Annotated in this window: 234 protein-coding genes, 7 tRNA genes and 9 pseudogenes (2 of these 250 running past the window's edge); 116 read left to right on the top strand and 134 right to left on the bottom strand. The window is 65.7% G+C overall.

Annotated elements, in window-relative coordinates; all coding sequences use genetic code 11:
* Together ACOZ35_RS07465 and ACOZ35_RS07460 are read right to left on the bottom strand one after the other, a co-directional pair.
* On the bottom strand, positions 1-1965 hold the 5' portion of the coding sequence (locus ACOZ35_RS07465) for a DUF2309 domain-containing protein (protein WP_424015758.1). The gene continues 543 nt to the left of window position 1, outside the view; 1965 of the gene's 2508 nt are visible here — the first part of the coding sequence; the start codon lies at positions 1963-1965; its stop codon lies off the left edge, out of view.
* Complete coding sequence (locus tag ACOZ35_RS07460) at positions 1955-3442, bottom strand: proton-conducting transporter membrane subunit (RefSeq protein ID WP_424015757.1); 1488 nt, start codon at positions 3440-3442, stop codon at positions 1955-1957. Before ACOZ35_RS07460 ends, ACOZ35_RS07465 begins: the two co-directional genes overlap by 11 nt.
* A 267-nt stretch (positions 3443-3709) precedes the next feature.
* On the opposite strand from ACOZ35_RS07460, the gene ACOZ35_RS07455 reads away from it, so the two are divergent.
* Entirely contained in the window at positions 3710-4726 is a 1017-nt protein-coding gene (locus ACOZ35_RS07455; protein ID WP_424015756.1) for an amidohydrolase family protein, read from the top strand.
* A gap of 31 nt (positions 4727-4757) precedes the next feature.
* Here ACOZ35_RS07455 and ACOZ35_RS07450 read toward each other — a convergent pair whose 3' ends face one another.
* Entirely contained in the window at positions 4758-5237 is a 480-nt protein-coding gene (locus tag ACOZ35_RS07450; RefSeq protein WP_424015755.1) for an Lrp/AsnC family transcriptional regulator, read from the bottom strand.
* Positions 5238-5398: 161 nt separating this feature from the next.
* Between ACOZ35_RS07450 and ACOZ35_RS07445 the strand changes: the two genes are divergently transcribed.
* From ACOZ35_RS07445 to ACOZ35_RS07425, 5 genes are all read left to right on the top strand, one after another.
* Complete coding sequence (locus tag ACOZ35_RS07445) at positions 5399-5797, top strand: acyl-CoA thioesterase (protein WP_424015754.1); 399 nt, start codon at positions 5399-5401, stop codon at positions 5795-5797.
* A 103-nt stretch (positions 5798-5900) separates the two neighbouring features.
* The gene (locus ACOZ35_RS07440; protein ID WP_424015753.1) at positions 5901-6140 is read left to right on the top strand and encodes a glutaredoxin family protein; all 240 of its coding nucleotides are present in this window, start codon (positions 5901-5903) and stop codon (positions 6138-6140) included.
* Complete coding sequence (locus ACOZ35_RS07435) at positions 6137-6670, top strand: cob(I)yrinic acid a,c-diamide adenosyltransferase (RefSeq protein ID WP_424015752.1); 534 nt, start codon at positions 6137-6139, stop codon at positions 6668-6670. Before ACOZ35_RS07440 ends, ACOZ35_RS07435 begins: the two co-directional genes overlap by 4 nt.
* Positions 6671-6747: 77 nt before the next feature.
* Positions 6748-7074: a cupin domain-containing protein gene (locus ACOZ35_RS07430; protein ID WP_424015751.1), complete on the top strand. Its 327-nt coding sequence runs from the start codon at positions 6748-6750 to the stop codon at positions 7072-7074.
* Positions 7074-7493: a rhodanese-like domain-containing protein gene (locus tag ACOZ35_RS07425; RefSeq protein WP_424015750.1), complete on the top strand. Its 420-nt coding sequence runs from the start codon at positions 7074-7076 to the stop codon at positions 7491-7493. The genes ACOZ35_RS07430 and ACOZ35_RS07425 overlap by 1 nt, the downstream gene beginning before the upstream one ends.
* Positions 7494-7520: 27 nt before the next feature.
* Here the strand turns inward: ACOZ35_RS07425 and ACOZ35_RS07420 are convergent, their stop codons facing one another.
* The 5 genes and pseudogenes from ACOZ35_RS07420 to ACOZ35_RS07400 all read right to left on the bottom strand — a co-directional run bounded on the left by ACOZ35_RS07420 (position 7521) and on the right by ACOZ35_RS07400 (position 12395).
* A complete protein-coding gene (locus ACOZ35_RS07420) occupies positions 7521-8429 on the bottom strand; it encodes a Vms1/Ankzf1 family peptidyl-tRNA hydrolase (RefSeq protein WP_424015749.1) in 909 nt (302 codons plus the stop codon).
* A 406-nt stretch (positions 8430-8835) separates the two neighbouring features.
* Complete coding sequence (locus ACOZ35_RS07415; RefSeq protein ID WP_424015748.1) at positions 8836-9180, bottom strand: DUF5802 family protein; 345 nt, start codon at positions 9178-9180, stop codon at positions 8836-8838.
* Positions 9181-9262: 82 nt separating this feature from the next.
* On the bottom strand, positions 9263-10051 hold the full coding sequence (locus ACOZ35_RS07410; protein ID WP_424015747.1) for a helix-turn-helix transcriptional regulator: 789 nt from the start codon (positions 10049-10051) through the stop codon (positions 9263-9265).
* A 101-nt stretch (positions 10052-10152) separates the two neighbouring features.
* Positions 10153-11082, bottom strand: a pseudogene (gene gnd, locus ACOZ35_RS07405) (phosphogluconate dehydrogenase (NAD(+)-dependent, decarboxylating)); the annotation flags it as partial.
* 80 nt (positions 11083-11162) lie between these two features.
* Positions 11163-12395: a threonine synthase gene (locus ACOZ35_RS07400; protein WP_424015746.1), complete on the bottom strand. Its 1233-nt coding sequence runs from the start codon at positions 12393-12395 to the stop codon at positions 11163-11165.
* A 198-nt stretch (positions 12396-12593) separates the two neighbouring features.
* Between ACOZ35_RS07400 and ACOZ35_RS07395 the strand changes: the two genes are divergently transcribed.
* Complete coding sequence (locus ACOZ35_RS07395) at positions 12594-13514, top strand: helix-turn-helix domain-containing protein (protein ID WP_424015745.1); 921 nt, start codon at positions 12594-12596, stop codon at positions 13512-13514.
* 30 nt (positions 13515-13544) lie between these two features.
* On the opposite strand, the gene gcvPB is transcribed toward ACOZ35_RS07395, so the two are convergent.
* From gcvPB to fen, 4 genes are all read right to left on the bottom strand, one after another.
* Positions 13545-14975 (bottom strand): aminomethyl-transferring glycine dehydrogenase subunit GcvPB, encoded by a 1431-nt coding sequence (gene gcvPB, locus ACOZ35_RS07390; protein ID WP_424015744.1) that lies wholly within the window; start codon positions 14973-14975, stop codon positions 13545-13547.
* Position 14976: 1 nt separating this feature from the next.
* Entirely contained in the window at positions 14977-16305 is a 1329-nt protein-coding gene (gene gcvPA / locus ACOZ35_RS07385) for an aminomethyl-transferring glycine dehydrogenase subunit GcvPA (RefSeq protein ID WP_424015743.1), read from the bottom strand.
* Positions 16306-16530: 225 nt separating this feature from the next.
* Positions 16531-16914 (bottom strand): glycine cleavage system protein GcvH, encoded by a 384-nt coding sequence (gcvH, locus tag ACOZ35_RS07380; RefSeq protein ID WP_424015742.1) that lies wholly within the window; start codon positions 16912-16914, stop codon positions 16531-16533.
* 137 nt (positions 16915-17051) lie between these two features.
* Positions 17052-18029, bottom strand: a complete 978-nt coding sequence (gene fen, locus ACOZ35_RS07375; RefSeq protein ID WP_424015741.1) for a flap endonuclease-1 — start codon at positions 18027-18029, stop codon at positions 17052-17054.
* Positions 18030-18169: 140 nt separating this feature from the next.
* Between fen and fer the strand changes: the two genes are divergently transcribed.
* Positions 18170-18826: a ferredoxin Fer gene (fer, locus tag ACOZ35_RS07370; RefSeq protein ID WP_424015740.1), complete on the top strand. Its 657-nt coding sequence runs from the start codon at positions 18170-18172 to the stop codon at positions 18824-18826.
* A gap of 31 nt (positions 18827-18857) precedes the next feature.
* On the opposite strand, the gene ACOZ35_RS07365 is transcribed toward fer, so the two are convergent.
* The 3 genes from ACOZ35_RS07365 to ACOZ35_RS07355 form a co-directional block, all read right to left on the bottom strand.
* Positions 18858-19439, bottom strand: coding sequence for a DoxX family protein (locus ACOZ35_RS07365; protein WP_424015739.1), 582 nt, complete (start codon positions 19437-19439; stop codon positions 18858-18860).
* A gap of 141 nt (positions 19440-19580) precedes the next feature.
* Positions 19581-21842: a DHH family phosphoesterase gene (locus ACOZ35_RS07360; protein WP_424015738.1), complete on the bottom strand. Its 2262-nt coding sequence runs from the start codon at positions 21840-21842 to the stop codon at positions 19581-19583.
* A 131-nt stretch (positions 21843-21973) separates the two neighbouring features.
* Positions 21974-22582 (bottom strand): YIP1 family protein, encoded by a 609-nt coding sequence (locus ACOZ35_RS07355; protein WP_424015737.1) that lies wholly within the window; start codon positions 22580-22582, stop codon positions 21974-21976.
* Between the two features lie 164 nt (positions 22583-22746).
* On the opposite strand from ACOZ35_RS07355, the gene ACOZ35_RS07350 reads away from it, so the two are divergent.
* On the top strand, positions 22747-23214 hold the full coding sequence (locus ACOZ35_RS07350; RefSeq protein ID WP_424015736.1) for a type IV pilin: 468 nt from the start codon (positions 22747-22749) through the stop codon (positions 23212-23214).
* A gap of 96 nt (positions 23215-23310) precedes the next feature.
* On the opposite strand, the gene ACOZ35_RS07345 is transcribed toward ACOZ35_RS07350, so the two are convergent.
* Positions 23311-24444, bottom strand: coding sequence for a Gfo/Idh/MocA family protein (locus ACOZ35_RS07345; RefSeq protein WP_424015735.1), 1134 nt, complete (start codon positions 24442-24444; stop codon positions 23311-23313).
* Between the two features lie 28 nt (positions 24445-24472).
* Positions 24473-25444, bottom strand: a complete 972-nt coding sequence (locus ACOZ35_RS07340; RefSeq protein WP_424015734.1) for a sugar phosphate isomerase/epimerase family protein — start codon at positions 25442-25444, stop codon at positions 24473-24475.
* A gap of 185 nt (positions 25445-25629) precedes the next feature.
* On the opposite strand from ACOZ35_RS07340, the gene ACOZ35_RS07335 reads away from it, so the two are divergent.
* Positions 25630-26529, top strand: coding sequence for a PspA/IM30 family protein (locus tag ACOZ35_RS07335; protein WP_424015733.1), 900 nt, complete (start codon positions 25630-25632; stop codon positions 26527-26529).
* Positions 26530-26603: 74 nt separating this feature from the next.
* Here the strand turns inward: ACOZ35_RS07335 and ACOZ35_RS07330 are convergent, their stop codons facing one another.
* The 3 genes from ACOZ35_RS07330 to ACOZ35_RS07320 all read right to left on the bottom strand — a co-directional run bounded on the left by ACOZ35_RS07330 (position 26604) and on the right by ACOZ35_RS07320 (position 29595).
* Complete coding sequence (locus tag ACOZ35_RS07330) at positions 26604-27650, bottom strand: dipeptide epimerase (RefSeq protein ID WP_424015732.1); 1047 nt, start codon at positions 27648-27650, stop codon at positions 26604-26606.
* On the bottom strand, positions 27647-28705 hold the full coding sequence (locus ACOZ35_RS07325) for a DUF1611 domain-containing protein (RefSeq protein ID WP_424015731.1): 1059 nt from the start codon (positions 28703-28705) through the stop codon (positions 27647-27649). Before ACOZ35_RS07325 ends, ACOZ35_RS07330 begins: the two co-directional genes overlap by 4 nt.
* A 572-nt stretch (positions 28706-29277) precedes the next feature.
* Positions 29278-29595: a DUF5785 family protein gene (locus ACOZ35_RS07320; RefSeq protein ID WP_004595278.1), complete on the bottom strand. Its 318-nt coding sequence runs from the start codon at positions 29593-29595 to the stop codon at positions 29278-29280.
* Positions 29596-29725: 130 nt separating this feature from the next.
* Here ACOZ35_RS07320 and ACOZ35_RS07315 point away from each other — a divergent pair, with 130 nt between their 5' ends.
* The gene (locus ACOZ35_RS07315) at positions 29726-30193 is read left to right on the top strand and encodes a hypothetical protein (protein WP_424015730.1); all 468 of its coding nucleotides are present in this window, start codon (positions 29726-29728) and stop codon (positions 30191-30193) included.
* 15 nt (positions 30194-30208) lie between these two features.
* On the opposite strand, the gene fdhF is transcribed toward ACOZ35_RS07315, so the two are convergent.
* A complete protein-coding gene (gene fdhF, locus ACOZ35_RS07310; protein WP_424015729.1) occupies positions 30209-32350 on the bottom strand; it encodes a formate dehydrogenase subunit alpha in 2142 nt (713 codons plus the stop codon).
* 251 nt (positions 32351-32601) lie between these two features.
* Here fdhF and ACOZ35_RS07305 point away from each other — a divergent pair, with 251 nt between their 5' ends.
* Complete coding sequence (locus ACOZ35_RS07305) at positions 32602-33771, top strand: glutathione-independent formaldehyde dehydrogenase (RefSeq protein ID WP_424015728.1); 1170 nt, start codon at positions 32602-32604, stop codon at positions 33769-33771.
* Between the two features lie 63 nt (positions 33772-33834).
* Here ACOZ35_RS07305 and ACOZ35_RS07300 read toward each other — a convergent pair whose 3' ends face one another.
* Positions 33835-34002 carry a hypothetical protein gene (locus ACOZ35_RS07300; RefSeq protein WP_424015727.1) on the bottom strand — a complete coding sequence of 56 codons (168 nt, stop codon included), beginning with the start codon at positions 34000-34002 and terminating at the stop codon, positions 33835-33837.
* A 175-nt stretch (positions 34003-34177) separates the two neighbouring features.
* Here ACOZ35_RS07300 and ACOZ35_RS07295 point away from each other — a divergent pair, with 175 nt between their 5' ends.
* Positions 34178-34330 carry a hypothetical protein gene (locus ACOZ35_RS07295; protein WP_203229782.1) on the top strand — a complete coding sequence of 51 codons (153 nt, stop codon included), beginning with the start codon at positions 34178-34180 and terminating at the stop codon, positions 34328-34330.
* Between the two features lie 28 nt (positions 34331-34358).
* On the opposite strand, the gene ACOZ35_RS07290 is transcribed toward ACOZ35_RS07295, so the two are convergent.
* Positions 34359-35516, bottom strand: coding sequence for a CobW family GTP-binding protein (locus tag ACOZ35_RS07290; protein ID WP_424015726.1), 1158 nt, complete (start codon positions 35514-35516; stop codon positions 34359-34361).
* Positions 35517-35606: 90 nt separating this feature from the next.
* On the opposite strand from ACOZ35_RS07290, the gene ACOZ35_RS07285 reads away from it, so the two are divergent.
* Entirely contained in the window at positions 35607-36206 is a 600-nt protein-coding gene (locus ACOZ35_RS07285; protein ID WP_424015725.1) for a hypothetical protein, read from the top strand.
* A 2-nt stretch (positions 36207-36208) separates the two neighbouring features.
* Here the strand turns inward: ACOZ35_RS07285 and yqeC are convergent, their stop codons facing one another.
* Positions 36209-36940: a selenium cofactor biosynthesis protein YqeC gene (gene yqeC, locus ACOZ35_RS07280; protein ID WP_424015724.1), complete on the bottom strand. Its 732-nt coding sequence runs from the start codon at positions 36938-36940 to the stop codon at positions 36209-36211.
* Between the two features lie 126 nt (positions 36941-37066).
* On the opposite strand from yqeC, the gene ACOZ35_RS07275 reads away from it, so the two are divergent.
* Positions 37067-38989: an aldehyde ferredoxin oxidoreductase family protein gene (locus ACOZ35_RS07275; protein ID WP_424015723.1), complete on the top strand. Its 1923-nt coding sequence runs from the start codon at positions 37067-37069 to the stop codon at positions 38987-38989.
* A 37-nt stretch (positions 38990-39026) separates the two neighbouring features.
* Here the strand turns inward: ACOZ35_RS07275 and ACOZ35_RS07270 are convergent, their stop codons facing one another.
* The 4 genes from ACOZ35_RS07270 to mvk all read right to left on the bottom strand — a co-directional run bounded on the left by ACOZ35_RS07270 (position 39027) and on the right by mvk (position 42261).
* Positions 39027-39362, bottom strand: a complete 336-nt coding sequence (locus ACOZ35_RS07270; RefSeq protein WP_424015722.1) for a hypothetical protein — start codon at positions 39360-39362, stop codon at positions 39027-39029.
* Positions 39359-40402 carry a P-loop NTPase gene (locus tag ACOZ35_RS07265; protein WP_424015721.1) on the bottom strand — a complete coding sequence of 348 codons (1044 nt, stop codon included), beginning with the start codon at positions 40400-40402 and terminating at the stop codon, positions 39359-39361. Before ACOZ35_RS07265 ends, ACOZ35_RS07270 begins: the two co-directional genes overlap by 4 nt.
* Positions 40403-40468: 66 nt before the next feature.
* The gene (locus tag ACOZ35_RS07260; protein WP_424015720.1) at positions 40469-41248 is read right to left on the bottom strand and encodes an isopentenyl phosphate kinase; all 780 of its coding nucleotides are present in this window, start codon (positions 41246-41248) and stop codon (positions 40469-40471) included.
* Complete coding sequence (gene mvk, locus ACOZ35_RS07255) at positions 41245-42261, bottom strand: mevalonate kinase (RefSeq protein ID WP_424015719.1); 1017 nt, start codon at positions 42259-42261, stop codon at positions 41245-41247. The genes ACOZ35_RS07260 and mvk overlap by 4 nt, the downstream gene beginning before the upstream one ends.
* 126 nt (positions 42262-42387) lie before the next feature.
* Here mvk and ACOZ35_RS07250 point away from each other — a divergent pair, with 126 nt between their 5' ends.
* Positions 42388-42993 (top strand): mechanosensitive ion channel domain-containing protein, encoded by a 606-nt coding sequence (locus tag ACOZ35_RS07250; RefSeq protein ID WP_424015718.1) that lies wholly within the window; start codon positions 42388-42390, stop codon positions 42991-42993.
* Positions 42994-43080: 87 nt separating this feature from the next.
* Positions 43081-43431, top strand: a complete 351-nt coding sequence (locus ACOZ35_RS07245) for a DUF4870 domain-containing protein (RefSeq protein ID WP_424015717.1) — start codon at positions 43081-43083, stop codon at positions 43429-43431.
* Positions 43432-43516: 85 nt separating this feature from the next.
* Here ACOZ35_RS07245 and rpsB read toward each other — a convergent pair whose 3' ends face one another.
* The 13 genes from rpsB to ACOZ35_RS07180 form a co-directional block, all read right to left on the bottom strand.
* Positions 43517-44368, bottom strand: a complete 852-nt coding sequence (gene rpsB, locus ACOZ35_RS07240; RefSeq protein ID WP_424015716.1) for a 30S ribosomal protein S2 — start codon at positions 44366-44368, stop codon at positions 43517-43519.
* A 16-nt stretch (positions 44369-44384) separates the two neighbouring features.
* Positions 44385-45587: a phosphopyruvate hydratase gene (gene eno, locus ACOZ35_RS07235; protein WP_424015715.1), complete on the bottom strand. Its 1203-nt coding sequence runs from the start codon at positions 45585-45587 to the stop codon at positions 44385-44387.
* On the bottom strand, positions 45587-45763 hold the full coding sequence (locus tag ACOZ35_RS07230; protein WP_004595260.1) for a DNA-directed RNA polymerase subunit K: 177 nt from the start codon (positions 45761-45763) through the stop codon (positions 45587-45589). The genes eno and ACOZ35_RS07230 overlap by 1 nt, the downstream gene beginning before the upstream one ends.
* 2 nt (positions 45764-45765) lie before the next feature.
* Positions 45766-45960, bottom strand: coding sequence for a DNA-directed RNA polymerase subunit N (locus ACOZ35_RS07225; protein ID WP_006628058.1), 195 nt, complete (start codon positions 45958-45960; stop codon positions 45766-45768).
* A gap of 12 nt (positions 45961-45972) precedes the next feature.
* Complete coding sequence (locus ACOZ35_RS07220; protein ID WP_004595258.1) at positions 45973-46371, bottom strand: 30S ribosomal protein S9; 399 nt, start codon at positions 46369-46371, stop codon at positions 45973-45975.
* A complete protein-coding gene (locus ACOZ35_RS07215) occupies positions 46365-46814 on the bottom strand; it encodes a 50S ribosomal protein L13 (protein WP_006628060.1) in 450 nt (149 codons plus the stop codon). The genes ACOZ35_RS07220 and ACOZ35_RS07215 overlap by 7 nt, the downstream gene beginning before the upstream one ends.
* Complete coding sequence (locus tag ACOZ35_RS07210; protein WP_004595256.1) at positions 46811-47164, bottom strand: 50S ribosomal protein L18e; 354 nt, start codon at positions 47162-47164, stop codon at positions 46811-46813. Before ACOZ35_RS07210 ends, ACOZ35_RS07215 begins: the two co-directional genes overlap by 4 nt.
* 39 nt (positions 47165-47203) lie before the next feature.
* Positions 47204-47288 (bottom strand) — tRNA-Leu (locus ACOZ35_RS07205).
* Positions 47289-47437: 149 nt separating this feature from the next.
* Positions 47438-48190, bottom strand: coding sequence for a DNA-directed RNA polymerase subunit D (locus tag ACOZ35_RS07200; RefSeq protein ID WP_424015714.1), 753 nt, complete (start codon positions 48188-48190; stop codon positions 47438-47440).
* 1 nt (position 48191) lies between these two features.
* Complete coding sequence (locus ACOZ35_RS07195; protein ID WP_004595254.1) at positions 48192-48584, bottom strand: 30S ribosomal protein S11; 393 nt, start codon at positions 48582-48584, stop codon at positions 48192-48194.
* Between the two features lie 6 nt (positions 48585-48590).
* On the bottom strand, positions 48591-49118 hold the full coding sequence (locus ACOZ35_RS07190; RefSeq protein ID WP_424015713.1) for a 30S ribosomal protein S4: 528 nt from the start codon (positions 49116-49118) through the stop codon (positions 48591-48593).
* Positions 49115-49636, bottom strand: coding sequence for a 30S ribosomal protein S13 (locus ACOZ35_RS07185; RefSeq protein WP_424015712.1), 522 nt, complete (start codon positions 49634-49636; stop codon positions 49115-49117). The genes ACOZ35_RS07190 and ACOZ35_RS07185 overlap by 4 nt, the downstream gene beginning before the upstream one ends.
* A 56-nt stretch (positions 49637-49692) precedes the next feature.
* A tRNA-Ser gene (locus tag ACOZ35_RS07180) sits at positions 49693-49778 on the bottom strand.
* 353 nt (positions 49779-50131) lie between these two features.
* Between ACOZ35_RS07180 and ACOZ35_RS07175 the strand changes: the two genes are divergently transcribed.
* From ACOZ35_RS07175 to ACOZ35_RS07125, 11 genes are all read left to right on the top strand, one after another.
* Positions 50132-50293 carry a hypothetical protein gene (locus ACOZ35_RS07175; RefSeq protein WP_424015711.1) on the top strand — a complete coding sequence of 54 codons (162 nt, stop codon included), beginning with the start codon at positions 50132-50134 and terminating at the stop codon, positions 50291-50293.
* Between the two features lie 134 nt (positions 50294-50427).
* Positions 50428-50838 (top strand): hypothetical protein, encoded by a 411-nt coding sequence (locus ACOZ35_RS07170; RefSeq protein ID WP_424015710.1) that lies wholly within the window; start codon positions 50428-50430, stop codon positions 50836-50838.
* A 451-nt stretch (positions 50839-51289) separates the two neighbouring features.
* Positions 51290-52330: a zinc-binding dehydrogenase gene (locus ACOZ35_RS07165; RefSeq protein WP_424015709.1), complete on the top strand. Its 1041-nt coding sequence runs from the start codon at positions 51290-51292 to the stop codon at positions 52328-52330.
* Positions 52320-52682 carry a hypothetical protein gene (locus ACOZ35_RS07160; RefSeq protein ID WP_424015708.1) on the top strand — a complete coding sequence of 121 codons (363 nt, stop codon included), beginning with the start codon at positions 52320-52322 and terminating at the stop codon, positions 52680-52682. The genes ACOZ35_RS07165 and ACOZ35_RS07160 overlap by 11 nt, the downstream gene beginning before the upstream one ends.
* A 111-nt stretch (positions 52683-52793) precedes the next feature.
* The gene (cmk, locus tag ACOZ35_RS07155) at positions 52794-53372 is read left to right on the top strand and encodes a (d)CMP kinase (RefSeq protein ID WP_424015707.1); all 579 of its coding nucleotides are present in this window, start codon (positions 52794-52796) and stop codon (positions 53370-53372) included.
* A 20-nt stretch (positions 53373-53392) separates the two neighbouring features.
* Positions 53393-54376: an RNA-guided pseudouridylation complex pseudouridine synthase subunit Cbf5 gene (locus tag ACOZ35_RS07150; protein WP_424015706.1), complete on the top strand. Its 984-nt coding sequence runs from the start codon at positions 53393-53395 to the stop codon at positions 54374-54376.
* Positions 54377-54398: 22 nt separating this feature from the next.
* Complete coding sequence (locus ACOZ35_RS07145; RefSeq protein ID WP_424015705.1) at positions 54399-55586, top strand: succinylglutamate desuccinylase/aspartoacylase family protein; 1188 nt, start codon at positions 54399-54401, stop codon at positions 55584-55586.
* A 46-nt stretch (positions 55587-55632) separates the two neighbouring features.
* Positions 55633-55703: transfer RNA gene (locus ACOZ35_RS07140), tRNA-Pro, on the top strand.
* 238 nt (positions 55704-55941) lie between these two features.
* Entirely contained in the window at positions 55942-56172 is a 231-nt protein-coding gene (locus tag ACOZ35_RS07135; RefSeq protein WP_424015704.1) for a hypothetical protein, read from the top strand.
* Between the two features lie 102 nt (positions 56173-56274).
* Entirely contained in the window at positions 56275-56589 is a 315-nt protein-coding gene (locus ACOZ35_RS07130; protein ID WP_424015703.1) for a hypothetical protein, read from the top strand.
* Positions 56590-56655: 66 nt separating this feature from the next.
* On the top strand, positions 56656-57600 hold the full coding sequence (locus ACOZ35_RS07125) for a DNA adenine methylase (RefSeq protein WP_424015702.1): 945 nt from the start codon (positions 56656-56658) through the stop codon (positions 57598-57600).
* Between the two features lie 147 nt (positions 57601-57747).
* On the opposite strand, the gene ACOZ35_RS07120 is transcribed toward ACOZ35_RS07125, so the two are convergent.
* The 5 genes from ACOZ35_RS07120 to ACOZ35_RS07100 form a co-directional block, all read right to left on the bottom strand.
* The gene (locus tag ACOZ35_RS07120) at positions 57748-59022 is read right to left on the bottom strand and encodes an IS4 family transposase (RefSeq protein WP_424016034.1); all 1275 of its coding nucleotides are present in this window, start codon (positions 59020-59022) and stop codon (positions 57748-57750) included.
* Positions 59023-59120: 98 nt separating this feature from the next.
* On the bottom strand, positions 59121-59519 hold the full coding sequence (locus tag ACOZ35_RS07115) for a restriction endonuclease (RefSeq protein ID WP_424015701.1): 399 nt from the start codon (positions 59517-59519) through the stop codon (positions 59121-59123).
* A 62-nt stretch (positions 59520-59581) separates the two neighbouring features.
* Positions 59582-60274 carry a hypothetical protein gene (locus ACOZ35_RS07110; protein WP_424015700.1) on the bottom strand — a complete coding sequence of 231 codons (693 nt, stop codon included), beginning with the start codon at positions 60272-60274 and terminating at the stop codon, positions 59582-59584.
* A 186-nt stretch (positions 60275-60460) separates the two neighbouring features.
* Positions 60461-61630, bottom strand: coding sequence for an ISH3 family transposase (locus tag ACOZ35_RS07105; RefSeq protein WP_424015699.1), 1170 nt, complete (start codon positions 61628-61630; stop codon positions 60461-60463).
* Positions 61599-63278 (bottom strand): AAA family ATPase, encoded by a 1680-nt coding sequence (locus ACOZ35_RS07100; RefSeq protein WP_424016047.1) that lies wholly within the window; start codon positions 63276-63278, stop codon positions 61599-61601. The genes ACOZ35_RS07105 and ACOZ35_RS07100 overlap by 32 nt, the downstream gene beginning before the upstream one ends.
* A gap of 101 nt (positions 63279-63379) precedes the next feature.
* Between ACOZ35_RS07100 and ACOZ35_RS07095 the strand changes: the two genes are divergently transcribed.
* Positions 63380-64876 (top strand): AIPR family protein, encoded by a 1497-nt coding sequence (locus ACOZ35_RS07095; RefSeq protein WP_424015698.1) that lies wholly within the window; start codon positions 63380-63382, stop codon positions 64874-64876.
* Between the two features lie 300 nt (positions 64877-65176).
* On the opposite strand, the gene ACOZ35_RS07090 is transcribed toward ACOZ35_RS07095, so the two are convergent.
* Positions 65177-65590 (bottom strand): type IV pilin, encoded by a 414-nt coding sequence (locus tag ACOZ35_RS07090; protein ID WP_424015697.1) that lies wholly within the window; start codon positions 65588-65590, stop codon positions 65177-65179.
* A 304-nt stretch (positions 65591-65894) separates the two neighbouring features.
* Here ACOZ35_RS07090 and ACOZ35_RS07085 point away from each other — a divergent pair, with 304 nt between their 5' ends.
* Positions 65895-67406, top strand: coding sequence for a replication factor C large subunit (locus ACOZ35_RS07085; protein ID WP_424015696.1), 1512 nt, complete (start codon positions 65895-65897; stop codon positions 67404-67406).
* A gap of 133 nt (positions 67407-67539) precedes the next feature.
* On the opposite strand, the gene ACOZ35_RS07080 is transcribed toward ACOZ35_RS07085, so the two are convergent.
* Positions 67540-68667: a sensor histidine kinase gene (locus ACOZ35_RS07080; RefSeq protein ID WP_424015695.1), complete on the bottom strand. Its 1128-nt coding sequence runs from the start codon at positions 68665-68667 to the stop codon at positions 67540-67542.
* A 145-nt stretch (positions 68668-68812) separates the two neighbouring features.
* Between ACOZ35_RS07080 and ACOZ35_RS07075 the strand changes: the two genes are divergently transcribed.
* Positions 68813-69889, top strand: coding sequence for a zinc-dependent alcohol dehydrogenase family protein (locus tag ACOZ35_RS07075; protein ID WP_424015694.1), 1077 nt, complete (start codon positions 68813-68815; stop codon positions 69887-69889).
* 3 nt (positions 69890-69892) lie between these two features.
* Here the strand turns inward: ACOZ35_RS07075 and ACOZ35_RS07070 are convergent, their stop codons facing one another.
* From ACOZ35_RS07070 to ACOZ35_RS07050, 5 genes are all read right to left on the bottom strand, one after another.
* On the bottom strand, positions 69893-70819 hold the full coding sequence (locus tag ACOZ35_RS07070; protein WP_424015693.1) for an amino acid ABC transporter permease: 927 nt from the start codon (positions 70817-70819) through the stop codon (positions 69893-69895).
* On the bottom strand, positions 70819-71565 hold the full coding sequence (locus ACOZ35_RS07065) for an amino acid ABC transporter ATP-binding protein (protein ID WP_424015692.1): 747 nt from the start codon (positions 71563-71565) through the stop codon (positions 70819-70821). The genes ACOZ35_RS07070 and ACOZ35_RS07065 overlap by 1 nt, the downstream gene beginning before the upstream one ends.
* Positions 71562-72392 carry an amino acid ABC transporter permease gene (locus tag ACOZ35_RS07060; protein ID WP_424015691.1) on the bottom strand — a complete coding sequence of 277 codons (831 nt, stop codon included), beginning with the start codon at positions 72390-72392 and terminating at the stop codon, positions 71562-71564. Before ACOZ35_RS07060 ends, ACOZ35_RS07065 begins: the two co-directional genes overlap by 4 nt.
* A gap of 1 nt (position 72393) precedes the next feature.
* Entirely contained in the window at positions 72394-73197 is an 804-nt protein-coding gene (locus ACOZ35_RS07055) for a basic amino acid ABC transporter substrate-binding protein (protein ID WP_424015690.1), read from the bottom strand.
* 122 nt (positions 73198-73319) lie between these two features.
* Complete coding sequence (locus tag ACOZ35_RS07050; RefSeq protein ID WP_424016046.1) at positions 73320-74159, bottom strand: COX15/CtaA family protein; 840 nt, start codon at positions 74157-74159, stop codon at positions 73320-73322.
* A gap of 304 nt (positions 74160-74463) precedes the next feature.
* Between ACOZ35_RS07050 and ACOZ35_RS07045 the strand changes: the two genes are divergently transcribed.
* Positions 74464-75966, top strand: coding sequence for an MATE family efflux transporter (locus ACOZ35_RS07045; protein ID WP_424015689.1), 1503 nt, complete (start codon positions 74464-74466; stop codon positions 75964-75966).
* An 81-nt stretch (positions 75967-76047) separates the two neighbouring features.
* On the opposite strand, the gene ACOZ35_RS07040 is transcribed toward ACOZ35_RS07045, so the two are convergent.
* Complete coding sequence (locus ACOZ35_RS07040; RefSeq protein WP_424015688.1) at positions 76048-76503, bottom strand: DUF5814 domain-containing protein; 456 nt, start codon at positions 76501-76503, stop codon at positions 76048-76050.
* 160 nt (positions 76504-76663) lie between these two features.
* Here ACOZ35_RS07040 and ACOZ35_RS07035 point away from each other — a divergent pair.
* Positions 76664-76736, top strand: a tRNA-His gene (locus ACOZ35_RS07035).
* A 315-nt stretch (positions 76737-77051) separates the two neighbouring features.
* Positions 77052-77480, top strand: a complete 429-nt coding sequence (locus ACOZ35_RS07030) for an ester cyclase (protein ID WP_424015687.1) — start codon at positions 77052-77054, stop codon at positions 77478-77480.
* A gap of 102 nt (positions 77481-77582) precedes the next feature.
* Here ACOZ35_RS07030 and ACOZ35_RS07025 read toward each other — a convergent pair whose 3' ends face one another.
* The 3 genes from ACOZ35_RS07025 to ACOZ35_RS07015 all read right to left on the bottom strand — a co-directional run bounded on the left by ACOZ35_RS07025 (position 77583) and on the right by ACOZ35_RS07015 (position 80532).
* The gene (locus tag ACOZ35_RS07025; RefSeq protein ID WP_424015686.1) at positions 77583-78317 is read right to left on the bottom strand and encodes an MBL fold metallo-hydrolase; all 735 of its coding nucleotides are present in this window, start codon (positions 78315-78317) and stop codon (positions 77583-77585) included.
* A gap of 78 nt (positions 78318-78395) precedes the next feature.
* The gene (locus ACOZ35_RS07020; protein ID WP_424015685.1) at positions 78396-80135 is read right to left on the bottom strand and encodes a histidine kinase N-terminal 7TM domain-containing protein; all 1740 of its coding nucleotides are present in this window, start codon (positions 80133-80135) and stop codon (positions 78396-78398) included.
* A gap of 190 nt (positions 80136-80325) precedes the next feature.
* Positions 80326-80532 (bottom strand): hypothetical protein, encoded by a 207-nt coding sequence (locus ACOZ35_RS07015; RefSeq protein WP_424015684.1) that lies wholly within the window; start codon positions 80530-80532, stop codon positions 80326-80328.
* A 115-nt stretch (positions 80533-80647) separates the two neighbouring features.
* Between ACOZ35_RS07015 and ACOZ35_RS07010 the strand changes: the two genes are divergently transcribed.
* Positions 80648-80770, top strand: a complete 123-nt coding sequence (locus ACOZ35_RS07010) for a hypothetical protein (protein WP_424015683.1) — start codon at positions 80648-80650, stop codon at positions 80768-80770.
* Positions 80767-81849 carry a hypothetical protein gene (locus ACOZ35_RS07005; protein ID WP_424015682.1) on the top strand — a complete coding sequence of 361 codons (1083 nt, stop codon included), beginning with the start codon at positions 80767-80769 and terminating at the stop codon, positions 81847-81849. The genes ACOZ35_RS07010 and ACOZ35_RS07005 overlap by 4 nt, the downstream gene beginning before the upstream one ends.
* A gap of 162 nt (positions 81850-82011) precedes the next feature.
* Here ACOZ35_RS07005 and ACOZ35_RS07000 read toward each other — a convergent pair whose 3' ends face one another.
* The 4 genes from ACOZ35_RS07000 to ACOZ35_RS06985 form a co-directional block, all read right to left on the bottom strand.
* A complete protein-coding gene (locus ACOZ35_RS07000) occupies positions 82012-82902 on the bottom strand; it encodes a mechanosensitive ion channel family protein (RefSeq protein ID WP_424015681.1) in 891 nt (296 codons plus the stop codon).
* Between the two features lie 203 nt (positions 82903-83105).
* Positions 83106-83474, bottom strand: a complete 369-nt coding sequence (locus ACOZ35_RS06995; RefSeq protein ID WP_424015680.1) for a DUF5615 family PIN-like protein — start codon at positions 83472-83474, stop codon at positions 83106-83108.
* On the bottom strand, positions 83452-83745 hold the full coding sequence (locus ACOZ35_RS06990; RefSeq protein WP_424015679.1) for a DUF433 domain-containing protein: 294 nt from the start codon (positions 83743-83745) through the stop codon (positions 83452-83454). The genes ACOZ35_RS06995 and ACOZ35_RS06990 overlap by 23 nt, the downstream gene beginning before the upstream one ends.
* A 307-nt stretch (positions 83746-84052) precedes the next feature.
* Positions 84053-85735, bottom strand: coding sequence for a Na+/H+ antiporter NhaC family protein (locus ACOZ35_RS06985; protein ID WP_424015678.1), 1683 nt, complete (start codon positions 85733-85735; stop codon positions 84053-84055).
* Positions 85736-85899: 164 nt separating this feature from the next.
* On the opposite strand from ACOZ35_RS06985, the gene asd reads away from it, so the two are divergent.
* A complete protein-coding gene (gene asd / locus ACOZ35_RS06980; RefSeq protein WP_424015677.1) occupies positions 85900-86946 on the top strand; it encodes an aspartate-semialdehyde dehydrogenase in 1047 nt (348 codons plus the stop codon).
* Between the two features lie 544 nt (positions 86947-87490).
* Here the strand turns inward: asd and ACOZ35_RS06975 are convergent.
* On the bottom strand, positions 87491-89476 hold the full coding sequence (locus ACOZ35_RS06975) for a 3-hydroxyacyl-CoA dehydrogenase NAD-binding domain-containing protein (RefSeq protein WP_424015676.1): 1986 nt from the start codon (positions 89474-89476) through the stop codon (positions 87491-87493).
* A gap of 154 nt (positions 89477-89630) precedes the next feature.
* Here ACOZ35_RS06975 and ACOZ35_RS06970 point away from each other — a divergent pair, with 154 nt between their 5' ends.
* Both ACOZ35_RS06970 and ACOZ35_RS06965 read left to right on the top strand, forming a co-directional pair.
* A complete protein-coding gene (locus ACOZ35_RS06970) occupies positions 89631-90227 on the top strand; it encodes a DNA-3-methyladenine glycosylase family protein (RefSeq protein ID WP_424015675.1) in 597 nt (198 codons plus the stop codon).
* A 91-nt stretch (positions 90228-90318) separates the two neighbouring features.
* Complete coding sequence (locus ACOZ35_RS06965; RefSeq protein ID WP_424015674.1) at positions 90319-90588, top strand: HalOD1 output domain-containing protein; 270 nt, start codon at positions 90319-90321, stop codon at positions 90586-90588.
* Positions 90589-91029: 441 nt separating this feature from the next.
* Here ACOZ35_RS06965 and ACOZ35_RS06960 read toward each other — a convergent pair whose 3' ends face one another.
* Entirely contained in the window at positions 91030-92385 is a 1356-nt protein-coding gene (locus ACOZ35_RS06960) for a RimK/LysX family protein (protein ID WP_424015673.1), read from the bottom strand.
* A 108-nt stretch (positions 92386-92493) separates the two neighbouring features.
* Between ACOZ35_RS06960 and ACOZ35_RS06955 the strand changes: the two genes are divergently transcribed.
* Positions 92494-93537 (top strand): succinylglutamate desuccinylase/aspartoacylase family protein, encoded by a 1044-nt coding sequence (locus tag ACOZ35_RS06955; RefSeq protein ID WP_424015672.1) that lies wholly within the window; start codon positions 92494-92496, stop codon positions 93535-93537.
* Positions 93538-93604: 67 nt separating this feature from the next.
* Here the strand turns inward: ACOZ35_RS06955 and ACOZ35_RS06950 are convergent, their stop codons facing one another.
* Complete coding sequence (locus ACOZ35_RS06950) at positions 93605-94147, bottom strand: hypothetical protein (RefSeq protein ID WP_424015671.1); 543 nt, start codon at positions 94145-94147, stop codon at positions 93605-93607.
* Between the two features lie 496 nt (positions 94148-94643).
* Positions 94644-95408, bottom strand: coding sequence for a pirin family protein (locus ACOZ35_RS06945; protein WP_424015670.1), 765 nt, complete (start codon positions 95406-95408; stop codon positions 94644-94646).
* A gap of 194 nt (positions 95409-95602) precedes the next feature.
* Between ACOZ35_RS06945 and ACOZ35_RS06940 the strand changes: the two genes are divergently transcribed.
* Positions 95603-96211 carry a class I SAM-dependent methyltransferase gene (locus tag ACOZ35_RS06940; protein ID WP_424015669.1) on the top strand — a complete coding sequence of 203 codons (609 nt, stop codon included), beginning with the start codon at positions 95603-95605 and terminating at the stop codon, positions 96209-96211.
* Here ACOZ35_RS06940 and ACOZ35_RS06935 read toward each other — a convergent pair.
* From ACOZ35_RS06935 to ACOZ35_RS06920, 4 genes are all read right to left on the bottom strand, one after another.
* The gene (locus ACOZ35_RS06935; RefSeq protein ID WP_424015668.1) at positions 96191-97531 is read right to left on the bottom strand and encodes an OFA family MFS transporter; all 1341 of its coding nucleotides are present in this window, start codon (positions 97529-97531) and stop codon (positions 96191-96193) included. The two genes, ACOZ35_RS06940 and ACOZ35_RS06935, sit on opposite strands and share 21 nt — an antisense overlap.
* Positions 97532-98246: 715 nt before the next feature.
* The gene (locus ACOZ35_RS06930; protein ID WP_424015667.1) at positions 98247-98387 is read right to left on the bottom strand and encodes a DUF7563 family protein; all 141 of its coding nucleotides are present in this window, start codon (positions 98385-98387) and stop codon (positions 98247-98249) included.
* A gap of 4 nt (positions 98388-98391) precedes the next feature.
* Entirely contained in the window at positions 98392-99822 is a 1431-nt protein-coding gene (sufB, locus tag ACOZ35_RS06925; RefSeq protein ID WP_424015666.1) for a Fe-S cluster assembly protein SufB, read from the bottom strand.
* A 174-nt stretch (positions 99823-99996) separates the two neighbouring features.
* On the bottom strand, positions 99997-100293 hold the full coding sequence (locus ACOZ35_RS06920) for a hypothetical protein (RefSeq protein WP_017344438.1): 297 nt from the start codon (positions 100291-100293) through the stop codon (positions 99997-99999).
* A gap of 384 nt (positions 100294-100677) precedes the next feature.
* Between ACOZ35_RS06920 and ACOZ35_RS06915 the strand changes: the two genes are divergently transcribed.
* On the top strand, positions 100678-101238 hold the full coding sequence (locus ACOZ35_RS06915) for a universal stress protein (RefSeq protein ID WP_424015665.1): 561 nt from the start codon (positions 100678-100680) through the stop codon (positions 101236-101238).
* Between the two features lie 82 nt (positions 101239-101320).
* Positions 101321-102364 carry an NAD(P)/FAD-dependent oxidoreductase gene (locus ACOZ35_RS06910; protein WP_424015664.1) on the top strand — a complete coding sequence of 348 codons (1044 nt, stop codon included), beginning with the start codon at positions 101321-101323 and terminating at the stop codon, positions 102362-102364.
* 103 nt (positions 102365-102467) lie between these two features.
* On the opposite strand, the gene ACOZ35_RS06905 is transcribed toward ACOZ35_RS06910, so the two are convergent.
* Positions 102468-102755, bottom strand: coding sequence for a hypothetical protein (locus ACOZ35_RS06905; RefSeq protein WP_424015663.1), 288 nt, complete (start codon positions 102753-102755; stop codon positions 102468-102470).
* A 335-nt stretch (positions 102756-103090) separates the two neighbouring features.
* Between ACOZ35_RS06905 and ACOZ35_RS06900 the strand changes: the two genes are divergently transcribed.
* From ACOZ35_RS06900 to ACOZ35_RS06885, 4 genes are all read left to right on the top strand, one after another.
* On the top strand, positions 103091-103390 hold the full coding sequence (locus tag ACOZ35_RS06900; RefSeq protein ID WP_424015662.1) for a hypothetical protein: 300 nt from the start codon (positions 103091-103093) through the stop codon (positions 103388-103390).
* Positions 103391-103489: 99 nt separating this feature from the next.
* Complete coding sequence (locus ACOZ35_RS06895) at positions 103490-104410, top strand: DNA adenine methylase (RefSeq protein ID WP_424015661.1); 921 nt, start codon at positions 103490-103492, stop codon at positions 104408-104410.
* A 116-nt stretch (positions 104411-104526) separates the two neighbouring features.
* Positions 104527-104976 carry a universal stress protein gene (locus ACOZ35_RS06890; RefSeq protein ID WP_004595210.1) on the top strand — a complete coding sequence of 150 codons (450 nt, stop codon included), beginning with the start codon at positions 104527-104529 and terminating at the stop codon, positions 104974-104976.
* Positions 104976-105785, top strand: a complete 810-nt coding sequence (locus ACOZ35_RS06885; protein ID WP_424015660.1) for a DUF63 family protein — start codon at positions 104976-104978, stop codon at positions 105783-105785. The genes ACOZ35_RS06890 and ACOZ35_RS06885 overlap by 1 nt, the downstream gene beginning before the upstream one ends.
* Before the next feature lie 33 nt (positions 105786-105818).
* Here the strand turns inward: ACOZ35_RS06885 and ACOZ35_RS06880 are convergent, their stop codons facing one another.
* From ACOZ35_RS06880 to ACOZ35_RS06855, 6 genes are all read right to left on the bottom strand, one after another.
* Positions 105819-106301 (bottom strand): DUF456 domain-containing protein, encoded by a 483-nt coding sequence (locus ACOZ35_RS06880; protein WP_424015659.1) that lies wholly within the window; start codon positions 106299-106301, stop codon positions 105819-105821.
* A 127-nt stretch (positions 106302-106428) separates the two neighbouring features.
* Positions 106429-106611: a hypothetical protein gene (locus ACOZ35_RS06875; protein WP_424015658.1), complete on the bottom strand. Its 183-nt coding sequence runs from the start codon at positions 106609-106611 to the stop codon at positions 106429-106431.
* 132 nt (positions 106612-106743) lie between these two features.
* The gene (locus tag ACOZ35_RS06870) at positions 106744-107325 is read right to left on the bottom strand and encodes a DUF2150 family protein (RefSeq protein ID WP_424015657.1); all 582 of its coding nucleotides are present in this window, start codon (positions 107323-107325) and stop codon (positions 106744-106746) included.
* Between the two features lie 84 nt (positions 107326-107409).
* On the bottom strand, positions 107410-108267 hold the full coding sequence (locus ACOZ35_RS06865; RefSeq protein WP_424015656.1) for a TatD family hydrolase: 858 nt from the start codon (positions 108265-108267) through the stop codon (positions 107410-107412).
* 70 nt (positions 108268-108337) lie between these two features.
* Positions 108338-109354, bottom strand: a complete 1017-nt coding sequence (locus tag ACOZ35_RS06860; RefSeq protein ID WP_424015655.1) for a ring-cleaving dioxygenase — start codon at positions 109352-109354, stop codon at positions 108338-108340.
* 625 nt (positions 109355-109979) lie between these two features.
* Positions 109980-110843, bottom strand: a complete 864-nt coding sequence (locus ACOZ35_RS06855) for a DUF7260 family protein (RefSeq protein WP_424015654.1) — start codon at positions 110841-110843, stop codon at positions 109980-109982.
* 207 nt (positions 110844-111050) lie between these two features.
* On the opposite strand from ACOZ35_RS06855, the gene ACOZ35_RS06850 reads away from it, so the two are divergent.
* The gene (locus ACOZ35_RS06850; protein WP_424015653.1) at positions 111051-111416 is read left to right on the top strand and encodes a cupin domain-containing protein; all 366 of its coding nucleotides are present in this window, start codon (positions 111051-111053) and stop codon (positions 111414-111416) included.
* Between the two features lie 3 nt (positions 111417-111419).
* Here the strand turns inward: ACOZ35_RS06850 and ACOZ35_RS06845 are convergent.
* Positions 111420-111800, bottom strand: a pseudogene (locus ACOZ35_RS06845) (hypothetical protein); the annotation flags it as partial.
* Between the two features lie 107 nt (positions 111801-111907).
* Complete coding sequence (locus ACOZ35_RS06840) at positions 111908-114358, bottom strand: penicillin acylase family protein (protein ID WP_424015652.1); 2451 nt, start codon at positions 114356-114358, stop codon at positions 111908-111910.
* 86 nt (positions 114359-114444) lie between these two features.
* Between ACOZ35_RS06840 and ACOZ35_RS06835 the strand changes: the two genes are divergently transcribed.
* The 9 genes from ACOZ35_RS06835 to ACOZ35_RS06795 all read left to right on the top strand — a co-directional run bounded on the left by ACOZ35_RS06835 (position 114445) and on the right by ACOZ35_RS06795 (position 123144).
* Positions 114445-115185, top strand: coding sequence for a competence/damage-inducible protein A (locus ACOZ35_RS06835; RefSeq protein WP_424015651.1), 741 nt, complete (start codon positions 114445-114447; stop codon positions 115183-115185).
* A gap of 143 nt (positions 115186-115328) precedes the next feature.
* Positions 115329-115685: a DsrE family protein gene (locus ACOZ35_RS06830; protein ID WP_424015650.1), complete on the top strand. Its 357-nt coding sequence runs from the start codon at positions 115329-115331 to the stop codon at positions 115683-115685.
* Between the two features lie 141 nt (positions 115686-115826).
* A complete protein-coding gene (locus tag ACOZ35_RS06825) occupies positions 115827-116255 on the top strand; it encodes a desampylase (RefSeq protein ID WP_424015649.1) in 429 nt (142 codons plus the stop codon).
* Positions 116256-116313: 58 nt separating this feature from the next.
* Complete coding sequence (locus ACOZ35_RS06820; RefSeq protein ID WP_424015648.1) at positions 116314-116619, top strand: putative quinol monooxygenase; 306 nt, start codon at positions 116314-116316, stop codon at positions 116617-116619.
* Positions 116620-117055: 436 nt separating this feature from the next.
* The gene (locus tag ACOZ35_RS06815) at positions 117056-118129 is read left to right on the top strand and encodes a BMP family lipoprotein (protein ID WP_424016045.1); all 1074 of its coding nucleotides are present in this window, start codon (positions 117056-117058) and stop codon (positions 118127-118129) included.
* Positions 118130-118214: 85 nt separating this feature from the next.
* Positions 118215-119756 carry an ABC transporter ATP-binding protein gene (locus ACOZ35_RS06810; RefSeq protein ID WP_424016044.1) on the top strand — a complete coding sequence of 514 codons (1542 nt, stop codon included), beginning with the start codon at positions 118215-118217 and terminating at the stop codon, positions 119754-119756.
* Positions 119757-119806: 50 nt separating this feature from the next.
* Positions 119807-120883, top strand: a complete 1077-nt coding sequence (locus tag ACOZ35_RS06805) for an ABC transporter permease (protein ID WP_424016043.1) — start codon at positions 119807-119809, stop codon at positions 120881-120883.
* Positions 120880-121929 (top strand): ABC transporter permease, encoded by a 1050-nt coding sequence (locus ACOZ35_RS06800; protein WP_424015647.1) that lies wholly within the window; start codon positions 120880-120882, stop codon positions 121927-121929. The genes ACOZ35_RS06805 and ACOZ35_RS06800 overlap by 4 nt, the downstream gene beginning before the upstream one ends.
* Before the next feature lie 675 nt (positions 121930-122604).
* Positions 122605-123144, top strand: a complete 540-nt coding sequence (locus tag ACOZ35_RS06795; protein ID WP_424015646.1) for a hypothetical protein — start codon at positions 122605-122607, stop codon at positions 123142-123144.
* Between the two features lie 477 nt (positions 123145-123621).
* Here ACOZ35_RS06795 and ACOZ35_RS06790 read toward each other — a convergent pair.
* Positions 123622-123696: transfer RNA gene (locus ACOZ35_RS06790), tRNA-Val, on the bottom strand.
* An 83-nt stretch (positions 123697-123779) separates the two neighbouring features.
* Between ACOZ35_RS06790 and ACOZ35_RS06785 the strand changes: the two genes are divergently transcribed.
* A complete protein-coding gene (locus ACOZ35_RS06785) occupies positions 123780-124271 on the top strand; it encodes a hypothetical protein (protein ID WP_424015645.1) in 492 nt (163 codons plus the stop codon).
* Between the two features lie 16 nt (positions 124272-124287).
* On the opposite strand, the gene ACOZ35_RS06780 is transcribed toward ACOZ35_RS06785, so the two are convergent.
* Positions 124288-124560 carry a DUF7553 family protein gene (locus tag ACOZ35_RS06780; RefSeq protein ID WP_424015644.1) on the bottom strand — a complete coding sequence of 91 codons (273 nt, stop codon included), beginning with the start codon at positions 124558-124560 and terminating at the stop codon, positions 124288-124290.
* 101 nt (positions 124561-124661) lie between these two features.
* Entirely contained in the window at positions 124662-125618 is a 957-nt protein-coding gene (locus ACOZ35_RS06775; protein WP_424015643.1) for an alpha/beta fold hydrolase, read from the bottom strand.
* A 159-nt stretch (positions 125619-125777) separates the two neighbouring features.
* Between ACOZ35_RS06775 and ACOZ35_RS06770 the strand changes: the two genes are divergently transcribed.
* On the top strand, positions 125778-127346 hold the full coding sequence (locus tag ACOZ35_RS06770; RefSeq protein ID WP_424015642.1) for a sulfatase-like hydrolase/transferase: 1569 nt from the start codon (positions 125778-125780) through the stop codon (positions 127344-127346).
* Positions 127346-127768, top strand: coding sequence for a GtrA family protein (locus tag ACOZ35_RS06765; protein WP_424015641.1), 423 nt, complete (start codon positions 127346-127348; stop codon positions 127766-127768). Before ACOZ35_RS06770 ends, ACOZ35_RS06765 begins: the two co-directional genes overlap by 1 nt.
* A gap of 21 nt (positions 127769-127789) precedes the next feature.
* Here the strand turns inward: ACOZ35_RS06765 and ACOZ35_RS06760 are convergent, their stop codons facing one another.
* From ACOZ35_RS06760 to ACOZ35_RS06735, 6 genes are all read right to left on the bottom strand, one after another.
* Positions 127790-128491 carry a TVP38/TMEM64 family protein gene (locus ACOZ35_RS06760; protein WP_424015640.1) on the bottom strand — a complete coding sequence of 234 codons (702 nt, stop codon included), beginning with the start codon at positions 128489-128491 and terminating at the stop codon, positions 127790-127792.
* Between the two features lie 76 nt (positions 128492-128567).
* Positions 128568-129341 carry a DUF429 domain-containing protein gene (locus ACOZ35_RS06755; RefSeq protein WP_424015639.1) on the bottom strand — a complete coding sequence of 258 codons (774 nt, stop codon included), beginning with the start codon at positions 129339-129341 and terminating at the stop codon, positions 128568-128570.
* A 278-nt stretch (positions 129342-129619) separates the two neighbouring features.
* Positions 129620-130693, bottom strand: coding sequence for a tyrosine-type recombinase/integrase (locus ACOZ35_RS06750; protein ID WP_424015638.1), 1074 nt, complete (start codon positions 130691-130693; stop codon positions 129620-129622).
* Positions 130690-130866 carry a hypothetical protein gene (locus ACOZ35_RS06745; RefSeq protein ID WP_424015637.1) on the bottom strand — a complete coding sequence of 59 codons (177 nt, stop codon included), beginning with the start codon at positions 130864-130866 and terminating at the stop codon, positions 130690-130692. The genes ACOZ35_RS06750 and ACOZ35_RS06745 overlap by 4 nt, the downstream gene beginning before the upstream one ends.
* Positions 130863-131033 (bottom strand): hypothetical protein, encoded by a 171-nt coding sequence (locus tag ACOZ35_RS06740; protein ID WP_424015636.1) that lies wholly within the window; start codon positions 131031-131033, stop codon positions 130863-130865. The genes ACOZ35_RS06745 and ACOZ35_RS06740 overlap by 4 nt, the downstream gene beginning before the upstream one ends.
* Complete coding sequence (locus tag ACOZ35_RS06735) at positions 131030-131284, bottom strand: hypothetical protein (protein WP_137704443.1); 255 nt, start codon at positions 131282-131284, stop codon at positions 131030-131032. The genes ACOZ35_RS06740 and ACOZ35_RS06735 overlap by 4 nt, the downstream gene beginning before the upstream one ends.
* Positions 131285-131618: 334 nt before the next feature.
* Between ACOZ35_RS06735 and ACOZ35_RS06730 the strand changes: the two genes are divergently transcribed.
* From ACOZ35_RS06730 to ACOZ35_RS06700, 7 genes and pseudogenes are all read left to right on the top strand, one after another.
* Complete coding sequence (locus ACOZ35_RS06730) at positions 131619-131834, top strand: winged helix-turn-helix transcriptional regulator (protein WP_424015635.1); 216 nt, start codon at positions 131619-131621, stop codon at positions 131832-131834.
* Entirely contained in the window at positions 131813-132619 is an 807-nt protein-coding gene (locus ACOZ35_RS06725; protein ID WP_424015634.1) for a hypothetical protein, read from the top strand. Before ACOZ35_RS06730 ends, ACOZ35_RS06725 begins: the two co-directional genes overlap by 22 nt.
* Complete coding sequence (locus tag ACOZ35_RS06720) at positions 132549-133433, top strand: IS1595 family transposase (RefSeq protein ID WP_424013737.1); 885 nt, start codon at positions 132549-132551, stop codon at positions 133431-133433. Before ACOZ35_RS06725 ends, ACOZ35_RS06720 begins: the two co-directional genes overlap by 71 nt.
* 8 nt (positions 133434-133441) lie before the next feature.
* Entirely contained in the window at positions 133442-133855 is a 414-nt protein-coding gene (locus ACOZ35_RS06715; RefSeq protein WP_424015633.1) for a hypothetical protein, read from the top strand.
* Between the two features lie 231 nt (positions 133856-134086).
* Positions 134087-135232: an ISH3 family transposase gene (locus ACOZ35_RS06710; protein ID WP_424013255.1), complete on the top strand. Its 1146-nt coding sequence runs from the start codon at positions 134087-134089 to the stop codon at positions 135230-135232.
* A 183-nt stretch (positions 135233-135415) separates the two neighbouring features.
* A pseudogene (locus ACOZ35_RS06705) lies at positions 135416-136237 on the top strand (RNA-guided endonuclease InsQ/TnpB family protein); the annotation flags it as partial.
* Positions 136206-136697 (top strand): class I SAM-dependent methyltransferase, encoded by a 492-nt coding sequence (locus tag ACOZ35_RS06700; protein WP_424015632.1) that lies wholly within the window; start codon positions 136206-136208, stop codon positions 136695-136697. The pseudogene ACOZ35_RS06705 and the gene ACOZ35_RS06700, both read left to right, overlap by 32 nt.
* 239 nt (positions 136698-136936) lie before the next feature.
* Here ACOZ35_RS06700 and ACOZ35_RS06695 read toward each other — a convergent pair whose 3' ends face one another.
* From ACOZ35_RS06695 to ACOZ35_RS06685, 3 genes are all read right to left on the bottom strand, one after another.
* A complete protein-coding gene (locus ACOZ35_RS06695) occupies positions 136937-137341 on the bottom strand; it encodes a helix-turn-helix domain-containing protein (RefSeq protein ID WP_267664935.1) in 405 nt (134 codons plus the stop codon).
* Between the two features lie 126 nt (positions 137342-137467).
* Positions 137468-138055: a DsrE/DsrF/DrsH-like family protein gene (locus ACOZ35_RS06690; RefSeq protein ID WP_267664937.1), complete on the bottom strand. Its 588-nt coding sequence runs from the start codon at positions 138053-138055 to the stop codon at positions 137468-137470.
* A gap of 2 nt (positions 138056-138057) precedes the next feature.
* The gene (locus ACOZ35_RS06685; protein WP_026046107.1) at positions 138058-138303 is read right to left on the bottom strand and encodes a sulfurtransferase TusA family protein; all 246 of its coding nucleotides are present in this window, start codon (positions 138301-138303) and stop codon (positions 138058-138060) included.
* Between the two features lie 247 nt (positions 138304-138550).
* Here ACOZ35_RS06685 and ACOZ35_RS06680 point away from each other — a divergent pair, with 247 nt between their 5' ends.
* The 4 genes and pseudogenes from ACOZ35_RS06680 to ACOZ35_RS06665 all read left to right on the top strand — a co-directional run bounded on the left by ACOZ35_RS06680 (position 138551) and on the right by ACOZ35_RS06665 (position 141946).
* Positions 138551-139744 carry an MBL fold metallo-hydrolase gene (locus tag ACOZ35_RS06680; RefSeq protein ID WP_424015631.1) on the top strand — a complete coding sequence of 398 codons (1194 nt, stop codon included), beginning with the start codon at positions 138551-138553 and terminating at the stop codon, positions 139742-139744.
* 8 nt (positions 139745-139752) lie between these two features.
* Positions 139753-140310 (top strand): YeeE/YedE family protein, encoded by a 558-nt coding sequence (locus ACOZ35_RS06675; RefSeq protein WP_267664942.1) that lies wholly within the window; start codon positions 139753-139755, stop codon positions 140308-140310.
* Positions 140311-140769: a YeeE/YedE family protein gene (locus ACOZ35_RS06670; RefSeq protein ID WP_267664943.1), complete on the top strand. Its 459-nt coding sequence runs from the start codon at positions 140311-140313 to the stop codon at positions 140767-140769.
* Between the two features lie 12 nt (positions 140770-140781).
* Positions 140782-141946, top strand: a pseudogene (locus ACOZ35_RS06665) (anion permease).
* Positions 141947-141972: 26 nt separating this feature from the next.
* On the opposite strand, the pseudogene ACOZ35_RS06660 reads toward ACOZ35_RS06665, so the two are convergent.
* Positions 141973-142747, bottom strand: a pseudogene (locus tag ACOZ35_RS06660) (universal stress protein).
* Positions 142748-143018: 271 nt separating this feature from the next.
* On the opposite strand from ACOZ35_RS06660, the gene ACOZ35_RS06655 reads away from it, so the two are divergent.
* Both ACOZ35_RS06655 and ACOZ35_RS06650 read left to right on the top strand, forming a co-directional pair.
* A complete protein-coding gene (locus ACOZ35_RS06655; RefSeq protein WP_267664948.1) occupies positions 143019-143183 on the top strand; it encodes a DUF7512 family protein in 165 nt (54 codons plus the stop codon).
* Entirely contained in the window at positions 143173-144231 is a 1059-nt protein-coding gene (locus ACOZ35_RS06650; RefSeq protein ID WP_424015630.1) for a sulfite exporter TauE/SafE family protein, read from the top strand. Before ACOZ35_RS06655 ends, ACOZ35_RS06650 begins: the two co-directional genes overlap by 11 nt.
* A 740-nt stretch (positions 144232-144971) precedes the next feature.
* On the opposite strand, the gene ACOZ35_RS06645 is transcribed toward ACOZ35_RS06650, so the two are convergent.
* The 3 genes from ACOZ35_RS06645 to ACOZ35_RS06635 all read right to left on the bottom strand — a co-directional run bounded on the left by ACOZ35_RS06645 (position 144972) and on the right by ACOZ35_RS06635 (position 146427).
* Complete coding sequence (locus tag ACOZ35_RS06645; protein ID WP_424015629.1) at positions 144972-145334, bottom strand: hypothetical protein; 363 nt, start codon at positions 145332-145334, stop codon at positions 144972-144974.
* A gap of 50 nt (positions 145335-145384) precedes the next feature.
* Positions 145385-145648 carry an AbrB/MazE/SpoVT family DNA-binding domain-containing protein gene (locus tag ACOZ35_RS06640; protein WP_267664952.1) on the bottom strand — a complete coding sequence of 88 codons (264 nt, stop codon included), beginning with the start codon at positions 145646-145648 and terminating at the stop codon, positions 145385-145387.
* 224 nt (positions 145649-145872) lie between these two features.
* Complete coding sequence (locus ACOZ35_RS06635) at positions 145873-146427, bottom strand: site-specific integrase (RefSeq protein WP_267664990.1); 555 nt, start codon at positions 146425-146427, stop codon at positions 145873-145875.
* On the opposite strand from ACOZ35_RS06635, the gene ACOZ35_RS06630 reads away from it, so the two are divergent.
* From ACOZ35_RS06630 to ACOZ35_RS06600, 7 genes are all read left to right on the top strand, one after another.
* Complete coding sequence (locus ACOZ35_RS06630; RefSeq protein WP_267664953.1) at positions 146350-146559, top strand: hypothetical protein; 210 nt, start codon at positions 146350-146352, stop codon at positions 146557-146559. The genes ACOZ35_RS06635 and ACOZ35_RS06630 overlap by 78 nt on opposite strands.
* 238 nt (positions 146560-146797) lie before the next feature.
* On the top strand, positions 146798-147577 hold the full coding sequence (locus ACOZ35_RS06625) for a transcriptional regulator TbsP domain-containing protein (RefSeq protein ID WP_424015628.1): 780 nt from the start codon (positions 146798-146800) through the stop codon (positions 147575-147577).
* 167 nt (positions 147578-147744) lie between these two features.
* Positions 147745-148026 carry a helix-turn-helix transcriptional regulator gene (locus ACOZ35_RS06620; protein ID WP_007344317.1) on the top strand — a complete coding sequence of 94 codons (282 nt, stop codon included), beginning with the start codon at positions 147745-147747 and terminating at the stop codon, positions 148024-148026.
* Between the two features lie 157 nt (positions 148027-148183).
* On the top strand, positions 148184-148486 hold the full coding sequence (locus tag ACOZ35_RS06615) for an AbrB/MazE/SpoVT family DNA-binding domain-containing protein (protein WP_424015627.1): 303 nt from the start codon (positions 148184-148186) through the stop codon (positions 148484-148486).
* Positions 148486-148905 carry a PIN domain-containing protein gene (locus ACOZ35_RS06610; RefSeq protein WP_424015626.1) on the top strand — a complete coding sequence of 140 codons (420 nt, stop codon included), beginning with the start codon at positions 148486-148488 and terminating at the stop codon, positions 148903-148905. The genes ACOZ35_RS06615 and ACOZ35_RS06610 overlap by 1 nt, the downstream gene beginning before the upstream one ends.
* Before the next feature lie 109 nt (positions 148906-149014).
* Positions 149015-149794: a ParA family protein gene (locus ACOZ35_RS06605; protein ID WP_209486724.1), complete on the top strand. Its 780-nt coding sequence runs from the start codon at positions 149015-149017 to the stop codon at positions 149792-149794.
* The gene (locus ACOZ35_RS06600; protein ID WP_424015625.1) at positions 149787-150230 is read left to right on the top strand and encodes a hypothetical protein; all 444 of its coding nucleotides are present in this window, start codon (positions 149787-149789) and stop codon (positions 150228-150230) included. Before ACOZ35_RS06605 ends, ACOZ35_RS06600 begins: the two co-directional genes overlap by 8 nt.
* 230 nt (positions 150231-150460) lie before the next feature.
* On the opposite strand, the gene ACOZ35_RS06595 is transcribed toward ACOZ35_RS06600, so the two are convergent.
* From ACOZ35_RS06595 to dps, 4 genes are all read right to left on the bottom strand, one after another.
* Positions 150461-150784: a hypothetical protein gene (locus ACOZ35_RS06595; RefSeq protein ID WP_082222577.1), complete on the bottom strand. Its 324-nt coding sequence runs from the start codon at positions 150782-150784 to the stop codon at positions 150461-150463.
* A gap of 256 nt (positions 150785-151040) precedes the next feature.
* Positions 151041-151415: a RidA family protein gene (locus ACOZ35_RS06590; protein WP_424015624.1), complete on the bottom strand. Its 375-nt coding sequence runs from the start codon at positions 151413-151415 to the stop codon at positions 151041-151043.
* Position 151416: 1 nt separating this feature from the next.
* The gene (locus tag ACOZ35_RS06585) at positions 151417-151800 is read right to left on the bottom strand and encodes a 2Fe-2S iron-sulfur cluster-binding protein (RefSeq protein ID WP_007344274.1); all 384 of its coding nucleotides are present in this window, start codon (positions 151798-151800) and stop codon (positions 151417-151419) included.
* A 35-nt stretch (positions 151801-151835) separates the two neighbouring features.
* On the bottom strand, positions 151836-152495 hold the full coding sequence (gene dps, locus ACOZ35_RS06580) for a DNA protection during starvation protein (RefSeq protein ID WP_007344273.1): 660 nt from the start codon (positions 152493-152495) through the stop codon (positions 151836-151838).
* Between the two features lie 126 nt (positions 152496-152621).
* Here dps and ACOZ35_RS06575 point away from each other — a divergent pair, with 126 nt between their 5' ends.
* The 3 genes from ACOZ35_RS06575 (at position 152622) to ACOZ35_RS06565 (ending at position 156029) form a co-directional block, all read left to right on the top strand.
* Entirely contained in the window at positions 152622-153371 is a 750-nt protein-coding gene (locus ACOZ35_RS06575) for a helix-turn-helix domain-containing protein (RefSeq protein ID WP_007344272.1), read from the top strand.
* 215 nt (positions 153372-153586) lie between these two features.
* Entirely contained in the window at positions 153587-155035 is a 1449-nt protein-coding gene (locus ACOZ35_RS06570) for a cytochrome ubiquinol oxidase subunit I (RefSeq protein ID WP_007344271.1), read from the top strand.
* Entirely contained in the window at positions 155028-156029 is a 1002-nt protein-coding gene (locus ACOZ35_RS06565) for a cytochrome d ubiquinol oxidase subunit II (protein ID WP_007344270.1), read from the top strand. The genes ACOZ35_RS06570 and ACOZ35_RS06565 overlap by 8 nt, the downstream gene beginning before the upstream one ends.
* 119 nt (positions 156030-156148) lie before the next feature.
* On the opposite strand, the pseudogene ACOZ35_RS06560 reads toward ACOZ35_RS06565, so the two are convergent.
* Positions 156149-156307 (bottom strand): annotated as a pseudogene (locus ACOZ35_RS06560) (RNA-guided endonuclease TnpB family protein); the annotation flags it as partial.
* A gap of 46 nt (positions 156308-156353) precedes the next feature.
* Complete coding sequence (locus ACOZ35_RS06555; RefSeq protein WP_049908314.1) at positions 156354-156761, bottom strand: DUF7475 family protein; 408 nt, start codon at positions 156759-156761, stop codon at positions 156354-156356.
* A gap of 54 nt (positions 156762-156815) precedes the next feature.
* On the opposite strand from ACOZ35_RS06555, the pseudogene ACOZ35_RS06550 reads away from it, so the two are divergent.
* The 4 genes and pseudogenes from ACOZ35_RS06550 to ACOZ35_RS06535 form a co-directional block, all read left to right on the top strand.
* A pseudogene (locus ACOZ35_RS06550) lies at positions 156816-157205 on the top strand (transposase); the annotation flags it as partial.
* A 530-nt stretch (positions 157206-157735) separates the two neighbouring features.
* Positions 157736-157897 carry a hypothetical protein gene (locus ACOZ35_RS06545; protein ID WP_424015623.1) on the top strand — a complete coding sequence of 54 codons (162 nt, stop codon included), beginning with the start codon at positions 157736-157738 and terminating at the stop codon, positions 157895-157897.
* Positions 157898-157989: 92 nt separating this feature from the next.
* Positions 157990-158619 (top strand): DUF7718 family protein, encoded by a 630-nt coding sequence (locus tag ACOZ35_RS06540; RefSeq protein WP_424015622.1) that lies wholly within the window; start codon positions 157990-157992, stop codon positions 158617-158619.
* Positions 158620-158830: 211 nt separating this feature from the next.
* Positions 158831-158977: pseudogene (locus ACOZ35_RS06535) on the top strand (type II toxin-antitoxin system HicB family antitoxin); the annotation flags it as partial.
* A 1339-nt stretch (positions 158978-160316) separates the two neighbouring features.
* Here the strand turns inward: ACOZ35_RS06535 and ACOZ35_RS06530 are convergent.
* Positions 160317-160874, bottom strand: coding sequence for an HNH endonuclease (locus tag ACOZ35_RS06530; protein WP_424015621.1), 558 nt, complete (start codon positions 160872-160874; stop codon positions 160317-160319).
* Between the two features lie 438 nt (positions 160875-161312).
* Here ACOZ35_RS06530 and ACOZ35_RS06525 point away from each other — a divergent pair, with 438 nt between their 5' ends.
* Positions 161313-161669 carry a MarR family transcriptional regulator gene (locus ACOZ35_RS06525; protein ID WP_424015620.1) on the top strand — a complete coding sequence of 119 codons (357 nt, stop codon included), beginning with the start codon at positions 161313-161315 and terminating at the stop codon, positions 161667-161669.
* Positions 161670-162042: 373 nt separating this feature from the next.
* Here the strand turns inward: ACOZ35_RS06525 and ACOZ35_RS06520 are convergent, their stop codons facing one another.
* The 3 genes from ACOZ35_RS06520 to ACOZ35_RS06510 are packed head-to-tail and all read right to left on the bottom strand — an operon-like array spanning position 162043 to position 164367.
* Entirely contained in the window at positions 162043-163284 is a 1242-nt protein-coding gene (locus ACOZ35_RS06520) for a phage integrase SAM-like domain-containing protein (RefSeq protein WP_424015619.1), read from the bottom strand.
* 22 nt (positions 163285-163306) lie between these two features.
* Entirely contained in the window at positions 163307-163834 is a 528-nt protein-coding gene (locus ACOZ35_RS06515) for a hypothetical protein (protein WP_424015618.1), read from the bottom strand.
* Positions 163831-164367, bottom strand: a complete 537-nt coding sequence (locus tag ACOZ35_RS06510) for a helix-turn-helix domain-containing protein (RefSeq protein WP_424015617.1) — start codon at positions 164365-164367, stop codon at positions 163831-163833. Before ACOZ35_RS06510 ends, ACOZ35_RS06515 begins: the two co-directional genes overlap by 4 nt.
* A 1325-nt stretch (positions 164368-165692) precedes the next feature.
* Between ACOZ35_RS06510 and ACOZ35_RS06505 the strand changes: the two genes are divergently transcribed.
* Positions 165693-166523 (top strand): IS5 family transposase, encoded by an 831-nt coding sequence (locus ACOZ35_RS06505; RefSeq protein WP_424015616.1) that lies wholly within the window; start codon positions 165693-165695, stop codon positions 166521-166523.
* 340 nt (positions 166524-166863) lie between these two features.
* On the opposite strand, the gene ACOZ35_RS06500 is transcribed toward ACOZ35_RS06505, so the two are convergent.
* Positions 166864-168144: a Cdc6/Cdc18 family protein gene (locus tag ACOZ35_RS06500; RefSeq protein ID WP_424016042.1), complete on the bottom strand. Its 1281-nt coding sequence runs from the start codon at positions 168142-168144 to the stop codon at positions 166864-166866.
* A gap of 838 nt (positions 168145-168982) precedes the next feature.
* On the opposite strand from ACOZ35_RS06500, the gene ACOZ35_RS06495 reads away from it, so the two are divergent.
* The 4 genes and pseudogenes from ACOZ35_RS06495 to ACOZ35_RS06480 all read left to right on the top strand — a co-directional run bounded on the left by ACOZ35_RS06495 (position 168983) and on the right by ACOZ35_RS06480 (position 172083).
* Entirely contained in the window at positions 168983-169960 is a 978-nt protein-coding gene (locus ACOZ35_RS06495; RefSeq protein WP_424015615.1) for a hypothetical protein, read from the top strand.
* 119 nt (positions 169961-170079) lie between these two features.
* Positions 170080-170373, top strand: a complete 294-nt coding sequence (locus ACOZ35_RS06490; protein ID WP_424015614.1) for a hypothetical protein — start codon at positions 170080-170082, stop codon at positions 170371-170373.
* A 101-nt stretch (positions 170374-170474) separates the two neighbouring features.
* Positions 170475-170891 (top strand): annotated as a pseudogene (locus tag ACOZ35_RS06485) (TRAM domain-containing protein); the annotation flags it as partial.
* Positions 170892-170937: 46 nt separating this feature from the next.
* Positions 170938-172083: an ISH3 family transposase gene (locus ACOZ35_RS06480; RefSeq protein ID WP_424013255.1), complete on the top strand. Its 1146-nt coding sequence runs from the start codon at positions 170938-170940 to the stop codon at positions 172081-172083.
* Between the two features lie 157 nt (positions 172084-172240).
* Here the strand turns inward: ACOZ35_RS06480 and ACOZ35_RS06475 are convergent, their stop codons facing one another.
* The 4 genes from ACOZ35_RS06475 to trmY all read right to left on the bottom strand — a co-directional run bounded on the left by ACOZ35_RS06475 (position 172241) and on the right by trmY (position 175906).
* Entirely contained in the window at positions 172241-173713 is a 1473-nt protein-coding gene (locus ACOZ35_RS06475) for a hypothetical protein (RefSeq protein ID WP_424016041.1), read from the bottom strand.
* A 569-nt stretch (positions 173714-174282) separates the two neighbouring features.
* Positions 174283-174355, bottom strand: a tRNA-Pro gene (locus ACOZ35_RS06470).
* A gap of 502 nt (positions 174356-174857) precedes the next feature.
* Positions 174858-175280, bottom strand: a complete 423-nt coding sequence (locus tag ACOZ35_RS06465) for a CHY zinc finger protein (protein WP_424015613.1) — start codon at positions 175278-175280, stop codon at positions 174858-174860.
* Between the two features lie 11 nt (positions 175281-175291).
* Positions 175292-175906: a tRNA (pseudouridine(54)-N(1))-methyltransferase TrmY gene (gene trmY, locus ACOZ35_RS06460; protein ID WP_424015612.1), complete on the bottom strand. Its 615-nt coding sequence runs from the start codon at positions 175904-175906 to the stop codon at positions 175292-175294.
* A 50-nt stretch (positions 175907-175956) separates the two neighbouring features.
* Between trmY and ACOZ35_RS06455 the strand changes: the two genes are divergently transcribed.
* Complete coding sequence (locus ACOZ35_RS06455; RefSeq protein WP_424015611.1) at positions 175957-176097, top strand: hypothetical protein; 141 nt, start codon at positions 175957-175959, stop codon at positions 176095-176097.
* A gap of 23 nt (positions 176098-176120) precedes the next feature.
* Here ACOZ35_RS06455 and pyrF read toward each other — a convergent pair whose 3' ends face one another.
* On the bottom strand, positions 176121-176951 hold the full coding sequence (gene pyrF, locus ACOZ35_RS06450; RefSeq protein WP_424015610.1) for an orotidine-5'-phosphate decarboxylase: 831 nt from the start codon (positions 176949-176951) through the stop codon (positions 176121-176123).
* Positions 176952-177052: 101 nt separating this feature from the next.
* Positions 177053-178369 carry a carboxylate--amine ligase gene (locus ACOZ35_RS06445; RefSeq protein WP_424015609.1) on the bottom strand — a complete coding sequence of 439 codons (1317 nt, stop codon included), beginning with the start codon at positions 178367-178369 and terminating at the stop codon, positions 177053-177055.
* Positions 178370-178519: 150 nt separating this feature from the next.
* Here ACOZ35_RS06445 and ACOZ35_RS06440 point away from each other — a divergent pair, with 150 nt between their 5' ends.
* Together ACOZ35_RS06440 and ACOZ35_RS06435 are read left to right on the top strand one after the other, a co-directional pair.
* Positions 178520-179077 carry a DUF5813 family protein gene (locus ACOZ35_RS06440; protein WP_424015608.1) on the top strand — a complete coding sequence of 186 codons (558 nt, stop codon included), beginning with the start codon at positions 178520-178522 and terminating at the stop codon, positions 179075-179077.
* Between the two features lie 79 nt (positions 179078-179156).
* A complete protein-coding gene (locus ACOZ35_RS06435; protein ID WP_004598978.1) occupies positions 179157-179480 on the top strand; it encodes a hypothetical protein in 324 nt (107 codons plus the stop codon).
* Positions 179481-179499: 19 nt separating this feature from the next.
* Here the strand turns inward: ACOZ35_RS06435 and tmk are convergent, their stop codons facing one another.
* The gene (gene tmk / locus ACOZ35_RS06430; RefSeq protein ID WP_424015607.1) at positions 179500-180093 is read right to left on the bottom strand and encodes a dTMP kinase; all 594 of its coding nucleotides are present in this window, start codon (positions 180091-180093) and stop codon (positions 179500-179502) included.
* Between the two features lie 168 nt (positions 180094-180261).
* Here tmk and ACOZ35_RS06425 point away from each other — a divergent pair, with 168 nt between their 5' ends.
* From ACOZ35_RS06425 to cofC, 5 genes are all read left to right on the top strand, one after another.
* Complete coding sequence (locus ACOZ35_RS06425; protein WP_424015606.1) at positions 180262-181677, top strand: hemolysin family protein; 1416 nt, start codon at positions 180262-180264, stop codon at positions 181675-181677.
* 82 nt (positions 181678-181759) lie between these two features.
* Entirely contained in the window at positions 181760-182623 is an 864-nt protein-coding gene (locus ACOZ35_RS06420) for a universal stress protein (RefSeq protein WP_424015605.1), read from the top strand.
* Positions 182624-182710: 87 nt separating this feature from the next.
* Entirely contained in the window at positions 182711-183607 is an 897-nt protein-coding gene (locus ACOZ35_RS06415; protein WP_424015604.1) for a complex I NDUFA9 subunit family protein, read from the top strand.
* Positions 183608-183731: 124 nt separating this feature from the next.
* The gene (locus tag ACOZ35_RS06410) at positions 183732-184910 is read left to right on the top strand and encodes a tubulin/FtsZ family protein (RefSeq protein WP_172863972.1); all 1179 of its coding nucleotides are present in this window, start codon (positions 183732-183734) and stop codon (positions 184908-184910) included.
* Positions 184911-184928: 18 nt separating this feature from the next.
* Positions 184929-185576 carry a 2-phospho-L-lactate guanylyltransferase gene (gene cofC, locus ACOZ35_RS06405; protein ID WP_424015603.1) on the top strand — a complete coding sequence of 216 codons (648 nt, stop codon included), beginning with the start codon at positions 184929-184931 and terminating at the stop codon, positions 185574-185576.
* Positions 185577-185621: 45 nt separating this feature from the next.
* Here cofC and ACOZ35_RS06400 read toward each other — a convergent pair whose 3' ends face one another.
* Positions 185622-186017, bottom strand: coding sequence for a hypothetical protein (locus tag ACOZ35_RS06400; protein ID WP_424015602.1), 396 nt, complete (start codon positions 186015-186017; stop codon positions 185622-185624).
* Between the two features lie 193 nt (positions 186018-186210).
* On the opposite strand from ACOZ35_RS06400, the gene cofG reads away from it, so the two are divergent.
* Positions 186211-187374 (top strand): 7,8-didemethyl-8-hydroxy-5-deazariboflavin synthase subunit CofG, encoded by a 1164-nt coding sequence (gene cofG, locus ACOZ35_RS06395; protein ID WP_424015601.1) that lies wholly within the window; start codon positions 186211-186213, stop codon positions 187372-187374.
* Between the two features lie 89 nt (positions 187375-187463).
* Positions 187464-188324 carry a mechanosensitive ion channel family protein gene (locus ACOZ35_RS06390; RefSeq protein ID WP_424015600.1) on the top strand — a complete coding sequence of 287 codons (861 nt, stop codon included), beginning with the start codon at positions 187464-187466 and terminating at the stop codon, positions 188322-188324.
* A 79-nt stretch (positions 188325-188403) separates the two neighbouring features.
* Here ACOZ35_RS06390 and ACOZ35_RS06385 read toward each other — a convergent pair whose 3' ends face one another.
* From ACOZ35_RS06385 to ACOZ35_RS06375, 3 genes are all read right to left on the bottom strand, one after another.
* Positions 188404-189855 (bottom strand): MATE family efflux transporter, encoded by a 1452-nt coding sequence (locus tag ACOZ35_RS06385; RefSeq protein ID WP_424015599.1) that lies wholly within the window; start codon positions 189853-189855, stop codon positions 188404-188406.
* 71 nt (positions 189856-189926) lie between these two features.
* A complete protein-coding gene (locus ACOZ35_RS06380; RefSeq protein WP_424015598.1) occupies positions 189927-190439 on the bottom strand; it encodes a hypothetical protein in 513 nt (170 codons plus the stop codon).
* A complete protein-coding gene (locus ACOZ35_RS06375; protein WP_424015597.1) occupies positions 190440-190742 on the bottom strand; it encodes a hypothetical protein in 303 nt (100 codons plus the stop codon). It lies immediately after the preceding gene.
* A gap of 140 nt (positions 190743-190882) precedes the next feature.
* On the opposite strand from ACOZ35_RS06375, the gene thiE reads away from it, so the two are divergent.
* On the top strand, positions 190883-191515 hold the full coding sequence (gene thiE, locus ACOZ35_RS06370) for a thiamine phosphate synthase (RefSeq protein WP_424015596.1): 633 nt from the start codon (positions 190883-190885) through the stop codon (positions 191513-191515).
* A gap of 9 nt (positions 191516-191524) precedes the next feature.
* Here thiE and ACOZ35_RS06365 read toward each other — a convergent pair whose 3' ends face one another.
* A complete protein-coding gene (locus ACOZ35_RS06365) occupies positions 191525-192373 on the bottom strand; it encodes an SDR family oxidoreductase (RefSeq protein WP_424015595.1) in 849 nt (282 codons plus the stop codon).
* Positions 192374-192920: 547 nt separating this feature from the next.
* Positions 192921-193802, bottom strand: a complete 882-nt coding sequence (locus ACOZ35_RS06360; RefSeq protein WP_424015594.1) for an HVO_0234 family beta-propeller protein — start codon at positions 193800-193802, stop codon at positions 192921-192923.
* A gap of 150 nt (positions 193803-193952) precedes the next feature.
* Here ACOZ35_RS06360 and ACOZ35_RS06355 point away from each other — a divergent pair, with 150 nt between their 5' ends.
* From ACOZ35_RS06355 to ACOZ35_RS06345, 3 genes are all read left to right on the top strand, one after another.
* Complete coding sequence (locus tag ACOZ35_RS06355; protein WP_424015593.1) at positions 193953-194930, top strand: nucleoside recognition protein; 978 nt, start codon at positions 193953-193955, stop codon at positions 194928-194930.
* Between the two features lie 92 nt (positions 194931-195022).
* Positions 195023-195187 (top strand): hypothetical protein, encoded by a 165-nt coding sequence (locus tag ACOZ35_RS06350; RefSeq protein ID WP_199719457.1) that lies wholly within the window; start codon positions 195023-195025, stop codon positions 195185-195187.
* Positions 195188-195305: 118 nt separating this feature from the next.
* A complete protein-coding gene (locus ACOZ35_RS06345; RefSeq protein WP_424015592.1) occupies positions 195306-196583 on the top strand; it encodes a CaiB/BaiF CoA transferase family protein in 1278 nt (425 codons plus the stop codon).
* 46 nt (positions 196584-196629) lie between these two features.
* Here ACOZ35_RS06345 and ACOZ35_RS06340 read toward each other — a convergent pair whose 3' ends face one another.
* The 4 genes from ACOZ35_RS06340 to ACOZ35_RS06325 are packed head-to-tail and all read right to left on the bottom strand — an operon-like array spanning position 196630 to position 199154.
* On the bottom strand, positions 196630-197550 hold the full coding sequence (locus ACOZ35_RS06340) for an HpcH/HpaI aldolase/citrate lyase family protein (protein ID WP_424015591.1): 921 nt from the start codon (positions 197548-197550) through the stop codon (positions 196630-196632).
* Positions 197550-198590 carry an isocitrate lyase gene (aceA, locus tag ACOZ35_RS06335; RefSeq protein ID WP_424015590.1) on the bottom strand — a complete coding sequence of 347 codons (1041 nt, stop codon included), beginning with the start codon at positions 198588-198590 and terminating at the stop codon, positions 197550-197552. Before aceA ends, ACOZ35_RS06340 begins: the two co-directional genes overlap by 1 nt.
* 4 nt (positions 198591-198594) lie before the next feature.
* Positions 198595-198792, bottom strand: coding sequence for a hypothetical protein (locus tag ACOZ35_RS06330; RefSeq protein ID WP_424015589.1), 198 nt, complete (start codon positions 198790-198792; stop codon positions 198595-198597).
* Positions 198789-199154, bottom strand: coding sequence for a hypothetical protein (locus ACOZ35_RS06325; RefSeq protein ID WP_424015588.1), 366 nt, complete (start codon positions 199152-199154; stop codon positions 198789-198791). Before ACOZ35_RS06325 ends, ACOZ35_RS06330 begins: the two co-directional genes overlap by 4 nt.
* Before the next feature lie 292 nt (positions 199155-199446).
* Here ACOZ35_RS06325 and thiL point away from each other — a divergent pair, with 292 nt between their 5' ends.
* A complete protein-coding gene (gene thiL / locus ACOZ35_RS06320; protein WP_424015587.1) occupies positions 199447-200358 on the top strand; it encodes a thiamine-phosphate kinase in 912 nt (303 codons plus the stop codon).
* A gap of 406 nt (positions 200359-200764) precedes the next feature.
* Here thiL and ACOZ35_RS06315 read toward each other — a convergent pair whose 3' ends face one another.
* Positions 200765-201907 (bottom strand): thiolase family protein, encoded by a 1143-nt coding sequence (locus ACOZ35_RS06315; RefSeq protein WP_424015586.1) that lies wholly within the window; start codon positions 201905-201907, stop codon positions 200765-200767.
* A 63-nt stretch (positions 201908-201970) separates the two neighbouring features.
* A complete protein-coding gene (gene gpmI / locus ACOZ35_RS06310) occupies positions 201971-203548 on the bottom strand; it encodes a 2,3-bisphosphoglycerate-independent phosphoglycerate mutase (RefSeq protein ID WP_424015585.1) in 1578 nt (525 codons plus the stop codon).
* A 155-nt stretch (positions 203549-203703) separates the two neighbouring features.
* On the opposite strand from gpmI, the gene ACOZ35_RS06305 reads away from it, so the two are divergent.
* The 5 genes from ACOZ35_RS06305 to ACOZ35_RS06285 all read left to right on the top strand — a co-directional run bounded on the left by ACOZ35_RS06305 (position 203704) and on the right by ACOZ35_RS06285 (position 207802).
* Positions 203704-204363, top strand: coding sequence for an ArsR/SmtB family transcription factor (locus tag ACOZ35_RS06305; protein ID WP_424015584.1), 660 nt, complete (start codon positions 203704-203706; stop codon positions 204361-204363).
* 109 nt (positions 204364-204472) lie between these two features.
* Positions 204473-205393, top strand: coding sequence for a DMT family transporter (locus ACOZ35_RS06300; RefSeq protein WP_424015583.1), 921 nt, complete (start codon positions 204473-204475; stop codon positions 205391-205393).
* 76 nt (positions 205394-205469) lie between these two features.
* Positions 205470-206402 carry an alpha/beta hydrolase gene (locus tag ACOZ35_RS06295; RefSeq protein WP_424015582.1) on the top strand — a complete coding sequence of 311 codons (933 nt, stop codon included), beginning with the start codon at positions 205470-205472 and terminating at the stop codon, positions 206400-206402.
* Between the two features lie 94 nt (positions 206403-206496).
* The gene (locus ACOZ35_RS06290) at positions 206497-207090 is read left to right on the top strand and encodes a GNAT family N-acetyltransferase (protein ID WP_424015581.1); all 594 of its coding nucleotides are present in this window, start codon (positions 206497-206499) and stop codon (positions 207088-207090) included.
* 109 nt (positions 207091-207199) lie between these two features.
* Complete coding sequence (locus tag ACOZ35_RS06285; protein WP_424015580.1) at positions 207200-207802, top strand: transporter; 603 nt, start codon at positions 207200-207202, stop codon at positions 207800-207802.
* Between the two features lie 31 nt (positions 207803-207833).
* Here the strand turns inward: ACOZ35_RS06285 and ACOZ35_RS06280 are convergent, their stop codons facing one another.
* Positions 207834-208286 (bottom strand): RNA-binding domain-containing protein, encoded by a 453-nt coding sequence (locus ACOZ35_RS06280; RefSeq protein WP_424015579.1) that lies wholly within the window; start codon positions 208284-208286, stop codon positions 207834-207836.
* The gene (locus ACOZ35_RS06275; RefSeq protein ID WP_424015577.1) at positions 208283-208924 is read right to left on the bottom strand and encodes an AAA family ATPase; all 642 of its coding nucleotides are present in this window, start codon (positions 208922-208924) and stop codon (positions 208283-208285) included. The genes ACOZ35_RS06280 and ACOZ35_RS06275 overlap by 4 nt, the downstream gene beginning before the upstream one ends.
* A gap of 100 nt (positions 208925-209024) precedes the next feature.
* On the opposite strand from ACOZ35_RS06275, the gene ACOZ35_RS06270 reads away from it, so the two are divergent.
* Positions 209025-209099: transfer RNA gene (locus ACOZ35_RS06270), tRNA-Arg, on the top strand.
* A 29-nt stretch (positions 209100-209128) separates the two neighbouring features.
* On the opposite strand, the gene ACOZ35_RS06265 is transcribed toward ACOZ35_RS06270, so the two are convergent.
* A complete protein-coding gene (locus tag ACOZ35_RS06265; RefSeq protein ID WP_424015576.1) occupies positions 209129-209413 on the bottom strand; it encodes a hypothetical protein in 285 nt (94 codons plus the stop codon).
* Positions 209414-209522: 109 nt separating this feature from the next.
* Between ACOZ35_RS06265 and ACOZ35_RS06260 the strand changes: the two genes are divergently transcribed.
* A complete protein-coding gene (locus ACOZ35_RS06260) occupies positions 209523-210209 on the top strand; it encodes a type II restriction endonuclease (protein ID WP_424015575.1) in 687 nt (228 codons plus the stop codon).
* Positions 210210-210249: 40 nt separating this feature from the next.
* The gene (locus tag ACOZ35_RS06255) at positions 210250-211359 is read left to right on the top strand and encodes a DNA adenine methylase (RefSeq protein WP_424015574.1); all 1110 of its coding nucleotides are present in this window, start codon (positions 210250-210252) and stop codon (positions 211357-211359) included.
* Between the two features lie 296 nt (positions 211360-211655).
* Here ACOZ35_RS06255 and moaA read toward each other — a convergent pair whose 3' ends face one another.
* The 7 genes from moaA to ACOZ35_RS06220 all read right to left on the bottom strand — a co-directional run.
* Positions 211656-212660, bottom strand: coding sequence for a GTP 3',8-cyclase MoaA (gene moaA, locus ACOZ35_RS06250; protein WP_424015573.1), 1005 nt, complete (start codon positions 212658-212660; stop codon positions 211656-211658).
* 115 nt (positions 212661-212775) lie between these two features.
* Positions 212776-213543, bottom strand: a complete 768-nt coding sequence (locus ACOZ35_RS06245; protein ID WP_424015572.1) for an MBL fold metallo-hydrolase — start codon at positions 213541-213543, stop codon at positions 212776-212778.
* A gap of 75 nt (positions 213544-213618) precedes the next feature.
* Positions 213619-214044, bottom strand: a complete 426-nt coding sequence (locus ACOZ35_RS06240; protein WP_424015571.1) for a universal stress protein — start codon at positions 214042-214044, stop codon at positions 213619-213621.
* A 99-nt stretch (positions 214045-214143) separates the two neighbouring features.
* Entirely contained in the window at positions 214144-214701 is a 558-nt protein-coding gene (locus tag ACOZ35_RS06235; protein ID WP_424015570.1) for a hypothetical protein, read from the bottom strand.
* A 108-nt stretch (positions 214702-214809) separates the two neighbouring features.
* A complete protein-coding gene (cruF, locus tag ACOZ35_RS06230; protein WP_424015569.1) occupies positions 214810-215760 on the bottom strand; it encodes a bisanhydrobacterioruberin hydratase in 951 nt (316 codons plus the stop codon).
* Positions 215757-216698, bottom strand: coding sequence for a prenyltransferase (locus ACOZ35_RS06225; RefSeq protein ID WP_424015568.1), 942 nt, complete (start codon positions 216696-216698; stop codon positions 215757-215759). The genes cruF and ACOZ35_RS06225 overlap by 4 nt, the downstream gene beginning before the upstream one ends.
* On the bottom strand, positions 216695-217627 hold the 3' portion of the coding sequence (locus ACOZ35_RS06220) for a phytoene desaturase family protein (protein WP_424015567.1). The gene runs 570 nt beyond the window's last position; only the last 933 of its 1503 coding nucleotides appear in the window; the start codon falls outside the window, past its right edge; its stop codon occupies positions 216695-216697. Before ACOZ35_RS06220 ends, ACOZ35_RS06225 begins: the two co-directional genes overlap by 4 nt.

Raw genomic sequence — 217627 nt, 5'->3', positions numbered from 1 at the left:
GACGACGAAGCCGGCGTTGCCCGCCAACCCCCACTCCGGGCGCGTCTCGGCCCAGTCGGCGGCGCGGCGCTCGGTCTCCCGAACGGCCGGGCCCTCGGCCTCTCCCCCCGTGCGCTCGGCGGCGGCGCGCTCGCGGGCGGCGTCGAGGTCCGAACGCAGCCGTTCGAGGTCCGCCGCGTGCGAGTCGGGCACGTCGCCGTCGTACAGCTCGATCTCGTCGGTCGTCGTGTTGTGTTCGGCCGCGAGGAAGACGGTGTCGTCGGGCACGTCGATCCCGCGCTCGCGCAGGCCCGCCTTCACCTCGGGGTCGTTGCAGATCGCGGCGAGCGCGCGGGCGTTCGGACCGCCCGGGTTGCCGGCGCAGGCGCCGCAGTCGAGGCTGGAGTCGTAGGGGTTGTTCGCCGTCTTGGCCGCGTGGCCCGTGAAGACGACGAGGCGACCGAACGCCTCCCACCCCATCAGCTCGAACGCGGTCGCGGCGTACTCGACCTTCTCGTCGCGGGTGAGCCCCCTCGGAAGCCCCCTGCCGGAGTCGTCGTGCTCGTGGACGCCTGGCTCGCAGAACTCGTGGTCGCCCGGCACCGCGTCGTCGGCGCCGTCGAGCAGGTCGTACACCCGACCGGGGACGAGCGTGCGGGCGGCAAGCGCGAGGCCGTAGCCGCTCCCGGCGCCCTCGACGAAGCTGAACGCGGTGGCGGGGTTCGACCGCAGCGTCTCGACCACCTCGCCGGCGGCCTCGCGGAGGGTACCCCAGCGGTCGCGGCTCGCCCGCGTGTCGTCTTCGGCCGGAACCTCGGAGACGCGATGTTGCGGGTCGACGATCGGCGGACAGGCGTCGACGGACACGTCGGCGTCGTACCCGGTGTACTCCATCGGGACGCCGAAGAAGCCGGCGTAGCCGTGCGTCTCGTAGTTGCCGGTCGCCTCGACGTGCCGGCGGATCACCTCCGAGCGCGTGTCGATACAGAACACGAGCTGGGCGTCCGGGCGACCCGAGGCGCCGCCGTCGGCGCGCGCGCCGTCCGCCTCGCGTGCCTCCCTTTCCCCGCCGCGCGCCTCGCTCTCGGCGGCGACGCGCTCGACGAGCCCGTCGCGGTAGGTGGCCTCCCACGCACTCAGGAACGCGTCGGCGATCTCGTCGCTCGGGTCGACCGCCGGCCCGTCGGAGTCCGCAGGTGGCGAGACGTCGACCCCGAAGGCGTCCGCCAGCGCGAGCCGGGCCGCGAGGTACCCCTCCAGCGTGATCGGGTACGCGGACTGCCACGCGCCGCCGTCCTCGGCGCGCTGTTTGAGCAGTCCGGCCCAGCCGGGGAGCGCGGCGAACTGCGCCTCGAAGACGGCCGCCCAGCGGTCACGGGGGTACGGTTCCATCGCGGATTCGATCGCCTCGGTCGGCGACGCCGGCAGGTCGGCGACGAGCCCCTCGCTCGGAATATCGTCGTCGTAGGCGGCGACCGACCGGAACGCGTCGTAGAACCCGGCCTCGCGGTTCGGCATCGCCCACTCCGCTAGCCCCTCGTCGAGGAACGCCGACAGCCACTTCGTCAGCACGCGGTCGACGCGCTCGGCGGCAGGGTCCGGCGCCTCCGTGTCGCCGGCGCCGCTCGATTCCTCGGCCCCTTCGGTGTTCTCCAGCCGCTCCAGCAGGGCCTCTGGGTCGGCATCGTAGCCCTGATCGGTCAGCTCCGCGTCGAGCAGGTCGGGGTCGATGCGTCCCTCGTCGAGGGCCGCCTGGAACGTCTCCGCGCGCGGGTAGCCGCGGCCGCCGAGGAGGTCCGTCGCCCGGCTCACGGCCTCGTCGAACGGCCGGTCCTCGAAGCCGGCGAGGGGGTTCGCGGTCACGAACGAGTGGACCGGCCAGACGGATCCGACGGCGGTCGCGGCCGCCTCGACGTCGTCTTCGATGGTGTCTCCGTCGCGTCCGATTGCGTCCGCGTCGTCTTGGGTGGTGGGTTCAGCGTTCATCGTACTCCTCCGTGGCAGTCAGGACGGTGTTCGGTGCGGGTTGCCCCGCGTTCATCAGCGCGACGTAGAGACGCTCGCTCCGCTCGTGGACGCCCGTCTCGATCCCGGCGTACGCCGCGAGGAAGGCGACGGCGACGAGCGCGTGGAGCGCGGTCAGTTCGGTCGGGGCGGAGACGACCGGCAGCCCGGCGAGCAGCCCCGAGACGGCCCTGTACGCGAGCGCGTACACGGCGATGGCGGGGAGCGCGACCAGCGGGACCGCCCCGTAGCGGGCCGCGGTCGAGAGGGCGGTCCGGCGGACGGTGCTCCGGGCCGCGTGGAGCGTCGTGAGCGTCACGAACCCCGCGAGCAGCAGCCCGCTGTCGACGCTCGTCCCCTTCCCCGTCAGGAGCGCGAACGTCGCGCCGCCCGCCAGCCCGGTCAGCAGGACGACGACCGCGCCGGTGACGCCCGTCCCGTCGGGTTCGTGGCCGTCTTCGGTCGGGGCGACGCGCTCGACCTCGTCGCCCGCGCTCAGGAAGTGGTACGCCTTGTAGAAGCCGTGTAAGACGAGGTGCGTGACGGCGGCACCGAAGAAGCCGAGCCCGGCCTGGACGATCATGAAGCCCATCTGGCCGACCGTCGAGCAGCCCAGTTCGCCCTTGACGTCCGACCGGACGGTCTTGAGCAGCTTTCCGGCCAACGCGCTCGCGGCGCCGACGACCACGATAGCGAGCATGAGCCACGTCTCGACGGTCACGACTGGCGCAAACCGGGTCAACAGGATGCCGCCCGCGTTGACGAAGCCGGCGTGCATCAGCGCCGACGCCGGCGTGGGAGCCGTCATCGAGGAGAGCAGCCAGCCGTGGAACGGGACGAGCGCCGACTGAATCATCGCCGCGAGGACGAGCGCCGTTCCTGCGACGAGCCACGCGGGCCCGCCGAGGGAGTCGGCGCCCGCGGCGATACCCGAGATCGTCGTCGCACCCGTCGCCCACCACAGCGCCGTCACGGCGACGCCGAGCAGCGCGCTGCTGGCGAGGAAGTACCGGCGGGCGACGCTCGCGGCGGCCCGGGCCTGCGGCCAGCCGTCGACGGTCCCGATGAGCCGCGCCATCAGGAGCCCCATCGTCAGCCAGCAGAGCCAGAACAGCGCGACATGGTCGGCCGCGACCAGCGCCATCACGGCGAGCGTAAATGCGGAGACCCCGAGGAAGAAGTCGGTCTCGTGGGCGCTGCCCGCCATGTAGCGGCGCGAGTAGCTGTGGACGATCCCGCTGAAGAACGTCACGACGACCCACAGCAGGACGGTGAGCCCGTCGACGGCGACGGCGCCGGGGAGCTCCCACGGCCCGTCGAGTCGGACTCGGGCGACGAGCGCGACGACGCTCGCGGCGAACAGCGTCCACGCGAGCCGCGTTAGTGCGACGGGGACGGCCGATGACTCGGCCGTCTCCCGGAGCGCTCCGCCCGTCGGTTTCGAGGTGCGTCCTGACATCGTTCGACTCGTCACGCGACCGCGTTCGGACTCCGAAGCGACTCCGGATCCGATTTCGGTCGCATCTATTCATCTTCGAGAACACAATGCCTATTAAAATTGTCTGTATTCACAAACTGTTCGATTAAACCGAATTATAGAACATTATGTTTATTGGAGCGGTCCGCCGAGCGGCGAGCGCGTCGGCCACCTGACGGCGCGTATTCACGAACCGTTCGCCGAAGCCGCTTCAGGAAACCATATCGTTCCCGAGTTCGCAGGGGCGGTATGGAGGAACTCTCTGGGACCGTCCTCGTCGGGGAGTCGTTCGACCCCGTTCGCGGGCGCGTCGTCGTCGAGGACGGGCGGATCGAGGCCGTCGAGGAGACGGACACCGACTCGACGGACGTCGTGATCCCGGCGTTCGTCAACGCGCACACCCACCTCGGTGACTCCGTCGCGAAGGAGGCGGCGGTCGGCCTCTCGCTCGACGAGGCGGTGGCGCCGCCCGACAGCCTGAAACACCGGCGGCTGGCGGCCGCTGACCGCGACGAACTCGTGTCGGCGATGCGCCGGACGCTCCGGTTCATGCGCCGGACCGGGACGGTCTCGTGTCTGGACTTCCGCGAGTCGGGACCCGCCGGCACGCGGGCGCTCCGCGACGCGGTCGCCGAGACGGGCGTCGACCCGTTCATCTTCGGAAGCGGCGACCCGTCCGTCCTCGACGTCGCCGACGGCTACGGCGCCTCCGGCGCGAACGACGACGACTTCGCGGCGGAGCGCGCCGCCTGCGTGGAGCGCGGCCGGCCCTTCGCGATCCACGCGGGGGAACCGGATGCGACCGACATCCACCCGGCGCTCGACCTCGAACCCGACCTCCTCGTTCACATGGTCCACGCTGAGCGGGAGCACTTGGAACGGGTCGCGGACCAGTCCGTTCCGGTCGCGGTCTGCCCGCGCGCGAACGCGGTCCTCGACGTCGGAAAGGCGCCCATTCGGGAGCTGCTCGACCACACGACGGTCGCGCTCGGGACGGACAACGTCATGTTGAACCCGCCGTCGATGTTCCGCGAGATGGCGACCGCGGCGAAACGGTTCGACGTGACCGACCGGGAGGTGCTGCGGATGGCAACCGCCGCGGGCGCCGAGATCGCCGGCCTCGACTGCGGGGTCATCGAACCGGGCCGGCGGGCGGCGCTCGTCGTCCTCGACGGCGACTCCGACAACCTGTCCGGCTCGGTCGACCCCGTGAGCGCGGTCGTCCGACGGGCGACCGGGCTGGACGTCGAGCGCGTCCTCGTCTGAACGCCCCCTCCGCCCGATCACCTCGTCTGGGTCACTCCCCGCCGTTCCGCCCCGAGTCGAACCTGCCGAAGGGCGTCGTCTCGTGGGTCCGCACGAGAACCTCGTCGGCGACGGTCACGCCCATGTCGAGGAGCGCCTGCGCCACCGGCGTGATGTCGTCGTCCGACTCGCCGACGACGGTCACGAGGAGGTTCTGCTCGCCGGTCACCAGCTCCTGGACCGACACGACGCCGTCGATCTCGAGGATGTCCGGGATAAGTTCACCGCGCTCCGGGATCGACGCGGTACAGTAGAGCAGCATCCGGAGCGGGTACCCCGACCGCTGGTAGTCGACGCTGGCGCTGTACCCCTTGATCACGTTCTCGGACTCGAGCCGCTGGATCCGCTTGCGGACGGTGCTGTCCGAGGTGCCGGTCCGCTCTGCGATGTCCCCGGACGAGGTGTTCCGCGCGTCTTCCTGTAGCGCGTACAGGATCGCCCTGTCGACGTCGTCGATCGCACCGTTGTCCATGCCTCGTCGATACGCGCGTGTTGTTTTTATACGTTGCCGGCTCGTCAGTCCGGCCCCGACGCCTCCGCCGACGTCGAACACGGTGCGTCCTCGACGTCGGCCCCGCGCGTCAGTGACTTCGATCCCGACGCCTACATACGACGCCCGCCAGTGGGTCGGATATGACCACGTACACCGCGGAGATCGACGTACGGTTCCGCGACATCGACGCGATGGGCCACGTCAACAACGCCGTTTACGCGACGTACATTGAGCAGGCGCGGACGCGGTACTTCAGCGACGTCCTCGACGCCGACCTTTCGGGCGTGTCGACGGTGCTCGCGTCGATCTCGATCGACTTCCGGCGCCCGGTGGAACTGTCCGACGGCGAGGTCACCGTCACCGTCGACGTGGCCGACCTCGGGCGGTCGAGCGCGACGATGACTCACGAGGTCCGGGTCGGCGACGCGGTCGCCGCCGAGGCCGAAGCGACGCTCGTCTCCCTCGACCCGGAGACCGGGAAACCAGCGCCGCTGCCGGAGGAACACCGGGCAGAGATGGAGTCGTATCACGGCCTGTAACGGAATCGCACCACGGCCTGTGAGGCGGTCGGGATAATCGATATCAGCCGGCCGGGCCGATCCGGACGCACACCTTCTTGACGGCGCGGACGGATCGATCGGTATGAGCGTTCGACTGTACGCCCTCGACGGGTGTCCGTGGTGCGAGAAGGCGGCCGACGCCTTAGATGAGGCGGGCGTCGACTACGAGACGGAGTGGGTGGAGGCCCTCCACTCCGAGCGCAACGAGGTAAAGCGCGTCAGCGGCCAACGCGGCGTCCCTGTCCTCGTCGACGAGGAGCGCGGCGTGACGATGGCCGAGAGCGCGAACATCGTCGAGTACGTCGAGAGGACCCTCGCATGAGCATCTACACCGGCCGCGGCGACGAGGGCGAGACCGACCTCCGGGACATGAGCCGGGTGTCGAAGTCGAGCCACCGCATCGAGGCGTACGGCTCGGTCGACGAGGCGAACGCGCTGCTCGGCACGATTCGCCCGACGGGCCACGACGACGTCGACGACCTGCTGGAGACGATCCAGAATCACCTCCACATCGTCCAGGCCGACCTCGCGAACCCCGACCCCGACCCGGACGACCCGCAGGTGGAGAGCAGCCACACCGCGGAACTGGAGGACCGCATCGACGCGTTCGACGAGGAGCTGGAGCCGCTCACGTCGTTCATCCTGCCCGGCGGCGGCGAGGCTGGGGCTGCGCTCCACCACGCGCGCGCCGTTGCGCGACGGGCGGAGCGACGCGTCGTCGACCTCGCGCGCTCGGAGCCGATAAACGAGGCCGTCGTCACCTATCTCAACCGGCTCTCCGACCTCCTCTTCACCCTCGGTCGGGTCGTCAACGCGCGCGACGGCGAGCCCGAGGAGTCGCCGTCGTACTGAGCCCGCTCCGTTCCGACCCCGGGGTCGCCCCGGGTGCCGAGCGCGCGATTTTTCCGCGTCCCGCGCGAGGTGCGGATATGACGCTCGACAGCTACGCGGCGGCGGTCGCCGACCTCGACCCGGCACCCGGCGAGGTCGAGACCGCGGAACTCGTCGTCACCGACGACGTGCTCGTGAAGGCGTTCGTGCTCGGCCCGGACGCGACGGTCGACGCCCACGAACACGCCGACGCCACGAACGTGTTCCACGTGATAGAGGGCGAACCGACCGTGGTCCGCGACGACGAGGAGGACGCCCTCGCGGCGCCCGCGGTGGTGCCGAACGAGCGTGGCGCGGTCCACGGCGCCCGCAACGACACCGACGACCGAGCCGTGCTCACGGCCACCCTCGCTCCCCTCCCCTGATGGACGGCGAAATCGATCCCGAGGAGCTGTCCGCGCTGCTCGAGGAGCGCGGCGGCAGCTCCGCCGACGGCACCGCGGACGGTCCGGTCGACGAGTCCGAATCGCTCCGTATCGTCGACATCCGCGACCTGCGGGCGTTCGACCGGGGCCATCTCCCCGGCAGCGAGTGTATCCCGTTTCCGGAGCTGACGAGTCGGATCGCGGAGCTGGAGGGCGCAGAGCGGATCGTCACCGTCTGTCCGCACGGCGTCGCCAGCCAGCAGGCGGCCCAGCTGATCGGCAGCTACGAGGGCACGCAGGACGCGCGCGTCGAGAGCCTCCGCGGCGGCATCGAGGCTTGGGAGCAGGAGATTGGTGAGCTGACCGAATCGGAGAAACCCGACGCCGATCCGGACGAAGGCCCCGAGTCGCCGTTCTGACGCGGACGGTCCTTTTAAAAAATCGAGTCAGATAGCGCGCACGCGGACCCGCCAGAAGTCGCGGAACGCGTCGTCGAGCGCTGCCTTCGGCTTCCCGGTGGCGTCGGAGACGTCGGTGACGTCGGCGCGGTCGCGCACCCGACCGAGGACGCTACGCTCGCCGACGGCGATCACACGGTCGAGATCCTTCGCCTCCGCGACCTCCGCGAGCGCTTCGTTCGCTTTCTCCAGATGGTCGTCGATCTGCCCTTCGCGGCGGCGCTCGAAGCGCCCCTGTGAGAAGCCGCCCTTCGAGTGGGCCTCCTTCACGTCGCTCGCGAACCCCTCGAAGGCGACCCGCTCGTCGCCCTCGTAGGTACCGACGGCGAAGGTGTCCGAGCGGACGACGGCGAACGCGAACCGGCCGGTCGGCCGGAACCACGCGTCGTCGAGTCGGAATCGGTCGCCCCACCGGTCGAACGGTTCGGGCTCGATCGGCGGCGTCAGCGCCGCACTCACGGCGCCGGTGTCGTCGGCGAGGACGACCGCGGGCGCGGCCCGCCGGACCAGTTCCGTGCGGTCGCCGAACCAGTCCGAGACGGTCGTCGGGACCGAGTCGGCGTCCGGGACGAACGCCGTGAGCAGCCCCTCGGGGTCGTCGCTCTCGACGGTGCGGAAGCGGTTGAGGACGTCGGCCAACCGCGCGCCGCTGTAGTCGCTCACGCGCCGGAAATCGACGGACGCCTCGGTGCCCTCGGCGCGCTCCAGCCGCTCTTCGAGCGACTCGATCCGGTGTTCGAGCTCGTTGACGCGCTCCTCGGCGCGCTGGCGGTCGGCGACCGCGTCGGAGCGCCGCTCCTCTTCGGCCTCGGCGCGGCGTTCGAGGTGGCGCTTCTCCTCCTCCAGCTCCTCGATCCGCTCTTTCAGCTCGGCGCGCCCGAGCAGCCTGTCGATCATACCGAATCCGCGACTCCCTGCGACCTAAAAGGTGCGTCTGCGCCGGCGACGCTACTGGCACCACTTATAAATAAACACTGTGCGGTGGCGCGTGCCGGTGAGCGCCGCACCGCGGCGCGAACCGCACGCGCGAGGGACGCCGCGAACGCCCGGAGGGCGTGAGCGGCGAGGCTGGGGAGGTGTGAGGCGCGGGGCTGTGCGGTGCGGGGCGGGACTCAAAGGGGCAGCCGTGAGGCCGCAGTAGGCGACGCAAGCACCGCAGCGAGCGGAGCGAGCGAGGAGCGCAACGAGCGTACTGCGGCCTCACGGCTGGGGCTTTGGAGGTGGTCCCCACCAGAGCCTGACTACCTATTTATAAACAGAACCCACGGTCAACACGAAAAACGGAGTTCTATTCCTCGTCCTACTACGCGTTCACGTATGGCTCCCACCCCTCCCAGCGCAACAACTTCTCGGCGCGGTCTGCGTCCGCCAACAGCACGTTTCGACGGTCCGGGAGCGTCTCGTCGGCAAGTTCCTGAGGGATCGCGAGCGTGCCGCTGGGTACGTCGTCGTCGCCGCCGACCGGGATGTGGCCGCCGTCGACCTTCATCACGAGCGGGGCGTCGAGTCGCTCGATCCCCTCGCCGTCCGCGTACAGCTGCTCGTTGACGCGTTCGTGGTCCGCCCGCTGGATGACGGCGCGCTCGCCGTCGCGGGGTTCCACGTACAGTTCCCCCAGGTAGTAGCCGCTCGAGAATCGCTCAAACATTCTATGCGTGGTATCCTCTACCACGACAGTATATAAGCGTTTCCCGCGGCTCACGCGCGCTGAGATTCGGCCGGGGCGCCCATCACAGTCCGATCGCGTCGCCGTCGTTCGAGCGGTAGTACGCCGCCAGCGACGTGCCGCGGTCGCGCTGGGCGTCGAACAGCTCGGCGAGCCACTCCACGGCACACGGGTCGTCGTTAGCCGCGTACCCGAGGAACTTGCCCTTGTCGCCGTGGATCGCGAGGTACGCCGTCGTCCGATCGTCGACGGTACTCAGGTACCACGCGAACGGGAGGTCGGCGACGACGCTCATTTCCACCCCGGCGTCGACGATGGAGCGGGCTCGCTCGGGGCTCTCTGCGGCCAGGTAGTCCGCGACCGACTCCGTCAGGACGTACGACAGCTCCAGCGACTCCTCGACGACGGTACGGCGGTACAGCGCCGAAACGAACTGCTCGTCGTTGGCGGCGATCGACGCCCCCCGTAACCGGTCGGCCGTCTCGGCGACGCGGTGGAACCGGGACAGCACCGCCGCCGGCGACGTATCCGTTATCGTCACCACCTCGGCGTCCGCGAGGAACCGGTGGTTCCGCGGCGACGACGGGAGCTCGTTGAGGATGTCGTTCGCCGACTCGACCGCCTCCGCGACCGCGACCGCCTCGTCGACGGTGTCTAAGAGGATCCGACCGGCGAACGTCGCCTCGTAGCCGTTCGACCCGCGCTCGACGAGTCGGTCCTCCTCGAGGGCTCGGATCGCGCGATTGACCGTCGACCTGGAGTGCTCGAACTCGTCGACGAGGTCCCGGATCCGTGCGGGGCCGTCTGCGAGACGGGCGAGGTACTGCCGACGGGCGAAGGCGAGGTCGAGCACAGGTGTACACGTGTGACCTCCGCAGTGATACGTGTTGCTGAGGAAGGACTTCTCGCCGCACACGGGTGTGACCGCACCGATGCCGTCGGCGCCCCGGCGGGTTACGGGTCGTCGCGCCGCGCGACCTCGTGGCGACCGAATCCGTACCGGAGTCGGTTCGCGAGCCGGCGCGAGAAGCGCCCCTCGTTGCGGGAGTCGAACCGCTCCGCGAGCGCCTGATAGATGATGGGGACGGGCACCTCCTGTTCGAGCGCCTCCTGGACCGTCCACGTGCCCGTCGAGCCGCCCGCGACGTGGTCCGCCACGTCGCCGAGGTCCGACCCCTCCTCGCGGAACGCCTCCTCGCAGAGCTCCAGCAGCCACGACCGGATCACGGCGCCGTTGTTCCAGGTTCGCGCGACCGACTCCATGTCGAGGTCGTAGCGCCCGTCCGTGAGCAGTTCGAACCCCTCGCCGTACGCCTGCATCAGCGCGTACTCGACGCCGTTGTGGACCATCTTCACGTAGTGACCGGACCCGGACTCGCCCATCCGGTCGTGGCCGTCCGGGCCGGTCGCCACCGCGTCGAACACCGGCACGAGCGCCTCGTAGGCCCACTCGGGGCCGCCGACCATCAGCGAGAAGCCCGCCTCCGCGCTCGCCGGCCCGCCGGAGGTGCCACAGTCGAGGTAGGCGGCGTCCGTTTCCTCGGCGCGACGCACCGAATCCTCGAAGTGCGAGTTGCCGCCGTCGACGACGACGTCCTCGCCGTCGAGGTGCGGCTCCAAGTCCGCGAGCGTGGCGTCGACCGCGTCGCCCGCGGGCACCATCAGCCAGATCCGCTTTTCCTCACCCTCGCCCGATCCCTCCAACCGTTCACAGAGGTCCGCAACCGAGTCGGCCGGCTCCGCGCCGTTCTCCGCCGCCTCCGCGGTCGCCTCCGCCGAGAGGTCGAACGCGACCACGTCGTGGCCCGCTTCCAGCGACCGGTTCGCGACGATCTGCCCCATCCGCCCGAGTCCGATGACGCCGAGTTCCATGCGCGAGGGGTGGCGACCACCCGCCGTAGTGGTTCCGGTTCGGCTCCTCTCAGCGCCTCGGCCGCGTCCACAGCCGCTCGCTCCGTCGTCGCCTACTCGCCGGCCTCTGCCTCTACCTCCCGCTCGCCGAGGTGCGCGCGAAGCGCGTCCACGTCCTTGTTGCCCGCGCCGGTGTTCAACAGGACGACCGTGTCGTCGGGGCCGAACTCTCCGGACTCAGCGAGCGCGTACGCCCCCGAGACGGCGGCCGCGCAGGTGGCGCCCACCTCCAGTCCCTCCTCGCGCGCGACCTCGATGGCGGCGTCGAGGATCTCCCGGTCCGTCGTCGCCACCGCCCCGCCGTCGGACTCGCGGATCGCCTTCAGGATGAGGCCGCTCGCGCCCGGGTCCGGGATCGCGATCCCGTTACAGGCCGTGTCGACCTCGTCGTCCGGGATCGGCTCGTGGCGCTCCGCGCCCGACTCGTAGGCGCGGACGACCGGCGCGCAGCCCGCGGCCTGCGCGGCGTACATCGGGACCAGCTCGTCGGTCCAGCCCAACTCCTTCGCCTCCCGAGCGGCCTTGTGCATCCCCACCAGCCCGACGCCGCCGCCGGTCGGGTAGACGACGCCGTCGGGCGCCTCCCAGTCGAGCTGCGCCAACAGCTCCAGCGCCATCGTCTTCTTCCCCTCGTGGCGGTACGGCGTGACGAACGTCTTCGTCGAGTACCACTCGGGGTGGTCGTCCATCGCCGCGGCGTACGCCTTCCCGGCGTCGCCGATCTGGGAGTTCCCGTCGATCGGATCGGTGACGGTGAGGTCCGCGCCGTGGACCTCCGTCATCGCCTTCTGGGTGAACCCTGCCCGCGAGGGGAGGAACACGTGCGCGTCCAAGTCCGCGCGGGCCGCGTACGCCGCGGCCGCCTGCCCCGCGTTGCCGGCGCTGTTCAGCGCGACCTCGCTCGCGCCGTGCTCGCGCGCGGCCGTCATCGCGGCCGACTGTCCCCGGTCCTTGAACGTCCCCGTGGGGTTCGCGCCCTCGTCTTTCAGGAGGACGCGGCCGACGCCCATCGCGTCCGCCAGCGCCGGGCACTCGACGAGCGGCGTGGCGCCCTCGCCGAGCGACACGGCCGTCTCGGCCGGGAACGGGAGCAGCTCCGCGTACCGCCACATCGAGCCGTCGGGCCGCAAGTCGAGCGTCTCCGGCGTCAGCTCGACCTGGTCGTAGTCGTAGTCGGGGTCGAGAACCCCGTCGCAGTCGGGACAGCGGTGCGTCGCCGTCTCCGCGTCGAACGGTTCCCCGCAGTCGACGCAGGTCAGGCCGATGAACGCGTCTGTCGTTTCCATGGGGCCCCGCTCGCGTGCCGGGGCCTTCGGTGCTGCGGTCGCGGCGGACGCCGGGCCGTTCTGCGCCGCGACCGTCGCGGGTACTTAGGTTCGAAACGTATGAAGGGGTACGCGGAGGGGCACCGCCGTCGTACGTTCCGACGAGATGCCCGTATCAGCGACCGTGTCCGATCCGCCGGGAGAACTGAGGTGGGACCGATGAGCCGAACCGACCTGCGGGTGGACCTCCCGACCGGATCGTGGCTCGGGGACGCCTCCCGGCGCGTCCCCGCGGCGACGCTCCGGGTCGCGGAGACGATCGCGGTCGACGTCGCGCTCGACGCTCACGCCGGCGCGGCCGCCGACGGTTCGACTGCGGTCGACGGCAACGATCAGCAGCCGACCGAGGGGGACCCCGAGGTGGCCGCCACGGTCCGCGTCGGCGGCACCGACAGGGACCGCGTCGAGGCGGCGCTCCGCGACCACGAACGCGTCTCGCGTGTGACGACCGTCGAGCGCCGCGGCGACGTCCGCACGCTCCGGGTGGTCGGGCGCGCCCCCGCGTACCTCCCCGCGGCGCGGGCGGTCGGCCTCCCGATCGAATCGACGGTCGAGGTCGTCGACGGCCGCGCGGCGGTGACGGTCGTCGGCGACCAGGGACGGATCGAGGCGTTCGGGCGCCGGCTCGCGGGCGACGGGATGACGGTCGGCGTCGCCGCCACCGGGGACGACGACCCGGACCGGACGCTCACCGAGGCGCAGCGCGACCTCGTCTTCGAGGCGGTTCGGGCGGGGTACTACGACACTCCGCGCCGGTGTACGCTCACGGAACTGGCCGAGGCGAACAAGATAGCGAAGTCGACGTGTAGCGAGACGCTCCACCGCGCCGAGGGGCGGGTGATGCGGCGGTTCGTCGACGGCGAGGGGCCGTTCGCTTCGGAGGCGGACGACGGGGGCGCCGCGGCTGGCGAGTCCGCGTCTTCGGAGACCGCCGCGGTCGACGACGAGAAGTTTGACGCCGCGGAGCGCGACGCGGACGACCGCGACGACGAGGAGTCCAACGCCGACGACCACGACGCGGACGAGTTCGACGCCGGCGACCGCGAGGAGCCGGTGCGGTCGGCGGCGACCGAGCCCTGACGCGGCCGATCTTCTCCAGTACCCGAGCGGCTACTCTCCGTCGAGCGCCTGCCACGAGAGCCGCGGGTTCCGTGCGGCGCCGACTTGATCGATGCGGCCCGCGGCGGTCCGGTTCGGGGCCGCGTCGAGCGCCTCGTCGGTGTCGGCGTACGCGAGGTTGAACGCCTCCGCGAGGTCGTCGAGCGACGACTGCCCCTCGATCTCGGTCGGCTCGGTCAGCATCGCCTCCGGCACCATCTCCGGCCACTTCGTCGTCGGCGGGTGGACGCCGAAATCGAGCATGCGCTTGGCGACGTCGGCCGCGTCGCGGTCGCCCGCGGTCGCGGCGAACTCGTGGTGGAACGGACCGAAGGGAACGTCCAGATCGATCCGCTCGGCGAGGTAGTTCGCGTTGAGGACGGCCTTCGCGGCGGCGTCCGCGAGCCCCTCGTCGCCGAGTCGGGCGACGTACGCGTACGCCTTGATCGACACGAGCCAGTTGCCGGCGAAGCCGTGGACCTTCCCGATCGTGTGGGGCGGCTCGAAGCGCTCGTATCCCGACCCCTCCTCGGCCTCGCGCACGCGGGGCGTCGGGAGGAACGGCGCCAGCTCGTCGACGACGCCGACCGGGCCGGCGCCGGGACCGCCGCCGCCGTGGGGCGTCGCGAACGTCTTGTGGACGTTGTAGTGCATCACGTCGAACCCCATGTCGCCGGGGCGGCCGCGGCCGAGCAGCGCGTTGAGGTTGGCGCCGTCGTAGTAGAGCAGCCCGCCGGCGTCGTGGACGATGTCGGCGATCTCCGTGATGTCGCGCTCGAAGAGCCCGACCGTGTTCGGGTTCGTTAACATGAGGGCGGCGGTGTCGTCGCCGACGGCCGCCTCAAGCGCCTCCAGGTCGACGCGGCCGTCCTCGCCCGAGGGGAGTTCGACGACGTCGTAGCCCGCGGTCGCGGCCGTCGCGAAGTTCGTCCCGTGGGCCGACGCGGGAATCACGACCTCCGAGCGGTCGTTTCCGTGGTGCTCGTGGTACGCCTTCGCGACGAGGATCCCCGTGAGCTCGCCGGCGGCGCCGGCGGGCGGCTGGAGCGTGACGGCGTCCATCCCGCCGATGTCCGCGAGGACCTCCTGGAGCCGGTACTGGAGCTCTAAGTTCCCCTGCGCGGAGCGCGCGGAGCGGTCGGGGTGGATCGCCGCGTTCGGGTCCGCCGCCACGTCCTCGGTGAACTTGGGGTTGTACTTCATCGTGCAGCTCCCCAGCGGGTACGGCCCCGAGTCGATCGCCCAGTTCATCTGCGACAGCCGGGTGTAGTGGCGCGCCGTCTCCGGCTCCGAGGGGTTCGGCAGCGTCAGCTCCTCGCGGGTGAGGTCGTCGGGGAGCGGGGAGTCCTCCCGCACGTCGACGGTCGCTTGCCCTTTCTCCGAGAGCAGCGGCTCGCGGACGTCCTCTCCCTCTCGCTCGTAGTTCGCTTGGTCGTGGATCATCTCACAGCACCCCCTCTAAGGCTTCGACGAGCCCGTCCGTCTCCCCCGCGTTGAGGTCGGTGACGCACACCTGAAGCAGGTGGTCGCCGATCGCGTGGACCGCGAACCCTTCGGCCTCCAGGTCCTCCGCGACGGCTGGCGCGGGCTGGTCGACGCGCACCGCGAACTCCCGGAAGTGGTGACGGTCGTGGACGGGCGCGGCCGCGCCGGACAGCTCGTCGATCCGGGCCGCCAGCGCCTCCGCCTCGCGGACGCAGTCGTTCGCGAGGTCGACGAGCCCGTCGGGGCCGAGCGTCGCCGCGTGGATCGCCGCTCGGAGCGCGACCCACGCCTGGTTCGTGCAGATGTTCGAGGTGGCCCGCTCCTTGCGGATGTGCTGTTCGCGGGTCTGGAGCGTCAGCGTGTACGCGCGGTCGCCGTTCGCGTCCCCGCTCGCGCCGACGAGCCGACCGGGCACCTGCCGGAGGAAGTCGTCGCGGCAGGCGAAGAGCCCGAGTCCCATCCCGTAGGCGGTCGGCAGGCCGAGCGAGCCGGCCTCGCCGACGACGACGTCGGCGCCGACCGCCGCCGGCGACTCCAGCACCGACAGCGCGACCACGTCGGAGCCGAGCGCGAACAGCGCGTCCGTCTCGTCAGCTGTCTCGCCGATCGCCGCCAGCCGCTCCTCGATGCAGCCGCGGACGGTCGGGCTCTCGGCGTACACCATGACGACGTCGTCGCCCGCGCGGTCGGCGAGCGCGTCGACGTCGGCCGTCCCGTCGGCCATCGGGTACGCCTCGACGGTCAGGTCGGCGCCGTCGCAGTAGTTCTCCAGCACCGCCCGCTTCCCCTCGCGGAGCTGTTCCGGGACGAGAACGGTGTCGCCCGAGGTCGACCGGACGCGGTCCGCGAGCGTCGCGGCCTCGCCGAGCGCCGTCGCGGCGTCGTACATCGAGCAGTTCGCGACGTCGAGCCCGGTGAGCTCGACCAGCATCGACTGGTACTCGAAGAGGGCCTGGAGGAACCCCTGCGAGACCTCCGGCTGGTACTGCGTGTAGCTCGTGAGGAACTCCGCGCGGTCCGCGAGGTGGTCGACGACGCTCGGCACGTAGTGACCGTAGTGGCCCCGGCCGAGGAACTCCGTGAGGTCGTCGTTGCGCGCGAAGACCCGGGCGCACTCGTCCCGGATCTCGCGTTCGGTGCGCGCGTCGATGCCGAAGTCGCCGTCGAAGGCGACCGACTCGGGGATGTCGAACAGCGCCTCCTCGTCGTCGACGCCGATTTCCGCCAGCATCGCCGCGGTCTCGTCGTCGGTGTGGGGCGCGTACGGCGTGCCGTTCGCCCGGCTCATCGGTGCGTCTCGCCTCGTCCGCGGTCGGTCGACCGCTCGTCTGTAGCCCGTCGGTTCGCGGGTCGTCCGTTCGCGGCTCGTCGGTTCGCGGGTCGGCGGTTCGCGGGTGTAGTGGCGTCGGAAGGTGGCGTGGTCATGGTCGTGTGTCGGGTAGGTGTGTCGTCCGGGGTCCGGGTTCCGTTCTCGGCGTCCGTCCGCGGTCCGTTCTCGGTGTCGGTCCGGCGATCAAGCGATCTGGTCGTCGTACTCGTCGGCGTCGAGGAGCCCCTCGGCGTCGCCGCCGTCGGCGGGCTCGACCTCGAGCATCCAGCCGTCGCCGTACGGGTCCTCGTTGACGAGCTCCGGGCGGTCGAACAGCTCCTCGTTGACCGCGACGACCTCGCCCGAGACGGGCGCGTACAGGTCCGAGACGGCCTTGATCGACTCGACGACGCCGAACGACTCGCCGGCCGCGATCTCGTCGCCGACCTCGGGGAGTTCGACAAACACCACGTCGCCGAGCTCGTCCTGCGCGAAGTCGGAGACGCCGATCCGAACGGCCTCGCCGCCGGTCGTCGCCCACTCGTGCGATTCTAGATACCGTCTGTCGTCGGGAACGTCGAAGCTCATTGGTCAGGGTCGCCGCGGGCCGCTCGGGATCCGGCCCGCGACACGTGTGAATCACCCTTCTGACGACGAGGAAATAAAAGGTGTGTTCGCGGCGGTCTCGACGGCGGACGAGCGTCGGACCGTCTCGACGCGCCCCGTCAGGTCCACCGGTCGAGCCCGGTCTGGACCTGCGACTCCGCGATGCGCTCGAACCCGCGCTCGACCTCGTCGGCGTCGACGCCCCACTCGTCGACGACGTACGCCCGGGCGGCCTCGACGTCGGGGTTCACGTCGGCGTCGACCGCGACGTCCTCGGCCGGCGGGTCCATGAACAGCTCGCGGATCGCCTCGGCGTTCGGGATCTCGGCGTCGCGCGCGTCGAGGACGCCCCACAGGTCGCCGTGCTCTTTCACCGCCGTCACCGCGGTCTTCGGCCCGATCCCGCGGACGCCCTCGTTGAAGTCGGTGCCGCAGAGCATCGCGACGTCGACGAGTCCCTGGCGGTCGAGGTCGAGGTCGTCGAGCGTCGCCGCGAGGTCCATCAGCTCCGGGTCGCCCTTGCTCGTCAGCTGGCGGAGCGTCGTCGGCGCGCCGAACAGCAGGGTGTCGTAGTCCTCGCTGCCCGCGTGGTCGACGGTCCCGGTCGCGGCCATGTGCGCGCACTGCGCCTCCCCCTCGGCGGGCGCCTCGACGATCGGCACGTCGAGCAGTTCCAGCAGCTCGCGGGTCGTCTCCTGGATCGTGTCGGTGAGCCGCTGGGTGCGCGCCTCCAGCCGCGCTGCCTCGACCGCGTCGCCGCGCTCCTCGGCCGCCGCCCGTCGCTCCTCGGCCTTCTCGCGCTTCTCGCGGCGCTCGGCCACCTCGTCGGCCTTCAGGTCGGTGACGGCGCCGTCGAACACCATTACCGGGATCAGGTCGTGTTCGAAGAACTTCGGGAGCCCCTGGACGACCCCGATCAGGTTCGCGACCTCGACGCCGTCGGCCGTCGTGTACTTCTCGTCGCTCGTCCACTTGACCGTCGTCGTGAGATAGCGGTACAGCCAGTTGTGCGCGTCGACGGCGACGACGCTCCCCTCCAGCTCCGCGAAGGGGACGTCGCGGATCGACGCGAGGTCGCGCAGGTCGGCGTTTCCCATTGTCGGAGTCAGGGGCGCGCCGCTCTTAAACGCCCACGGGTCCGGCGGCGGGCGGCGATCGCTCTCCGCAGTTCCCCGCCATTTCCCTGCCGACTTCTGGGCCGTTTATGTGCGTCACGCGCGTACGTGTCCGTGTCTGAATGGTCTCCCCGTTCGAGGTGTTGGAAGTCGACGAGGACGCCGACGACGAGGCGATCGAACGGGCCTACCGCGAGCGCGTGAAGCGCGCGCACCCCGACCAGGGCGGTTCGATCGAGGAGTTCCAGCTCGTCCGCCGCGCCTACCGGGAGCTGTCCGAGCGCGACGGGGACGGCGACGGGAGCGACGGTGGAGTCGACCCCGCGGACGTCGACCTTTCGGAGGGGGACGACGCGCGCGAGCCGAAGTCGACCCGCGTCGAGTTCCTCGACTACGAGGCCGTCGTCGACTACGGCTGGTCGCTCGACGACGACGAGCTGTTCCGGAAGGCCGGCCACGCCGACCTCGGCCCCGACGCCCACGGTCGCCTGCTCGTCCACCCAGACGAGAGTCTGCTGGAGGCCGCCGAGCGCAGCGGCTTCGCGTGGCCCTTCTCCTGTCGCGGCGGTGCCTGCGCGAACTGCGCCGTGTACCTCGCCGAGGGGGAGCTCTCCCAGCCGACCGACCACATCATGCCCGAGGACTTAGCCGAGCGCGGGTTCCGGCTCTCCTGTAACGGCTACCCGCTGACCGACGAGCTGTCGATCGTGTTCAACGTGAAACAGCGACCGGAGCTCGACGACCTCATCCTCCCGCCCGGGCCGTTCACGCGGCGGTGAGCCCGGGGGTCGTTCGATCTCGTCGGCCCGGTCAGCCGAGCAGGTACCGCAGCGCAGGGGCGTTCTTGACCAGTTCCGTCTCCTCTAACGCCCGGTCGATCCCGACGATTCGTCCGGCGCCCCACGCGCCCAACCCGAACAGGATCAGCATGTACACGAGCGAGCTGTCGACGAAGTAGCCGTGCGCAACTGGGAAGCCGTCCATGAGTCCGCCCTGCCACGCGGCGGTCCAGAACATCGACATCATGATCGCTCCCATCAGCGCGGCGAACCGAAACAGGACGCCGAACAGCAGCGCCAGCCCGATCAGGATCTGTCCGAACACCACCATCGGATCGATGATGGCTGCGAAGTCCGCGAAGAAGAGGAACAAGCCCCGCAGCGGGTTGGCCTCGGCGATCGCGTTCTGGAGGAACCCCACGGAACTCCACGCGAGCGGGTCGGCGAGGCCGCCCTCGAACAGCTTCTCTAACCCGGCTTGGAGGAACACCCACGCCATCACGACTCGGAGCCCGAGCATCGAGTACGCCAGCCAGGTTTCCGAGTAGTTGAACTCCACGTTGCGACCGAGTAGCTCCGCGCGAAGCGTTCGTTCAGAGGGTTGTGTAGCCATGTCTGTAACACCCAAGTGAGAGGCCATCACACACCTGTAATAATCTACCGGCGGATCCGATTATCATCAGTTTTCAAACGAAAACAAAAGAAAACTATCGCGCATACATCACCACCGAGCGGCCGAATCGAAGCGCCCGGCTCAGAACGCTTCGGCGACGGCCGCGACGACGGCGTCCTCGACGGCGTCGCGCTCGCCCGAGAGGAACTCGATCTTCCCCTCGCGGACGCCCGCGGTGGTGACGTCTGCGTTCGGCGCGAGCTCGGCCGCGCGCTCGGCCACGTCGCGGACGGAGACGTCCGCCGTCGTGCGCACGTACAGCTCGTCGGTGCCAACGCCGACCGTCGCGAACGCCTCGCCGTCGGCGCGGCGCCGGTGGAGGTCGTCGAGCAGAAGCGGCGTCGGCGGGAAGTCGTACCGGTGAGTGTAGCCGTCGGTGTCGAGCAGCGCGAACTCCACGCCGTCGACCGCCTCGGTGACGACGTTCGCGTCCGCGGTCTCGACCTCGGTCTCCAGCTTCTCGCGGAACTGCTCGGAGACGTGCGCCGCGAGGTCGCCGCCGTCCGAGAACAGCAGGTCGGCGATCAGCTCGCGCTTATCCTGGTACGACTGGTAGTACGCCTCCAGGGCGACCGCCTCGCGGAGCTCCGCGACGCGCTCGGCGTCGTAGCCCGCGTCGCGCGCGAGGTCGACGTACCGCTCGGGGGCGTCCGCCCAGTAGCTCACCGCGGGCAGGTGCCGGAGGTCGGCGCGGGCCTCGTCGTTGATCGCCGAGGCCAGCGAGGCGACGAGCGCGCCCGTCGAGAGCGTCTCGTCGCCGCCGATGTCGGACAGCTCCGGCGAGACGAGGGTGTCGACCGCATCCCGCGTCTCGGGGTCGGCGACCGCGGCGTCGACGACGACCGCGTCGACCCCGTACACCGACAGCAGGTCGATACCGTCGGCGGACTCGGTCGTCGAGCCGGCACCGACGAGCAGGAAGAGGGGGAGCTTCTCGTCGTGGCGGTCGCGGTCCTGGAGCATCCGGGTCGCGTCGTTCGTGGCCGCGTCCATCCCGTACACCGGCTCGTCGAGCGGGCGGCGGGTGAAGTAGTGGTACTCGGCGTCGCTTTTCGCGTGCTCGTCCCGGATCAGCGGGAGGACGGCTCGCTCGACCGCGGCGCCCGCGACGTAGCCGTCGGCGGTCGCCGGGTGGCGGACGACGATCGGCCGCGACTCGAGGATCGCGCGGCGGACCGCCTCGGCCGCGTCGAGGAGGCCGTCCGCGAGCTCGGCGACCGTCTCGTCGCCGGCCAGCGGCTGGAGCCCCTCTGGGCGCGCCTCGTCGGTGAGCGCCTCGGCGATGCGGCGGCGGACCGCTTCTGCCCCCTCGCCGTCGAGGAGGACGAGCGCCTCGGACTCGACCTGGACGTCGCCGCGGTGGCTCTCGACCTCGCCGTCGACCCGCACCGCGTCGCCGACCTCGACGGCCGGGTGCGCCCGGACGCCGGGCTCGACGAACGCGGCTACGTCGACCGCGCCCGTCTCGTCGCTGACCTCGAACACCGTCGGGCCGCCGGTCTGGCGGACGCCGACGACCTCGCCCTCGATCCGGACCGACTCGCCGACCGCGTCTTCGAGCGTCGTGATCGACACGCGCTCGGGCTCCGCGTCGGAGTCGGATTCCGCCTCGGGTTCGGCTTCCGCGGCGGCGTCGGCCTCGTCGTCGCCGTCGGACGCAACGGGCTTGGCCTCGTCGGCCTCGGCGGACTCCGCGTTGTCCTCGGCTTCGTCGGTCGGTTCGACCTCGCCGGACATCGTCTCCCCGCTCGGGTCGGGGTCGGCGTCGGACTCGACGACGTTGTCGCCGGCGGGCGCTTCGCCTTCGACGGCGTCGTCGCCCCGGTCTTCCTCCTCGGCTTCCGCGGTGGCCTCGTCGGTCGACTCTTCGGGCTCGGCGCCGCCCTCGTCGGCCGTCTCTTCGTCGGTCGTTTCGTCCGTCGTCTCCTCGGCCTCGTCGTCGCCGTCGTCGCTCGGCTCCTCGTCGGGGAGGTGTTCGCCGCTAGACTCCTGGACGAGGACGCCGCGGAACTCGCGGTCGGCCTGTCGGATCGACCAGCCGAGGTCGACGTTGCCGTTGTCGCGGACGCCCTTCACCTGGACGAACACGTCGTCGCCCGGCTCCCAGCTGAGGCTGTCGAGGCGGCGGTCGAGCTCGGAGCGGTGGAGCAGTCCGGTGACGCCCGGCGCGAGGTCGACGAACACGCCGAACTCGGCGTACCCGTCGACGACGCCCCGGTAGAAGCGGCTCGGAACCAGATCGTCGGGAGAGTCGCCGCGGAAGTCGAACACGACGTCTTCCTGGTGCGAGTCGCAGACGCGACCGCCCCCGACGTCGGTGCCACAGATGATACAGGATCCCATTTGAGTACACCGAGAGTCTCGGGCCTAAAACGGTTGTCGAAAGCCCGCTGGCCGACCCGACGAGAACTCGGCGAGCGCTCGGGCTCCGCGCCGCGAACGCTCGGCCGTCACGCCGCGAACGCCCGGTGGTGTCACGCGCCGAACAGCGTCCGCGCCGCGGCCACGACGCGGTAGCCCACGCCGTAGCCGAGCGCGGCGGGCGGGAGCGCGGCCGCGACCGTCCGGACCGGTCCCAGCCCGTGGACCGTGCGGAACCCGACGAACAGCAGCACCGCGGCGTACGCGCCACAGAGGACGCGGAGCTCGGGGATCGCCGGCCCGCCGAGCGCCATCGGCGAGCTCGCGTACGCAACGACCTGCACCGTCTCGCTCACGCCGCCGCGGTCGCGCAGCGCCAGGCCGCCGTCGAACTCGACGCTCGCCAGCACGACCGAGACGGTCGCGACCGCGGCGGTCAGGTGGAGACCGACCGGCGCCGCCAGCGCGACCACGACGAGGAACAGCACGAGCCCGGATAGCGCCCGCGAGGAAGGGACGACGACGGGCATCGCCGCAGGGTCCGAGGCGATCCAGCCGAGCGTGAACACCGCGGCGACCGCGACCGCGAACGTCAGCGCGGGCGCCTGGTCGCCGGGCGTGATCCCGTTCGCGAACGCGCGCCGCGGCCGGACCAGTACCTCGACCCACGTGCGCGCGATGCCGCGGAGTCCGCGGGGGCGTCCGCCCGCCGAATCGCTCATCCGAGACGTCACAGTCGGCGTTCGAACGCGCGGGATAACCCGTTTCCGGTTCGCTCCGGTGCGGAGGCGAGTCCGAGCGCCTCACGCTCTATCGCCCCCAAACTTATCAGCGCTGATACGCGGCGCACAAACCCTTATATCGGTCCCGTCTGAGTGTCGCTCGAATGGTTGGGTTCCGGAACGACGAGCGCGGATTTACCCCCTTGGCGGGGACGGGACTGCTCGTCGGCGTCGTCGTGTTACTGCTCGCCATGGTCGGCGCGGCGGTGTTCGGGCTCATCGACAACGTCGCCCCGCCGGACGCCGAGTTCGAGGGCCAACAGGAGAACGGCTCGCTGGTGGTCGTCGCGCTCGGCCCCGAGCCGGTCCCGGCCGAGGAGCTGTACGTCCGCGGCGAGGACCCCGACGGGAACGTCCAGTTCGGCGCGTGGCCGGGCGACGGCGTCGTCAGACCGGGCGATAAGGTGGTCGTGCCCAACGCCACCGGCAACGAGGACTTCGAGGTCGTCTGGGAGCCGGTCGCGTTCGACACCCGCGAGACGCTCGGCAGCTACAACGGCGAGGACTCCGCGATCGACGAGTGGAGCGAGGAGAGCGGCGGCGGCACCCCGGGCGGCGCGGTCGGCGTCTGAGGCCGGTCCGGTCGATAGTCGAGAAAAACGACCGCTCGTGAGCGCCCGCTCGACCGCGACACTCACTCGACCGCAAGCGCCCGCTCGACCGCGACGCTACTCGACGGCGACCCACTCGCCGCGCTCGTCGGCGCGCTCGATCGCCGCGAGCGCGCGCTGGACCTCGTAGCCGTCCTCGAAGGACGGCTCGAACGACGATCCCTCGGCGACCGCCGAGAGAAACTCGTAGTTCTCGTGGACGAACGTGTGTTCCCACCCGATCACGTGACCCGGGGGCCACCAGCGGTCGACGTACGGGTCGGACTCCTCGGTCACCAGCACCGTCTCGTAGCCGCGGTTCCCCTCACGGAGCACCTCCAGTTCGTTGAGGCGCTCCAAGGAGAACTTCAGGCTCCCCTTCGTCCCGTGGACCGCGATCGTGTGGTCGTTCTTGTGCCCCTCGGCGACGCGGCTGGCCTCGAAGGTCCCGGTCGCGCCCGACTTGTAGGCGACCTGCGCGCTGTACGCGTCGTCGACCGTCACGTCGCGGTACTCCTCGATCTCTCCCTCGTCGTCGTAGACGGGCCGCTCGTCGACGAACGTCGTCAACTGGCCCGAGACGCGGTCGATCCCGCCGACTGCGTCGCCGACGAGGAAGTTCGCGAGGTCGATCGTGTGCGCGCCGAGGTCGCCGAGCGCGCCGGACCCGGCCATCTCGGCGTCCATCCGCCACGCCCACGGCGCCTCGGGGTCGACGAGCCAGTCCTGGAGGTACCGCCCGCGGACCTGACGGATCTCGCCGAGTTCCCCGTCCTCGATCAGCCCCTTCGCGTAGCGGATCGCGGGGACGAACCGGTAGTTGAACGCGGTGCCCGCGGGCACGTCCGCCGCGGCCGCCGCGTCGCGCATCGCCGCCGCCTCCGCAATCGTCGGCGCGAGCGGCTTCTCACAGAGGACGGGGATCCCCGCTTCGAGGGCCGCGATCGACGGCTCCGCGTGGACGTGGTTCGGCCCGAGGTTGTAGAAGACCTCCACCTCATCGAGCGCGGCCTCCCAGTCGGTCGCGGTGTGCGAGAAGCCGAACCGATCGGCCGCGTCCGCGAGCGCCGCCTCGTCGCGCCCGACGAGCGTGTGGCGCTCGATATCGGGCGCGTCCGGGAAGAACATCGGGAGCCGCGCCATCGCGTTCGCGTGCGCCTTGCCCATGAATCGATACCCCAGAACGCCGATCTTCAGTGGTTCGTCTGTCATTGTGGTGATGTCCGCGGTCGCCGCCGCCTCACTCCGCCCAGTACGCGTCGCCCGGTTGCGTCTCGAAGACGGCGCGGTCCAGCACGTCGACGGCCTTCTCTAACCCCTCTCGCGAGGAGGTGAGCGAGTCCTCGTGTTCGATCGACAGCGCGCCCTCGTAGCCAACCATTCGGAGCGTCGAGACGACGTCCTTCCAGTGGCCCTCGTCGTGGCCGTAGCCGATCGAGCGGAACAGCCACGAGCGGTCGGCCTCCTCGGCGTAGCCGGTCGTGTCGAGGACGCCCTTCACGCGGGCCTTCGCGTCGTACACCTTCGTGTCCTTCGCGTGGAAATGGTGGATCGCGTCGCGCTCGCCCAGGAATCGGATCGCCTCCGTCACGTCGATCCCCTGCCAGTAGAGGTGCGAGGGATCGAAGTTGGCCCCGATCCGGTCGTTCGTCGCCTCGCGGAGCGCGAGCATCCCGGTCGGCTCGTACACCAGCATGTTCGGATGCATCTCGATGGCCACGTCGACGCCGTGGTGCTCCGCGTGTTCCGCCAGATCCTTCCAGTAGGGGACCGCGACCTCGTCCCACTGGTAGTCGAGCGCGTCGGCGTGTTCGGTCGGCCACGGCGCCGTGACCCAGTTCGGCGTCGAGTCGCCGGGCGCTCCGGCGGGGAGCCCGGAGAAGCAGGTGACCGTGTCGACTCCTAATTGATCCGCCAACTCGATCGCCTCGCGCAGCTCGCGGTCGGCCGCCGCGGCCCGCTCCTCATCGGGATGAAGCGGATTGTTGTGCGTCGCCAGCGCGGAGATCCGGAGGTCGTGGTCGTCGAGCAGCGCCCGGAGGTCCTCCCGCGCTGTCTCGTCCTCGAGGAGCGCCTCGCGGTCGACGTGGTCCTCACCGGGCCAGCCGCCGACGCCGAGTTCGACGGCGTCGACGCCGATCCCGTCGAGGTACGCGGCCGCGTCGTCGAGCGGTTCGTCGCCCAAGGGAACGGTCAGTACGCCGATGTCCATGCGCGGGGCTACACCGACGCCCCGAATAAGTGTTCAGGAAGGATCGATGGGGCAGCGCTCGGCCGTCGCGAACTGCGCCCTCCGGCCGCCGCCTCGCGTTCCCGCTGCGAAACGGATCGCTGCGCACCGCAAACCGCGCCGCGAACCGCATGAGGTTTTAACGGGTGGAACGCGTACGGCGTGGTATGGGAATCCTCTCTCGCGCCTCCTACGTCATCCGCTCGAAGGTGAACGCCCTCCTGAACCGAGCGGAGGACCCGACGGAGTCGCTCGACTACTCGTACGAACAGATGCGCGACGAGCTCCAAGACGTCAAACAGGGGATCGCCGACCTGACGACCCAGAAGAAGCGCCTAGAGATTCAAAAGCGCAAGCTCGAAGAGAATGTCGAGAAGCACAACCGACAGGCCCGCGAGGCGGTCCAGCAGGACCGCGACGACCTCGCGCGGAAGGCCCTAGAGAAGAAGAAGTCGAAGATGACCCAGATCGAGGAGCTGGAGGGGCAGATCGCGAAGCTGAACGACACCCAAGAGCAGCTCGTCGAGAAGAAGAACAAGCTCCAGAACCGCATCGAGGAGTTCCGGACGAAAAAGGAGACGATGAAGGCCCGCTACGAGGCCGCGGAGGCGTCCACTCGCGTCTCGGAGGCGATGACGGGCGTCGGCGACGAGATGGAGGACGTGAGCCGCTCCATCGAGCGCGCCGAGGAACGCACCGAGGAGATGGAGGCGCGCTCGGAGGCGATGGACGAGCTGGAGGACTCCGGCGCCTTCGAGGACGCGCTCTCGGACAAGGACAGCATCGACCGCGAGCTGGAAGGGCTCTCGACGAACAGCGAGGTCGACGCCGAGCTGGAGACGCTGAAAGGTGAACTCGGGAAAGCCGAGTCCTCGAACGGTGACGCCGACGTCAGCGACGAGGCGGTCGACGACGAGCTGGCCGACATCGAAGCCGAGATCGACTCGGACGACCTCGAATCCGACCTTGACGACGGCGACGGTAGCTCCGGGGACGCCGACCTCGACGAGGAGCTCGACGTCGAGTTAGAGGAGTCCGAGTCCGAGGCCGACGAACCGCGGAACTGAGGTCGCGTTCGACCCGCGTTCGGTCCCCGCCCTCAACGCGGTCCCCGTCTTCTTTCGTCCCCGCTTTCGAATCCTTACTCCGACGCCGGCCGCGCGCCGGTCCCCGCGCGGTCCTGGTCGGCGAGCCGGATCTCGCCGTCCGCGAGGTCGACGCCCTCGTACGGGTCCTCGGCGAGCAACAGCGATCCGTCGATATCTGCGTAATCGAGGAGCGGCGCGAGCTGCGCGGCCGCCGCGATGGAGGCGTTCGACTCGATCATGCAGCCGCACATCACTTCGAGGCCGTGCGCCCGGGCGGCGGCGATCAGCCGCCGCGCCTCGGAGAGGCTCCCGGTCTTCATCAGCTTCAGGTTCGCGATGTCGCAGCGGTCGGCGATCGCGGGCACGTCCGACGCAGTCACGCAGGACTCGTCGGCGGCGATCGGCAGTTCCGAGCGCTCGTAGACGTAGCGGAGCCCCTCGGGGTTCTCGGCCGGGACGGGCTGTTCGACGAACTCCACGTCGCGGTCGGCGAGCCACGCGCTCTTCGCGACCGCCTCCTTCGGCGTCCACGCCTCGTTGGCGTCGACTCGGAGCCGCGCGTCGGGTGCGGCCTCGCGGACCGCGTCGATCAGCTCGCGGTCGCGGTCGGTGCCGAGCTTGATCTTCAGCACGGAGTAACCGGCCTCGACGGCGTCCGCGGCCTTCTCGTGCACGCGGTCGGTCTCGTCGAGCCCGATCGTGAACGACGTCTTCGGGGCGTCGCTCGGGTCGAGCCCCCACAGGCGGTAGAGGGGGACCCCGAGCCGCTTCGCCGCGAGGTCGTGGACGGCGATCGAGACGGCGCAGCGCGCGGCGGGGTTACCGTTCACGACCGCGCGCAGCTCGGCCTCGATCTCGCGGATCGCGTGCGGGTCGCCGACGCGCTCGACCGCGTCGAGCAGGTCCGGCATGACCGCGGCCACCGTGTCGGCGGTCTCGCCGTAGTGGGCCGACGGCGCCGCGCCGCCGGTCCCGGTCATCCCCGCGTCGTCGGTCACGCGGACGATCACGTTCTCGGCGGCGGTCTGCGTGCCCCGCGAGATGGTGAACGGATTTTCGAGGGGCAGCGAGATCCGTTCGAACTCGGTCTCGAGGCTCATTCGCTGCCGAGCCCCGCGTCGACAATTCCGTCCACGATGCGGTCTGCGCCGTCCCGGACCGGGTCGGCGGCTGGGACCCCGACCTCGTCGCCGAAGTCGGAAACGGCCTCGGCGGCCGCCTCGCCGTCGGCCACGTCCTTCGTGTTGAGCGCACCTGCCACAACCTCGGTCTCGTGGACCGGCGTCGCGAGGTCCTCGTAGAGGTCGACGTAGTCGGCGAGCGGCGGGAGGTCGAACGACTCGTAGCCGTGGACGACCTCGCGGCCCGCGGCGTGACAGAGGACGAGGCCGTCCGCCATCGACCCGTGGAGGATGCCGCAGGTGACCGCCGAGTAGGCGGGGTGGACGATGCTCCCCTGCCCCTCGACGACGAGCAGGTCGTGTTCGTCGCCGACCTCGACCAGCATCTCCTCGACCGCGCCGGCGGTGAAGTCGGAAACGACACGGTCGATCGGGTTTCCCCACCCGGCGATCATGATCCCGGTCTGGCCGGTGGGGACGAACGCCGCGTCGATGCCGCGCTCGCGGGCGGCGGCGACGATCTCCAGCGAGGCGGTCATCTTCCCGACCGAGCAGTCGGTGCCGACCGTGAGTACCACGTCGGCGTCGACGTCGCCGGAGGCGCCCGTCGCGACCGTGAGGTCGTCGTCCGGCTTCCGGACGTCGACGAGGTCGACGCCGTGCTCGTCGGCCAGCGCGGCGAGCCCCTCGTCCTCGTTTAAGAAGTAGTGGAGGCCGCTCACCACGTCGCAGCCGGCCTCGATCGCGGCCTCGACGTCCGAGCGCCACGACTCGTCGAAGCCGCCCCCGATCGGCGCGATCCCGATATATAAAGCATCGAGGTCGCCGTCGGCGGCCGCGTGCGCGTCTGCGAACGACTCGACGATCGGCGCGTCCGCGACGTCCGGGACGTGATCCCGGACGCGGTCGCCGGCGCGGTCGCGGTCGAGAACGGCCAAGACGTCCTGGTCGCCGTAGCGCAGCACGCCAAGCGCGGTCTTCGCGCGGTCGGGGAACTTCTCGTGGGCGAGGACGGCGATCCGCTCGTTGTCCATGGTGGGTCGCTCGCCCCGGGAGTTCTTAAAGGAGTCGAGCGCCAGTCGAACGGCCGACTCGACCGCAACGACTCCATCGGACGAGACTCGAACGAACGCTGCGACATTTATAAACGAACGCTGTGCGGTGGCGCGTGCCGACGAGCGTCCAAAGGACGCGAGGAGCACGCGCGAGGGAGTCGGCCGACCGGAGGGAGGCCGACGAGGCTGGGGAGGCGTGAGGTGCGGTGCCGTGCGGGGCGGGACTCAAAGGGGCAGCCGCGAGGCGGGCGCAGGCGACGTAAGCACTGGAACGAGGGAGCGAACGGAGTGAGCGACCGAGTGAAGCGCGTGGTTCGAGAGAGCGGAGCTCTCTCGTCATCCCGAAAATCGAAGATTTTCGGGCGACAGCGAGCGTGCGCCCGCCTCCCGGCTGGGGCTTTGGAGATGTTCTCTGTTGAGTCACAGTCACCGATTTATAAGCGAGCGGCAGGGGCTTTGGAGGCGTTCGCCACCGATCTGCGATCAGCCATTTATAAGAGAGCGGCTGGGAACCACTCAAAAAGAACAGTACCGGGCTCAAAAACCGCGTATTACGCGCTGCCGTCGACGAACTGGTCTGCGCCCTCGTAGAACCAGTAGCCGTTCTCGCGCATCGCCCGGCCGAGCTCCTGATGGAACTCGACGAAGTCCGCGAACTCCTCCTGCTCGACGTTCTCGAAGATCTCCTCGACGGAGACGACCGTCTCGAAGTCGATCCGGATCGGGTGGTCGCCGTACTGCTCGACGTACTCCGCCGCCGTGAGCGGGAAGTCCTCCTCCTCGTCGATCTTCTTCGCGAGCACGGCGTGGCCGTACTGCCGCATGCCCTCGCTCCCCTGCTCGCCGTCGGGGTCGTGTGGCCAGTCCATGTCTGGGAATTCGCCGGATCGGGGATAGTGGTTTCGGATGCGGCGGTGGCGACCGACCGCTCCTCGCGACCTGCTCGACCCGCCACCCGACCGCACAAGACACTTCACCCCCGTCCGCGTGGCTCGCGACATGCGCCGCAGGGCCCTCCTCGCGTCCGCGGCCGCCGTCGGAACCGCCTCGCTCGCGGGCTGTCCCACCCCGCCGTGGACCGATGACCCCACGGCAATCGACGGCGCCGAGGTGACGTTCCGCCGCGAGTACGACGGCGACCTCGACGTCACCGGGTCCGGCGGGAACGACGTCGCCGAGGTTCGCCGACGCCTCGACGAAGCCCCACCGCGGCTGGTCGTGGCGGGCTCGCTCCTCGACGGCCCCCGCCGCTGTGAACGCGTCACGCTGTTCGAGGCAGCGATCAACGAGGGGATGCTCCGCCTCCGGATCGTTTCAGAAGACGACCCCGACTCCGACGTCGACCGCTGTTCGGACGTCGCCGAACCCCACCCGTACTCGGTCGACGTCGCGTTCGCCGACGCCCCCGTCCCTGAGCGCGTGGTCGTCCGCCACGAATCCGAGACGGTGCTGGAAGAAACCGTATAAAAGAGCTGACGCCCCTCAGTCGTCCGCGGACGCCGCGTCGTCACCCGCGGCCTCGATGTCGACCTCGATCTCCGCGGACGCGGCCTTGTACTCCGGAATCTTGGCGCGCTCGTCGAGCACGTCGTTGGTGAGGCGGTTCGCGGAGGCGGCCGCGAAGTGCGGCGTGGTCCAGACGACGCCCTCCTTGATGTCCTCGGTCACGTCGGCGCGGACGGTGATCTCGCCGCGGCGCGACTTCAGATTCACGTACTCGCCGTCCTCGATGCCGTACCGCTCGGCGTCGTTCGGGTGGACGTCGACGAAGTTCTCCGGGTGCTGCTTCGAGAGCGTGGGCGAGCGGCGGCTCATCGTCCCGGTGTTGTAGTGCTCTTCGAGCCGCGCGGTGGTCAACACGAGCGGGTACTCCTCGTCCGGGACCTCCTTCGGCTCCTGGTGGACGACGCCCTCGATGCGGCCGAGGCCGTCCTCGGTCTCGAACTCCTCTTCGTAGAGGAACGGGTCGCCTTCGTCGCCCTCCTCGTAGCAGGGCCAGTGGAGCCCCGTCTCGCCGAGCGCGTCGTAGGTCATCCCGTGCATGATCGGGCACACCTCGCGCAGCTCCTCGAACACGTCCTCCGGGCCGTCGAACTCGAACTCGTCGCCCCCGAACAGCCGCGTGCCGACCTCACAGAGGATGTCGAGGTCGTGGCGGGTGTTCTCGTGGACCTTGTGGACGCCGCGCATGCGCTGGACGCGCCGGTCGGTGTTGGTGACGGTGCCGTCGCGCTCGGCCCACGTCGTCGCGGGGAGGACGACGTCCGCGAGCTCGGCGGTCTCGGTCATGAAGATGTCCTGGACCACCATGAAGTCGAGCTCCTCGCGGAACCGGCGCTCGGTCTCGTTGCCGTCCGGCTCGCTCATGATCGGGTTCTCGCCCATGACGTAGAGGCCGTGGACGGTGTCGCCGATCGCGTGGGAGATCTCGACGTTCGTCAGCCCGGGCTCCGCGGGGATCTCGAAGCCCCACACGTCCTCCACGCTCTCTCTCGCCTCGTCGTCGTCGACGAGCTGGTACCCCGGGAGGACGTTCGGCATCGCGCCCACGTCGCAGGTGCCCTGGACGTTGTTCTGCCCGCGCAGTGGGTTGACGCCCGTTCCGGGCCGGCCGAGGTTCCCCGTGATCAGCGCGAGGTTGATCTCGTTCTGGACGTTGTCGACGCCGCAGGTGTGTTGGCTCATCCCCATCCCGGTGAAGATGGCGGCGTCGTTGGCCATCGCGTACTTCTCGGCGGCGAGCTCGATGTCCTCCAGCGGGACGCCGCACTCCTCGGCGGCCGCCTCCTTGTCGAAGTCGGCGAGCGTCTCTTTCAGGTGGTCGATCCCCTTCGTCCGCTCTTCGACGAACGCCTCGTCGATCCAGCCCGCGTCAGGCTCCGCCTCGTGGCGCTCGAGGATCGTCTTGAGGACGATATTTAACAGTGGAATATCGGTGCCCGGCTTCAGCTGGAGGTGCATGTGCCGGTCGGTGTCGTCGATCTCGAACGACCGGGTGGTCTTGTTCGCGTGCGGGTCGACCTGGATGACGGTCGCGCCCTCCAAGACGGCCTGCCGGAAGTACTGGCTGTTGGCGATCGGGTGCTGCTCGCCCGGGTTCGCGCCCTGGATCCACAGCACATCCGCGGAGTCCTCTAAGTCGGCCATGCTGTTCGTCATCGCGCCCATCCCGAGGCTGGTCCGGAGCGCCCAGACGGTGGAGGCGTGACACATCCGCGTGCAGTTGTCGACCTGGTTCGTGCCGTACCGCCGCGCCAGCTTCTGGATGAGGTAGTTCTCCTCGTTGAACGTCTTCGAGGAGCCGAAGAATCCCATCCCGTCAGGGCCGTGCTCCTCGCGAATCGACTCCATCTCGTCGACGACGCGGTCGAGCGCCTCCGACCACGTCGCCTCGCGGAACTCGCCGTCCTCCTTGATCAGCGGCTCGGTCAGCCGGTCCTCGTGGTCGACGACCTGCGTCGCCGCGCCGCCCTTGATACAGACGCTCCCCTCGTTCACCGGCGCGTCGCCCCACGGCATGAACCGCATCTCGCCGGGCTCGTCGCCCTCGAGGACGCGGATCCCGCAGCCGACGCCGCAGTACGGGCAGATCGTCTTCGTGGCGTCGTCCGGCTCACTGGACATCGGTCTCACCGCCCCCGTGTGTGCTCATACCACATGATCTATCGTCGCCGTCCATCAGTGTACCGGTGGGTCCCAACAGTGAGGGAGTGCGCGACCCAGAAAATGGGTGCGCGAGGTGAGCGAAGCGGAAGACGGATGAGGCAGAAAGTGGGCGAAACGCATTAACATCGATAGATGATGGGTTATTAATGGTAATATATAATGGAAAAACATTTACTACGGTTTGTTAACACGTTACAACCGGAATCAACATGAGAGCTGTTGTCTATCAAGGCCCGTATGACGTGGCCGTCGAAGACGTAGACGAACCGGAGATAGAACACCCGAACGACGTCGTTGTCGACATCACGACGTCCTGTATCTGCGGCTCGGACCTCCACATGTACGAGGGCCGAACCGCGGCCGAGGAGGGGATCGTCTTCGGCCACGAGAACATGGGGATCGTCAGCGAGGTCGGCGAAGCCGTCTCGACGTTAGAGGAGGGCGACCGCGTCGTCATGCCCTTCAACGTCTCCTGCGGCTTCTGTCAGAACTGCGAGGAGGGGTACACCGGCTTCTGTACCAATGTTAATCCCGGCTTCGCGGGCGGCGCGTACGGCTACGTCGCCATGGGCCCGTATCCGGGCGGACAGGCGGAGAAGCTGCGCGTCCCGTACGCCGACCACAACGCGCTGAAACTGCCCGAGGGGCGCGAACACGAGGACGCGTTCTCGCTGCTCGCGGACATTTTCCCGACGGGGTGGCACGGCACCGAACTCGCCGACCTCCAGCCCGGCGAGTCCGTCGCCATCTTCGGCGCCGGACCGGTCGGGCTGATGGCCGCCTACAGTGCGAAGATCAAGGGCGCGGCCGAGATCTACATCGTCGACCAAGTGCCGAGCCGACTCGAGCTCGCGGAGGAGCACTGCGACGCCCACGCCATCGACTTCTCCGAGGGCGACCCGGTCGACCAGATCATCGAGGCGCACGGCGGGATGGTCGACAAGGGGGTCGACGCGGTCGGCTACCAGGCGACCGACCCCGACGACGTCGACCAGGACACGGAGGACTACTCCTACCAGCCGGCCAAGGAGAACCCGGCGGTCGTCCTCAACAACCTGATCCGAGTCGTCCGTCCGACCGGTCAGCTCGGCGTCCCCGGCCTGTACGTTCCGGAGGACCCCGGCGCGCCCGACGACATGGCCGCCCAGGGGCGGCTCGGCATCGACTTCGGGAAGTTCTTCGAGAAGGGGCTCAAGTGCGGCACCGGGCAGTGTAACGTGAAGGAGTACAACCGGTACCTCCGCGACATGATCATTGAGGGGCGCGCGGACCCGAGCTGGGTCGTCTCCCACCGCGTGGACCTCGAGGAGGCGCCCGAGATGTACGAGGCGTTCGACGCCCGCGAAGAAGGCGTCACGAAGGTCCTGCTGGAGCCCTAATTCCCGAACTACTCCCGAACAACCCCTCGCCGGCGTTCCGCTTTTTTCAGACCACGATGCGCATCAGACCCGGAGCCACGCCTTCGGGTGTTCCGCGCGGAGATGCGACTGATACTGCGAAATCAGCTCCGGATACCCGTCGGCGACGCAGTGCCACTCGCAGAGGTCGCAGCTTCGCTCGACCGCGTCGTCGCCGCCCTGAACGTGTCCGCCGCGTCTGTATGTGACCATGAGAGTCCCGCCGCGGCCGACCCGCGTCGATAGCTACCGTACGACACGGACGGGGTTCACTCTGTCGGCGGTCGGGACGCGCGGCCGGGACACGCGACGGCGGTCGCGGCTTCGAGCCGACCGTCCCGTCGCTCCCGCCGAAACCGGTATGTCGATCCCTCTCGTGGTGACTCGTATGTGTAAGTACTGTAACTGGGCGTTCCACGACGAGTGGGGCCAGCTGCTGAAGTACGACGACGTCTACCAGTCGGCCGTCGGGGCCGAGACCGAGTCCACCCACGGCTTCCACGAGGACTGGGACGACCTGCAGGCGGAACTCGGGATCTGACACGGCGGCCTCACAGCGGCCGCCGGTCTCACAGCGGGAACGCGTCGGCCGCCGCCTCGTCGACCGCGGGCCCTCCGTCGGCGTCGCCGGTCGCCAGATCGTCGAGCTCGCCGCGGATCCGCGCCTCGTCCATCTCGCGGCCGATGAACACGAGCCGCGTCCGGCGGTCGTCGTCGGGTCCCCACTCGCCGATGGGGCCCGCCTGTACCGAGGGGCCGGCCTGGCTCACGCCGATGACCTCGTCGGTGCCCGCGACGTTCGCGACCCCCTTCGCCCGCACGATGGCGCCGTCCCAGTCGTCGAGCCAGTCCGCGAACGGGTCCGGGTCGAGCGCGTCGGTCGAGCGGTAGACGAACGAGTCGACCCCGTGGGCCGCGGCGGCCCCCTCGGCGTGGTCGTGGTCGTGCGCGTGGCCGTCTCCTTCCTTTCCTTCCGCTCCGCCCTCGCCCGCCGCGCCGCCCTCGCTCTCGGCTATCGCCCGCTTCCACCCCGGCGACCGCTTGGCCGTCTCGAAGTCGAACCGCCCGGTGTCGAGCACGTCGCCGGGGTCGACCTCCGAGTAGCTCGTTCGGATCCGCTTCGCGCGCGGGCCGAGCCGGTCGGCGACCGACTCGATCTCGTCGAGCACGTCGTCGGGGACCATGTCCGTCTTGTTCAACACGAGCACGTCGCAGAACTCGATACCCTCGACGAGGACGTCCGCGAGGGGGCGGTCGGCCGCGGGCTCGCCGTCGCCCGGGAGGCTCTCGCCCGCGTCGAACTCCTTCCAGAACCCGTAGGTGTCGAGGACGGTCACCATCGTGTCGAGCCGGAAGCGCTCGGTGGGGTCGACCTCGCTGTCTTCGGTCCCCTCGGTGAACGCCCGCGCGATCGGGATCGGCTCGGAGATGCCCGACGACTCGACGAGAAGGTAGTCGAACTCGCGCGACTCGGCGAGCGCCGCGGCCTCCGAGAGGAGGTCGTCCTGAAGCCGGCAGCAGATACAGCCGTTCGAGAGGTCGACGACGCCCTCCTCGTCGTTCTCGCGCGCGACGAGCTCGGCGTCGACGTTCACCTCGCCCATGTCGTTCAGGATGACCGCGATCCGCCTGTCGCCCGGGTTCGCGAGCAGGTGGTTCACCAATGTCGTCTTCCCGGCGCCGAGGTAGCCACTGAGGACGGTGACCGGGATCCGGTCGTCTGTCATGCGTGTTATCAGCCCCCACGTCCGTATGAAACGATCGATCGGGACGATCGAGACGAACGTTCATCCGTGCCACCGCCGTACCGCGAGGCGATGGACCTGAGCGAGTCGACCGTCCGGGACCGCGCCCGGGCGTACGCGGAGACGGAGCCGCTGTACGACGTTGAGCGCCAGCACGTCGAGACGGTCCCGAAGACGTTCGCCGGCGACGAGTACGGGCGGCGAGACGCGCAGTGGATCGTCCGGTGGTACTTCCGTCGGTACCTCGGCGAGTACCCGGACCGCGAGCGGCGCGAGCGCGAGGAGGCGTTCCGCGACAACGAGTTCGACGACGTGATCGACGCCATCGACGACGCCGTCGACGCGGTGGGCGTAAAAGAAGACGGCTCACCGGACGTCGCCGCCGCCCTCGACGCGCTCACCGCGCTCGTCGGGGTCGACGTCGCGGTCGCGTCCGGCTTCCTCCAGTTTCTCGCCCCGTCGCGGTTCGTCGCGATCGACCGCCGGACGTGGGCGGTCCTTGTCGCAGCGGGGGAACTCGACAACGACTACCCGGACCCGCCCTCGATCGCCGACTACCGGCGGTTTGACGAGGCCTGCCGGGCCGTGATGGACCGGACCGACGTCGACGCGTGGACGCTGTACCGGGCGCTGTGGCGGTCGTTCGACGAGCTCTCGGGCGAGTCCTCGTAGCCTTACTCGACGACCTCGACGACCGGCTCGTCGTCGATCAGGCGCGTGAGGAGGACGCGCGGCACGTTCGCGCGGAAGAGGATCTCTCCAGCGATCGCTCGGGCCGCGGCGGCGTCCGCCTCGTCGTCGACCTTGTTCACGACCGGGATCGCGGTCGCGTCCCCGGGAACGCCCTTCAGCCCGCCCGCGGGACTCGCGAGGACCATCGCGACGTCGGCGGGGCGGATTTCGTCCCCGATCTCTCGGCCCGTGATCGCGGCGACCTCCTCCGGTCGGTGGACGAGCTCCTCGGTGAGGGACTCGCCGACGACGTGCGCGCTCGCGATCGGGACGACGACGTCCGCGTTCGGCGGGATCTGCGGCTCGTGGTCGCCGGGCGCCTTGAACTCCCGGAGGCGCGCGCCGTCCGCCTTCACGAGCGTCGCGCCGGGCGCGGCGTCGGCGATCTCGGCGACGGTCTCCGTGTCGTACCCGAGGTACCGGTCCGACCGCTCGCGTTCGGGGACCAGCCCGAGCGGCCAGTCGCCGTCTTCCGCCCCCTCGATCGCGGCCACCGGGTCCTCGGTCACGCGCACCGCGGCGACCCGGTCGTCGAAGATCGGTATCCGCACGCTCGCGGTCACGACCGACCGGTCGAGTCGGTCCGCGAGCGCGAACAGCGTCGACTTCTTGCCGCCCGCGCCGACGACGCAGACGGTCGCGTCGCGGGCGTCGAGCGCGGTCGTCAGGTCCATGCCCGCACGTTCGGTCGCCGGCGGCCTCACTCTAACGGTCGGATCCGCGGACGGAGGGGGCACCGCGCGGGCGCTCGACCCCCGCGGCGAACAGATTGATACGTCTCCGCTGCGCAGGGTCTTTGAATGAGTCGGCGCCGCACCCGCCTCCTCCGCGTCGACCTCTCGACGGGCGAGACCGCCCGCGAGCGCGTCCCGCGCGACTGGCGACGCGACTACGTCGGCGGGAAGGGGCTGGGGGCGCGCTACCTCTACGAGGAGCTGTCGCCCGGGACTGACCCGACGGCCCCGGCGAACCGCCTCGGATTCTTCGTCGGGCCGCTTGCGGGCTACCTCCCGGGCGAGACGCGCTACGCCGCGGTGACGAAGTCCCCGCTCACCGGCGGCTTCCTCGACTCGTACGCCGGCGGCGAGTTCGCCGACCGGCTCGCGGGGTCGCTTGACGACTGTCTCGGCCTGCTCGTGACTGGCGCCGCCGACCGGCCGGTCCGGATCGAGGTCGAGGGAGGCCACGCACGGGTCGAACCGAGCGACGCGTGGGGCGATGACGCCGCCGAGACGGCCGAACGGCTCCCGGACGCCGGGGTCGCCTGCGTCGGTCCGGCGGGCGAGCGCGAGGCGGCGTACGCGACGATCGCGAGCGACGGTGGCGACCACCACGCGGGCCGCGGCGGCGCCGGCGCCGTGATGGGCGCGAAGCGGCTGAAGGCGGTCGTCGCCCGCGACCCCCCGCCGACGGTCCCGGACGACCTCGCCGCGCTCCGCGACCGCGATGCCGCGGCCTACGGCCGAGATCCGACCGGCGAGTGGCAGGGGGCCGGCGAGACGGTCGAGACGGTCGACTACGCGAACGAGGTCGGGATCCTCGCCGCGGAGGGATGGACGGAGACCGGCTTCGACGGCGCCGACGACATCGGTGTCGAGGCCGCACTGGAGCGCGCGACGGGCCGCGAAGAAGTCGACGACGCCAGCCAAGGTGAGGGCTCCGCCGTCCCCGGCGGCTTCCGGATCGACACGCCCGACGGCGAGGTGGTCCCGCGCGGCGCGGCGCCGATCACGCTCGGCGCGGGCCTCGGGATCGACGACTTCGACCGCGTCGTCGACCTCTGCGGGGTCTGCGATCGACTCGGCCTCGACGTGATCGGCGCGGGCAACGCGGTCGCGTGGGCGGTCCGCGCCGGCGAGGCGGGAGTCGTCGACTGTCCGGTCTCGTTCGGCGACGCGGCGGGCGCCGAGCGCCTCTTAAAAGCGATCGCGGCCCGCGAGGCGCCGCCCGACCTCGACGTCGACCCCGACCTGCCGGACGCGCTCGCGGACGGGATCGACGCCGCGGTCGCCCGGTTCGGCGGCGCGGACCTCGTGCCCACGGTGAAGTCGATGGCGCTGCCCGGCTTCGACCCCCGCGCGGCGGTCGGCGTCGCGCTCGCGTACGCGACGAGCGACCGCGGCGCGTGCCACCGCCGCGCGCGGCCACAAGACACCGAGCCCCTCGCCCGACCAGACCGGTCCCCCGCCGACCGGGTCCGTGACGTGGTCGGCGAGCAGAACGCGCGGTCCGTCCTCTGGAGCCTCGTCGTCGACGACTTCGTCGGCGAGGCGGTCTGGACCGACCTCGGCGCGGAGTGGCTCGCGGCGGTCGATCATCCTGCGGTTACCCACCCCGCGGTCGTCGACGCCGACCGCGACGGCGACGCCGAGGGCGAGACCGACGGCGCCGCGCCGGACGAACCGGTCGACGCGCTCGCGACGACCGGCGAGCGGATCTGGACGCTCACCCGGCTGTTCAACGCCCGCGAGGGGTTCGACCGCGCGGACGATGCGCTCCCCGGGGCGCTCCGCACGTCCGCGGCCGACGGCACGCCGGGCGTCGACGTCGACGCGTTCGACCGCCTGTTAGACCGCTACTACGCGGCCCGCGGCTGGGGGGATCACGGGCTCCCGACGCCCGAAACGCTGGATCGGCTCGGGCTCGCCGGCGTCGTCGACGACGCGACGCCGCTGGACGAGCGTCCGATCGACCTCGCCGCGGCGGCCGAATCGGACGACTGACTGGGTTTAAAAATGATCTCCGGCGCTCGCGCCCGCCTCAGCGGCGCAGTCCACCTTCGGACTTGATCCGCATGATGTGCCGGACGTTGAGGTAGATATCCTCCGGCGACGTCTCCTCCTCCCCGTCGTACAGGTCCGAGACGCGGTAGAGTATCGCCGAGAGCTGCTTGCTCTCCGAGCTGTCGCCTCGCACGTCCTCGGCCACGTCGCGGAGGAACTCCCGCACCTCGTCGTCCGCGGCGAACTCAGCGTCCGACGCGTCCTCCGGAACGACGGGGTCGACGCCCGCGGCGGCGAGGGGGTCCTCGTGGTCGTCGCCGGTCGTCCCGGTTTCGCCACCGGCTCCCGCGCCGTTGTCGTCCGCGCCGGTCATCGCCCCTCGCTCACCCCGCGTCGGCGGACGACGCCGGCGTTGTTCGCGACGTTCTCGACGAGCACCTTGAACGCGTCCGCGGTCTCGCCGTCCTCCAACACGACGGGTTCGCCGTCGTCGCCGCCGGTGCGCACGTCTGGGTCGAGCGGGATCCCGCCGAGGAACGGGAGGTCGTGCTCTTGTGCCAGCCCCTTGCCGCCGCCGGAGCCGAATATCTCGTGGAAGCCGCCGCAGTCCGGACAGCGGAACCCCGCCATGTTCTCCGCGATGCCGAGGACGTTCGTGTCGTGCTTGCCGAACATGCGAAGTCCCTTCACCGCGTCGTCGAGCGCCACGTCCTGCGGCGTCGTGACGATCACGGCGCCCGTTAAGGGGAGCGTCTGGAGGATGGTGAGCTGGGTGTCGCCGGTGCCCGGCGGGAGGTCCATGATCAGGTAGTCGAGCTCGCCCCACTCGACGTCCTCGACGAGCTGCGTGATGATCTTGTGGACCATCGGGCCGCGCCAGATGACGGGGTCGTCCTCGCCGGTGAGGAAGTCCATGCTCATCAGCTTCACGCCGAACCGCTCGGGGGGGACGATCGTCTCGCCGTCGGTCTCTGGGCGCTGATCGGCCGAGACCATCCGCGGCACGTTCGGCCCGTACACGTCGGCGTCGAACAGGCCCACGCGGGCGCCGAGTTGGGAGAGCCCGGCGGCGAGGTTCACCGCGACGGTCGACTTCCCGACGCCGCCCTTCCCGGAGGCGACCGCGATCACGTTCTGGACGCCGGGGAGGACCTGCTCGTCCGCCGAGAGGTCGTCCGGGATCGACGCCGACAGCTCGACGTCGAGGCCGGCCCCCGCGAGGGCCTCGCGTACGTCGTCCGCGATTGCCGACTCGTTCGGCGAGAAGGGGGCACCGAGCGCGAGCGACACGCGGACCGTCCCCGCGCCCTCGTCGACCTCGACGTCGTTCACTAAGCCGAGCGAGACGATGTCGTCGCCGAGGTCGGGGTCCCGCACGTCCGCGAGCCGCTCCCGTACGTCCGCTTCGTTCATACCCGGAGGGAGGGCCGTGGGTCGAATAAGGGTTCTGTACCCGCCCTCGCGGCGCGGGAAGGCCGCTCAGTCGATCCGGGTTCCCGCGCCCTCACCGCGCAGGAACGGCGCCAGTCCCTCCGCGCCGAACACGTACGCCGGCGCGTCGAGCGCGAGCAGCTCCCGCACCTTCGCGGCCATGCCGCCGGAGACATCGGTGGCGTCGCTCGCGCCGAGCGCGTCCGCGACCGCGTCGAAGTCGTCGATCTCGTCGATCACGTCGCCGTCGCCGTCGAGGACGCCGGGGACCGTCGAGCAGACGCCCACGCGGCGCGCGCCGAGCCCCGCGGCGAGTTCGACGACCAGCTCGTCGCCCGAGACGACCGTGACGCCGTCGCCCGCCGTCGCCACGCCGTCGCCGTGGAGGACCGGGACGAACTCTTCGCCGAGCAGCGTCGCCGTCGACCCGAGCGGGAGGTCGAGCCCGCCCTCTGCGCCCTCGGGGCGCGCCGCGAGCGACAGCGGATGGACGGGCACCGCGGGCACGCCGCGCTCGCGGAGCTCCTCTAACACCTGCGCGTTCAGCCGCTTCATCGCGCCGTGGACCGCGGCCACCGCGTGCGCGTCTCGCGTCCCGTCGGTCGTCGAGACGGCGTGTTCGCTGGCGTGGTGGTGGCCGAAGCTCCCGCCGCCGTGGACGACGACGAGCCGGTCGACCGCGCCCGCCGCGAGCGCGTCGGCGACCGCGTCGCAGGCGGCGTCGAGCCCCGCGTCGTCGAGCGTCTCGGGGCTGTCCTTCTCGGTGATCAGGCTCCCGCCGAGCTTGAGGACGACGGGGGGAGCCGACTCCTCGGCAGCTCCCGTCACGGCTCCACCACCCGGACGCCCTCGGTCGCCAGCTCCGCGCGGAACGCCTCCTCGCAGCCCTGCGTGAACGAGAGCGCGGTCTCCGTTGCGTCGCTCTCGTCGAGCGCGACGATACAGCCGCCGCCGCCCGCGCCGGTGAGCTTCGCGCCGTGCGCGCCCGCGTCCCGGGCGGCCCACACCATCGCGTCGAGCGACCGCGCGGAGACGCCGAGCGCGGCGAGCAGCCCGTGATTGAAGTCCATCAGCTCGCCCAGCTCCGCGAGCAGCTCCGGCTCGGGGTCGCTCTCGGGGTCGGCGTCCGCGAGCAGCCCCTCGCCCGTCCGGACGAGGTCCCCGACGGACTCGACCGTGTCCGCGGCGAACTCGTGTTCCTCGCGCAAGGCGCGGACGCCGGCGACCAGTTCGCCGGTGTCGCCCGCGCCGCCGTCGAAGCCGACGACGAACGGCAGGTTCGGGGCGTCGATCGGCTCGCAGTCGTCGCCCTCGACCCGGACCGCGCCGCCCATCGTCGAACAGAAGGTGTCGGCCCTGGAGGCCTGCCCGTCCTGTACTTCGAACTCGGCCCGGTACGCCCGGTCGGCGAGCTCCCGGCGGTCGAGCGGCTCCCCGAGCGCGCGGGTCGCGGCGTCGATGCCCGCGACGACCACGGCCGCGGACGACCCCAGCCCCGCGCCGAGCGGGATGTCGCTCTCGACGGTGATGTCGAAGCCGGCGTCGGGCGCGTCGGCCGCCTCCCGGGCCTGCTCGACGGCCGCGTCGACGTACCCCATCGCGGCCTCGACGAGCGGGGTCGGCACGTCGACGTCGGGGCGGTCGCCGGTGCCGCCGGCGTACTCCACCGTGAACCCGTCTAAGGAGAGGTCCTCGGCCTCGACGCGCACGTGGTCGTCCTCGCGCGGCTCGGCGGTCACGGTGGCGCGTCGCTCGATGGCCGCCGGCACGGCCGGCTCCCCGTAGACGACGGCGTGTTCGCCGAAGAGGTACACCTTCCCCGGCGCCTCGCAAACGGTCATAAGAACTTCCTCTCCCCCCGCGCTTACAGGCGTTGCGCTTGTGGGCGCGGCTGACGGCGAGGATCCGGAACGGCAAACGGCTTCGCCCCCGTCAGCTTTTCACCGGCGGCCGTCCTCGTGCGCGCCATGATCGCGCTTCCGTCGCTTTTGCGACAGTCGTTCACGAACTTCCTCGAGGGGCTGGCCGTCGCGATCCCGCGGCTGCTCTCGGGACTGGTGTTCCTCGCGTTGGCGTACGTGACGGTGCGAGTCGTTCTCGCACTCGTCCGCTCGTCGATCAGTCGGATGTACATCGGCGACCGCGAACTCGTGGGCGACCTGATCGTCACGCTCGTGGCCATCTTCCTCTGGTTCGGCGTCGCGCTCACGTTCCTGAAGGTGCTCGGCATGGGCGACATCGCGGCGAGTCTGGGCACCGCCGTCGGCTTCATCGCCTTAGGCGTCTCCTACGCGCTCTCCGAGATGATCGAGGACACGGTGGCGGGCGTCTACCTCCTCCGCGACCCGGACTTCAACGTCGGCTACCGCGTCGAGGCCAAGGGCGTCACCGGCACCGTCGCCGCCATCGAACTCCGGAAGACGCGGATCGACACGGACGCCGGCGACCGGATCGTGATGGCGAACCGCGAGATAGAGCCGCGGTGGACCCACGACGTGCCCGAGGAGACGGATGCTCCGGGGACCGACCCGGAAGACGCGCCGGCCGACGGCGGGCCGTCGACAGCCGACTGAGCACGGGCGGCGACGGTCGACGGCCGCCCGCCGGGGCGGTGCGGTCTCCCAACACTTATTTATCAGCTCCGATATGATTGTCGCGTTATGTCGACACCTGCTACCGAGACCGGCGACGGGCGCGTCGAGGGCGACACGACGCTGGCGGCGCTGTCGCACGCGTCGGCGCTTTTCGCCTCCTTCCTCGGACCGATCCTGTTCTTAGTCCTCGCGGACGACGACGACGAACTCGTCAAGCAGAACGCGAAGAACTCGCTGAACTTCCAGATCGTGATCTTCGCCGCGCTCATGATCGCCGGCGTCCTGAGCTTCGTGTTCATCGGGCTCCTGCTGTTCCCGATCATCGGGATCGTCGACCTGGCCTTGGTCCTCATCGCGACTGTGAAGGCCAACGACGGGCAGGTCTACTCGTACCCGTACACGCCGGACATCGTCTGAGGACGCTGTTTTCCGCTGAGAGACAGCGGCGGCTCGCGGGCGGTGAACGGACGAAACGGAACCGAGAACTCGAAAAACGACCGCGTTAGAGTTCGTCCTCGAAGTCTTCGAGGGCGAACACGGTGTCGGTGCCGCGGCGGTCGAGCGTCTCGTTGGCGAGGAGCCAGTAGACGACCGACAGCGCGCGACGACCCTTGTTGTTCGTCGGGATGACGAGGTCGACGTTCGACAGCTGGTTGTTGGAGTCGCACATCGCGATGACCGGGATGCCGACGGTGATGGCCTCCTTAACGGCCTGCGCGTCGCCGATCGGGTCCGTGACCACGACGACGTCCGGCTCGATGTAGCCGGCGTAGTCGGGGTTCGTCAGCGTGCCCGGGATGAAGCGTCCCGTGCGGGCGCGGGCGCCGATGGCGTCCGCGAACTTCTCGGCCGGGAACCGGCCGTACTGCCGCGAGGACGTGACGAGGATCTGCTCGGGATTGTAGTTCGCGAGGAAGTCCGCGGCCGTGCGGATGCGCTCGTCGGTGAGGCTCACGTCGAGGACGTACAGCCCGTCGTCGCGGACGCGGTGGATGAACCGCTCCATGTCCTTCGTCTTCTGCTGGGTCCCGATGTGGACACCGGCGGAGAGGTAGTCCTCGACGGGGATCAGCAGGTCGACGTCGTCGTCGGGCATGACGTCGTCGTCGAACGGGGAGGCCTCTTCCTCCTCGTCGGCGGCGTCGCCCTCGGCGGCGGCCTCGCTCTCGGCGTCGGCGGGTGCTTCGGGTTCGGCGTCGGCGGACGCCCCAGTTTCGGCGTCGGCGGACGCCCCCTCGGCAGCCGCGTCGGCGGTCGGTTCCTCGGTCGTGTCGGCCTCCTCCTCGACCCCCGCGTCGACCGCCTCGGTCTCCGCGTCGTCGTCGAGTTCGACCGCGTCGTTGTCTTCGCTCATGCGTGGTGTGGGCCCGTCATACCGCGTCGTCCGCGATGCGGACCAGTTCGTTCAGCTTGGCGGTGCGCTCGCCGCCGACCGTGCCGGTCTTGATGTAGCCGGCGTCGGTCGCCACGGCGAGGTGTGCGATGGTGGTGTCCTCGGTCTCGCCCGAACGGTGGGAGATAACCGTCTCGTACCCGTTGCGGGCGGCGAGCTCGACGGCGTCGAACGCGTCCGACAGCGTCCCGATCTGGTTCGGCTTGATCAGGATGCTGTTGGCCGCGCCCGCGTCGATCCCGTCCTGGAGCCGCTCGACGTTGGTGACGAACAGGTCGTCGCCGCAGATCAGCGTCCGGTCGCCGACCCGGTCGGTCAGCTCCGCGAACGCCTCGTAGTCGTTCTCGTCGAGCGGGTCCTCGACGTACGCGAGGTCGTACTCGTCGACGAGGCCGGCGACGTACTCGATCTGCTCGTCGGCCGACTTCGTCTCGTCGCCGTACACGTACGCCTCGCGGTCGTCGTCGTACAGCTCGGCGGCCGCCATGTCGAGCCCGAAGCGGATCTCGAAGCCCACTTCGTCCTCGACGCGGTCGACCGCTTCGTCGACGACCTCGAACGCCTCCGCGTCCGAGATTGGGGGCGCCCACGCGCCCTCGTCGCCTTTCGCCGCAGGGACGCCGCGCTCGTCGAGCACGTCCGCGACCGCCGCGTGGACCGCGGCGTTCGCGAAGACGGCCTCCGAGACGCTGGGTGCGCCCACGGGCGCCGCAAGGAACTCCTGGATGTGGGTCGCCTCCTTGGCGTGCTCCCCGCCGCCGACGACGTTGCCGAGCGGGATCGGGAAGTTCTCGCCGCGGAACGCGCCGCCGAGGTGCTGGTACAGCGGCGCGCCCAGCACGTCGGCGGCCGCCTTCGCCGCCGCCATCGAGATGGCGACCGCGCTGTTGGCGCCGATGGCGGAGAAGTCGTCCGTCCCGTCGGCGGCGCGTAAGGCGTTGTCGACCGCGCGCTGGTCGCCCGCGTAGACGCCTTCGAGGCGCGGCACCGCGTGTTCGCGGGCCTTCGCGATCGACTCGCTCGCGGGCAGCTCTATCGCCTCGTACTCGCCCGTCGAGGCCCCGCTGGGGGCCGCCCCGCGGCCGAAGCCGCCGGACTCGGTGAGCACGTCGGCCTCGACCGTCGGGTTCCCCCGCGAGTCGAGCACGCGACGCAGCGAGATGCTGGTGATCCGCGTCATCAGCTCTCCCTCCGGACCGTAAAGGGGAGCGCACCCGCGTCGTACTCCTCCGCGGCGACGAGGATCGGCTCCGTCTGGTCCGTGTCGATCAGCACGGGCGCCCCGTAGGACACCTGCAGCGCTCGCGCGCCGAGGATGCGTGCCTTCTCGTATCGATTGTATCGCTGTTCTGACATGGTTACTGGTACGGCGAGACGACGTCGACGAGGTCGCGGTGGCTCACCAGCATGCGCCGGCAGCAGTGCCGGTCGACCCCGAGGTCGTCGAGCACCTCGCCGGGGTCCTCGTCGCCCTCGCGAGCCCGCTCTTTGAACTCTTCCCAGTGTTCACCCACGACGTTGCCGCACGTGAAACACCGGACGGGGATCATCATGACTGGATCACCTCAGCGGTAGGACTTCTGGTAGCGAGCGCGCGCGCCGGGTCCGCCCCACTTCTTGGGTTCGGACTGGCGCACGTCGTTGACCAGCAGGGTGCGGTCGAAGTTCATGTACGCGTCGCGCAGCTCGGCGTCTCCGAGGTGCTGGACGAGCCCGCGGGCGATGGCGGTCCGCGTCGCGTCCGCCTGCCCGCTGAAGCCGCCGCCCTCGACGTCGATGTCGATGTCGACGCCGTCGCGGAGCTCCTCGCCCGCGATGCGGAACGGCTCCAGCATCTTGAGCCGCGCCTGCTCCGGTTCGACCAGCTCGACTGGCTGGGAGTTGATGCGAACGCGACCCTCGCCCTCGCGCACGGTGGCGCGGGCGACGGCCGTCTTCTTCTTGCCTGAGGTGTTCGTTACCATGTGACGTTGGCTCCCAGAGACTCGGAGATCGACCCGAGCGTGGTGAATTTGATGTTCGAGAGGCGGTCGAGCGAGGTGCCGTCGAGGACGACGCTCTCGACGTCCTCGTCGCGCTCGTAGGGGTTCCCGACGTACACGCGCACGTTCGAGAACGCCTCGCGGCCGTCCTCCGACTTGTACGGCAGCATGCCGCGGATGGCGCGCTTGAAGATTCGGTCCGGACGCTTGGGGTAGTACGGCCCGCTGTCCGAGCCGAGCTCCGCGCGCTTGTGGTACGTCTCCATCGTCGCTTCCTCGTTGCCGGTGATGACGGCGCGCTCGGCGTTGACGACGGCGACGGTCTCCCCGGCGAGGGCGCGCTGTGCGACCTCAGAGGAGACGCGACCGAGGATGCAGTCGCGGGCGTCGACGACGACGTCCGCGTCTATCTTCGCGAGGCTCATCGGATCACCCGCACGTTGCTTCCTTCGGGGTTCTGTTCGACGTACTGTTCAAGCGTCACCGCTTCGCCGGCCTGATCGATCTTCGTCCGGGCGGTCCCGGAGAAGTCGACGGCGGCGACGGTGACGTTCGTTTCGAGCACACCGCTGCCCAGCACCTTGCCGGGGACGACGACCGTCTCGTCTTCCTGCGCGTATCGTTCGATACGGCCCAGGTTGACCTCAGCGTGCGTGCGCCGTGGCTTCTCCAGTCGGTCAGCGACGTCCTGCCACACGTTGGCACCGGAGTCGCGCGAGACCGACTTCAGATCGGCAATGAGGTTCTGTAGTTTCGGGTTCGTCTTGCTACTCATAGCTGTCCCTCCTGAACGGAGAGTTCGTGGAAAACGGAGTGCAGGGAGCAGGATTTGAACCTGCGGACCTCTACAGGACAGCGCCCTGAACGCTGCGCCGTTGGCCTGACTTGGCTATCCCTGCGTGCACTCCACCGTATTCCGGCTCCCTTCAAACCACTTTCGGTCCCGCCGTCCGCCGGACCCGCCGCGGGCGCCTCGATCGTCGAGGCGGGGCCGCGGCTGGCGGCGGGGGCGACGGTCAGGGTGTTGGTTCGAAGGGCCGTCATTTCCTTATACTGCGACTTTCGTCTGTAGTTCGTCCGCGCGCTCCTCGATGGAGTCGATCGCGCGGAGCAGCAGTTCCTCGACGTCGAACGAGCCGTCCGTCTCGATGTGGAAGACGAACGCGCCCGGCACGTCCTCGACCGCGACCTCCTTCCCGGGGAACCGTTCCGAGAGGTCGTTGTCGAACTCGTCGGTGAGTTCGATCTCTCCGTCCGGCGTCTCGATGACCCCGCGGAGGATGTTCGGCTCGTCGTCGTCGAACTCGCCGCGGTCGCCCTCGACCGAGACGCGCTGGAGGTGGCGGTAGCCGACGGAGACGCCGCCCTGGTGTTTGGCGTGCTCCTTACCGGTGTCGAGGACCGCGTCGGCCTCGAACTCCAACCGCTGTCCCTCCTTCAGTTCGATGATCGGGACGTTGTCGTCCGCGACCTCGACGAGCGGATCGCTGCTCTCGATGTCGCCGGAGTACGCCGTCGCCGGTCCCTCGACGTCGAGCGCGAGGGTGACCTCGTCGCCGACCTCGAAGTCGTCGAGCGGCGTCGTCAGGGGGATAAGCCCCAGACGCAGTCCGATCATCTCGTCGAACATGACCGAGGAGTTCTCGACGAACCGAACGGTGTCGATCGAGAACGTCGGGACGTCGGCGATCATCGCGCGGCGGATGCCGTTGGCGAACGCCGGCGTGAGCCCGCGGATCAGCACCCGCGCGCTGCGTTCGTCCCGTTCGACGTACTGGACGTCGAATTCGTCTTCGGTCATGTCAGACTCGCTTGTTCTTCGGCGCCTTCGTCCCGTCGTGCGGGATGGGCGTGACGTCCTCGATCCGGCCGATCTCGACGCCCGCACGCGAGAGCGCGCGGATCGTCGCCTGCGCACCGGGACCGGTGGACTTGTTGAGGTTGCCGCCGGGGCCGCGCACGCGAACGTGCACGCCCTCCAGACCGGCGTCCTTGACGCGCTCGGCGACGACCTCCGCCATCTGCATGGCGGCGTACGGCGACGCCTCGTCGCGGTTCTGCTTCACCACGGTGCCGCCGGACGACTTGGCGATCGTCTCGGCGCCCGTCTCGTCGGTGACCGTGATGAGCGTGTTGTTGAACGACGCGTACACGTGGGCGATGCCCCACTTTCCTCCGTCTTCGGATTCACTCATGGATAGTTACTCCTGTGACTCCGCGCGCTCGGGGTGGAGATCGTCCGCGAGCGGGCTCGTCTCGTCGAAGGCGATGGCGCCCTCGTCGTCGACGTCCACCTTCACCGACGGGCGCGTGACGCGGGCGCCGTTGACGGTGATGTGGCCGTGGACGATGAACTGGCGGGCCTGCTGGGTCGAGGAGGCGAAGCCCTGTCGGTAGACGACCGTCTGGAGGCGACGCTCCAGCAGGTCGGTCACGTCGAGCGACAGGACCGTCGAGATGTCGTCGTTGTCGCCGAGGATGCCGATGCGGCGGAGCCGTGCGACGAACTCCGCGCCGGCGTCTTGGGCGACGTCGACGTCACCCTGCGCCTCGCCGAGCAGCCGTCGGGCCTCTCGACGCATGTTACGCAGTTCGGACTGGGCGCGCCAGAACTCCTCTTTGTTCTTCAGGCCGTACCGCGAGAGGAGATCCGACTCCTCGGCGATGCGCTCGCCCTGGTACGGGTGGTTCGGCGTCTCGTAGCCCTTGGTGTTTTTCCCGGTGCTCATTCGTCGTCACCGCCTTCTTCGTCTTCCATCTCCTCGCGGATCTCCTCGACGTTGACCCCGATGGTCCCCTCCGAGCGACCCGTGGACTTGGTGCGCTGGCCGCGGACCTTCTGCCCGCGCTTGTGGCGCACGCCCTTGTACGATTCGATGATCTTCATCCGGTTGATGTCGTGACGGCGCTTCTCGTCGACGTCCGTGCCGACGAGGTGCGTCGTCTCTCCGGAGAAGAAGTCGTTCTGTCGGTTCGTCATCCACGACGGGACGTGGTCTTCGAGGTTCTCCGCGATGTCGACCACCGCGTCGATGTCATCCTCGTCGAGGAGCCCGAACGTGGCGTTTCGGTCCACGTCGGCCTTCTCGGCGACCAGCCGCGCCGTGCGCGTGCCGATGCCGTCGAGTTCGGACAGGCTTCGCTCGACCGTCTTCGTCCCGTCGAGGTCCGCGCCCCCGATCCGAACGAAGTACTGGAGGTCTTCCTCCTCCTCCGGCGAGTCGTCCTGTGATTCTTCCGTGCTCATGTGTTGGTTGTGGTGAGTCCTACCGGCGCGATCCCGGCGGTACTCGTCCGTTCGAGCGTTGCGGCGGGGATTCGAACCCCGGAGGCAGTGACGCCACAGAGTTAGCAACCCTGCGCCTTGGGCCAGGCTTGGCTACCGCAACCCGCGTTGTATCATCGCCCTCTCGGACTCGGGACCCGACGCCCCTGCAGTTCGTGCGTTCGTTACCTCCCGCTTTCGGTACTTAAACATCACGAAACGGCCGGGTCGCTGTGGGGGTCTCGCACGGTCTCCGCGCAGGCAGCATCGACGGCCGTCAACGACGAGATTACGTCGAACGCGCCGGTTCCGTCGAGGCGACTCGTTGAAATACTCTCCAGATAGATTCCCATTCGAAGGCCGGTCGCTGAGAGATGCGACCGCTACACTCCCAGACGAGAGGCGTGGAGTTGACCGACATCGTTCCGAACAGCGACCGCAGAAAGCATTTATAGAAGACACTCGGAAGCTTCACACATGAACGACCCCGGTAGCGCCATGGCCGATTCCCCTCCGGGTTCCCTACAACCCTCCGACGACGACTCGACCGGGTCGAGCGGGTGGGACGCGGTCTGGGTCCTCCTTCCGTTCCTGCTCTTCGTCATCCTGCTCGCCGCGATGATCGTCCTAGCCAGCTGAGCGTCGACCGTTTCGGACCGTCGGAGAGCGAGGCAACGTCAACAGAGCCACCGACACCGACTATCGATATCTCCGATTTCCCGCGGGCCCCCTCGATGAAAACGCTTATTCAACTGGTGAACCGGTCAGCACAAATGGGCTCGCGGCTAGAATCGCTCCTTCTCGGGAAGTCGCTGAAACTATCGCTTCGGTATCTCGGGTACTCGGTCGTTCTCATGGCCTTGTCCTTCGGGCAACGCTATCTCGCTGGAAACTCCGAGATGGGAAACACATTCGGTTTATTTACGAGTCCACTCGGAGTCGCGGTAGTAGCAATTGTTCTGGCAGGGATACACACGTATCGAAACGACGGGATACTCGTGAGTACTGCCGTCGCCGTGATCACCGTGAGCGGCTACTCCCTGTACGCTGTCACCGCTCTTAATCACCCCCAACCCGACTATGGCCTTTTAACCGGTGCCGGGACAGCAATCTTCTATGGTCTCCCAATGGGAATTCTCGCGTCTACTGTCGCGTATGCGTTCCGGCGATTCGCCCCGAACTAATCACCTGCCGTCTCCGAGAAAAATAGAATAGAAGCACTCCGTCACTCCGTAGACTCTGGCTCTGTTGAAATCCTCAAGAAGTGATATACTCTGATCCGGTTGCGATCGATACACTGATCACAGCATTCTCACGACTACTTGACCAGCTGTAGTAGAAACCGCTAAGAGAAGTCCCATTTTCACGGAGATACGGTCGGTGAGAAAGCTGAAAGAGAGGCCGACGATAGCAGACGCGACAAAGCTGTAGGCGATAGTTGCTGGCAGAGAGAGGGTCATGGTGGGACTCTAACATGACGAGTTCATGAATATCCTCTGGTCAATACGTACGTTCAGCAACCAGCTGTTTCAGACAAGACCCTGTCTGAAGATAGGATTTCAACAGAGCAGTCGAGGCGCGCCGCCCGGTTCCGTGAGGCGTACTGTTTAGTGGGTTCCGCCGGAGTGTCCGGGTATGAAAGCCGTTCAGTTCGGCGAGCACGGCGACCGCGACGTGATCGAGTACGGCGAGTTCCCCGACCCCGAGCCGGACCGCGGCGAGGTGCTGGTCGACGTGAAGGCCGGCGCGTTGAACCACCTCGACATCTGGACCCGACGCGGGATGCCCGGGATCGACCTGGAGATGCCGCACATCCCCGGCAGCGACGCGGCGGGCGTCGTCGAGGCCGTCGGCGAGGGCGTGACGCGCTTCGAGCCGGGCGACCACGTCGCCGTGAGCGCCGGCGTCTCCTGCGGGGAGTGCGAGTTCTGCCGCAACGGCGAGGAGTCGCTGTGCGTCTCCTTCCACATCATCGGGGAACACGTCCGCGGCGTCCACGGGGAGAAGGCGACGGTCCCGGCGGCGAACCTCGTCCCGGTCCCGGACGGCGTCGACTGGGAGGTCGCCGGCTCCGCGTCGCTGGTCTTCCAGACCGCGTGGCGCATGCTCCACACGCGCGCCGAGATTGAGGCGAGCGAGAAGGTGCTCGTCTTGGGCGCCTCCGGCGGCGTCGGCCACGCGGCGGTCCAGATCGCGGACCACGCGGGCTGTGAGGTGTTCGCCACCGCCTCCACCGAGGAGAAGCTCTCGCACGCCGAGGACTGTGGCGCCGATCACGTCATCGACTACGAGGCGAACGACTTCGCGGACGAGATCAACGCGATCACGGGCAAGCGCGGCGTCGACGTGGTCGTCGACCACGTCGGTGAGGCCACCTATCCGGACTCCCTCAAGTCGATGGCGAAGGGCGGCCGGCTCGTCACCTGCGGCGCGACGACCGGCGGGAACCCGGGCGCCGGACTCAACCGCATCTTCTGGAACCAGCTGTCGGTGCTCGGCTCGACGATGGCGACGCCCGGCGAGGTCGACGAGGTCTTGGACCTTGTCTGGGACGGCACCTTCGAACCCCGCGTCCGCGAGGTGCTCCCGATGAGCGAGGCTGCGCGCGCACACGAGATGATCGAGAACCGTGAGGGCTTTGGCAAAGTGGTGGTTAGACCCGACAGTGAGCTCTGAGACCGACGCGGCCGCCGACGGCACCACCGACGGCGGCTACGTCCACGTTCCCGCTACGGACGAGGATGCCGACGCGACCGACAGCGGCGGCGACGGCTCGCGGGACCCGACGGTCGACGCCGACGAACCCGCCGCCGACGGCTTCGGTCGCAAGGGGTGGGCGCTGACGGCGGCGATATTCGTCTGCGCCCTCGTCATCCCGGGGATCATCTACGTCTACCCGTACGCCGCGGGCTGGTTCGGGCTCCCCTTCTTCGCGACGTACCTCGCGCTCCCGCTCGTCCCCGCGCTCCTCCTCGGCCTCGTCGCGGTCTGGTCGATGACGGCCGCGACCGCCGACCACGAGGAGTGAGCGGTCTGCGTGGGCGAGAGGGCTCCCGCGCGGCCGGCGCTGCCCCCGTCAGATCGTCCCGCCGCGCCAGCGAACGACAACCGTTTTGAACGACACCCGCGCAGTGGTGATATGTTGATCACCGTCTCCGGCCCGCCTGGGAGCGGGAAGAGCACCAACGCCGTCCAGCTGGCGGACGCGCTCGGTCTCGGGCACGTCTCCGGCGGCGACATCTTCCGCGAGATGGCGGCCGAACGCGACATGACGCCCGTCGAGTTCAACGAGTTCGCCGAGGAGGACCCGCAGATCGACCGCGACCTCGACCGCCGCCTCCGCGAGATCGCCGTCGAGCGCGACGACGTCGTCCTCGAATCCCGGCTCGCCGGCTGGCTCGCGGCCGACCACGCCGACTTCCGGTTCTGGTTCGACGCGCCGCTGTCGGTCCGCGCGGAGCGGATCGCGGAGCGCGAATCGAAGGACGTCGACCGCGCGCGAACGGAGACGGAGCGCCGCGAGGCCTCCGAGCGCAAGCGGTACCAGGAATACTACAACATCGACATCGAGGACCTCTCGATCTACGACGCCGCGTACAACACCGCCCGCTGGGGGCCCGAGAAGTTCCTCGACGTCCTCGTCGCCACCGTCGAGGCGTACGACCGCGACGACGACGAGGGGAAAGCGCCCGTCGAGGGCGTCGTCTACGACTTCTGAATCCGCGAGTTTCGCCCGTCATGAACGACTCACCCGACGACTCGGACGCCGACGCTCCCGCCGACAGCGAGGGACCCCTCAGAGCGCCGCCAGGAGAGCGGTCGGTGCCGGAGCTGCTCCGGTTCGGGGTCGTCAACCTCGACAAGCCGGCCGGCCCCTCCTCCCACCAGGTGTCGGCGTGGATTCGCGACGCCGTCGACGAGACGCTCGCCGCGCTCGATCCCGAAGGCCCCCCGACCGGCGGCGTCGCTCACTCGGGCACGCTCGATCCGAAAGTCACCGGCTGCCTCCCCACCTTGACCGGCGACGCGACGCGCATGGCGCAGGTGTTTCTGGAAGGAACCAAGGAGTACGTCGCGGTGTTGGAGCTCCACGGCTCGCCCCCGGCGGACTTCGAGGACGTCGTCGCCGAGTTCGAGAGCGAGATCTACCAGAAGCCGCCGCGGAAGAGCGCCGTCAGCCGCCGGCTCCGCACACGGACGATCCACGACCTCGACGTACTGGAGGTCGACGACCGGCAGGCCCTCCTCCGGATCCGATGCGAGTCGGGGACATACGTCCGAAAGCTGTGTCACGACATCGGGCTCGCGACGGGCGTCGGCGCCCATATGGGCCACCTCCGCCGGACCGCCACCGACCCGTTCGACGACCGCGACCTCCACACGCTTCAGGACCTCGTGGACGCGCTCGCGTGGGCCGAGGACGGCGACGACGCGCACCTCCGCGAGGTGGTCCGACCGGCCGAGGACGCCCTGACGCACCTCCCCGCGGTGACGGTCGCGCGGTCCGCCGCGCGCAACGTCGCGACCGGCGCGCCCGTCTACGCTCCCGGCGTGATCGACGTCGACGACGACGCCACGCAGCCCGACCGCGACGGCGACGGGGATCCACCCCTCGTCGCGTGTTTCACGCCGGACGGTACCGCGGTCTGTCTCGGGCGCGTCGTCGGCGATCCGGACGCCGACAGTGGGACGGTCGTCGACTTGGAGCGCGTTCTTTTATGAGTCTGCCATCCCCGGTTCGGGTATGGACGAGTCGGACGCAGACGGGGAAGCGGGCGGACGGATAGAACTCGGAAGCGCGAGCGCGGCACCGGGCACGCTCGACCGCGGCCGGCTCCCGGTCGCGGAGCTCCCGACGGGCGGCGCGGAGCGGCTTCCGGTCGTCGTCGCGAACGGCGCCGAGGACGGGCCCACGCTGTGGCTCACGGGCGGCGTCCACGGCGACGAGGCGACGGGCGTCGCGGTCGTTCAGGACGCGGTCGCGGCCCTCGGCGAGTGCCTCGCCGATCTCGCGGGCGCGGTCGTCGCGGTGCCCGTCGTCTCCCCGGCCGGACTGCGTCGGAACGCGAGGGAGACGTACTACGCCGACGAGGACCCGAACCGCCACTTCCCAGACGCCGACGCGGAGTCGGCGCGCCCGCCGAAGCTCCAAGAGCGGATCGACGCCCGGCTGTACGCCGCGATAACCGGTCACACACCGGACGACACGTCCGAGTTCGCCGTCGAGACTGTCGGGACGAACGCGGCCGCGGACGCGCTGATCGACTGTCACACCGCCGGCGTCGGCAGCGAGTCCTTCGCCATCCGCGATCGCGTCCTCTACGGCGACCGCCGGAGCGAGTCGGAGGCGGCTGCGCTCTCCGCGGAGCTTGGCCGGCTGATCGACGCGTTCGGCCTCCCGGTCGTCCGGGAGTACCCAGCCGCGGAGTACGTCGAGGAGAACCTCCAGCGGTCGACCGCGGGCGCCGTGCTCAACGAGGCCGGGGTTCCGGCGTTCACGGCGGAGCTGGGTGCGCACAGCGTCGTCGGCGACGCCCGCCTCGACGCGGGCGTTGCGGGCGTCTTCGGCGTCGCGGTCGAAATGGGGCTCGTGGAGGCAGAGGCCGTGCCCGAGTCGGTCGACGAGCCCGGCGTCGGCGTCGACCCCGCGCCCGTCGAGTTCCCCGTGCGGCGCTTCCGCGGGCCGACGACTGACGACTCCGGCCTCGTCCGGCACCGCGTCGCAGCCGGAGACGCGTTCGCCGAGGACGACGTGCTCGCCGACGTGGTCAACGCCGCGGGCGAGGAGCGCGGGACGGTCCGCGCCGACAGCGACGGCTACGTCCTCGGTCGCTGCGAGGGGTTGGCCGTCTACGAGGGCGACCCGATCGGCAGCCTCGCAGTGCGGGACGACGGCGACCTCGTGGTCCCGCGGGACGCCGACGAGGAGTGAAGCGAAGTCCTTAATTACCGGACCGTCGTTTTTCTGCGTGTAGTCAGGGACCGTGGGGTAGTGGTATCCTATGCGGATGGGGTCCGTATGACCTGAGTTCGACTCTCAGCGGTCCCATACGATTCTTGTTGACTCTCATTATCGGGAGTCTCGACGCTTTCTAACGTCCGAAAAATCGGATTTTGGTGCGTTATAAACCACCCAAATCGGCGGTTCCGACGAAACCGCGCAGTGCCGGTACTGCGACGGTCACGTTTCTGAGAGGTCAGGGTAGTCTTCGGTGATGAGGAATGCGACTCGACTGATCCGAATCGGAGTTGCTCGTGAACGCGTACGACTCCCGACCGGTCCGGGCGTGTATCGGATCTGGGACCGCGAGGAGCAGGAGCCGCTGGAGTACATCGGACAGTGTGAGAACCTGAAGAGTCGGCTGTATCGGCACCGGCGGAACCGGGACGAAGCGCTGGTCTTCAGCTACGCGCTCGTCGACGACGGCGACGAGAAGCACAAGCGCAGGCAGGTCGAGACGGACCAGATCGGCGCGCACTGGCTAGAGACCGAGTCGGCTCCGCGGGATCAGTTCTAATTTGAACCAACGAGCCAATTGCAGCCTCCAATTCAGCGATATACTCCTTTTGGATTTCAACCAGGAAAATAACTATCAGGCTCGCTTATATACGAGGGATTAATGCCCACAGATAATGACGAAGGGGAAGTTCCCAATCCATACGAACATCTTGATCCCAGTGCCCGCGACTGGTCAGAGATTTTAGAATCCGATCCATACACCTGCTGGGAATTCCTAATCAAGCTCTTTTCTAGTATGAACTCCAAGGAGTTGGGTCGGCAGAGAGAATCGTTTAGGAAAGCAAGGATGCAGGCTAAGGAGGTGAGAGACAATACAAAAGCACCTGAAGGAAATCAAGCAGCAAACGATATTTTTGAGATCATGCTGATCTGTGAGCGTGCTGCGGAACAAGCTCCCCCTCACTCCAGCGAGTAATATTCATCATCAGGTACACGATCTTAGACAGTATATTTAAGATCAAGCAGATCCCGAAGGCATACAATGGCAGACCCGATCTTGAAATGGGCAGGGGGCAAGCGTCAGATCCTCCCCCGAATTCTTGACCATTTCAAAGATGAAGACGACTATGAGAGCTACCACGAGCCGTTTTTTGGTGGTGGTGCCGTCTTCTTCAGAGAGACTCACGAGGACGCAGCTACAGTCAACGATATCAATCCTCGTTTAGTGAATTTCTATCGTGTGCTACAGAAAGACGTTCCTGGACTACTTGACGAACTAGATAAGCTGCGTCAGCGGATGCCCGACGACGATCCAAACTCTGAGTGGGATCATGACGAGAAGGACCAGCACGACCGCGAGATCAAGAACTACTACTATCAAGTCCGGGCACTATTCAATAAGCGGCCGAACAACCAAGACTACGACAAGACCCGTGAGGCAGCCATGTTCTTATGGCTCAACCGGACCTGCTTCAATGGACTCTATCGTGAGAACCGATCCGGTGAATTCAACGTTCCAATTGGAAACCACAAGAGTCTCGGACTCGACATGGATTCGAAACTTCAGGAGGCATCAAATGCCCTCTCTGGCGTCGAGATACTGTGCGAAGATTTTGGATATATCCTAGATAAGGCTGAAGAAGACGATCTCGTATACTTCGATCCACCGTATGATCCACAGTCTAGTTCTTCGTCATTCGTTGAGTACACCTCTGAATCATTCGGTAAAGATGAACAAAGACGCCTGAGTGATGTAGCTCTTGAACTGGATGAGCGGGGCGTCAACGTTGTCATCTCAAATGCTCCGTCAGTTACGGACTTGTACGAGACGGATAGAATGGCGAATTTCGATTACTCGGAAATTGGTGCCCGTCGGGCGATCAATTCGGATGGGGATAGCCGAGGAGAGGTAGAGGAAGTCATTATTACAAATATCGACAAAGAGGATAGACGAAGTCAGCACACCCACATACCAGACTACAACTAACTGTCCCCAAACGAGCTTAGATCTTTCACAAAGTAGTCGTAGGTCGTTTTTCCGTTATCATAGACCTTGACCTCGTCAATTTTCCGAAGCCAGCTACGAATTGTGGTTGCTCGTCGTCCGATTGTAGTACCGGTCATTCGTCTTTAGTTAAGCCTCACACCTTGGTTGAGTAGCGGTAGCGAGCGTCTCTTGTAAGATCGGTCGTTGCTGGTGGATCTTTTGTGCGTCTTCGATCAGCCGCTCCAACAGCGGCGGTGGTGAGTAGCCGAGGAACTCACCGAGTTCGTGAAGAATGAGCTGGGCGTGCGACCGGAAGGTCGCCGCCCAGCGTTCCGGTGGAAACACGATCTCGTCGTCAGCCTGCTCGGAGACCAGATCCAACAACTCACGGCTCACTAGCAGCGACAGCAACGCCGCATACAGCAAAATCTCCACCACAACAGGGCTGCTCGTGTCGAACTCATCTAGTTCGTATTGCGTCTTCAACTCACGAAACAGCGTTTCTACCTCCCATCGACACCGATATAGCGTCCCTAGATCTGCCGGGAAAAACTCTTCTCTCGGTAGATTTGTGATGTACAGATGGTAGTCGTCGGCGTCCTCGTCCCGGACGCCGACGACGCGGAACCGCTTCGTGTCTAGCGACCGTGTTCCCTCGTACTGACCCCGCTTGAACTCCGCTTCGACCTCTACGTCAATGTACTCCCGCGAGAGATCACCGACCACGTCGTGGATCTTCTCCCCTTCTAAGGGAATGGCGCGCCCGCGCCATTCCCGTAACTCCTCTGTTATCACCGGATTCGCGTTCTGCTTCAACCGGCTCACAAAGTAGCCGTCGTTCTCGTCGATCAGCGCAAAGCGGCGGTACTTGAAGTACGCTAGGTCGAACAAAACCAGCCGTCCACGCAGCCACGATCCCGTCTTGAACAGCGTACTGTCGTGCGCTTTTTCATCGGTCACATCGATCCGTTCAATCGTCTGGTCGGTGGCATTGTGGAGCAGGTGGAGCTTCGCTCCAGCCTGCTCCTCGTGGCGAGCTTGGAACTCGTCGGAAAGGAACTCGTGCAACCGCAACACCGTTCCATCAGCGATCATCACGTCCCTGAATCGGTTGATATCAGCGTCAACAGCGTCGGGAACAGCGACCTCGTCGAGACCACGCTCGACGAGGTCGCGGAGATACTCTGCAAGTGACGGTGTCAACCGGTGATAGAAGCCACCGGGAGAGATCGTCTCATCGGCTGTAGAGTTGTAGCTGCGTCTAAATCCAGCGAGTGTTCGGCTCTCGCCTGCGGCGAAGCCGAACACGAGCGCCCACACGAGGACGGGAATCTGAAGTTTGCCCTCACGCTCGACCACGCCGAGTTCCTCGGCGTGCTCTTCGAGGAACTCAGAGGGAAACAGTGTAGTAAGCCGACGCATGATTCTTGATGAGGAGGCGTCTTGGTGCACACTTGCCGCCTCCTCATTCCTCTCAAAAAGTAGCCTCGATAAGCCGCTGCTGTCATGCGGTTCTTCGCTTAGCTAAAGACGAATGGTTCATTCCCATTGATTAGTTCAATTGGAGGCCCATCTGACTCACGGGCCTCGTTCATGGCTGGATCAGTGAAGCTTGAGTTTGTCATCACAGCACCGAATCCACACCCATAGCGGTTCAGAGCACCACTAAGTTTGCGAACGACTGGCGCAGATATTTTGTCAGAGTGTTGCTTAACTTCAATTCCAAAATCGCATTGATATATTTCAGTACCCACATGTCCCAGTATGTCAATACCACCATCTCCGCCTTCGGGAGTTATCTCACTACTGGCTGGATTTTCAACAGTCTCCAAAACAAGCTTACAAACGTGTTCGAACTGAGTATCTTCGATCTCAGCAGTCTTTTTGAGAACTGTATTTACTGTCTCCTGTTTGTCCATAGAAAAGTGACAATGATGAGGAAGAAAAGTCTTAGTGTTTAGCACAGGCCTGAATTTTATTTTCACTCCCCATCTAGCTCATCAAACGTAGTTTTGAGTTCCTCTATAACTGCTTCAAACCTCTCGATGGTTTCCTCATACTCTTCTGGATTTTCCCTGAGTTCTGTAGCCAATCTGGCTTTGATGTTCTTGGAGATCTTTCCTTTCATCAACTCATCGGTATCTGTGTCTAACAGGAAGTTTTCAATATAGTCTACGACACCGCACGGAACTCTATCATAAGGGGTGTCCAGGATACGTTCCACATCCAACTCATCATGTACGTCCGAAGCGGCTCTGATGAATAATTCTCTATCAAAAAGATCCTCAATCTCGGCATCATGCTCTATATCACTCAGGGCAGTGACATCGTCATATCTAACTGTTCGGTTTTCAAGATCTGGCTCAAAATCTCTATCGTTTGTGTCATCATCCATTAGAGCAACGTGTGTTACGTCTTCAGAGGTAAGAATTCGTGAAAGGAAAGGAAGCTGGAGACCTTTTGAATCAATAAACTTCGGATCATCTTCGATATAAGACCTCCCGGTATGCATGAAGAACGAATTGAACAGGTTCAGATAACGTTTGTCGCTGGAGCCTTCAACAAGAATTGTAGTTTCACCCATAAATAAGGAATCTGAAAGAGTCCAACCAACCGCTTCTCGTGCGGTGGCTAATGGGTCAACCTGTTCTCCATCAGTCTTTGCCTTATCCAAGTTCAGTACCTCACAAAGCATCCTCGGCTAGCTGTTTCTGAAGCCTGAGTTCCGTGGTGGAACGGTTGTGCTGGTGGTCTTGACGAGAGAATCTCCGACGAATCGACGGAGAGCAGTCGCTGTCGGCGGCGGCTGCCGCCGACGCGACAGCGTTGCCACTCACGAGACGCCGTACTCGGTCGGTGACTACCGGTGGAACCGGTCGTCTGGTGGTCGATTCGCGGGGACGGCCCGACGCACTGCCAGGGCCGTCCACGCAGCCCGTCGAATCATATTCACGAACTCCTTGTACGGCCACCACCAGAGGCGACGCCCGCCTCGGCGGGGCGTCGCCACGTATTCGTAGTGGAGATACCGCCACGCGTTCTGTAACAGCAGACTCACCACAACGAACAGCAGTCTCACCGTCGCGTCTCGCGTCGTTGTTTTCGCTATCGCTTGCTCAGACAAGCGATAGCTCGACTCGATACCGAAGCGTTTCGAGTAGTGGTATCGAGCGTCGCGTGGTGTCTCAATAAACGGCGCGTCAGCGGCGTAGCCGTGACGCGCCACACCGTTCTCGTCGTACTTCCCGTTTAGGTACGTACAGTCGATGTAGACGGGAAACTCGACGGTCCAGCTGTGACCGTCGAGTTTCCCTGTCAGATCATGGTTGATGACACGGCTCCACCCTTTCGAGAGCTCTTGCTGAATCGTCTTCCCCCACCGAATGATCGGGATCACGTACGCGTAGTTATGCGCTTGAAGCAGCGTGAGGCACTTGCTGTCGTAGAATCCGCGATCAAGATAGACGGCCTTGACCTCGGTGTCAAGGCCGTCGAGGACACCGAAGAACTCAGCGAGGACGCTGCTGGCGGTATCGCCGTCTTCGAGACGGCGTACCGCCAGCGTGTAGCGTTTGTTCTTCACACGCGCGTAGAGTGTGGCGTAGGCGTGGAACGCGGTGGTTCCACGCTTGGCTTCCGAGTGATAGAGGCTCTGCGTGTCGTCTTCATTACCGTAGTAGGGCCGCAGGTGGAGGTCTGCGCAGACCTCCACCTGCTCGGGGAGCAGTTCAACGATATTTCGTCGAAGAAGGGTGTTTGCGACTCGTTCGAGCCGTTCCGGCTCGAACTTCGTCCTGAGGTGATAGAGGATCGTGTTCGCCGATGGGGAGTCTTGACTGGAGTTGCAGAGCGTCGAGATCGAGGTCCCGTCGGCGGTTGCGCCGACGAGGACCTCGTGGATGTCCTCTGTATCGATTTCAGCGTTGTTGGCGAGATTCAGAGTAACTTCCTCGTCAAGCTGGTTGACGAGGAAGTTAAGGAGTTGGTCTTCGTGGAGTTCACTGTCTGCTTGCTGCTGGTGTTTGGTCACATTCACAGCAAGCAGACGTTCTAACTAACCGGCTTTGTGAGGTACTGAAGTTATTAGCAACTGTAGTCCCTATCGGATCGTCCTCTTGTCGGGTAGTATTTCTCTTGATGATTCGAAGCCGCGCCATCTCTTTCGAATCAATAAGAGCCGGTGAATGTGTAGAATATACTATCTGTGCTTGGGTAGTTATGTAGAAGAATGCGGAAAATAATTGTTTTTCTGCCTCCGGATGTAGATGAATTCCTGGATCATCCAAAATAACTAGCGTTTGGCGGCCTTCCGATTGATCGTAAGGTTGTGCTAAAATTTTGAGTAGAAAGGTTATGATCCAACGCATTCCATCACTCCTCTGCTCAAGAGGAATCGGTGGGCCATCCTCTTCAGACAACCTTATTCGTAATATCTCTCCATCTAGTTCGTAAGAGAATTCATATCTTTCAGTTTCATCAGGATCGATTGTTCCCCCACTCACACCCTCCACAGGATCAAACTCCCAAAATTTATTTAAATAGTCAGAGAGCCGATCAACGGCGTTATCCAGAGATGTTCGCAGATCGGACGAATCATAAGAAGAGTAGTTTGTGATTTCAATATTATCGAGAGCAAGTAGCCCTTGAAGTGCTAAATTACTACGCGATTCTCGTAAATTATATTCAGATTTAGCGAGTTCTATTTGTGACTGGTCTATGATATTTGGCAGATCAGCTAATGGATCTGAGGGGTTGAATACGTTGCTGAGTGTTCGAAGAAGACCATCAGCACCTTGTTGAATTTCGGATACTTCTGGCGGTTCATACGTGACTTCATCATTGGAGTCAAGATCTGGTTCTTCGATAGGTGTCGCATTGTCAAAAGCTGTAGAAATACTCTCAAGCTGTCTTTTAACAGCATGATGAGCTTCACTAATATCATTGATATCGGCAGGGTTAATTGAGTCAATTTCATCAACTTCCGGATTTAGCTCGGAAACCTCGGCAACATTTTGAATGAACCACCAGCACAGATGGAGGTGTTCCCGATGGCGTTCAACAAGAAAACTATCTATTTCCATTGGAAGTTCTAAATTAGGGCGAGATTGATGAGTAGATATGTCAATACTTGTTCCATCCTGTTGAACGATATCTACAGCAAGATCACCGCTGGCATAATGAACAAGTTCAATATTCTTTCTCGCTAGCGCCTGACCTATAGCAGAAGGATTAGTTTGTTTTGATTGTTTATTAGCTACAGATTGATCTTCGTGCGTTATCGCTACGCTATTATCAACTAATGGTGGTGTCTTATTAATTGGAATGCGGACTGGAAATCCATCTAGATCGTCTTTCCAATGCGGGCCTAGAAGCCAAGGAATCGGTTTAATATCCTCTGCGTTAGCGCTGAGTACTCTTGGATCAAGTCTACAGCGTAAGACTTCAACCGATCGAAGCGGACCATTATAGGTTTCGTAAGAACTTAAATCGTCTCCGGAAATTGGATATTGGTCTCCAAGAAGGTTGATAGCACTAAGTATATTTGACTTTCCAGCTTCATTCTTCCCGATTAGGGTTGTAATGTCTTCTTCAAGTTCTAGACGGGCCGGCTTATTTTCTCCCTGAGGCCCCTTTCCAAGTACTGAACGGTAATTAAGAACCTCAAAACCGTCAATCATTCTCACTATTACCCTCGTACCCTACGGGTATAAATCAAACCGGATATATCAAATCTCGTAGCCTCACAATTATACCTATTACCTACGAACCACTGAATATCATGGCTGAATCATCAGGCACATCTCCTATTGACGCCCAATCGGCGCCTCTTGATGATGTTCAGATGCCGTACCTAGCCCACGAAGAAGCTGACTTTGGAGGGTACGGAGGTAAGTATACCATCCACCATTTCTATTTCCAGTGTAAAAAAGTAGGTCAAAAACCAATTCAGTTCCCTCTTGATGCCAATCCACGCCATCCTGAGAGAAATGCACAAGTAGGCGCAATGCGGGATACACTTCAGAACGATCCTGAGGATTTTGTCAACCGTAATAATGGTATTGTAATGCTAGCCTCTGAGGTCGATGTTGACGGAGGAATAGCCAGTGATGAGGCTGAAGGAACTGCTCACTTTCGCTTCGGAGAAGGTGAAGGCATCTGTAATGGTGGCCATACGCTGTTAGCTATTCAGGATCATGGTGATCACCCGAGGGCAGTGGTCCATGTTGAAGTCATTGAACTGAACGGTATTGATTCGAAAAGTACATCTCGGCGTCAAGAAATCAGCAAAATCGCTGACGCCAGAAATAACAACAACCAACTTCAGGAGCGGTCGGAAGCGAACTTCCTAGGTTATTACGATCAGTACAAGTCTGAGTTACTAAACGATACCATTGTAAACTGGCATGAAGGTGACCCACATGCGGTTGATAATGCGATTAACGCCTACCAGTTCTTCCGATTATTAAAATCTCTTGATGTTAATGAATTTGGACACCCATTGTATGATGAACGTGGTAAGAATCACAGTCAACTAGCAACAAGCGTTTCCCGAGTACACCGGCGTTGGAAAGAATCAATGGATGAATGGAAGAGTGGCGAAGGAATTGATAAAAATCGTCCATTGCGGTATTTGACACCACTAACTAACGACATAATATTCATTCGTGAAATGGTGTCACACCATCTCAAATACTTTGATTACGGACCTGGAATGCGTAAAAAGACGCTTTTTCAAAAGTACATCAAAAGCGACCTACGGGATCTTTTTATTAAATCATTTGATCATAACGATGGATATGATCTTCCTAATCCGGTTGAGGTATTATTCACCGGCCTGTTCAGAACTAACCTGTATGTTTCAGAGTCTGAAACAGGTTCGTCTGAATTAGTAGGATGGTTTAGAGATTTGGAGAAACTATGGGACCAACGTAGCAAGGCAGTGCTGAACTCACTTCACGGAAATTTCAAGGATAACGGAGACGATCCAAAAGACTTCATAAGGGCAAGCGCGCCATTCAGCAACGATCTATACATTCATGGAATGAGTGATTCAGTAGATGAATCCCCAGATATTGTATACCAAATTGGTGAAGAGGACAAAGTAAGATACGAACGAGTTGAAAATAATGATGAAGCAAGTCATGAATTGACGGTATATGAAGATCCCAGCAAGCCTGATGAATTAGCTGCGGTCAGCGGTGATATATCTGCGACCCCGATGAAACAGGTAGATTTGTCCGAGGTTTACCACTACACGACAAACAACAAGTTGTAGATATTGATTAGTGGTTAAATTTTCAGAACCCTGCTCACTCTCCCGGTCGCGTAGCATGAGGCGGCCGCGGACCCGGCTCAGGAACGTCGAGTCCGGGATCGACTCCCTCGCTCAAATACAGGCGGCCCCACCTCGTGATTGACCAGTAGATTTCCACGCGACCGAACTCGATATCGCGGTCTTCGCGCTCAACGAGTTCGATATCGACTAGCACGAACGAGCAGTTCAACACCGACGCTATTGAATGCTAGTGTTCAACAAAAATAAAAATACAACAGCGATGATAACCGGGCTATGCGATTAGCTAAAGTCCCACGTGTCCTCGAAGATCGCACTTCCGCTCGGGTCGTGGATGATCCGAACCGTAGCCTCTTCGCTCGGGAGACTGATTCCTGAAATACTGGCATTTCTCTGTTCTCCACTTTGCCAGTCACCACTTCCGAAGTCGCCTCCCCTCTGGCCATCGACCGAGACCACGAGATCCGATCCTTCGATCGACTGACCGCCGGTTTTGGTTACGTTGATGACCGACCCATTCTCGCCGTCGATCTCGAAGCTCGCCTGCGGCGCGGTGTCGCCTAACTGATCGCCGAGTCCGAGGACGAACGTCCCGATGACGGCCGCCAGGATGACTGTGATCGCGACCATCAGGATGACCCCGATAACGGGGCTCACCGCGCGGTCGTCCGTGTTGGATTGGGTGCGTGGTTTCATGATTGAACCCAGCGGTTCACCGCGGAACGGGAACTGAGAGCCTCGTGTGCCATGGGTGAGTGGCCCGCAGGTCCGTTCCGATCGGTTGCTGGTTATAAATAAAGATGCGGACCGGACTTATGTACTTAATGGGACGAATATCAGCGCCGAAAATTGAGCGCGTAGCCCCGCCTACTCGAGACATCGTCTCGAAACCCCCAACTCGAACGTCGGTTCGGGGAAGTAGCGTCGGGTGTCTGGATCGCGCGATCACCTCGGGCACCGCTCCGCAACCACTAAACGCGGCTCGCTCCTTGCTCCGGTAATGGCCGACTGGACGGAGAAGTACCGCCCGAGCACGCTCTCGGAGGTGCGCGGCAACGACAAGGCCCGCGACGCGTTCGCGGAGTGGGCCCGCTCGTGGGACGACCACCGCGAGGCGGTCGTCCTCCACGGGAGCCCGGGCGTCGGGAAGACGAGCGCGGCGCACGCGCTCGCGAACGACATGGGGTGGGAGACCGTCGAGCTCAACGCCTCCGACCAGCGCACCGCCGACGTCATCGAGCGCTTCGCGGGGCGGGCCGCGCGCAACGCCACCCTCGGCGGGAGCGCGGCCGGCGGCGGCGCGGCCGGCGGCGACACCGCCTCGCGCCAGCTCGTCATCTTAGACGAGGCCGACAACATCCACGGCAACTACGACCGCGGCGGCGCGAGCGCGATCACGAAGCTGGTGAAGGAGTCGGGCCAGCCCATCGTGCTCATCGCCAACGACTTCTACGACATGTCGCGCGGGCTCCGGAACGCGACCCAGGAGATCGAGTTCCGCGACGTCTCCGCGCGCTCCATCGTCCCGGTCCTCCGCGACGTCTGCCGCAAGGAGGGGATCGAGTTCGAGTCCGACGCCCTCCAGCAGATCGCAGAGGGGAACCGCGGCGACCTCCGCGGCGCGATAAACGACCTCCAAGCCGCGACGCAGGGACGTGACTCGATCACGGTCGAGGACGTGGTCACCGGCGACCGCGACAAGGCGCTGGGGCTGTTCCCATTCCTCGACGCGGTCCTCAAAGAGGAGTCCGCCGAGGAGGCGCTCCAGTCGGCGTACGCCGTCGACGAGACGCCAGACGACCTCTCGCGGTGGATCGAGAACAACCTCCTCGACGTGTACGAGCCGGCGGAGGCGGTCCGTGCGTACGACTTCCTCGCGAACGCGGACGTGTGGCTCGGCCGCGTGCGCGCCACGCAGAACTACTCCTACTGGCGCTACGCGACCGACAACGCGGCCGCGGGCGTCGCGGCCGCCCGCGACGGCGAGAAGGGCGGGTGGACGCGGTACGGCCGCCCGCAGTTCTGGTCGTCGTCGGACGCGACCGCGGACGAGGTGGTCGGCAAGATCGCGGCCGCGAGCGGCTGTAGCGTCGCGACCGCCCGACGCGAGGTGTTGCCGTTCCTCGAGGCCATCACCCACCACTGTAAACCCCGCGAGCTGACTGTCGCGATGGCGGCGGCCTACGACCTCGACGAGGAAGGCGTCGCCTTCGTTACCGGCTCCGGCGAGTCGACGAACAAGGTGGCCTCGATCGTCGAGGACGCGCGGGCCCGGCGCGATGAGCTGATCGAGGAGCACGCCGACGGCGCCTTCGCGTTCGACGGCCCGGACCGCGGTGACGACGCGGGCGACGCGGACGCCGCCGCCGAGGGTTCCGCCGCGGACGGCTCCGAAGCGGACTCCGCCGAGACTGGCCGCGACGACCCCGCGGACGATCAAGACACCGACGACGCGGCCGCGGGCGACGACGACGCGGGCGACGATCAGGCCGGATTGAACGACTTCATGTGACTCGCTTCCGGTCGCGCGGCGCGGTGCGTCCCTAGCGGTCGCGGTCGGCCCCTTCTCTTCGGACGGCGCTCCGTCCGGCACCCCGTTTGTCGGGCTGTGACGCAGTACAGGACGAGCGTTCCGGCTGGGGCGGTCAGACGCCGCGAGTCGGACTCGCCTCGCCTTCCGCCGGCTCCGCGGTTTCGATCGGCTCGTCGCAGACGAACTCGAACCGAGCACCGCCGTCCCGGCTCCGGGCCGCCGAGACCGTCCAGCCGTGGGCCTCCGCGATCCGCTCGACTATCGCCAGTCCGAAGCCGGTGCCGCCGGGGGCGGTCGTGTGCCCCGGCTCGAAGACGGCCTCCCGCTGGTCCGGGTCGATCCCCGGGCCGTCGTCCGCGACGTAGAACCCGTCGTCCGTCCGGCCGACGCGGACGCGGACCGCGGCGTCTCCCGCGGCGCACTCTCCCGGCGACTCTTCGCGCGTCGAGAACGTGCCGGACGCGACGCGGTCTCCGGACCCGCTCCCGGCCGGGTCCGAGCCGGGGAGGGCGTCGACGTCCTCCGGCGTCCCGTGTTCGAGGGCGTTCCGGAAGAGGTTCTCGAGGGCCTGCCGGAGCCTGTCGGCGTCGCACGGCACCGTCCCGAGCGGGTCGTCGACGACGAGGGCGGCGTCCGCGCGCTCACCGATGGTCTCCCACGCGCTCTCGACGACCGACCGCAGGTCCGTCGGCTCGGCGGACTGGACCGTCTCCCCCTCCCGCGCCAGCGTCAGCAGTTCGCCGATGAGGTCGTCCATCCGGTCGAGCGCGTCGAGGGCTCGGTCCAATCGCTCGGCCGACGCGTCCTCGTCGAGTTCGGCGGCCAGTTCGATGTTCCCGACTGCGACGGAGAGGGGGTTCCGGAGGTCGTGCGAGACGACGCTCGCGAACTCCTCTAACCGCTCCCGCTGTTGCTCCAGTCGCCGTCGGCGCTGAACGCGTTCGTCCGCCAGAAAGAGGTACCCCACCACGTCGCCGTCGTCCGTCACTCGCCCTCGCTCGTGGACCCACCGCGGCTCCCCGTCGGCAGCGACCCGATACACGACGTCGACGGGGTCGTCGTCGAGCGCCTCGCGGAGCCGGTCGCGGTCCTCGCCGGCGACACAGTCGAGCCAGCCGCCCTCCGGCCGCTCCGGCGCGTCGAGCCGCGGCTCGTCGGCCGCCTCGATCACGAACCGAGAGGGATCCCCCTCGGGGCGGCGGTAGGCGATCCCGGGGCGCCGTTCCATCGCTCGCGACACGTGTCAACGAGGCTACTCGGCCGGCATAAACCTTACTCGCCTATCACTTGTCTGACTCTGAGATCAAGTCGAAAAAACGCGAAATAATCGTCGCGCGGACAAGGCCGCCGAGAGACCTTTGTCGCGCCCGCTGATGGATCGGCGTATGCGCGCTGCGATCCTCCGGGAGTACGGCGAGCCGCTTGCGGTCCGAGAACTTCCCGACCCCGAGCCGGCCCCCGACGGCGCCGTCGTCCGCGTCGACGCCTGCGGCGTCTGCCGCAGCGACTGGCACGCGTGGGCGGGCCACGGCGAGTGGGCGGACGACCGCGTCCCGCGCGGGCAGGTCCTCGGCCACGAGCCGGCCGGCGAGGTGGTCGCGGTCGGCGACGAGGTCGACCGGTTCCGCTCGGGGGACCGCGTGGTCGTCCCCTTCTCGCTCGGCGACGGCACCTGCCCACACTGCCGCCGCGGGGCCGGCAACGTCTGCGAGGACGGGCGCGCGCTGGGGTTCGAGGCCGCCGCGCCGGGCGCGTTCGCGGAGCGAGTGGCCGTTCCGGCCGCCGACTACAACCTCGTCGAGCGTCCCGAGTGGCTCGGCGCGACCGCGGCCGCGGCGCTCGGCTGTCGGTACATGACGGCCTACCACGCCCTCGCCGAGCGGACGACCGTCGGCGGGGGCGACGCCGTCGCCGTCCACGGTTGCGGCGGCGTCGGGCTCTCCGCGGTCCAGATCGCGGCGGCGCTCGGCGCGCGCGTGATCGCGGTCGACGTCGACGACGACGCACTCGCGCTCGCGGCCGAGTTCGGCGCGGCCGAGACCGTGAATCCGGAGTCACTGCCGGAGAAGAGTTCGGTCCCCGAGCGGATCCGCGCCCTCACCGACGGCGGCGCCGACGTCTCGCTCGACGCTCTGGGGATCGCGGAGACCTGCCGCAACTCCGTCCGGTCGCTGCGGCCGCGGGGCACGCACGTTCAGGTCGGGCTCACGACGGACGCCGAGCGCGGCGAGGTGTCGCTGCCGACGGACTGGATGACCCGGTGGGAGATCTCCTTTGTCGGCTCGCGCGGGATGCCGCCGACGAGCTATCCGGACCTGTTCGCGCTGATCGAGGCGACGGGGATCGATCCCGGTGAATTGGTCGCCCGTGAGCTGTCGCTGTCGGACGTCTCGGACCGGCTCGCCGCGATGGACGAGTACGAGGTGAAGGGGGTCGAGGTCGTCACCGAGTTCGAGGGGTGACCGTCACCGCTCCCGGTTCGCGCCGAGCCCGGGGATCGCGACCCGGGCGTCGACGCGCTCCATGAACTTCGACGCCGTGAGCACCAGCGCGAGGTACATCGCGCCGAGCAGGAGGAAGACGGCCGTGTACCGGAAGGTGTCGGTCGCGACCTGATTGGCCCGGTAGTACAGCTCCGGGACCGTGATGAAGCCCGCGAGCGACGAGTACTTGATCAGGTAGACGAACTCGTTCGTCCACGAGGGGATCGCGTACCGGAGCGCCTGCGGGAGCACCACGTAGTAGATCGACTCGATCTTCGAGAGGCCGATCGCTCTCCCCGCGGTGATCTGCCCCTCGTCGACGCTCTCGACCGCGCCACGGATGTATTCGGCCTGGTAGGCGGCCCCGTTCAGCGTGAACCCTAAGATTGCGACCCACACCACGTCGCGCGGAAACACCCCCGACAGCGCCGCCGGCACGGCCGCCGCGAGATTCAGCCCGTAGTAGAGGACGAACAGCTGCGCGAGCAGGGGCGTGCCGCGCAACAGCTCGGTGTATCCCAGCGAGAGCCACGCCGAGGCGCGGCCGTACACCCGCGCGACAGCCAGCGGCACGGCGATGAAGAAGCCGCAGACGAGACTCACGCCGGTGATGACCACGGTGAGCCACGTCCCCTCGGCGAGGACGGGCGTGAGTTCGACCACGAACGCGGCGTCGGCCGCCACCGCGGCGAGCCCCGGCACCGCGGCGAACGCGCTCTCGACGGCGTCCGGCGAGACGAACGGCTCGCCGACCGGGGCGATCACGCCGCCGAGCCATCGGTTGACCCAGCTGACGACGAGCCAGCCCCAGAACAGCGCGCCGGCGGCGACGAGGAGGACCCTCCCCGCGGACGGGTCCGCGTCGGCCACGCGCTCGCCCACCGTCTGCGGTCGCGTCGCCCCCGCCATCACTCGTGGCTCGCGATGCGTTCGAGGAAGCGGCCGGTCCGCTCTTTCTCGGGCTGTTCGAACAGCTGCTCCGGCGGGCCGCGCTCGACGACCCGGCCGTCGTCTAAGAACACGACCTCGTCGGCGACCGCCCGCGCGAAGCTCATCTCGTGGGTGACGACGAGCATCGTCATCCCCTCGTCGATCAGAGCGCGCATCACCTCCAACACCTCGCCGATGAGCTCGGGGTCGAGCGCGCTCGTCGGCTCGTCGAACAGCATGAGCTTCGGCTCCATCGCCAGCGCGCGGGCGATCCCCACGCGCTGCTGTTGGCCGCCGGACAGCTCCGCCGGGTACGAGTCGAACTGGTCGCCGAGGCCGACGCGCTCCAGCTGCGCCGCGGCCCGTTCGCGGGCCTCGTCCTCGGAGAGCCCGAGGACGCGACGGGGTCCGAGCGCGACGTTTCCGACCGCGCTCAGGTGCGCGAACAGGTTGAAGCTCTGGAACACCATGCCGACCTCCCGACGGAGCTTGTTGACGTCGGTCTCGGGCGAGAGCACCTCCTCGCCGTCGAGGGTGATCGAGCCCTCCTGGGCCTCCGCGAGCCGATTGACGCAGCGCAGCAATGTCGACTTCCCGGAGCCGGACGGGCCGATCAGCACGGTCACGTCGCCCCGGTCCATCTCGAAGGAGACCTCGTCGAGCACCTGCTCGTCGCCGTACCACTTCGAGACGTCGCTCACCCGGAGGAAGTCGCTGTCAGTCACGCCGACTCCCCCTCCGGGATCGCGTAGTGCGTGCCGAGGTAATCGAGCGCACGGTTCGTCGTGAACGTGAGGACGAAGTAGATACCACTGATGAACAGGATGACTTCGAGGACCGCGGTCGTCTCCTGCGTGAACAGGTCGTACCCGCGGGTGAGAAGCTCCGCGAGCCCGATCGCGAAGACGATGCTCGTGTCCTTCAACACGATGGTGAACTCGTTTTGGAACCCCGGGATCGACCGCCGAAGCGCCTGCGGCACGACGACGTACCGGATCGCTTCGAACTTCGAGAGCCCGACGGATCGGCCCGCCTCCAGCTGGCCGTCGTCGACGCTCGACAGGGATGCTCGGAATATCTGCGACTGGTACGCCGCGCTCCGCAGCCCCAGTCCCAAGATGCCCGCCGAGACCGCCGGTGAGATCGACCCGACGCCGGTGTTCACCTGCGGGATACCGATCACGAAGTACATCACGAGGAGGATGACGACGATCGGCGTTCCGCGGAGGACGACGCCGACGGTGCTCACGAGCCGCTTCGGGAGCCCCTCGCCGTACACCTCCACCGCGCCGGCGGGGAAGCCGACGAGGAACCCGAGCAGGATCGACGCGACGGTGAGCCCGACCGTCAGCAGGACGCCGCCGGCCAGGTAGTCGACGTTCCGAACGACGAACCACCAGTCGGCGGGATCGCCGACCAGCCACCAGTCGAACGACCCGATCGCGGACCCGACGACGTCGGCCGTCAGCGGCGTCTCGCCGGAGGCGGCACTCGACGCGAGAGCGCCGAGGCTATCGGACGCGTCGAGCGCGAGGGGCCCCGCGACCGACATCCTACTCCTGCCCGAACCAGGTGTTGGTTATCTCCTGGTACGTCCCGTCGTCTTGGACGGTCGCCAGCCCGTCGTTGAGCGCGGACTGGAACTCGGACTCGTTCTGTCGGATCCCGAAGCCGAACTGCTCGCCCGTCTCCTCGACGAACGCGATCGTCACGTCGCGGTTCGCGGCGAACGTCTCCGCGACGGGGTTGTCGACGACGACCGCGTCGATGTTCCCGTTCGAGAGGTCCTCGACCGCGAGGACGTAGCTGTCGTACGTCGAGAAGCTGTCCTCCGAGATGATCTCCTCGCTGACGAGGTTCGACTCCACCTCGTCGGCGCCGGTCGTCCCCGACTGCGCGCCAACGCGCGTGCCCTCGAAATCCGCCCATCCCGACGGCTGGAAGTCACCGCCCTCGCGCACGAGGATCGCCTGGTCGGACTCCCAGTAGGGGTCCGAGAAGGCGATCGTCTCCTGCCGCTCCTCGCTGATCGTCATCGCCGCCGCGATGACGTCGATCTCCTCGTTCTGCGTGAGCGCGGGAATGAGCCCGTCGAAGTCGAACGTGGCCCACTCGCCGAGCTCGTAGTCGGTCTCTTCGACGACCGCCTCGAGCAGGTCGATGTCGAACCCGACCAGCTCGCCGTCCTCCCGCATTTCAAACGGCGGGAATCCGGGCGCGGTTCCGGGCGTGATCGTCATGCTGCCCCCGCTCTCGCCGAGACAGCCGGCGACGCCGGTCAGTCCGACCGCGGCCGATCCGCCGGTCAGCTTCAGGTACGTCCGACGGCTCACGTCGGCTTGGGTGCGGCGTGTCATACCTGTGCGAGTACGGGGAACGATTTCAACCTTTCCTCCCTCGGGCAGGTTCACCCCGCCTCTGACGGTCCGACACCGACCCTGCCAAGGTGGTTAACAAAAATCCGACGGCGCGACGCCGGTCAGTCGCCGCCGATCGGGACCGAACCGTCGCGCATCCCTCCCGTCCCGCGGAGCGTCCACGCCGCGCCCGCCGCGAGCGCGACCGCGACCCCCAGCGCGACGAGGTTGATCTGCTGCCACGTCGTGGTGTACAACACGAGGTCGCGGCCGAGCAGCAGGGTCCCGACGAGCGCGGTCATCGATCCGGCGGCGAGCGCGCGCACGGTGGCGGCGGTGCCGGCGTCGAGGCCGTCGTATCCCCCTCGGACCGCCTCCGTCGCGTACGCGACCGTCGCGACGAGCCCGAGGTGCCCGGCGAGCCCGGTGATATAAAAGGCGGCCTGTGCGGGCGGCGCGTAGGTGAGGAACGGCACCGCCCGCGAGAAGACCGCGCTGGCGACGATGCCCGCGACCGCGATCCCCGCGGCCGTGCGGAGCAGCCGCGAGTTCCCACGGCCGCCGCCCCAGATCGTCGCCAACCCGAGCAGCGTGAAGATGGTCAGCGCCACGATCAGGTGCGCGGCGTGGGTCGACACCGTGTATCCGCCGGGGACGAGCCCGCCGAGGGTGACGGTGATCGCGCCGACGGTGATCTGGAGCGGTAAGATTGCGACCGCCAGCGTCGCCGCCAGCTTCGTCCGGCGCTCGAACCCCGATCCGAACCACGTCCACCCCGCGACGCCGATGATGAGGAAGCCGGTGATCATCGCCCACGCCCGGTGGAACCACTCGATGAAGTCGGGATTGATCGTCAGCGTCGGGATGAGCTGGTCGGAACACAGCGGCCACTGGGCCTGACACGCCAGCCCGGAGCCGGTCGCCGCGGTGTAGACGCCGAGCGAGAAGAGGACGAGCGTCATCCCCGTCGTCGCCGCCGCGTATCGCCTGAACGTTAGCCACGCGGGCCGAAGACTCATTGGCCGATTTCGGGCGCGCGCGTACTTAGACCGTTCGGCCGCTCTTCGCCCGCGGGAAGCGGGCGCCGCGGGCCGCCGGCTTCCGAACGTTTTTGACTGACCAGTCAGTCAGTTTCGGTAGGTACCGAATGGACGACACGGATCGACCGATCCCCGACGCCGCGCACAGTTCCCTCCCCCAAGGCGACGCCGCGTACGGCCGCTTCCACGACCGCGACGCCGCGAGCCTCTCGGAGGCGATCCGCTGATGGGGCTCCGCGACTCGATCGACTCGCTATTTAAGGGGGCCGACGAGCTGGACCTCACCTCGGGCGACATCGGGTGGCCGCTGTTCTTCCTCTCTTTGCCGATCGTCGTCCAGAACCTCTTTCAGGTGTTGTACAACCTAGCCGACACCTTCTGGCTCGGCCGATACAGCACCGAGGCGCTGTCGGCGATCACGTTCGCGTTCCCGATCGTCTTCCTGATGATCTCGCTGGCGCTCGGCGTCTCCGTCGCAGGGAGCGTCCTCGTCGCTCAACACACCGGGGCCGGCAACCCGGACCGCGCCGCCTACGCCGCCTCGCAGACGATGGCGTACGCGGCCGTCATCTCCGTCGTGCTGGGCGTGCTGGGCTACGTCTTCGTCGACGACGTCACCGCGCTGCTCGGCGTGAACGAGACGGTCGCGCCGCTCGTCGTCGAGTATATGCGCGTCTACGCCGTCGGCCTGTTCGCCGTCTTCGGCTTCGCGGTGTTCATGGCGCTGATGCGTGGCTACGGCGACACGGTGACCCCGATGTACGTCATGGCCGGCTCGGTGGTCCTCAACATCCTTCTCGACCCGATCTTCATCTTCGGCTTCGACGCGAACCCCCTGTTCGGCTTCCTCGGACTCAGTGGGCTGGAGGCCGCGGCGCTCGACGCGACGGGATTCACCGGCTGGGGGATCGCCGGCGCCGCGATCGCGACCGTGGGCTCACGGGCACTCGCGCTCCTTGTCGGGCTCCAGATCATGTTCTGCGGCGACCGAGGGGTTCAGATCCGGCTCTCGGAGATGGTCCCGGACCTCGAGTTCGGCAAGACCGTTCTCGGTATCGGCCTGCCGGCCTCCGCCGAGGGCGCGGCCCGGTCGGTGTCGATCACCGCGCTCCTCGTCGTGGTCGCGAACTTCCCGAACGCGGTCAGCGGGGCGTACGGCATCGGCACGCGGATCTTCTCCGTGATCTTCCTGCCGGCGCTCGCCGTCTCGCAGGGGATCGAGACGATGACGGGACAGAACATCGGCGCGGAGGAGCTGGACCGCGCCGCCGAGACGAACCACTTCGGCGCGCGCGCCATGCTCGTCCTGCTCACGCTCGGCGGCGGGATCATCGTCCTCGCCGCGCGGCCGATCGCCGCCGTCTTCTCCCCCGATCCGGCAGTCGTCGACCACGCGACGACGTTCCTCCGCGTGAGCGGCCTCTCCTTCGGGTTTATCGGCGTCATGCGCGCGTACACCGGCGGCTTCCGCGGCGCGGGTCACACGATGATCGCGGCCGTCATCTCGCTCGTCACGCTCGGCTTCGTCCGCCTGCCGGTCGCGTGGGTCGCCGCCGGCTCGCTCGGCGCGATGGGGCTGTGGATCGCCTTCCCCATCTCAAACGTCGTCGGCGGCGTCGTCGCGTACCTCTGGTTTAAACGCGACACCTGGCGCGACGGGAATCTAACCGAGGAGGACGCTCCCGTCGAAGAGATCGGGTCCGGAGTCGCCTCGCCGGACAACGACTGACCCGGGCAGCGGCGTCGGTGAACAGGGAGCGCGGTCGTCGATCAGGGGTCGACGAGCGACCGCGGCGACCCCTTCCAGTCGCTATCCTGAGAGCTCTCGCTTTGCCTTCCGCGCCCGCTCGGACATCTCGCTGTTGCCGTCGACGTCCGCGAGCGTCTCGACGGCCTCCAGATTCCGCACCGCGTCGTCGAGGAAGGAGAGCACGTCGCCGGTGTACGCGTACACCATGTAATCGTCGGTCATCACGTCGACGATGGCCTGCGGGCCGAGCCCCTCGGCGCGCAGTTCGAGGACGTAGCGCATGAACTTCTCCTCGGGACAGCCGCAGTAGGGGTTCGAGTCGCAGTCGCAGTCGAGGAAGTCCTCGGCGAAGTCGAGGACGCGGTCGCGGGTCGTCTCGTCGAGCTTCGAGAGGCCGTCGCCGGTGAACAGCAGATCGAGGGTGGCGCCGGCGAACGCCCCCTTCGGGATGTTCGCCTCCAGCTGCGAGGCGAGCTGCCGGTGATTTTTCACGTAGATCTTGTCGGTGAAGGCCACAGTTACACCTTGATAGACCAGCCGCCCTCAAAAGCGACGCGGTGATCGGAGAAGCGAGCAGCGGCCCGCGCGGGCGCACTGTCCCGGACGGCATTCGATGCCACGCCCGTCCGGGAGTCGTAACCGTTATTTACCGAAGCGGGGTACTTTGCGACGCGTGTCCGGGTTAGGGTAGTGGACTATCCTTCAGCCTTGTGGAGGCTGAGACGCGGGTTCGATTCTCGCACCCGGACCTTTTCACGACGACTGTAAGGAGGAGTGACAAGGCCGGAAGGCGAGATTGAATCACGCGAGACGAGCGGAGCAAGTCTCGCTCGGGTTCGATTCTCGCACCCGGACCTTCTCGCGGCGAGCAACACCGCGAGCCGCGAGGCCCCGCAGAGAATCGAAGCAGGGAGACGCGGGCGAACGCGAGCGGAGCGACTAGTTCCCCACGGATGTCTCTCCGATAGCGTCGACCCAATGTCGAGTCTATTAGGCTCTCGACGATTGGTGGAAATTTCGGAATAGTAACAATAAACATCTGTCACGTGTACGTCCCCAACGAGATGTCGGACGACACGCTCGAAGAGCGGAAACAGCTCGTGCGGGAGGGAGTGGAGGCGATAAACGACGGTGACGCGGAGCGGCTCACAGAGCTTATCGCTGACGACGCGGTCATACACGGCCAAGGAGGCCGGGACGTCAGTGGAGTGAATCGGGTCGTCTCCGCGACCGTCGATACCGACGCGTTCCCCGATTCACATCTCGAGATCGAGGAGATGGTCGCCGAGGGAGACACGGTGGTCGTCCGGATGACCTTCACCGGCACCCACGAGGGCGACATGCACGGCGTTCCTCCGACCGGAGAAGCGATCGAAATTCGCGTGATGTCGATGTACCGAATCGAGGACGGTCAACTCGCCGAGGGGTGGTTCGTGGAAGACGATGCCGACACGCTGCGACAGCTCGGGCTCTGGCAGGAACTCACCGAGTGACTCGGGAGAGACAATCGAGCGGACGCGTTTCACAGCGATCCTCCCGGTCGTGCCCGCTATCGAATGCCTCCGGGATTCGTCGCCTTCGGCTACGTGGCGCGTTCACAAGTCGATCCGCTCGCCGTCTTCGGGAACCAGTACGCCCTCCGTCTCCGCTCTGAGCTCCTCTCGCGAGAGCAGACAGTGGTTGATCGCCTCCATGTGAACCACGGCGACGGCCGCGTCGGTTGCCTCGCGCACGGCCGCGACGTCGTCAACGCCCATCGTAATCGGCTCGCCTTGGTTGAACCGCGCCGCGCCGCCGTTGAGGACGACCGCGTCGGGGTCGAACCGGTCCAGCGTCTCCGCGACGGGCTCGTACCAGACCGTGTCGCCGGCGAGATACAGCGTCTCCTCGCCCTCGAAGACGAACCCGGAGACGGGGCCCATCCGCTCGGCCAGTTCCCCGTGTCCGTGACGGCCGGGCGTCCGGTGGAGCGTGACGCCGTCGAACGACGCTGTCTCCTCGACCGGCCGCACGTCGGTGAACCCATCCTCGACGAACGCGTCCGCCTCGGCCGGCTGGCAGAACAGGGGCACATCCGCGTCGAGCTCCGCTTTCGCCGCGTCGTCGAAGTGGTCCGGGTGGCGGTGGGTGACGACCACCGCGTCGTGCGTGAGATCGACGTCAGGCATCGGGACGAGCGGGTTGTTCCGGTCGTTCGGGGTGTTATCTATCGGGGGTAGCGCGCCCTGCGGCGCGAACAGCGGATCGACGAGGAAGGTCGTCTCGTCCACGGTCGCGAGGACCGTGGCGTTGCGAACGAGGGTGACGTCAACGCCGGCGTCAGTCGACATGTGCGTCCTACGGCGGGCTGCGAGTTGTGGCTTGCGACGGGAACGGCATCGGGCGCGGTTCTCGCGGCTCTCTCTTGGTTAGCGTTCCCGATCCGGTGCGGCGGTCGAGTGGGCTTCGGCGGCGGCGTCGTCGGTGGCGTCGACGGTGGAATCCGCCGGCGTGTCGCCGTCCGCCCTCGGGAGGTCGACGACGAAGACGGCGCCGCGCGGCTCGTTGTCCTCGACCCAGACGTCGCCGCCGAACTGCGCCGTCAGGATCGAGACGAGGTAGAGGCCGATCCCCGACCCGGAGCTGTCGATTCCCTTCTGGCCCTTCCCGAAGAGGTTCGGTCGGACCTCGTCCGGGACACCGGGGCCGTCGTCGGCGACGCGGACCCGAACGCGGTCCGCCGTGGCCTCCATCCCGACGGTCACCGTGGGCGTCTCGGTGTCGTTGTGCTGGACGGCGTTGTTCAACAGGTTCCGGAACACGGAGGTCAGCAGCTCGTTGGCGCGGACCGTGACCGACGGGAGGTCGCCGTCGACGACGAAGGTCGCCTCGGGGAACGAGTCGCGCGCCGCCCGGACCTCGCCGTGGAGCAGTTCGCCGAGACCGATCGGCTTCGTCTCCGGCGAGACGTCGGCGGCGAGCGAGTCGACGAAGTCGCGGGCGATCTCGGTGAGTTCGATGACGTGTTTCGACTTTCGCAACACGCGTTCGAGCGCGTCCCGGCCGTCGTCGTCGACGTGGTCCCGGAGCGTCTCGGCCCAGCCGTGGACCACCGCCATGTCGTTACGGATGTCGTGACGCACCACGCGGTTCAGGGCCTCGAGCTGTTCGGTCCGCTCCTCTAAGCGAATTCGGTACGTCTCTCGGTCGGTCACATCGTCGATCGCGAGCAGCTCGCCGCCCATCGCCCCGCCGGAGGTGAACGCGTTCCGAGTGACCCGATAGAACCGCTGGGCTTCCCCCTTGCCGACGCGGACGAGCCCGTCCTCCTCTCCGTCCGCCGCGAGATTCGGCAGGACCGACTCCAGGGGGTCGCCGACCGCGTCGCGCAGCTCCGGGAACAGGTCCCGAGCGGCCCGGTTGAAATCGCGGACACGGCCGGCCCGGTCCACGAAGATCGCGGCGGCGTCGCTCTCGGCGGCGAACTGGATCGCCTCGAACCGGCGGAAGTAGACGAACAGCGTCCCGAGCGCGAACAGCGCGACGCCCGGCGGCTCGTACATCAGCGGGAGGAGTCGCGAGGACGTGGCGCCGAAGACGGTTGCGACTGTCGGGATCCCGGTGAGGGCGACGAGCCCGATCAGCGGCCGGCTGTCGGTGCCCGTGTAGTAGAACTGCTCGAGGAGCATGAAGAAGCCGACGGCGATGAGGGCGTACGACAGGCCGAGCACCGCCCAGTAGAGGGGGCCGTGTTGGATCGCCAGATGGGGGAACGGCTCCGTCCGCCACGCCGTCGTGAAGTAGAGCCCGTGGAGCGGGTTCGTGACCTTCAGGAGGGCCGTCGCGGCGAAGACGCTGAGCGCGGCCTGCCGGTACGGCGCGCGTCGCGGCGACCGCCCCGTGTAGGCGGCACAGAAGTAGAGCCACGTCCCCACCGCCACCAGCGCGAAGACGAACCCGACGATGTAGAACCCGACTTTTGCCGCCGCGCCGGGCGCAACGAGGTACCCGACGTAACCGCCGGCCCAGAGGGTCACCGCGATCAGGAGCGCGACGAACCCCTCCCGCGTCTCGGCGTCTCGTATCCGCAGGGCCCGCGGCACGGCCGCGACGCACGCGACCGCGGCGGCCGCGAACACGGCCACGTGTGCGAGGAATATCGGGCTCATGCGTCGAACGTGGTGAATATCGGCGGGGACGTGGGATAACGGTTCGGAGATCTCATCGGCCTACCCGAAGATCCGCAGGAGGCGAGCACCATCGCGCCACCTCGGAGCGGACGAAGCGGGCGCCCTCAACCCGCGAGAGCCGCGGCTCGGACCACAGCGCCGCGACCAGCAACACCGTGAGCAGGGTCAGCTAGGCGAGCGTCTCGATCGCCGCGCCGCCGACCGCGAGCGGCCGGAGGAGCGACGCGATCCCCAAGATTCCGAGGACGTTGAACACGCTGCTCCCGACGACGTCCCCCACGGACATCCCGACGTGGCCCTGCCGCATCGTGACGATCGTCAGCCCGATCGTGAGTTCGCTGACGCCGAACCGGGCGGCCGGCGCTCTCGGAAGCATGCTCGTGCCCGTTCTCGAACGACGCTGTTGAAGCCGCTCCGACGGGCCGGCGCGTTGCGGTCGACGTCGTAACGCCCGCGTATTTATATGTCGCTCGCGAGTCATCCCGCCCGTTATGAACAGACGTGAGACGGCAACTCGACGAGGGCCGCTCCGGAGCGGCGCCGGGGTCGGCGACCGGGAGGCGGACGCGACGCACTACGTCGACGACCGCTCGGTGCGCGTCGAGCCCCGATGAGCGAAGACTCCGGGCCGGCGTCGACCGAAGCCGACGCGGCCGACGACGAGAGCGAGACGGACACCGCCGACACGATGCGCGAGCGAGCCGGCGAGAACCGCGTGAAGCTCTGGCTACTCCTCCGCGCGAACCGGCTCGTCGTCGCGGGGGTCCTGACGGTCGCCGTTTTCGTCGTGTTCGTCGCTGTCGCGGTCGTCTTCTCGCCGTCCCTTGCCGAGAAGGTCGGAGCGAGCGACCCGATCGAGACGCTGTTCGCCTCGATGATCACGGCGATCGTCACCGGGGCGACGCTCGTCGTCACGATCGGACAGCTCGTACTCACGCAGGAGAACGGCCCGCTCGGCGACCAACAGGACCGCATGGACGGCACGCTCGCGGTCCGGGACGACATCGCGGACCTGACCGGTGCGCCGACCCCCACGGACCCGGCCGCGTTCCTCGACGCGATCCTCGGCGCCGCGGCGGAGCGCGCCCGGGACCTCCGCGACTCGGTGTCCGATCAGGGCAGCGACGGCGACGGCGAGGGATCTGACCGCGCTGCGCTCCGCGATGACGTCGAAGACCTCGCCACGGGGGTCACGGAGAACGCCGACGCCGTGCGCGGGCAGCTCGACGGCGCCGAGTTCGGCTCCTTCGATGTCGTGTTCGCCGCGCTCAACTTCGACTACGGCCCGAAGATCGGCCGAATAGAGCGTCTCGCGGTCGAGCACGACGAGGCGCTCACCGACGACGAGCGGGACCTCCTCGGGGAACTGAAGGAGTCGCTGTCGCTGTTCGGTCCCGGCCGCGAGCACGTCAAGACGCTGTACTTCCAGTGGGCGCTTATCGACCTCTCGCGCCTCATCTTATACGCCGCGGTGCCGGCGCTGCTCGTCGCGGGCCTCGCCCTCGCGGCCGTCGACGTTGGCACGTTCCCGGGGCGCACCCTCGGCGTCGACCACGTGACGCTCGTCGTCGGGGGCGCGTTCGCGGTCACGCTGCTCCCGTTCTCGCTTTTCGTCTCCTACCTGCTCCGGGTCCTCACCCTCGCGAAGCGCACGCTGGCGATCGGACCGCTGGTGTTGCGGGACTCGGAGTAGCCGACGCCCCGTGCTTTCGGCGAGTCGGCACCCTCGTCCGCGGCACCCTCGTCCGCAGCACCCTCGTCCGCGGCACCCTCGTCCGTGAGGCCGTCGGCGCGCGTCCACGGTCGGCGGCGGCCTGTCGGGGAAGCACCCGACCGGGTCGCCAAAACCCCGAGGTCACTGACCGGAGGCGTTCGGTGCGTCGGCCCTCCGGTCCGTCACGCTGAGCCCCCCGGAGAGCAGCTGCGCGGACGGCGGAGCGAGGGTGATGCCCTCCTCGTCGAAGCGCCGCTTCACCAGTCGGCGGAAGTCCGACCGAATCGTCGGTGTGTCCCTGTTGCCCGGGTCGTCGATCCAGAACTCCGCCTGTATCGTGATCGCGTTCTCGCCGAGTTCGACGATGCGCGCGTCCGGCGCCGGCTCGTCGAGCACCGGATCGAGGGACGTGACGACCTGCTGTAGCTCCAACAGCGCCCGTTCGGTGTCCTCGTAGTAGGCGACGAACACCTGTTCCGTGAGCCGATACCGGTCCCGCCCGTAAGGCCGGGTGATCGCGTTGGCGGTGAGCTCGGTGTTGGGGACCGAGACCGTTTCGTTGTCCGGCGTTCGGACGCGGGTGACGCGGAAGTCGACCGCCTCGATCGTCCCGCTCCCGCCCGGCCACTCGATCCAGTCGCCGACGTTGAAGTCCGGGTCGGCGACGAGGAACATCCCGCTGACGAGCGACCCGAACACCTGCTGCCCGGCGATGCCGAGGGCGAACGTGAGCGCCGCGATGATGACCGCCGACTCGGAGAGTATCCGTCCGTAGCCGGCTGCGATGATCCCTGTCAGGACCGCGAACCCGATCAGAATCACTCGAAGGTACGTCTTCGTCGCCGTCTCGATCGTGGGATTGTTGCGATTCCGCGATCTGACGGCCTGGGTCGCGAGCGGGATGAGGACGAGCTGGCTTACGAGGTAGACGACGCCGAACCCCACCGTGAACCAGAACAGCTCCGAGAGCACCTGGTTGTACGCCGCGAGGAGGTCCGTCAGCCACCCCGGGAGAGCGATCTGACCGGTCATACACCGATCTGGGTGACGCAGTACGTAAAAACCCGACACCGACCCACCTGACACACCGTCGGCTCGCGGACTCCGCGCATCGTCGTCGCTCACGGACGGTTCGAACTGTCGCCCCTGACACTACCGGACGAAAATCCCAGTAGGCCCGGTGAAAGTGTATCAACCGATTTTAAGGTCTCAAAAGCCGCAAAGAACACATCTGATCAAACCCACGGATCGAGTTCTTCTCGCCCACCGAACGCATCTCGGGTCGGGTACGTATCGACCATCGTACTAAGGCCAGCCGCAACCCGGTACGCCGGCATCGTATCGTCGTAGAGGAGGACGATGCCTGCGTGGGCATCTGGCGGTAGTCCACCGAAGTCTTTCACGTCACTCGTTACGGTGATCAGTTGGTGTTCCCGCGCGTACGGTAGGACATCCGCTTCGTCATCGGCTCCCTGCCAGAGCGCGTCACGTACGTGCTCGGCGTGGATTCCTTCTTTCTCCAGGTACGTCGCCGTCTTCGGATCGATGTTCTCGTCGAGAAGGAAGCGCCACTCGGCCATCTCAGGCGGCGTCTGGGTCGACACCTTCGGGACGATCGATCGACTCGCGGAAGTCCGCTATCGCGTCTTCGCGCTCCCGTTCGGCCTCACGTATCTCTCGCGGGTGGTCGTGATAGTAGGCAAGCGCGTGATAGACGTCGGCAACGTCGAGATCGTATCGATCGGCGACCGCCTCGGGGTCCTCATCGCGCTCTTCGACGAGGGCGTACACCTGACGGACGCTGATTCGACGCCCCCGAATATGGGGTTCGGCCATCAGATCGCGTTCGATCCGGCGCGATTCTCTCTCGGACATACGTCGATATTGCGACTACTCCCGCAAAAACATACTGTCGGCTGGACTGCGGAGACACCGATTTCCGTGAAATATCGCCCGCGACACTAACGACCGGTCTCATCTCCGGCGGCGTGCCGCGTCGACCGGGAAACCCTCGTGGCGGGCGGTCGCCTGCGCGGCGACGGGCGGGTCGCGTCAGCGACCGATGTGACGCGCCTGGGTTCTCCGCGCTGTCATCGCTCCCATCGGGGAGTACTCGGGCGGGGACTAATGGCGCGCGACTGCGGGTAGCCGGCGAGCGCGGTTAAAATATCTGGTCGGCCGCTCAGTCCTTCTCGCTACCGGCGACGACCACGCGCTCTCCGTCGTCTGTCTGTTGCTCGGAGACCGAGACGGGGTCGATCCCGCGGCGGTTGGCATCGAACTCCGAGAGGAGGTAGACGAGCGCGACGAGCGTCAGCACGCCGACCGGAAGCAGCACGAACGGCGTGACTCCGAGGAACCCCCACACGAGCAGCAGCGCCACCGAGACCAGTCCGACCGTGACCGCGTAGTAGATCTGCGTGCGGACGTGGTCGATGAGGTCCGCGCCGGTGAACGTCGCGGACAGCACCGTCGTGTCGGAGATGGGTGAGCTGTGGTCGCCGAAGATCGCCCCGGAGAAGATGACGCCGACCATCACCGCGACGAGGGTGTGCCCCTCGGCGCCGCCCCCGGTGACCTCCCAGGCGATGGGGACCGCGATGGGCGTCATGATCCCCATCGTCCCCCAGGAGGTCCCGGTCGAGAAGGCGATGAAGCCTGCGACCACCATCACGAGCGCCGGGAGGACGGGCTCGGGGACCGTCCCGACCGTCGCCTCGGCGACGTACTGGCCCGTCTCCAACGCGGAGATGACCTCGCCGATGCCCCACGCGAGCACGAGGATGGACACCGCGGTGAGCATGATCCCGAACCCGTCGACGGTGTACTCCGTCGCGTCGCCGAACCCGAAGACGCGGTAGACCTTCCCGAGGACGAACCCGGACAGCACCATGCCGAACGCGCCGATCATCAGCGCCGTCGCGAAGTCCGCGTTGATGACTGCCTCCCAGAGGCGGTCGCCCGCGCTCCCGAACTCGGCCGCGAGGAAGTTGGCGAGGAAGCCCGTCGGCGCGAAGCCGCCGGACCAGAACGCCGTCGCGACCGTGACGGCGATCAGGACCGCGACCGGCGCGAAGAAGTTGATCAGCCGCGGCGTCGACGCCGGCGGCTCGCCCAGCTCGCCGGCGACGTCCTGCATCGGCTCTGCGCCCTCGCGGGTGACCTTCCCGGTCGTCCACGACCGGTGTTCGGCCGTCAGCATCTCGCCGTAGTCGCGGCCCCACAACACGACGATGGCGACCATCGCGATCGCGAGGATCGCGTACATGTTGAACGGGATCGAGGAGAGGAACACCTCGAAGGTGCTGGGTCGGTTCGCCTCGGCGACGCCCGCCTCCGCGTATCCCTCGTCGATCAGCGACAGCTGGAACGCGACCCACGAGGAGATGCCCAGCGTGGCGACGGGCGCGGCGGTAGAGTCGACGATGTACGAGAGCTTCTCGCGGGAGATTCGGAGCTGGTCGGAGACGTCCTTCATCGCCGAGCCGACGATGGCGGTGTTGGCGTAGTCGTCGAAGAAGAGGACGATCCCGAGGACCCACGCCGCCAGCCCCGCCTTGCGCTGCGTGTCGAGGCGTTCGATCGCCCAGTCGCGGATCGCGTAGGTCCCGCCGAGGTTCCACACCATGGCCACCCCGGAGCCGAGCAGCAGCGTGAACACGAGGATCGTCGCCTGGAACCCCTCGTCGGCGATGATCGCTGCGACGATCCAGTCGAACGTCTGGACGATACCGAGCCCGCCCGTGTAGATCACGGCCCCCGACCAGATGCCGAGGAACAGCGAGAGGATCGCCTTGCGGGTGACGATCGCCAGCGCGATGGCGAGCAGCGGCGGGACGATCGAGAGCGCTCCGAACTCGGACATGGCGTGCGAGTACCACGCACCCATATTTAAAAGGTGTCACCGAGGGACGGAGAACGCACGACTGCGACCGGATCGAGCCGACCCGCGAGCGCGATTCCGACCGCGACCGGCGGTATCGACGCCTATCCGAACGCACTTACGTCCCTGTCACCGACCCACGCGCAATGTCAGTCCGAGTCGGCATCCTCGGCGCGACGGGCGCCGTGGGCCAGCGATTCATCCAGTTGCTCGACGACCACCCGACCTTCGACCTCGCCGCGGTCACGGCGAGTTCGGAGAGCGCGGGCGAGACCTACCGCGAGGCGGCCAAGTGGCGCGTCGACACGCCCATCCCGGACGACGTCGCCGAGATGGAGGTCGCGGAGACGACGCCCGCGGGGGTCGCGGACGACGACGTTGACCTCCTCTTCTCCTCGCTGCCCTCGGGCGTCGCGGCCGAGGTCGAGCCCGAATTCTTGGAGGAAGGCTACGTCGTCTCCTCGAACTCCTCGAACGACCGGATGGCGGCGGACGTGCCGCTCACCATCCCGGAGATCAACCCCGACCACCTCGATCTGATCGAGGTCCAGCGCGACGAGCGCGGCTGGGACGGCGCCCTCGTCAAGAACCCGAACTGCTCGACGATCACGATGGTGCCGACGCTCGCCGCCATCGACGAGTTCGGCCTGGAAAGCGTCCGCGTCTCGACGCTTCAGGCCGTCTCGGGCGCCGGCTACTCCGGCGTCACCTCGATGGAGATCATCGACAACGCCATCCCGCACATCGGCGGCGAGGAGGAGAAGATGGAGACGGAGTCGCGGAAGCTGCTCGGCGAGTTCGACGGCGCCGAGGTCGCGCTCCACGACGCCGACGTGGCCGCGTCCTGTAACCGGATCCCCACGCTCGACGGCCACCTGGAGAACGTCTTCGCCGAGTTCGCCGACGACCCCTCCCCCGAGGACCTCCGCGAGGCGATGCGCTCGTTCGAGGGCGCCGGCGACCTCCCGAGCTCCCCCGACCAGCTCATCAAGGTGTTCGGCGAGGACGAGCCCGAGCGCCCGCAGCCCCGCCTCGACCGCACGTACGCGGACGGGATGGGGATCGTCGCCGGCGGCGTCCAGTCGACGGACGCCGGCACGAAGTACAACTGCCTCGCGCACAACACGATCCGCGGCGCGGCCGGCGCCTCCCTGCTCAACGGCGAGCTGCTCGTCGAGGAAGGCTACGTCTAAGCGTCGAACTACTCGGCGGTCATCCAGCCCAGCGACCGCGACTGTTTTTAAATAACCAGCAGCGACTGGACCGTAGATCGGAATCTCGATTTTCCCAGTGGCGCGTGCCGGTGAGCGGCCGCAGGCCGCGAACCGCACGCGCGAGGGAGTCGGGCGGCCGGAGCGAAGCGGAGGCCGGCCGACGAGGCTGGGGAGGTGTGAGGTGCGGTGCTGTGCGGGGCGGGACTCGAAGGGGCAGCCGGGAGGGCGGGGCAGGCGACGCAAGCACTGGAAGGAGCGAACGAAGTGAGCGACTGAAGCGCGTGGTTCGAGAGAGCGGAACTCTCTCGTCATCCCGAAAATCTTCGATTTTCGGTCGACAGCGAGCGTGCGCCGCCCTCCCGGCTGGGGCTTTGGAGGTGTTCGCCGTTGATCAGTTGCCACATTCGTATGGCCGAGCGGCTGGGGCGCCGGTGGTGTTCGTTGCCACTCTGCGAGTAATCACTTATAAATAAGCGGTCGATGAGGTGACCGTCCCCACTACCACGACCGATCCGCTCGCGTATTACTTCCCTTCGAACTCGGGCTCGCCGTCGCCCATGAACGCCGTGACGCCCTCCATGAGGTCGTCGGTGTTCATCACGTGGCCGAAGCCCATCGCCTCGACTTCCAGCCCGGCCTCGTTGTCCGTCCGACCGGCGTGTATCGCGCGCTTCGTGTACTTCTGGGCGATCGGCGGGCCGCCCGCGAGCTGCTCGGCCAGCTCGCGCGCCCGCTCGTCGAGCTCGTCGTCCGGCACGACCTCGTTGACGAAGTCGTAGTCGGCCATCGTCTCCGCGTCGTAGCGGTCGGCGGTGAGGATGATCTCCTTCGCGCGTCCCTCGCCGACGATCCGGGCGAGCCGCTGCGTGCCGCCCCACCCCGGGAGCAGGCCGAGGTCGAGTTCGGGCTGACCGAGCTCGGAGCGCTCGGAGGCGATCCGCATGTCCGCGGCCGTCGCGAGCTCCATCCCGCCGCCGAGGCAGTAGCCGTCGATGGCGGCGACCACGGGCTTGTCCGACTCCTCAAACTTGCCGAACGTCTGCTGGCCCTGTCGGGAGAGCTCGACGGCGTGGATCGGGTCGGCGCCGCCCGCGGCCATGCTCTGGACGTCCGCGCCCGCGGAGAAGGCGCGGTCGCCCGCGCCGGAGAGGAGGATGGCCCGAACCTCGTCGTCGGCGTCGAGGCGGTCGATCGCCTCGGCGAGCTCGTCGAGCACCTCGCCGCTGATCGTGTTCATCCGGTGCGGGCGGTCGATCTCGACGTGGCCGACCCGGTCCTCGACGCTGACGTTCAGCACCTCGTAGTCGGGGCCGCCGTCGGCGTCGCCGCTCCCAGCGCCCGCGCCGCCGCGGAAGCCGCCGGATTCGGCGGCCTCGCGCAGGTAGTCGGTCGCCTCGTAGCGCGCTTCACCGGTCTCTTCCGCGAGCGCGTCGAGCGTCTCGACCAAGGTGTCAAGCCCCTCCTCGTCCGCGAGCTTGGCCGGGCCGTCGGGGAAGCCCGCACCGAGCTTCACCGCCTCGTCGATGTCGTCGGCGTCGGCCACGTCGTTGCCGATGAGGCCGGCCGTCTCGTTGGCCATCACCGCGAGCAGGCGGCGGCGGACGTCCGCGTCGATCGCGTCGCTCGGGATCTGGGCGCCGTCGCCGTCCTCGTAGTCGTAGAACCCCTTCCCGGTCTTCTTCCCGAGGTCCTCCGCTTCGACCTTCTCGCCGAGCAGCGGGCAGGGGCGGTAGGCGTCGCCGAGCACCTCGTGCATGTACTCCAACACGTGGTAGCCCACGTCGATGCCGACCTGGTCGGCGAGCTCGAACGAGCCCATCGGGAGGCCCATGTCGAACTTCGTCGTGGAGTCGACAGCCTCCATCGTCGCGTCGCCGGACTCGACGATCCACGCCGCCTCGTTCATCAGCGGGACGAGGATGCGGTTGACGATGAAGCCCGGGCTGTCCTTCCGGACGCGGACGGGGGTCTTCCCCATCGACTCCGCGAGCCCCTCGATCAGTTCGAGGGTGTCCTCGCTGGTGTGCTTCCCGGAGATGACCTCGACGAGGTCCATCCGCACCGGCGGGTTGAAGAAGTGCATGCCACAGAAGCGCTCGGGGCGGTCGGTGACCTCCGACAGCTCGGTGATAGAGAGGCTGGAGGTGTTGGTGACGAAGACGGCCTCGTCGGGCGCGTACTCGACGACCTCGTCGTACACGTCCTTCTTGATCGCCATCTTCTCCGGGACGACCTCGACGACGACGTCGGCGCCGTCGAGCGCCTCTTCGAGGTCGACGAACGCCTCGACGCGGTCGAGCGCGGCGTCCGCCTCCTCGTCGCCAATTCGGTCCTTCTCGGCGAGCTTGCCGAGCGACCACTCGATCTGGTCGTACCCGTTCTGGACGAGCTCGTCGTTGATGTCGCGGAGCGACACGTCGTAGCCGGCGAGCGCGGCCACTTCCGCGATGCCATGCCCCATGTTTCCGGCGCCGAGCACTGCCACGCGCTGAACGTCTTCGAGTTGCATACCAGAACGGTCGGAACCGTCATGGTTGAACGTTTTCATCTTCCAAACGCGAAACGTACTGTTAGTTTATTCGGACGCGCCGAGCGCTCGAACCGAACACGGGATGAGCGCTCGAACCGAACCCTACACCTGCGTGCGGCCCCCTCCCCTCGACATGGACGACGACGTCGCGGCGACGCTGCGCGAGGACCCGACGATGGCGGCGCTAGTCGACAGACACGGTCCGCTCGACGTCGCGCCCGCGGACGACGAGTTCGGTCGGCTCTGTACCTCGATCGTGAACCAGCAGCTCTCGACCGCCTCCGCGAACGCGATCCGCGAGCGGTTCCTGGACGTGCTGGGCGGCGACCCGACGCCCGACCGCGTCATCGCGGCCGACGAGAAGGCCCTGCGCGAGGCCGGGCTCAGCGGCACGAAGGTCGAGTACCTGCGCAACGTCGCGGCCGCGTTCCGCGACGACGAGCGCGACTTCACCCGGGAGGGGCTGGCCGGCGTGAGCGACGAGGATGTCGTCGACCGGCTCACCATGATTCATGGGGTGGGCGCGTGGACCGCGCGGATGTACCTCATCTTCGCGCTCGGCCGCGAGGACGTGCTCCCGCTCGGCGACCTCGCGGTCCGGAAGGGGATAGAGCAGGCCTACAACGACGGCTCGGAGCTGTCGCGCGCGGAGATGCGCGAGATCGGCGAGGCGTGGCGCCCCTACCGGAGCTACGGCACGCGGTACATCTGGGCCGAGTACGAGTCGTAAGTGGGTGCCTGCGGTTCGTGACGGGGGCGCGGGTACTACCGCGTTACCGACTGGTAACAACGGCTTTGCCGCCGGCGACGGGACCGTACCTATGGAAGACACGAGAGAGTTCTACTACGAGCCCGACGAGAACGAGGAGTTGAGTTCCGAGGTTGTGACGGCGGTCGCGAAGGCACACGATGAGGACGTCCTCGAACAGGAGTGGATCATCAACGAGGACATCAACACGGACGCGCTCGACGGGCTGTTCCAGGATAACAACCTCAAGATGACCCTCCAGTTCGAGGCGGACACGACGACGGCCACGATCACTTCCGGCCGGGACGGCAGCCCGATCATCAAGATCGAATCGCATCGGTGAGAGCGTTCTTCGGCGAGACGTGATCCGAGACTCCGTGTCGAACACCGCTAAAACGCAGTCGTTCGTTTATAAGAGATAGATGCTGGATCGGTGGAGACCACCGCCAAAGCCCCAGCCGCTCGCTTATAAATGGTTGATTGCGGATCGACGATGGACACTTCCAAAGCCCCAGCCGCGACGACTCGCGCGGCTTGCTGCGCTCCTCAGTCGCTCGTTCCACTCGCTCCCTGCGGTGCTTACTGCGCCGTGCTTCGTCCTCGCGGCTGCCCCTTTGAGTCCCGCCCAACCGCGACCGCACAGCACCTCACACCTCCCCAGCCTCGTCGGTGGTCCTCCGCTTCGCTCCGGACCACCGACTCCCTCGCGCGTGCGACTCGCGCCCGCTGGGCGCTCGTCGGCACGCGCCACCGCAGGTGATTCCGAGTCGGTGGACGTCTCCGTCTACTCCTCTTCTTCGAGGATCTCGCCCGCCTCGTCGCGCTCCGCCTCGTCGGTGTCGGCGCGCCGACGGACGTCGACCCGGTAGTCGGTGAGGATGTCGCGGCCGAGGAGGAGGGGGTACTCCATGTGCCCGCGGTCCTCGACGCTCGCGGTGACGGTGTGCTGGTTCCCGCCGATACCGATGACGAGGTCGACGACGGGGCGGGCCTTCCCGCCCTTCACGCTGCCCGACTTGACGCGCGTCATGCTCTTGATCGGCCCGGCGCCGATCTCCGCGGCCAGCTGGGTGTCGATGCTCGTCCGGGTCGCGCCCGTGTCCGACTTCGCCATCGCCTGCGTGGAGCCGGAGGTACCGGTGACGACGACCTCCTCGATGTAGCCGATGTCGGGCTGCTCGGTCGAGCTCGGCTTCGGCGCCGGCGCACAGGAGGGTCGCGAGTCGTCGAGGGTCGCGGCGACGCGCTCGACCGCGTCGTCGTCCACCTCGCCGCCGACCGTCTCGATCGCGAGCTTCGCGATGTGGGGCGCGGGGCTCGTGCCGGTCGCTTCGAACAGGCCCTTGAAGCCGGCGGTGGGGTTCACTTCGAGGACGTACCAGCCGTCGTACCCCTCGACGAGGTCGACGCCGGCGTAGTCGAGCTCCATCACCTCGGCCGCGTAGAGGGCGGTGTCGGCGGCCTCCTGCGGCATGTCGTCGGTCGCGTCCTCGACCGCGCCGCCGAGCGCGACGTTGGTGCGCCAGTCGCCCTCGGGCGCGTAGCGGTACATCGAGCCGACGATCTCGTCGCCCACGATGTACACCCGCAGGTCGCGGTGCTTCTCGTCGTCGCGGTCGATCAGCTGCTGGAGGAACGCCTGCCGGTTCCCCACCTTCGGGTTGACGCGCTCCGTGAGGTCGACCTTCCACGTCCCGCCGCCGTGGGTCCCGATCGCGGTCTTGTACACGCCCACGTCGCCGAACCGCTCGCGGCCCTCGTTGAGGCGGTCGTTCGAGAGCGCGAGCAGCGCGTCCGGGACGCGGATGTTCCAGTCGGCGAGCGTCGCGGCCGTCGCGAACTTGTGGATCGACGCAAGCACCGCGTCCGGCTCGTTCAGCATCGGTCGGATGCGCTCGAACGTCGTCGCCAGCCCGAGCAGCTCCGCGGGCTGGTCGGTGTTCGACAAGAGGAGGCGGTTCGCGATCACGTCGACCGCGGGCTCGACGGAGACGTCGCCGTCCTCGACGCTCACCGCGGCGTTCTCCTCGCGGAGCCACACGGGCTCGTGGCCGAGATCCTCGACCGCGTTGCAGATCGCCTTCGTCTCCTTGCTGTTGTGCAGCGACAACACTCCCACCCGAACGGAGTCCGAACTCATACCTGCCCCTGCGTGGGCCGACCTAAAAGACGCGCCGATCGGTTCCAGGGCCGCCGCCCGAATCTCCGGGCCGCCATATATATACCCGGCGCCGTGTTCCGGTCTGCCATGAGCGACGACCGGGCGTTCACGTACAACGGCGGGGCGGTACCGCCCGGCGACACGCAGAACATCCGCTACGGAATCAGCGAGACGTACCTCGGCGACCCGGTGCGGATCCCGGTCACCATCGTCAACGGCGAGCGCGACGGCCCCACCGCGTTCCTCACCGCCGCCGCCCACGGCGACGAGCTCAACGGGATCGAGGTCGTCCGCGAGGTCGCCCACGAGTGGGACCTCTCGCGGCTGGCGGGCACCCTCGTCTGTCTCCCCGTCCTCAACGTCCCCGGCTTCCTCGCGCAACAGCGGTACCTCCCCGTCTACGACCGCGACCTGAATCGGTCGTTCCCCGGGAAGCAGGGGTCGACCAGCTCGAAGCGGATGGCCCACCAGATCTACGAGAACTTCATCGCGCCGTGCGACTTCGGGCTCGACTTCCACACCTCCACCCGCGGCCGGACGAACATGCTCCACGTCCGTGCGGACATGACCGACGAGGCGGTCTACCGGCTCGCGATGGCGTTCGGCTCGAAGGTGATCATCGACAGCGACGGCCCGAGCGGCACTCTCCGCGGCGAGGCGACCGACGACGGCATCCCGACGATCACCATCGAGATGGGCGAGGCCCACCGGTTCCAGCGCCCGCTGATCGACGACGCGCTCGCCGGCGTCCGCTCCGTCTTCGCGGAGTACGAACTGTTGGAGACCGACACGGTGCGCTGGCCTGGCTGGCGCACCATCGTCGCCGGCGCGGGCGAGAAGACGTGGCTGCGCGCCGACTCCGGCGGCATCGTCGACACCCACTTCGAGAGCGGATCGCTCGTCCGCGAGGGCGAGCGCATCGCGACGATCACCAACCCGTTCAAGGAGGACGCGGTCGCGGTCGAGGCCCCCTTCACCGGCCTCCTCATCGGCCTCCTGGAGAACCCGGTCGTCTACCCCGGCAACCCCCTCTGTCACCTCGTCGAGATCGGCGAGTCGACCCGCCGGGCGATCGAGGCCGGCGACGCACCGAAGCCCGTCGGCCAGCCGGCGTCGACGTCGCGGGAGTAAGGCGAGATTCGGGTCGCGGGTCGTCGTCGCGGTGCGGCGGGTCGCCGTCGCGCCGAAATCGGGTCTGTCACTCCCCACCGAGCTGTTCCCGGAGCCCGACCGCGGCGCCCGCGACGACGGCGAGGAAGCCGACGAGGAACGCGACCGGCTGGAGGAAGACGCGCTGCGCGACGACCGCGCCCGGCTCGCGCTCGACGGTCCGCGTCCAGAACTCGTACCGCTCTCCGTCGCGCTCGACGATCAAGAGTCCGTCCCCGAGCGTCGGCTCCGTCGGGTAGGTCAGCGAGTCGACGCGCTCGGCCGGGTCCTCGACGCCGAACCCGCCCTCCGGCGCGTCGCGGGCGCGGTCGAACGCCTCCCGAGCGTCGGGCGCGAGATCGGCGTACGCGACGACCGCGTCCGAGGCGTTAGAGCTGTTCTCGTCGTCGGTCCCGTTCTCTCCGTCCGTCGCGGGCGACTCGATGCCGGCGACCGACCCCTCGCCCACCGGCTGAACGGTGTGCGTGTAGGCGGGGGTCGGCTCGCCGACCGAGACGGGGAGGAACAGGGGGTTCGCCATCAGGAGGACGCCGAGCGCGACGAGCCCGGCGGCCGCGAGCGGGGTGCGCATACCCCGCGTTCGGCGGGCCGGGAGTTGAGCCTTTCCGACTTTACTCGGGTTTATAAGTAGTCACTGACGGTTCGGCGACGAACGGTTCCGAAGCCTAAGTCGCTCGTTTATAAACTGCTGCTGGCGGATCGGCGACGGCCACCTCCAAAGCCCCAGCCGTGAGGACGGCGCACGCTCGTTGCGGTCCTCGGTCGGTCGCTCGCGCTGCTCGCTCCCTCCCTGTGGTCCTTACGTCGCCTGCGCCGTCCTCACGGCTGCCCCTTTGAGTCCCGTCCCGCCCAGCACCGCAGCCGCAGCCTCACACCTCCCCAACCTCGTCAGTCGGCCTCCGCTGCGCTCCGGCCGACTGACTCCCTCGCACGCGCTCCTCGCGCCCTCCGGGCGCTCGGAGGCGCGCGCCACCGCCGACCATTTATAAGCCATTATCGCCACCGCTCGCGGATATTTAGACACGGTATCGTGTCCGCTGGTGGCGCACGTACTCCCCGCTGTTCCCCTACCGCCCGATAGTCCCCTGTCGCGTCACGGGGGCGTCGGGGTCGATGAGGAAGGCGACGACGGTCGCGCCCTCGTCGCCCGCGGTCACGGTCGGCGGGGCGCCGTCACCTTTCCACAGGACGCTCTCCGTCTCGTCGAGGTCGGCACCGTCGACGTCGACCGCACCCTCGAAGACGTACACGTAGGCGTCGCGGCCCTCGATTTCGGGGAGCGTCGCGCCCGCGTCCGCGTCGAGGCGGACGTCGTAGCAGTCGACCGCGTTGCGCACGGTGAACGGGTGGTCGGCGCCCGCGGGCGCGAACACGCGGCGCCACTCGTTCGGCGTGGGGTCGGGGAGCGGGCCGTGCTGGATCCCTGGCTCCAAGCCGAGCTCCTGCGGCCGGACGAATATCTGGAGCATCCGGAGCGGCGGGTCGTCCGCGAGCGTCTCCTCGGCGTGCCAGAACCCCGACCCGGCGTTCATCACGAGGAGGTGTTCCGAGTCGGTGACGAGCTCGTTCCCCTGGCGGTCGTCGTGGCGCATCACGCCCGCGGGCACCCACGAGACGATCTCCTCGTCGCGGTGCTGGTGCATCCGGATCAGCGTGCCGGGGTCCATGAACGACTCGACGACCGTCGAGAGCGGGCCGTACCCGTGGTCGTCGTGGTCCGGGAGGTTCCGCCCCGGGAAGTTGAACCGCGTGCGGAACTTCCCCTGGTCCCGAAAGACCTCGGAGCGCGGTGCCGGGTGAAGCCCGCGGTCGGCGTCGGTGGTGGCGTCCATTACCATCTGGTAAAATACCGTCGGCAAAAAGCCGTCCGGTGGCGGTGACGAAGCCGTCCGGTGGCGGTGACGAGGGTGTCGGGGACGGCAGGTGGGGCGCGGGCGGCAGGCACGGCGCAGGCGGCAGGCGGGACGCGGGCGGCCGCCCGCGTCGGCGACGCGCTCTTTTGTCCCGCGCCCCGCGTTTCGGTATCGTGACGACCGTCCTCTCCGAACGCGACCGCCGCAGGCGCGACGACCGGCCGGACGGGACGTTCTACGCCGAGCCGCGGTTCGTCACCCACGCCGACGACGCCTTCCTCGACAGGCTGACGGCGCTGTACGCGTCGGTGACCGAGCCCGGCGACCGCGTCCTCGACGCGATGAGCAGTTGGGTCTCACACCTGCCCGACACCGACTACGACCGCGTCGTCGGGCACGGGCTCAACGAGGCCGAACTGGCCGCCAACGACCGGCTCGACGAGTTCGTCGTCAGCGACCTCAACGCCGAGCAGTCGCTCCCGTTCGCCGACGACGCGTTCGACGCGGTCTGCTGTGCGCTGTCGGTCCAGTACCTCCAGTACCCCGGCGCCGTGTTCGAGGAGTTCTCCCGAGTCCTCGCGCCCGGCGGCACCGTCGTCGTCAGCTTCTCGAACCGTATGTTCCCGACGAAGGCGATCCGCGCGTGGCGGGCCGCCTCGATGGCCGAGCGCGCCGACCTCGTCGAGCGGTACCTCGACGCTGGCGGGTTCGCGGTCACCGATCGGATCGTGGAGCGTCCGGGAGAGGACCCGTTCTACGCCTTAGTTGGGACGCTCCCGTGACGCCTCGGGCGACTCCAGCCCAGAACCGCTCGGCGGGCGGAGGACGAAGGTCGCCAGTCCCGCCGCGACCGCGAGCACCCCGCCGAGGATGAAGGTGGGGTTCCACCCCATCGTCGCGACGAGGTAGCCGGCGACGACGCCGGAGAAGACGCCGCCACCGACCTTCGCGGTGTACAGGACCGCGTAGTTGCCGGAGGAGTTGGCCGCGCCGTAGTAGTCGGCCAGGAGCGACGGGAAGAAGACGTACAGCGGCGAGGAGAAGAACATCGCGCCGAGGACGAACGCGACGAAGACCGCGCCGTTGCCGGCCTCCCCGGCGCCCACGAGGCCGATCCGGAACAGTCCGGCGAGGAGGAACGACCCGGCCATCACGCGCTTGCGGTCGAACCGGTCTATCGCCTCGCCGAGGATCAGCCGCGAGACCCCCGCGGAGATCGGGAGGAGCGTCGCCGAGAGCGTCGCTATCAGCGCCGCGAGCCCGAAGTTCTCCGCGAACTGGACCACGTTCGCGATGACGAGGAGGTCGGCGCTCGCCATCGCGATGAACATCGCGAACAGCAGCCAGAACTGCCACGTCGAGAGCATCTCGCGCGTCGAGTAGTTGCGGCCGCGGATCGACGCCGCGAGGCCGTCACCGCCGTTGCCGTCGTCGTCACCGCCGCTTTTCCGGTCCAGCCAGTCCTTCGGGGGGTCCCGGAGGAGGAACGAGCCGACGAGCGTGACGATTAAGATTCCGATCCCGATGTTGCGGAGCACGTCGCTGTACGCCGACACGGTCGCGTTCGCCTGGACGTACGGGACGACGAGGGCGCTCCCGGCGGCGAACGCCATCGTCCCGACGCCGGTCGTCAGCCCAGTTCGGTCCGGGAACCACTTGACTGCGGTGTTGACCGCGACGGTGTAGACGATGCCGACGCCGACCGCGCCCAGCGAGTACAGCAGGTACAGCTGCCAGAGGCTCGTCGCGTAGGCGAGGCCGATGTACCCGCCGCCGGCGAGCACCGCCGCGAGGAACGTGAGCGCGCCCGGGCCGCGGCTGTCCCGCCACTTGCCCGCGGGGAACTGTGAGAGCGACTGGAACACGACGTAAAACGAGAACACCGCGCCCAGCGCCGGCAGCGCGATGTCGAGCCCCTCCGCGAGCTCCGGCGAGATGGACGACCAGACGTACTGGTACGGGCTCACCGCGGCCATCATCCCGGCCGCGGCGGCGATCTGCCACCACCGCGAGAAGCCGAGGATGTCGGCCGCGCGCCCAGCGTAGTCGATCCCGCCCGCCTCATCGTCCGCGGGACTCCCCTCGTCGTTTGCCTCACCCATCGTTGCCGTCCGTCGACCGCGTGGTGCTGTTCGGTGTCATGTCGTGTGCCTCGGTCGCGACGCGGGGCTCCCCCGTCGCGCCGCTTGGGTGCGTACCGGTACTGTTCGGACTGACCGATTAAAACGCGTCGTTGGGGACGTACTTGCCTCGTCGACCCGCGACCGAACCGCCCCTGACGGCCGGCCACGCGCAGAGCGCGTCCGGGTCCACCGCGGTGGGTCTCCATCGGTGAGTTCGGAAACAGCCTCTTGATTGCGTTCAGCCGTTACCTCGTAGTATTTACTCTTGTGACCGGGCCACGACAGACGCCGCCGACTGCGTGTGTCGTCTATCCGTCCATCATGGGCTCTGAGCCGGCATCGAGTCGCTGATCCTGATGCCGTGGGCGGTGACTCTCGTCGCGACGGCAGGTGGAACCGACCACACCGTCTCGGTGGGTACGGTCACCCCATCGATCGCGAGACAGACGAGTTTCCCTCGTCCTCGCCGCGCCGCAATCACGAATTCAAAGAGACGCGACCGGTCGTCGGTCGCCGTCACGTGGATCGTTGAGAGCCCGTTCGCACTCTCCCACGTTGCTGTGTCGGCGACGCTGAGGTCGCCTGCTGGGGTGACAGTCGTCGAGTCGCAGGCTGGACAGGATCCTTCGTGCGGGGCCGTCCCGAGGTACCCGTAATCGGTTTCGCACGCGAAGCAGTGTTCCATGGTCCCTGACTAGTACCGATCCACGATCGTCTCTGCGATGTGTGCCCGACCGGAACACGCCGGACAGGCAACTACGTCACCACCGTCTAACCCGAACACGGTCACAAACTGTTGTGAGACGTGTCCTCCGCAGTGGGCGCACTCCGGCATCGAATTACCCCAGCGAACCCTCCATCTCGAGCTCGACGAGCCGGTTGAGCTCGACGGCGTACTCGATCGGCAGCTCCTCCGTGATCGGCTCGATGAACCCCGAGACGATCATCTGTTTGGCGTCGTCGTCGTCGAGACCGCGCGACTGGAGGTAGAAGATGTCCTCGTCGCCGATCTTGCCGACGGTCGCCTCGTGGGCGACGTCGACCTTCGACTCGTTGATCTCCATGTACGGCATGGTGTCCGACGTCGACTCGTTGTCGAACATCAGCGCGTCGCACTCCACGGCGGTCGAGGAGTTCTCCGCGCCGTCCGCGATGTGGACGAGGCCGCGGTAGTTGGTGCGGCCGCCGTCCTTCGCGATCGACTTGGACTCGACGGTGGACTTGGTGTCCGGCGCGTTGTGGTACACCTTCGCGCCGGTGTCGATGTCCTGGCCCTCGCCAGCGAAGGCGATGGTGATGTGGTTGTCCGAGGCGCCGCGGCCCTTCAGGATCGTCGAGGGGTACAGCATCGTCGCCTTCGACCCCATCGAGCCGGAGATCCACTCCATGCGCCCGCCCTTCTCGGCGATGGCGCGTTTGGTGTTCAGGTTGTACGTGTTCTTCGACCAGTTCTGGACGGTCGAGTACTGGACGTGGGCGTCCTCGCCGACGAACACCTCGACGCCGCCACAGTGAAGATTGAACTTTGAGTACTTCGGGGCGGAACAGCCCTCGATGTAGTGGACTTCCGAGCCCTCCTCGGCGATGATGAGCGTGTGCTCGAACTGGCCCATCCCCTCGGAGTTCATCCGGAAGTACGCCTGGACCGGCATGTCGACCGTAGTGTTTTCGGGAATGTAGACGAACGAACCGCCGGACCAGATGGCACCGTGGAGCGCGGCGAACTTGTTGTCGCTCGGGGGGACGCAGTTCGTCATGAAGTGCTCGCGGACGAGCTCTTCGTGCTCTTGGACGGCCTCGTCCATGTTACAGAAGATGACGCCCTTCTCCTCCCACCGCTCTTGCATGTTCTGGTAGACGACCTCCGATTCGTACTGGGCGCCGACGCCGGAGAGGGCGTTCTTCTCAGCCTCCGGGATGCCCAGCTTGTCGAACGTGTCCTTGATGTCATCCGGGAGCTCCGTCCAGTCGTCGACCCCGGCGCGGACGTCGACGTCCGGCCGAATGTAGGGAATGATCTCGTCGACGTCGACCTCCGAGAGGTCCGGCTGGCCGGGCCAGTCGGTCGGCATCGGCATCTCTTGGAACTGTTCGAGCGCGCGCAGGCGGCGCTCCAGCATCCACTCCGGTTCGTCTTTGTCCTCCGAGATGACGCGGACCGTCTCCTCGGTGAGACCCTTTTCGCTTTTGAAGGCGGATTTCTCCTCCTTCTTGAACTCGAAGCGGGCCTCGGTGTTCGTCTCCTTGAGATCGTCTTGTTTTGAACTCATCAAAGTATTCTTCAGAGACTACGAATATAAGTGTGGTGCGCTAAAACACACATTTGTAACCTATATAGGTTTCTTTAACGAAAGAGAATAACTCTACGAGGTTTAATTTGATTTCTCTAATAAATGGAATTTACAATGTAGCGAGAGGGCTACGCCGCACGAACGGGATCACCGTCACTCGGTAGCGAGAACGACTCGACAGCACGCGATCGCCGCTTCGATGTGACGGTCGGCGACGGCGTCGTCCGTTTCGTCGGCCGACTCGAGCAGTGTGGCAACCTGGCGAACCCGTTTCCGTCTGGTTTGTGCGTCAAGATCGTCACTGGTGGCATCGCGGGCGACGGCCTCGGCCTCTCCGAGCCATCGGTTCGTCGCTGGCGGTACCGGACGATCTGCGGTCGCAATTAAGTGGGTCGCCAGCGCGTCGACCGCGGCCCGCGGCTCGGTTGGCACGTCGAATTCGTCGGTCATGGTTAATGTATCGGCACCCACTGTGAAGAACTGTTGCGCCAAGCCACACTCGGGGTGCTCGCGAACGACTCCAGCCGAGCACGACTCCTCGTTAGCCAGTGGCACCGTCAACCGAACCGAGCGGCCAGCAATCACCGCCGCGGCGGCACGCTCCTCGATCGGTCTCGGGCCGAAGCGTCCGATAGTTTCTCGAATTCGCCGTTCAGCTGAATGAACGTTTATGGAGAAATAGCGAGGATTAATAATAGAATATTGTAATATATTCCGGAGTACGACCGTATAGATAATGATAATCGTCTATACTGTCAAAAATCGTTAAATGGCGTCCGCTCGAAGGGTGAGGCGAACACAACTGCCCTCCGCAAACGGGCGAGGCCCCCACACATGTCCGCCGAAATCGACACCGACTCCACCGACGCCACCGATGCTGCCGACGCAGCCGATCCGACCGCAACCGCAGGGTCCGACGGTTCGACCGCGGCCGCGGAGCCCGCAGAGAGCGCCGCCGCGGACGGCGACCGCGTCGGCTCCGTCTTCGATCGCGTGCTCGTCGTCACCGGCGACGACGAGGCCGGCCGCGCCGCGGTCGACGCGGGACTGGACGTCGCCGCCGCCCACGGCGCGACGGTCGACGCGCTGTACGTCGTCGACACAGCCGAGGGCTGGGATATGGTCGTCGAGCGCCGCGAGCGCACCGGCGAGGCGCTCGTCGAGGACGCCGCGGCCCGCGGCGAGGCGGTCGGCGTCGACGTGGCGGAGCGGTTCCGGTACGGTACGCCCCACGAGGAGGTCCTCGACTTCGCCGACGCCCACGACGTGGACCTGATCGTGGTCGGCTCGGCGCGCCGCACGGGCCTCGACCGGCTCGTCCACCCCGAGACGGTTCCCACCCGGGTCCAGCGGGGCGCGTCCGTACCCGTGCTGGTCGTCGGCGCCGACGACTGACCGCGTTTCACTCGCCGCCGCGCGCGTCGCTGTCAGCGGCCGCGAGACGACCGGTTAAGTGGGTCGGACTCCAACGATCGGTGTGACTGACGTAGGCATCGTCGGCGCGGGCGCGGGGGCGGCCGCGGCGGCGTTCGTGGTCGACGGCACCGTACCCGACGCGGACGTGACCGTGCTGGAGAAGTCCGGCGGACTCTGCGGGCGGGCCGCGACCCGCCGCCACGACGACCTCACGTACGACTACGGGGCGAACTACCTGAAGAGCGACGACGACCGCGTCGCCGAACTGATCACCGAGACGCTCGACGACGAGGGGCTCGTCGACGTGACGGACCCGGTGTACACCTTCGAGGCCGACGGGGCGGTATCTCCCGGCCGCGACGCCGACGAGCACAAGTGGAGCTACCGGCGCGGCCTCACCCAGATCGCGAAGCGCCTGTTCGGCCGCACCGACGCGACGGTCCACCGACGGACTCGAGTCGAGACGATCCGACGGGTCGAGTCCGAGAGTACATGGGAACTCGACGACGCGGACGGCGAGACTCACGGTCCGTTCGACGTGCTCCTCCTGAACCCGCCGGCCCCGCAGACGGCCGAGCTGCTCCGGACCGCCGAGTGGGACGACCCGCTCCGCGAGACGCTCATCGAGGCGGTCGGTGCGGTCGAGTACCGCAGCGTCTGGACCGGGGTCCTTCACTACCCGTTCGCGCTCGATGTCCCCTACTACGCGCTCGTCAACACCGACAAGGAGCACGCCGTCGGCTGGATCTCCCGCGAGGAGTGTAAGGCCGGCCACGTCCCCGACGGCGAGACGCTGCTCGTCGTTCAGGCGAACGCCGAGTGGTCGGCAGCGCACTACGACGACGACCCGGCCGAGAACGTCGCCGCGATCGCCGACCACACCGCAGACATCGTTGGCGACGAGCGGCTGGCTGACCCCGACTGGACCGACCACCAGGGGTGGCGCTACGCGCTCCCCGAGGGTGGCGTCGACCGCGGACCGATCGACTCGGCGCGCGACGCGGGGCTATACCTGCTCGGCGACTGGGTCGCGGGCGAGGGACGGCTCCACGCCGCGCTCGCGAACGGGCTCGACGTCGGTGAGCGCGTCGCGTACGGGGTTTAAAAGACAGAATCGGCGCCGCGGTCGACCGCGGCGTCGCTGTGGGGAGAAGAAATTTTTCAAAAAGTGGTTCGACAGCGTTTCGGTCGCCGGCCGTGCGGTCGCGTCAGTTCGTCGTGATCCGGTACTCGACGGTTCCCAGACCGGGGAGCGTGAGCGTCTGGACTCGCCCGCTGCGCCGGCGCAGGGTCCGCAGGACGGAGCGCGACAGGACGGCGAGCGCGACGGTGCCGGTCAGCAGCGCGACGGTCGCGACGGGGTACGCGAACGCGAGGAACGGAACGATGACGAGCGCCAGGTACACGAGCGTCCCCAGCGGCGAGCGACCGGCGGGCGGCGACTCGGAGCCGATCGACCGATGCGCCTCCGCCGAGGTGATAGAGCCTTGGTACATATCTCACCGTAGACGCTCCGACGACTAAAACCTTTCACTTCTCAAATAGGTTTTGAGAAACGGTACCATGGTACAAGCTCGTAAAACATCTGAAACGGTTGTTCATGCGGTGTAAGCTGTACCATGATACTCATTAGTACACCTCTCAAAAATCTGTGAGGTGGTCTCGGTGACGTCGTCGAGCCCCGGCACTGGAGTCGCCCGGCGCAGGCCGCGCGCACGGGCCGGGCGTCGAATCCGCCCGTCGGGGTCGATTGGGAAGCCTCCCGAGAGGCGATCCGGCGGTGCTTTTATTTCGCTTCGACTGTTCTCGTAGATACGGACAGAGACACACAATGACACTCGACACTCCCACCACCGATCCAGCGGTCGCCGTCGCGGCGCCGGAGCGCAGGCGCGTGGTCGCCGGGCTCGCCGACGATGCCGTCGAGACGGTCGCGGATCTGCGCGTTCGCGGGCGGGCCGACGAGATTGCCGCCGAGCTCCGCGAGACGCACCTGCCGGCCTTAGAGGAGGCTGGCTATATCAAGTGGGACCGCGAGGCCGGGACGATCGAGCCCGGCCCGAACTTCGAGGAGGCCGCGGACCACGTCGACGACCTCCCGATGCCGGACGTCGAGCCCTCCGACGACTGACCGGCGCGGCCGACGCGGACGCGGCGGCGGTGTCGAGACCGGCAGACGTGGACGCGGCCCGAGACGTTTATCCCCGGGCGCGGGCGACACCCGACAGCCATGGCCGAGCCGATCCTGAAGTGGGCCGGCGGAAAGCGGCAGCTGCTCGACGAGCTGTACGCCCGGTTCCCGTCGGCGTTCGGCCGGTACCACGAGCCGTTCGTCGGCGGCGGTGCCGTCTTCTTCGATCTTGAACCCGCTCGCGCGACGATTAACGACGCCAACCCGCGGCTCGTGAACTTCTACGAGCAGGTCCGCGACCAGCCCGACGAGCTGCTCTCGCGGCTCGCCTCGTTCGACGACCCCGAGAGCGACCCCGACCCGGACCTCCCGTACGCCGAGGAGACGGCGCGCGGCCGCGACGTGGACGCCTACTACTACCAGCAGCGCGCGCGGTTCAATCGCCGGCCGTACGAGGGGGAGTTCGACCCGCTGGAGGAGGCCGCCCTCCTCCTCTATCTCAACCGCACCTGCTACAACGGCCTCTACCGCGAGAACGCGGACGGCGGGTTCAACGTCCCGATCGGACGGTACGCCGACCCCGACTGGATCCAGCGCGACCGGGTCCGTCGCGCGAGCGATCTGCTCGCCGACGCCGAGATCCGCAACGGGGACTTCGCGTACGTGCTCGACGCCGCCGAGCCCGGTGACCTCGTCTACTTCGACCCGCCCTACGAGCCGATGAGCGCGACCGCGAACTTCAACGAGTACAGCGCGTCCGGGTTCGACCGCGAGGACCAGCGACGCCTGCTCGACGTCGCCGGCGAGCTCGACGACGCCGGGGTGTGGGTCGTCCTCTCGAACAGCGGCGTGATGTACGACGCGTACGTCGAGGCGGGCTTCCGCGTCGACCGCGAGGACGCGACCCGCGCGATAAACAGCGACGCCGACAACCGCGACGCGGTCGACGAGATCGTCGCGACCAACGTCCCGCCCGCCGAGCGCCGGGAGGCCGGCCAGCGGGAGCTGTCTGGGTACTGAACTGCTCACGGGCGGAGCGCCGAGCGACGCCGGCCGCCTCGCCCGCCGACGGTTCTCGGACACCTGACCGCGGCGGGAGGGCGGGCTTTTTGACCTCCCCCGCCGACGGGTCGGGTATGACCGATCTCGACATCGACCTCGTCCTCGTGCCCGTCGACGGCAGCGAGGAGTCGCACGAGGCGGTCGATTACGCCATCGCGGTCGCGAGCGAGTACGGCGCGAGCGTCCACGCGCTGTACGTCCTCGACGAGGAGGTCGTCCGCGCCATCGACCACGGCGTGGTCGACGAGAGCGAGGTAGCCGACGACTCCGAGGCGTTCACCGACTCCGTCGCGCGCCGCGCGGAGGCCGCCGGGGTGCCCCACAGCAACTCCATCGCGTACGGCTTCTCCACCTCGGTGAAGACCGTCCACCCCGGGAGCGTCGTCCTCGACACGGCCGAGGAGCTGGAGTCCGACTTCATCGTCGTCCCGCGCGAGCCGGTCTCCGGCGACCCCGGCGAGGTGCTGGGGAAGGCCGCGGAGTACGTCCTTCTGTACGCGAGCCAGCCCGTCCTGTCCGTCTGATGGTCGGCGGCCTCCTCCCGGCGGGCACGACGCTTCCTCCCCTCCCTCACCTCCTCGTCGTCCTGCTCGCGATCGGCGCGGTCGTCGCCGCGCTCCGCCGCCGGCGTCCGCGAGTCACCGCGCGGCGCGTGCTCGCGCTCGCCCCGTGGATGGCGCTCGGCTCCGCCGCACACGTCCTCTACGTCGTCGACGCGCTCCCGTCCTCGCTCGCGCCGTTCGCCGGCTCGCCGACCGTCTACCTCACGGTCGGATCGCTCGCGGGCGCGGCGTGGCTCACCGCCGACGCTGCCCGACCCGACCGCGTCGCCGCGACGCTCGCGGCCGCCGGCGTGCTCCTCCTGGTCCCGGTCGTCGTCGTCGCGGTCGGCACCGGCCTCTCTCCCGCGGGCGCGCGCTGGTCGACGGTCGCGCTCGCGCTCACGATTCCGATCGCGGCCGCCGCGTGGATCGGCCTGACTCGCTTCCGACCCGAGGCCGCGGTCACCGGCGGCGTCGGCGCGCTCGCGGTGTTCGGGCACGCGCTCGACGGCGTCTCCACCGCGGTGGGGACGACGCAGCTCGGCTTCGGCGAGCGCACGCCGCTCTCGCGGATCCTGCTGGAGATCGGCGGACTGCCGTCGCTTCCGGTCGTCGGCGAGGGATGGCTGTTCCTCCTCGTGAAGCTCGCGGTCGCGACCGCCGTCGTGTGGCTGTTCGCGGCCTACGTCCGCGAGGAGCCGGCGGAGGGGTACCTCCTCTTGGGCTTCGTCGCCGCGATGGGGCTCGGCCCGGCGGCGCACAACCTGCTGCTGTTCTCCGTGGCCGCGTGAGGAGGGGGCCCGAGCGGCGCGCTCCCGGTCGCTTCACAGGACCGCCAGCGCGAACGCGACCGTGACGCCGGCGAGCAGGACGGCTTGGACGAACGCGCTGGCGAGGGCGCCGACCACCGCGTAGGCCGCCTGCCGAGCTGCCTCGCGCGTGTCGCCGTCGTGTTCGTTCAGCGCGGCGAGGAAGACGGTGCCGCCAAGTCCGACGACGAGTCCGATCGGGCCGAGCGGGATCAAGAGGGCGATCCCCACCAGCGTCCCGACGACGACGGTTCGGGTTGAGGCACCGCCGAGCCGCCCGGAGACCATCCCCGACGCGACGTCAGCGGCGGAGGCGAGCAGCGAGACGAGGACAAGCGCGAGCACCACGGCGAGGCTCGGCTCCGCGAACCCAGTGGTGTACGCGTAGCCGACGACGGTCAACGCCGCGAGGACGCCGCCCGGCACGAACGGGACGAACGAGCTGGCGGTCCAGACGACGAGCAGCGCGATCGCCAGTCCGGCCGCGAGGGAGACCATACGGAGGTAACGTCGCGCGCGGTGAAAACGCTTCACCCGACTCCGTCCCCGCCGCAGCCCGTCTGTCGACGCCGTCGCTCGCGACGGCGAACAGAGCCGGGCGGAGAGGCTGGTCCGGCAGCGGTGATCAGGCCGAGCCGGTCTGCCATCCGATGAACTTCTCGAACCCGTACGTGAATCCGAGGAAGACGGCGGCGAACACGACCCACCGAAACGCGTCGAACGTCCCCGTGAAAGCGAGGACGTTGAATATGTACGACAGCGATGCGCCGACAAACGCGGCCACGTAGAGGTTGCGACGGAGGTCCATGGCGGGCGCTCGGTGAGATTCGGGTTAACTCTTCCCCCGGTCCGCGTCACGCGGACCGGTCAGTCCCGGGTCCCGGCGTCACCGGAACGCCGCCGTCCCGGACGACTTGGTCTCTCGCCCGCCGCTCGCCGATCAGTCCTCTTCTTCGACGACTTCCGGGTCCTCGATGGCCGACTGGAGGGAGTCGAGCCCGTTGACCCACTCGGAGACGAGGCCGTACGCGAGGTCCTCGACGAGCTCGATGTCGAGCGTCTCGCCGTCGATGATGCGCGTGCCGGCCTGCACGACGTAGCCGAGCGCGGCGTCGAGGTCATCGCTCTCCTCGGCCTCGGCGGCCGCGCGCACGAACTCGCTCACGTCGCCGTCGACGACGCCGCCGACGACGTACTCCTCGGCCGCGTAGAAGACGGGGACGAGCGAGGTCTGGACGCCGTCGATCAGCATCACCTTGTCCTCGTCGTCGAACTCGACGTCGTCGAGGACGATCTCCCGGATGTCGCGGACCTCCTCGACGGCGCGGTCCTCGTCGATGCGGCCGTCGTCGAACGCGGCCAGCACCTTCACCACGGCGATCGCGGCGTCGTCCTGGAGGTTGAGGAGGAGCCGCGCGGAGTCCTCGTTCTCGGGGTCGATCTCCTCTTCGGCCAGCCTGTCGAGCCAGTTCTGCCAGCGTTCGTCGGTATAGAACGTTTCAACGGCGTCGTCGTCGGTCATGTCCCGTACGTCGCCCGGCCAACTCAAATGCCTTTCCTATCGATCGCCGCCCGAGACCGTGTCTCACCCGCGTGAATCCCGGAATCAGGCCTCTCTCTCCAGCGTCGCCTCGGTGTCGATTCCGTACACCGCGCGGGGGGTCTCGACGTGCGCCCGCCGGACCGCCTCGTCGTACCCCTCCGCCAGCAGCCAGCGCACGCGCCGCGGGACGGTCTTCGGGCCCAGCACCATCCCCGGTCGGTCGGGGTCGTCGACGTAGTCCGTCTCCATCAGGAACGGTTCGCCCGCCTCGGCGGCGCGCTCCAGCCGCTCCTTGTCGCTCATCACGCTCGGCGTGACGCCCGCCAGTTCGCCGGCGGCGTAGTGTTTGACGACCTTTGCGGGGTCGAGGCCCACCTCCTCGGCGACCGCGGCGAGGTCGGTCAGGTCCTCGGTGGCCTCGGTGTGGAGCTGGACCGCGCAGTCGACGTCGGCGCCCAGTTCGAACGCGCGCCGCGTGACCGCGTTCGACGCGTCCCACACCGCGTCGCTCACGTCGTAGTGCGGGCGCCCGGACTTGAGCGCGAGCGCGTCCCCCTCGGCGACGTACTCGCTCGCGACCTCTAGCCCCCCGCGCATGAGGTCGCGAGCCGCCTCGGGCGAGAAGCCGCGCTCGTCGACGAGCCGGCTGATCAGGCCGGGGTGGACGCCGAGGACGGGCCACGCGCGCCCCGGGAGCGCCTCCGTCGCGGCCGCGACCGTCTCCAGCGTCTCCTCGAAGACGGCTCGGAAGTCGTCGGGCTCGTCCGGCTCGACGCCGAGCAGCCACGAGGGCTTGTTCACCACGAGCAGGTGGGTGCCGCCTAGGTGGACGAACTCCTCGACGGCCTCGACGCCGCGGCCGTGTCGCGGGTCGAGGTGGAGGTGGTTGTCCAGCACCGGCGTGCCGAGGTCCTCGGTCATGGGAGGGCGTTCGGCCGCGCGCGATTAGAAGGATCGGTCTGCGGCGGGCGGAACTTCGGCGGGAACTCTTTCAGTCCGCGCGGTTCGCCGCGAACGCCGCATCGGACCGCGGAATCGTCACGTCCGCGAGGCCGGACTCGATCTGGTCACGGCGGTCCTCGAACCGCCCGGGCAGCACCAAGCGCTCGCCCAGTTCGTCGAGGGGCTCGTCGCTCGCGTACCCCGGGTCCGCGGTGGCGAGCTCGAAGAGGACGCCCGCGAACTCCCGGAAGTAGACCGACCGGAACCAGTGGCGGTCGATCTGTTCGGTCGGGCGCAAGCCCAATGACGCGACCGCGTCGCGCATCCCGGACTGGTCGGCGTCCGTCGGCGTCTGGAAGGCTACGTGGTGGACCGTGCCGCGCCCCGAACTGCCCTTCCGGTCCGTCTCGACGACGTCGACGTACTTGCCCACGGACCCGCTCGCGGCGAAGCGAGTCCGGTCGTTTCCGGTCGCGGCGTCCGACTCGGCGTCGGCCTCCGTCAGCCCCATCGTGCGGAGGAGCCCCTCGGTGCGGTCGGCCTCGCCGAGCCACAGCGTCACGGAGTGGAAGCCGCGGATCGCGGCCGACTCGGGGACGAATGCGGTCCACGGCGTCGTCGGGTCGTCGTCGGGGATCTCGACTTCCACCAGTTCGACCGGGAGCCCGTCGGGGTCGCGGAAGGGGAGCACCGTCTCGCCGAAGCGCTCCTCGCGGGCGTCGTAGTCGACGCCGCGCTCGTCGAACCGCTCCTCCCAGTAGTCGAGGCTCCCCTCGGGCACGCGGAAGGCGGTGCGGGACACCTGTCCGGCGCCGACCTCGCCCTCCGGCAGGTCCGTCCACGGGAAGAACGTCATGCTGGTGCCGGGGTTCCCCTCGGCGTCCCCGTAGAAGAAGTGGTACGTCCCGGGGTCGTCTTGGTTGATCGAGCGCTTCACGAGTCGGAGCCCGAGCGTCTCGACCCAGAAGTCGAGGTTGCGTTGCGGGTCGCCCGCGACGCAGGTCACGTGGTGGATTCCGGGGGTGGGAGTCGGGCCGTCGCCGCCGTTCTCGGATTCGTTGGTCATGTTACGGGGTACGACCCGGAGGGACTTGAATCGGCGCGGACACGTGTGTTACCGGGTCGGGTGTGCGTCGATGAAGAAAGTCGATCGGAGGATGCGGTTTATAAATAATCGTGAGCCGCAGCGACGTCATTGATAAACAAACCGCGGTGGCGCGTGCCTGCGAGGCCGCCTTGCGGCCGAGCAGCACGCGCGAGGGACGCGGTGAGAGAGGGGTGACCGAAGGGAGCCCCGAGCGAACCGCGAGGCTGGGGAGGTGTGAGGTGCTGTGCGGTGCTGGGCGGGACTCAAAGGGGCAGCCGCGAGGCGGGCGTACACTCGTTGCGCTCCTCGGTCGCTCACTACGTTCGCTCCCTGCGGTGCTTACGTCGTCTACGCCCGCCTCGCGGCTGGGGCTTTGGAGACGTTCGGCGTCGTTATGCGAGCGGTCACGTATAGCCGAGCGGCTGGGGCTTTGGAGGTGTTCGCCGCCGTCCCGCTGTTAGCCACTTATAAACGAGCGGCTGGGGCTTTGGAGGACCCACCGCTGGACCGCCTTTGGTTATAAATATCGTCGCTTCTCCGTATCGACCGCAACCGAAACGGAACGCGTCCGCATGCGAAAATTTCTCCGGATCGAACCGACAGATCAGCGAGCCCGCGCCATCGCTCGTTCGATCCGCTCCCGGAGCCCCTCAATTCGGTCGCCGACCGCGCCGACCGCCGCCAACACCGGATACGTGACGTTGAGGTCCTGGTAGCAGTACCCCGGCAGGTCGATCTCGTCGCCGAGCGCGAGCCGGCGCTCGTGGTCCGCGAGCACGCGCTGTCGGCGGGCCGCGATGCGGTCGCAGTCCTCGCGAAGCGCCTCGGTCCGGGTCCGGCAGGCGTCGAGCGCGCCGAAACCGAGGGCCTCCGGTTCGTCGCCGCCGCCGATCTCCGCTTCGATCGCCTCGATCTCCGTCCGGATCGGTTCGAGACGGGACTCCGCGCGCTCGACCGATTCGATCTCCGACTCCACGGCGTCGAGGAACGCCTCGCGCTCCTGAACCGCGGTCTCGACCGCGCACAGCAGCGAGCGCTTGTACTCCTCGTGGAAGCAGTCCGTCCGCGTGAGCGCGTACGCGAGCTCGGGACCGAACTCCTCGGCGACGCTCCGCTCGTAGGTGTCGTCGTACTCCGCCTCGTAGTGCGGGACCGACATCACCGTGGCGCGGTACGCGTCCCGCACCGCGACGAGCCGGGAGCCGGGCGACGCTGTACCGCCGGCTCCCCCGGTCGTCCCCCCGATCGCGCCGCGGACGCCGGCCGGTCCGCCCGCGCCGCCGAACCCGTCGACCGTGCCCGGGTCCGTCGGATCGGCATTCCCGCTCTCGTCCGGAATCGACGACACGCGGCCGCGAAACGCCCGGAACGCCTCGCGCTCGTCGACGACCCGGCGCCGCTCTACCCGGAGCTCCGCTCGCGCCGCCCGGATCGGGTCGCTCCCCTCGTCCGCGTGAGTCGCTGCCATACGTCGCGCCACGTCGAGACCGCCCGTAAACGCTTATATGAGGGGTATCGCGGCCGTACGAGCGGTCCGGACCGCTCCGGAGGGGTATATATTCTCCTCCCTGTCCCCCTCCCGTCCCCGTTCCCGTCCCGGTCGCCTGCGGACGCGGTCTCCCGTCCACCGGCCCCGGTGGACAGCGACTTTACCGCGCCGCCCCCGACCGACGGTATGGAGAAGGTGTCTCTCGCCGAGGCGTTCGACTCGTTCGACGAGACGTGGTCGCCGCGGCTCGCCGGCGAACTCAACGGGCAGGCGGTGAAGCTCGCGAAGGCCGACGGCGAGTTCGTCTGGCATCAACACGAAGACGCCGACGAGCTGTTCCTCGTCAACGCGGGTCGGCTCCGGATCGAGTTCCGCGACGAGGCGGACGCGGTGCTGGAGGCGGGCGAGTTCACGATCGTCCCGCGCGGGACCGAACACCGGCCCGTCGCCGAGCCCGAGGCGGAAATCGTCCTCTTCGAGCCGAGCGAGACGCGCAACACGGGCGACGTGGAGAGCGACGAGACAGTGACCGAGTTAGAGCGTCTCGACTAACCCTCACGCCACCACGGCCCGCGCCAGCGACCCGAACAGCGGCAGCCCCAGCCCCGCGCCGACCGTGACGTAGACGATTGGGAGCATCTCCGGCACCGCACCGGCCGACGGACCGAGCGAGAGCGCGAACGCGGCGAGACAGACCACGCCGGCGCCGAACGCGTAGCCCGCCCCCCGCCGCATCGTCGGCGCCGCGAGCGACGCGAGCGCCCCCGCGGCGATCAGCCCGAGCCAGTGGACCGACGCGAGCCCGACGCCGGCGACGAGCGCGGCGACCACCGCGAAAGCGTGCGGGCCTCGCTCGGTCCTGACGCGCTCGCGGAGCGAGGGCGACTCCGAGGGCGCGGTCGACTCCGAAGGCTCAGCCGACTCCGAAGGCTCAGCCGACTCCGAAGGCCCAGCCGACTCCGAAGGCTCAGCCGACTCCGAAGGCCCAGCCGACTCCGAAGGCCCAGTCGACTCCGAACCCCCGGTCGATTCGGGCGCGTCGCTCATTGCGACCCCTCCGTCGACGGCTCGAATCGGACTACCGGGTCGCCGCCGGCCCCGAGCGGCATCGGGCGCTGGTCGTTGTCGAGCCAGCGCCGGAGCTGGTCGTCGTAGTGCTCCGAGAAGTAGTCGCCGGAGTTCCCACCCGGGAGGACCGCGGTCGCGTCGGTCCCCGGCCGCACGGCCATCCGCCAGCTCGACCCGACCGCGGACTCGACGCGGTAGTTCTTCACGGTCGCGGGCGAGCCGTCCGCGGGCAGCTCCTCGTAGTTCAGGAACGGCGCCTCGCCGCCCAGCGGGTGACTCATCGCGCGGGTGGTGTTGTAGTCGCCGTACCGGTCCCAGTCCTCCGAGCCGGCCGCGCCGATCTCGTCGAGCGCGTCGCGGAGGGCGGCGACCGCGAGGTCGCCCCGGGAGCGCCCGTCGAACAGCGGGTCGTCGTCGGGGAGCCGCGCGAGCGTCCAGTCGCTCGGGTAGTACTCCTCGCCGAGGTCGGCGTCGGAGAAGGCGGGGCCGAAGACGCGCTCGCGGAACTTCGGGAGGTAGCGCGCAAACACCAGCGCGGCGCGGGAGTCGCGTCGCATCCGGTAGTCCCACTCGTCGAGGTCGTTGGCGGCGTCGATGACCGGCGGATCGAAGCCGTGCCGGTCGCGGACCGCCTCGACCAGTTCGGGGACGAGCTCGGCCGCGCGGCCGTCGCGCACGTCGTTCTGGAGCGCGCGGTGGAAGTCGGGGTCGGTCGACCCTTCGTCGCCGGAGTCGCCCTCCCCGCCCCCGCCGGCCGCCTCGGCCAGCCGGTCGGCGATCCGCGCGCCGCGGTACGGCGCCGCGTAGTCGACGCCGACGTAGTGGATCGGGTCGTCGATCGGGCGCTGGTTCGCCGTCGAGAGGACGTCGGGATCGATCGCGTGCGGCTTCTCCGCGAAGGGGACGAACCCCTCCCACGAGGACTCGCCGAACGGCTCGAACCCCGCCCAGTCCCCCTCGCCCGCGGAGCCGTCGAAGATCCGGTCGCCGTCGACGACTTCGCCGTCGATACGGCGGATCGGAAGCCGGCCGGTCGCGAAGTAGAGCGTCCGGCCGTCCGCGTCTGCGTACACGAGGTTCTGCGTCGGCAGGTCGAAGTCCCGGGTCGCCGCCAGCAGGTCGTCGATCCCCTCGCTGCGCCCGTAGGCCTCGATCGCGGCCGTGGTGCGCGTCGCGGTGTGGCCGGTCCACGCGACGCCGACCGTCCGCCCCTCGCGCTCGATCAGGGGGCCGTGGACGGTGCGGCGCACGCGGAGCTCGCGGTCCTCGCCGCCCGCGACCGGGATCGTCTCACGCTCGTCGACCTCGAAGTCGCGCGACTCGCCGTCGTAGCGGTAGCGGTCGCCCGCGTCGTCGATCTCGTACCGATAGCAGTCGAGCACGTCGGCGCCGAGGTTGGTGAACGACCAGGCGCCGCGGTCGTTCGCGCCCGCGATGACGAACGGGACGCCGGAGAACGTCGCCCCGCGAACCGACCGCTCGGGCGTCTCGACCGACTGCTCGTACCACAGCGGCGGCGCTTGGAGGGAGAGGTGCGGGTCGTACGCGACGATCGGCGTTCCGCTCTCGGTGTGCTCGCCGGAGACGACCCAGCTGTTCGAGCCGACGCCCGTCGGCGACTCGAAGCCCGAGAGCCAGTCGGTCAGGGCGGGGTCGACGGGGTCGGCACCCTCACCGGCATCCGCGTTCTGCCGTCGCGCGGCGACATCCGCCTCGCCGAGCCGCGTCTCCGTCCCGTCGAGGATCGGGTAGTCGTGGTCGTACCGCTTCGGGAACAGGGTTTCCGCGCGCTCCGCGCCGAGGCGGTCAGCGACGAGCGCGCGCCGCAGTTCGCTGAAGCTCCCGGTGAGCGTCCACGATATCTGCTTCTCCATCAGCATCGAGTCGACGGGGGTCCACGGCTCGGGGTCGTAGCCGATCAGCTCGAACTCCAGCGGGAGCGGGAGGTCGTCCATCGCCGCGTTGACGCCGTCCGCGAACGCCTCGACGAGGGGGCCGGCGCGGGTCTCGGCGACGACCTCCCAGGTCGCTTCCGCGGCGTCGGCGAACCCCATCGCGACGTTGAACTCGTCGCTGTCGAGCGTCGCCTCGCCGATCACCTCGGAGAGCCGCCCGCGCATGACGCGGCGCTGGAGGTCCATCGCGAACAGCCGGTCGAACGCCTGACAGTAGCCGACCGCGAAGTACGCCGCGGGCTCCGCGTCCGCCTCGATCTGGGGAACGCCGAACTCGTCGCGGGCGACCGTCGCCGCCCCGTGCGGGCTCTCGACGGTCTCGGGGAGGGACCTGTCGGCCGCGTCCCACGCCTCGCCCGACAACGGGGCGAACGAGTCGAGGAGGTCGGCGGCTTCGCTCGCCGCCAGCCCGGCGCTCCCGGCGGCGAGGACGCTCGCGAGGACCGCGCGGCGCGTGGTGTCGCGTGTCACCTCCCGACCGAGGCCGCGGTCCCTCATTATTATTCGGGTCGAACGCGGCGGGAAACGTATCCGTCGGCCGCACCTACGACGCGCCGATGGAGGTCGCGCTGATCACGGTCGGGGACGAACTGCTCTCGGGCGACACGGTGAACACGAACGCGAACTGGCTCGCTGCCGAGTTGAGCGAGCGCGGCGTCGCCGTGGCGCGGATCCTCTCGATCCCGGACGACAGGGCCGAGATCGCGGCGCGGGTCCGGGAGTACGCCGCCGACTTCGACGCCGTGATCGTCACCGGCGGGATCGGCAGCACCCCCGACGACGTGACGATGGAGGCGGTCGCGGACGCCTTCGACCGCGAGATGGCCCCGACCGACCTCACGCGCGAGTCGGTCGAGCAGCGGCTGGCCGCGATCCGCGAGCGAGTCCCCGACCGCGAGTTCGATGTCGACGTCGGGGCGGAGGCGTCGGTCCCCGAGGGGAGTCGGCCCCTGGTGACCGAAGCGGGGCTCGCGCCGGGCTGCGTCGTCGAGAACACGTACGTCCTGCCCGGCATCCCCGACGAGCTGAAGGCAACGTTCGAGACGGTCGCCGACGAGTTCGCGGGCGACCGGCGCTCGAAGTTCCTCTACACCGTCGAGCCGGAGTCGAACATCATCGCCGCCTTGGAGGAGGCGATGGACCGATTCGACGTCGCCGTCGGCTGCTACCCCGACCGCGAGGCCGACCACAACCGGCTGAAGGTGACCGCGACCGACGACGAGGCGCTCGACGACGCCGCGGCGTGGCTGCTGGAGAACGTCGACGCGAGCGAGTCGCCGGTGTCGCGGGACTGGTGAGGGCAGGCTCGCGCGAAAATGATGGTCCGACGGCGTCCGGGTCGAGCGCCGGTCCGCCGGCGTCCGGGTCGAGCGCCGGTCCGACGATCCGAACACACAGCCGCGGACGGGTTTTGTACGAGTCCGATTTATAAGGGAATACGATGGCAAAAGCAGCAATCGTGATTCTCGCCGGCAACGAATCGCACGCCGACTACGGCCGCCTCGCGAACGCCCTCGAAGCGGCGAAGGAGTTCGCGGAGACCGAGGGAGACGAGCTGGAACTGATCTTCGACGGCGCCGGGACGCAGTGGATCCCGGAGCTCAAAGACGAGGAGAGCGACTACCATGAGCTCTATCAGGCGGTCCGCGACGACGCGGCGGTCTGTGAGTACTGTTCGAGCGCGTTCGACGTCGCCGACGCCGTCGCCGACTCCGGGCTGGCCACTCTCGCGGAGTACGACGGCCACCCGAGCATCCGCTCGCTCGTCGACGACGACTACGAGATAATCACGTTCTGAGCGGCTCTGTCCGCCCGCCGGCTCGCACTCGTGCTCTGTTATATCGTCCCTCCCTGTCTCCAGCGACTGTCGGTGCATCCGACGCCTCGTCTCGGTTCCCGGGCGGAACGGACTTATCCGGACGTCGGGCCATCGTCGGGTATGATCGAGTTCACGCGGGCGGCGTACGACGACATCGTCTCCCGGGCGTACGAGGGCGGGGAGACCGAGGTCTGTGGCGTGCTTGCCGGCGAACGCGGCACCGACGGCGACCGGAGCATCGTCACGGAGACGCACGCCGCGGGGAACGCCGCGGAGACGCCCGAGATCCGCTACCTGATCGATCCGGCGGAGCAGCTCGAACTGATCGAGACGATCGAGGACGCGGGCCTCGACGTCGTCGGCTTCTACCACTCGCATCCGACCGGCCCGACGCACCCGAGCGAGACGGACGCCGCGCGGGCGACGTGGCCGGACCGTTCGTACGTCATCTGCGCGCTCGACGGCTACCCGTTCGTCGGGTCGTGGCGCTGGCGCGACGACGAGGAGTCGTTCGAACAGGAGACAGTCTCGGTTCGGAGCGAGCGCTGAGTGACCGCCCTCGCGACGCGCCACGGACTTATTCTTCGGCGGCGATGAAGGGGACGCGATGATAGTCCTACACGCCGCCTTTCCGATCGACTCCGAAAAGCGCGACGAGGCGCTCGACCTGATCGCCGACCTCGCGGAGAAGTCCCGGGCCGAGCCCGGGATGATCGAGTACCGACCGACGACGGACGTCGACGACCCCAACGTGATCCGGTTCTTCGAGCGGTACGAGGACGAGGCCGCCTTCGAGGCGCACTCGCAGACGGACCACTTCCAGGAGTTCGCGGCCGCACTGCCCGACCTGCTCGCGGGCGAGCCCGAGATCACCCGGTTCGAGGTCGAGTCGGCGAGCGACGTGGAGCTCTGAGGGGCGACGTCACCGGTCTCGTTTTCAGCGGTTTACTCCGGGGAACCGGCCTGTACGTTACGTGGACCTCGAACGGCTGCCTGCCGCGGACGTTTCGCTCGATCAGGTGTGAGTCGGTCCCGCTCGACGAGGAGTCAGTCGGTCCCGCTCGATCAGGTGTCAGTGCGTCTCTGCCAGCTCGTCCCGGTCGAGGAACGTCCCGGCCGTCGCCCGTCCATGCCTCCTCGAACGCCTTGCCGGGAACCGGTTCCGGATCACATAGCGACCAAAAACTCATCCATTTCTGTCTTCTCGGTGAATATTTTCAAAAACTAACATGTGATAATAAATACTTTTTTAATGTAGAAGCGTCGACTCCGGGAGTGTGATGTCTAACACAAAAAATACTGAAGGATCCGAAGAGACTGAGGGGAGCGCCGTGATCGGCCGCCGGTCCATGCTCGCGACGGGGGGGACCCTCGTTGCCGGAACGGCTCTCTCCGGTTGTCTCGGCGGCGGAGACGGGGGCGACGGCGGTGACGGCGGCGACGGGGGATCCGAATCGACGACGAACATCGCGATCGTCTCGAGTCCCGCCGGGTTCGACGACAACGCGTTCAACGACTTGGCGGTCGACGGGCTCGAAGCCGCACAGGAGGAGTACGACATCGAGATCAATCAGGTCGAGGAGACCGAGCAGTCGAACTACCAGTCGACGCAGTCGAACCTCGCCGAGAGCGGCGACTACGACCTCATCGTGCTGGTCTCGTACAACCACACCGAGGCCCTCACGCAGAACGCCGCGGAGTACCCCGACCAGAACTGGATGCTCATCAACGCGCACGTCGATGAGCCCAACGTGGCCGGGTACACGTGGGCCAACCACGAGATGTCCTACCTCGCGGGCGTCTTGGGCGGGACGATGACCACCGAGGAGCTCTCCCACGAAGGCAACTCGAACGATCCGAGCAACGCCCACATCGGCTTCGTGGGCGGCGTCGACGGATCGCTTATCAACGCCTTCGAGCGGTCGTACATCGCCGGCGCGGAGTGGGTCAACTCCGACGTCACCGTCGACGTCGGGTACATCGGCGATTACAGCGACACGGACACCGCCGCCAGCATCGCGTCCTCCCAGTACGACAACGGCGCGGACATCATCTTCCACGCCGCGGCGGCGGCCGGACAGGGCGTCTTCGAGTCCGCCCAGGAGAACGAACGCTTCGCGATCGGCGTCGACGCGGACCAGTCCGTGACCCTGGAGGAGTTCCAGGACGTCATCATCGGCTCTGCGGTCAAGTACATCAACGAGGGGACCCAGGAGGTCGCTTCGGCCGTCGCTGAGGACGACTTCGAGAGCGTCACGGGCGCGAACACGCTCGGTCTCGACGAGGAGGGCGTCGACCTCGTGATCGGGCAGGCGTTCGACGGCGAGATGCCCGACGTCGTGTCGCAGAACATTCAGGACGCGAAGGACGGAATCACGAGCGGCGACATCGAGGTTCCGTGTACCGCCTCCGGCTGTAACTGAGGCTCTCGCGGTTTCTCGTTGGCATTTATGATCACGGCACCCACGAACGACAATGACAGCTAAGGAGACACAACCCGCCGTTCGCATGGAGGGTATCACGAAACGATTCGGCGATGTCGTGGCGAACGACGACGTCGATTTCTCGTTAGAGAAGGGGTCGATACACGCCCTTCTCGGTGAGAACGGTTCCGGCAAGACGACGCTGATGAGCGTCCTCTACGGGCTCTACGAGAAGAACGCGGGGACGATCCACATCGACGGGGAGCCGAAAACGTTCGACTCGCCTCGGGACGCGATGGATGCGGGCGTTGGCATGATCCACCAGCATTTCCAGCTCGTAGACACGATGACCGTGCTACAGAACATCATCCTAGGTCACGAACCGAGCGATAACGGTTTCGTCGATACCGAGACCGCCCGGGAGGATATCGAAGATATCTGCTCCCGCTACGACTTCCACGTCGACAAGTTTCTCGACACCAAGATTCGAGATCTCGACCTGGGTGCCCGCCAGCGCGTCGAGATCGTGAAAAGCCTCTATCGCGGTGCGGATATCCTCATCCTCGACGAGCCGACTGCGGTTCTCACCCCACAAGAGATCAGAGATCTGCTCGACTTGATGGCGGAACTCGCGGACGCCGGCCACTCGCTCATATTTATCACGCATAAGTTGGGTGAAGCGCTCGGCGCGGCCGACGAGATCACCGTGCTGCGAGACGGAGCGGCCATCGGGACGGTCGACGCCGGTGACACGTCGGAAGAGGAGCTCGCGCGGATGATGGTCGGCCGAGAGATTCAGTTCGATCGCCCGCCTCGGGAGTCACCCAAAGGCGACTCCGTGCTCGACGTCGAGCAGCTCCGCGTACAGGGGAGCCGGGGCCTCGAACAGGTCAGCGACGTCGACCTCACCGTCCAGGAAGGGGAAATCCTCGGCGTCGCCGGCGTTCAGGGGAACGGTCAGACCGAGTTGGTCGAAGCGTTGACGGGGCTCCGTGACATCGAGTCCGGGTCCGTACGGTTGAACGGCGAGGACATCACCGACACGAACCGCCGGCAGCGTATCGATGCCGGTATCGCGTATATCCCGGAAGACCGGACGACTGAGGGGCTCGTACAGGACTACACCCTCGTTCGGAACGCACTCCTCGGGAACCAGACCATCGACCCGTTCGTCGACAACGGGATGATCGACTGGGAGACCGTCCACGACCACGCAGGTGATATCATCCAGGAGTACGACGTACAGCCGCCGAACGAACGCTCCGAAGCGAAGTCGTTGTCAGGCGGGAACCAGCAGAAGTTCATCGTCGGGCGTGAGATCGAACACGATCCGGACGTGATGATCGCGTCTCACCCGACGCGAGGGGTCGATATCGGTTCGATCGAGTTCATCCACGATCGGTTACTGGAACTGCGTGAGGCGGGGATGGCGATCCTCGTCGTTTCCTCGAAGCTCGACGAGATTCAGAAGCTCTCCGACCGGATCGTGGTGATGTACGAGGGCGAATTCGTGGGTGCGGTTGACCCGGTGGAAACGACCGAAGAGGAGCTCGGAATGCTGATGGCTGGCCACGACGCCGGCGCCGACGATGGCGACAGCATACCCAGCGGAGGTGGTCTGTCGTGAGCGGCTCGTCGGGGCGCCTCCGCGATGTCGCCGATCGGGCGGCGAGACAGATGCTGCGCGCCTCGGTCCTCGAACGGTTAGCGATCGCGACCGCCTCGACGGCGTTGGCGCTGCTGATCGGCATTACCATCGTCGCGGCGGCCGGCTACGACCCGGTTCAGTTTCTTGTCAGCCTGATCAACGGCGCGGTCGGCGGCGTGTCGGCTATCGCCCGAACGCTGCGGTTCTCGACGCTGTTCATCCTGACCGGCGTCGCGGTCGCGGTCGCGTTCCGAGCCGGTGTGTTCAATATCGGCGTCCAGGGGCAGTTCGTCGTTGGCGGTATCGCGACCATCATGTCGATCATCTGGACCGCACCGTTGTTACCGGAAGGGACCGCCGGCGGCGTCGGACTGATTCTGATCGGGTTCGCTGCGGGAACGTTCGCGGGTGGCGTGTACGGTGCGTTACCCGGCGCGCTGAAGGCCTACGCGGACGCGAACGTGATAATCACCACGATTATGCTGAACTTCATCGCGACCGGCGTCGTCGGGTGGTTGGTCCAGAACCCGTTTCGCGGTGCGGGGAACGCGGCACCGAACACGGAGCGGATTCCGGAGTACGTCTCCTTTCCCAGCATCGTGTTCGACAGTTCCGGATTCTCGGTCGTCGGGTTAGCCATCGCGCTCGCAACCGTCGCGGTCATCTACGTCGTGATGGAACGCAGCCGATTCGGGTACGACATGGTAACGAGCGGCCATCAGGAATCGGCGGCGACGTACTCGGGCGTCAGCGCCAAGCGGACGGTCGTTCTGACGATGACTCTCTCCGGGATGGTGGCGGGAATCGCCGGGGCGGTCTTCGCAATTATGATTCAGGGCTACTACACCGACCCGAGCGGTATCGGAACGTACGGGTTCGACGCGATCGCTGTGAGCCTGCTCGCCGCGAACAATCCGCTCGGCATCGTTCCGGCCGGCTTACTGTTCGGCGGGCTCGAGTCCGCCGGGTCGCACATCGGCATCTACACCGACGTTCCCGTACAGCTCATCGACGGCGTCATCGGACTCGTCATTCTCTTCGTCGCCGTGCCGGAGCTGTTCCGCATGGCTGCCGTGCGGACCGGTCTCGGGGGTGAACAACGATGAACGTCGCCAAATTCGCGAAGGGAAATAGAATCGGAATTGCGGGTGTCGCCGTTCTCGTCGCTGGAGCGGCGATAGCGGCAGTAGCGATGGACCTGCCGTTCTGGGAAATCGTCACGATCGGATTCGTGGAGCGCTCGCTTCAGGCTGCGACCCCGATCGCACTAACGGCGATCGGTGGGCTGTACGCAGAGAAAAGTGGCGTCTTCAATATCGGCGTTGAGGGGTTCATGATCTTCGGGGCGGCGACCGCGGCGACGATGATGTGGATCATCAGCGGGGGATCCCCCGGCCAGAGCGACGTCTGGCTGGCGATCCTCGCTTCGGTACTGGTCAGTCTGGTGTTCGCTGTCCTGTTTGCCATCCTGCTGATCCGGTACGAAGCGGACCAGATCGTCGCGGGGCTGGCGCTCTGGTTCATCGGTCTCGGATTCGGTCCGTTCATGGCGGTCCTCGTCTGGGAGAGCCGAAACAGCCCGAGCCTCGAGAGCATCAACGATCTGACCGTGCCGGTGCTCGCGGATATTCCGGTGCTTGGTCCGATCTTCTTTGACACGTCGCCGCTGGTGATGGTCACTGCCGTCTTGGCCGTCGCCGCGTGGAAGTTCCTCAACGATACGAAATACGGGTATTGGATCCAGGCGGCCGGCGAGAATCCGGAGGCGCTCGACACCGCCGGCATCGATGTCCGGCGCGTTCGGTACGCCGCAGTGATATTCTCGGGCGTGATGGCCGGCCTGGGCGGTGCGGTGTTGCTCGCGCAAGCGGGATCGTTCACCGGGACCGGCGAGACGATGGTTGGTGGCCGCGGCTGGATCGGTATCGTTGCCTACCTGTTCGGGAACTACAACCCCATTGGGGCAGGCGTCGCGGCACTCGTGTTCGGCGGATTAGATATGCTTCAGATCCAGCTACAGACGGTCGGTATCAACGTTCCCAACCGGCTCGTCAATCTGTTCCCGTACGCCGGTGTGATTCTCGTGCTCACCGTCTGGGGGTCCACACAGACGCCCTCTGCGGTCGGTGATCCCTACGAAAGCGAGGAGTAACACCTTCGTCGCTTTACGTATCCGGCGATTTTACTTTGTCGTAATCGCGGGAGGTGACGGACCCCGAACACGCCGATCGACTATGACCGGATGTAGATCCATCCCAAAATCGCACGACTGCGCGGGGATTGTCTACTTCACAAATGTAAGAGAACGTATTATTTGGGGCGAATTTGAACGCACCACCCTGCCGAATTCGGGCGATTTCATCGCTGTCCGGCGGCACCACACAGCACATAAGGAACTCGATGAAAACTGCCCAAGCAATCACCGAACCTCGTCCATCCACCCCCCGTGACTCGGTTCACCATGAACCATGTCACGCAAGATGTCTCCGGAAGCAGCCATCGAAAGCTTCCTCGAAGAACGCGAAGCCGAAGTGTCCGTCTCAACCTCCGCAACAACCGCTACGCCCTAAAGCGGTTCAACGAGTTCACCAACCAACACGGTTTCTGTGTATATTATCACCACACAAACAGAAAATTGAAGTGGCTCAGGAGAGATAAAATCAATAATGTATAAATTGTAACGCTTTGTTAATTATATCGATGACAACCACGCAAGCATACCTACCTTATCGGTCAGAAGACAAAATGAAACAAATGTATTCTGACCTTATTGGTGAGAAAATCTCTACTGAAGAAAACTTATCGGTCAGAAGACAAAATGAAACAAATGTATTCTGACCTTATTGGTGAGAAAATCTCTACTGAAGAAAAGTCTACAAAAGGTTGGGTTGCCTCAATTGGAGCAGCACTCCAAATACTAACTGCCTCAAGTAAAGCTAAATCACTGGAAGAAGAAACTAATGAGATTCATGATAAGAATATTGATGCGCTTAAGAAACTTGTAGAAGATTCGAGACAAGATATCGATATACCGACCTTGTCCGAGTATCCTCATTCTGATAGCGTTTACTACCAGATCCCGGGCAGGTTCGGTTTCTATCGTCATCCAGATGATAGTGATCTCACGGAAGTAAAAGGAATTACAAAAAACGGGGAGAAATTTATAGCGACTTGCTCAAAGTCAAATTTCTCCTCCAATAGCTGGTATGCGCGAGCGGAATCGTTTGATGGGATCTATCTTGACGGATATGGCCTTGCGACAGTACATTCTGGACCTCAAAACGGTTCGGGCAGATGGAAAGTAGACTTTGGATTTATCGCGCAAGTTGGCACATCGCATTCCACCGAAGACGATAGACTGGAATAACGTCGTCTTGATTCACTCGTAGCCGTCATTGAGACAGTTCACCATTTTCTTAATCCTGCTATAAAGTTCTCCGCGCCGCCACGGTTCCCGAATCCCCATCGGCGACCTCATCGAGTAAAGACACCGCGTGGATGACCGCGGCTGATGTCCTCCAGACGGACGGAGGAACCGTGTCAGCGGACTCCGCCGGAAGAGGTTCCAGTCCCTGTCTGGATGATACAGAGTGGTGTCCGGGACCGACGAGCGATATTCTCCCCTGCTTCAGCTGCTACCGGGGTGAGGACCTATGACCGACCGCGAGCGTCATCGGAATGATGAGCGTACCGTCAAGTGCTCCGTGAGTAATTGCGACGCGGAGGTGCTGGCACACGGAATCAACCTCCACGTCCATCGTTCCACCGGGGACGGACACAGGGTGACCTCGAAAACGCATGATTGCGAAGGGATAGTGTCTTCCGGGAAGAAACGCCAACTAAGTGGGTTGGGGCGGATTCGAACCGCCGACCTGCTCCGTGTGAAGGAGCCGTCATAACCTGGCTAGACCACCAACCCGCTCGTGTCGAGGTATCCGACCTCCGGACTTAAGAGTTACCTTCCGCCGAATCGTTCATGCCGCACCCGCCCGGATCGCCCCCGTGACCCACGAACTCCGCTTCCTCGAACGCTTCCGCCAGGGCGTCGCGAGCCTCCTCCACGCGCCGCTGTCGCTCGTCGGCCTCTACGCCGAGCGCGAGACGCCCCGTGAGCAGTACGCGTTCACGCTCCACGAGCCCTACCCGATCGTCGAGGCGCAGCTCCACCGGCTCGGGTTCGTCCGCAACCTCGTCTCCTCGCTCAAGTACCGCGACTACGAGACGCCCCCGGAGACGACCGTCGCGAGCTGGGTCCGGTACCCCGAAGGCGCGCTCGCGAGCGACCACCAGCTCCACCTCGCGCTGTACGCCGGCGCCGACCGCTCGACGACGGACGTGTACGCCCACTGGGAGCCGTCGTGGATCCGCCACCCGATCCGCCACTACCGCGCGACCGACGTCGACGCCGAGAGGGGCATCGAGTACGCGGTGTTACCCGCGGAGAAACGAGTCGGCCGCGACGCAGCCGCCGCGCCGGGGCCGCCGATTCGATAAGGAGTCCGTGGCGTGATTACTCCGCGGCGGTGTCTTTGCCGCGGTACTCGGCGACACGCTTCCGGGCGGACGCGACCGCCTCGCGGGCCTCACCTTCGGCGCGCTCTTCCAGTTCCTTCAGGTCCGCCTGGAGCTTGTCCAGCCGCGAGGGCTCCGGCTCCTCGTCCTCGCGCCCGACGAGCTCCTTCACCCGAGCTTCGACCGGCTCTAACTCCTCGACGACGCCCGCCTTCGCGTGTTCCGCCGCTCGACCGAGGTAGTACCGTGCGTCTTCGAAGTGTTTGCTCATATCTGTCCTTTGGACGAGGGCAGATATGATCTTTGTGGCGGCGCGGTGAGGACAGTATTCGAACCGGCCGAATTCGAAGCCGCCGGATTCGACCCGCCGGCTCACTCGCGCGCGCCCGGCGGCAGCGGGTCTGCGTGGTCCGCGATCGCCTCGGCAACGCGGTGCGGGTGTTCGTGAACGACCCAGTGCGTCGCGTCGTCGATCGCGAGCAGCCGCCCGTCGGTACAGCGGTCGACGCTCTCGTTGGCCAGCCGGCGCGCGAGGAACCGGTCTCTGCCGCCCCATATCACCAGCGTCGGGACGGTCACCTCCGTTTTCGGCGGTTCGGGGTGATCGCGGACGATCGCGCGGTACCAGTTCACCATCGCCTCGAACGCGCCGTCGCGGTCCCACGCCCGGCGGTACCGCCGCAGGTCCTCGTCGGTGAAGGTGCCGGGCTCGCTCGTGTCGCGTAACGCGTTCGTCGCGAGCCGCCAGTTCCCGGCGCTCGCGACCGCCTCGGGCAGCTTCGGAAGCTGGAACGCGAGCATATACCAGCTCTTGAGCCGCTGGTCCCACGAGCTGCGCAGCGCGCGCTCGAAGACGGTCGGGTGCGGGACGTTGACCGCGACCAGCTCCGAGACGCGGTCCTCGTGACTGAGCGCGAGCCACCACGCCACCGCGGCGCCCCAGTCGTGGCCGGCGACCGCGGCCGTCTCGCGGTCGTACGCGTCGATCAGCCCGACGACGTCGCGCGCGAGTTCGTCGATCCGGTAGTCGCGCACCGCCGACGGCTTCGCGGAGCAGTTGTAGCCCCGCTGGTCGGGGACGACGACGCGGTAGCCCGCGTTCGCGAGCGGCGCGATCGCCTCGTGCCAGCCGTACCAGAACTCCGGGAAGCCGTGGAGCAGGACCAGGAGCTTCCCGTCCTCGGGACCGGCCTCGACGACGTGGAGCGGCACGCCGTTCGCCTCAATAGCGCGGGACCGACCCGGAACCGACTCCGGGATCTCGTCGTCGGGAACCGGTTCCGGCAGCGCCGCCTCGTCGATCGGCCGGCCGGTGGGCGCGTCCTCCATACCGATCCCGTGCGTCGGCACCGCCAAATAGGTACGCTCGCACGTGGATGCGGGGGATCGAAATCCTCAAACGGCTGGCAACCGCCACTCCGGGTATATCCGCGACTCCCGAAGTCCATCCGCGGTGCGGGCGCTCTGCGGGGGTTCGCACCGTACCCTATGACATCCGATTCGTCGACCCATTCAGCCGCGGACGCGGACGCGTCGAGCGACGACGCGACCGTCTCGAACGTCGTCCTCGTCACGGTAGACTCGCTGCGCGCGGACGCCGTCTCCCCGTACGACGCGGAGCGCCGCTCGCCCGTCATCGACGGGCTCGCAAACGGCGGAACCGTGTTCGACCGCGCGTTCGCGACGGGCAACTGGACCCCCTTCTCGTTCCCCTCGATCCTCGCGTCCGAGCCCGTGTTCGCTCGGTCGGGCGACATCGGCGTCGACGAGTCGGTGACGCTCGCCGAGGTGCTCTCCGACGCCGGGATCGCGACCGGCGGGTTCAACGCCGCGAACGGCTTCCTCACCGACCACTGGGGGTACCCCGACGGGTTCGACGAGTTCGAGCCGTTCGTCACGAGCGTCGGCTCCAGCCGATACAGTCGCTACCTCGCCGCCCACCCGACCGTCGAGGCGTGGATCCAGCTCGCGTCCTCGCCGATCCGCCGGCTCGGCTCGAAGTTCCGCGGCGAGAGCGACGACCGCCCGTTCCTCGACGCCTCGCGCATGTTCGACGTCGAGGACGCGGCGACCGGGTTCGTCGACGACACGGACGAGCCGTTCTTCCTGTGGGTCCACTACATGGACACGCACACCCCGTACGTCCCCGCGCCCCGGTACATCCGCGAGGTGTCGGACGGCATCGTCGGCACCCACCAGATGCTCCACGCCCACGCTCGGACGAGTCTCGGCCTCGAAGTCGGCGAGCGGACCCTCCGCGAGCTCCGGACGCTGTACCAGGCGACGGTGCGGCAGGTCGACGCCAGCATCGGCCGTCTGCTCGACAGCCTGGACGAGGCGGGCGTCGCCGACGACACCGCGGTGCTGCTCGCCGGCGACCACGGCGAGGAGTTCCAGGAACACGGCCACCTCGCCCACTACCCGAAGCTGTACGACGAGCTGATCCACGTCCCCTTCTTGGCCGACGTCCCCGGACTCGACGGCGGCCGCGTCGACGGCCACGTCGGGCTCGACGCCATTCCGCCCACGGTCGCCGACCTCCTCGGCGTCGACCCCGCGCCCGAGTGGCACGGCGAGTCGCTCGTGCCGGCGCTGGGCGGCGACGACGCTCCGTCCGCAACGAGCGACCGTGACGACGCCCAATCGGAAACCAGCGGCGAGGCCGATGCCGACGGGCCGGACGTCCCAGACGACCCCGTCGTCTCGGTGACTGTCCGCGGCGAAGAGGTGACCCAGCAGCCGATCCCGCGGTCGCTGTCCGACGGCGACCTGTTCATCAGCGCGCGCGACGACGACTGGACGTACATCGAGAACGTCGACGCCGACGAGCGGGAGCTGTACCACCGCCCCTCGGATCCGACCCAACAGGAGAACCTCGCGGTCGACCCGAACGAGGAGGAACAGGCGGTTATCGACCGGTTCGCGCCGGTCATCGACGCCCATGCGGAGCTGCTCCGCGAACGCGGCGCCGCGGCGGAAGCGGCCGCGGCCGAGCGCGGCGAGGAGGAGGTCGACGAAGACCTCGAAGCTCGCCTCGAAGCGCTCGGGTATAAGTGATGATTCGATCGGTCCTGCGCAACCTCGCGAGCGGACCGCTCGCGGTTCAAATGCGCCGGTTCGTGGTCGTCGGCGCGCTCACCGCGGGGATACAGATGGGCCTGCTGTGGCTGTTCGACAACGTCGCCGGACTGAACTACCTCATCGCCGCGACGATCGCCATCGAGATCACGATCATCCTCTCGTACGTCCTCAACAACGCGTGGACGTTTCGCGCGAGTCAGAACACCGGCCCGACCGAGTACCTCGGCGGACTGCTCAAGACGAACCTGGTTCGCGGGACCGCGTGGCCGATCCAGATCGGCGTGCTCTACGCGCTCGTCGAGTGGGGCGGGATGACCGCGCTCGTCGCGAACGTGCCCGCGATCCTCATCAGCGGGCTGTACCGGTTCGTCCTCGACTCGCAGTGGACGTGGGGCTAACCCGCCGCGCCAGTTCGAGCCTCAGAACGGGAGTCGCGGCTCGACGCGCTCGACGAGGTCGCGGACCGCCTCCTGCTTGTAGTAACCGATCGCGGACGCCGCCACGACGATCGCGACGAGCGCCATTGCGGAGAGGAACCGCCCGCTCGCGAGCTCACCGCCCGCGTACACCGTCAACACGTACGCCGGGAGGCGCCCGACGGCGATGACGCCGATGAAGGTGGGGAGCGACCACTTGGTGAGCCCGCTCAGAAAGCAGATGGCGTCGTCGGGGAGCCCGGGAATGATGACGAACGCGAACAGCCCGGGGATGCCGACCGTGTCGACGAACCCGTCGAACCGGTCGATCACGTCCTCGTGGATGACGTTCTCGACGAAGGAGCGGCCGTAGCGTTTGGAGAGCGAGAAGGCCACCGCACTGCCGATGAGCACGCCGGTGAGGCTGTACACGGTACCCCAGAACGAGCCGAAGAGGTAGCCCGCGACGAGGGCGACGACCTGTCCCGGTATCGGCGCGACGACGACCTGGAGGGCCTGGATCCCGATGAACACGATGGGGGCGAAGATGCCGAACTGGTCGAGCCACGTCCGGAGGGCCTTGGCGTCGGTGATAAACCCGAAATAGCGGGTCACGAAGACGTAGAGCCCGACCGCGAGGACCGCGACGCCGACCGCGGCCGCGATCCCCCGCCGGCGGTCCGCCCGCGAGGAGAAGAGTTTCATTCGTGTCGTAGCGGGTGACAGAGGGCCTTGAACCTTACCAACGGGAGGACTGCGTCGGAGCCGAGAGGGAAGCGACTCACGCCAACCGCGCCGCGCTCCAGTACGCCATCCGCATCGGGATCCCCTCGCCGTCGCGATATTCTGCCCCGTCCGGCAGGAACCGGAGTTCGTCGACCGGACGGCGGGCGACGACCGCAAGCCCGAGCGCGTCGACGGCGTCGTCGACGGTGGGATCCGCGGCGTCAGCGACGGCGGCGGGTGCGTCCGTGAGCCCTCGACAGATCCGCCCGAGCGCAGCGCCCGGGCCGGCGAGGTGCCCGTCAAGGGCGTCGAGCCGCTCGCCGACGCCCGGTGCCGTGGTCTTCGAGCGTTCGAGCGGGCTGCCGTTGAGTCCGCGGAAGCACACCTCCGGGTGCGCCTCCAGCACCCGGTCGCGCGCCGCCTCGTCTTCGCAGAGGAACGCGTCGACCTCGCCGACCGCCGGCGCGATGTGATACGACTGCCGACTGAGTCCCTTGTCGAGATCCGCTCTGTTCCGCTCGCTCACCGTTTCGTAGTCCGCGCCGTTTCTCGCGGCCTCGCACGCACCCCGCGACGGGACCGGGAACACGCTACTCGGCCGCTCGGCGGCCGATCGCGCGGCTGAGTCGACGGCCTCGCGTTTCGCCAGCGTCGCCGCGTCGTCGGGGAGGCCGATCGGTACGTCGACCAGCATCCGGTCAACGCCGTCGTTCCATAGCGCTTCGAGGTTGCGTTCGAGGCGGGGCTCCGGTTTGCTGTCTCCGTCGAACACGACCGCGAGCCACGCGCCGCCCGCCCAGTCGACGCCCGCGACGGTCTCGGTTGGCATCGCTGATCGGTTGTCGCCGCGGCCTATTCAATCGGTGCATCTGAAACCGAGTGCCGTCGCTCGTCGGTCAGAAATGCGGGAGAAGTGGGCCGGCACGAATATTGAATCACCGTGGCGCTACGCGCCACGTGCCCCCGCTCGCTTCGCTCGTGGGGACGTGGTTACGGCCACCCGAACGCGGTCGCTCGTCGGTCAGAAATGCGGGAGAAGTGGGCCGGCACGACGGCGACTTAGGGCTCTGAGCAGCCCGCTCGGTAGTGTCTATTTCTCGATTCATCTTACTGGGTGTTGAAATCAATTTCATGGTCGAAGTCGAGTTTTTGGAGGTGATCGCGACGGCTGTTCATCTGGTCGTGATAGCGAGACCACCGCTGGGACTCGGTCGCCCAATCGTAGTGATCGCGGATGGTCTGGACCGAAGCGTTGACGCGCTGCGCGACGACCTCGGGAGGAATCCCCGCGTTGAGCATCCACGTCACCGCGCCCGTTCGAATCCGGTGCGGAGACCGAGACGACGGGCACTTACTCGCATGCTTGAACTCGGTGTAATCGCAGCTGGTCCGCTGCTTTCCGTGCGGGCAGTCCGAGTGGAGACACGGGAGAGTTGCGACGTACGACCAGGTGCGGATCGTGTTCTCGGTCGGCCGCCCGTACCGACTCGCGAGGTAGGGCTGCCGATCGTGGTCGTCGCGAACGTCGTAGCGGTTCCCGAGGAACTCGCGCAGAACGCTCGCGGTTTCATCAGGGACCGCGACCGCACGTTCCCCGTGCTGTTTGTTCTTGAGCGGGGTACTCGTCTCCGGGCGGTGATGGAACTCGACGTACCCCTCGCTGGGGTACACGTCGTGAACGTCGAGCGCGCGGAGGCCTCCCTGCCGCGCGCCGGTGTGCCACGCGAGTTCGAGGAAGGTGTGCTGTCGGGTTGCCCGATGTACGTCGGAGTCCCGGTAGTAGTTGAGCAGCGAGAGCGCCGCCTCGGTCGACAGGCTCTCCGAGTTCGCGCGTTCGGACGCGTCGATGTCGGGGACGCGCACCGAATCGGAGAGACCGTCGACGGCGCCGATCTGTTCCAGGTACTCGGTGAACTTCTGGAGCGTCCACATCTCCCCTTCGAGGGTCGCCGGTGCGACGGCGCCGCTGCGCAGCTCGTAATACTCGTCGAGGTCGTACCCGCGGAGATCACCGACGCGCTCGACACCGATACCTTCGCACCACTCGACGAACAACTTCAGCCGGTACTTCCACGACTTGACGCTGGCGTCGGTTGAGTCGGACCGCCGTCGACGAAGGTAACGGGTCACCGCCTCCCGCGGGGCGAGTTCGCCGGGATCGCGCGAGCGGTCCCGACTCACAGGTAGCCCTCCGGGGCGTCAAGGATCGGGTGATCCGGGTGTGCCTCAGCGAAGTGGTCGAGGTAGCCCGCGACCTGCCGCGCGTACCGGGTGAACCCATCCGGCGGCTCGGGCTCGATCCGAGAATCACAGACCGGGCAGGTAGAGAGGTCGCGAGCGGAGCGACTGTTCACACCGGCTCACCCCAGTTGTCCGTGAGATCGGCCCAGCAGTCCGGGCACATCGCGAAGTCTTCGAGCCGGTTGCGATCGTCGACGGATCGAATCTCGCCTTGAATCCAGACGTGCCGATCATCCGGTTCGAACCGGGACCGGCACTCCGCGCAGTAGAGGGTGGTCATCGCGCGCCCCCATCGAGGTCGTGATCGTACGGTCCGGAGTCCGTGAGCAGCTGGACCCGGTCGCGTTCGAGAAGGGCGTCGGTCTTCTGGTCGCGCAGCTCGTGGAACACGCCGTCGGCGTCGTCGCGGCGCGCGCAAAGCTGACACCAGAAATGGTGATTCGTCGGTTCCCACGTTCGGTGGCCGCGGGGACAGAGGAACCGCCACCGATCAGCGTCATCTTCGATCCGGACAACTTCCTTTGGAGGCATCACCTTACGGCGACGGGGTGGTATATAAAAGGAGAAATCCTTGTACGGGGAGCGGAACTGAAACTGAAGCCGAGCGGGTCCGCTGGTTGTCGCGCGATCACGTCCGCCGTGGGGGGATTGAATACCCCCGGCCGTGTTTGCTGACATGGCTTTCGTGGCTGGTTCACGGAAGCCCACGCGGACCTGCTGTTCCAGCAGCGAGGTCCGCTATTCTGGGACAACCGTTATTTGGCCCTACAACTCATTGCCATTTAGTTCTGGCGGAGAAACTAGTTCTAGTGAAAAAACTATTTCTCCGATGATAATTAGTAACCACGCAGAAGAACGGATTGTAATGGCAGGGAGAGATGAAGTAGTAGACGATTCAGAAATAGTCGATATATTTGAGTCAGCAACCGAACCTGTTTTGACCACGAAAGAAGTCGCCAACGAAATTGGATTCTCATTGACAGGGGCCAGAAAGCGACTGGCCAAACTGGAAAGTAGAGGAATAATTAAAAAGAAAAAAGCGGGCAACAGTTCGATCTGGTGGTTAGAAGAAGACAGATGATTCTACCTCCAAAAAATAATAGTCGGGCTCAATACCTCCTACCAATTGGTGTCGTAATTGTATTTACTATATTATGTATATTGGCAATCACATCCATCGGATATTACTACAATTACATCGAATCAGAGACAATCAATCTGATAATAAGTTCAACGGGCACTATCGCAACTTTGCTGTTTTTTATAGCAACAATATTAACAGTTAGACAGAATCGAAGATCAATCTTGCGAGCTGAAAAAGAACAATCAAAACCATTGGTTAGAGGGACTGTCGAAGAGATCCTTCAGCCAATTATTGCCACGTTGGTCCATAACCAGAATGAGTTAAAAAAGGGGTGTAGAATTTCTTTCCGATCACACGGAACCGAAGCCTACTATGATCTCACAGATCCTCTTCGTCCAATTGCGAAAGAAAATAAAAAAAGCCATTTGACGATGGACGGCTCTAAAGAGCTTCCAGAAATAGAACCAATTTATTATAGTATATTTGCTGAGAGATGCGGAGAAGCCACTAGTAAAGTAGAAAACTACAATACAAAGGTTCAGAGACTTGAGGAGGCTACAGAGGAGGTAGGGGATTCGATAGAGGATTCTGGGAAAACTTGGTTCACTATTTGTCAAAGTACGCTCTTCTGTAGGAGATTGTTGATACTGCTGAGCTGTCGCTGTGGAGTCGAAGAGGACAAGGACACCGCGTCAGCGGTGTCCGACACGAATGATTCCGCTGGATGTGTTTGGGTCGGAATCGGTCGCAGCGGACCTGTTACAGCAGGTTCGCTGGCGTGACGGCGTTTCCTGTCCTCGCTGCCGTTCTGACCGAACGGTCAGAAACGGCAGCTATGGGCAGTTTCAGCGGTATCTCTGTAAGGATTGCGGCCGCACGTTCAACGACAAGACCGGCACGATCTTCGCTCACTCGAAGATCGCACTCCGCAAGTGGCTGTTTTCGATCTACGCGTTTTTGCGGTTTAACACGAGTCTCAGGCAGTTACAATGCGAAATCGAGGTCGCCTACAAAACGATTCACAGGCGTGTCGAGCGCTTCGCTGAAGCGCTCGACGCGCCGTCACTCGATCTCCGCGGCCCGGTTGAAATTGACGAGTTCTACGTCTCTGCCGGCTTGAAAGGCCGCGAGCGCGACCAGTGGTCGCGCTCTCGCGGCCTCTCTCGACGCGGGCGCGGAACGTATGATCAAGACAAACCGCCCGTGTTCGTTCTCGTGGATCGTGGCACCGAGCAACGGTACGTTGTGCCGGCGAAATCCGCAGACGAATCGACGATCCGGCTCCTGCTGGCAGACCGCCAGCAGGAGCCTCTCACTGTCTATACAGACGGATTTCGTGCGTACGATCCGCTTACTGAAGACGAGCAATTCGACCGCGAATACGTCGTTCACGGAGACGGTGAGTACGCCGACGAGACGGTCCACGTGAACACCTGCGAGAGCCACGCGTCGCTGGCGCGACGGTGGCTCTCGCCGCATCGAGGCATCTCAAAAGATCGCCTCACACAGTATCTCCGAGCGTTCCAACTCAGACGAGAACTCTACCGCAAACCCGGACGAAAAGCGCTCAAACACGCCGTCAAAGCAACTCTCTGAAATCAACAATGTGCTACACAAGAGCGTGTCAAAGTATATATGACATACAGGATCTGGAAGCGGATACCATTGCTGTAGATCTCTCTGAAACAGAGTCAACACTCAAAGAGATAGCTCTGGAGGCGACTGATCTATCTAAAAAAGAGTGGGAAGAAAAAATAGCATACAAAAAATTATCGCAGATCTTAGCCTGCGATATTATCTACTTGCGGTCTAATCCGAGTAATAAAGGGGAGTTAAAAACTTTCTACAATGAACACTACCACCTGTTTTCTCGAGATGTTTCATATGACTGCTTAGATGCCATAGAAGAGTATGAAAGGGCAAGGCGGGAATTATTGGAACTGAACGAATCATTGCGTAAAGAATTAATTAAACATGAAAGTGATTTGATGTCAGAGTTCAACATCGGGCCGAATTGAGCGCGACCCCCCACAAGGAGGGGTCGCGCAGGCTCCCGCCCACTGAAGGGGTGGGTGGGTCGGTAGGTGGATAGCCGTATCGTGCTGACTTGTCTAGGAAATAAATCGACTGTCTCTAGACACACAAAATTGTGCGTGGATTGTACTGGGGAAAGAAATATACAGTATCTGGACTGTCATGAGGCTCAGTCGATCACATCGGGTTAGAGGAAGTGTCTGCTTTGGGAAGATGTGCAACAACCCGAAGCAGACAGCGAGATAGAGGAAGAGCACCTGCTTAATTTTGTCGTCAACAGTCTTGAAGAGGAGCTTTCGGTAGATCTCGGAGAAGACGTTGAGGTCTCTACGGAGACATTGTACGAGGTCCTCGCCGGCGCCAGCGCCGGCGGGACCTCGATCAATCACGTCTGCGAAACGACTGACGACTCACCACACGCTAATACCGTCCGTGGACATCTCACCGATCAGTTTGAACTGGATTCGGTTGAATCGGTTGGAGACACGCTGCTTCAGCGAGATACGCTTGAGACACTTCCAGATCGACCGGTGGAGGTCTGCGCAGACCTCCACCTCGATCCCTACTACGGTGATGAGGACGAAACCGAGGCTCTGTACTCCTCACAGGCCAAGCGTGGAACAACGACGTTTCACGCCTATGCGACGCTCTACGTACGTGTCCGCAACAAACGATACACGCTGGCGGTTCGCCAGCTTGTCGCTGGCGATACCACCAGCGATGTCCTCGCTGAGTTCCTCGAACTGCTCGACGGCCTTGACCTCGGCGTCAAGGCCGTCTACCTCGATCGTGGATTCTACAACAGTACCTGCCTCGGACTGCTGTCCAAGCACAACTACGCCTACGTCATGCCGATTGTCAAGTGGGGCGAGACGATTCAAGACGAACTCAACAGAGGCTGGAGCCGCGAGATCGAACACGATCTCGCCGGTGAGGTGACGTTCCCCGTGTTCATCGACTGCGTCTACCAGCAGGGACGATACGACGAACACGGGGTGGCGCGTCACGGCTACGCCGCTGACGCGCCGTTCATCGACACACCACGGGATGCCCGAGAACACTACAGCAAGCGCTTCGGCATCGAGTCGAGCTACCGATTAGCTAAGCAGAGCCTCGCTTTCACCAGTTCTCAGGACGCTGGGCTCCGGCTGATGATGTTTGTAGTGAGCCTACTGCTTCAGAACAGCTGGCGATATCTCCACTGGAAGTACGTGGCGGCGCCCCGCCGCGGGGGGCGCCGCCTCTTGCAGTGGTCGTTCACGGAGTTCTGCGAAATGACGCTTCGCGCAGCTTGGACAGCACTTGGTGTGCGTAGGTCTGTTCCAGCGAACCAGTCACTTGACGACCGGTTCTTCCGGTAGCTGTCCACCGGTCCGGACAGCGGTCGTGAGTGGCGACGCCGTCGCGTCGGCGGCAGTCCGCCGCCGACAGCGGCGATCCATCCCGAAAATCATGCTCACTAGCGGTTCGAAGATGCTCCACAGCTAGTTCGGTTTGGTTCACCGTGATCAAACGGGGTTACGCGGCTGTCGATGTGATCGACTGAGATTCGTTACCACCGCCCGATTCCTGACCACGCCACCATCAAAGAGGTCACGTTCAAGAAGGAGACGACTGGCGAGTGGTTCGTCTCCTTCGGCCTCGAAACCGACGACGCCGATCTCCCCGAGAAACCCGACGTGGAATCGCTGGACGCGAGCAACAGCGTCGGCATCGACCTCGGAATACTCAACTACATCCACACTAACGACGGTAAAACCGTGGATTGGCTCGACCTCGAAAACGACTACGAGCGACTCGGACGCGAACAGCGTAAATTATCTCGGAAGGAGAAGGGGTCGAACAACTACGAGAAACAACGAGTCGAAGTTGCCAAAGTCAAGCGTCGAATTCGCCGGAAGGTGCTGGACTACCAGCATAAGATAACGACATGGCTCGTCCGCGAGTACGACGCCGTATTCGTCGAAGACCTGAACGTGAAGGGGATGCTTGAACAGTCGCACAACACTCGAAACAAGCAGGATGCGGCGTGGCGACAGTTCATCACCCTGCTCGAGTACAAAGCAGAATTGTACGGCAGTCACGTCGTGCAGGTCGAAGCCCGAGGCACGAGCAAAAAATGCGCGTCGTGCGGTATGGAGACAGTGAAACCCATCTGGGTCAGGGAACACTCCTGTCCGTCGTGTGGATTTAAGACAGACAGGGACGCGAATGCGGCGATGAACGTCTTACAGAGAGGCTTTGCTGAATTAGGGCTGGGATGGCCCGAAGACACGCCCGTGGAGACTGTGACCGCTACGGACACGACTCACTTTGAGTCCGTGTCTGCAAGTCATGTCGTGGAAACGGGAAGCCTCGGGGCTTGACCCCGAGGCGATTCACATTGACGACGTTGCGCCACACGTCTGTTCGGTGTACGCAATCGACCCCCAAGCGGAGATACACGAGTTTCACTGGGAGGAGGGGGTGCCCGATACTGTCGAGTTCGTCGAGAGCGACGTAGCGGATCTGCCGCTTACCGACGGCGCGCTTGATACCGCATTCTCGACGATGACGTACCATGAGCTCGCAAGCGACAACGCAGTCGCCGAGTTAGCTCGCGTCCTTCGGTCGGGTGGTCGGCTCGTGGTCTTCGACTGGTCGGCTGACGGCGACGGCGAGACTGGCACACCGACCGACGAACGATTCGGCGCCCATGACGCCGCCGAGGCGCTGATGGCCGCGGGTTTCAAGATCTTTTGTGTGGATACTCGGACTGAGACGTTTGCGCTCGTTGCGCTTGCTCCTCGGGGCCAGTTTCGAAGCGGACTATTTACTGAGAGATAGCGAGCCAATTGCTGAGAACCCTGTGAGCGAATCAGCGACGACCGCGACGGTCCAGTCGGCAAGTCCGATCATGAACCTGGCGACCGTAGTCCGCTCATCGGGATCAATGCCACCCTGACGACTACCATGAGCGGTAGTCTAGTGAGAAGCAACTCGCCAAGCGCGGGTCTAACGAGTCCTTGACAACTTCTCCGCGCTGAAGCGCGAGGCTTCCTCTTCGATTCTCGGTGAAAACTGGGCTAGCTTTCGGCAGCGGGAGCAAAATCCTCGGACTGACTGTACTTTGTTTCGAACTCTTGAATGAGTTGACCCATTTTTGCGTACCAGTCGTTCAACATTCGCTGCATCTCCCCCGAAATCTTCTCAGGATCGGTTGGCTGGTAGACGTGGTAGTAGCCACCCTGGTCGTAGTTGATCTGCTCTTCGCTGATGAGGCCTGCCTGAAGGAGTCGCTGGATCGCGCGGTAGGCGGTCGAGCGCTCCCGGTCGACGGCCTCGCTGATCTCGTCGACTGTCAACGGCTCATCGCTCTCGACAAGCCTCTCAAAACAATGCCTGTCCAACGGCTTGAGACCGTGGAAACACTCCAGTAAGCCCTCACACTCTATGTCGCTCTGGAGCTGTTTGGCCAACGAGTCTGGCATAGTATTACGAGTAAGTACGGCCCGTGTTAATAAAACACTTGTGTATATAACCCACAATACTGTATACGAAGCCCCGAACGCGTCGGTTTCGTCGATCACGAACCGCCAGGTAGACTGCGGCGGCGGTTAGACGAGGAGTTGGATGTCCGCCTCGGCCATGTCCTGAATGGCGGTCGCGGCGCCGACGCCGGTGGTGACGCCGTCGTAGAAGTCGTCCTCGTCGTAGTCCATCAGCTCGATGGTCATCTGACAGGCCTGGAACTCCACGCCCATCTCGAGGCTCGTCTCGAGGAGCTCCTCGACCGTGGCGGTGTCGTTGTCCGTGATCCGCTTTTCCATCATCTTCGTCGTCACGCGGTCCATGCCGGGAAGCGCGGCGACGGCGTTGGGGACGGGCATGTTGGGGTTCCCGACGGAGCTGAGCTGGAGGCTCTTCGACCGCTCCTCGTGGAGCATGTCGAGCCCCCAGAAGGTAGTGAAGACGGTCACCTCGTAGCCGAACGCGGCCGCGGTGCTGGCGAGGATGAGCGGCGGATACGCCATGTCCAGCGTCCCCTTCGTGGCGATGATGCTCATCTTCTTGCCGCCGTCCTCGGCGGTGGCCTCGGCGAGCGCGTCCTCGAGCTCGTCGACGCGCGCAGCCAGCTCCGCGCGCGAGGGCGCGCCCTCGGCCGGCCCGTTCTCAGCCGGCGCGTCGGGTGTGTCCGTGCTCATCGTTACTCCGTCTTGCGGACGTAGTGGTTGTATACGTCGTCGCCCTCCGTCTGGTCGACGAGCTCGACGCCCTCGGTGCCGTCGGCCCAGCCGTCGATGTCGCTCATGCTACCGGGGTCCGTCGCCACCACCTCGAGGACCTCGCCCGCGGCGAGGTCGTCGATGGCAGACTTCGTCTTCACCACTGGCATGGGACACGATGCGCCCTTCACGTCGAGCGTCTCCGCGATGTCGAATTCGGCACTCATTGTGTATCTGCCCCGATGTCTGTATTGGAGCTATCGCACAATATTCCCTGGTAAAGTAAAACTGTGTCGGTTCTTGGGAATACTGCTAACTATTGTATAAAGTAAAACCGGTTTAGACGGTTTATGAAACCACTAGGAGCAGAATCGCTCGTGTACACGCGAATCCTGCGGGCGATAGTATTGTTTAAAATTGGAAATACTATGGCAATCCTTTTGTGCGTCGGTCCGATAGAAACGACCGCGAAACATGAACGCCGATGACTTTCCGACTCCGGATGTCGATGTCGACTCCGTCGACCCGGAATCGCTCAAAGACCGAATCGACGCCGGCGAGGACGTCACGATCCTCGACACGCGCATGACATCCGACTACGAGGAGTGGCGCGTCGACGGCGAGAACGTCACGTCGATCAACGTGCCGTACTTCGAGTTCCTCGAAGACGACATCGATGACGACGTCATCGACCGGATCCCCGACAACCGCGAGGTGACCGTCCTTTGTGCAAAGGGCGGCGCCAGCGAGTACGTCGCGGGCACGCTCGCGGAGCGCGGCTACGACGTCGACCACCTCGAAGACGGGATGAACGGCTGGGCGAGCATCTACGAGGCCGTCGAGGTCGACCGCTACGACGGCGCCGGCACGCTCCTCCAGTACCAGCGCCCCTCGTCGGGCTGTCTCGGCTACCTCCTCTACGACGACGGCGAGGCCGCGATCATTGACCCGCTCCGGGCGTTCACCGACCGCTACCTCGACGACGCCGACGACCTCGGCGTCGACCTGACGTACGCCATCGACACGCACGTCCACGCCGACCACATCTCGGGCGTGCGCGACCTCAACGCCGAGGGCGTGGAGGGCGTCATCCCCGACGCCGCCGTCGACCGCGGCGTCACCTACGCCGACGAGCTGACCACGGCCGAGGACGGCGACGCCTTCGAAGTCGGCGACGCGGCGATCGAGACCGTCCACACGCCCGGCCACACGACCGGGATGACCTCCTACCTCGTCGACGAGAGCCTCCTCGCGACCGGCGACGGGCTGTTCATCGAGAGCGTCGCCCGTCCCGACCTCGAAGAGGGCGACGACGGCGCCCCCGACGCCGCGCGCATGCTGTACGAGTCGCTTCAGGAGCGTGTGCTGACGCTGCCCGACGACACCCTGATCGGCGGCGCGCACTTCAGCGACGCGGCCGTCCCGGCCGACGACGGCACCTACACGGCGCCGATCGGCGAGCTCGTCGAGGAGATGGACGCGCTCACCATGGAGGAGGACGACTTCGTCGAGCTGATCCTCTCGGACATGCCGCCGCGCCCGGCCAACTACGAGGAGATCATCGCGACGAATCTCGGTCAGAACGCCGTCGACGACGACGAGGCGTTCACCCTCGAGCTCGGCCCGAACAACTGCGCGGCCAGTCAGGACTCGCTCGCGGGTGACTGACGACGCCGATGGTTGCTGACCCAGTACTGCTTCAGGCGGTCGCCGAGCTGTTCCCCAACGGGATCAGCCGGTACGCCGTCGGCGGGCTGCTCGTCGGGCTCGGGACCGTCGTGATCTACGTCGGCACGGGCATCCCGGCGGGAGCGAGCACGTTCCTGGAGTCGACGCTGTCGTACGTCTCCGACCAGTCGCGATTCCAGCGGTACGTCGGCTCGCGGGACTGGCGGGTCGTGTTCACGGCCGGCATCATCCTGGGCGCACTGGCGTTCGCCGCGACGGTCCAGTCGGGCGTCGTCACGACCTCGCTGTACGAGCCCGGAACGACCGGTCAGCTCTACGAAGTCGCCGGCGTGACGCTGTGGACGACGGACGTCCAGCCGTGGCGGCTGTTCCTCGGCGGGATCCTGGTCGGCATCGGGACCCGCGTCGGGAAGGGGTGTACGTCCGGACACGGCGTCTGCGGCGTCGGCTCGGCGTCGAAGACGTCGCTGGCCGGCGTCGCGACGTTCCTGACCGTAGCGATCGGGACCGCACAGGTCGTCGCCGCGTTGGGGGTGAGCCCGTAGATGGCTGACCGACATCCCTTTTTCAAGCCGCTGGTGTTCGTCGGCGGGCTGATCTTCGGGTTCGGGCTCGGGTTCAGCCACATGGCGCGGCCGGAGGTCGTGGTGAACTTCCTCCTGTTCGAGGACCTCGGCCTCCCGTTCGTGATGTTCGGGGCCGCGATCGTCTCCGGCGTCGCGTTCGCGCTGCTGCCGCGGATCCGTGACACCGCGCCCCTCACGGGGAGCCCGTACGAGCGCCGGCTGAAACCGTTCGACCGGAACGTCCTCGTCGGCGGCGCGGTGTTCGGCGTCGGCTGGGGGCTCTCGGGGATCTGCCCGGGCGCCGCGTACGCCAGCCTCGGGGTCGGCAACGTCACGATCCTGTGGGCGCTCGGCGGCATGTTCCTCGGCGCGTACGCGCAGGGGTACTGGCGGAGCCGCAGTCGAGCCCCCGAGGCCGCCGCGGCGGGCGCGGACTGAGGCCCCGACGCGATGGACCCCGCTCTCGTCGCCCTCTTCGTCGGCGCGGCGCTCGCCAGCCTGTTCATGACGTGGGTGATCGGCGCCGGGTTGAGCGGCGCGACTCCGTTCACCCCGGCCGTCGGCGCGAACGCGGTCGCGACGATGCGGGCCGCGCTGCTCGTCGGCGTCTTTGGCTTCGCCGGCGCTGTCACGCAGGGCGGCAACGTCTCAGAGGCCGTCGGGAGCGGCCTCGCCGGCGGGATCAGCCTGCTCACCGGCGTCATCCTCGTGCTCGTGTTGGGCGCCGGGCCGATGGCGGTCGGCATCGTCACCGGGGTCCCGTTCGCGACCGCGTTCACTGTGACCGGCGCGGTGATCGGCGTCAGGCTCGCGCTCGGCGGGACGCCGGTCTGGGCGAAGTACGTAGAGATCAGCGCCGTCTGGCTGTTGGTGCCGTTCGTCGGCGGCATCGCGTTCGGAATCGCCTCGGTCTTCCCGCGGCCCGGGGTCGCCGAGCGGTACAGCGTCCCGGTCCTTGTCGGGCTCGTCGGCGCCGTCCTCGTGAACGTCCGGTTCAGCTTCCTCGGCGACGGGCCCGCGCCAGGGACCCTCCGCGGGCTCGGACAGCGGAGCCTCTCGATCGAGAGGCTCGCGTCGGCGGTCCACGATCACCGGCCTCGCGGCGCTGGCCGTCGCGACCGTCGTCTGGTGGGACATGAGGCGTGACGAGTCCGGCAGCCTACGGCGTGTGCTGCTCTCGGGTCGCTCGTCGCGTTCCTCGCGGGCGGGAGTCAGGTCGCGCTCGCGGTCAGCCCGCTGCTCCCGCTGCTTGACGGGGTAGGGATGATGTCGACGACCCCGTCTTCGTCGGCGGGGGTTTGAGATGCTCGTCGGCTCGTGGACCGACGCGGCCCGGATGATCAAGTCGCTCTCGCAGGACTACTCGTCGCTCGGGCCGCAGCGCTCGATCTCGGCACTCGTCCCGTCGTTTCTGATCGCGCAACTGACGGTGCTGCTCGGCGTGCCGGTTTCGTTCAACGAGATTGTCGTGAGCGCGATCATCGGGAGCGGCGCCGCCGTCGGCGGTCGGGAGGCCGTGGACGCGGAAAAGATCCTCACAACGGTGGGGGCGTGGGCGGGCTCGTTCGCATTCTCATTCGCGCTCGCGTACGCGACTGCCACGGTCGAGTTATAAACATCGCACGCTGCGGCGTCGACTTTTTAAACAGTCCGGGGCGGCGGCACGAGGAAGACGTTGCCCGTCGCGCGCGCAACGATCTCCTCCGAGACGCTGCCCAGCAGGAGCCGCCGGATTCGGCTCCGACCCTTCGACCCGACGAGGACCGTCGACGGGGTTGCCTCGGCCTCGACGGCGAGGATCTCCTCGGCGGGGTCGCCGCGGCGGAGTTCGGTCCGCGTCTCGATTCCCCAGCCTTCCAGCGTGCTCGCCCGCTCGGCCAACCGCCCCGCCGGGCCGACGCCGTCGTCGGCCCCCACGTCTTTCGGCGATCGGGCGTGGACGAGCGTCGCCTCCTCGGTCGCGTGACGGAGGTAGCAAAAGGCTTCGAACGCGCGGGCGGCGTGCTCGGAGAAGTCGGTCGCGAAGAGGACGCTCCGGGAGAGGTGCTCGCGACGGACCGTCGGGTCGTTGACCGCCCGCTCGACGCGGTTGACTAAAAGCGGGACGACGGTGGTCCGGGCGAGGTTACGCGTGGTCGAGCCGACGACCCGGTTCTCCAGCGGACTCTGTCCCGCGAACGACGTGCGTCTCGACGGCGAACCCCGCGGCCTCGATCACCGCACGGTACCTGTCGAGCCCCCGTCGGCGGCGCTCCTCGAAGTCGACGCCGGGCATCCCGGGGTGGACGTTCGCCGAGACGACCGTGACGAGGTGGATCGTCCGAACGCCGATGCGGCCTAGACAGTCCAGACACGTCTCGTTCTCGATGGCCGCCTCGCTGGCGGCCAACAGGTCGTTCGCGCACAGGGCCCGCATGTCGACGCCTTGGGCGGGCGGCGACAACACGGTTGCGCTCGGCCCGAAAGGCGTGCGGCCGAAGACGTGCGGCGACCGCAGCGCAGACGACGCGCGGGGCCCACCGGATGCGGAAACCTCTCCGTAAGTTATCGATACTCCGACCGGGGTTACCGGAATATAGTATTGTACGATCAGCCCAAAACCGTTATAGGCACGAAGCAGGTAGGAGAGGGTGAAGAGAAATGTGCCAGAATCGAATTTCCGCGTTCGGAAGTCGGAGGATGAGTCAATGGCTGGACTAGAGATACCCAGCTGGGACCCGGAGACCGCCCTGCTTATCGGCGCGATCCTCCTCGAAGCGTTCGTGCTGTACGTGGGCTACGGTGGCCTCGAACGGCTCGTCGGGCCGTACCTAATGGACCTCATCGTCGGGGGTAACGCGAGTGCTCGGTAGCCTTCTCAGCGGGCCCGGCTTCCTAGGGACGAGCCCCGAGATGCTCGCCCTGTTCGCCGGGTTCGGCCTCGTCGTCGGGGTCCTGTTCGGGTTCTTCGGCATGGGCGGGTCGTTCCTCGTCACCCCCGCACTGCTAATGCTCGACTACCCGGCGCCCGTCGCGGTCGGCAGCGGGATGGCGTTCGTCTTCGGGACGGCCGTCATCGCGACGCTGAAACACCACGACCTCGGGCAGGTCGACTACAAGCTCGGCGTGATCATGATCACCGGGACGACCATCGGCATTGAGGCCGGGCGCGCCAGCGTCTACTACCTCGAATCGATGGGGCTCGCCGGCGGCGTCATCAGCGTCGCCTACGTCGTCCTGCTCGGCGGCGTCGGCGCGATGGTCACCCGCGACGCCCTGAAGGGCGACGGCGGGGGCGGCGTTGACCACGAGGCGACCGACAAGGACCTCGACGAGTACGAGATCCCCGAGATCGCGAAGAAGATCCAGCAGACGGTCCGGATCCCGCCGATGGTGACGCTCCGCGGCGACGTCCGCGTCTCCGCGTGGGTCATCACGGCCGTCGCCTTCGCGACCGGCGTCCTGTCCGGGTTCCTCGGCGTCGGCGGCGGCTTCATCCGGATGCCCGCGATGATCTACGCGATCGGCGTCCCGGTGCCCGTCGCGGTCGGGACGGACCTCTTCGAGATCGTCTTCTCCGGCGGGCTCGGGAGCTACCTCTACGGACAGGGCGGCGGCGTGAACCTCGGTATCGTCGCCCCGCTGCTGTTCGGGAGCGCGCTCGGCGCGCGCGTCGGCTCCGCGGCGACCGCCGTCGTCGACGCCGACGAGATCAAGGTGTACTTCGGCGGAATGCTGCTGGTCGGCTCCGTCGCCGTGGGTATCGGCGAGGTTGGCTCGTACCTCGGCAACGCGACGCTCGAGCTGCTCGGACTGGTGCTCGTCATCGGCGCGGCGGTCGTCGTCGCGGCCGCGGTCCTCTACACGACGGTCACGTCGCTCCGCGTGACGCGGCAACAGCAGACGTCGACCGCCGACTGAACCGGGTTTCGCCGTCGGTCCCGCAACCCCGATCTTGTACATTTGCTTCAGAACGGCTGACGAGCGAAAGCGATCGGTCCGTCGTGCGCCGACGCGGTCGGCGCGCCGAGTCTCTCCCGCCTCTCACAGCCGCTCTTGGCCGCCCTCCTGTGCGAGGAGGACGACCATCGAGAGCCGGGAGATGAAGATGAGCGTCGGCATCACGGCATACTGGTAGAGCGCGTCGTCACTGCTCTGATGGCATGAAAGCCTGCTAAGTCCCTAGAGTGTGTAAAGAGGCTCTGGGGCGGTTAAAGGCCGATGACTCAACAGCGTCTTCGAACGAATGGCTCTGATTGGCCTACTGGCAAGGACGCACTATCATGGGAGGTCGCCCGAGTAGGCGTGGCTCCCTTCATATACTTCCCACTCCAGAGGAATCATATCTCGGTCGCGAGTGACAACACTGTCGCGTCGGCGGCAGCGCGCCGCCGACAGCGACGGTCCATCTCGAAGATCACACTCACCAGCGCTCCGAGGACACTCCACGGTCAGTTCAATCTGACTTACTGCCATCAGATGAGATTACGCGCCTGTCGATGTGATCGACTGATCCTATATCCATCTTCAATTAATACCCACATCTGAGTTGTGTAGCGGTGGTGAGTGTCGCTCGTAAGATCAGCCGTTCCTTGTGGATCTTCTGGGCGCCTTCGATCAGCCGATCAAGAAGTGGCAGCGGTGAGTAGCTGACATAGTCACTATTCACGACACGTCGAGTCGATCATAGAATGTCCTCGGTTCGACGATATCGATCCCACGGAACGAGTCGAGGCCGAGCAGATGTCCGTCGCCGGAGACAACGTAGTCGACGCCACCGGCGACGGCCGCTTCGAGGAATTTGTCGTCGTCGGGGTCCGCTCGACTGCCGTAATATCCTCTTGGGGATCGACAAACTCTGAATAGTATCGGATCAGTTCGACTTCTTGTTGTACCTCGTGTTCGCTCATCTGAAAGCGCTCCGGATACTTGAGCAGCGTTTCACGGAACTCGGTGAGCGTTTCCACCGAAACGACGACCTGGTACTCGCGTTCGAACCCCTTGACCAGCAGTTTGTGTGGCACGCCCGTTGCGATAACACCCGAGATGAGAACGTTCGTATCCAACACCGCCCTCATTCGTCGCTGCTTCGCGCCTCGTGGACGAGTCGAGTGACCTCATCAAGAGACATGTCGCTCGCGTCTGCTCGATTCTCGACACGCCGTTGAAACTCTTCGATCGACGGGAGGTCGACTTTCTTCAACACGAGACCGTACTCCGTCGGGACAACCATGAGCTTCGTTCCCTGTTCGAGTCCGAATTGATCTCTGAGTTTACTCGGGATTGTGATCTGTCCCTTCGAGGTTACCGTGGTTACTTCAGGTTGGTCGGAAGCCATCGTCTGTAAGAATTCCTTACTCAAGAGGTTGAATCTACCGGTCAATTCGCAGGCTCGTTCTCACGGCTGGTTCACGGTATCCTACTCGGAATTAATAGAGTCGAGTCGCTGTATCCAATCTCTATATTCAGCAGTCAGTAGCAGCCTATATCACATATCGAATAGTTGTTTCGCTAGGTTGGACAAGAGCCATCTACAAATTGGCCTACGATTAGGCCTATAGATCAGTATAGAGAACGCGACTGAACCGTCGGCTCGAAAACCGGATCCGCACCCGGGTCGGACTCGACATCGCCCGTGACATACGAGATCTTCTTCCGCTCTCGCTCGGCAGCTGCCGGACTCATTTCTCCGAGGTAGTGGTTCCGGAACGTCTCCCAGTCCTCCCACCCACTGAAACTCATTACCACGGCGGGGAGGACGCCGCAGTCCCACAAGAGATGCCCGCCCCACGTCCGCCGGAGGTCGTGGACGTCGAGGTAGGTCCATCCCTCGTCACTGGTTGCCGCGTAGCGTCGCTCGCCAGCTCGCTTCACCCAGCGATAGATCGAGTTCGGCTCAACGCCAACGACTGGCTCGTCGGGATCGCACTCGTACGAGAGTGTTCGAACGGAACTGGCGAGTTCTTTCGGGATCGGCGTCTCCCGATATTTCCCGCGCTTCGCGTAGTCGTTCCACACGCCGAGGAAGCCGTCGGGGGCGTGCGTAAAGTCGTTGCTGGTGACGCTGGCGATCTCTTCGCGACGGATCCCGGCCTGAACGCCAAGTCGGAACGCGATCTCCTGCTCGGGAGACTTCGCCTCGTCGATGAGCGCTGCGACCTCATCGTTCTCGTCACTCTGGCTGGGCCAGACCCGCTTCCCGTCTCGTTTGCGGTAGTCGTCGAGTCGTATAGTAGGCTTAGCAAGTAGAAGCTACTAAAAAACGTGTAGAATAGATGCCTGAGGGGCAGTTTGAGAGTTAGATCGGACTAATCGGTAGGCGAATACCGGATTCTACTACCCCAGATCGGGGGCCACTACTGCGACCAACAATCTGCTTCCTATGAGCGTACTCGAAACGGATAGTCAGCTCTATCCCGCAACCGGCAAACTAGTCCAATCCTCAGATACCATATCTATTAAGTACATATCGATGAAATTACAGAACATGGTCAAACAACATATTTTCACACAGATGATTTCCGAACAAGACGAGCCAGCACTGTATATCAATCCCCGCTCTGAACAAATCGCAGCCTTCGCAGAGGAAGCAGTAACGGTTGAGGACCAATCCAAGGTCCGGCTGCTCGCAGACACAGGTGAAATCAAAGACGCCTTCTACAGTTTCCTCACAGCATCAAAAATCGCCGAACTGATCCGCCGAGATCAACTTAGCCTCCGAACACTTAGAGAGCCAGTCCAGAATACCATCTTCACAACCGAATCTGAGACTGTAGTCCCTGTGATGGACAAGCACAGTATCTCGAGTTCAGATCCCGAGCTGGTCTCATCAGTCTACGGTGAGTTCGACTCCAGATTCGAGGCTGCCGAGCAGTATCACCTCCGGACACCTGCCCTCTCAGTAGTGAAACAGACGCTCCGAGAAGAGATCGGCGACGATATCGCAGCCGAGCTCGACGAAGTCCTCGCACACGCTGAAGAAATTTCCAACAGCAACGAATACCTCAGTATCGTCGAGATCATGCTTATCCTCGCAGCCCGCAACGAGGTCCTCCTCTACGACATCTCGAAATGGGGAGAGGATACAGGTATCGCTTCGAAAGCAACCTTCTCACGGGCCAAATCAGCACTCGAAGATGCTGGCCTCATCGAGACTGAAAAAGTCCCACTAGACATCGGTCGCCCCCGACTTCGGCTTATCGCAACCGACGAGCTCGCGACAGCAAACCTGAAAACACTCTCCACCGAGATTCGGTCTTCGCTGTAGCATCCCCCCCACGATAGCTACCGACTATCGAGACGAGAATACGGTACTTCTCCGACTCAAGCGTGAGATGAAGCAGTCAAAATCACTGTATAGGGTGTGAAACGTATTCTATAACACGCAGTCACCAGATCAATAGTATTTCAAAACTCGAATGAGTAAATTGCGACATGTACGATCTCACTGGCTTTCAGCGCGATCTGCTGTACGTAGTTGCCGGACTTGATGACCCCCACGGACTCGCGATCAAAGACGAGCTTGAGGACTACTACGAAAAGGAAATCCATCATGGTCGGCTCTATCCCAACCTCGACACGCTCGTTGAGAAGGGACTCATCGAAAAAAGTCAGCGGGACCGACGGACCAACGAGTACAGCACTACTCGCCGGGGCACTAGAGAGATCGAAGCTCGGACTGAATGGGAAGCCGAATATATTGACCACGACGGGTAATCGAACCGCTGCGTTCGAGGACTGTTTGACTCTAGTATTTCGCGTCCCTCAAAAGCCGAACCACACTTCGAACTCGACCTAAACACCCGATAGAGGAGCAACAACTGTTTGTCAATAAGAAGAACATTTAATTATGATCGAGATATAATTATGAACTATGAACAAGACAGAACAGTCAAATAACTCTGAAAAAGAGATTGTCGCCGTCACTAAGCACGGCCAGGCGACCATCCCAAAACGGTTCCGCGAGAAGCTCGGGATCGAAGCGCCTGGGAAGGTGTTGTTCCGGGAAACCGAAGATGGAGAGGTGATCGTTGAACAGGTCCGCTCACCGAGCGAGATGCGCGGCTTTGCCGCCCGTAGCGAAGCGAGTACGGACAAGCCTGCGTCCGAGATCCTCAAAGAGAAACGCGACCAGGACCGGAAAGAACGTGACTCGCAGTTCTCAACTGAAGAGTAATGTCGGCTCCTGACCGCGTTGTCTTCGACGCCGAGCCACTGATTGCACACGCCGACGATGAACCAGGCAGCGAGGTTGTAGAAGAGTATCTCGACGCGGTCGCAGTCGAGGACACCGTCGGCTACGCCAGCTACGTGAATCTCGCTGAGATCCGGTACACAATCGCCCGAAAGTACGACCGCGACACAGCCGACGAGTATCTCGACTGGCTGACTGATCTCGGTATCAAAACGGTAGATGTCGGCGATACTTGGACGGACGCCTCGGAGTATACGCTTAAGTATAATCCTGCGCTTGGCGACTCGTTCGCGCTGGCAACGGCTGAACATGTCGACGCGACGCTCTTAGTTGGCGGTGACGACGATTATGACGATGTCTCTGATATCCCGATCGAACGGTTCCGCGACGGTTCCGCGTAGGTACCCGTTCGAAGATCTGACTTGTCTGTGACCCCCAACATTCTATGAGTGTCTGACGCACTCTTATGCCTCTCCGATATCTTTGCTCTCTTTGAGGACAAAGACACGTATGAGACTCGGAGTTACCAACCAGAAAGGCGGTGCCGGGAAGACAACCACGACACTGAACGTCGCCGGCGCACTAAACCAGCGCGGCCATGATGTTCTTGTCATCGACCTCGACCCACAGGGACATGCCACTGAGGGGCTCGGCTTCGAGGATCTGTACGACGATCCAGATCGTGACTCGCTGTTCGACGTCCTCCCTGATCTCGACCGGATGGGCGACCTCGAGCAGCTAGCCGTCGAGCACCAAGAGGTCGACGTCGTTCCCAGTCACGAGCGGATGATCAACGCCGAGGATGAGCTCGCGAACGTGATGAAGCGTGAGGAGCGCCTTGACATGCTTTTCAACGAGAGCGACGCCGATCAGCGCTGGGACTACATCCTCGTTGACTGTCCCCCGAACCTCGGTGTGCTCACCGACAACGCAATCGTCGCGACGGGGAACGTCCTGATCCCCGCGCAGGCGAAGTCGACGAGCATCCGCGCAATCGAGCTCCTGTTCAAGCAGTTGCGGTCGATCGAGTCCGCATTCGGCGATGTCGACGAGGTTGGACTCGTCGCGAACGAGGTCGGCGTCGACGGCGAGGCCGAGGAGATGATGGAGTGGTTCAAAGACATCTTTGAGGACAGAGAGAACTGTGAGGTCTTTGAGATCAGAAAGCGCGTCGCGCTACAACGGGCGTGGAACGCCGGCGTCTCCATCTTCGAACACGAGGAGGACTGCGACATGGAAGAGGTGTACCTCGATGTCGCTGAGCACTTGGAGGACTATGCTGATGACTGACAGTGATGAGAAGCGCGATCGGAACCCTTGGGACGACCGCTACGACCACGATGACGACAATCATGACGATGCCGTCCCCGAAGACGACCTGTCGACCTCAGAGACAGAAGAGACATCAAACACAGCAAATACATCAAAGGACTCAAAGACCTCAAAGAGACCAGAAACCACAAAGATGTCAAAGAGCAAAATGAACGCAGAGAGCGAGAAGAACAGAGAGAGCAGCGGGACTGTCCGAGAGCGAAAGAACGTGAACATGTACCTCCCAGAGACGCTTGTTGACGACCTACAACTACGCTACTCGGAACTGAACGTCAAGTGGCGACGACAACACGGCGAGGACATGCCGAAGAACGAGGAGTTCTACCCGGCGGCAGTTCGGGCAGCGCTGGGAGAGTCGTCTATCGAGGAAGAGCTCGGCCTTGAGAAGTCATAACCTCGGAGGATGTGTTTGATGCGTGCCTTCTATTTTCTACTCAAATATGTGGAATAATATACTCACTCTAGCTTCGCTTTCTATTTTTCAGGCTCTGTTGAAATCCTAAGGAGCTGATAGGATTGGTGTGCGAGATACAGAGCGTGTAGTCAGCACAAGAACTGCGTATTTTCTCAAAAGATTCCAGAATCAGCCGATAGAATGTGCTTGTATACCTAAAACACGCGTGCTTACCGAACTTGCTGCCAAGATGGATTCACTTCGAGTTTTTGAATAGCTGGTTTGAGTTCCGATTGAATCGCCCCGTAAAATCGTTCTCGACCGACAGGAGTCCGGATACAGATAATGGCTGTTTCACTGGTAATCTCGAAAATCGACAGCCGCCACTGATTATTCTGATGAGTCCATTTACCAAGAATCGCTGCTTGTTCGTCCTGAACGGTGGAGTTGCCCAACTCCCAACTCTGCCGGGTTAGATGAGACAAGTCGAATGGTACCACATCAGGTAACGTGGCAGGGCTCCCACTTTTACCTCGGTTGTTACGGGCTGCCATAGCACGATATTTCGAATTGTTCATCAAAAATGTGTCTATCTTGGCGACTGGGACGAGACCGCCATTCGGGGCGATTATCCGAGAACTGCTCATTACGAAACAGAGCGCGCAGCCATACAGTACGAAGAAACCGCTCTATATGTTACGCTGATACAGACAGGGCTACGTGACCGGTATGCGCTCTATATTCAGCACAGCTGCAAAAACATATCACCTGCTGAGGATTTCAACAGAGCCGTTTAGTTGTAATAGGACCTCATTTACATACACCAGTAGCCTCAATTTGAACTGTAGCATCGTTCGGCAACTGCTCGACGCCAACGAAGGTCCGTGACGGCCGTTGACCCTCAAAGAATTCGTCGTACGCCTGCGTAACTGCCTCTAATTGGCTCATGTCAGTCAGGTATACTGTGGTTCGCATTAGTTCCTGACGACTGACGCCAGCTTCAGCAGCGACAGTGCGAACGCGTTCAAGCGCCTTGAGTGTCTGTGTTCGGACACCCTGATCTAACACTGTCTCTTTGCTAGGCACTTGACCATCGAAACATACCAGTTGTAAACCGCGATTTCGAACACTGTACGGAGTTGTTAACGAACTATCTCGTTCTTTTCGGGTTATGTTTTCGGACATGTTAGTCACTTAGCTTCGAGTTTCCTGGGGGTTTGTTATTGGCTGCTCGAAATTCGAGGAACTCATCGTACTGCTCAACAACAAGTGTCGAGTCCGCCCGCGGCTTCGCAGTACAGATGAGTACGTAGCCTGCCTCCCGGTCTTCAGTATCGTACCGACGCGCGTTTGGATGGACAACGTCGCCGTCAACCAAACGAGCAGCACAGGTGATACACCAACCTTGTTGACAGTCAGCTGTGAGCCACACACCCGCCGAACGCGCGGCCGCCAGAATCGTCTCGTTCTCACTGACCGCAAATTCGTGTGTTTCGCCGGCTTCGTCCAGCGACGACTCCTCGGGAACGACGATCGTGACGGTCCACGTATCGTCCGACGACTGTGTCATAAATGAGGGGGAGAGTGGAGGCCGTTGTTACTCGCTCAGGCGGAGTCGTTGAACGGGTTGTTCTTCGTGTATGGCGCGTCGCCCGGTTCGCCGCGCGCGAAGTGCCCGGCCGGGTTGATCTCGTCGTCGCGCTCCTTGCTCAGCAGCTCGATGAACCAGGCCTCGTGGTCCATCTCCTCGTTGAGGATCCGCTGGGCCATGTCGTAGGTTCGCGGATCGGCCCCACGGGTCATATCACAGATCTCGCTCCAAGTGCGAATCGCACACCGTTCCGCTTCGAGCAGTACCTCGAGGATGTCTTCCACCGCGAGGTCCTCGGTGTCGAAGCCGCCGCTGTCGTCCATCGGTGTCGGTACCTCGGCGTCGGGACAGGAGGCCCGGTCGGCGAAGTCCCTGATGTCGTTCGGCAGCGACCCCTCGAGTTCGTACACCCGGGGGACGACGAGCTCGAAGTGGGCCCGGTCTTCGAGACGGGCGTCCTCGGTGATCTCCTTGTAGTCCTCCTCCCCGGCGAGGTGCATCCGGAGGTTCGTGTAGTAATAGTAGGTCGTGAACTCCGCGCCGATCGCGTCGATCAGCTTCTCTCGGAGCTCCTCGGGGTCGACGCCTCGTTCGCGAATGACCTCGGCGCCGACTCGCTTGCTCGTGTCGCCCGGTTCCACGGAACCGCTGCCGTGTTCTTTCTCGTTTGCCATCGCATCTCTACATACCCCGGTAACAGTAATCAGAATTGCTTTGGCAATAGATGAAATTTGATGTTAAAAGAATGAAACAGCAGTAAAAACAATTCTTTTGTATATCTACTATTTAGCAATAGATGAATGAACGGTGAGCCTGAACCCGCCCAAGAGACACGTGAGTTTGAGTTTGTCCTCCAGTTCGAGTCAGGAGCCGATGAGTTGATGGATGTGTTCCGACAATACGAGAGCCTCTCGTTGTGGTCGTCCGCGATCTTCGTGAATGACAGCTATATGTGGCGGCTCGACTACGCGAAGGGGACGAGCGAAGCGCTGGACGCGTTCGATGAGGTGTTTCTTAACGAAACCCGCTGTAACGAGTGTTTCGACGTCGTAGATTGTGATACGGACCGGTCATATTGCGTCCTAGATCGGCAAGAGACCAGCCGAACTATCTACACACTTCGCCGGGAAATTGACAGCTGTCATTCACTTCCGCATATCGTACTCGATCATATTCAGACAGGAACCATATTCGAATCCCGCCGAGTCGGTGACGAGTACCGGTGGCGCATTCTCTTTCCTGGTAATTCTCCTATTGGAGACATCTACGATACACTGGAAGCACAGCTTCGGGAGGGCGTGTCGCTTTCGGTGTCGCATATCACTACTGGCAGCGACTGGAAGGCGACCGAACGCCTCGCAACGGACTTCTCGCCAGAACACTGGGAAGTGCTGAAGGCGGCGGTCAAGCACGGCTACTACGAACGGCCGAGACAAGTTTCTGTCTCCGATCTTGCGTCGATACTTGATGAACCCCGTTCTACGGTTCAATATCGACTACGAACCGCAGAGGATCGTATCGTGTCGGAATTTGTCGAGCGAACACTGTGAACGGTGCTGGCTACGAGCGGTAGATATCACGATTGCTGAAAAGCCCCAGCATCGAGGATATGAAACGGTGTTCTGAGCTCCGCCTCCGGCGCTACCCGTGACCGTCTCGTATTGACTACAGAAGCTACGGCTCTGTGGATATAAACCACCGTAGTACAGTCCTCGAACGGGGGAATTATACAACTTCTCTTTTATTTCCGTGATCAAATATACCTATGTTCTCGACGGTGCTTCCCGACGTCTTGATTCAGGGATGGGCGCTACAGCTCTCGCCGGAGCTTGCGAGCCGTGCGCAGTTCGGCTGGACGATCAGCGTTCACATAATTTTCGCCTCGCTCTCGGTCGGGTTAGCGCCGTTCATCGTCTACTTCACTTGGAAGGACGTTCGGACCGACGACGAGCGGTTCACACGGCTGCGATCATTCTGGGTAAAGGTGTTCGCCGCCGGATTCGTCATGGGAACGGTCACTGGCATCCCGATGAGCTTCCAGTTCGGGACGAACTTCCCGCAGTTCGCCGAGGTGGCTGGAGAGCTGATCGGTGGGCCGCTCGCATTCGAAGCGAAGATGGCGTTCTTCCTTGAGGCTGTTTTCCTCGGGGTATTGCTGTTCGGTCAGGAACGCGTCAGCGATCGGACCTACATTCTCTCGTCGGTACTGGTGGGAGTCGGGGCTTGGCTGTCGGCCTTCTGGATCCTGATCGTCAACGCTTGGATGCAGACTCCACAGGGCTTCGAGATGATCACGCGTAACGGTATGGAGGTCGCAAAGCTAACCGACCCGCTGGCTGCGTTCTTCACGCCCCGGATGCCGTGGATGTATGTACACATGGTCAATGCGTCGGTTATTTCTGTCGCGCTGCTGGTCGCCGGGGTCTCGGCGTACATCGTCTGGAAGAAGCGCGATGCCGCTGCGTGGAACACTGCGTTGAAACTCGCGGTTATCATCCTGCTCGTCACCGCTCCTCTGCAGGCAGTCCATGGTGACGCGTATGGGCGTCACGTCGCAGATACACAGCCACAGAAGTTCGCAGCCATGGAAGCTCACTACGATACCGGCACGGCGGACTTACACCTGCTCGCGTTCCCAAAGAGCATTGACGCAATCACCGATCCGAAAGCCGAGAACCTCTTTACTGTGAGTCTTCCGGGGGTCGGGTCGTTCCTCGCTACCGGTGGTGACTTTGACGCCGAAGTGCTTGGATTAAACGAGTATGAGGAGAACCCGCCCGTAGCGATAGTGTTCTGGTCGTTCCGGTTCATGGTCGGACTCGGATTCCTGTTCATCGGGCTGGCACTATGGGGCGGGTATCTCATCTACAACGGACGCCTCTCGGAGAGCAGTCGATTCCTGAAGACGATGATCGCTGCGTCGCCGCTCGGCTACGCGGCGCTTCTCACGGGGTGGTACGTCACCGAGATCGGCCGACAACCGTGGGTCATTCAGGGCGAACTCAGAACTAGTGAGGCCGTTTCCTCGACATTGAGCGGAACCGAAGCGACTCTGACGCTCGTCGGCTTCGTCGTTATCTATATCGGATTGATCTTGGTAGCCCTTCATGTGCTGCGGTGGCTGGTCGAAGACGAGCTCAGTGAGCTCGGAGTGAGGGCATCGGACGACGATCGCTGGTACGGTCCGGTCCCGAAGGTGAGCGACGATGACTGAGCTGGTGTTGCTCGTCGACGCGTATCTTGTCGACGCGCTCCCCGAGATCTGGTTCGGTGCCGTCATGTTTGCGCTGGCGATGTACATAATCCTCGACGGGTTCGACTTCGGAATCGGGATGCTGTACGCGACTCGCAACAACGAACACGAGAAGGAGACATTCTTGACGGCGTTCGGTCCGGTTTGGGACGCAAACGAGGTATGGGTTGTCGCCTTCGGAACGATGCTGCTAGCGGCGTTCCCGCCGGTGTACTCACGAGTCTTGGCGGACCACTACCTGCTCGCGATTGGGTTCGTGCTCGCGCTGCTGTTCCGCGGGCTCGGCCCAGAAATGCGCGAACAGCGCGACGACGAGCGCTGGAAGCGGTACTGGGATTTCTCCTTTATCGGAGGGAGCTTTCTCGCGCCGCTGCTGTTCGGTACTCTCGCTGGTCGGTGGATCTTTGACGCGCCGACACTATCGCTGCCGGCACTGCTGACTGGTGTCGGCCTGGTGACCGTCTCGGTCGCCACCGGGGCAGCCTTTCTGACAGCTAAAACCAGACCACGGCTAGCGTCCGACCTGCGCACGTACGGAATCATTGCGACGCTGGCGTACTTGATCGGAGTTATAGCTCTGCTGACAACTGTTGTCGTAACTGATGCCGGAGGTGCTGCCGAAACAGTTCTTTCACTTCCCGTAGGTGCGATTGTCGTCTTGTCGGTTGTTGCGGGAGGAGGGGGAAGTGTTCTTGCCCTGCGCGGCGAGTACCGTGCTTGGCTGGTGAGCGCACTCGGGCTTCCTGCGCTGTTGAGCCTGCTGGTCGCGCTCCTGCTGTATCCGAATATCTATCCGCCAACTGGCTTGACGGTTCGAGAAGCGGTTGTCTCACCGTTAGCGCTGAATCTCGTGACGATTCTCGGATTTCCGGCGCTTCTCCTTGTACTGTGGTACTTCAAATTCCTCTATGGCGTGTTTAGCGGTCCGATCGAGGGTGAGGGATACAAAAATTGAACGTGGATACCACCGCGTTGGCACCAACGTTCTTTTTGACATCTGTTCGGACGTGGACCGTTGCGACGGTAAGCTAGATACAGACCTGCTAGGTGGGTGGGTCGGTGAACTACCCCATCCTACTCGCTCACGGTGTTAGCCGTTTGCTCCTTGAGGGTGGGGCTTCCTGTTTCCACGGCGCGCTTTACAGACACAACGGTGTCCACAGGGAGCGCAGTCTCCACAGGCGTTGATTCGGAGTGAACCACTCCTACGTATTCAAGACCGGGAAAAAGAATTATCCCAACGCGGTCGGGGATTCTCTCCTTCAGGGCGGGGAGGATGTCAATTGCTTGTGCTGCTATACAAGTAAACCGACGCGATCACAAGGAAAGCTTCCGCAACTTTCGTGACGGTGACAATTGGGTTAATCGCCCCGTTCATGTAGAACGCTTCGACCCCCCAACCTTGGAACGGGAACAGCGCGAGAATCGTCACTAATGAGTACACTGCAGCCGCGAGGAAAAACGAGCGTCGCCAGAACCGGGTGAAATACAGTGCTGCTCCGCCGAGGAAACCCAGTCCGTTGAGTACGAAGAGGACCGCCAGCACAACGCTCATCTCAATAGCCCGTGTCGTCGCCACGAGATGAATGATCCCCGTAATGAAAGCCAAAAGAACCGCCACATACCCCACTGATTCCGACGGCCACTGAATAATACTGTTCGACTCTGTTGTATGGTTTGTACCCATAAGCACAATATTATTTGGACATATAAAACGCCACACCGTTATATAGGAACCTGGGAATCGGCCTCTGTCCACGTTGAGGCGGGCTCGCATCCAATGCGGCTCCTGTACGTACCGTCGACGAGTGGAGAGGGAACGGCCGTCTTCGCGACGAATCTCCGAGTCGGTCCCGAGGAAGCCGAGACGTTCTGTCAGCGCTACAGCCGCCGGTGGCAGATCGAGAGTGAGTACAAATCGATCAAGGGCGACTTTCTCGCCAAGACCTCCTCGAAAGATTACCGTGTTCGCCTATTCTACTTCGTGTTCGCGGTCCTCTTGTACAATATCTGGCGGCTCACCGATTTCCTGCTGAAAGCAGGTGTCGACGGAGAGATGGACTACGCACCCGTGTTGACTGCGGGTGAGTGTGTTGAGCTCGTTGCCTCGGCGTTGATCCCGCACGACTAATCGGTTGAGCTCTCGCTGGGTCCGCCGCTCAAGAGTGACAACCGTATTCAGCAGCGCCAAAATCCACGCAATTTCGTACGCTCGTCCGGTAGTTCGAGAGTAGGGATTCAAAATCGATCCCCGACTGCTGAGAATCACCACGACTTGATGGCGATTCGATCTAAAACTAGCCTATCCTCCGAAACTGTGGAGAGCGAAAAATAGCGATTCCGTATTGCGACATACACTATACAAACAGACGAAATGAGGTGTCTCCCGCAAACACTCCACTATCGAAGTGTATCTTCGGCGGTCTGACCCCCTGATTCAGGACGACAAGAACGGCTTCTCGCAGGTGTAAGCGTGGTGGATACTGGGTTTCCGGTGAGGGTATGGTCAGATTCCGGGATTAGAGAGCCTATCTCGAACACTGACCCCATCACCCTTACTGTCCTGCGGTTTCAGTCTTAACCAACAGCCGGCAGTTCTACCACCGATCGTTGGTTAAGATTGAGCAGAGTGGCTTTCCCGGAGCATACGGATCGGTGTGTATGGGCGATATCTTCCGCGTCAACTGCCCGGGCTGTGGAGAGGAGAAGGGCCCGATCACGACGCATCCCGGCACCATCGGCATCCACTGCTCGTGCGGGATCACCGCAACCGTCGACATCGGTGCGCAAGAAATCGATGAATGGTGGGAGCGGGAGAACTGACCTATTGTAACTCTAGCGAGGCCCGGATGGTGCCCCGACCTCGAGGGCAAAAGCGAAAGCGACACCGTACCGGGTGATGATGGACCAGACGAATGAGTGCCCCGTCGCTCCCGACCGGCTACGACGTCTCCAAGCACGTCCCAGCTGGCCGTCGTGACTGTCTGCTCACAGTCGGGTTCGACCAGCACCAGCAACACATCCCGCGCTTCCTCGTTCAGCTTCACTATCGCGTCGCGACCGACCCGATCGAGTGGACGGCAATCGCCCGGATGGACCACAACGAGACGTCGACACTCGGGCATGACGTGTACCACGAGGGGCTCCACGTCGATGTCGCCCGCCACTCGCAGCCGACTGTCCACCTCCAACTCGCGCATGCGCCGCTGCCGAGAAGTCGAGGATCAGTCATCCGCGGCTGTGCCGATTACCTCAAACGCGAGGCCGAGTACTTCGTCGATGTCTTCGAAGAACGTCGATCGCCGGGGCGCCCACCGTCGTGGTCGGATGGTGGCGAACCGACACCCACGTTTATACCTTCGCGCCGGGTAGAAGGAGACATGAGCCGTGAAGCCCCGGCCGACGCCGACATGGTCTCGGACGAGGAGCTCACCGAGCTGCTCGCCGATGCTGAGGGGACGACGCCCGAGGAGATCGAGCGCGGTGCTGCCGAACTCGAGATCGCGCCGCCTGAAGAGGCGGCCGTCGTCGACGTCGACGAGTAGCACTACTATTTCGAGGTTTCTTCAGTACCACTGAGCAACGGCTACAGCTGGATCCACCGACTGGCGGTTCTATCCTCGGAAACAATCCAGATCGGCTAGATATTGGTCACCGTTGACAGTCGCCTCTTTGGAGATTTCTACTGAGGTTGTTGGCTTAGTGTTGGATATGAGTGTCGTCGGGTTGGATGTCATCAGCTAAGGGAAGAGCCGCCAAAAGGCGCTTGAAAATCTCGACGAGGCACTCGAAGGCTACCATGGCGAATGTGACGTCACAAGGGATACCGAGCCTCGTGAGGCGGAGATCGATCCTGAGCGCAATACGTCCGGCTCTCTCGACGATTCAGAGGTCTTCGAGTAGTTGCTCCAGCTGTCGTATGCGCCATTTTCCGGGAGAGGTGTCGTGAAAGTACTGGTCCACAACAGGAACCACAAGTGGCAGCGGACACAGAGATCACGCGAGCCTTCGTAGAGAACCACCAGAATATCACGACGGTAAGACTCGAACTGTACCTGTCCCACTCAACGGTGAAATCAGCGAGGGAACGCTTCAGGAGATCGCCGGCCAAGCGGGCGCAAAAGATTATCAAGAATTCAAACGCTGGATCGATGACGCCGTCAGTACGCTAGGAACTGTCGACATCCAGATAGAGAGCTGCTCATCATGAGGTACTGTGGAACTCACCTAGACGGAGTGGCCACGTTTGTCTGAGCTGTACAAAGCCGGTGAACGCTTGAGATGAGAGTATAAGATGTGAAAGACGCCCTCAGCGGTCGCGAGCGACCGCCGGGCAGTCGTGGACGGCAATCCGTTCTGGGAGGCCAGTCGCTCCACAGACAGGACACTCCACGAGCGGCGTCGGCGGAAGGTGCTGGCACTGCTCGCGGGCTGCCTCGAGATGTGCGCGGACGACGGGCGACTCACACCGCGTGATTGCCTGTACAAGATGCATTTCAACCGCTTCGCGGGCCGTCCGTTCGGGCGTGCGCCGATTCCGGCCGGTCATCGCGATCCTTCTGGTCGTCGGGTGGCAATAGTCAAATATCGAGACGACGGTCTGTCGGTGGGCGTTCCCATCATATTATTGAGGCGAGAACGGCCGCTGACCACACCAGAATCACCGCTATCCGGAGTGACCAACGCACCCATCTTTCCCACCTCACCCCACTTGGGAGATACAAATGATCTATCTCAAAGCGATCCAACCATCCACTACCGCCATATCACCATGGGTCAAGCAGGCGAAGACAGCACCGCAACCGCACCGCAGGTCCCGTAGCCAGAAGAAAAAAAAGCGCATTGACGCTGTTGTAACTGGGGTGGTAGCTACAGTGTTGCTCACTATCAACGGGGTTTCCCCATCGATATCCGCCTCGGAGCCGCGCAGTCGGTGGCTCCGAGTGAACCATGTACTCCAGATTCCTTTGGCAGCCGACCCCAGCTCGGGACCACAACTCCCAACCGAAACTGGGAGCCCAAACCACGGTGACGGCCTGATCGCTTCTTAGGCGACCTACATGGGTTGCAACCTTTAACTCACCTCCACCTGCCGCACGCGACAGGTGGCTTCTCCACGCTACCAGGGCATACTTAGCTCGAGATTATCCCTAACCGTATAAGAAGTTTAGCAGTTTTCTAAAATCGACTCTAGTGGGCGTAGAGACCCTCTACCGTGAAAAATAACCGCTAAGATCGGCCGCTACGACGTGGCGGTGCCGTCGTCGTCACAGTCGTCGCCATCATCGTCTTGGGCGGACTCGTCACAATCATCGTCAGTGTGATCATCGGGGATCAGTTCGACATCAGGTGCCTCGAACTCATCTGGATCGAAGTCCTCGCGTTCGTGGACGAGATACTTCACACTCACTGGAACGCCCCCATCGTCGCCGAACTGGTTCACTGCTTCTTCACGAGTCAGGGGTGGTCCCTCGTAGTATTCGTGGTGGTACTCGTTCCACGCATGACGGTGCTCGATCGGGAGCTGTCGATGCCATATCCGGTAGGGCGGCTCATCCACCTTGTGGATGTGGACGTGACAGCTCTGACACAGCGGGATCACGTTCTCGACACGGTGGTCCGTATCGTCGCCGTTGACGTGATGGAAGGAGAGTTTGTCTTGGTTACGCGCTCCAGAATCAGTTTCAAGCCATTCCTCTGGGGTTCGACCGCAAACCACGCATTGCCGGCCCCAACGGTCGAAGACTGCCTGTTCAAGGTGTGTTGGTCGCATTGAGTTGGTGTGGATGGCCGCTCGCATGGCTGGTCGGCTGTACCCGACCCTGACAAGTGTGTGTCTACACCGAGCCGCGAGCGGCAAACTAGTTGGAAATCGAGACGGTCTTATGGGAGCTCTCTCCCAGTCGGGACGCTACGCTATCTCTGTTCACCCCACTCAAATCGGGAGATACAAACGAATCCATCGAGGCGATCGCTAACTCCCGGAAATCATCCACATCACCCCGTAACTCAAGTCGAACTGCTCTCACGCTATGGAGTTTTTACAGCAGACAATTGATCGTTCCCAGCTCAGAGCCGATACAGTTGCGGCAGAGAGCCGATAGGGAGTGTCGATGACGGTGAGCCAGCGTGGGTAGTGAGTGCAGTTGAGTGGAATTGGTATGCCAAAATGAATCATTCAACAGGCAATCTGAGAGGCTGAGATTGATGTAGACACACACGAAACGGACACGCAAGCATGACTGATGATTCGTTTCCGGTCACCCCCGGTTCCAGCGAGTATACGACGCTGGGTTTCCTCGTCGCACGCTGCGGTCGGAGGTTTTCGCCTGACGAGATCGCAGCTCACACCGATATTTCTGCGACGAAGGTGTCGAACGCGGTGGCACAACTCGTCGAATGGGGGCTGGTTCAGCAGGCAGCCACCGACTTCTATGTCGATTCAGACCAAGCTGAAGAGATACGCCAACGGCTCAGGTCTCTAGATGCCGTTGTTCAGCTTTTTGAAACAGCACCGACTGACGACGCCTACGCCGAACCAGGGTGGACAGATGAAGTTCCATCTCTTAGTGCGGGCCAAGATAACCGCTCGTAGCGCCAGTTGCTAAACGACTGGCTACCCTCCACCGCGAGGAGTTCTTACTGTGATTCCAGTGAAACCACCCCTCCTATTCTACGTGATTCTACAACAGGAACCGAGAGGTAACATACTGTGAGATTCGTGCTCTGCATCTCGCACAGCACTACTGACAAGCACCGAATGAGCAACCTGCAAATTACCAGCGGGCAGTTATTGGAGGGATAGCTGGGTATATTGCGTACTCGATGACGTCAAAATGGGGTGCCGCAGGTTACGCTGCCGCGGTTCTGACTCCGATGATCCGGCAGATGCTCAAAAACGAGTAGCCCTCGGTTGGCCATCCACCCTGTCTTTCTGAAAACAAAATGTACTGAGAATGGGGCCACGATTATGTGAGACTATCAATCTCTTCTAGTGCTTCCGTGGCCACATCACCGAGTTCACCGGCCTCGATGTGAGAGTACCGCTCTCGTACCATCTCTTCGGAGTTATCGAGATACCGGGCCGCCACCGTGTACCCAAACGCGCGGACAAGTACCTCGCCCATCCCACGACGGCCACCGTGCGGAGCAAGATAATCGTGTTTCGGATGGTCGATATCGATCTCTGCGGTCTCAGAGAGCCGTTGGAGAATCGACCGTGCGCCGTCCGTCGTGATCGACGGCGGCCGAATGCCTTCATCAAGCGCTAGCAGGAGGTCGCGGGCGTATTCGTCTCGGCACTCAGTAATCGTTTCTGGGCGTTCCCCTCGGTCGGCGAGCTCTTCCTCGACGAGCCCTGCGAGCGTCCGTTGGTCGAACGTCGGAAAGACCGGCCAGCGGTCCGTCGGTGGGTCCATCAGCTGGCGGTAGCTCCGGAGCGGCGAGATCACCGGGTCGGGAAGGCTGGCGGCGTCCCACTGCTGTTTCTTCCGGTAGACGTCCATACTCCCGTCGTCGAGCGACAGATCCTCCCAGCGGACGCCACGCCGGCGAGGGTCGTTCGGATCCCGGAGCAGTTCCCCGACACGAACGGCCGTGTACGCGAGGACGAACACCAAAGCCCGGTCACGAGTCGCCTTCAGCGCCGCGTAGCGTGCTCGCTGCTTGTCGATGGGGTCAGTATCCCCCGGGAGTGTCGTGTACGCCTCGACGGCGTCGCGGGCCCGTTCGTCGACGTGGCGGGTGAGGGCGTGGCGCTGTTCGGACGTCCAGGCCTGCTGGTCGCCTGGCTTGCGGCCATCGTCTGCCGGCAGCGGCGCCATCGCGCTTGCGCGCTGCGCGTAGTGTGCTTCGAGATACCCCTCATTGACGCACCAGCCACACCACGCAGAGATATAGCGATAATAGGTTTGGACGGTGTTCTGTTTGAGGCCACGGTCGCCAGCGAGATGTCGGGCGTACTCCCGGAAGACACGTCCGTCGAGGTCCTCGAAGGTGGGGTCGCGGTCGGCGTCGTCGGAGACGATCCCGGTCCAGTCATCGTTACCGCGGTCGCCGGCAGCCCATTCGGCGAACCGCTCGAGCTCACGCGCAGCGTTTCGTCGATAGTTCCCGCCGTCGCCGCTGCGGCCTTTCCCCTTGTCCTGGAGGTAACGTTCGAAGCTGTCGTCAAGAGCGTATTCAGACTGGGAAGACCGATCGTCGATCATCGGTCTTCACCTCGTTGCCGTGTTACCGGAATTCGTCGGCTGTGATCGTTTCGAGATATTCGACGCTGACGTACCGAAAGTCGATACGGTCGCTGAAGCCATGTTGCGGAAGAAGCGTCTGGGCGGCTCCTCCTGCGGGTTTGTCGGTCGTTAAGAGCACAACGTGATCGGCCCGTCCAGTGTCGAGTAGTTGGGCAGCAAGCCCGACGAGTGCCGTATCCGCTTTCTCGATGCTGTCCTCGTCGCGGTCGGTCTCGCTGGCGATGAACCGACGCGTTTCGTCCATTACCGTCGAGACGAGTGGATTGGCGTAGTCGAGCTCGTCGGCAACAACGATCCAGCCTTCTTCGAATCCATCGGGATAGGGTATGTTTCCGGAGGGGTATTCGTCTGCAACAGGATCGCCTCCGAGTTCCTCGTACACGCGCTGTGGGATCCGTAGCGAGACATCGGCCTGTCGGAGAGCTCGACGAAGCCGTTGAAATTTGTTGTTGTCCGGTCCACCACACCGAACGAAGACGCCAGTATCGGCGATATAGACCGTTGTCATGTAGCCGCGTCGGCGTACTCGGTGGCAACTGGCTCCAGCGCTTGGAGGATAATCTCGGCTTCAAGCGGAGAAAGGTCAAGTTCTCGGGCTGTGATTCGATGGTTGACCGTCCCGTCGACGTACTCGTAGGCATATTCAAGCGCGACAGCAAGGCCGTCGAGGCCATGGCGCTCAATGTAGACATCGATGTCTGTGTCCTTCTCGCGGCGGGCAACAGCGGCGATAAGTGCTGGCGTGATTGTTTGGGTCTCGCCGTCGGCCGAAAGCGTGAGGGCGATTGACTCAGCATCGTATTCGTACGGGCGCTGCTCGCGAGTTTTCTGTACTAATCCCGCTGTTTCGAGGTTCTGGACGTAGTCGTAGGCAGTTCCCTGCGGGATCTCGAGTTCGTCGACGATCTCGGAAACAGTGGTGGGGCCGTGCTGCAAGATGTAGGCGTAGATGCGGGCGAGTGCGGGAGTTTCGAGAAGGTCGGCCACCGTCTGGAGCTGCTGAATGGGTGGCTGGCCCGATTGGGGAGGTGATTGCGCCATCTTGATTATGAATTATGGATAATTCATGATAAGGCTTCCGGCGACAGATTGGAGTTCGCAACAGATCCGAGACAGGCTGGGGGACAGCCGCTAGTAGCGTCTCTACCCCGGGGGAAGCGTCTTTCTGAGCCGATTGTACCATTCGTGCTTCACCGACGGCGTCGGGGTACTTCAAAGTGGGCGTGATTATTGCGCTAATTCCTCCCACTCGGTAGCACGACAAACCCGCAACGAGCGTTTTTCGGTTTCGTTCACACGATGTCCGATATCAATTCCTTATGTAACATATAGACAACACCGGGAAGCAAGAGTTACATAAGGAATTACGACGGTGTTGAGCAGCTACTATAGCCACCCGATTTCGGCGGGTGATCAGCTGTCTTGCTCTTTATCAATACCTCTAGAACACTCGTCACAGTCGACATCGACCGTGGCGGCTCTGTTAAAACCCTCAGATTCTGATAGTTTGGAGAGGGTATGCTGGATACACAGCGCGTATCTTGTACAGAATCATCCCGCAATTTGATCAAAGTGGATCGGTCAGTACAGGGAATACACGTATTGGTCAGTACGACGAAAGAATTATAGCCATATTAAATACTTACTAAGTATGGAACGCAGACGACTCAAGACTGTTATTGGGATAGCAATGTTGGGAATGGGACTGGTACAGGCGTCTCTCTATGCCGTGCAAAGCGAATGGTTACCTACGGGTTTAGGTATATTCTTCTCGCTACTTGGGATTGTGTATCTATGGGCCGAGGTCTACTCTACTGCACAGTAGGCAGGCATATTCTATCGGCTGATTCAGGATTTATTTGAGGAAAATAACGCAGTTCTCGTGCTGACTACAACCTCTGTATCTCGCACACCAATCCTATCAGCTCCTTAGGATTTCAACAGAATCAGTGAAGTTGTAGCCAATTATTTGCCTCCCACCGATGATTTCCACTCAAGCATGACCGGAATCGTGATCCTCCCCGCTGGTCGCGACGACGCGTTTGAGGACTACAAACAGTTCATCCGAGATGGGCACCCAATTGAGGATATTGAGTCTTATCTTATCTCAATAACGAGGACCTCGAACTATTTCGGACGACATCTGACGACGATCTCGTCCACGTCTGGGGTACCTCAGTGGACGTGACATGGCAAAACGTCGGATATGGCCTTAATTTTACACTCGTCAGGGACACGTTTCTCTTGGGCGACAATCTGGTCTCACACTACGGAGTCAATGCTTCCAATGGCTGTGTTGAATCGCCATACGAAGGCGAGGTAGGCCGCTAAATCAAAGGAGTTGAAGCGGGAGAGTTCCGTTGACCATGACGCAAATCTCCCGCTTCATCGGGGAGGTTGTACCGGTTGCTCAAAGAGTTACTGGCGATGGAGGCGAATCCGCCGCCCCGGAAGGTGGCGGCGGATTCGCCGACTACGCACTCGTTTCCCTTCACTGTCTGCGGATTTACCTCGATTCGTCGTACCGCATGACGATCGACCTGCTCAAAGAGATGCCACAAATAACCGGGGAGATCGGCCTCAACGCGGCCGATCTCCCTGCGCCGTCCACGTTGTGTAAGGCGTTCGACCGGATAAGCATGAGCGTCTGTCGAGTGCTGCTGCGCCAGTCGGCGCAGCTGCACGATCTCTCTGAACACGCCGCGATCGACGCCACGTTCTACGACCGCTCACCAGCGAGCCGCCACTACTGCCAGCGAATCAGCTACCGCGTTCAGAAGTTGAAAGTCACAAAACTCGTCGATACAGCGTCGCAAGCCGTCCTTGACGTTCACTGCTCAACGAACCGGGAGGGAAGTGACGCCGATCTTGCTGAGCAGATCGCCCGCCGGAATGCGGGCGATCTGCGGTCTCTCGCGGCCGATAAAGGCTACGACAAGCAATCGCTCCGCGAAGGATTACGCGATCTCGGGATCAGACCGCTGATCAAGCACCGCATCTTCGCTCCGTACGACCACGCACACAACGCCAGAATCGACGATAATTGCTACAATCAGCGCTCTATGACCGAAACTGTGAACTCGGCTGTGAAGCGCTCGCTCGGCTTCGCCGTGCGAGCGCGGTCATGGTTTCGTGAGTTCCGCGAGATCGCGCTGATGTGTGTCGTTTATAACATCAAACGCTTCGTCAAACAGTGAATCTCTCCGCCTTACAGCGATTCAACACGGCCCTTCCAATCGTCATGGTCGGTAAGAAGAGTGCGGGTCGTATGGGTGTGCTGGGAGTGACCAGTACGCCACGGATCTTCCGACTGCTGAGACGTAGTTAATCGCCAATCTGTGCCGTGATAGAAGTGAGAGTAGATCAACGACTGCCAGGACAGGGGGTCGATCGTCTCCGCCCTCACACACTCCGGCGTTTCGAGTGTTTCAAGCTATACGCCGGTATCGATCGACGCTGAGAGCCAGCAGATCTCACACACCATCTGTTCAATAGAGTTAGTCGAGTTAGCGTTGAACCAGTCAAAAGAGATCTGTATCAAAACTTGTCGAGAGTCATGTCTCCATCAATCCGGTCAAACAACTCTTGTAGGCGACTATCTCCTTGGAGTACATCACGCACGATGTCTGCACGAATTGAGAACTCGTACTCATAGTAACTCCCACCTTTCGGGCCTTTGTTTTGCTCGCGAACGTCAAGAAATCCTTTCAGCGTCAACTGGGACAAGCGGTTATGAATAGTGCGGTCGGTACGGACATCCGCGTCAATACGCTTTGCAGCCAACACATACCGCTCGTAGATCCGATTTCGCTTAGCTGGGAGCGCACTCTCCTGCTCGAGCAACAATAGTCCGTACAGTGTTAATTTTGACTGTGTGGGGAGTCGTCCTAGTTCCTCTCGCACTTTATCCCGCTCAACTGCTTCATCCGCACGACGAACATGCTCCTCAGTGATACAGTCACTTTCCTCGTCACGCGCCATATCACCGGCCTTGTACAACAGCTTGAGCGCTTGCCGGGCGCTCCCAGAATCTTGCGCCGCGAACGCTGCACATAACGGGATCACATCATCTTCAAGAATATCTGATGATAACTCGAACGCTCCATTATCAAGTTGCGATGCAGTCGTATCGTGGAATGCTTCGGATGCTCGTTGCTTCAAGATGTTCCCGAGTTCATTCGCATCATATGGTGGAAAATGAATCTCCTCGTCGCACAGGGAGTCTTTCACCCGTGCAGAAAGGTTATCTCGGAATGTGAAATCGTTCGAGATCCCGATAACCCCGACAGACGTCTCTCTGACATTCCCATTATCGTTAGCGCGAGGAAGTTTGTATAGGATGTCGTCATCATTTCCGATAGCATCGATCTCGTCTAAAACTACTAGGCAATGCGTAGCGTCGAGTTTTTCGAGTTCCTCGAATAGCATCGTGTATATCATCCCAGATGGATATCCAGTCGGCTTGATCTGCTCCTCCGGCTCTCGAAACTCGTTTATCAGATTCGCAGCTACCTGGTAGCTCGAGTTCAGCGATTTACAATTCAATTCGGCAAAGTGTACATCAACGTCATCTAGATTCTGTTGATCCTCGTCTAGCCGCTCAATAATCATTCGAGATGAGAGCGTCTTTCCCACGCCTGTCTGCCCATATAGAAACAGGTTTTTCGGTGGTGCTCCGTTGATCACGGGTTTCAGAGCCGACTGGTACTGCTTGAGTTCGTTATCTCGCTCGATTAACTGATCAGGCCGATACCCGTCTCGAAGCACTGCTTCATCAGCAAAAATTGTAGAATCGGGTTTGAACCGTTCCAGCCCCATTATTACTCGACTTGTAACCACGGCGTTACTTAAAACCACACCTTCATGAGTGTCATCCGTTTCATCTGTGTACACCATGCCTTCATGAGACATAGATACACCACACAGATACGGTGGTGTTCGCGAACAAAACTAGACAGAGATGACGAACCCCCTCCCCCCACTTTTCACGAGAGTTCCGCGGTAAAGACGGTGGGGGAGGGCCGAGATCACTTCACTAACACGCAAACCTTTATATCACATCGCTCGGAACCATACCCGCACGGCTATTGTAGCGGTTAATTGTGCTGTAGAAGAGTGCTAAGAGAGTACAGACATCGTTTCACTACCTCGTCTCTAACAGCAACTCTCGTGAAAAATGGGGGGAGGGGGATTGTAGACAGTACGACCACGTTGGTATGTTCGTACAGAGAAACGAGAGCTGGAGCAACTCTCGTGAAAAATGGGGGGAGGGGGATTGTAGACAGTACGACCACGTTGGTATGTTCGTACAGAGAAACGAGAGCTGGAGCAACTCTCGTGAAAAGTGGGGTGGGTGGTAGCAGACAATCGTGTGCTTGGTGAACTGTAGGTCTCGATTTTAGTTGTGTGCTGGATATATTCGAGAACTCTCGTGAAAAGTGGGGGGTGGGGTAGTAATCAGGACAGATGGAACTCGCGAAACGACTTCTGTCACCCCACACCCAGACGATACTGGGGACCTTGGAAAGATCCTCTGAGGACAAGTTCGAGCCATTAACCAACAAACTGGCGCTTCTGCTGCTATCTGTTGGTTAATCACGGTGAGCTCAATCACGTACGCCCGTGTGCTTTTGTCTCGCAGTACTGAATCGCCAGTATGTCGTTTCGAGTGACGTGGGACAATCTCCTCGACAACGTGGAGGAACTTCCGGCAGACGCCACACTCCTCACTCCGCTCTCTCGGAAGCCGTTTCACATCACTGATGTCCAGCAACACCGAGTACTGATCGAGTATCAGGCCGACAGTGAGACCGTCCCGCTCCAGAGAGAGCAGTTTGAGACGCTGTTTGAGCGTGTCGTCGATGCGACTGGGTCGTTCGATCTCGATCGCCTCCCACCCGGAGCTGAACCGTATGCCACCGTCATGAGTCTCCATCCGCGATTCACTATCGATGACCGGGACGGCACCCTCTCTGAAAGCGAGACGCCAACAGCGTCGCCACTCGTCGATGCGCACACGGTCGAACACGACGATGGCCCACGAGAAGAGCCCGATATCCCAGTGTACGCAGACGCGCTCCTGTTGATCGACGCGCTCGAGCAGCACGATGTGACGTCACTAACGGAGTTGGACGTGCCGACGCTGGTGAACCTCTATACATTGCTGTCGGATGTCCAGCGCAATGCCAACGATCTTCGACAGGACGTCCGTGGCGTCTTGCTTGACCGTCTCCATCACGATCAACCCGTGAGTGGGCAATACGGGTCCGTTCAACGAGCTGTCCGTCGGAATCGAACACTCAAAGATGACGAAGAAGTCCTTGAGCTACTGGAGACAGAAGGGATCGACCCCGAGCGCGTGCTGACCGTCGACACGAGCAAACTCGACGATGCGCTGGAAGTGACGTCACTCTCTGAATCCGACGTATACGAGATCGAGGAGAGCGAGTATGTACGGAAGGCCGACGTCGACGACGAAATGAAAGAAAGCCGTCTCCAAGGGCTGAAAGATCAGTTAGCTGGAGCCGACGAAGACACAACCGAGCTCCAAGCTGAGATCGAAGAGTTAGAGCAGCGTATCACCGATCTCACCAGTTTTGACTCCGGGACATCATTCCATACTCCTGGTGGGTAGCCGGTACCCACATCCGTACCCGTTGGGAGACGACAGACCGGCCACGGGAATTGGCTAGATACTGTATCCGAACCTTCCCCGAGGCTGGTCTTTATCGGTGTCATGGACGAAGCCATCGTATGAGCGATTCGGCGTCTCCAAGCGCCTCGGTCTCCTTGTCTGGGCCGACCGACATTCCAGCAGTTCTGAATCGGGCTGGCATTGACCACGTCGGTGTTCATGATCAGCGACTACTGGCTATCTATCGCACCGGTATCTTCAATGTGGTAACTGAGACGGAGTCGGTGTCGAATGCGCGCACACTCGAGATCGAATGTTGGGAAGCACCGCTCCCGTCTAGTGGTGATGAGCGATCACCACAGGAGCTTCTTGACGACTTTGCCGCCGTGTTTGAGCGTGGCGATAAGTCCTGAATCGTCTATCGAGTCTCTCGCTCGCAACGACAGTGAACAGTAGAGAGTGACAGGAACACTAGAGTCAAGTTCTCTAGCACGAGTCAAAACATACATAATCTATGGATATTTCTGAGACACTCCAAACGTTGTATACTGCGACTGTTGAGAAAGGCGATGGAATCTACCAGATCACCGTGCCGGAACGCGAAATAACCACCGGGACAATCGCTGAAGATGAGACATACCGTGTTGCGCTCATTTCGACGGCCGCATCGGATGTGGACGACACCGAGACCACTGATTACGAAGATCAGCAGCACGAATACGACGGTCCGCCTGTCGAGGAAGGTGAACAGCAAGACGTTAAAATCGAGAACATCGGTGACCAAGGTGACGGGATCGCGAAAGTTGAGCACGGTTACGTCGTGATCGTTCCCGGAACGAGTGTCGGAGACCGAGTCACCGTCGAGATACAACAGGTGCGTGAGAACGTTGCGTTCGCTGATGTCGTTGATGACACCCTTCGCGGGAAAGTCTCAGTCGATCACATCGGGTTAGAGGAAGTGTCTGCTTTGGGAAGATGTGCAACAACCCGAAGCAGACAGCGAGATAGAGGAAGAGCACCTGCTTAATTTTGTCGTCAACAGTCTTGAAGAGGAGCTTTCGGTAGATCTCGGAGAAGACGTTGAGGTCTCTACGGAGACATTGTACGAGGTCCTCGCCGGCGCCAGCGCCGGCGGGACCTCGATCAATCACGTCTGCGAAACGACTGACGACTCACCACACGCTAATACCGTCCGTGGACATCTCACCGATCAGTTTGAACTGGATTCGGTTGAATCGGTTGGAGACACGCTGCTTCAGCGAGATACGCTTGAGACACTTCCAGATCGACCGGTGGAGGTCTGCGCAGACCTCCACCTCGATCCCTACTACGGTGATGAGGACGAAACCGAGGCTCTGTACTCCTCACAGGCCAAGCGTGGAACAACGACGTTTCACGCCTATGCGACGCTCTACGTACGTGTCCGCAACAAACGATACACGCTGGCGGTTCGCCAGCTTGTCGCTGGCGATACCACCAGCGATGTCCTCGCTGAGTTCCTCGAACTGCTCGACGGCCTTGACCTCGGCGTCAAGGCCGTCTACCTCGATCGTGGATTCTACAACAGTACCTGCCTCGGACTGCTGTCCAAGCACAACTACGCCTACGTCATGCCGATTGTCAAGTGGGGCGAGACGATTCAAGACGAACTCAACAGAGGCTGGAGCCGCGAGATCGAACACGATCTCGCCGGTGAGGTGACGTTCCCCGTGTTCATCGACTGCGTCTACCAGCAGGGACGATACGACGAACACGGGGTGGCGCGTCACGGCTACGCCGCTGACGCGCCGTTCATCGACACACCACGGGATGCCCGAGAACACTACAGCAAGCGCTTCGGCATCGAGTCGAGCTACCGATTAGCTAAGCAGAGCCTCGCTTTCACCAGTTCTCAGGACGCTGGGCTCCGGCTGATGATGTTTGTAGTGAGCCTACTGCTTCAGAACAGCTGGCGATATCTCCACTGGAAGTACGTGGCGGCGCCCCGCCGCGGGGGGCGCCGCCTCTTGCAGTGGTCGTTCACGGAGTTCTGCGAAATGACGCTTCGCGCAGCTTGGACAGCACTTGGTGTGCGTAGGTCTGTTCCAGCGAACCAGTCACTTGACGACCGGTTCTTCCGGTAGCTGTCCACCGGTCCGGACAGCGGTCGTGAGTGGCGACGCCGTCGCGTCGGCGGCAGTCCGCCGCCGACAGCGGCGATCCATCCCGAAAATCATGCTCACTAGCGGTTCGAAGATGCTCCACAGCTAGTTCGGTTTGGTTCACCGTGATCAAACGGGGTTACGCGGCTGTCGATGTGATCGACTGAGGTTCCGTTTCACCATCCAGTATCTCACCGACGAACTCTTTGTGAGCTGGGTCGATGTTCAGATGCGCGAGCATCGAGGGGACAGAGATGTCTCTACCGTGTACGTCGATGTAGTCTTGAACACGCTCGCGAATCAGGCTCTTTCGCGGTGATTCACCGTAGGACCAAGCACTGTCGGCACTCGGCCACCGTTCGGCAAGTGACCGATCCGGGTCCGGTTCCGGCGCCGGAGCAGCTGCGTCAGCGGCCCAACGAAGATCGTCGTCGAGCGCGGATTCTGTCTCGGGTGGGCCGTCGAGCTGGTCCTGGTCGACCGTCCACGGGGAACCGCAGCAGGAGCAGACGACATCGGCGCCGCGGCCGTCGTCCCAACGGATGCGCTCGCCGTGCGCGTCGACCTGTCCGGACTCTTCGTTTTCGGCCCGCTGTTCGCACCGATCGGCGCGGATGGCTTGATTCACGGTCTGTGAGCGGGTGGTCCGCTGGCGGGCAGCCGACCAGTAGACGGCTCCCCACGCGATGTACTCAATCGGCTTTTCGAGGAGGTCCTCGGTGTAGCCACCCATGTACGCGGCGAGGTACGACCCGAGATTCCCGACGTCTGCGTTCATCGAGATACAGCCGTCGTCTTCCTGAAGGTAGTCGTCGATCGCGTCGTAGTTGTGCGCCGACCAGCCGGCGGGGTCGCAGACCTCTAGGTGCTTGTCGATCACCCGTTCGAACTCGGAAGCCACCGGGAGGAGGTCACCGAACCCGGCGCCATCGAAGTAGACGCCGACGTGAATATGAGTGTAGCAGGCATTGAGGCCGGCTTCTTTGTCGGGGTCCGCAGCGGTGCCCATTCCGTGCGGTTCCGCTTGGAGCCAGTAGCCCCACTGTTCCGAGTCGAGGTCTAGGTGATACTCCATCACGTTGCGAAGCGTGTCGCGAACGCCGCCGTAGCTGAACGAGTCGTGAATCGCGTCCATCTGTTCGACGGGTGGGAGCCGGTTGCCGTCGGGGACCGACGAGGCGGTCAACGTGAGCATCACTGTCACAGGGTCATCCCACGCGGGAGCGGCTTCGCCACCAGACGGGCGTTTACCGCCGGACATCTGTCGCTGGAGCGCGCGAGCCCGTGCGTACTGCTTCTTGCTGTACTCCTTCCCCCACGCGTCGGCAAGCGGTACGTCGAACTCGTCGCCCGATTCCCGATCTTCGAAGCGGGCCATCATTCCGCTGTACTCGTGGTGGGCGCGCAGGAAGGCGTGAATCGCGTCGAGCCACGTTCCGGCCGAGCGAGAGCGAAGCGAGTCAACGGCGAACGAGTCTTCGAGCGGGTGATCGGGGTCGACGAACTCTTTTTCCCAGTCAGCTTCCGTGACGATGCGGCGAAGCTTGCGCCCGTGCGCCTCCGAGAGCGGGAGGTCAGCGAGGTGTGGATACTCGGTAGCGAACTCCGTCACCCGTTCGACGATCGGATCGGCGTCTTCCTCTAATTCGGTGAGAGAAGCCGTTACAGAGTTAGTCTCCTTGGAAGGCCAAGACGCGGCCGGGTCGTCGGGCGCGCTCATCGCTCACCTCCGAACATGAGCAACCGCTCAGCGACAGCACCGCCGCTCGTTTGGCGACCTTCGGTCGCCTGTGCGCGGTCGGCGCCGTTCGGTCCGCGTTCGGCGGACCTCACGGACCGCAAGGTCGCCGACCGCTTGGAGAGACTGGCAGGGCTCGCCTCGAGGGAGCGAACGAGATCGTGCCGGAGCCGTGGGGAGGTGGACCGGCGCGCAGCTGGCCGGCTCACCGTTCGGGATTCGAGAGCTCGTCAGGACGCCGGGGGCAGTCGAGCGCGTGGCCGTATTCGAGCTGGCTCGACGAGTTCCGAGTACACCGGCAGCCGCAAGTCGGACACCAGAACTCTCCGGGTCCGTCCGTAGTCAGGGCTGGCCCTGTGGAGCCGTCGGAAAGACTCACAGAGACCACCCCGTAGAGACGCTAAGACCTGTCAGTAGAGGCTGGAAAAAGTATAAGGGGGTAGTGGGCCGGCACGAATTTGAATCGTGGTTACGGCCACCCGAAGGCCGAAGGATACCAAGCTACCCCACCGGCCCGCACTCGATTGAAGGCCGCTCGTTCTTTTAATCCTTCCGAAAGGGGGGCGATCAGAGCGACTCGGTCGGAGTGGTAGTCGGTGATCTCTGGGTGATCCCACAGCAGCTGCGGACGCCGCTAAGGGTCGGTCGTTCACTTATAAATGGTTGCTACCAGACTGACGGAATACGCCTCCAAAGCCCCAGCCACTCGCTTATAAATGGCTGACAGTAGATCGACGACGAACACCTCCAAAGCCCCAGCCGCGAGGCGGGCGCACGCTCGCTGCGCTCCTCACTCGGTCGCTCACTTCGTTCGCTCCCTCGTTGCGGTGCTTACGTCACCTGCGCCCGCCTCGCGGCTGCCCCTTTGAGTCCCACCCCGCACCGCAACCGCAGCCTCACGCCTCCCCAGCCTCGTCGGCCTCCCTCCGCTTCGCTCCGGTCGGCCGACTCCCTCGCACGCGCTCCTCGCGGGCCGATGGCCCGCTCGGAGGCGCGCGCCACCGCACCGCGCGATCGTTTATAAATCTCCGTCGCCGTCTCCGTTGTCCGATTCGGGAATATCGAAGTACCGATCGCGGTGCGTCCGACAGCCTGGGTTGAACGCGGCGCCGCAGGCGGGGCAGGCGTCACCGCCGTCGAGGTATGTCTGGGCGGTGAGCGTCGTCTCGCAGGCGCCGCAGAGGACCGCCGGCTCGTCGAAGCGCTCGCGGGGCCACGGGACCGCCTCGTGGTCGGTTGCCGCGTCGTGACAGGCGTCGCAGGGATAGTACGTCTCACAGCAGCCGAAGCGGAGCGCGACCACGTCGACGGGGCTGTCCCAGTGGGCACAGCGCGTCTCGGGGTCGACGTCGATTCCGCGCAGGGGGACCTCGAATCTGGGGTCCGTGTCGGGCGCGGTCGTCGTCTCGCGGTCGGAGGATTCGGTCGGGTGCGTGGGCATCGGTCTCGCGGTCAGTAGCTGGCGTACCCGTCGGTGTCGAGCCAGTTGTGGACGACCGTGATCGTGTGGTCCGCGTGGAGGAGCTCGGGGCCGACGCGCAGCCGGCGTTCTGCGCGCTCGGCGACGGCGTCCGCCTCCTCCGGCGCGAAGTCGTGGTGGTCCGAGAGGACGAACACGGGGTCCGTCGGCGGCTCCGCGTCGACGAGCGGGTCGCCCTCCTCGTGGAGTTGGACGAGCGTCCCGTCCGGGCCGCGGCCATCCTCGCCGACGAGGCGGTCGAGCGTCGCGTCGAGGCCCATCCGGCGGAGTTCGACGCCCGGCGAGACGTCCGCGGGCATGTGGCCGATCGCGTCGTCCTTCGCGGCGAGCGCGTCGCGGACCCGCGCGGCGACGTTGCGCTCGTCCGGGTGGAGGTGGCGGAGGGTGTCGGAATCGAAGGTGACCGTGAACTCGTTGGCGACGACGAGGTGGATCCGGACCGACTCGCGGATCCCGTGCGAGAGGAAGACGCCCGCGCTCACGCACCGACAGCAGAGGTCGAGCCGCCCGGCCCCCGGGATGTCCGACAGCGAGATCGCGTCGGGGTCGGTGGGCACGTCGCGGCCGATGACGACGAACTGGCGCATATCCGGGGCTCGCCCCCGATCCTCATAAGGCGTGCGACCCGACTACAGGTATGAGCCTCACCGGACTTTGCCAGGTCTGCGAGGCGGCGACCGCGACCCGCACCTGCGACCGCTGCGGCCGCGCCGTCTGCGACGACCACTGGGACGAGACGGCCCGCGCCTGCGCCGGCTGCGCCGCCGGGCGCGGGTAGCGGGCGCCGAGCGGCACGCGAGCCTACCGGTGCCGGTTCAGCCGCTTCTTGAGCCGCTTGGCCGCGTCGCCCGCGGCGCCGAAGTACGTCGCCTCGTCGCCGGGCCGGCTCGACTCCTCGCCGGCGAAGATGATCCCCCGCGAGGAGTTCACGAGGCCGACGTCGACCGGGAGGTCGGGGCGGGCGGCGAGCCCGTGTTCGACCGCGGCCTCGGCGTCGCCCCCCTGCGCGCCGACGCCGGGCACGAGGAAGGGGATATCGGGGACGATCTCACGGACCGTCTCCAGCTCCTCGGGCGTCGTCGCGCCGACGACGAGCCCGACGTTGTCGTTGGCGTTCCACACGTCCGCGAGCGCGGCGACGCGCTCGTAGAGCGGCTCGCCAGAGGCGAGTTCGAGGTCTTGGAGGTCGGCGCCGCCCGGGTTCGAGGTGCGACAGAGCGCGAACACGCCCTTGTCCGCGCGGTCGAGGAACGGCTGGAGCGAGTCGCGCCCGAGGTACGGGTTCACGGTGATCGCGTCGACCCAGTCGAGGACCTCGGCGTACTGCCGCGCCGTGTTGCCGATGTCGCCGCGCTTCGCGTCGAGCAGGACGGGGACGCCCTTCCCCTCGGCGTACGCGGCGGTCTCGCGGAGCGCGCGCCAGCCGTCGGGGTCCTCGTAGAAGGCGGCGTTCGGCTTGTAGCAGGCGGCGTGCTCGTGGGTCGCGTCGATGATCCGTCGGTTGAACGCCCACCGCGGGAGGTCGGCGTCGGTCACGGTCTCGGGGAGCCGGCTCGGGTCGGGGTCGAGCCCGACCGAGACGACGCTGTCGACCGCGTCAATCCGGTCCGCGAGCGTCTCGAAGAAGCTCATACGCGCCCTGCGTCGGCGTGCGCACTAACCGTTGTGTTCCGCGGGCGCTCCGGCGGGGACCGGAGACGCCGGCCGCGGCCGCCGCGTCGGCACGTCGCAGCCTAACAGGAGCAGTAGTACTCGCGGTCGACGAACTCCGTCTCGAACAGCTTCGCGGCCGGGCCCGGGTCCGAGGGGCGGTAGACGCCGGTCGTCAGGTTCCCCTCGTGCTCGAACTCACCGGAGACGAGCCGGCGCCAGTCGGCGGCCGACAGCTGGTCCCAGAACGTCTCCTCGCCCGCGAGCAGCGAGAGGTAGTCGCGGAGGTACACCCACCGCGTCGGCTCCACGCCGTCGGACTCGTACTCGGCGTCCGTGACCGCGGCGTACGCCGCCATCGGGAGGTTCGCGCCCGCGGCGACCGGCATCGAGATCCACTTCCACGGCCGGGTGTTGACGTCGAGGAGCAGGAACTCCCCGCGGGCCTCGTCGTAGACGAACTCAGATTCGCTGATCCCGTGGTAGCCCGCGTCGTCGAGGACGGCGAGCGCGCGCTCCTCGATCGCGGGCTCGTCCGCCGTCTCCACGAGACAGGAGGTGCCGAAGTTGCGCGGGAACCGCACCGCGGCGTTGCCGACGACCGCGAGTGCGTCGTCGCGCCCGGACGGGGGGACGTACGACGCCAGCGAGTGGTCCTGCCCGGTCTCGATGTCGACGCGCTTCTGGGCCATCACGGCGATCCCCTCGTCGCTCGCGGCCGCGACGACGTCCGCGAACTCCTCGCGGTCCGCGACCTCGATCACGTTGGTGCCGAACGCCTCCTCGAAGTCGCGCTTGAGCTCCGGCTTCACCACCAGTGGGAAGCCGAGCGCGTCCGCGGCCTCGTCGACCGTCGCGTCCGCCTCGCGCGTCCCCGCCGCCGCGGTCTCCGCAAGCCGGTACGTCTCCGGATAGGGCACGCCGAGCCGCTCGCAGGCCGCGTACAGCTCGGACTTGTTCAACACGTCGTCGAGCGTGTCGCTCCCCGCGAACGGGAGCCGCACGCCGTCGGGGTCGGCCTCGGCGTACGAGAGCGCCCATTCGTCCATACAGCCGAACGCGACCGCCTCCGTGCCCGCGGCGTCGACGATCGCCTCCACGTCCTCGCGGAACCCGTCAAGGTCGTCGAGGGGGTACGTCACCGCCCCGGCGTAGTCGACCGCGTCCGAGGGCGGCGCGAGCCCGTCGTGGGTTACGGCCCCGGTCTCGGTGCCGCCGTCGCCTGCGTTGCCGCCGGCCGCGCGGTCGAGCGCGATCACGGGCACGTCGTGGGCGTCGAGCGCGCGAGCGACGCCGAGCCCGGTGATGTGCGCGTTGCTGACGAGCGCCGGCGGCCGGTCGAACTCGGCGGCCGCGAGCGCGTCGATCAGTCCCTCGGTGGACCGAAAGGTGTCTGCCATACCCGGTTTCGGCGGTCGACGCACAAAAGGCCTCGACGTACCGGCCCGGAGTGCCCGTATCGGTGACGGGGCCCGCGCGAACCTCGCCCGCTTCGTGGCTCGCGCGGGCGACGCGAGCGGCTTTTCAGGGCGCGTCGCCTCCGGATCGGTATGCGCGAAACCGAGGACGACGACGCCGAGCGCGCCGACGGAGGAGGCGACGAGTCCGGCCCGACCGACGAACTCCCCGACCGTGTCCGCCGGGCGTTCGCGGACCACGGCTCGTTCGAGCGCGAGGGCGACGGCTGGGTCTCGACGACGACCGCGTTCGACGGGCGCGTCCGCGCCGAGCAGGCGGACGAGGGGAGTGTCGAGTTCACGGTCACCGTCCGCGTGCCGACGCTGTCGGCGGTCACCGCCGACGAGGTCGCCGACGTGGTCGAGGACGGCTGGGCCGACACGTTCGAGCGCCGCGCGGTCGACGTCGGCGGCGTCACCCGGAAGCGGCGTGAGTTCGATCCCGTCGTCGAGCGCGAGGGCGATGAGATCGTGGTCATCTACGATCTCGCCGACATCAACGAGCGTCGCGGGGTCGACGACGCGGGCGCGCTGATCGATTTCGTCGAGGGGACGTACGTTCAGGGCGTCATTCCCGGCTACGAGTACACGGCGCCCGTTTCGGACCTGCTCTCCGCGGCGCGCCAGCAGGGCGGCGGCGGTCCGGTCTGAGCAGCAGCGGGACAGTCCGCCCAGTGTCGGCTCGGGCTGCGGCCGATAGGGGGAAGTGTCGGCGGTCCGTACGGCAACCATGCTCGCGCTGTTCGGGTTCGGCAGCCTCCTCGCGCTGGTCGCGTTCCACACGTTCCTCGCCGGAGTCGCGACCCGGTTCTTCCGGATTCAGCTCTCGACGTCGTGGGGGTCGGTCGTGTACACGCTCGTGTTGACTCCCCTGCTGTTGCTCGTCTCGACGCTCGTGTTCACGGGCGCGCTCGGCGTTGGGACAGGGATCAACGTCGGGAGCTCGACGATCCTGTTGGCGCTGCTCGTCGCGCTTCCGCTGGCGCTCGGCGTCGCGATCGACTACCTCTACGTCCCGTCGCCAGACGAGTACGAGCTGCCGGACACCCGCTGAGGATCGTCGCTTAAAAGCGTCAGCGGTCGACCAAGTCGGCGACTATCTCCTCCACCCGGGCGACCACGTCCTCCGGCGCCCGCGTCGCGTCGACACGGTGGAACCGACCGGGGTCGGCGTCGATCAGGCGCTCGTAGTTGTCGCGCACGGCCGAGAGGTAGCCGTCGCGCTCGAACTTGTCCGTCCGCCCGGCACGCTCGGCCGCGGTCTTGGGATCTAACTCGAGGTAGATCGTCGCGTCCGGCGGGCGCGAGAACGCGGCATGGATCCCGCGGACGTACTCCAGCGGACGCTGAATCCCGGCGTCGGCGCGCGCGAGCGTCGCCCCCTGATAGGCGAACCGCGAGTCCGAGTAGCGGTCGGAGATAACCAGGCCGCCCTCGGCGAGCGCCGGTCGGACCGTCTCCGAGAGGTGGTTCGCGTGGTCGGCGGTGTATAAGAACAGCTCCGCGAGCGGGTCGGCGTCCGGGTCGCTCATCGAGCGCCCCACCGCCTCTCCGTACCAGCTGTCGGTGGGCTCGCAGGTGAACGTCGCGTCGGGATACACGTCGTGGAGCGCCTCCCAGACCGTCGTCTTGCCGCTGCCGTCGAGCCCCTCCAGCGTGATCAGCATGGTCGCGTTCCGCCGCGGCGACGAATAAACGGCCCGGGTCCGGTCCGGGCGTCCGGGGCTCTCTCGGTCCGAGCGCGGCGCCGTCCGACCGCCCTTTTTAGTGACCCCTCCCCGAACGGCCGGCATGGTCGTCGACTCGTCAGCAGCACGCGCGCCCGGAGGGGACGGATGGTAGCGGTCGCCGTCTCGCTCTCGCGGGTAGCGGCCGCCCTCGTGTTGGTCGCCCTCAACGGCTTCTTCGTCGCCTCCGAGTTCGCCTTCGTCAGGATCCGAGCCACCTCGGTCGATCAGCTGGTCGAGGAGGGGAAGGCCGGCGCGGAGACGCTCCAGGAGGTGATGACCAACCTCGACGACTACCTCGCGGCGACGCAGCTCGGGATCACGCTCGCGTCGCTCGGGCTGGGGTGGATCGGCGAGCCCGCGGTCGCGGCGCTCATCGAGCCCGTCCTCGGTCCGCTCCTGCCCGACGGACTGGTTCACCTGGTCGCGTTCGCGATCGGGTTCTCCTTCATCACCTTCCTCCACGTCGTCTTCGGCGAGCTCGCGCCGAAGACGATCGCCATCGCGCAGGCCGAGCGCATCTCGCTGCTCCTCGCGCCGCCGATGAAGCTCTCCTATTTGATTTTCGCGCCCGGTATCAAGGTGTTCAACGGCACGGCGAACGCCTTCACGAGCCTGATCGGCGTGCCGCCCGCCTCGGAGAGCGACGAGACGCTCGAAGAGCGGGAGATCCGACGCGTGCTGGCACGGGCCGGCGAGGCCGGTCACGTCGACGAGTCCGAGGTCGCGATGATCGAGGGGGTCTTCGAGCTCGACGACACCGCGGCCCGCGAGCTGATGGTCCCCCGCCCGGACGTGGTCTCGCTGCCCGCGGACGCGTCGCTGTCGGCGATCCGCGAGACGGTCCTCGACGCGGGCCACACCCGGTACCCGGTCGTCGAGAACGACGACGCCGACCGCGTCGTCGGCTTCGTGGACGTGAAGGACGTGCTGCGCGCGACCGAGGCGGGCGACGACGGCGCGACCGCGAGCGACCTCGCCCGGGAGATCCTCGTCGTCCCGGAGACGACGAGCGCGAGCGACCTCCTCGTCCAGTTCCGCGACGAGCGCCGGCAGATGGCGGCGGTGATCGACGAGTGGGGCGCCTTCGAGGGGATCGCCACCGTCGAGGACGTCGCCGAGGCGCTCGTCGGCGACCTCCGCGACGAGTTCGACGTCGCCGACCGCCGGCACACGATCCGGCGGACCGGCGACCGGACCCACGAGGCCGACGGGTCGGTCGCGCTCGTCGACGTCAACGACGCGCTCGGCACCGACCTCAGCGGCGACGGCTACGAGACGCTCGGCGGGTTCGTCCTCGACCGCATCGGTCGCTCTCCCGAGGTCGGCGACGTCGCGGAGACGGAGGCGTACGCCTTCGAGGTCACCGCGGTCGACGGCGCGCGCATCTCGACGGTCCGCGTCACGCGACGCGACGGCCCGGACGAGTCGGGCGACGCCGGAGACGGAGCGTCCGCCGACGCGGAGTCGTCCGCCGACGCGGAGTCGTCCGCCGACGCGGATCCGTCCGACGACACGGCGTGAAGGGCGTCGCGGACCGCAACTGCGCCCCGCGACCGAGGAACCGACGCGAGCGTTTTTCACCCGCGGGCGCGACCGGTCGCGTATGTTCGACCGGATCTGCGTCCCCACCGACGGCAGCGACGCGGCCGCGGCGGCCTTCGAGCACACGCTGGCGATCGCCGCCGACCACGGCGCGACGGTCCACCTCCTTCACGTCGCGGACACGACCCGCGACAGCGTGACCCGGATCGGCGGCGACGTGGTCGACGTGCTGGAGCGCGAGGGCGAGTCGATCGTCGAGGAGTCGGCCGCCCGCGCCGAAGACCGCGGCGTGGAGGCGGAGACGGCCGTCCGACAGGGCGGCGTCCCCGAAACGGTCGCCGCGTACACCGAGGAGATCGACGCCGACCTCGTCGCGATGTCGACGCGGGGCCGGCAGGGGGTCGAACACCTCGTCGGCAGCACCACCGAACGCGTCGTCCGGCAGTCACCGGTGCCGGTGTTGGCGCTCCGCCCGGGCGACGAGGCAGTTCCGTACCCCTACGAGGACATCTTGGTGCCGACCGACGGGAGCCCGGCCGCGACCGCCGCGCTCGATCGCGCGCTCCCGATCGCGGAGCGGGCGGGCGCGACGGTCCACGTCCTCTCGGTCGTCGACACCGGCGGGATCGGTATCGCGGATCACGTCGAGGTGGACGCCCTCTCGGAGTTCGCCGACGACGCGGTCGCCGAGGGCGTCGAGCGCGTCGAGGCCGCCGGGCTGGAGGCGGTCGGCGCCGTCGAGGTCGCCTCCTCGGCTGCGCGCGGGATCCGGGCGTACGTCGACGACCCCGGCGTCGACCTCGTGGCGATGGGGACGCACGGCCGGACCGGCGTGGGGCGGTACCTGCTGGGGAGCGTCGCCGAGCGCACCCTCCGGACGGTCCCCGTGCCGGTGTTGACGGTCCCGGTTCCCGAGGAGGAGTGACCCAGCGGGAGCGGGCTAGCGCCGATCGGCGGGGCGAGCGTCAGACGCCGCGGTAGGTTTACGGGCCTTCCACGCGATTAGACTCGCATGAAAGTGTTGGTAGCCGGCGGGACCGGGTTCATCGGGTCGTACCTCTGTCGCACGCTCGCCGACGACGGGCACGCGGTGACCGCGCTCTCCCGCTCGCCGGAGGAGACGCCGGACGGCGTGACGGGCGTCACCGGCGACGTGACCGACTACGACTCCATCGAGTCCGCCGTCGACGGCCACGACGCGGTCGTGAACCTGGTCGCGCTCTCGCCGCTGTTTGAACCGAAGGGCGGCAACCGCATGCACGACCGGATCCACCGCGGCGGGACGGAGAACCTCGTCCGCGCGGCCGAGGAGGGCGGCGTCGACGGCTTCGTCCAGCTGAGCGCGCTCGGCGCGGACCCGAACGGCGACACCGCCTACATCCGCGCCAAGGGCGAGGCGGAGGAGATCGTCCGCGACAGCGGCCTCGACTGGACGATCTTCCGCCCATCCGTCGTCTTCGGCGAGGGCGGCGAGTTCGTCTCGTTCACCAAGCGGCTGAAGGGGATGTTCGCCCCGGGCGTCCCGCTGTACCCGCTTCCGGGCGGCGGGAAGACGCGGTTCCAGCCGATCCACGTCGAGGACCTCGTGCCGATGATCGCCGCCGCGGTGACCGACGACGAGCACGCCGGCGAGACGTACGAGGTCGGCGGGCCGGAGGTGCTCACGCTCCGGCAGGTGACGGACCTCGTCTACGAGGCGGAGAAGAAGGGCGTCACCATCGTCCCGCTGCCGATGCCGCTCGCGAAGATCGGCCTCTCCGTCCTCGGGGCGGTCCCCGGGTTCCCGATGGGCGCGGACCAGTACCGGTCGCTGAAGTTCGACAACACGACCGCCGACAACGACGTCGGCGCGTTCGGCGTCGACCCGGCCGAACTGACCACGCTCGGCGAGCACCTCGGGATCCGATGACCGGGGGTTCGGTGACCGGCGACGCGAACGTGTCAACTCTCCTAATCTCAACGCTGGTAACGGCAACCGAAGGCTTATATACACGATCCCGTTCTGTTCAGTTCAAACGCGGAGGGAGCACACGATGAAACTCGCAATGATCGGATTCGGACAGGCGGGGGGTAAAGTCGTCGACAAGTTCTTGGAGTACGACAAGCGGACGGGCTCCGAGATCGTTCGGGCCGCAGCGGCCGTCAACACGGCGAAGGCGGACCTGATGGGGCTCGAACACATCGCTGAGGACCAGCGCGTCCTCATCGGCCAGTCGCGCGTGAAGGGCCACGGCGTCGGCGCGGACAACGAGCTTGGCGCGGAGATCGCCGAGGAGGATATCGACGAGGTCCAGGGCGCGATCGACTCGATCCCGGTCCACGAGGTCGACGCCTTCCTCGTCGTCGCCGGGCTGGGCGGCGGGACGGGCTCCGGCGGCGCGCCGGTGCTCGCGAAACACCTCAAGCGGATCTACACCGAACCCGTCTACGGGCTCGGGATCCTGCCGGGCAGCGACGAGGGCGGCATCTACACCCTCAACGCGGCCCGCTCGTTCCAGACGTTCGTCCGCGAGGTGGACAACCTGATGGTGTTCGACAACGACGCCTGGCGGAAGACGGGCGAGTCCGTCCAGGGCGGCTACGAGGAGATCAACGAGGAGATCGTTCGGCGGTTCGGTATCCTCTTCGGCGCCGGCGAGATCCAGCAGGGCCAGGAGGTCGCAGAGAGCGTCGTCGACTCCTCGGAGATCATCAACACGCTCTCCGGCGGCGGCGTCTCCACGGTCGGCTACGCGGAGGAGGAGGTCGAGGAGCGCTCCTCGGGCGGCCTGCTCTCGCGGCTGCGCGACGACGGCAACGACGAGGAGCTCGACAGCGCGCACACCACGAACCGGATCACGAGCCTCGTGCGCAAGGCGGCGCTCGGCCGGCTCACGCTCCCCTGTGAGATCGAGGGCGCGGAGCGCGCGCTGCTCGTGCTCGCCGGCCCGCCGGAGTACCTTAACCGGAAGGGTATCGAGCGCGGCCGCAAGTGGCTCGAAGAGCAGACCGGCTCGATGGAGGTCCGGGGCGGGGACTACCCGTACCGCGGCGCCGGCTTCGTCGCGACCGTCATCCTGCTCGCGGGCGTCACGAACGTCCCGCGGATCAAGGAGCTCCAGCAGGTCGCCATCGAGGCGCAGGACAACTTAGACGAGATCCGCGAGGAGAGCGACGAGAACCTCGACGAGCTCGTCAGCGACGACAGCGACGAGCTGGAATCCCTGTTCTAAGGCGCTCCACTCCTCTCGATGGAGGTCATCGTCCCCTTTTCGACCGACCGCCCGAAGTCGCGACTTTCCGACGTCCTCTCGCCCGACGAGCGACGCGAGTTCGCGCGGACGATGCTCGACGACGTGTTAGACGCGGTCGACGCGGCCGGCGGTGAGCCCCAGGTCCTTGCCACCGACGCGGTCGACGTCGACTCCCCGGTCACCGTCGACGACCGCCCGCTGACGGACGCCGTGAACGCGGCGCTGGACGCGCGGCTGGGGGTCGACGGCGAACGCGGAGAAGCCGTTGAGCCGGTCGCCGTCGTGATGGCAGACCTCGCGCTCGCGACCCCGGCGGCGCTCGACCGGCTGTTCGCGACCGGCCGCGACGCTGACGTCGCGATGGCGCCGGGGCGCGGCGGCGGCACGAACGCGTTCGTCGCCTCGCATCAGGAGTTCCGTGTGGACTACCACGGCGCCTCCTACCTCGACCACCGCGAAATCGCGAGCGAAATCGGCGCGGACTTCGCGGCGGTCGACTCACACCGGCTCGGCACCGACGTCGACGAGCCCGCCGACCTCGCGGAGGTGCTGATCCACGGCGAGGGTCGCGCGGCGGCGTGGCTCCGCGAGGCGGGCTTCGCGCTCGACGCGGACGAGGGGCGCGTGGCGGCGGTTCGAGACTGAACCGCCGCCGAACCGCGCCGGGGCGCGCGTCCGTCCCGGCGGCGTTCACCGCCGAGTCAGCTCGCCCGTTTCTCGGATGTCGAAAGTGAGGCTCTCCGTCTCGCCTCCCGACGGGATGAAGTGGACGTGGCCCTCGTCGGTCAGCTTCGAGTCCTCCTCGTACGCGTGATAGCTGACGAGATACCGTTCCGCATCGACGACCCCTTCTTCCGTCGCCTTTCCGTCGGGTTCGACGTCGAACGACGAACTGAACGCTCTCGCCGCGGCCTTTGACGCACCGTCGTCGCTGTAGAACTCCACTTCGACGGTGTAGGGAGCGTCCGTCTGGTTGAACACGGTCAGGTCGATTCGAGCGCCGCGCGATCGGAGTCGCGAACAGCCGGCGACGGCGGCGGTCGCGGCGACACCGATCGTCCGGAGAGCGGATCGTCGGGAGGGCATGCCTTCATCATCGAGAGACGCGAGGTATCGGCTTTTCGGCTCGCTTCCGAACCCAACCGCAACCGTTCTGTGTCGCGCGGGGGCCGGCCCGGTTGCCCGGCCCGTGCCGGCCGGCCGCGACGTAACCGGATTCGGTGTCATCGAGGGATCCGCAACCGCGGTTCTTTTTAAACGCCGACCGCGAGTGACGGCCGTGTTCGCCGGGGCCGAGGAGTACGACGTCGACGTCGCGGTCGACGAGCGGGCGGTCGAGCGACTGCTCTCGGTCTGCCCGGGTGACGTCGAGGCCGCCGACCGGCTCACCTTCGCGCGCAACGTGTTCATCCCGCTCACCACGGCGTGCCGGTACACCTGTACGTACTGTACCTACTACGACGTCCCGGGGGAGGCGTCGCTGCTGTCGCCCGAGGAGGTGCGCGAGCAGTGCCGCGTCGGGGCCGACGCGGGCTGTACGGAGGCGCTGTTCACCTTCGGCGACGAGCCGGACGACCGGTACACCGAGGTCCACGAGACGCTCGCCGAGTGGGGGTTCGACTCGATCCACGACTACCTCTACCGGGCCTGCGAGATAGCCCTGGAGGAGGGGTTGCTCCCGCACTCGAACCCGGGCGACCTGACCGAGTCGCAGTTCGCCGCCCTCCGCGAGGTGAACGCGTCGATGGGCGTCATGCTGGAGACGACCGCCGACGTCGACGCGCACTCGGGGGGCCGACGGAAGACGCCCGGCCAGCGGCTCAACACGATCCGCGCGGCGGGCCGGCAGGGCGTTCCGTTTACGACCGGCATCCTGGTCGGGATCGGCGAGGGCTGGCGGGACCGCGCCGAGAGCCTGCTCGCGATCCGCGCGCTCCACGAGCGACACGGCCACGTCCAGGAGATGATCGTCCAGAACGTCGTCCCCAACGAGCGTTCCGACTTTCCCAAGCCCGACCTCGCGACGATGCGTCGCGTCGTCGCCATGGCCCGCGCGGCGCTCCCGCCCGAGGTCTCCGTTCAGGTACCGCCGAACCTCTCGCCTGCCGCCGACCTCGTCGACTGCGGGATCGACGACCTCGGCGGCGTTTCGCCGGTGACGGACGACTACATCAACCCGGCCTACGAGTGGCCTGACCTCCGAGAGCTCGAAGCCGTGGCCGACGCCGGCGGCGTCCCGCTGCGCGAGCGCCTGCCGACGTACGCGCGGTACCTCCCCGAGGACATCCGGCCCGCGGGCGTCGACCCCGCTCCCGAGCCCGACGGTCGCGAGGCGTGGATCCCGTCGACGGTCCGAGAGCGGATCGCCATGGACGACGTCCATGGCCGACGGCTGCGCGCGGTCGCGCACGGCGACGGGCCGCTCGCGGTTCGGAGCGACTGAGTCCTCGCGGCGCGACGGACTCCACGAACCGGACGTAAACAACCGCGCTGCCAGTAGTTTCTTTATATAGTCGCCGCAAAGACCCTACGATGAATCCCTTACAGCTCGACGCGATCGCGAACGCAGTCGACGTGGCGGCGATCGCGGCGACGGCGCTCCGGTTCGTCGCCGGCTTCGTCGCCGTGTTGTTGCTCGGAAAGCTCATTCTGATCCCCGGGCTTCGCCGGATCGTCAGGTCTCGCGGGTTCGACGAGGCCGTGTTGAGCCTCGGCACGAACGTCCTCAACGCCGTCGTCTGGGTGGCCGCGATCGCGATCGGCTTCGCCGTGGCCGGCTACGGGAGCTTCCTCTCGGCGTTCGCGGTGTTCGGCGGCGCCATCGCGCTCGCGGTCGGCTTCGCCGCACAGGACCTCCTCGGTAACTTCGTCGCCGGCGTGTTCATCCTCAAGGACAAGCCGTTCGAGGTCGGCGACTGGATCGAGTGGGACGGCAACAGCGGCCGCGTCGAGGAGATTGACCTGCGTGTCTCGCGCGTCCGGACGTTCGACAACGAGCTGGTGACGGTGCCGAACGGCGACCTCGCGAACAACGCGGTGACGAACCCCGTCGCCTACGACACGCTCCGACAAAAGTTCGTCTTCGGGATCGGCTACGACGACGACATCGGGGAGGCGACCGACATCATCGTCGAGAAGGCCGAGGCCCACGAGGAGATCCTCGACGATCCCGGCGTGTCGGTCCGCGTCACCGAGCTCGGCGACTCGGCGGTCGGCCTCCAGTCGCGCTGGTGGATCGACGACCCCGACCGCGGCGACTTCGTCCGGGTGCGCTCCGAGTACGTCACCGCGGTGAAGGAGGCGTTCGACGACGCCGGCATCGACATGCCGTACGTCCACCGGCAGCTCACCGGCAGCGTCGAAGTGATCGAAGAGGTCGCGGACGACGAGTAGGACGCGGGGTTCAGCGCGGTCGACGACGACGCCCGCCGCGACGCTCCGAGCGCTCGCGGGGCACCGCGCCGTTGCGCGCTCACCCGACCTCTTCTTCCGCGTCGCCCGCGTCGGGCCGGTACTGCCGGCTGACGGCCTGCCAGCGGTTCGATCGGAACCGGTAGCCGTTCAGTCCGGCCGGCACGAGCTTCTCCGCCACCAGCGCCGCGTAGAGACCGCCGACGCCCAGCGGCGTGACGAGCCCGACGAGCGCGACCGGGAGCGCGAACGCGTACAGCCCGATCATCGACGCGAGGAAGGGCCACCGCGTGTCCCCCGCGCCGCGCAGCGACCCCGTGATCGAGCCGTCGACCCCGAGCGGGACCGCCGAGACCGCGGCCGCGACGACGAACGCTGCCGTCGCGCTCACCGCGGCCGGGTCATCGACGAAGACGCCGGCGATCGGCGTGGCGGCGGCGATCACTGCGGCCGACGCGAGGACGTAGACGACCGCCGATAAGGCGATCACGTCGCGGCCGTACGCGGTCGCGAGCGACTCCTCGCCCGCGCCGAGCCGCTGGCCGACGAGCGTGCTCGCGGCGATCGAGAAGCCCCAGCTGAAGCTGCCGAGTAAGGCCCGCACCCGGCGGCCGACCTCCAGGGCCCCGACCGTCGCGTCGCCGAACGACGACGCGATCCAGAGGAGCGGGAACACCACGACCCCCTCGGCCACACGGCGCGCGATGAGCGGCGCGGAGACGCGGAGCAGCTGGCGCGTCAGCCCTGCGTCGAACCACGGCCCGGAGACGCCGACCGGGACGGGCGAGGCGCCGCGGCCGAAGTAGGACCGCCCGGTCATCCCCCACGCAAGGACGAGCCCGACGGCGGCGATGGAGACGGCGGTGCCGAGCCCGGCGCCGAACACGCCCAGTCCCGCGCCGAGGACGAGCCACGTCGTGAGGACGACGTTCAACAGCGCGCCGCCGGCGCGCGCGACCATCGGGGTGCGGGTGTCCCCGACGCCGGCGTACGTCCGGCTGGCGATCATATTGAAGAACTCGAAGGCGAGCGCGGGCGCCGTGACGACGAGGTAGGTCGTCCCCGCGGACAGCGCCGCCCCGTCGCCGCCGACGAGCCCGATCAGCCGCTCCGCGCCGAGGACGTAGCCGGCGACGATCGGCGCGACGAGCAGCGCGGCCACGATGAGCGACTGTTTGACGACGAGCCCGGCCCGCCCGCGCTCGTCGCCGCCGTAGTTCTGCGAGACGAGCGAGACGGTGCCGCCCGCGAGCCCGATGGAGACGAACTTCGCGAGCTGCCAAAACGCGAAGGCGTACCCGAGCCCGGCGACCGCCGAGACGCCGAGCGCGTACCCGATCACGGCGAGGTCGACGGTGTTCTTCGACATGATCGCGAACCCCGTCACGATCCGGGGCCACGCGAGCCCCATCGTCTCGTCGAGCCGCGACCGATCGATGACGCCGGCCCGGTCGAGCGCGCCCGCGACCGCCTCGCCGACGCGAGCGGCGCCGTTCCGGAGCCGGGATAGCATTGGACCGCGATACGGACCGGGCGGGCTTGTGTCTGTCCGTCCGCGTCAGGAGGGAGCCCTCTCCGTCGTCGTCAGCCCTGTTCGAGCAGCGACCGAGCCCGTTGGACGTAGCTGTTCGCGTCCCAGCTGCGGGCGTCGCTGACCTCGTCGAGAATCGCCCTCGCGTCGCCCGCCGAGAGCGCGTCGGTTCGGACGAGCGCCGAGAGGAGCGTCGGCGTCGTGACGAGCCGCGTGTCGGCGAGCGACGCGTGGATCAGGCCCACCTGATTGAACTCGTCACAGAGCAACAGCGCGGCGTCGAGGTCGTTCGCGAGGGCGACGGAGGCGTTCTCGCCGTCGTCAAGCGGAAACTCCGCGTCGAGGTCGACCGACCGAGTCGCGATCGATCCGGTTCGGTCGAGGACGGCGGTCGCGGCGCGACCGTGCGCGTCGTCGTACGAGGCGGTCTCTCGGAGTTCTTCGGCGACCGCCGTCGGGACGATGACCTCGTACCGTTCCACGCAGATCGAGAGGGGATCGGGGTCGTCGCCGGCGGCGATCCCGAGGCTCACGAGGCCGGAGGTGTCAGCCACGAGCCGGGACATCTACGCGTCGGCGACCTCGTCGACGAAATCATCGTCCAACTGCCGTTTCAGCACGCGGAGGTTCGCGGCTTCCTCGGCGCCGACGAGCGCCTTGAGCTGCTCGAAGGAGATGTCGTCGTCGTAGTAGGCGGCCGCGATCTCCTGGGTGAGTGCGTCGTCGTGGGCCGCCTCCTGGAGGTACTCCCGCAGCGCCGTCACGAGGATGTCCGTCCGGTCCTCCCCGAGCACGTCCGCGAGCGCGTCGGTCCGGTCGATGAGTCGGTGCGGCGCCCGGAACTGGACACGTTTCTTGTCGCTGCTCATTATGTGTACAACGTGAGCCAACGTACTTAGCGATTGGCGTGTGTACAGTGTGAGCCTCGGGGGTCGGTTTCAGGGGCCCGTCTCGGTGAGCCGGTTCCGGAGCGCAACCGTTTTTATCTGACCACCGGAAGATACCACACATGAATATCAACGAGTGGCGGACGTACCTCGTCACAGCCGAGAGACGCTCCGCCGGGCGGACGACCCCGGACGTGGTCGCGGCTGCGCTGGAGGGTGGGATCGACGTCGTCCAACTCCGCGACAAGGGGAGCACCGACCGCGAGCGATACGAAACCGGAGTTCAACTGCGCGAGCTGACCGCGGAGGCGGGAGTCCCACTCGTCGTGAACGATCGGATCGACCTCGCCGCGGCGGTCGACGCCGACGGCGTCCACCTCGGACAGTCGGACCTCCCGGTCGAAGTTGCCCGCGAGCAGTTGGGCGAGGAGGCCGTCGTCGGCGTCTCGGCCTCGACAGTCGAGCAGGCGACGGCGGCCGAGGCCGCGGGCGCGGACTACCTCGGCGTCGGCGCCGTCTACGGCACCGACTCGAAGGACGTCTCCGGCGACCGGAACGGGATCGGGACCGAGCGGATCGCCGCGGTCGCCGACGCGGTCGAGATTCCGGTGATCGGGATCGGCGGCATCGACGCGGCGAACGCGGCACCCGTCGTCGAGGCGGGCGCAACGGGTGTGGCGGCGCTGTCGGCGATCACGGCCGCGGAGGATCCAGAGGCGGCGACCGCGGCGCTCCGGGACGCGGTGACGGAGTGAGGGGGGTCACTACTCGCGTTCGAACTCGGGGGCGAACAGCCGCGCCGACATCGGCGCCGGGTCGCCCTCGGTGAGGTTGTACTCAGAGAAGTCGTCGACGCCCGCCTCGCGGAGCAGGTCCTCGTCGTAGAAGCTGTTGCCCGTACACTCCGCGGGGTCGCGCGCGAGGATTTCGAGCACCGCGTCGGAGACGATCTCCGGGGTGCGCCAGTCGTCTTCGGTCCCGAGCCCGAAGTAGCGCGTCGCGCGGGTGTCGATGGTCGTCACCGGCCAGAAGGTGTTACAGCCCACGTCGTCGCTCGCCAGCTCCTCGGCGAGCGAGAGGGTGACGAACGACATCCCGAGCTTCGACCACGCGTACGGCGCCTTGCCCGGCGAGCGGTCGGTCGTGACGGGCGGGGCGTTCGTCAGCAGCCACGCCTCGTCGAGGTCCGCGAGGTGGTCGGCGAACGCGTGCGCGACGAGGTGCGTCCCGCGGACGTTCACGTCGGTCAGGAGATCGAAGCGGTCGGCCGGCAGGTCGGCGACGTTCGCCAGCTGGATCGCGCTCGCGTTGTTGATCACGATGTCCACTTCGCCGAAGCGGTCGATCGCCTCCTCGACGACCGCCTCGACGCGGTCCTCGTCGCGGAGGTCGAGTTCGAGCGCGAGCGCCTCGGGCCCGCGCTCGCGCACCTCGCGGGCCGTCTGCTCGATCGACCCCGCCAGCTCGGAGTCGTCGTCGTCCGTCGTCTTACCGGTCGAGACGATGTTACAGCCCCGCTCGGCGAGGGCGAGCGCGATCTGTTTGCCGATGCCGCGAGTCGTTCCGGTGATGAACGCCGTCGAGCCCGAGAGATCGGGGTCCGCGAGTGGCATACCACCCATTCGACCGACCGCGGGATAATTCTCGGTGGTCGATCCGCGAAAGCGAGGATGCGATATTTACTGCCGACGAGCGGCTGCGACGATCACTTATAAATACCAACTGCGGTGGCGTCGGCGGCGGCTCTGCCGCCGGCTGCCAGAGGGACCTTCGGTCCCTCGCTGGAGTCAGTCGGCCGGAGCATAGCGGAGGCCGACTGACGAGGCTGGGGAGGTGTGAGGTGCGGTCCCGCGAGCGACCGGAGGGAGCGAACGGGAGCACGGAAGTCGCAGCCCGCGCAGCGAACGGTGCGAGGTGCGAGCGGAGCGAGCACCTCGGTAAACGAGCGGCGAAGCCGCGAGTAGTGAGCGAGCAGGAACGTCTTCCGTCGGTTGCGATGCGGGGCGGGGCGGGACTCCAAGGGGCGGTCGTGAGGTGGGCGCAGGCTCGCTGCGTCCACCTCACGGCTGGAGCTTTGGAGGTGTTTTCCGCCGACCCGCAGTCGGTTCTTTATAAGCAATCGACTGAAGCTCCGGAAGTCTTCGACACGCGCTCGTCGATTTATTCCACGACCGCGAGCGCCACGCCGTTTACGTCCCGGACCCCGACAACCTGGTGGCGCCAGCCGTCGCCGGCGTCGACACAGAGCGTGCCTGCGTCCGTGACCGCGACGGAGACGCCGCGCCCGTACCCGAGCGCGACGGCCGTCTCGTCTACGGGCAGATCCGCGACCGCCCACGTCTCATCATCCCACTCGCCCGCGGCCGAGTGAACGAGCAGGTCGCCGTCGGCGACCGCCATCGCGTGGCCGTCGCCGTCGGCCGCGACCGCGTCCGCCGCGCCTTTTAAGGCGGTCATCCAGCCATTCCCGAGCCAGTAGAGCCCCGCGCCGGTCGCCGCGAGCGGCATCCCGGCGCCGGCGACGTCGCGGGCGTCGTCGAGCCCAACATCCGTGAGTCCGCCGCCGACGATCCGGTACACCCCGTCCGCGGCCGCGACGAGCGCGCCGTCGACCGCGCGGGGGTCCGCGACGGTTCCGAGCCGGGCCGTCGACGCGACCACCGTCCCGCCGTCTTCGAACTCGACGCGCTCGATCGCGCCGTCCTCTCGCGCGGCGATCACTCCGTCACGACCGCCGGCGGCGCCGACCGCGACCGCCGGATCGTCGTCGACTGCCTCGAACGCGGGGTCGTCACCGACCGCGGCGACCGAGAGCCCCTCGGGCGTGGCCGCGACGACGGAGTCCGCCCGCTCGTCGCGCGCGAGGACGGCGACGTCGCGGGCCGCGTCGCGAGCGACCATGTCGAACGCGCCGATCTTGTCGGCCGACAGCGAGACGCGGACGATCCCGGACCCCGTCGCGACGTAGGCGTCGGTGCGGCCGGCGCTGCCCGCGTACACGCGCTTTTCGTCGATCGAGATGTCGTCCTCGGCAGGAGCCATCGGGATGGCGTTCTCCGCGGCGGGACATAAGCCCCGCGCGCCGGCACTCTCGTCCTGGGCTCTGGTACCGCCGCGCGTTCCGACGCCGCGAGAACGCCCGCGCGTTCCGACGGCCATTTGAGCGCCCCTCGCGTACGTCGATTCGTACAGATGGTCGCCGCCGACCTCGCGACGCTGCTCGCGGACGTGGTCCCCCGGCTTGCGCGGATAACGGCGTTCATCGCGGGCGGCGTCTTCGCCGCCAACGTCGCCGTCGCGTTCGGGCTGGTCCGGTACGTCGCCGGGATCGCGGGGTGGCTCACGCGCCCGGCGAACCTCCCGGACGAGGTCGGCACGGCGATCCTCACGACCGCGGCGTCGACGACGGCGGGCTACGCCACCTTGGCGGAGTACCGCGAGGCGGGCCTGCTCGACGACCGGGCGACGCTCGTCGCGGTGGTGATGAACACGTTCTTCGGCTTCGTCCAGCACGTGTTCACCTACTACGTGCCGGTGTTGATCCCGATCCTCGGGGTCACCACCGGCGCCGTCTACGTCGGCGCGCGCGCCGGAATCGCGCTGCTGATCTCCGTCAGTGGCGTGATCGCGGGCGGACTCCTCCTCTCCGAGTCGAACGTCGACCGCTCTGCGCTCGCCGACGTCGACGCGACCGGGCCCGAAGGCGACGACCGTACCGACCGCGAGCGCGTCCGCGACGCGGCCGAGAAGTCTTGGGGGACCCTCCGCCGGATCGTCCCGCGGCTCGCGGTCGTGTACACGCTCGTCATCTGGCTCGTCACGACCTACGACGTGACCGCGCTGACGAGCGTCGCGGAGCCGATCACGGGCCTGCTGGGGCTGCCGGGCGCCGCGGTACCCGTCATCGCCGTGTTCACGCTCGACACGACCGCGGGCGCGGCGACGCTCGCAGGGACCGAGGCCGGCACCTTCACCACCCGGACCGCGGTCGCGTCGCTGCTCATCGGAAGCATCCTCTCGTTCGCCGTCTCGACGTTCCGGCGCTCGATCCCGTTCCAGTACGGGATCTGGGGCGCCTCGTTCGGCACGAAGGTGATCGTCGTCAACACCGCCCTCAAGCTCGTCTTCATTTCGGCGACTGTCGCGCTGCTGCTCGCGCCGGTGTGGTGAGGGCGCCCCGGCGTGGCGGGCCCGCGGCGACAGCCCGCGCCGGGGACGCCCGAATCAGTAGGTTCAACACCGCCCCGGACGGATCGGCGCGCATGGCCCTCGAAAAGGACGTGGACTGTCCCGCGTGCGGCGAGACCCGTTCGTTCTACCGGACCGCGGCGATGACGCTCCACCTCGGCGAGAAGACGAAGTGGCGCTGCCCCGACTGCGAGTACGGCTACGTCGAAATCAACGGGATCGACACCCTCCCGGCCTGATCCGGCCGCCCAGTCGCTGTTCTTCGTTCTCACCACCGCGCCGCAACACTCAGTAGCCCGGCGGCTGAGCCGGATCGCATGAACCGGACACGGCGGCGGTCCGCGGAGGCGAGAGCGCGTGGTCGGTGAGGCGCGAAATCCCGAGAGCGACGTCGGCCCGCTCGACGGGCTCACCGTGTTGGACCTCTCGCGCGTCCTCGTCGGCCCGTTCTGTACGATGCAGCTCGGCGACCTCGGCGCAGAGGTGATCAAAGTTGAGCGACCCGGTCCGGGCGACCAGACGCGGACGTGGGTTCCGCCGGCGTTCAGCAAGGGTGACGGCGGCGGGAGCGGCGAGGGCGGCGAGGGCGACGACGAGGGGAAGGAAAGCGCCTACTACGTCAGCGTCAACCGCAACAAGCGCTCGATCCAGCTGGATCTCACCACGGAGGCGGGCCGCGCGGTCGTCCGTGACCTCGCCCGCGAGGCCGACGTGCTCGTCGAGAACTTCCGGGTCGGCAAGACGGAGGAGTGGGGGCTCGGCTACGAGGACCTCGTCGAGGAGAACCCCGAGCTCGTCTACTGCGCCATCTCCGGCTACGGCGAGTGGGGCCCGGACCGCGACAGGCCCGCGTACGACATCATGATGCAGGCCCGCGGCGGCTTCATGTCGTTCACGGGCGTCGAGGGCGGCCCGCCCGTCCGGATCGGGGTCGCGCTCGCCGACGTGGGCGCCGGCATGTACGCGACGCAGGCGATCCTCGCGGCGCTCTTAGAGCGCGAGCTCGGCGACGGCCGCGGGCAGAAGGTCGACGTGAGCCTGCTCGACGGCCAGGCCGCGTGGACCAGCTACATGGCGACGAACTACTTCGCCAGCGGCGAACCGCCGGGGCGGATGGGAAGCAAGCACCCGAACATCGTCCCCTACCGGGCGTTCGAGACGAAAGACGACTACATTGTCGTCGCCTGCTCGTCAGACCGGTTCTGGCCGCCGCTGTGCGAGGCGCTCGACCGCCCCGACCTCCTCGCGGACGAGCGGTACGAGACCAACGAGGGGCGCGTCCGGAACCGCGAGGAGCTCGACCGCGAGCTTGAGGAGACGTTCGCCGCGATGACGACCGACGAGGCGGTCGAGCGGCTGGACGACCACGACGTGCCGGCGAGCCGCGTCCGCGACGTGAGCGAGGTGTTCGCCGACCCGCAGATCGAGGCGCGCGGAATGCTGGCCGAAGCGGAGCACCCGACCGCCGGGACTGTTCAATTTCCGGGCTCGCCGATGCACTTCTCGCGGACGCCCACGACCGTCCGCCGCCACCCGCCGGCGCTCGGCGAGCACACGGAGTCGGTGTTGCGCGAGTACGGCTACGGCGACGGCGACATCGACGAACTCCGGAACCGCGGCGCGATCTCGGAGTAGGTTCGGGCCGGCCGGGTTATAAAAAAAAGAAGGGTTGCGAGGAGCCCTACAGGATCCCCGCCTGCTCGGCGCGCGCGACGATGCCGCGGGCCATCTTGTCGGTCGCCTCGTCGACCATCTCGCCGTCGACGCTCACGGCGCCTTTGCCCTGTTCTTTCGCCTCCGCGTAGGCGTCGACGATCCGGCGCGCCTTCTCGGCCTCCTCGGGAGAGGGCGCGAACGTCTCGTTGGCGGGCTCGATCTGGCTCGGGTGGATCGCCCACTTGCCGTCACAGCCCAGCTGGCTCGCCCAGCGACAGGAGTCGCGGAACCCCTCCGCATCCTCGATCTCGGCGTAGGGGCCGTCGATCACCTGTAACCCCTGCGCCTTCGCCGCGTGGGCGATGCGCGCGAGCTGGTAGTGCCAGTAGTGGCCGGGGTAGCCGCCGCCGGAGCCGATGGTGAGGCCGGCGGCGCCGACGTTGGCGGTGTAGTCGCCGGGGCCGAAGACGAGCGACTCCAGGCGGTCGCTGGCGCGGGCGATGTCGGCGACCTTCGTCATCGCCTCCGGCGACTCGATCTGCGCCTGGAGGCCGATCTCTCCGACCGGCAGGTCGTTGTTTGCCTCGACCTGCGTCAGGAGGTTGTCGACGGTGGCGATCGTCTCCGGGTTGTTCGCCATCGGCACCATGATCGTGTCGAGGTACTCGCCGGCGCGCCCGACGACCTCGATCACGTCGTCGTAGAACCACCTGGTGTCGACGCCGTTCATCCGGTAACAGGGCCGAGTCTCGGACCAGTCGTATTCGATGAGCCCCTCGATGACGTTCTCGCGGGCGTCGATCTTCGCCGAGGGCGCGACGGAGTCCTCTAAGTCGAGGAACGCCTCGTCGGCGCCGGAGTCGGGCGCCCGCTCGATCATCTCCGGGTCGGAGCCCGGCGTGGCGAGCTGGCTCCGCCGGAGCGTGACGTCTTCCGGCCCGCCCATCAGTCGTCGCCCTCCGAGGCCGTGATCGGGTCGTTCTCGTCTTCGGTGAAGCCGGCCGACTCCTCCTGGCGCTGCCGCGCCTCGGGGTCGAACTCGGCCTCGACCTCCTGGTACCGCGGGACGAAGGAGAGCTCGTGGTGGCTCTCGGTTTCGTGACCGATGTACCGCTCTTCGAGGTCGAACTGCGCCTCCTCGTCGTTCTCGGCGATGTTCTCGAAGTCCTCGTAGGCGGCGTGAGCCCCCGAGTGGAGCCCGTACAGCGTGATGAAGATGTACTGGTAGCCCAGATCGCCCAGCTCCTCGAAGGTGAGCGGATCCTCCTCTGCGCCCCACTCGAACGATGAGGAGTAGTTGAAGGCGAGATCCAGATCGGGGTGGGTCTCGTGGATCGTCTCGGCGTACTCGACCGCGTCCTCGCGCGAGGGGTCGGGCATCTCGGGCCAGACGAGGTCGACGCCGGCGTCGGCGTAGATCCGGCCGCGTTCGAGGTGCTCCTCCCAGTCGCCGTTGGCGGAGCCGTACGCGTCGGTGCGAGCGATGATGACCGTGTCCTCGCTCTGCTTGGCGTCGACCGCGGCCTCGAACCGCGAGCGCGCCTGCTCGCGGGAGACGATTTGCTTGCCCGCGATGTGGCCGCAGCGCTTCGGCGAGGTCTGGTCCTCGATGTGGACGGCGGCGACGCCGGCCTTCTCGTACTCGCGGACCGCGCGTCGGACGTTATGGACGCCGCCGTAGCCGGTGTCGCAGTCGGCGATGACGGGGAGGTTCGTCGCCTCGACCATGCGCTTGGCGTTCTCGACCATCTCCGACATGGTGACCATCTCCAGGTCGGGGAAGCCGAACTGGCCGAGGACGGTCGAGTAGCCGCTCATGTAGGCCGCGTCGAGCCCGGCCATCTCCGCGAGGCGGGCGTCGAGCGCGTGGTAGATCCCGGGCGCGAACGTGTACTCCTGCTCGTCGAACAGCTCGCGGAGCTTCCGGCCGGCCGGGTTGTCGATATCTCTCGTGAAGACGTCGTCGTCGAGTTCGTTGGGATTCATCGGATTACTGCGTGGAGTCGTCGGCTGCGGTGCGGTTCGTCGTCGCGCGTCGCTCGTCGGCGCTGCGGCTGTCCGCGGAGCGTCGGTCGGCGCGGCGTCCGCCGTCCGTGCGTGCGGTGGACGCGAACGTCGTGGAGTCCGGTCGCGGGCCGTCGCCGGTGCCCGTCATGGGAACGGCGCGGCGCGTCGCGTTCGCCGTCATCGCGACCCCCCGTCCGTCCGCGTCCGCGAGGCGGGACGCAGGTCGGGGACGAGCGGCGCGTCGCGCTCGCGGTCCGTCGGCGGACGCGTCGGCCGGCGCGTGTCGGTTGTCGTCGGCTGCCGGGCGTCGGTCGTCGACGGCTGCCGGGCGTCGGTCGCCGTCGAGGAGCCGGGCGTCCGCGTCCCCGTCGATCGGCGGGTCGCGATCGTCGGGACGAGCGGCGCGCCGGCCTCCTCGGTGAGGGGGATGCGGCCGGGGATCGTCCGCGGAGGAGTAGTCGTCGGGTTCGAACCGGTCGTTCGATCGGTCGTGCTGTCGGTGCGTCGGGTCGTGTCGTCGGGCGTGTCGTTAGGTGTCGTCATCGGGTCGTGTGGGCGGTTGCGGCGGTCGTCTGGTGATCGAGTCCGTGCGTCGGGTCGCTGCGTGTCCGTGTACGGGTACTGCCATTGCGAACGGAGAAATTCGGAGGAGGATAATAAACATAATGATTGATAATGATAATATTCGTTAATGTGTATTACCCGTTTAAATGGTTCGTGACAACATGGAACATGGACGAGGCGGCCGTCGCAAAGTCGTGGGGCGCCGCCGACGTCGACGACGCCCGCCTCCCGGACCGATCGCTTATTGGCTCCACGCGCGGAGATTCGGGTAGTGAACGAGCGCGACGCCCTTCGGGCCCTCACCGCCGACCTCCCGCACGCGGGCGACGACGCCGCCGTAATCGACGGGACGGCCATCACGACGGACATGCTCCACGAGCGGACCGACTTCCCGCCGGGGACGACGCGGTACACCGCCGGCTGGCGCGCGGTGGGCGCGTCGCTCTCGGACGTGGCCGCGATGGGTGCCGCGGCGAGCGCCGCGGTCGCCGTCTACGCCGACGAGGCGTTCGACCGCGAGGAGCTGAATCGATTCGTCGCGGGCGCGGTCGACGTCTGCGAGGCGGTCGACGCCGAGTACGTCGGCGGCGACCTCGACGAGCACGTCGAGTTCACCACCGCGACCACCGCGATCGGGGACGTGACCGAGGCTGGCGCCGTTACCAGAGACGGGGCGCGGCCGGGCGACGCGCTCTGCGTCACCGGCGAATGGGGCCGCTCCGCGGCGGCGCTGCGGCTGTTTAAAAAGGACGCCGACGAGGCGGTTGAGCGCGCGAACGAGCTGTTTCGGTTCACGCCGCGGGTGGCCGACGGGGTCGTGCTGGCTCCGAGCGCGACCGCGATGATGGACTCCTCGGACGGGCTGGCGCGGTCGTGTCACCAGCTCGGCGAGGCGAGCGAGGTCGGAATTGAGGTGGATCGGGATGCGGTTCCGGTCCATCCCGCGGTCGAGGAGGTGGCCGAAGATTCGGCGGAGCGGTTCGAACTGGCGGCGCACTTCGGCGAGGACTTCGAGCTGGTCTGTGCGGTGCCCGAATCAGAGGTTGATGAGGTCGAAGCGGCGTGTCCCGCGGGGCTCACGCGAGTCGGAACCGTGGTTGAGGCGTCTGATGAGGGGGGCCCGCGTGTCCTCGCCGACGGCGACCCCCTGCCCGACCGCGGCTTCACGCACGGAGACGAGTAAGTCGGCGAAGCCCCGGCCGTTCGTTTATAAATAATCGACCCCAGAGCGACTGCGAACACCGCCGAAGTCTGAGCCGCCTGTTTATAAATAATCAACTACCGATTGACGGCGAACACCGCCGAAGCCCCGGTCACGAGGCGGGCGCACGCTCGCTGCGCTCCTCACTCAGTCGCTCGCGCTGCTCGCTCCTTCGTTGCGGTGCTTACGTCGCGTGCGCCCGCCTCGCGACCGCCCCTTCGAGTCCCACCCCGCACAGCACCGCAGCCTCACACCTCCCCAGCCTCGTCGGTGGTCCTCCGCTTCGCTCCGGACCACCGACTCCCTCGCGCGTGCTGACTCGCGGCCGCCGATGGCGGCCGCTCGCAGGCACGCGCCACCGCAGAAATGTTTCTGCCCTGTGTGCCGACTACCGCAGGAACTCGATTGCCGCACCCTGTCCGAAGCCGACGCAGAGCGTCGCGAGGCCGCGCTCGGCGTCCTGCTTTTGCATCTCGTGGAGCAGCGTGACGGGGAGGCGCGCGCCGGAGGCGCCGAGCGGGTGGCCGAGGGCGATGGCGCCGCCGTTGACGTTGTAGCTGTCTTCGTCGATGCCGAGCTCGCGCCGCGAGTACTCGCACTGCGAGGCGAACGCCTCGTTGAGCTCAACGAGGTCGTAGTCGTCGATGGTCGTCCCGGCGCGGTCGAGCAGGCCTCGCGTCGCGGGCACCGGACCGATCCCCATCACGGTCGGGTCGACGCCGGCGACGTTGTTCGTGCCGACCTCGGCGAGCACGTCGAGGCCGTGCTCCTCGGCGAACGCCTTACTCGTCACGACCGTGAGCGACGCGCCGTCGGAGATCTGCGAGGAGTTCCCCGCGGTCACTGTGCCGTCGCCGGTGAAGGCGGGCGAGAGGCCGGCGAGCTTCTCGGCGGTCGTGTCCGGGCGGATCCCTTCGTCCTCCTCGACCAGTCCGTCGTCGGTCTCGACGGGGACGATCTCGTCGTCGAACCGGCCGGATTCAGTCGCCTCCGCGGCGCGCTGGTGGCTGCGGGCGGCGTACTCGTCTTGCGCCTCGCGGCTCACGTCGTACTCCTCGGCCACCTTCTCGGCGGTCATCCCCATCTGAAGCTGGAAGATGTTGTACTGTTCGGAGAGCTCGGGGTGGAGGTGTTCGTAGGAGTCGCCGTCCATCGGGACGCGGCTCATGTTCTCGACGCCGCCCGCGATGATGCAGTCGCGGTTGCCCGCGGCGATCGCGTCGGACGCGGAGATGACCGCCTGCATCGAGGAGGCGCACCACCGGTTGATCGAGGTGGCGGGCACCGACTCGCCCAGCTCCGAGAGGAGCGCGATGACGCGCGCGACGTTGTTGTCCTGCTCGGTCCGCTGCTGGGCGACGCCCCACATCAGGTCGTCGACGTGCTCGCTGGTCAGTCCCGTCTCTTCGAGGGCATGGTCGATGAGCGTCGTCGAGAGGTCCTCGCTGCGGACGTCCGCGTAGACGCCGCCGTCTTTCCCCTGCGGCGTTCGGTAGGCGGCCGCGATCACGGGCGTGGTCTGGTCTGTCATGAAAGATAACAGGTGAGTCGGCGTATTAAAACGCCGTGGAACGAGCGAGAATCGATCCGAAGTTTATCGTTTATTTTCGAGCAGGCTCTCGCCGGTCATCTTCGCCGGGCGGTCGAGACCGATCAGTTCGAGCAGCGTCGGCGCGATGTCGCAGAGCGACCCGCCCTCGCGGACCGCGCGGCCGCCGTCGTCGCCGTCGGGTGTCAGGTAGACGAACGGGACCGGGTTGAACGTGTGGGCGGTGTGGGGGTCCTCGGGGGTCCCCATGTCGTCGGCGTTGCCGTGGTCGGCGGTGACGAGCGCGTGGCCGCCGGCGTCGGCGATGGCGTCGAGGAGGCGGGAGAGCTGCGCGTCGACGGCCTCGACGGCCTCGACGGCGGCGTCGAAGTCGCCGGTGTGGCCCACCATGTCCGGGTTCGCGTAGTTGAGCACCAATAGGTCGGGGTCCTTCTCGTCGATGATCGCGAGCGCCTCGTCCGTGAGCTCCGGCGCCGACATCTCCGGCTGCTGGTCGTACGTGGGGACGTCGGGGCTCTCCACGATCTCGCGCAGCTCCCCGGGGAACTTCACCTCGCGGCCGCCGTTGAGGAAGTAGGTCACGTGGGGGTACTTCTCCGACTCCGCGATCCGGAGCTGCGTGAGCCCCGCGTCGGCGACGACCTCGCCGATCGTGTCCTCGGGGATCGCCGGTGGAAACGCGACCGGGAACGTGAACGTCTCGTCGTACTCGGTCATCGTCGTCATCCGAACGTCAGGCTGGTCGAGCTCGAACGCCCACTCGGGGCGCGTGTCGGTCAGCATCCGGACGAGCTGGCGGGCGCGGTCCGCCCGGAAGTTGAAGAAGATCACGGCGTCGCCGTCGTCTAGTGCGGGCTCGCCGTCGACCAGCGTCGGCGCGATGAACTCGTCCGTCTCGCCGCGGGCGTGGGCCTCGCGGGCGGCCGCGACCGCGCTCTCGGCGCGGTAAGGCGCGTCGCGCTCGACGATCGCGTCGTACGCCTTCTTCGTTCGTCCCCAGTTCTCGTCGCGGTCCATCGCGTGGTAGCGCCCCGTGACGGTCGCGACGTGGCCGGTGCCGCGCTCGTCGGCCTTCGCGGTCACCGCGGCGAGGAACTCGTCGGCGATCTCCGGGGCCGTGTCGCGCCCGTCGGTGAACGCGTGGCTGGTCGCCGGGACACCCGCGTCGGCGGCGGCGTCGATCAGCGCGAGCAGGTGTTCGACGTCGGAGTGGACGCCGCCGTCGGAGACGAGCCCCATGAAGTGGACCCGGCCGCCGGTCGACTTCGCGTGCTCTACGGCCTCCGCGATGGCGTCGTTGTCTGAGAGCGAGCCCTCGTCGAGCGCGTCCGTGATCCGGGTGTACGCCTGTTTGACGACTCGGCCCGCGCCGATGTTCAGGTGGCCGACCTCCGAGTTCCCCATCTGTCCCTCGGGGAGCCCCACGCGCCGCCCGTGGACGACGAGGCGGCCGTCGGCGCCGCGGGCGGTCGCGTCGTCGAACGCCGGCGTGTCGGCGACCGCGACCGCGTCTCGGCCCACCGGGCGCCCCGAGGGGTCGACCGTCTCGCCGTCCTCGCCGTCGCCGCCTCCCGCGCCGCTTCCGAGTCCCCAACCGTCGAGGACGATGAGTGCCGTCTCCATACGACCCGTTTCGCTCCCCGGACTAACTACCCTTCGCTCCGGCCGATAGGGGTGCGCCGGCGGGCGTGCGCCGATGGGCCGATTCCGGGACCGCACGTTCCCGACCCGCGCTCCGGAAGCCAGCCTTTTATATTCGCGACGCTAACCACACGTTAATGGACTCCGCGGTACTGCTCGATCTCCTCGGCAACGAGAACCGGCGGCGCATCCTCCGGCTTCTCGCCACCAAGCCCTGCTACGTCACGGAGATCTCGGAGTACCTCGACGTGAGCCCGAAGGCGGTGATCGACCACCTGCGGAAGCTGGAGGAGGCCGGTCTCGTCGAGTCGACGACGGACGACCAGCGGCGGAAGTACTTCCGGATCGCGCGCAGCCTCCGGCTGGAGGTGAGCGTCTCGCCGTACGGCTTCGGCGCGAAGAGCGCGTACCCGGCGAAGAACAGCCTCGACATGTCCGGCCGCTGTCCGCACCTCTCGATCGAGGCCCCCGACGGGTCGGGCTCGACAGGCGACCTCGCGGACCTCGCCGAGGAGTTCGCGCGCCTTCAGGACCTCGACCGCGAACTGTCGCTGGCCCAGCGATGGGTCCAGGGCCGCGTCGAGGACACCCTCGCCGAGATCGACGAGCGGCTCGGTGGGCAGGCCGACAGCCGCTTCTTCGCGGCCGTCATCGCCGCGGTGGTCGAGACGGACGGCACGCCGGCAGCGGTCGCCGACGAGGTCGGCGCGCGGGAGTCGACGGTCAAGGGCGCGCTCCGCCAACTCTCCGACGTCGGCGTCGTCTCTCGCGATACCGACGGGTACCGGGTCCGGTAGCGTGTACCGCTCCGGGTACCGGATCCGGTAGCGGGTCCCCCTCCCGAACGAATCCAGCGAACGCGACCGTTTCCGGAACCTTTTGGCACGCCGCCGGAAGAGGGCGGACGTGAGCCGTCTCAGAAACCTCTCGCTGTTCTTAGTCCTCGCCGCCGTCTGGGGGTCCGCGTTCGTCGCGATCAAGGCGGGGCTGGCGTACTTCCCGCCGGTGCTGTTCGCGGCGCTCCGGTACGACGTGGCGGGGATCGTCATGCTGGCATACGCGGCGTACGCGGTCGACGACCCGATCCCCCGCGGGCGCGACGCGTGGCTGGAGGTCCTCTCCGGGGCCGTGTTCATCATCGCCGCCTACCACTCGTTCCTGTTCGTCGGCGAGACCGACCCGGCGGTGACGAGCGCCGTCGCGGCCGTCATCGTCAGCCTCTCGCCGCTCCTGACAACGGTGTTCGCCCGCGCCTTCCTGCCCGCGGAGCGGCTGACCGCGGTCGGCGCGCTCGGCCTCGCGATCGGGCTCGTCGGCGCGGTCGTCCTCGCGAACCCCGATCCCGCGAACCTGACCGGCGGCGGCACGGTCGCGAAGCTGCTCGTGTTGCTCGCGGCGGCGTCGTTCGCGCTCGGCTCCGTCCTCTCGCGGGCCTCCGAGGCCGACATCTCAATCGAGACGATGGAGGCGTGGTCGATGCTGCTCGGCGCCGGCCTCACCCATCTGGTCTCGCTCGCGCTCGGCGAGTCCGTCGCCGAGGCGGTCTGGACGGGAGAATCGCTGCTCGCCTTGGGCTATCTCTCGGTCGTCGCGAGCGGGATCGGCTTCCTCATCTACTTCGATCTGCTCGACCGGCTCGGTCCGATCGAGATCAACCTCGTCTCCTACGTCGCGCCGGTGTTCGCCGCGGTTGTCGGCTGGCTCCTCCTCGACGAGGGGATCACCGCGACGACGGTCGCCGGCTTCCTGATCATCTGCGTCGGCTTCGCCTTAGTGAAACGCGACGCGATCCGCGAGGAGCTTCGGACGGCCGGGCTGGTGCGGTGACCGGTCCGACCGCGCGCTGCCACCCGAGCCGCCCGCGCCGCAACCGTCTTGTCGACGGGCCGACGACTCTCGCGATGTGAGCGCCGACCAGATCGATCCCCAGGCGAAGCGCGCCGCGGCCCGCCAGTCGCGGATACCTCTCCCGCACGGCGGCTACAAGCTGAAACTCCTCCGGCTCCTGACCGGCCCCCTGACGCGGCTCCAGAACCGGAACCCGCCGAGCGTCGGCGCGACCGAGTCGATCACCCTTCCCGGCCCCGCAGGCGATCTCGACGCCCGGCTGTACCTCCCGGACGGCAACCCGCCCCATCCGACCGTCGTCTTCTTCCACGGCGGCGGGTTCGTCCTCGGGAGCATCGAGACGCACGACTGGCTCTGCCGCCATCTGACGCGAGAAAGCAACTGTGCCGTCCTCTCCGTCGAGTACCGGCTCGCGCCCGAACACCCGTTCCCGGCCGCCGTCGAGGACGCGTACGCCGCCGTCGAGTGGGCTGCGGACTCGACGGAGCGGCTCCGCGGCACCGGCGACGTCGCGGTCGCGGGCGACTCCGCCGGCGGTAACCTCGCTGCGGTGACTGCCCTCATGGCCGCCGAACGGGACGGGCCCGAGATCGAGCACCAAGCCTTGCTGTATCCCGGGATCGGTATCGACCCCGAGCAGGAGTCGGTCCGCGAACACGCCGGGATCGTCCTCTCGCGGGACGACATCGAGTGGTTCTCGGCGGCGTACTACCGGAGCGAGATCCACCGCCGGAACCCGTACGCCGACCCGATCAACGCCGGCGACCTCTCCGGGGTCGCGCCCGCGACGGTCGTCACCGCCGGCTTCGACCCGCTCCGCGACGGCGGAAAGGCGTACGCGGAGCGCCTCGTCGCGGACGGCGTCGCGACGCGGTACGAGAACTACCCGTCGATGGTCCACGGATTCATGACGATGCAGGAGGTCGACCGCGCCCGCGACGCGATTGCGAGCGTCGGCGACGACCTCGCCGACGCGCTCGACGGTTGAGTCCCCGACGTCCGACGCGAGCCTCCGAACTCGCCGTGCGAACGGCTCGCAGAGCGCCGGTGGGTTTTATTCGCGCGTCGTCGTCTTCGCCGGTATGTTCCCGGAGACGATCGAGACGGACCGACTCCGACTCGAGGTCGGCGGCCCCGAAAACGTCGACCTCGACGAGTGCTACCGGATCTGTTCGTCGGATCTCGGCATCGACGAGGTGACCGAGTACGTCACCTGGGACCCCCACGGGACGAAGCAGGAGACGCTGGAGTTCCTCGAACGGAACCGCGAGCGGTTCGAGGAGCGGGAGGCCGTGGGATACGTGATCCGGCCGCGCGAGGGGGAGGACGGCGCGGGCGAGATCGCCGGCTTCGGCGGCTTCGACGTCGACTGGGAGAAACGAACCGCCCTTCTCGGTACGTGGCTCCGCAAGCGGTTCTGGGGCCGCGGCTACTCCGGCGAGCGCGCCGCCGCGCTGGTCGAAGTCGCGTTCGACGACCTCGATCTGGCGGTCGTCGCCGTGAGCCACCACTCGGACAACGAGAAGTCGCGGCGCGCGATCGAGCGGTACGTCGACCGCCTCGGTGGACGACGGGAGGGCCGCCTCCGCAACGCGATCGCCTTCCCGGACGGGAGCGTTCACGACGAGGTCCGGTACACGATCTCGCAGGCGGAGTGGCGCGAGGCGACCGCCTGACCGGCGGGAATTCCGGCGTGCGCGGACGTTTCAACCGACGGTTCCGTTGAATTACGGTGAGGATCTCGACCCAACAAACACTTACGGCGCCCGAAACGACACCGAGCGCATGTCCTCGTCACCACCCGGTGGAACGACCGCGACGACCGGTTCGGATCCGAGCATCGCCCGAGAGGCGGTCGGCGGCGCAGTGGCCGGCGCCGCCGCCTACCTCCTCGGCTACCTGTCCGTCTACGTCACGCAGAGCGGCCGGATCGAGGAGGGGCTGTCGGGCCTGAACTTCCTCGCCGACCTGTTCGGGGGCGACCCCATCTCGGCGTGGCAGGTATCCGGCTGGATGTTCTACAACGCGCACTTCGTCGAGACCACGTCCCCCGCGGTGTTCGGCGGCACGTCGTCGCGGAACCTCCTCATGGAGGCCGAGGGCGCGGGGTTCCTGCTCTTGGTCCCGCCGGTCCTGCTGCTCGTTGCGGGCCTCGTCGCGGGTTGGGTCGCCGGCGCGGACTCCCCCCTCGACGGCGCCCGTTCGGGGGCGCTCGTCGCGGCCGGCTACCTCCCGCTCGCGGTCGTCGGCGCGTTCCTCTTCCGGTACGCGGTCGGTGACGGGAGCGTGGCGCCCGACATCGTCACAGCCGTCCTCCTCGCCGGCGCCGTCTACCCGCCCGTCTTCGGCGCGATCGGCGGCGCGGGCTCGTCGCTGTTGAGTAACTGACTCGGAGAACTCTCGGGCCGGTCGGCCCGGATTAGTACGCCTCGTCCTCGGGATCGAACCGGTCGCCGTACTCGCGGACGGGGTCGACGGGCTGTCCCTCGTCGGTCTCGGGCGCGACGTAATCGATGAACGACTCCACGTCCGGCTCGCGGACGCGCACCTCGACGTCGATTTCTCCGAGCTCGTCCGACTCGCCGACCGCGAAGTTGACGACGCCCTCGAACGCCGCCTGCTTCTTCAGCGAGAAGGCGAACCCCTCGTCCGTGCGGTTCTGTCGGAAGACGCGCCGCGCCGTGTCGAGGATCTCCTGTTCGTGGAGCACGTCGGAGAAGGCGTCGAGGCTGTGCGTCTCGGAGACGAGCCGCCCGTCCTCGTGGACCGGCTCGGCGTCGGGGAAGACGTTCTCGACCGCGTCGGTGACCCGGTCGGTCACCTCCGTGTCGTGGACCGGGGTCTCGATCCGGACGTCGACGCTGTAGATCACGCGCCGTCACCTCCGGCCTCGGGCGCCTCGGCGTCGGCGGCCTCGGGCGTCTCGGCGGCGTCGCCGTCGGAGCGGTCCGACTCCTCGTCGTCGACGCCCAGCACCTCGCGGACGCGCTCGCGGAACGCGGCGAGGCTGTCGGTGTTGTCGATCTCGACGTCGGCCCGCTCTAAGGTCTCGCCGAGGCCGAGTTCGACCTCGCGCTCGTCGCGCTCGCGGAGCGCCTCTAGGTCGGAGTCGGAGTCGTCGCGGCCGCGCTCGCCGAGGCGCTCGGCGCGCAGCTCGAACGGCGCGCGGATCGCGACGAGCGTGAAGTCGTCGCCGAACGCCTCGCGGAAGCGTTCGAGTTCGACGGTCGAGCGGAGGCCGTCCACGAGGACGGTCTCGTCGCGGTCGCTCTCGGCGGCGGCCTCCCGAATCCGTGGGAGCGTCCGTGCGGCGATGGCGTCGTCGCCCTCCTCCTCGCGGAGCGTGCCCGCCATCCGCCCGTGGTGTTGCGCCGGGTCGAGTCCGCGGCGGCGACACTCGGCGCGGATCACGTCGCCCATGACGACGACGGGGATGTCCGCCGCCTCGGCCACGTTCGCCGCCTCCCCCTTCCCGCTGCCGGGGAGGCCGACGGTTCCGATAACGTTCATTACCGGCGGATACTCCGCTCGCGGACTTAGGTCTGCTGTTGGCCCGCGGGCGGCGCGAACCGCGGGCGTTTTTTAGACTCGGGGGATCAGAAGCGAACGAGGGCACGTAGCTCAGCCCGGATAGAGCGTCGGACTTCTAATCCGATGGTCGTGGGTTCGAATCCCACCGTGCCCGTACAGCGAGGTACAATCAGATCCGCAGGATCACTCGGGCTCTACCTCAAGGGACGCCAAATCGATGATAAATTGAGACTCCCGAACCTGATAGACGATTCCTCCGTTTTCTTCACTGTACGACTTACTGACGACCTCCGCTTCAACGAGCGTCTCCAACGCGGAATGTATGGACTGGCGACGCCTTTCCTCGTACTCCTTGACAAATATCTCATGCGCGGCCTTGCTCGTTATCGGTCCGTCTTCAAGTAGTATCGAGACCAACCAGAGACGTGTTTCGTTGGAGAGAGCAGCACAGAAATCGAGTAGATTCATCATTCTTTGTTTACGACAATACTGGGAAGAAGATTCGTCAAAAGATAGTTTGACTCGTAAATTAAATATTTGACACAGGTTGATACGGCTTTCGTTGCCATTCGTTTATATGGCAGATTGTCGGGACAGCAACGATTCTTCAAACGACGGTGACGTGGAAGAGTTTGATTTTGAGGATGTGCTGTACGAGTACTTCAGTGACTTCGACTGGGACTACACCGGTATCCTAAAAAACGACGGCGAGACGATCCCTATCCCGAAGGTATCGAACTGTGTTACGGCTATCTTCGAGGTTGACGCTCTGAATACCGCCGAGGAGATGGCTGCCGAACTGGGTGCGACGGTTATCGAACCCGAACACTCGCGGCAGTATCCTGACGTCACGCTGCGAGGGGGAGCGTTTGGCGATCAGCTCATCGCGTTAGACGTCAAGACCGCTCGGCTCAAATCTGGTGGAGAGCGGATCAGCGGTATGACGCTCGGGAGCTACGGGCAATACTTCTCGAACCCGAATACGGACACGCAGTGGACGCGGTTTCCGTATGCCGAGTTTGATGAACACTGGATCGTGTGCTTCGCGTATCAATGGGACGACAAACTCGATAGTCGAGAGATGGTGTATGAAGTTGAGACAATTGTCGGGCAAAAATGGGAACTTGCGTCTCGGACCTCTGGGAGCGGGACAACGACAGCGATCGGTTCTCAAACGGATATGGATGCGCTTCGGCACAGGGATGCCCTTTTTGACTCTGAAGAAGAGTTCGAGGAGTACTGGCAGGAGTATGGGAACGACTAAGATGGCCGTCAAATAAATAATTGACAAGTCAACACGAAATATGACCGACCAAATGCGGTTCAATACGAGAGGCGATGGCGATGACTTCTACGTAACATCCGACGCTGAGTTCCCATCAACGAGATATCAGGGTAGTAAGCGAAAGATATCAGACTGGATTTGGGAGCATATCAGCAGAGTTGATTTTGACTCTATCCTCGACGCATTCGGCGGCACAGCTGCTATATCCCACAAATCTAAGCAATTCAATAAACGCGTCGTCTACAACGACTACCTACGGTTCAATCACCAGATTGGACTCGCGATTATCGAAAACGACGGTGTCAAATTAACCGACGACGACGTTGACTTCCTCCTTCAGTCTCACAGCGATCTTGAGTACCCTGAGTTCATTCAGCGGGAGTTTGAGGGGTTGTACTTCACCGATGAGGAGAACGCTTGGCTTGATCGAATGCGTGTCAATATCGGTGAATTCGATAACGAGTACAAGCAGGCTATCGCATACAGTGCGCTCGGCCAGTCCTGCTTGGCGAAACGTCCATACAACCTCTTCCACCGAGCAAACCTCTACATGCGGACGAAAGACGTGGAACGCTCTTTCGGAAACAAAACGACGTGGGAGAAATCGTTTGAGGAGCATTTTCGAAAGAACGTCAACGAATTCAATCGCGCTATCTTCGACAACGGCCGCAACAACCGCGCATTTAATGAGGACATCCTCGACTGGGACCCTCCCGAAACTGACCTCGTCTACCTAGATCCGCCGTACTACGACCGAACGAAACAGAACGGCGCAACCGACTATCAGTTCTACTATCACTTCCTCGAAGGCTACCTACAGTACGACGACTGGCCTGAGATGATCGACCACAGCGTGAAAACCAAGCGTCTCGATCACGAGCCGTCACCTTGGACGGACCCAGACCGGATTTACGACGCCTTCGAAGAGCTGTTTGAAATGTTCTCGGACAGAACTATCGCTCTCTCATACAACACTGCTGGTCTCCCGACACCCGAGGAGCTGAACGAGATGCTAAAACAACACAAAGACACCGTCATCGCGGAGGCGAAAGAACATCAGTACGCTCTCTCAACGCACGAGGACAGCGCTGACGAACTCCTGTTCGTTGCCTACGATGAGCCGCTCTGATACGGCGAGGCCATCTCGTCGAGAGACATAGCGACATCGAAGAGTAGCACTGGTGGATAGAGTCCGAGAGTCGAATCAACGTTCGCGCTGTTTCTGAAGACGACGAGGGGCCGTATTCGTCTACGAAGAGTGAATTGGTTCGTAATCCAAAAAGCGGTGGCAACTGTATCACTGAGAACAGCTAAGCGGTGCGGTCCGACTGACGGTCGAGAATAGAGAGTTCGCTGAGTCGTTCAGTACGGTGCTGGTCGTCGGATCGGTTTAAGCTGGACGCCGGGATGGTTACAAGAGTTGGGTCAGTCCGCCGCGCTCGGCGTCCCCAGATACTTCTCGTTCAGTTCGTACTCGCCGTCCTCGCCCTCGACTAGGTACTCGCCGTAGTAGGGCACGCGGTTCGCCACCACTTCCTCGAAGGTCTCCGCGATCTCCTCGCGCGTCATCTCGCCCATCGAGCGGAGGTCGTCGTTGCGGTTGAGACACCCCTTCAGGTACCCCTCGTGGGTGACGCGGACGCGGCCGCAGTTGGCACAGAACTCCTCGTTCTCGACGGGGTCGACGATCTCGACCATGCCGCCCGTCTCGTCGTCGCTGTCCTCGCCGACGAAGTACCGCTTCCGGTCGTGCATCTCGCGGTGTTCGACGCGGTCCGCCTTCTCGGCGAGCCAGTCGTGGACGCGACCGATGTCGACGTTCCACTCGGGCTTGCCCGTCAGCTCCGGCATGTACTGGATGAGCTGGAGCTGGAGCCCCTGGTTGTCGGCGACGTGCTCGACCATCTCCTCGACGTAGCCCGCGGTGTGCGTGAACACGACCATGTTGAGCTTCACGGGGTCGAGCCCGGCGTCGACGGCGGCCTTGACGCCTTCGAGGACCTTCTCGTAGGCGCCCGATTTGGTCACCTCCGCGAAGTCGTCCGGGTCGAGCGCGTCCTGCGAGACATTGACGCGGTCGAGCCCGGCGGCCTTCAGATCCTCGGCGCGCCCGGGGAGGAAGGTCCCGTTCGTCGTCATCGAGACCTCCATCGAGTCGGGCGTGCGCTCGATGATCTCCTCTAAGTCCTGCCGCAGCATCGGCTCGCCGCCCGTGAACTTCACGGCGTCGACGCCGTACCCCTCGACGACCTCCAGGAAGCGCACCACGTCGTCCGCGCTCATCTCCTCGTCGCTCGGCTCCATCGGCCCGCGCGTGTCGCCTAACCCCTCGTTGTGACAGTAGACGCAGTCGAAGTTACACCGGTCGGTGAGCGAGATCCGTACCCCCGTCACCTCCCGTCCGAAGTCGTCCGCAAGTGGGCCGGCCATGAGAGACGGAAGCGACTACGCGCGCTTAAATATCCGGGTCGAACGTGTGGGTGCGTAACAACCAGCGGTTACGTCGCGGCCGCGACGGCGGCGACCGCGGGGTACGAGTCCGGGTTCAGAGCGACATGCGGAGCCCGTCGGTCGCGACGCGCACCTCGCCGTCGAACCCCGCGTCGCGGACCCCCTGTTCCATTTCGCGCTCGCGGCCGCCGGTGTGCGGGTAGAGGTGCGAGAGGAGGAGCGTCCCGATCTCGGCGCCCGCGAGCGACTCGCCGAGGCTCGTCGGCCGCGGATGGTTCGACACGTCGACGTCGTCCGGGAACGAGCAGTCGTGAACCAGGAGATCTGCGCCGTCCGCGAACCGCCCCATCCCCGCGAACGCCTCGGTGTCGCCCGAGAGCGCGAGCGGCCCGTCGCTGGCCTCGACGTCCGAACTCGGCGGCGAGAAACGGTAAGCGAACCCCTCCATCGAGTGCCGCGTCTCGCGCGCGGTCACGTCGAACCCGCCCGCGGCGAACGACCGCGACGCCGAAACCTCGCGGATCGCCAGGTCGATCCGCCCGTCGAGGTAGTCGTGAACGTCGAGCAGGCCGTCGACGAGCGACTTCGTGCCCGCGGGGCCGACCACCTCGAGGTGTTCCTCGCCGGCGAGCCAGCGCGCCTTGAGGAGGGGTAAAAGCGCCGCGACGTGGTCGAGGTGGTGATGCGTGAGCAGGACCGTCGAGACGCCCTCGTAGCCGGTGTCGGTGCCGGCGAGCCGCTGGAGGACGCCGCTGCCGCAGTCGACGAGCAGCGACCGGTCGCCGTCGTCGAGGAGGTAGCCGGCCTGCGCGCGGTCGGGGACCGGCATCGCGCTGCCGGACCCGAGCACGGTGAGTTCCATGTCGACCGGTCGCGTCCGAATCCACCTAATTCGCTCGGACGAGTCGGGACCGCGGCCGGCGATCGGGGCGGTTCGCTATTTGATGAGGAACACCGGCACCGACGCGTCGTCGGCGACGCGGTCGGAGACGCTGCCGAGCGACCGGATCCGCTCGCGCGGCGACTTCCCCTCCGGGCTCATCACGATCACGTCGATGCCGAACTCGTCGGCGTACTCGACGATCTCCGTGTCCGGCGTACCGTGCGCGATGTGGGTCTCGACGTCGAGCCCGGCCTCGCGCGCCGCGTCGGCGACGGCGTCGATCGCGGCCTCGCCCTGCGCTTCGAGGTCCTCGACGACCTCCTCGTGGAGGTCGCCCGAGTTGGCGGTCGTGACTCGCTGGTCGACGACGTACAGCGCGTGGATCGTCGCGTCGTGGTCCGTCGCGAGCCGTATCGCGTGCTCGAGCGCGCGGTCGACGGCCTCGCTCCCGTCGGTCGGCACCAGAATCTCGTCGTACATGTCTCGACGTTTGCCCGGCCGGGGCTTAACGGTGGGGCCTCGGCCCCGGCGTCCGGGAGCGCCGCGCGGGCGGGTCGGCGCGGGGCGGCGCGGGGCGCGTTACTCGCCGCGCCAGCGGCCGCCGATCTCCTCGCGCCGCATGCTGTTCGCCTCGCCGTCACGGAAGACGCTGACGCGCCCCGTCTCCTCGCTCAGCGTCACCGTCGCGACGACCTCCGGCCGGACGGAGGTCTCGATCGCGCTCATGTGTCGCGACCCCATCCACGGCTCGTAGCTCACGTCGTCCACGAGGTCGGCCTCCTCGTCGCGGGTGCCGAGGTCGCGGAACCGGACCATCTGGCTCTCGACCTCGCCGTCGACGGCGACGACGATCCCGCCGTCCTGCTCGACGCTCACCGTCTCGGCGGCGGCCGCGAGCGCGTCGCCGTCGAAGACAGACGGACAGGTGTCGCGGGGCCAGCAGTTGTCGCCCATCGGGTCCGCGTACGCGCCGTAGTCGCTGTCGCCGATGACCGCGAAGTAGAGCCCCGGCCCCTTCACGTGCGGCTCCTCCCACCCGTCGAAGGAGACGCTGACGTGCTCGGCGCAGTAGGTCAGTCGGTCGACGACCTCGCGCACCCGATTGTGGTCGCCGTAGTCGATGGCGAGGCCGCTCATCGCCGTCTCTCCTCCCGGTCCCGTCGTCCGCCGCGGTTGCCGCCGTCGGTCACGAGCGAAAGGATGGGCCCCCGGTATATAAGCGCAGCCGAGTCGGGCGAGGGGTCGCTACCGCCGCCACTCCGTGAACAGCCGCGTGTCGAACCGGTCGGCGCGGACGAGGCCGACGCCGAACGCGGCCGCGACCGCCGCGGGCAGGAGGTTCCCGAACCAGACGTTGATCGAACCCCAGAGGAGCACGAAGCTCACCATGTCGTCGAGCATGAACTCGCAGTCGCGGAGGCGCTCGCGGATCCCCGCGGCCGAGAACGCGCGGTCCAGCGTGACGACCGCGACGATCGCGGACAACACCCAGCCGGCGTAGTTCGAGAGCGGGACGCCGTAGAACGCGCCGCCGCCGAAGTCCCAGAAGCCGAGCGACACGGCCCCGGGGTCCAAGACGACGTCCATCGCGACAACGACCGGGATCACCGTCGCCAGCCGCACCCACACGCTGTCCGCTCGGGGGCCGAGCAGCAACAGGCAGAGCAGGTAGGCGTTCATCACGAGCGGGATGAAGAAGACCGGGAGCGCGACGGGGACCCCCCCGAGCATCGGCCCGAGGTCGACCGTGTACGCGAACTCGCCGTACGGCCACCCGGTCGCGACGCCGACAGATTCGATGAGATACGTGTACGCCATCAACACGCCGATCCAGCCGACCGCGCGCCGGTCGATCGTCGGTAACACGCCCACGACCAGCGGCGAGCGCATCACGACCACGCCGAACAGCACGAACCACGGGTGGAACGCGAACGGTTCGGGAATCCACCCCTCGGCGCTGCCGACGAGCGCGACGGCCCCGACGAGCGGGAAGACGACCGCGATGGTGAAGCGGTTCTCGCGGACGAGTCGGTCGAGCAGCGCCTCGGCCTCGCGGCGCGTGTCCGGCGCGCGTTCGCGGAGCGCGTCGAGCCCAGAGGCGGTCGCGGGGGCGGACGCGCTCTCGGTCGAGTCGGCTCCGGTCGATCCGGTCCCCGCCGAGCCGCCCTCCGGCGACCCGCCGTCGCCGTCGCTCACGGCAGTGCCTCCCACAGCGGGTACACCCGCCAGAGGCCGCCCATCGACAGCAGCGTGCCGACGACGGTGTTGAGCGCCGGGAACCACCAGTACGCGCGGTCGACCGAGACCGACGAGCGCGCGACCCACGCGACGAAGACGGGGTAGACGCCGAGCAGCGCGCCGAGGCGGAAGTCGACGAGCCAGAAGCCCGCGGCGGCCGCGGTCCACGCAGCGAAGCAGTACGCGTACGTCCGCCCCTCGCCCAGCAGCGTTGCGGTCGTGTCGATCCCCGCCGTCCGGTCCGGCTCGATGTCCGGGATCGCGGAGAACGTGTGCATCCCCATCGTCCAGAGCCACGCGCCGGCGAGCGCCGCGAGCGGCGGGTGAACCCCCGCGACCGTCGCGTACGCCGCGGCGCCTGGCAGGGCGTACAGCCCGTTCGACAGCGAGTCGAGGAACGGTGTCGTCTTGAAGCGCAGGGGCGGCGCGCTGTAGCCGACCGCGAGGACGAGGAAGCCGAGCAGGTACGGCCACGCGACGCGGGGCGTGATCGCGAGCGTCGCGAGCCCGAGGAGGCCCGACGCGACGACGGCGGCGACCACCGGCTTGCTCCCTTGCCAGCGCGCCTCGCGGCCCTCCTTCTTCGGGTTCAGCTCGTCGATGTCGGCGTCGAACACGTCGTTGACGCCGTAGAGGAACACGTTCGCGGGGAGGAGGAAGTAGCCCGCGAGCGCGACGGTGACGGGCGTGAACAACTCGCTTACATCACTAATTCCGTAGGTGACGCCGACCGCGACGGGACCTGCGAGGTAGAGCCAGAAGCGCGGCCGCGACAGCACCAGCAGGTAGCGGAGCCCCTCGCTCCCGCTCCCGGCGGATCGGCTCCGGTCGTCTCCGGCGGATCGGCTCCGGTCGTCTCCGGCGGATCGGTTCTGGTCGCTCACGGCGCTGATCACACGTCGTCGTCGGCCATCGCTTCCGCGGTCAGCCCCCCGCTGATGAGACACATCGGGACGCCGATGCCGGGCGTCGTCGTCGACCCCGTGAAGTAGAGCCCGTCGACCGCGTCAGAGGTGTGCGGCGGGCGGAGCAGCGACGTCTGCGTGAGCGTGTGCGCCAGCCCGAGCGCGCTGCCCGCGTAGCTGTTGTACCGGTCCGCGAAGTCGTCGACGGAGAACGTCTCCTCGACGACGATCCGGCCGCGGAGGTCGGTGTCGGTGTTCTCGGCGATGTCGTCGATGACGAGGTCGCGGTACCGATTCCGGATTTCGGGGGTGTCCGCCAGCCCGGGCGCGATCGGCACCAGCGCGAAGAGGTTGCTGTGCCCCTCTGGCGCGACGGTGTCGTCGGTCTTCGAGGGGACGCAGAGGTAGTAGGCGGGGTCGTCGGGCCACTCGGGGTCGTCGAATATCTGCGCGAAGTGCTCGTCCCAGTCGGTTGGGAGGACGAGCGTGTGGTGTTCGAGGTTCGGCACGTCGCCTTCGACGCCGAGGTACAGCAGAAACGCGGAGGGGGCGTACGTCCGCGACTCCCAGTACTCCTCGGTGTACTGCCGCTTGCGCTCGGGCAGGAGCTCCTGTTCGGTGTGCGCGTAGTCGGCGTCGGAGACGACGCGGTCGGCGAGGTAGCGCTCGCCGTTCTCGGTGTCGACCGCGAAGGCGCCGTACCGGCCCTCGATGCCCGTCACCTCGGCGTCGGTGACGAACTCGACGCCGAGCTCCTCGGCAAGCTCGACGATCCCGTCGACGACGGCGCCGATCCCCCCGTCGGGGTAGTAGACGCCCATGTTGTAGTCGACGTGGCTCATCAGGTTGTACAGCGCCGGCGTGTTTGTCGGCGAGCCGCCGAGGAACACGAGCGTGTACTGCATCAGCTGCTGGAGCTT

The sequence above is a fragment of the Halorubrum xinjiangense genome (genome assembly GCF_049604745.1).
GTDB classification, from domain to species: domain Archaea; phylum Halobacteriota; class Halobacteria; order Halobacteriales; family Haloferacaceae; genus Halorubrum; species Halorubrum xinjiangense_A.
This window is presented reverse-complemented; position numbering and strand designations above follow the sequence as displayed.

Bases quoted from the DNA above. Each gene is read 5' to 3' on its own strand.
- ACOZ35_RS06920 (WP_017344438.1), bottom strand. From the start codon at position 100,293: ATGACCGACGAATTCGACGTGCCAACCGAGCCGCGGGCCGCGGTCGAC.
- ACOZ35_RS07170 (WP_424015710.1), top strand. From the start codon at position 50,428: ATGGGCTCGCGGCTAGAATCGCTCCTTCTCGGGAAGTCGCTGAAACTA.
- ACOZ35_RS06950 (WP_424015671.1), bottom strand. From the start codon at position 94,147: ATGCGCACCCCGCTCGCGGCCGCCGGGCTCGTCGCGCTCGGCGTCCTC.
- ACOZ35_RS07425 (WP_424015750.1), top strand. From the start codon at position 7,074: ATGGACGGCGAAATCGATCCCGAGGAGCTGTCCGCGCTGCTCGAGGAG.
- ACOZ35_RS06275 (WP_424015577.1), bottom strand. From the start codon at position 208,924: ATGAACGTTATCGGAACCGTCGGCCTCCCCGGCAGCGGGAAGGGGGAG.
- rpsB (WP_424015716.1), bottom strand. From the start codon at position 44,368: ATGAGCGAAGACAACGACGCGGTCGAACTCGACGACGACGCGGAGACC.
- ACOZ35_RS06760 (WP_424015640.1), bottom strand. From the start codon at position 128,491: ATGAAACTCTTCTCCTCGCGGGCGGACCGCCGGCGGGGGATCGCGGCC.
- ACOZ35_RS07015 (WP_424015684.1), bottom strand. From the start codon at position 80,532: ATGCTTCCGAGAGCGCCGGCCGCCCGGTTCGGCGTCAGCGAACTCACG.
- ACOZ35_RS06515 (WP_424015618.1), bottom strand. From the start codon at position 163,834: ATGACAACGGTCTATATCGCCGATACTGGCGTCTTCGTTCGGTGTGGT.
- ACOZ35_RS07365 (WP_424015739.1), bottom strand. From the start codon at position 19,439: ATGGCTACACAACCCTCTGAACGAACGCTTCGCGCGGAGCTACTCGGT.
- ACOZ35_RS07355 (WP_424015737.1), bottom strand. From the start codon at position 22,582: ATGAGCGATTCGGCGGGCGGACGCCCCCGCGGACTCCGCGGCATCGCG.
- ACOZ35_RS06885 (WP_424015660.1), top strand. From the start codon at position 104,976: ATGGTCGGCGGCCTCCTCCCGGCGGGCACGACGCTTCCTCCCCTCCCT.
- ACOZ35_RS06915 (WP_424015665.1), top strand. From the start codon at position 100,678: ATGTCCGCCGAAATCGACACCGACTCCACCGACGCCACCGATGCTGCC.
- ACOZ35_RS07435 (WP_424015752.1), top strand. From the start codon at position 6,137: ATGAGCATCTACACCGGCCGCGGCGACGAGGGCGAGACCGACCTCCGG.
- ACOZ35_RS06860 (WP_424015655.1), bottom strand. From the start codon at position 109,354: ATGACCAACGAATCCGAGAACGGCGGCGACGGCCCGACTCCCACCCCC.
- ACOZ35_RS06870 (WP_424015657.1), bottom strand. From the start codon at position 107,325: ATGACCGACGACGACGCCGTTGAAACGTTCTATACCGACGAACGCTGG.
- ACOZ35_RS06655 (WP_267664948.1), top strand. From the start codon at position 143,019: ATGGCTGGACTAGAGATACCCAGCTGGGACCCGGAGACCGCCCTGCTT.
- dps (WP_007344273.1), bottom strand. From the start codon at position 152,495: ATGGCAAACGAGAAAGAACACGGCAGCGGTTCCGTGGAACCGGGCGAC.
- ACOZ35_RS07245 (WP_424015717.1), top strand. From the start codon at position 43,081: ATGTCGACACCTGCTACCGAGACCGGCGACGGGCGCGTCGAGGGCGAC.
- ACOZ35_RS06455 (WP_424015611.1), top strand. From the start codon at position 175,957: ATGAGCCTCACCGGACTTTGCCAGGTCTGCGAGGCGGCGACCGCGACC.
- ACOZ35_RS06245 (WP_424015572.1), bottom strand. From the start codon at position 213,543: ATGGAACTCACCGTGCTCGGGTCCGGCAGCGCGATGCCGGTCCCCGAC.
- ACOZ35_RS06440 (WP_424015608.1), top strand. From the start codon at position 178,520: ATGCGCGAAACCGAGGACGACGACGCCGAGCGCGCCGACGGAGGAGGC.
- ACOZ35_RS06775 (WP_424015643.1), bottom strand. From the start codon at position 125,618: ATGGAGGACGCGCCCACCGGCCGGCCGATCGACGAGGCGGCGCTGCCG.
- ACOZ35_RS06575 (WP_007344272.1), top strand. From the start codon at position 152,622: ATGAACGGTGAGCCTGAACCCGCCCAAGAGACACGTGAGTTTGAGTTT.
- ACOZ35_RS07265 (WP_424015721.1), bottom strand. From the start codon at position 40,402: ATGAACGAAGCGGACGTACGGGAGCGGCTCGCGGACGTGCGGGACCCC.
- ACOZ35_RS07175 (WP_424015711.1), top strand. From the start codon at position 50,132: ATGAACGACCCCGGTAGCGCCATGGCCGATTCCCCTCCGGGTTCCCTA.
- ACOZ35_RS06285 (WP_424015580.1), top strand. From the start codon at position 207,200: ATGTCCTCGTCACCACCCGGTGGAACGACCGCGACGACCGGTTCGGAT.
- ACOZ35_RS07095 (WP_424015698.1), top strand. From the start codon at position 63,380: ATGGCTGAATCATCAGGCACATCTCCTATTGACGCCCAATCGGCGCCT.
- fen (WP_424015741.1), bottom strand. From the start codon at position 18,029: ATGGGAAACGCCGACCTGCGCGACCTCGCGTCGATCCGCGACGTCCCC.
- ACOZ35_RS07285 (WP_424015725.1), top strand. From the start codon at position 35,607: ATGGACCTGAGCGAGTCGACCGTCCGGGACCGCGCCCGGGCGTACGCG.
- ACOZ35_RS06265 (WP_424015576.1), bottom strand. From the start codon at position 209,413: ATGAATCTACTCGATTTCTGTGCTGCTCTCTCCAACGAAACACGTCTC.
- ACOZ35_RS07190 (WP_424015713.1), bottom strand. From the start codon at position 49,118: ATGAGCACCGGGAAAAACACCAAGGGCTACGAGACGCCGAACCACCCG.
- ACOZ35_RS06530 (WP_424015621.1), bottom strand. From the start codon at position 160,874: ATGCGAGCGGCCATCCACACCAACTCAATGCGACCAACACACCTTGAA.
- mvk (WP_424015719.1), bottom strand. From the start codon at position 42,261: ATGACCGTTTGCGAGGCGCCGGGGAAGGTGTACCTCTTCGGCGAACAC.
- ACOZ35_RS06985 (WP_424015678.1), bottom strand. From the start codon at position 85,735: ATGTCCGAGTTCGGAGCGCTCTCGATCGTCCCGCCGCTGCTCGCCATC.
- gcvH (WP_424015742.1), bottom strand. From the start codon at position 16,914: ATGAGCTTCGACGTTCCCGACGACAGACGGTATCTAGAATCGCACGAG.
- ACOZ35_RS07005 (WP_424015682.1), top strand. From the start codon at position 80,767: ATGAGCGAAGACTCCGGGCCGGCGTCGACCGAAGCCGACGCGGCCGAC.
- ACOZ35_RS06235 (WP_424015570.1), bottom strand. From the start codon at position 214,701: ATGAGCGGCCTCGCCATCGACTACGGCGACCACAATCGGGTGCGCGAG.
- sufB (WP_424015666.1), bottom strand. From the start codon at position 99,822: ATGAGTTCAAAACAAGACGATCTCAAGGAGACGAACACCGAGGCCCGC.
- ACOZ35_RS06600 (WP_424015625.1), top strand. From the start codon at position 149,787: ATGACTGACAGTGATGAGAAGCGCGATCGGAACCCTTGGGACGACCGC.
- ACOZ35_RS07165 (WP_424015709.1), top strand. From the start codon at position 51,290: ATGAAAGCCGTTCAGTTCGGCGAGCACGGCGACCGCGACGTGATCGAG.
- ACOZ35_RS06780 (WP_424015644.1), bottom strand. From the start codon at position 124,560: ATGAGCAAACACTTCGAAGACGCACGGTACTACCTCGGTCGAGCGGCG.
- ACOZ35_RS06965 (WP_424015674.1), top strand. From the start codon at position 90,319: ATGGAAGACACGAGAGAGTTCTACTACGAGCCCGACGAGAACGAGGAG.
- ACOZ35_RS07250 (WP_424015718.1), top strand. From the start codon at position 42,388: ATGATCGCGCTTCCGTCGCTTTTGCGACAGTCGTTCACGAACTTCCTC.
- ACOZ35_RS06670 (WP_267664943.1), top strand. From the start codon at position 140,311: ATGGCTGACCGACATCCCTTTTTCAAGCCGCTGGTGTTCGTCGGCGGG.
- ACOZ35_RS06620 (WP_007344317.1), top strand. From the start codon at position 147,745: ATGTACGATCTCACTGGCTTTCAGCGCGATCTGCTGTACGTAGTTGCC.
- trmY (WP_424015612.1), bottom strand. From the start codon at position 175,906: ATGCGCCAGTTCGTCGTCATCGGCCGCGACGTGCCCACCGACCCCGAC.
- ACOZ35_RS06865 (WP_424015656.1), bottom strand. From the start codon at position 108,267: ATGACCGAGGACCTCGGCACGCCGGTGCTGGACAACCACCTCCACCTC.
- gpmI (WP_424015585.1), bottom strand. From the start codon at position 203,548: ATGGAGACGGCACTCATCGTCCTCGACGGTTGGGGACTCGGAAGCGGC.
- ACOZ35_RS07050 (WP_424016046.1), bottom strand. From the start codon at position 74,159: ATGACGCTCGTCCTCTTCTCGCTCGGCGTCTACACCGCGGCGACCGGC.
- ACOZ35_RS06890 (WP_004595210.1), top strand. From the start codon at position 104,527: ATGACCGATCTCGACATCGACCTCGTCCTCGTGCCCGTCGACGGCAGC.
- pyrF (WP_424015610.1), bottom strand. From the start codon at position 176,951: ATGAGCTTCTTCGAGACGCTCGCGGACCGGATTGACGCGGTCGACAGC.
- ACOZ35_RS06990 (WP_424015679.1), bottom strand. From the start codon at position 83,745: ATGTCCGAGAGAGAATCGCGCCGGATCGAACGCGATCTGATGGCCGAA.
- fdhF (WP_424015729.1), bottom strand. From the start codon at position 32,350: ATGTCCAGTGAGCCGGACGACGCCACGAAGACGATCTGCCCGTACTGC.
- ACOZ35_RS07320 (WP_004595278.1), bottom strand. From the start codon at position 29,595: ATGGACTGGCCACACGACCCCGACGGCGAGCAGGGGAGCGAGGGCATG.
- ACOZ35_RS06350 (WP_199719457.1), top strand. From the start codon at position 195,023: ATGGCCCTCGAAAAGGACGTGGACTGTCCCGCGTGCGGCGAGACCCGT.
- ACOZ35_RS06880 (WP_424015659.1), bottom strand. From the start codon at position 106,301: ATGGTCTCCCTCGCGGCCGGACTGGCGATCGCGCTGCTCGTCGTCTGG.
- ACOZ35_RS07325 (WP_424015731.1), bottom strand. From the start codon at position 28,705: ATGGACAACGAGCGGATCGCCGTCCTCGCCCACGAGAAGTTCCCCGAC.
- ACOZ35_RS06970 (WP_424015675.1), top strand. From the start codon at position 89,631: ATGGACGACGACGTCGCGGCGACGCTGCGCGAGGACCCGACGATGGCG.
- ACOZ35_RS06305 (WP_424015584.1), top strand. From the start codon at position 203,704: ATGGACTCCGCGGTACTGCTCGATCTCCTCGGCAACGAGAACCGGCGG.
- ACOZ35_RS06795 (WP_424015646.1), top strand. From the start codon at position 122,605: ATGTATTCTGACCTTATTGGTGAGAAAATCTCTACTGAAGAAAAGTCT.
- ACOZ35_RS07270 (WP_424015722.1), bottom strand. From the start codon at position 39,362: ATGACCGGCGCGGACGACAACGGCGCGGGAGCCGGTGGCGAAACCGGG.
- ACOZ35_RS06290 (WP_424015581.1), top strand. From the start codon at position 206,497: ATGTTCCCGGAGACGATCGAGACGGACCGACTCCGACTCGAGGTCGGC.
- ACOZ35_RS07090 (WP_424015697.1), bottom strand. From the start codon at position 65,590: ATGAAACCACGCACCCAATCCAACACGGACGACCGCGCGGTGAGCCCC.
- ACOZ35_RS06260 (WP_424015575.1), top strand. From the start codon at position 209,523: ATGGCAGATTGTCGGGACAGCAACGATTCTTCAAACGACGGTGACGTG.
- ACOZ35_RS06960 (WP_424015673.1), bottom strand. From the start codon at position 92,385: ATGAGTTCGGACTCCGTTCGGGTGGGAGTGTTGTCGCTGCACAACAGC.
- ACOZ35_RS07350 (WP_424015736.1), top strand. From the start codon at position 22,747: ATGGTTGGGTTCCGGAACGACGAGCGCGGATTTACCCCCTTGGCGGGG.
- ACOZ35_RS06525 (WP_424015620.1), top strand. From the start codon at position 161,313: ATGACTGATGATTCGTTTCCGGTCACCCCCGGTTCCAGCGAGTATACG.
- ACOZ35_RS07185 (WP_424015712.1), bottom strand. From the start codon at position 49,636: ATGAGCACGGAAGAATCACAGGACGACTCGCCGGAGGAGGAGGAAGAC.
- ACOZ35_RS06975 (WP_424015676.1), bottom strand. From the start codon at position 89,476: ATGCAACTCGAAGACGTTCAGCGCGTGGCAGTGCTCGGCGCCGGAAAC.
- ACOZ35_RS06325 (WP_424015588.1), bottom strand. From the start codon at position 199,154: ATGACGACACCTAACGACACGCCCGACGACACGACCCGACGCACCGAC.
- ACOZ35_RS06610 (WP_424015626.1), top strand. From the start codon at position 148,486: ATGTCGGCTCCTGACCGCGTTGTCTTCGACGCCGAGCCACTGATTGCA.
- ACOZ35_RS06340 (WP_424015591.1), bottom strand. From the start codon at position 197,550: ATGGGCGGGCCGGAAGACGTCACGCTCCGGCGGAGCCAGCTCGCCACG.
- ACOZ35_RS06810 (WP_424016044.1), top strand. From the start codon at position 118,215: ATGGAGGGTATCACGAAACGATTCGGCGATGTCGTGGCGAACGACGAC.
- ACOZ35_RS06570 (WP_007344271.1), top strand. From the start codon at position 153,587: ATGTTCTCGACGGTGCTTCCCGACGTCTTGATTCAGGGATGGGCGCTA.
- ACOZ35_RS07395 (WP_424015745.1), top strand. From the start codon at position 12,594: ATGAGCCGAACCGACCTGCGGGTGGACCTCCCGACCGGATCGTGGCTC.
- ACOZ35_RS07450 (WP_424015755.1), bottom strand. From the start codon at position 5,237: ATGGACAACGGTGCGATCGACGACGTCGACAGGGCGATCCTGTACGCG.
- ACOZ35_RS06825 (WP_424015649.1), top strand. From the start codon at position 115,827: ATGATCGAGTTCACGCGGGCGGCGTACGACGACATCGTCTCCCGGGCG.
- ACOZ35_RS07340 (WP_424015734.1), bottom strand. From the start codon at position 25,444: ATGGACATCGGCGTACTGACCGTTCCCTTGGGCGACGAACCGCTCGAC.
- thiE (WP_424015596.1), top strand. From the start codon at position 190,883: ATGAATATCAACGAGTGGCGGACGTACCTCGTCACAGCCGAGAGACGC.
- ACOZ35_RS06490 (WP_424015614.1), top strand. From the start codon at position 170,080: ATGAGCGATTCGGCGTCTCCAAGCGCCTCGGTCTCCTTGTCTGGGCCG.
- ACOZ35_RS06540 (WP_424015622.1), top strand. From the start codon at position 157,990: ATGAGTGCCCCGTCGCTCCCGACCGGCTACGACGTCTCCAAGCACGTC.
- ACOZ35_RS07275 (WP_424015723.1), top strand. From the start codon at position 37,067: ATGAGTCGGCGCCGCACCCGCCTCCTCCGCGTCGACCTCTCGACGGGC.
- ACOZ35_RS07045 (WP_424015689.1), top strand. From the start codon at position 74,464: ATGGGGCTCCGCGACTCGATCGACTCGCTATTTAAGGGGGCCGACGAG.
- ACOZ35_RS06955 (WP_424015672.1), top strand. From the start codon at position 92,494: ATGAGCGACGACCGGGCGTTCACGTACAACGGCGGGGCGGTACCGCCC.
- ACOZ35_RS06755 (WP_424015639.1), bottom strand. From the start codon at position 129,341: ATGCCAACCGAGACCGTCGCGGGCGTCGACTGGGCGGGCGGCGCGTGG.
- ACOZ35_RS06930 (WP_424015667.1), bottom strand. From the start codon at position 98,387: ATGCCGGAGTGCGCCCACTGCGGAGGACACGTCTCACAACAGTTTGTG.
- ACOZ35_RS06765 (WP_424015641.1), top strand. From the start codon at position 127,346: ATGATTCGATCGGTCCTGCGCAACCTCGCGAGCGGACCGCTCGCGGTT.
- ACOZ35_RS07060 (WP_424015691.1), bottom strand. From the start codon at position 72,392: ATGTCGGTCGCGGGGCCCCTCGCGCTCGACGCGTCCGATAGCCTCGGC.
- ACOZ35_RS07440 (WP_424015753.1), top strand. From the start codon at position 5,901: ATGAGCGTTCGACTGTACGCCCTCGACGGGTGTCCGTGGTGCGAGAAG.
- ACOZ35_RS07030 (WP_424015687.1), top strand. From the start codon at position 77,052: ATGTCGGACGACACGCTCGAAGAGCGGAAACAGCTCGTGCGGGAGGGA.
- ACOZ35_RS06415 (WP_424015604.1), top strand. From the start codon at position 182,711: ATGAAAGTGTTGGTAGCCGGCGGGACCGGGTTCATCGGGTCGTACCTC.
- ACOZ35_RS06685 (WP_026046107.1), bottom strand. From the start codon at position 138,303: ATGAGTGCCGAATTCGACATCGCGGAGACGCTCGACGTGAAGGGCGCA.
- ACOZ35_RS07330 (WP_424015732.1), bottom strand. From the start codon at position 27,650: ATGAGCCTCGAGACCGAGTTCGAACGGATCTCGCTGCCCCTCGAAAAT.
- ACOZ35_RS06615 (WP_424015627.1), top strand. From the start codon at position 148,184: ATGAACAAGACAGAACAGTCAAATAACTCTGAAAAAGAGATTGTCGCC.
- asd (WP_424015677.1), top strand. From the start codon at position 85,900: ATGTCAGTCCGAGTCGGCATCCTCGGCGCGACGGGCGCCGTGGGCCAG.
- ACOZ35_RS07150 (WP_424015706.1), top strand. From the start codon at position 53,393: ATGAACGACTCACCCGACGACTCGGACGCCGACGCTCCCGCCGACAGC.
- ACOZ35_RS06735 (WP_137704443.1), bottom strand. From the start codon at position 131,284: ATGCCTCCAAAGGAAGTTGTCCGGATCGAAGATGACGCTGATCGGTGG.
- ACOZ35_RS06520 (WP_424015619.1), bottom strand. From the start codon at position 163,284: ATGATCGACGATCGGTCTTCCCAGTCTGAATACGCTCTTGACGACAGC.
- ACOZ35_RS07335 (WP_424015733.1), top strand. From the start codon at position 25,630: ATGGGAATCCTCTCTCGCGCCTCCTACGTCATCCGCTCGAAGGTGAAC.
- ACOZ35_RS06505 (WP_424015616.1), top strand. From the start codon at position 165,693: ATGACGCAAATCTCCCGCTTCATCGGGGAGGTTGTACCGGTTGCTCAA.
- ACOZ35_RS06875 (WP_424015658.1), bottom strand. From the start codon at position 106,611: ATGGACCTCCGTCGCAACCTCTACGTGGCCGCGTTTGTCGGCGCATCG.
- ACOZ35_RS06900 (WP_424015662.1), top strand. From the start codon at position 103,091: ATGACACTCGACACTCCCACCACCGATCCAGCGGTCGCCGTCGCGGCG.
- ACOZ35_RS07360 (WP_424015738.1), bottom strand. From the start codon at position 21,842: ATGGGATCCTGTATCATCTGTGGCACCGACGTCGGGGGCGGTCGCGTC.
- ACOZ35_RS07020 (WP_424015685.1), bottom strand. From the start codon at position 80,135: ATGAGCCCGATATTCCTCGCACACGTGGCCGTGTTCGCGGCCGCCGCG.
- ACOZ35_RS06935 (WP_424015668.1), bottom strand. From the start codon at position 97,531: ATGGGTGAGGCAAACGACGAGGGGAGTCCCGCGGACGATGAGGCGGGC.
- ACOZ35_RS07195 (WP_004595254.1), bottom strand. From the start codon at position 48,584: ATGAGTGAATCCGAAGACGGAGGAAAGTGGGGCATCGCCCACGTGTAC.
- ACOZ35_RS07115 (WP_424015701.1), bottom strand. From the start codon at position 59,519: ATGGACAAACAGGAGACAGTAAATACAGTTCTCAAAAAGACTGCTGAG.
- ACOZ35_RS07055 (WP_424015690.1), bottom strand. From the start codon at position 73,197: ATGACACGCCGCACCCAAGCCGACGTGAGCCGTCGGACGTACCTGAAG.
- ACOZ35_RS07315 (WP_424015730.1), top strand. From the start codon at position 29,726: ATGCGCCGCAGGGCCCTCCTCGCGTCCGCGGCCGCCGTCGGAACCGCC.
- ACOZ35_RS06695 (WP_267664935.1), bottom strand. From the start codon at position 137,341: ATGCCAGACTCGTTGGCCAAACAGCTCCAGAGCGACATAGAGTGTGAG.
- ACOZ35_RS06850 (WP_424015653.1), top strand. From the start codon at position 111,051: ATGGAGAAGGTGTCTCTCGCCGAGGCGTTCGACTCGTTCGACGAGACG.
- ACOZ35_RS06715 (WP_424015633.1), top strand. From the start codon at position 133,442: ATGTGCTACACAAGAGCGTGTCAAAGTATATATGACATACAGGATCTG.
- ACOZ35_RS06465 (WP_424015613.1), bottom strand. From the start codon at position 175,280: ATGCCCACGCACCCGACCGAATCCTCCGACCGCGAGACGACGACCGCG.
- ACOZ35_RS06690 (WP_267664937.1), bottom strand. From the start codon at position 138,055: ATGAGCACGGACACACCCGACGCGCCGGCTGAGAACGGGCCGGCCGAG.
- yqeC (WP_424015724.1), bottom strand. From the start codon at position 36,940: ATGGACCTGACGACCGCGCTCGACGCCCGCGACGCGACCGTCTGCGTC.
- ACOZ35_RS06565 (WP_007344270.1), top strand. From the start codon at position 155,028: ATGACTGAGCTGGTGTTGCTCGTCGACGCGTATCTTGTCGACGCGCTC.
- ACOZ35_RS06770 (WP_424015642.1), top strand. From the start codon at position 125,778: ATGACATCCGATTCGTCGACCCATTCAGCCGCGGACGCGGACGCGTCG.
- ACOZ35_RS06330 (WP_424015589.1), bottom strand. From the start codon at position 198,792: ATGACGGCGAACGCGACGCGCCGCGCCGTTCCCATGACGGGCACCGGC.
- ACOZ35_RS06425 (WP_424015606.1), top strand. From the start codon at position 180,262: ATGGTAGCGGTCGCCGTCTCGCTCTCGCGGGTAGCGGCCGCCCTCGTG.
- ACOZ35_RS06945 (WP_424015670.1), bottom strand. From the start codon at position 95,408: ATGGACGCCACCACCGACGCCGACCGCGGGCTTCACCCGGCACCGCGC.
- ACOZ35_RS06675 (WP_267664942.1), top strand. From the start codon at position 139,753: ATGGTTGCTGACCCAGTACTGCTTCAGGCGGTCGCCGAGCTGTTCCCC.
- ACOZ35_RS06830 (WP_424015650.1), top strand. From the start codon at position 115,329: ATGGCAAAAGCAGCAATCGTGATTCTCGCCGGCAACGAATCGCACGCC.
- gcvPA (WP_424015743.1), bottom strand. From the start codon at position 16,305: ATGAGCCGGGCGAACGGCACGCCGTACGCGCCCCACACCGACGACGAG.
- ACOZ35_RS06820 (WP_424015648.1), top strand. From the start codon at position 116,314: ATGATAGTCCTACACGCCGCCTTTCCGATCGACTCCGAAAAGCGCGAC.
- ACOZ35_RS07220 (WP_004595258.1), bottom strand. From the start codon at position 46,371: ATGGTAACGAACACCTCAGGCAAGAAGAAGACGGCCGTCGCCCGCGCC.
- ACOZ35_RS07305 (WP_424015728.1), top strand. From the start codon at position 32,602: ATGAGAGCTGTTGTCTATCAAGGCCCGTATGACGTGGCCGTCGAAGAC.
- ACOZ35_RS06255 (WP_424015574.1), top strand. From the start codon at position 210,250: ATGACCGACCAAATGCGGTTCAATACGAGAGGCGATGGCGATGACTTC.
- ACOZ35_RS07420 (WP_424015749.1), bottom strand. From the start codon at position 8,429: ATGATCGACAGGCTGCTCGGGCGCGCCGAGCTGAAAGAGCGGATCGAG.
- ACOZ35_RS07120 (WP_424016034.1), bottom strand. From the start codon at position 59,022: ATGCGTCGGCTTACTACACTGTTTCCCTCTGAGTTCCTCGAAGAGCAC.
- ACOZ35_RS06625 (WP_424015628.1), top strand. From the start codon at position 146,798: ATGGTCAAACAACATATTTTCACACAGATGATTTCCGAACAAGACGAG.
- ACOZ35_RS06595 (WP_082222577.1), bottom strand. From the start codon at position 150,784: ATGGCAGCCCGTAACAACCGAGGTAAAAGTGGGAGCCCTGCCACGTTA.
- cmk (WP_424015707.1), top strand. From the start codon at position 52,794: ATGTTGATCACCGTCTCCGGCCCGCCTGGGAGCGGGAAGAGCACCAAC.
- ACOZ35_RS07455 (WP_424015756.1), top strand. From the start codon at position 3,710: ATGGAGGAACTCTCTGGGACCGTCCTCGTCGGGGAGTCGTTCGACCCC.
- ACOZ35_RS06380 (WP_424015598.1), bottom strand. From the start codon at position 190,439: ATGTCCCGGCTCGTGGCTGACACCTCCGGCCTCGTGAGCCTCGGGATC.
- ACOZ35_RS06445 (WP_424015609.1), bottom strand. From the start codon at position 178,369: ATGGCAGACACCTTTCGGTCCACCGAGGGACTGATCGACGCGCTCGCG.
- ACOZ35_RS06385 (WP_424015599.1), bottom strand. From the start codon at position 189,855: ATGCTATCCCGGCTCCGGAACGGCGCCGCTCGCGTCGGCGAGGCGGTC.
- ACOZ35_RS06800 (WP_424015647.1), top strand. From the start codon at position 120,880: ATGAACGTCGCCAAATTCGCGAAGGGAAATAGAATCGGAATTGCGGGT.
- ACOZ35_RS06730 (WP_424015635.1), top strand. From the start codon at position 131,619: ATGGCAGGGAGAGATGAAGTAGTAGACGATTCAGAAATAGTCGATATA.
- ACOZ35_RS06895 (WP_424015661.1), top strand. From the start codon at position 103,490: ATGGCCGAGCCGATCCTGAAGTGGGCCGGCGGAAAGCGGCAGCTGCTC.
- ACOZ35_RS07145 (WP_424015705.1), top strand. From the start codon at position 54,399: ATGGACGAGTCGGACGCAGACGGGGAAGCGGGCGGACGGATAGAACTC.
- ACOZ35_RS07295 (WP_203229782.1), top strand. From the start codon at position 34,178: ATGTGTAAGTACTGTAACTGGGCGTTCCACGACGAGTGGGGCCAGCTG.
- ACOZ35_RS07075 (WP_424015694.1), top strand. From the start codon at position 68,813: ATGCGCGCTGCGATCCTCCGGGAGTACGGCGAGCCGCTTGCGGTCCGA.
- ACOZ35_RS06855 (WP_424015654.1), bottom strand. From the start codon at position 110,843: ATGGCAGCGACTCACGCGGACGAGGGGAGCGACCCGATCCGGGCGGCG.
- ACOZ35_RS06585 (WP_007344274.1), bottom strand. From the start codon at position 151,800: ATGACACAGTCGTCGGACGATACGTGGACCGTCACGATCGTCGTTCCC.
- ACOZ35_RS07430 (WP_424015751.1), top strand. From the start codon at position 6,748: ATGACGCTCGACAGCTACGCGGCGGCGGTCGCCGACCTCGACCCGGCA.
- ACOZ35_RS07200 (WP_424015714.1), bottom strand. From the start codon at position 48,190: ATGACCGAAGACGAATTCGACGTCCAGTACGTCGAACGGGACGAACGC.
- ACOZ35_RS06500 (WP_424016042.1), bottom strand. From the start codon at position 168,144: ATGGGGCTGGAACGGTTCAAACCCGATTCTACAATTTTTGCTGATGAA.
- ACOZ35_RS06605 (WP_209486724.1), top strand. From the start codon at position 149,015: ATGAGACTCGGAGTTACCAACCAGAAAGGCGGTGCCGGGAAGACAACC.
- ACOZ35_RS06410 (WP_172863972.1), top strand. From the start codon at position 183,732: ATGAAACTCGCAATGATCGGATTCGGACAGGCGGGGGGTAAAGTCGTC.
- ACOZ35_RS06905 (WP_424015663.1), bottom strand. From the start codon at position 102,755: ATGTACCAAGGCTCTATCACCTCGGCGGAGGCGCATCGGTCGATCGGC.
- ACOZ35_RS06720 (WP_424013737.1), top strand. From the start codon at position 132,549: ATGATTCCGCTGGATGTGTTTGGGTCGGAATCGGTCGCAGCGGACCTG.
- ACOZ35_RS07070 (WP_424015693.1), bottom strand. From the start codon at position 70,819: ATGGCGGGGGCGACGCGACCGCAGACGGTGGGCGAGCGCGTGGCCGAC.
- ACOZ35_RS06315 (WP_424015586.1), bottom strand. From the start codon at position 201,907: ATGACAGACCAGACCACGCCCGTGATCGCGGCCGCCTACCGAACGCCG.
- ACOZ35_RS06740 (WP_424015636.1), bottom strand. From the start codon at position 131,033: ATGACCACCCTCTACTGCGCGGAGTGCCGGTCCCGGTTCGAACCGGAT.
- ACOZ35_RS06365 (WP_424015595.1), bottom strand. From the start codon at position 192,373: ATGCCACTCGCGGACCCCGATCTCTCGGGCTCGACGGCGTTCATCACC.
- ACOZ35_RS07025 (WP_424015686.1), bottom strand. From the start codon at position 78,317: ATGTCGACTGACGCCGGCGTTGACGTCACCCTCGTTCGCAACGCCACG.
- gcvPB (WP_424015744.1), bottom strand. From the start codon at position 14,975: ATGATCCACGACCAAGCGAACTACGAGCGAGAGGGAGAGGACGTCCGC.
- tmk (WP_424015607.1), bottom strand. From the start codon at position 180,093: ATGCTGATCACGCTGGAGGGGCTCGACGGCAGCGGCAAGACGACGGTC.
- ACOZ35_RS06555 (WP_049908314.1), bottom strand. From the start codon at position 156,761: ATGGGTACAAACCATACAACAGAGTCGAACAGTATTATTCAGTGGCCG.
- ACOZ35_RS06640 (WP_267664952.1), bottom strand. From the start codon at position 145,648: ATGGCTTCCGACCAACCTGAAGTAACCACGGTAACCTCGAAGGGACAG.
- ACOZ35_RS07215 (WP_006628060.1), bottom strand. From the start codon at position 46,814: ATGAGCCTCGCGAAGATAGACGCGGACGTCGTCGTCGACGCCCGCGAC.
- cofC (WP_424015603.1), top strand. From the start codon at position 184,929: ATGGAGGTCATCGTCCCCTTTTCGACCGACCGCCCGAAGTCGCGACTT.
- ACOZ35_RS06355 (WP_424015593.1), top strand. From the start codon at position 193,953: ATGGTCGCCGCCGACCTCGCGACGCTGCTCGCGGACGTGGTCCCCCGG.
- ACOZ35_RS07445 (WP_424015754.1), top strand. From the start codon at position 5,399: ATGACCACGTACACCGCGGAGATCGACGTACGGTTCCGCGACATCGAC.
- ACOZ35_RS07345 (WP_424015735.1), bottom strand. From the start codon at position 24,444: ATGACAGACGAACCACTGAAGATCGGCGTTCTGGGGTATCGATTCATG.
- ACOZ35_RS07000 (WP_424015681.1), bottom strand. From the start codon at position 82,902: ATGACCGGTCAGATCGCTCTCCCGGGGTGGCTGACGGACCTCCTCGCG.
- ACOZ35_RS07415 (WP_424015748.1), bottom strand. From the start codon at position 9,180: ATGTTTGAGCGATTCTCGAGCGGCTACTACCTGGGGGAACTGTACGTG.
- ACOZ35_RS07225 (WP_006628058.1), bottom strand. From the start codon at position 45,960: ATGATGATCCCCGTCCGGTGTTTCACGTGCGGCAACGTCGTGGGTGAA.
- ACOZ35_RS07290 (WP_424015726.1), bottom strand. From the start codon at position 35,516: ATGACAGACGACCGGATCCCGGTCACCGTCCTCAGTGGCTACCTCGGC.
- ACOZ35_RS06815 (WP_424016045.1), top strand. From the start codon at position 117,056: ATGCTCGCGACGGGGGGGACCCTCGTTGCCGGAACGGCTCTCTCCGGT.
- ACOZ35_RS07460 (WP_424015757.1), bottom strand. From the start codon at position 3,442: ATGTCAGGACGCACCTCGAAACCGACGGGCGGAGCGCTCCGGGAGACG.
- ACOZ35_RS07100 (WP_424016047.1), bottom strand. From the start codon at position 63,278: ATGATTGACGGTTTTGAGGTTCTTAATTACCGTTCAGTACTTGGAAAG.
- ACOZ35_RS06680 (WP_424015631.1), top strand. From the start codon at position 138,551: ATGAACGCCGATGACTTTCCGACTCCGGATGTCGATGTCGACTCCGTC.
- ACOZ35_RS06835 (WP_424015651.1), top strand. From the start codon at position 114,445: ATGGAGGTCGCGCTGATCACGGTCGGGGACGAACTGCTCTCGGGCGAC.
- aceA (WP_424015590.1), bottom strand. From the start codon at position 198,590: ATGAATCCCAACGAACTCGACGACGACGTCTTCACGAGAGATATCGAC.
- ACOZ35_RS07400 (WP_424015746.1), bottom strand. From the start codon at position 12,395: ATGGAAACGACAGACGCGTTCATCGGCCTGACCTGCGTCGACTGCGGG.
- ACOZ35_RS06240 (WP_424015571.1), bottom strand. From the start codon at position 214,044: ATGTACGACGAGATTCTGGTGCCGACCGACGGGAGCGAGGCCGTCGAC.
- eno (WP_424015715.1), bottom strand. From the start codon at position 45,587: ATGACGCGGATCACCAGCATCTCGCTGCGTCGCGTGCTCGACTCGCGG.
- ACOZ35_RS06805 (WP_424016043.1), top strand. From the start codon at position 119,807: ATGCTGCGCGCCTCGGTCCTCGAACGGTTAGCGATCGCGACCGCCTCG.
- ACOZ35_RS06510 (WP_424015617.1), bottom strand. From the start codon at position 164,367: ATGGCGCAATCACCTCCCCAATCGGGCCAGCCACCCATTCAGCAGCTC.
- ACOZ35_RS07300 (WP_424015727.1), bottom strand. From the start codon at position 34,002: ATGGTCACATACAGACGCGGCGGACACGTTCAGGGCGGCGACGACGCG.
- ACOZ35_RS07010 (WP_424015683.1), top strand. From the start codon at position 80,648: ATGAACAGACGTGAGACGGCAACTCGACGAGGGCCGCTCCGGAGCGGC.
- ACOZ35_RS07125 (WP_424015702.1), top strand. From the start codon at position 56,656: ATGGCAGACCCGATCTTGAAATGGGCAGGGGGCAAGCGTCAGATCCTC.
- ACOZ35_RS06375 (WP_424015597.1), bottom strand. From the start codon at position 190,742: ATGAGCAGCGACAAGAAACGTGTCCAGTTCCGGGCGCCGCACCGACTC.
- ACOZ35_RS07085 (WP_424015696.1), top strand. From the start codon at position 65,895: ATGGCCGACTGGACGGAGAAGTACCGCCCGAGCACGCTCTCGGAGGTG.
- fer (WP_424015740.1), top strand. From the start codon at position 18,170: ATGGTCTCCCCGTTCGAGGTGTTGGAAGTCGACGAGGACGCCGACGAC.
- ACOZ35_RS06590 (WP_424015624.1), bottom strand. From the start codon at position 151,415: ATGTCCGAAAACATAACCCGAAAAGAACGAGATAGTTCGTTAACAACT.
- ACOZ35_RS06545 (WP_424015623.1), top strand. From the start codon at position 157,736: ATGGGCGATATCTTCCGCGTCAACTGCCCGGGCTGTGGAGAGGAGAAG.
- ACOZ35_RS06390 (WP_424015600.1), top strand. From the start codon at position 187,464: ATGAATCCCTTACAGCTCGACGCGATCGCGAACGCAGTCGACGTGGCG.
- ACOZ35_RS07130 (WP_424015703.1), top strand. From the start codon at position 56,275: ATGCCCACAGATAATGACGAAGGGGAAGTTCCCAATCCATACGAACAT.
- ACOZ35_RS06435 (WP_004598978.1), top strand. From the start codon at position 179,157: ATGCTCGCGCTGTTCGGGTTCGGCAGCCTCCTCGCGCTGGTCGCGTTC.
- ACOZ35_RS06700 (WP_424015632.1), top strand. From the start codon at position 136,206: ATGTCGTGGAAACGGGAAGCCTCGGGGCTTGACCCCGAGGCGATTCAC.
- ACOZ35_RS07230 (WP_004595260.1), bottom strand. From the start codon at position 45,763: ATGTCAGAACAGCGATACAATCGATACGAGAAGGCACGCATCCTCGGC.
- ACOZ35_RS06420 (WP_424015605.1), top strand. From the start codon at position 181,760: ATGTTCGACCGGATCTGCGTCCCCACCGACGGCAGCGACGCGGCCGCG.
- ACOZ35_RS06400 (WP_424015602.1), bottom strand. From the start codon at position 186,017: ATGCCCTCCCGACGATCCGCTCTCCGGACGATCGGTGTCGCCGCGACC.
- ACOZ35_RS06360 (WP_424015594.1), bottom strand. From the start codon at position 193,802: ATGGCTCCTGCCGAGGACGACATCTCGATCGACGAAAAGCGCGTGTAC.
- moaA (WP_424015573.1), bottom strand. From the start codon at position 212,660: ATGGCCGGCCCACTTGCGGACGACTTCGGACGGGAGGTGACGGGGGTA.
- ACOZ35_RS06495 (WP_424015615.1), top strand. From the start codon at position 168,983: ATGTCGTTTCGAGTGACGTGGGACAATCTCCTCGACAACGTGGAGGAA.
- ACOZ35_RS07210 (WP_004595256.1), bottom strand. From the start codon at position 47,164: ATGAGTAGCAAGACGAACCCGAAACTACAGAACCTCATTGCCGATCTG.